Below are 204363 nucleotides of genomic sequence, written 5' to 3' on the forward strand. Positions count from 1 at the left end.
TACGCGCTGGAAACCGGCTGGGTCGTCGCGAGCGACGGCGGCCGCAGCACGATACGCGAAGCGCTCGGCCTTCAACTCAAGGGCACGAGTTATGAAGGCCGTTATGTGATCGTCGATATCGAACTCGAAAGCGAGCGGCCGACGGAGCGGCTCGCGTACTTCGATCCATCGTCGAATCCGGGCTCGACCGTGCTCGTGCACAAACAGCCCGACAACGTATGGCGCATCGACTATCAACTGCGCGACGGCGAAGATGCCGACGAAGCCGTGAGGCCCGATAACGTCATCCCGCGCGTACAAAGCCTGCTCGACATGATGGGCGAAACGGGCGCATGGTCGCCGATCTGGATCACGATCTACAAGGCCAATGCGCTGACGCTGGAACGCTATCGCCATCAGCGCGTGATGTTCGCGGGCGATGCCGCGCATCTCGTGCCGATCTTCGGCGTGCGCGGCGCGAACTCCGGTATCGACGATGCCGACAACATCGCGTGGAAGCTCGCGCTCGTCGTAAAGGGACTCGCGTCCGATACGTTGCTCGACAGCTATTCGGATGAGCGCGTCGCCGCCACGCACGAGAATCTGAGCTACGGCACGAAGAGCACGGAGTTCATGGCGCCGCCTTCGTTCGCATTCGATCTGATGCGCACGGCAGTGCTGAGTCTCGCGGCCAGGCATCCCGAAGTGCGCTCGCTGATCAATCCGCGGCAGACCTCGGCGATTACTTATGTGGCCTCGCCATTGAACATCGCCGATCGCGATGTGTTCGCATCGGGGCCCGTCCCCGGCGCGGTGCTGGTGGAGTATCCGGTAACGATCGTGGAGGCCGGGCATGGACGCGAAGCGCATCTGACCGATCTCGCCGGCCCGAACTTCACCGCGTTGTGCTTTACCGATGACGGCGTTTTGGCCGCCGCATTCGCGACGCTCGCGCACGCGTTGCGCGCGAGCGGATTGCCGTTCAGGGCGGTGCCGTTGAGCGCGCATCTGCATCCGCGAACGCAGGGCGTGCACGCATGGGATCACACCGGCCGCATCTTCGAACGTTACGACGCGCGGCCCGGCACCGTGTATTTGCTGCGGCCCGATGGCCACGTGCTCGGTCGCTGGCGCGATGCGCAACCGCACGATATCGAAGCGGCGATTGCACACGCACTGTCCGCATCAACCGATTGAACGAGGGAGAAGATCATGAACGATGCAGAACTCGACGCCGTCTACACGCGCCTGTGCAAGACGATGACGCAACTCGGCGAAACGAAGGCATCGCTTTTTCTCGCGCGCTTTGCCTTGCTTGCAATCGGCGAGATGAACGATCCGGACGCGTCGCTCAAGTTGATCGACGAAGCGAGCGATGGGATCGCAGATTGATTCGGGAAGAAAAAGCGTCGTGCCGACCAGCCTCGACACGACGCTCGTACGAGAGGGCCGTCAACGTCGCATGAGGCCCATCACCAGCGTCACGAGGAAGATGACGAGGAATATGAAGAATAGGATCTTCGCGATGCTCGCCGCACCTGCCGCGATGCCGCCGAACCCAAGGGCGGCGGCGATGATCGCGATAATGAAAAAGACCAACGCGTAATACAACATGATGTTATGTCCCTCCGGTTCAGATCCGCCGCGCGCCCCATGGTCGCGGACAGTGGACTAGCTTAAGCAAGCAGTATTCCTTACCGGATGGAGCATAGTTTTTTCCCGTGATATCCTTGCTCCGTCCTGCATACGCCATCAAACCTGCATCACGCCGCGAGCGCGGAGCATCCACTTTTTACACGGTCGTCAAGAAGACTCGTCACCTGCCGTTAATTAAAAAAAGGGACGTGAAAGCTGAGACGACGTGTTTGACGCTCGTTCGCGCGCTGTTCCGCGTTATCGAATGGTCATGCATTTTGGGCACCATTCCAGCGGAGCACTTCCCGATAAAAGGGCCATGCTCACATGGTTGACGATCTGCGGTTCAAGGTCGATCGCTTCGCCATCTTGAGGATCAAGACATCGCGCGGGCATCCCACCACCGGAGCACGAACAGAGACACGTTCGGATGCCATTTCTTCCGACGATAGATTGACGGGCGCCGCCCTCGCGGTCCCATTGGGAAAGAATTGATGAAACCGGCAAGGAATTCGCTGCGGTCACGTGTTGGCCGATATATCGCGTATGGTGTGATCGCAGCCACGCTCGTGGCGGGCGCGGGCTTCCTGCATTGGCGCCATGAGTTGCGTGCCGCGCAATCGCAGTCTGCCGCGCTCACAGGCGTCGCCAGTCAGATGCGCCATGAAGCATCGGCGTGGACGCATCGGGAGAAGGACGCATCGGAAATGCTGACCGATATCCGCGACAAAAACGTCGCGACGATCGGCGTGAGTCCCGATGCGATTCTCGTCTCCACGTTGAAGGGCGAGAAGTACTACGTGGCCGACCATAACGGCGCGTTCTCCAATGCGCTGCTGCTCGGCGATATGAAGCCTGGCGCGAGTTCGCCTTATCAACTCGTCTGGCTGCCCGACGCCGACGTGCGAACGGGCGTGGCGCGCTGGAGCGAAATGTTCGATCGTTCGCGCGACATCCTGAGCCTTCTGCTGCCGCTCTTGATGCTCGGCGGCATTCTCTGGTTCATGCGTCGCGAGATGCGGGGCGGCGCGCAGTTGCTCGGCGAGTCGCCGACGCTGCGTTTCGACGACGTCATCGGCGCGGGCGAAGCGAAAGCGGCGCTCACGGATGTGCGCGCCTGGCTGACCGAGCCCGCACAATTTACCGGAATGGGCGTGCGGGCACCGTGCGGCATTCTGATGACGGGCGGCCCCGGCGTCGGCAAGACGCGCCTCGCGCAGGCGCTCGCGGGCGAATGCGGCGCGAACTTCATCGCGATCACGGGCAGCTATTTCAGCGCGAAGTATTACGGCGTCGGCATCCAGAAGGTGAAGCATCTGTTCGAGCTCGCGCGCAAGAATGCGCCGACCGTGATCTTCATCGATGAAGCCGATGGCCTCGGCAAGCGCACCGATACCGGCGGCGGTCCCGTCGAAGCGGAGAGCAACCGCATCATCAATCAACTGCTCGCGGAAATGGACGGCTTCGCATCGAACGAAGGCGTGATCATCGTTGCTGCTACGAATCATCCGGACAATCTCGACGAAGCAATGCGACGCCCCGGCCGTTTCGACCGCACGGTGCAGGTGCGTCTGCCGAGCCTCGACGATCGCGCCGAGATCCTGCGTTTCTATGCGGCCAATCTGAAGAAGAAAAACGAAGACATCGACTTCGATCAGCTCGCGCGTCTCACTACGGGTCTTTCGCCGGCCACGCTGTCGATGATCGTCAATCAGGCGGGCCTTGTCGCGCGCAAGGCGGGCGAACGTGAAGTGTCCGCGAAGCATTTCCTCGAAGCGATCAAGATCGCGCGTATCGGCGATGTCAACGGCGCGGAGCGCGCCTTGTCCGACGACGAACGCACGCGCATCGCGGTGCATGAAGCGGGTCACGGACTCGTCGCGGCGCTGCTCGACACGGGCGTGCTCGAAGAAGTGACGATCCTGCCGCGCGGCGGCGCTTTGGGCGTAGCCCTCATCACGAAGATGCAGGACAAGCATCTGTATCGCGAGACCGAGTTGCGCAACGAGATTCAGGTGCTGCTCGGCGGGCGCAATGCGGAACTGCTGATGTTCGACGAAGCATCCAGCGGCGCGGCGTCGGACCTTCAGGAAGCGTCGCGTATCAGCCTCGACATGGTGTCGAAATTCGGCTTCAACGAGGACGGCAATCTGTTCAGTCTCGCCGCCCTGCCGCAGCAGTATGCGGGCTTGCAACTGAAGAATTCGATCGGGCACGCGAACGCGTTGCTGCACGATCTGAGCGATGAATGCTTCGCGCTACTGCAGGCGAATGAGCCGGTGTTGCGTGCGATCGCCGATCAGTTGCTCGAATCTGAGACCGTGCCTGGCGAGACCGTATATCGGCTGATTCGCGAGCACGCGGCGGCAGTGGAGAATGCGCAAGCGGCGGTCAACGAAGTGCTTGCCGCCTGAGCGCTTCTGCTATCGCGGGAAACGTATAGGGACGCGAAGGCCGCGTTCCGCTGGCTCGAAACCGCGTTCGGTTTCGAGCCGATGTTCATCTTCTTCGATGCCGACGGCAATCACAACGCATCGCCGTTTTTCCGCTTCGACCGGTATTCCGTCGGCGACATCAGAAACTGCTTTCTGAATACCTTCGAAAATCTTTCCCCATTGGTCAATCCCGTTCTGCGCGCGATCTTGTCGATCGGCAAGTCGCTTTTGACGAGCAGTTCACAACTCAGATCGAGCCGCGCACGCAGAAGATATTGCGACGGCGTGAGCCCCATCTCACGTTTGAACAAGCGCAGGAAGTTGCGCTCACTCATCGCCACCGTGCGGGCCGCATCGCCGACCGAGATGGGACGTCCGCAATTGCGTTCGAGCCAGCGTGCGGATTCCTGCGCCTTTTCGGCCAACGTGGTCGTACCGATCGTGCTCAGCATGATCGGCAGATGCTGATCGTTCGACGAAGAGAGGCGATCAGCCACCGCGGTCGCGATGTCGTAGCCGAGATCGCGCTTCACGAGCGCGAGCGAGTTGATCAGCGCGTCGTTGCGTTCTGTCGAGGCCGCACTCTTCGATGTCCCGGTATTCCATACGCCACGGCCTACCGACGCCCAATCGCGCCGTGAAATGCCCGCGGCCGCAAGCATCACGTCGCCATTGCCGAGCGAGCTGACCACGCCGCTTTGAGAACACGCGATCCTCAATGAATCGATGAGGCTTTCATCCGCGGCCGCACGCGTCACGCCGGTGCCGCCCGCGACATACAGCGCATCGAAGCCCTGGAATCGCTGGCCGCCCAATCGCTCTGTCCATACGCATACCGACGACGAACAGGCTACCGCGCCGCCACGCGCGGAGACCAGACGAACGCTGTAAGTCACGCCATTGTTCAGGCCGGAAGATTGCGTTTCGTTGGCGATATGAAGCGCCTCGGCGAGCGTTCCTGCTCCGAGAAGCGAGAATCCGTCGTAAAGCAAAATTCCTATGAGCTTTGTCACTCTCTCTTCAGATGAGTGATAAAGACTGCTGATCTCTGCATCGCCGAAGGCCGTAACGTGAGACATGGCGTTAGCTCCCTATGTTTCGGTTGCAGATATATGGGGTAGTTTGCGTATGATTCCGGCAGGTTAGTCTTCTATTCGGTACATCCTTTCCGCCGTGGCGGGCAAGAGCATGATCTTGGCCGAGAATGCCGCATCGAGTCGCTGAGCGCTCACGGCGGTCGACTTCGCCCGCGTTTCCTCGCGCAATCAGCGATAGCATTCGGACTACCAATCTATTTGGAAGCTTTCGAAACGCGTGTTCCCCGAATGGCGCAACGACGGCAAGCGCAAACGTTTTCTTTTTTCATTTATCGGGATCGAAAGATTCAGTCCGAATGAAAGTTATCTCATTCGAATTGCAGTTCGATGTATTGATTTGTCCATGCCGAAAACTGCACTTTCAAAGCTATCGGCGATCCGGCCAACACCTTGCCGAATTCCGTCACGCGTGCAGTCGTGAACCGCGCGGTGGCTACCCTCTGTCGTGAATGAGTACATCTCGAGGACTGGTTTTCGTTTCGGAGTCGCCTCTCATGAGTTTCAGTCAGCGCTACTCGCAATACTATGATCTTTTCTATCATGAGAAAAACTACAAGGCAGAAGCCGAGTTCGTCGCCAATCTTCTAGGACGATATGGAATAGTCGGCGGCAATCTGATGGACCTCGGTTGCCGAACCGGCCGCCACGCGGCGGAACTCGCAACGACAGGATTCAGCGTGGCCGGCATCGACATCAGTGCGGACATGCTCGCCCGCGCGGATGCGAGGCGCATCACTCTGCCGGGTTCGGTCGCCAGGCGGCTGAAGTTCCAGCAAGGCGATGCACGCACCGTCCGAACGGACGAACTCTATGACGCCGTCGTCTCGCTGTTCCATGTCGCGAGCTATCAGACGACCAACGCCGACTTCATGGCCATGTGCCACACGGCGGCTACGCATCTGCCGCGCTCCGGGCTATTCCTGTTCGATTGCTGGTACGGTCCGGCGGTGCTTGCCGATCCGCCAAAGGTGCGCATCAAGCGCGCATGCAGCGAAGATACCGGGCTGATACGAATCGCCGAGCCGATGATGCGTCCGCACGATAATACGGTAGCCGTCAAATACACGATTCTCATGACCGACTGGAAAACGCAAAGCGTCGAGACAGTTCTCGAGACACACGTGATGCGCTATATGTTCAGGCCCGAAGTCGAGCTCATGCTGGATCTCAGTGGCTTCGAGGTACTCGATAGCGTGAGATGGATGGGCGGCGAACTCGGCGCCGCGGATCTGTCGGCGACGTTCGTCGCGAGAAAGAGATGATGCGCGCGTGTCGCACGCCTGCCCGCGCGATGCGACCGGATCAATAAGCGTTGATACTGCGCAGCCCCTTGAACACCGTCGCGGCGATGATGCGCATATCCAGTGCGAAGGACCAGTTCCCCAGATAGTACAAATCATGCGCCACGCGCGCTTCCATTTTTTCTATCCGGTCCGTCTCCCCACGAAAGCCGTTGACCTGCGCCCAGCCCGTGATTCCCGGCTTGATCCGATATCGATGGATATAACCTTGCACGACTTTCTGATACAGATCGTCATGTTCGAGCGCATGAGGACGCGGTCCCACGACGGACATATCCCCACGCAATACATTGAAGAATTGCGGCAGTTCGTCGAGGCTCGTGCGACGCAGGAACGCGCCGACGCGCGTCACTCGCGGATCGTTGCGCGTGGCTTGCCGGAGAACGCCGGCCTTCTCGGCATGCAGGCGCATCGAGCGGAACTTGTAGATGGTGAACTCCCGTCCGTCCGCGCCCTTGCGGCGCTGCCTGAAAAACACGGGGCCCGGCGAACTCAGCTTGACCGCAATGGCGACGACGATCAGGATCGGTGCGATTGCGATCAGCGCCGCGAGCGCGAATAGCCGATCGAAAACGTCTTTCTGCAGCAATGCTCTCTGCGAAATCGGAGAAGCCATAAGATTGATGGCGGCCACACCCAGCAACTCCGTCACGCCGCTTTCGAAGAGTGCGAGACTGCGCACGTCGGGAATGAACCGCACATTCACGAGATCGTCGCGGAATTCATTTACGAAGCGCAGGATAGTTCGATCTTGCGATAGCGGCAGCGCAAGCCACACTTCGTCCACCCGATCCTCGCGGACATGCCTGACGAATGCATCGAAATCGTCGAATACGGGTGCGCTCGAAGTTATCGGCAATTCGGCGGATGCGTTGAATACGGCGATCGTGCGAAAACCCGAATGGCTCGCGCGCTCGATTCTTCTCATGATCGATTCGCAATGCCGCCCACAGCCAACGACAGCCACCCGATGAAAGTTCATTCCGGCATGACGCATGCGCGCAAGCACGGCGTGCGTGGCAAGACGTCCCATGATCATCAGCGCACCCGACATGGCGGTCCAGTATGCAAACCAGAGCCGGGAGACATCGTCGATTCGATGCAGCGAGAACATCAGGACGAGTACGCATGCCTGCACGACGAGCCACGCGAGCGAAACATGACTCGCCAGCACGAGCTTGCTGCGCCCGCGCCACGACTCGTACACGCCAAAACCCGGGAACAGCACGAGTGAAAACGCCGCCGCAAAGGCGACGAAAGGCATGTAGTAGCCCGGCTCGGCAATACTGTCGAACCGGATCCGCGATGCTACGGTAGCGCCGCCCACCACCATGACGACATCGAAAAGCCGCGCCAGCAATCCCTGAAAATCGCGCATGTCATACCTCGGTTTCGAGAGCGCTGTCGATAAGATCAGATGCGGCCGTAGCAATCGTCCAGACGCACGATGTCGTCTTCGCCAAGATAAGAGCCCGATTGAACTTCGATGATTTCGAGCTGCACCTTGCCCGGATTTTCCAGACGATGCCGCACGCCAAGCGGAATATACGTCGATTCGTTTTCCGAGAGCAGAAACTGGTCATCGCCTCGCGTGACGAGCGCCGTGCCGCGCACGACGACCCAATGCTCCGCGCGATGATGATGCATCTGCAGCGACAGCCGCGCGCCCGGCGCCACCACGATATGCTTGACCTGAAAACGCTCGCCGCGTTCAATCGAATCGTAAAAGCCCCAGGGGCGACGCACCTTGCGGTGCATCTCCGCCTCGGGCGCATGCTGCTCGCGGATGCGCGCGACGAGCCGCTTGATATCCTGTGCATGCGAACGGTCGGCGACGAGCACGGCATCATCGGTATCGATTACGACGACGTTGGCGGTCCCGACGCACGCGACCAGTCGGCCACCCTCGGATCGCGCATAGCTCGAAGTCGCGCCTTCGAAGACCACGCGTCCGCTCGATACGTTACCGAGTCCGTCCTTTTCCATTGCTTCCCACACCGCGTCCCACGAGCCGAGATCCGACCAGCCCGCCGTCAGCGGCACGACTACGCCCTTGCAAGGCGAGATGGCGTCGCCGATATGTTCCATCACCGCGTAATCGATCGAGTCGGAAGGCACTCGCCCGAACTGATCCGGACACGGACGAATGAAGCGGCCCTCGACCTTGCCGTCCTTGAGCGCGGCGATGCATGTCGCATGCATCTCGCCGTTGAGGTGATGAAGCGCATCGAGCCACACGCTCGCCCGAACGACGAAGATACCACTGTTCCACCAATAGCTTTGCGCGGCCACGTATTGCGCGGCGAGTTCGGCCGCGGGCTTTTCGACGAAGCGGTCGATAAGATGCGCGCCGTTATCGAGCGGTTCACCCAGGCGTATATATCCGAAGCCAGTATCGGGCCGTGTCGGCGGAATGCCCAAGGTCACGATCATGCCGCGTTCCGCATAGTTCGCGGCGATGGCGATCGCGCCATGCAACGCCGGGATGTCCGAAATGGAATGATCCGACGGCATCGCCACGAGAATCGCGTCCTCGTCGCGATCGATGGCTGCGAGCGCCGCGAGCGTAAGCGCGGGCGCCGTATCGCGGCGTGCAGGCTCGACGATGATCTTCGCATCGACACCGCATAGCCGCACCTGCTCTTCCGTGGTGAAGCGATGTTCTTCGCCGCATACGATGATCGGTTGCGCATCGACGTCGAAGTCAGCCGCGAATCCGTCCATTCGTATGACGGTAGCCTGCAGCAACGAGTCCCGTCCGACCACGCCGATCAGTTGCTTCGGAAACTGCTCGCGCGACATCGGCCATAGACGTGTGCCCGATCCGCCCGCGAGTATGACCGGGACGATGCGACGGCAGGACCGGATGTCCGGCGTCTGCTCGCGTGCCATTGTCACCACGCCTTCAGAACTCGTTGCGCTTTCCATGGCTGCACTCCGTGAGTGGTCACGATGAACCTTTGAGGGGAACGCTGCGTCCGACTGTCTCGCCTAAAGAAATGTGGCCAGCATGTTTCGAACCGCGGCCACCGACTGATCCTGCTGCGTCTCGGTAAGCGCAAGTCCGCTCGGCAGATAGAATCCGCGCCGGCTCATGCGTTCGGCGACCGGATAACGCTCTCCCTCGAAAAGGCCTTGCTTCATGAAGACCGGTTGCTCGTGCATGGGCCAGAAAAAAGGCCGCGCGCTCACGCCTGCTTCGGCCAGCATGGCGCGCGCTTCGTCTGCGTCGATGGGCGCGCTTTCATCCAGCACCAGACCGAATACCCAATAGATGTTATCGGCATAGGCGCACGCTACTGGTGCGAGTTCGATTCCCCGGACACCGCGCAAAAGCGATTCATAGCGGCGCCCCAGTTCCCGCTTTCTCGCAACGTGCGCATCGAGCTTTTCGAACTGCGCGAGCCCTACCGCTGCCTGAAGGTTGCTCATTCGATAATTCCAGCCGAGTTCTTCATGCACGAAACGCCGTTCGGGTTTGAAGCACAGATTACGCAGGCTGCGTGCCCGGGCGGCCAGCGCGTCGTCGTCGCAGAGGATCATGCCGCCCTCGCCCGTCGCGATATGCTTGTTCGCATAGAAGCTGAAGCAGGAGATCTCACCGAAGCTACCGCACTGACGCCCTTCGTAAGTCTGACCAATGGCCTGTGCCGCATCTTCGATGACCGTGAGACCGTGCTTCCTCGCGAGATCCAGCACAGGCGCCATGTCCACGGGCAGGCCGAAAGTGTGCACGGCCATGATCGCACGCGTGCGGCTCGTGATGGCCTCTTCGATCTTCGCGACATCCATGTTCCATGTATCCGCGCGCGAATCGACCAGTCGCAGCTTCGCGCCTGTACGAACGATCGCGGATGCGCACGAAATGATCGTATGTGTCGGGATGATTACTTCGTCGTCGGGACCGAGCTCAAGCGCCGCAGCGGTAACGTCCAGCGCCGCGCTTCCGTTTGCCACTGCGATCGCATGCTTGCGGCCGACATATTGCGCCATTGCCTGTTCGAAGCGCTCGACGAATGCGCCATCCGATGAGATCCAGCCCGTCTCGATGCACTGGTTCAGGTAGATCTTTTCATTTCCATCGAGCAGGGGTTCGTTGACGGGAATCATCGGGGTCCTCTTTCGGTTTCGAGTTCCTTGAAGCGCACTTTCTCCTGCTCACCAATATACGGTCCTTGCTTCACTTCGATGAAAGATGCGTCATCGAGTACTTCGAAGCCGTGCCCGCCCGCCGCCAGCAGGATGACGTCGCCGGCCAGCAGCACGCGGCTTGTCACGGGTTCCCGATCGGCCGTATAGAGCCTCACCAGCATCCGGCCACGCTTCATAAAAAGGACTTCCTGCGTCCACTCGATCCGACGCGGGACACATGTGTGCACATGCGCGTCGATCAACTTCCCCGCCGGATGTTCCATGTAGGCAAGCTGCTGAGGAAACTCTCTTGGCGTCAGAAAGTTGACCCCTTCTTTCGAGTACGAATCGCGGACGATGATAGCCAGCGTGATGTCCGCAACCGAGATGACTTCGAGATTCGGATTCTGAACGACCTCAGTGTTACCTTCTGCCGATAAAGATTCCATGTTTATCCCCGACGAGAGCCTGCCGCATCCTTCCGGCACTGCAAACGTTCCGGTAGCCCGATCGACGCAAATCACGAGCCCGTGAACGGCCTCCGCACGCCCACGAAGCTTAGGACCGGCGCACGGATCAGCGGACCCGAATGGCCGAATTAACCATGACGTTGGCCGAAGCGGATCTCGCGATACGCGATCGTTCGCGCACGCTCTTATCGACGATGTTATCGACCAGGAGAAAGCGCAGCTAGCGACAATATCTTGGCACCGTCCGCCACAACCCGAAACTTGTTTATATGCATGGCTAACCTGACAATCGCACGTCAAGCTCGCACGTCAAGCCTCTCGGAATCCAGTGTCTGCGGGAAATCACGTTCCGATCAACGCACCTCAATGGACGATTGAGCATCAACATGAACAAAGGTTCTCGGATCTATGTCGCCGGCCATCAAGGCATGGTCGGCTCAGCCCTTCTCCGGTGTCTCGCCAGTCGCGGGTATCGCGATGTAATCACGCGATCAAGACAGCAACTGGACCTGTTGGATCAGCGTGCCGTGACGGAATTCTTCGCCAGGGAGAGTATCGACGTCGTGCTTCTCGCCGCGGCGAAAGTGGGCGGCATACATGCGAACTCGTCGCAGCCCGCGTCGTTTCTCTACGAGAACCTTGTTATCGAAACCAATGTTATCCATGCAGCGTTCGCGCATGGCACGCCCGAGCTGGTCTTCTTCGGTTCGTCCTGCATCTATCCGAAGTATTGTCCACAGCCCATCCGGGAAGACTATCTGCTCACGAGCGGCTTCGAACAGACCAATGAAGCCTACGCCATCGCCAAAATCGCCGGGCTCAAGCTCTGTGAAGCCTATAACCGGCAGCACGGAATGCGCTACATATCGGTGATGCCCACGAATCTCTATGGCCCGAACGATAACTATGATCTTCAGAACGGGCATGTTCTGGCAGCGCTCATACGCAAGACGCATGAGGCAAAGCTCAACGAGATGGACTCGCTTTCCGTGTGGGGCTCCGGATCGCCCAGACGGGAATTCCTGCACGTCGACGATCTCGCCTCCGCCGTGCTCGCCTTGCTCGACAGCGCGCACGCCGAGGGCGTGTTCAATATCGGATATGGCAGGGACATTGCGATTGCGGACCTCGCGCGTCTGATCTGCGATGTCGTCGGCTTTTCCGGATCGCTGAAGTTCGACTTGTCGAAACCGGATGGAACGCCGAGAAAACTGCTCGACGTGTCGAAGCTGGTCGCGCTGGGCTGGTCGCCCACGATAACGCTGAGAGACGGCATCGCGGCGACATATGCCGACTTCACCGCGAACGTGCAGAGAAACGGATACGCCAACGCCTAGCCCGCACGCGCCACTCACAACGATTCGGAGAATCCCATGGCAAGCTTGCCGCTGAACGCAGATTCGACCTTCGACGACGGGCAAATTCAGGACGCCGCGCACAATGCGCCGGCTCATGCCGACCTGACCGCCCATGAGACGGAACAAGCGCTCTTTACGCCCGAGTTCCTCTCCGTCGATGTCGGGCACGTAGTCGACGAGCTGAATCAGAAAGGATACTTCGCGTTTCCTTCGGCGCTATCGCCCGAGGCCATAGAGACCATAGAACGCGATGCGACCGAAACGAAGCATAGACTGAACGTCAACAAAGTCAGCGGCGTGTTCTCGGAGCGTCAATACTATCTGACGAACCTGCTCGCGATTTCGAGGACGTTCTATGAGTTCTCGACCTCACCGTTCGTCTTCGGGGTATGCGAAGGATATCTGGGCGATCAGTTCCGCCTCAAGGCGTTGCGATACTACGAAACCTATGGCGGCCACCATATGCAGTGGCATACCGACAACAAGACCGACCGGGAGTTCGCGCATATCCCCGGCATCATCTTTATCTTCTATGTTTCCGATGTCGAAGACGGCGAGTTTCAGTATGTCGAAGGCTCGCATTTGTGGTCGGGAGAAAAGGCATACAGCGACTATACGGATGAGTTCATTGCAGATAACTTCTCGTCCTCTGTCAAATCCTTCAAGATGCCTCGTGGATCGCTCGTCATTTACAACACATATGGCATTCACCGCGCGAGACCGGTAGCGGACAGGAACTTCGTCAGAAAGAGCGTCTTCTTTCAGGTGGACAGTGAAATCAATAAATCCGAGCCCATCATCGTCAACACCGAATTCATATCGAGGTTCGACGATCGAATCTCGACGTTCCTCGGTTTCGGCCGTCCCTCGAACTATGAGGTCTTTCCAAATACGTCACTCCATTCGCTTCCGCTGGACGGGCCGATGATATCCGTCATGGGAAAGTACCTTTTATACCGGATGGCGCGCTCGGCGTTCGCGAGCGTTCCCCAGGCTCTCAGGCCCACGTTAAGGAAGATGATCGGGCGATGATTTACGGCAATCGAAGATGCGCAGATAAAGCCTACTGCGTTACGCGCTCCGCCAATATCGAAGACAGCGTGCGCCTGAAGGCGCCCTGCGTCAGCAGGCCTGACGTCGCGGCTATTGCCTGCTCGATCTTCGTTCGCTTGCGCAGATAGATCTCCTCGGCGCTTCCGAGCGCATCGACAATCGACGCCGCTTCCGGCTTCGCAAAGCATATGGCCTCGTGAATCTCCTTTACGCTGATAGCCGGAAGGTCGGTGGATATGACCAGTCTTCCGGACGCGACGTATTCGATAACCTTGAACGGAAAAACGCCATTGCTCATCTTTTCGATCGAAGCGTGCAGATTGACCAGCACGTCACAGTCAGAAATCAGTGAGAGCAAAGTCCCTTCGTCGACACGGCCGTGAAAGTGCACCGAATGATTCTCGGTGGAAAGCCCCGCGAACTCCGATGCGAGCGGACCCGTTCCGCACACATGGAAGGTGAAGCGTCCGTTCGACAATCGGATCAGATCGAGAACGACATCGGCGCCTTTCTCGGCGCTCAGCCCGCCAAAATATCCGATCACGGTCCGCTCACCCTTCGCGCCCGAGAACGGAAGCCGCCGCCCGCATGTTTCGAGCAGGCCGTCGGACACTACGCCCGGACACAACACGACGGGGCAGCCGCTACGCCGATGCTCGCGTATCGATAGATATTCATTCACCGCGAGGCATAGCGTCGGTGCCGGCAAAAGGAAATGCCATGCAATGAAGTCGAGCATGGGCTTGGGATGCCAGCGTCGTCGCGAGAAAAGCCAGTCTTCGAACTCGAGAACGAGACGCGCTCCCGACCGTCTCGTCAGAGCGCGGGCCAGCATCGATTCGAATGCGTATGGGTTATAGATCCATACGACGTCCGGATTTCCAAACTTCAAGATTTCGCGGCTCACAGCCGCCACTTCGAAGAGATTCAACATCTTCCCGACCGGTCTTGCGGGATATCGGCGCAGCGTAATCTCACGGATATGCGCGTCGCCGACGCGCGCATCGCGAACTTCTCTGGGCAAATACGCTTCTTCCTCATGCGCCGTATTCACCAAGACGACATCACGCGTCAGTTGCGTGGCCAGGGTAAGGAAGAACTCCAGCTTGCGAGCGGCGCCGAGGTCTCTGTTCGACTCGCGATTGGCTGCGCTGTAGGGCGCGATAAACACCAGCATGTCCTCTCCGCAGCACGTGTTCGAAAGGGTGAGTCCGGGCTACGTCGCCCGATGGCGGGCGCTCGCAAAGTTCACGCGAGCCGCCCGGCCCGAGTTAAGCCTTCCTCACTCGTGATGCTCCAGCGCCCGGTATCCGGCGAGCGTGATCAGCGCGTCGCGTTTCGCTATCTGATAGTCGGAGAGCACCATCTCCTTCACGAGCGCATCGAACGTCACTGTAGGCGACCATCCCAGCTTTGCATGGGCTTTCGACGGATCTCCCAGCAATGTTTCAACTTCCGTTGGCCTGAAATAGCGAGGATCGACCCGAACGATCACCGTGCCAGGCGGAACGCGACATTCCTTGCTGGTGACTGCTTCGACGATGCCGACTTCATCGACACCGCTTCCCTCGAAGCGAAGCTTCACACCGAGTTCCGATGCCGCCTTCTGAACGAATTCCCTCACGCTGTACTGCACGCCCGATGCGATGACGAAGTCTTCCGGCTCAGGTTGCTGAAGCATGAGCCACTGCATCTGAACGTAATCGCGTGCATGTCCCCAGTCGCGCAACGCCCCGAGATTGCCGAGATACAGACAGTCCTGCGATCCGATCGCGATGCGGGCAATGGCTCGCGTGATCTTGCGCGTTACGAATGTCTCTCCACGAACGGGCGATTCGTGATTGAACAGAATCCCGTTGCACGCGTAAATGCCATAAGCCTCGCGATAGTTCACCGTGATCCAGTACGCATATAACTTTGCCACGGCATAAGGGCTTCGCGGATAGAACGGCGTGGACTCCCGCTGAGGCACTTCCCTGACCAGGCCGTATAACTCCGATGTCGATGCCTGATAGAAACGCGTGCGCCTCTCCAGACCCAATATGCGAATTGCTTCCAGTATCCGAAGAGCGCCCAGTCCATCCGCGTTGGCTGTGTATTCGGGCTCCTCGAAGGACACGGCGACATGGCTCTGCGCGGCCAGATTGTAGATCTCGTCCGGCTGAACACGTTGAATGATGCGCAGAATGCTGGTCGAGTCGGTCAGATCGCCGTGGTGCAAATGGAAGCGGCGCTCCGCCACATGATCGTCCTCATACAGATGATCGATCCGGTCGGTGTTGAAGAGCGATGAACGGCGTTTTACGCCATGCACCTCATAGCCCTTGTCCAGCAGGAATTGTGCGAGATAGGAGCCGTCCTGACCGGTGATCCCGGTAACCAGCGCGACCTTGTTCGGCATCGTTTCTTCTCCTCATGTGCGTACGCCACGTTCAAATTGCATTCAGGCGGTCTTGATGCTGGTCTCGCCTCGTCCGCTGCCATATCCGTACGAGGCATCGTATCCCGAGCCGTATGTCGATCTGTCGGCGGGAACATCGGTGAAAAGCACGCCGCTCACACTGACGCCGCCCTTTTGCAAGCGGCTCAACGCCTCGTGAACTTCGGCGACGGAATGCCTCCCGTGCCGCACCACGAAGAGGGTCGTCCCTGCCTGACGTCCGATCAGCGTCGCGTCGGTGACAGCGAGCACGGGTGGCGTATCGATGACGACGCAGTCGTAACGCATGGATACCGCGTGGATCAATTCACTCAGGCGTCCGCTCATGAGAATGTCTGCGGGATTGAGCGAGTCGCCGCCGCGCGAGATCAGATCGACGCCGTCCATGACGTCGCGTCGCACCACATCGTCGAATGCGTCTCCGTTCAGCAGCTCGCGCAAACCAGGACCGGCAGACGGCGCGAAAGACGCGTGCATGTTGCCCATGCGCATGTCGGCGTCGATCAGAAGCACCCGCTTTCCGCCGGCCGCCTGAACAGCCGCGAGATTGGCCGATAGAAACGACTTGCCCGCGCCGGGCGTCGAGCTCGTAATCATGATCACGTTGTTGCGCGGCGTCGCGCTGATCGACTGCAAGGCCGTACGGAGACTTCGCACGCCTTCCACCGCCACGTCGCACGGTGAGCGCGCCGCCAGCACGTGAACGCCGGGATGTCTGCGGCGTATGTCGTCCTGCAATCTCACCTGCCGCTCGCTATGCGGCACGACAGCGCAAACGGGAATGCCAAGAGCCCGCTCGATCTCGACGCTTCGCTCCACGCCGCCGATCATCGCTCTGCGCAGGAATGCCGCAGCAATTCCGAGTACGATGCCCAGCACCGCGGACAACGAAAGAAGCACGCGCCAATTTGGCTTCACCGCCCTTTCTGGCGTCATGGCGCGATCGACGATACGCACATTGCCGACGTTACCCGCCTTGATGACGCGAAGCTGTTGCGCGCTATTCAGGAGACTCGTATATAGCTCGGTGTCGACACGCACGTCGCGCATGAGACGAAGCGCCGTCTGCTCGGTATCCGGCAATGACGCGACGCGCCGGCTCAGCGCTTCGCGGTCCTGTTGCAAGCGGGCTATCTTGGCATTGATCCCCGTGAGCGTTGGATAACCCGGCTGATAGTGCTGCGCGACGTCGTCGCGCTGCTGCGTGAGTGAGCGCATGGCCGTATCGAGATCGACCACTTGTTGCAGCAACAGCCGGCTTTCGGTGGAGAGATCGATCGTCCCTTTGCTGTTTCGAAAAGCGTTATATTGCTCTTCCGCGTGCTGCAGTTCCTCGCGGAGTTTCGGTAACTGACTCTCCAGGAAAAGAAGCGAATGCTCGGCTTCTGAAGATCTTCTCGCGAGGTCCTGCGCAAGGTATTCCTGAGCGACCGTGTTGACGATATCGGCCACGCGCAATGGATCGGCGCCCTCGAGCGCAATGCCGATCATGCCCGACTGAGCCTTGCGTTCCGATATCGATAAGGCATTCTGGAGTGCAAGAATAGCCGCCTGTGCCGAGTTCGCCGTCAGGCTGAATTCACAGCCTGCCGGCGCGTCGAGTTCGGCGACGAGCACGCGGACTTCGCCATTGCCATAAGGCGTCGTCAATTGCTTTCCTACCGTTCCCTGTCCGAGAACGATTCCATCCGGGGCGATCAGTTCGAACGACTTGTCCTTTCCGGCCTTGACGAGAAACTGCCGGCCGATTGCCGAGCGCGGTACGTCGAACGCAGACACTTCGATTGCCTCGTCACCCCATGCGAAGCGCCGCAAGCCGAAAGGCAGCTCCGAGCCGCTCCATCCTCCGCCGCCTAGCCTTGCGATCCAGCGACCGACAAGCGGAAAATAGCGCGCATGCGCAGCGACTTCGAGGTGCAATTGGCGCACCGTCTCGCCTACCACGAGCCGCGAACGAATCAGCTCCATCTCGGTATCGGCGCCCGCTTTCACCTTCGAATCGAATATTGCGGAAAGCCGGCCCAGCGCTTCGGTGTCTGAAGAACTCGACGTCTGCGTGCCGATCTGCACGAGCGCATCCGCTCGGTACATAGGCTGATTCAACGCTCCGTAGAACGCTCCGAGCGCGAAAGTGCCGAGCGCGACCGCGCACACGAGACGCCGGCTATCGAAGACGACCCGGAAGTACTCCGATATCGACACGTTTTCCCCGTGCATCGAATCTCCCCGCGTGCTCTGCTTCATCGAGACCATATATATGCCGATCGGGTTCGTTGCGTCCCGAAAGCAAGGCACGCCCGGGAGACGCGATTGTGTGAAGAACGACGCGTCGAGTGTGCGTTCGTCCGGACAGTTACCCTGGTTCTCGTCAACGAAGAAACGAAGCAGCACGGAATCATGGGACGATAGGTCCGCGAGGTTCCCTGTGTCCGCCACGATGAGAACTCTACATATAACTCGACGGCACGTTTCGCTTGGCGACTGAAATCGCCAAGATGTTGTCGGCAACGGCAATAGTGCCGGTAATAAGCGGACCGTCGCATGGATGGGTGGCGTGCTTCGGCAAGGCTTTGTCGGCTGGCGCGAACAAGCAACTTGTACCATCCGACGGATAACCTATATCGGCTTCACCTATTCGCCGCGCGAAAGCCATTGACGAATGTTCATTCAATTCCAAATTCTAATTAGGTACCCGAATGAAAATCCTGATGATTTCGCTGAACTATGCCCCCGAGGTCTCCGGCATCGGGAAGTATTCGTCAGAGCTTGCAGAATGGTTCGCAAAGCGTGGCCACACAGTGCGCGTGATCACGGCGTCACCATACTATCCAGGCTGGCGGGTACAGGAAGGGTATAGCGCTCGCAGGTACTCCACCGAAGCGCTCAACGACGTGTCGGTGATGCGCGTGCCGTTCTGGTGTCCCCGGCGGCCCTCCGGAATAAAACGTCTGATTCACCTGATGAGTTTCGCCATTGCCGCCATACCCCGGGCGCTTGCTCAGATACGCTGGCGTCCCGATCTCGTGTGGTTCGTCGAGCCGCCCTTGTTCGCGAGCCCGCTCGCATTGCTGACCGCACGCGCAAGCGGCGCGCTTTGCTGGCTTCATATCCAGGACTATGAGATCGATGCGGCATTCAACCTCGGCATGCTCAAAGGTGACGGCTTGCAACGGCTCTGCCTGAAGGTCGAGCGCGCGCTTCTTACGCGCGTTGACGGCGTTTCAACCCCTTCGGCGGCGATGACGCAACGCGCCGCCTCGAAAGGCGTCGCCGAAGACAAGCTGTGTCTCGTGCCAAACTGGGTCGATACCGCGAATATTCGGCCATTGGGTCGAACGAGTGCTTACCGTGGCCGGCTCGGTATCGACGAAAACGCGATTGTGGTGCTGTATGCCGGGAATCTGGGCGCCAAGCAAGGTTTGGAACTGCTTCCTGAAGCCGCGCAATTGCTGTTGCATCGACATGACATCGTGTTCGTCATATGCGGCAACGGTCCGGCGCGAGAGCATCTGAAGGCGCAAGCGGCAGGGCTTCCGAATATCAAGCTTATCGGCTTGCAATCGAACAAGCGTTTCAATGAATTGATGGGCCTTGCGGATATCCACGTTCTCCCTCAACGTGCCGACGCGGCGGATCTCGTGATGCCCTCCAAGCTCGGCGCGATGCTCTCGAGCGAACGGCCAGTTGTCGCGACTGCCGCGGAACATACGGAGTTATGGAATATCGTTCACGCGGTGGGCATCGTAACCGAGCCTGGCTCCGCGACCGCAATGTCGCAGGCGATTGCCCGCCTCGCTGACGATCCTGCGTTGCGAGAACGTCTCGGCGCGCTCGGACGAGGTTATGCGACGACCCATCTTTCGCGAGAAAAGATCCTCACTGCGTTCGAGAGTCGAGTGGTGATCGACCTCCGGAAGAAGCGCGGAATCCCGGATCGCGTGATTACTTGAGTCAGTGCCGCGTGTACGCGGCAATCTGGGATTTCAACTCACACAACGTGCGCAAGAATGCGCCTTCTGAATAGTCCGATGTAGACGGCATAATCCGCCACTACGCTGGCAATGATGGTTGCCCAGATCGCCCAATCGACCGTGCCGAATTTCTTGAGCAGGTATATCTTGAGCGGAATGGAAATCAGGCAAAAGACCAATACTGCGAGCAATTGGGGTCGCAGTTCGTTCACGCCATTGAGAAAGATCGCGAAGGAATTGCCCGTTGCCTCGACCACGGCGAACACGGCCACGGCGCACCGGAGTTCAAACGGCACATCGAGTTGATCGCCGGTCCAAACCTTCATAAGCCAGGACGACAACGTGAGGATCGTCATACTCATCAGCAAGGCAGTTCCCGTGGTTACGCACATGGACAGCTTCAGCGTGTTTCTGATGAACACCTTTTCGCCTCGCGATCGCGCGTCCGCATAGAGACCCCACAGCGGGACCGACAGCATCCCGATCGTCACGGCGATCGCCTGGAATAGCCGCTGTGCGACCGCGAGTCTCGCCACTTCCTTGACACCGAGAACGTTCGAGACGATCAACGGGTCGCAGGCGCTACCGCATATCATTCCGATCTGCAAAATGAAGAATATGCTCCCCGTCTTCATCAGCACCGTGCTGTCGCGCCAACCAGGACCGCTCCAGATGCGGCGGCCGAGTGAAAATATCCGCTCGCGGTGAAGGCGCACCAGAAGGATCAACGCGCTTGCGACTTGCACGCCGTACGTGCACAGGACGAGATAGGGCATGGGCGCATGCGAGCGCGCACAGAGATAGAGCAGCGGCAGCGAGCAAAAATATCCGATCGCTGCAACGGTATGAGGCTCCCACGCCCGCTGCAAACCGAAGAACACCTTTCTCACGCCGCCCAGCGGAATGTTCACGCAAAACAGCGCGATGAAGGTAAGCGTCGACAAGACAGCTTCCCGCGCGACCTCCGCCGACCCGATCTTGAGCACCCGCTGAAAGTCGATCAACATCACGGCGCCCGTCAATACACCTCCAGCCGCCAAACCGATTACGGTGAGCAGTAATACCCCGCGCGTTACGATCGTCTGCACGGCGTCGTCATCGTCGGCGGCTTTGGCATCGGCAACGAGATTGACGAGTCCGTTAGCGACGCCCAGATCCAGCACCTGCAGCATGACCGCGAGACTCGATATCGTCATCCAGATGCCGAAGCGCTCTTGTCCGAGATAGGGAAGCGTAAAGGAGACCGACAGCACCACCACCGCGAAACCCAGCGCCGCACTCACGGCGTTGCAGCCGACCGAGCGCGCGGCGCGAGCGTAGCGCTCCCTGTCGCGCCCTTCAGAGGTCCCGACACCAAAAGGCAAACGACGAAAACATAACCGTAGGATGGAAGCCGGTGCGCGCGCGAAAGAACGATCTGAAAGCGCCATTAGGTCGTCTCATCTATGACGCTTCTCTTCCGCTCGACGATAACCCAGGGAAAGAACAGCGACGGTTAAACGGAACATCGGCATCGACAACTTCGGACGGGCGCGCAAGCACGCCAAAGTTCACGCAATCCGGCCGCTCATCAAAGCGATATAGTTTTGCGCTACGCGGGAAACGTGGAAGCGATCTTCGAAGCATTGCTTCGCCGCGACTCTCATCGCAGTCTTGGTGTCTTCAGGCAAACGCGTCCATTGCTGAAGGAGGCGGGTGATGCCCTGCTGCGTGTCTTCGTCCGCGAGTCCGGCGCCATCGCCGACGACCTCCTGCCAGATTCCGACCTTATCGGTCAAAAGCACCGGCACTCCGCACGCGAGCGCTTCGACCACTACCACGCCGAAGTTTTCCTGATGCGATGGCAGGATCATCACGTCCGCTGCTTGCAAGAGGGACCATTTGTCGGTTCCCTTCACCATGTCGAGCCAGGTTATGCGCCCGGAAAGTCCGAGTTGCTCCGCTTCGCGACGCAGTTTCACTGCGAGTCCGTCGTTGTCCGGGCCCGCGATGACAAGCTGATAATCTGCGGCAGCGTCCTTTATTTCGTGAAACGAGCGGATCAGCAAGTCGCAACCCTTCTTTTCATGGATCCGTCCGAGAAAAAGAATGAGCTTCTTCTTTCCCGATTCGCCGGGAGAACGCCATCTTTCGATCTCCGTCGTCCCGATCGAAGGTGGTGGCGCGGTCCCGATCGTCATCGTCGTTTCCTTCGCTCTATACAGCGGAAAGGCCTTGCGTGCCAGTTCGCGTTCGCTCTCCGTTGTGAATAGAACGCCTTTTGCGCCGTTGACCACATGCCTTTCCACGAACAGCCAATAGATCAGCTTCTTTGCGTACTTGAGCGGCTTACCGACGTTGAACCACGGATCGAGCATGCCATGCGGCATGACGAAATAGGGGATGTTCCCGGGCCGCAGTGAAAACACCGCCGCCGCACTGTGAAATTGCCAGATCCCGTCTACGACAATCCCGTCGTATTGCCTGCCGTGTTGTTTCAGCCATCGAACCAGGCGCAGACTCAACGAGTATTTGCCAGCATAGTGCCCAAGGCGAACCACGCGGTCGAATGCGCCATCGTCCGTCTTGTCGGCATGCACCGAAGAGTCGAGACAAACGATGTCGACCGTGTGTCCGCTAAGGCGCAGTTCTGTCGCGAGCCGTTTGAGTGCCTCGGCCGGTCCGCCATAGCGCGCCTCCAGAGACGGAATGATGTGAAGCGTTTTCAAAGACGTCCTCCGATGATTCGTGATCCGCGCGAGCCACCATAAGATGAATGCGCTGTCATGCCGTCGCATCCGCTTGCCGAGGCCACCATCAACCGCCTTCGCTCCGGATAGCCATCGTAGTGGCTGGCCCGCCTGAAAAGCGCCATTGGCGGAAATCATCAAGCTTTTGGCCGCTGTCCTCGCGCCCGGATCATGGTCGGAGCGCGCACGACTGCCTCAATCGGTCAGCCAACGTCTTGTTGAGATCAGTCAGAACGTGGCCCGCCCATGCACCACCCGCTACCGTTGAGGGTGCATGAATCAGCGATCCGATCAACGAGCGCCCTACTGCGCCGCACGCATCCTATTCCGAGGGATTGAAGATATGCTGTCCAAGAGCGCTGCATCGAACGCGATATACGATGGTGATCTGGCAGTTCCCCGCACTACCCGTCCACGCGCCGATTATCTTGAACCATCAGACGCCGCAAATCTGCAGCCCAAGAGATTTCATGTCCGCCCCATCCGATTGGTTGTTATCTTCGAGCAAGACAATTCGATGGGTGGAGGATTTCAACAGTCGATCAACGCCGCGCTTCTGGCCAAACGTCTGTCAGCCGAACTCTGCACGGTGACGATCGTCACGACACGTCAGTCGGCGATCGAAGAATTACATGGTATCGGTATCGACGCTATTTACCTTCCCAGCGGGCGTTTGCAGCGGTTGCTCGCGCGCTTTCATGTGATGTGGCGACAGCTGAATCCATCCCCGTTGCTTAAGCAGAAGAATCACTTCAACTGGCTGGATAGGGCTCTGCGAGACATCGGCACGGACCTGGTTTATTTCACATGCCCTTCTTTCCTTGCACTGGTTACCGCGCAGTTCAGTTATCTCTTCACCGTCTGGGACCTGTCGCACAGAGACGAAGTCGACTTTCCCGAGGTCCGGTCAGGTGGCGAGTTCGAACGTCGCGAGCAGATTTATCAACAGGCGTTGAAGAAGGCGACCGGCATCATCGTGGACTCGGACGCGGGCCACGACAACGTGGTCCGACGATACGGCGTCGATACAGATCGAGTGCATGTGATTCCCTTCTCTCCCGCCGTTGCAACTCAGCTACCCGAGCACGAACTCGATCATCCGGATCGCTTCGTCGATATCAAGGAAAAATATGGCCTGAACTGCGACTACATCTACTATCCCGCGCAATTCTGGCCGCATAAGAATCATGTCTATTTGCTGCGGGGATTGCGCAGTCTGGAAGATCGTTTCGGCATCAAGATGGGTGCGGTGTTCTCGGGGCGAGACTTCGGAAATCTTGCTTACGTACGATCCGTCGCGGCCGAGCTCAGGCTGACCGACCGAGTTCGCTTCGCCGGATACGTGCCCGATCACGAGGTGCCCTGCCTCTACCGACAGGCGACCGCGCTGGTGATGCCCACGTATTTCGGACCCACGAACCTGCCGCCCTACGAAGCATTTCAACTGGGCGTCCCGGTGCTGTATTCGGATCTCAAGGATCTGCGCGATCAGGTCGGTGACGCGGGCCTTCTTATCGATCTCTGCAATCCGGACAGTATGGCCGACTCGCTTCGAAAGCTCATGATCGATCCCGGCCTGAGGCAGACTCTCGTTGAACGGGGAAGGCAGCGGATCGCGTCGCTCACGGATGACCGGCGCCTTTCGGTCCTTCAGCGCGCGCTGGAGGCGTTCCAGGCGCGACGTATGTGTTGGGAGGCTTGCCCGTCGACTCCTCACAATGAAGATGGGTACTCGATCCAGACGAACAAAACGCGCAAAGTCTGAGAGCCCGTGTCTTGTTCAATGACCGCAGCAAGGGGTATCCAAATGGCATCAGAACTCGGCTACGAACAAACGTCAGCCCCGGAGGTTCCTTTGGAGGAGACGAACGATAGATATCCAGTGGGCGGCGTGATCGACCTCAGCCGTGCCGGAAAGGGTAACTTCGTGAAGATGCGCTCGCCACTTATCGAGGCGCTCTGGTTTATCGTCGAAGCGAGCATCATCAATAACAAGCTAGTGCCTTTCTCCGGTCTGCGCGTTGCGCTATTACGGCTATTTGGCGCCCAGATCGGCGTGGGCTGCCGCTTCCTGCATCCTGTTCGCGTGAAAGCGCCCTGGAATCTCGTGGTCGGCGATCATTGCTGGTTCGGCTTCGATACGTGGATCTACAATCAGGCGCCCATTCGTATCGGCTCGCACGTTTGCATCTCGCAGAGCACGTTCCTCACGACCGGCTCGCACGCCATGGGCACGACGATGAACCTGCGCGTCGCGCCGATCGTCATTGAAGACGGTGTTTGGATTACGGCGAACTGCGTTGTGCAAATGGGGGTCACGATCGGCCGTTCAGCCGTGGTCACGCCGATGTCGGTCGTGCATCGTTCACTCGCGCCCGAAGGGGTGTATGGCGGCAACCCGTGCCGCTTCATTCGTAAGCGTTTCGATTGATTGCCGATGACCGCCGCATACCTGGACGAGGCATAGCATCAGTTATCTGACGACAACATCAAAGCCGTTTCCGGGACCGCCCGCGGAATTCTGTCGGTGACATCGAGAATTCTTTGCGGAACAGCTTCGAAAGCCTCTCGCCGTTGCTGAGTCCTGTTCGACGGGCGATCTTGTCGACCGGAAGATCGCTACTCTCGAGCAATTTGCAGGTGAGTTCGAGCCGCGCGCGCAGCAGATACTTCGAAGGCGTGAGCCCTATCTCGCGCTTGAACAAGCGCAGGAAGTTGCGCTCGCTCATCGAGAACATCTGCGCAGCATCGACGACGGATATCGGTTTCGAGCAGTTCTGGGCAAGCCAACGCGCCGATGCACGCGCTTTCTCGGCGAGCGTCTGGTCACACATCTCCTCGAATGTACCCGCTAAAGATATTTCCCCGCCAGAGCCGAGGCGGTCCGCCACGCGCACAGCCAGCTCGGCACCCAGATCCCTTCTGAGTAGCGCGAGCGAGGTCATCAGCGCCTGATCGCGCTCATGTTCCGGAACGCTCGGCGGTGATTCGGGACGTATGCCCTGCTTTATCGATGGCCACTCGCGCTTCCCCAAACCAGCGGCCGACAAGAGCATCTGCGCATTGCCGATCGCGGTGATGGTGACACTCTTTGCACTGACCCGTCGCAACAGATCGATAAGGCCGTCATCGGCAGACGCGCGCGCGACACCGCTTCCGCCGGTGACGAAAAGGTTATCGAGGCTATCGAATTCCCTGCCTGCCAACTGTTCTGTCCAGACCGACATCGAAGAGGAGCACGAAACCGTTCCGCCACGAACCGACAAGAGGTTGACGCGATAAGTCAATGAACGGCTCTGACCTTCGAATTGCAACTCATTCGCCACGTGAAGCGCCTCGGCAAGCGTACCGGCGGCAAGCAACGAAAATCCGTCGTATATAACAATGCCGACATGCTTGACAGCTACGGAGTCCTTCACGGGACGAGTGCGATTGTTATTGCAAGCTATCGCATCGAACACGTTGGATGAGGTTGACATCGCGGAGCCCCTAGGTCGTTGCGTTAGTGTTCTTCGTACTAAATGAGCAGATCGACTACCGGGCTTCATCGAAACGTGCGATTCGACGAGCTCACGAGCGCAGGTTACAGGCAAGAAAAAATTACGTCGAGACTTCGACAAAAATAGCTTTCCATATGAAAAAAATTCAACATCGATCATACGGATGAATGGATACGGACGTTCGTATAGACGCGATGCATGAATCACGTCACATCAAAGTTATCGAGCTTCTTTAATTCATACTTTATGAAGAGACTTTCATCGTCTTTTAAAGGCCATTGCAGATTTCGATAGAAGGATTGGGTGGGTCCCGACAAGGTGTTGGCGATTTCCGTCTGACCTTCATCCGATCTTTCGCAACGGCGTACATTTCCACAACGCGACGTCTGACAGTCCACTTCGCGATTTAGCCGCGCTCACTGAGTGACATTGCCGACCTATGCGTACTTCGAGCACACATTTCGATGATGTGACGTCAATGCCGATCGCCCGACCGGCGGACGCGAGCTGGATCGTGGTCGCGGCGGGAATGGCGTGCGTGATTTCGATCCAGTTCGGCTACACCGTTCACCTGTCGATAGGAAGCGCTTGCTTCGCTCTCGCCTGCATCTACACGATCAAACGGCTGACGCCTCTTTGGCTCGGTGTGGGACTTCTCGGTGTCGTGCTCGTCGTCATTCCACATCTTTTTTCACCGGACGACTTCTCCGTCGACGCGTTGTATCGGTCTCTTCGCGAAGCGGCCTGCTTCTTTGTTCTCGTCGTGCTCAAAACAGTCAGGTTGAACTTCAGCGTCGAGAGCCAAGCGAGAATCGGGAGAGCAATCTGGATACTCATGATCGCGCTGCTGGTCATGAGTGCGCTGCAGGCCGTCGATCTCAAGTACAGTCGAAGCGAACTATTCTTTGTCCCATACGCGCTTTTTGCTCCGCCAAACATTCCGGGCGGGTGCTGGACGGTGGCGGCCTGCTGGCTTCAATTCGAACAAGCGCACGGCATCCTTACCGTGATACGGCCATCCGCTACGTATTCGGAGCCGTCGTACCTCGGCTTTATCGTGCTATGCCTCGTTTTCGTGAGCCAGAATGTTCTCAAGGGACGCCACGGCGGTGGGAAGATGGCGTTCATCGCCGCCGCGATGGCGACTGTCTTGCTGGCTCAGACGACGAGCGGAATCATCTCCATCGTCATCATGCTTCTCTTCACGACCAGGCCGTCCCCTGCGAAGACAGCGGGGATCATACTCGCCGCTCTTCTCTTCGCGACTGGCGCCGGCCTCGTGATGAGCGACCGAGTCTCCGACATCATGCGGGGAACGGACATGTCGTTTCTCGCCCGGTTCATCTATCCCTTTCAGGCGGTGAGTCAGGTTCTTGAAAAAGGTTACGTGCTCGGCGTCCCGTCCGAATCCCTCGCGAAGCTAGTATCGAGTGAGGTTTTAGCCGCAACGGATTTGAGCGCTGGTGCAAGTGACAATGGGCTCATCAACATGTTTCTCCTATACGGGATATGCGGCGGCATTGCCATGTTGGCGATCCTGTTTCTACGCTGCAGCTTTCCCGAGGTTGTCTTTCTCGTTCTTTCGATGCAATTCAATGGAAGTATCTTTACTTACGATAAGGCGACCCTGATTTCCTTATCCCTGATACTCTTCAAGGCGGGTTTCGACGCAAATAACGGAAGGCGCGGTTTGTCGTCAGCGGATGAGCCTGTGGATCGCCTTCTTTATCTCAGAGCCTCACCTTCCCGGCTCGCGAAGCCGGTCACAGATGTCGCTGCTACACCATGAAAGCGAAATTCCGGTCATGCATGAGATGGCTGATGCTTTCACTTTTCCTGTTGAGTGGAAGACACGGCTACGGTACGACGCTGTATGTCGCGGAGCACGGGAACAATAAGTCTTCTGGCTTAAGCACCGCACTTGGCACATCGAGCGGCCCGCTCGCGGATATCGGAGAAGCGATAAAAAGAGCAAGTCAGTATTACGACTCCAAAGCGCCAGCGACTGTGTCCATTGCGGTCATGGACGGCGTATATCGGATTTCGGCGCCCATCCGGATCGCGCAGAATGCCTCGGGATCACCGCTCCCTCCTTTGCGAATCTATGCCATCAATGCTGGCGCGGTACGAATCAGCGGCGGTAAAGAGCTTACTCAATCACGCGCTCTGAAGTCGGGCGAGGTAGCTGACGTTCCGCCTGCTTCGAGGTCGGCTATTCGCGTCTTCGATTTCTCCGCAAGCCCTTCCGGACTTCATGATTTGGAGGCTCATGGCTGGAACAATCCTGCCACCGTGGCGAACACGGACCTCTACTTCAAAGGCACGCGAATGCGCCTGGCGCGCTGGCCGCGGACTGACTATGCGACCATCACTTCCGCGAATGCGGGCGAGCCCGACACGGTCTATGTCACGCCCACGCCTCCCGGTCGATTCACAAGTGAGATAACCCTGTTTGCGGCGGGCTACTTTTCCTATGACTGGGCCATGGAGGCACTGCCGGTGGTTGCAGCAAACAGCAGCGGGAGCCGTATCGTGCTCGGCGCGGCGCCGTCTATTCCAACCCAGATCGGCGGACGATTTTTCCTTGAGAATGTTCCCTCTCAACTGACGGCCCCGGGTGATTGGGTCCTGGATGTCAAGGGCCGGCGTATTCTCTTCTGGCCGCCGTCCAACGATATGTCGGGCACTGAGATATCGTATGCCGAATCGTTGATGACAGTGGACGGCGCAAGCGACGTTGAACTGAACGGCCTGAATTTCGAATTGTCGCGTGGCCCGGCAATCCTCGTCACGAATTCGGATAACATCCGCGTGGTCAACTCGACGATTCACAACATCGGTGGACGCGCCATCGACGCAACGGGGAACCGAATCCAGGTTACGAATTGCAGCATCCACGATGTCGGCGACGGCGGGGTGTACATCACAGCGGGAGATCGAACGAGCCTGGCACCTGGCGAGTCAACTGTCTCCGGTAGCGATATCTACAACTACAGCCTTTGGAACTATACGTATCGGCCGGGAATTCAATTGTCGGGCGTTGGAAACATCGCAAGCGGAAACCGCATTCACGATGCGCCGCATATGGCCGTCAAACTGGAGGGCAACGACCATACGCTCGCGTCCAATGAAATCTACAACGTGGTTCAGGACTCGAGCGACGCCGGCGCTGTCTACATGGGTCAGGACTGGACTCAACGCGGCAATGTAATACGCGATAACCATCTCCATGACATTGGAGCACCTTCCCGGGATGTGCGAGGCGTTTATCTCGACGATCAAATCAGCGGAACGTATGTTTTGGCGAACGAGTTCGTGCGCGTTACCCACGCAGTCTTTGTGGGCGGTGGCAGAGACAACGTAATTTCCGACAATGTATTCATCGATAGCAATCCGGCGATCGAGATAGATGACCGGGGTCTCACATGGCAGGCGGCTGCGGTCCGTGATCCCGACGGGCCTTTTATGCGCGGGTTGGAGGCCGTCCCGTATACCGGAAGTGTCTATAGCAAGTATCTGCATCTCAAAGACATACTGATCGACAACGTGGGAGCGCCGAAATACAACGTTTTCCAAAATAACACGATGGTGCGCAGCGGCTGCCCTGAATTCGCCAGCGGCAACACATGCACCAATTGAAGTAACACCGACAAACCAGGGAAAGACGATGAACCGTGCGCAGTCACTCATGGCAGCGATCTCCGCCGGTCTTTTGCTGAACGCTTGCGGCGGCGGGTCTTCTTCATCAGACGTTGCACAGGCCGTCAAGGCGCCCACGACGTCTTCATCGAGTCTGGTTGCTATCGGCGATAGCCTGACGGAAGGCGTCGGATCGAGTAATGGTGGATATCCTGCTGTGCTTTCTGGCATGTTGAATGACAGGCCATATGCGAATCTCGGCATTGGAGGTCAGACATCGACGCAGATAGCATCGCGGATCGGCGCGCTACCGTCGGCACTGACGCTCGACGGAAACGCTGTCCCGGCGAGCACCACTGCGGTCAGTGTCGCCAGCTTGTCTATCGATCTGCTATCGACACCCGCCGACGACACCGCCCGCAGCAAATCCGGAAGCCTCTGTTCGATTCACGGGGTGCTGCAACGTACGGCCGTCGGTGGTCCGCCTTCCACGAGCGAGATCTACACATTCACGCGTGACGCATCCGGCCAGGCCGTCCCGTGTTCTCCCGCTTCTGCGTTTCTCGCCGATTCGGAAGGCTATGATGCATGGACTGCCATCATATGGGTCGGTCGAAACAACTACGACGACGTGGCAGCCGTCGTCGCCGATGTCAAAGCTATCGTGCAGTGGCTCAAGCCTTCCAGCGCGCGTTTTGCCGTACTGTCGGTCATAAAGGGCGAGTATAGCTACGAGTATGCCGGCATCCTTGGCGCGCAACATATCGACCAGATCAATGCCGAGTTGAAAGCGGCATATCCCGACAATTTCGTCGATATCGAGACTGTGCTGGTCAATTCGTACGATCCGAACCTCCCTCAGGATGTCATGGACCATATGAACAATATCCCGCCGACTTCACTACGCTCTGACACGGTCCATCTCAACGATGCCGGATACGGCATCGTCGCCACACAGTTGAAGTCCTTTATTTCGTCCAGGAACTGGTAGTAGCCGGACTATCGCCTACGCTTCTCGCCGCCGTCACTCATCCGCCAGCGGCGCATTCGAAGTCTCGCGGCTTGCGAGCATCGCAACGAGCGCGACACCCGCTGCCGCCACGAGATACCACGCCGGAGCCAGCCGGTTGCCCGTGACGCCGATGAGCCATGTCGCGACGAGCGGCGCCGTGCCTCCGAAGAGCGCATTCGCCGCATTGAAGCAGAATGCGAAGCCGCTATAACGCACACGAGTCGGGAAGATCTCCGACAAAAAGCATGGCAACGTGCCGTCGTTCATCGTGAGCAGCGCGCCGAACGCAATCTGGATCGCGACGATCATCGCGAAGCTCGCGCCCGCCAGGCCCTTGAAAAGCGGCACCGTCAATACGGAGAACAGAATCGATGCGCCGATAAGCATCGACTTGCGTCCCACGCGATCGGATATTGCGCCCATTACGAAGATCAGGCCGATATACGTCGCAAGAGAAATGGTCGCCGCCATGAACGAGGCCGTCTCGCTCATCCCCATCTCGGTAGAGAGATACGTCGGCATATAGCTCAGCACCAGATAAAACGCCACTGCGTTGAGGCAGGTCACGCCGAAAGCAATCAGCATCCGCCCACGATGCTTCGACAGCAATTCGGCTATCGGCGTCTGCGCGCCATGATGATTCCGCTCCATAGCCTTGAAGCGCGGCGTATCTTCCAGCTTGACGCGGATATACCGCCCGATCAGACCAAACGGCGCGGCCAGCAGAAACGGCAGACGCCAGCCGAAGGAGTGCAATTGTTCGCTCGTGAGCGCGACATGCATGAGCGCGACAAGAATCGAACCGAACAAAAGACCCGCAGCCGTGCTGGCCGGAACAATGCTCGTATAGAAGCCGCGCCGCTTGTCCGGCGCATATTCGGCGAGAAATGCGGCCGCACCCGCATATTCACCCGAAGCAGAGAAGCCCTGCACTACGCGCACCAGAAGCAGCAGAACCGGCGCGAGCATGCCGACCTGCGCATAGGTCGGCAACAGCGCGATCACGAAAGTCGAGCACGACATGATGAGAATCGACAAAGACAGTGAAGTGCGTCTGCCTATCCTGTCGCCGACGTGGCCCCACACGATGCCGCCGATCGGCCGCACGATGAACGAGATCGCGAACACGCCGTAGGCGGCGAGCAAACCGGTCGCGCCGTCGGTCTTCGGGAAGAACACGACGGCGATGATCGTCGCCAGATAGCCATAAGATGCATAGTCGAACCACTCGACGAAATTGCCGATGAAGCTCGCGCAGGCGGCACGCTTCAATAGCTTCGGATCGACTTGCGTGCTTCCCTTATCCAACGCCTCGGGCAACGCAACCTGCGCGGTTACCGCTCTTTCCGTGTTCATCGAATGTCTCCGGACGTGATGATGCGATTGCTTCGTGCGGTCCGGCGACGACACCGTCGCCGGTTCGTGCATTGCCCGCTCAGGCAGCGATGATGTTGTGCTCGGGTCCGTAATGGAAGCCCGTGATGTTGGTCGCGCCCTTCTCGCCGACGACGAGGATGTCGTGTTCGCGATAGCCGCCCGCACCGGGCAGGCCTTGCGGCAGCATGATCATCGGCTCCATCGAGACGACCATGTTCGGTTCGAGCACCGTGTCGATGTCTTCGCGCAGTTCGAGCCCCGCTTCGCGTCCGTAGTGATGCGAAAGCACGCCGAACGAATGACCGTATCCGAAGGTGCGGTATTGCAGTACGCCGTATTCGGCGTAAATCTTGTTGAGCTCGTTTGCGATATCGCAGCATCGCGCGCCCGGCTTGATGAGTTCGAGCCCCGCCTCATGGACCTCGACGTTGATCTTCCACAGGCGCAGATGAGCGTCGGAGCAGTGATCGAAGAACATCGTGCGTTCGAGCGCCGTGTAATATCCGGCGATCATCGAAAAGCAATTGAGGCTGAGGATGTCGCCTTTTTCGACCTTGCGCGTGGTGACGGGATTGTGCGCGCCGTCCGTGTTGATGCCGGATTGAAACCAGGTCCAGGTATCCATCAGTTCCGAATCGGGAAAGCGGCGGGCGATTTCGCGCACCATCGCCTGCGTCGATGCAAGCGCCACTTCGTGCTCGGGCACGCCTTCGTGAACGGCCTGTGCGAGCGCCGCGCCGCCGGCATCGCACACATTCGCGCCGTGCTTGATGACATCGATTTCTTCCGCCGACTTGATCATGCGCATGCGCATCGTCTGCACGCCGATATCGACGAATTCGACCGATGGCAGCGCGGCCTTCAGCTTCGATAACATCTCGACCGGAAGCTGATCGAACTCGACACCCACGCGTCCCTTGTTTTCGATTTCTCCTTGCACGGCGCGGAAAAAGTTATCGCGTTGCCAGTCCGTATAAACGACGTTGTAGTCGCCCACGGTGCGGCGCCACGGTTGGCCGCCGTCGATGTTCGCTGAAATCGACACGGCTTTCTTCGGCGTCACGACAAGACCGTATTTGCGCCCGAACGAGCAATACAGGAAGTCAGCGTAGTAGTTGATGTTGTGATACGACGTGAACAGGACAGCGTCGATGTGTTCGCGGGCCATCAGTTCGCGCAGCCTGCCGTAGCGATTCGTGTATTCGGCGTCGGAGAACGTGTGCTTCGCTTTATCGCCGTTCTCGATGCGGATGAGGTTCTCCATTTTCATGCACTCAGCTCCTGGGTGAAAAGTCCGTCGGTGTGAGTGAATGGTAGGAGCGTGGTGGTTTCGAATATTTCCTGATTCGACGTCAAAATTCTCATTTTCGACATCGAGGGTTAACCACGAACGGCGCGTGTCTACGCCGCCTTCAAAGGGACTTTTGATACCGCCGGCGATCGGCTATCGGCGAGATGCCGAACTGAGCCTTGTAGCGCGTAGAGAAATGAGTGAGCGATGTGAAGCCGGTTCGCGCGCAAACTTCTTCGAGCGTGCGCGCGGTTCTATAGAGCAACTGACGCGCGCGCAGAAGGCGTATTTCGAGGTAAGCCTGCGCCGGTGTCTTGTCGAAGCGCTCCTGAAACCATCGCTCGAGTTGACGTTGGGAAACCTTCACGAATGTCGCAATTTCCGCGATGCTGAGCGTCTCTTCGATATTGCTTTCCATGACCTGCAATGCTTCGTCGAGTTTCGCGTGCGCATCGCCGATGTATTGCCTGAGCGACGTCACCTGCCGCTCTTCATGACCGCGCCTCTCCGCGACGAGCAATTCGAGCACGCGCGCCGCGAGTGCGGGAGTGCCCGGTGGAAGCGCAAGCAAATGCACCATCAGATCGAGCGGCGCGACACCGCCGCTACATGTGTATCGATCACGATCCACCTCGTAGAGCCGATTCGACACGGTAAGCTTCGGAAACTGCTCCAGCAGCGTGTCCTGGTCCTCCCAGTGAATCGTGCAGCGATATCCGTTGAGCAGGCCCGCGCGCGCGAGAAAATAGCTGCCGGTATCGAGACCACCGAGCGCACTGCCGCGACGCGCCTGCAAGCGGAGCCAGTCCATGATCGCGCCAATGCCCTTGCGTGGAATCGGATTCGGTCCGACGACGAACACCGCGTCGAAGTCGCCCGCCTCCGGCATCGAGACATCGGGGATTACGCGAATGCCGTCGCTCGACCGCACGACGTCGCCATTCGCGCCGATCAGCGTGTACTCGTAGACCACGCGCTCGACGAGCATATTGGCAATGCGCAACGGATCGACAGCCGTGCCGAGCGCGATCAGCGAGAAGTTTTCCAGAAGCAGAAAGCCGATTCGCATGACACGCATGTCGTGCATGCGAGGATGCGCTTGCCTTGTCGTTCTAGCGAAATTGGTCGTGGATGGCATTAGAGGCATTACTTATCGCGTGACTCAATATCGCTCCATTTTATAGAAGGCTATTCGCATGGGATAAGATCAGAGGCTCAAACGCTGCCACTCATAGCGAGAAACGAACCGCTATTCGAAAATGATCTGGCTTGCCAACGCGATTCTCGTGCTGCACGCGCTGATCGTGCTTTTCATCGTCGGCGGATTGATCGCTATCTGGGTGGGCGCCGCAACGAAACGCAAGTGGGCTCGAAACCGCGCGTTTCGGAGGGCGCACATCGCGGCTATCGGTATCGTCGCGACGCTCGCCGTCGTCGGACTTCCCTGCCCGCTCACCGTTCTGGAAGATCAGTTGCGCGCCGGGGAGACGGGCGCGCAAGGGTTCGTGCAGCGCTGGGTCGGCGCCTGTCTTTATTTCGATTTACCGGTTTCGGTATTCACGCTCGCCTACGTCGTTTTCTTCCTCGCTGTGGTGATGACGTGGCGCCGCATTCCGCCAGGCTCGTGACGGATCCGATTCAGACCGTCGTGCGTGGAAGATAGCCGTCCGGTTTGCCCTGGAGCTTGCGGCTCACCTTGAGGGCGAGCAATACCGGCTTCGTGATATGCGGACGCAGGATCGCATGCTTGCGCACATACCGGGGAACGTGCCACTCGGAGCGCGTACCCGCGTAGAACAACGCTGCGTGTCCCGCGCGCAATGTCCGCGGTTCCTGGCCTTCGGCGGTGATGATGACTTCGCCTTCGATTACATAGATCGTTTCGTCTTCTTCGAAGTACCAGTTGAAGCGGCCGGCGGTGCAATCCCAGACCCAGGAAGTTGTCGTGGTGTCGAGACTTTGAGACCACCTGCCGCTGCGCGCGACTGGACTTCCTTCGAGGACCCATGCCGGGTCGATCGGATCTGGTTCGAGCAATACGTCATCCAGACGCACGGACTCGAAAACGGGCGTTGTCATGAAGGCTCCTTTACGGTTGCTGATGATCGGTCATGAACAAAGCGAGAGGCTGCTGTGCCTTGCGTATCCACCAGTGCTTTGCATCGCCTGATGTGTCGTCTATGTGCAGACAAATTCGCAAGAAATTCGTTCAGCGATCACATTACATTCTGTAATGTTTATTGATCATACCGCGTCTTGAGCAATCGCAAACGGAAAACGTGTGCCTTGTATGACAAAACCGCGCGGGCGTTCTCAGTGATGATCGAAGAGCGCGATCTGATTTGCCTTGATCATCGAACGGACCTTCGACACGAACTTCGTCTTGGGATCCAGCTTGCACGCTTCCGCGACCGTCGTGCCCACCGGCTGCGCCGTATCGATCACCGTGGTCTCCGTTTCCTTCACGCCGAGCTTGTCGACGCCGGCTACCCAGTAGACGAGCGCAGGTTGATACGCCTCATCGACCTGCACGAAATCCGCACACGTCATTTTCGCGGGGGCGACTTTTATTTCCTTCGCGCTGGCGGCGCCGGCGGCGCAAACACAGATCAGGGCAAGCAGAATTTTGGCAGGCTTCATAAGACATTCCTTTGTTGGATGATTGGGGTTTCTTCAAACTGCAAGCACATCTTAGTAATGCAGAGTTAGCCGAGAATTATTCAGGCGGGCTGCGCTGCGCGTACATGGCCGGAGCCCAGCAGCGTCCAGCCGATACCGCGCACATTGCGAATCAGTGCGCGCCCGAAGCGTTTGCGCATCGAGTGGATCAGCACGTCGAGCGCATTGCTTTCGACTTCGTTGCCCCAGCCATAGATGCGTTCTTCGAGTTGTGCGCGGGAAAGAATTGCCTCGGGCCGTTCGAGAAGCGCGTGCATCAACGCGAATTCCCGCGCGGACAAGGGCGACGCGACTCCCTCGCGCCAGAGCGTGCGGCGGTCGAGATCAAGGCTCAGTTCTTCATTGCCGATGCACGATGTCGCATAGCCAGCCTGACGACGCAGAACCGCGCGAATGCGCGCCAGCACTTCGCGAACATCGAAAGGTTTGAGCACGCAATCGTCCGCGCCCACGTCCAAACTGCGCACGCGCGTCTCCGGGTCGTTGCATGCGGTGAATGTCAGCATCGGCACCTTGTTGCCCGATTCCCTCGATGCCCTCAGCAATTCGAGACCGCCGCCGCACAACAAACCGAGGTCGAGCAATACCACCGCGTAATAGGCTGCGTCGATGGCGAGACGGCCCGCCCGCGCCTCGCGGACCCAGTCGACCCGGTAGCCGTCGTTCTTCAAGGCCCGGAACAGGGCCTGCCCCATTTGCAGATCGTCTTCAACCAGTAACACGCGCATGATGTCCCTTCTTGTGGAAATTGTTCGTCGCAGTTCGTTGAAAAATGCAGGCACACCGTCTCTGGCGTTTATTACGGACTCCGAATCGATATGGATGGTGTTCCGGCAGTTCTTTCCGACCGATTCGGTTCAACGATGATCAGTCGAGCTAGTGCAGTTTAGAGTCGGAGCGATCGCATGTCTGTCCTCACGAAACAGGACAACAATCATTCGCCCGCTAGCCGAGCAAAGCAGTCAGTGCAACGAGTTCGCGCTGCGTGCCGATGCCGAGCTTCGCCAGCGCCCGCTGTTTGTAGGTAATGACGCTCGCCGGAGAAAGCGCGAGCATCGCGCCCACGGTTTTCGCGGTCTCGCCCTGCCCCAGAAGTTTCGCGACGGATCGCTCGCGCTCCGACAGCGCCGTGTGCCATTTGATCGAGACTTCGCGCGGCACGTTCGGCGTCGCGCTCAGTCTCGCGTGTGTGGAGGCGAGCGCGGCGAGAAAATCCGCGAAGGCGGCGACGCAGGCTTTATCGCGGTCGGTGAAGCACCCCATCGCCGTAGACCGATAGACGCTGAGAAACGCCGTGTAGCCGGGTCCGGGCGCGATCACCGAAAGCTTGTCCGCAATGCCTGGCTCGATGAAGAACCGCTCGTAGTATTCGGCGTTCGACTCGCGATTCAGCATCATCGAACGAACGGTGGGCATGACGGGACGTGTCGCTGCCATTGCTTCGGCGCAAGCGAACTCGCGCACCAGCGGATCCTCACGATAGCGGCCGCCTACATAAGCTTCGGTGAGGCGCGTGGCGACACCACGAGAGCGCCGACTGGCAAGCGCCGATATCTCCGCGTGACGCGGCTTGACATTGACGATCACGCAATGCTCGATCTCGACGATGCCGGCCAGCGCGTTGATCAGGCTATCGCCGAAATCGCCGGTTCCTGCCGCGCGTACACAGTTGGAGAAAGGAAGGACATCTGCAAAGTCTCGCGGATTCATACGGATGCTCATGCCTTGAAAACGATGCTCGGATCGCGCTCAAGAAGCCAGGAGCAAGGTTGCCTTCTGAGCGCTGGAAGGCACCGGGCGCGAACATTATTTGGGCGATGATTCACCGCTGATTTAAGTCGTGTCGTTCGCGCAATCGAATGAATATCCAATTGCAAGCTTGTAAGCCCACTTGAATACCAGTGATTCGAGTGGCGCTATGTTAGGAAGCTCGACGTAGGTCGTCTTGTCGTTTTAGCCTGTGATTCGCGACGATTTCGGCACAATTTCTTGATCTGCAACCAAACGATCATGCGTGCCGTGACGCACTGCGGAAAAGTCGAACGAACGTTCAGTATGGCTTGTCGCTTTTGATCTAATGCGCGTCGTGCAACATAAAGCAGCGCGCCCTGCGATGCATTGCACGTTGCGTCGCGCAGCGTCAGCCGAAGACTGCTCCTCAACGATGACCATGCCCCTTCACGAAATTCATCAAGGCAGCGAAAGCGGGAGGAATGGATGGGTCCGCTGCCTGGAGCCGTAGTGCGTCGCCGCCATCGATGTTGATTCGATACGTGCGGCCGTCCGGCACCGCCTTCGCGGCACGCGGACCCGGCGCGCTCGCCTCGTCACGCGCTGCGGCGACGAGGCGAGCGAATTCGGCGCCGTCTTCCGGCGACAGATCGTGTTCGTCCAGAACGACCGGCCGTGCAAGTCCTGGAATCGCAGCGAATCCGCCATCGGTCGTCAGTTCCGCATGCATCGAAGGCTCCCGTGACGATTGATGCGAGGCGCAGCCCATGCAGAGCAGTATCGCGCCGATATAGAGTCCTGCAAGCAGACGGACCCATGCACTCGTCACAATACACCGACTTCGGTCCATCCTTTCTTCACCGCCGCCGACTCCGCGCTGCTCGCGCCATAAAGCCTGCTCGCGGTCGAAAGCGTGAGCTTCGCGAACGTCTTGAAGGTCGCCGTCGGCTTGAGATGCGAGTCGGTCAGGGTCTCATACCAGATTCGTCCCGCTTTCTCCCACGCATGTCCGCCGATTTCGAGCGCCGCCACGCAGAAAGCCTTGTTTGGAATGCCCGAATTGATATGCACGCCGCCGTTGTCCTGCGTCGTGCGAACGTAGTGGCTCATGTTGTCCGGTTGCGGATCCTTGCCGAGGCGCGGATCGTCGTAGGCAGTGCCGGGATCTTTCATCGAGCGCAACGCGACGCCCTTAACGCCCTTGGCGAGCAATCCTGCTCCGATGAGCCAGTCTGCCTTGTCGGCCGTTTGTTTGAGCGCATATTGCTTGATAAGCGAACCGAATACATCCGACACCGACTCGTTCAACGCACCCGCCTGCGTCATGTAGTTAAGGCTGGCCGTGTGCTCCGTCACGCCATGCGTCAACTCATGACCGATAACATCCAGCGCTATCGTAAAGCGGTTAAAGAGTTCACCGTCGCCATCGCCGAAGACCATCTGCTGTGAATTCCAGAACGCGTTGTCGTAGTCGGTTCCGAAATGAACCGTGCCGGTGAGCGGTAAGCCGGCATCGTCGATCGAATTGCGATGGAACACTTCGAGATAGAACTCGAAGGTCGCGCCGAGCCCGTCGTAGGCCTCGTCGACGGCCTCGTCTTTCACGGGCTTGCCGCCTTCAGCGCGAACGACCGTACCCGGCAGCGTCTCCGTATGGTTCGCCGTATAGATGGTCCTGTTTGCCGACGGTGTCGCGGCCGTGGGCATCGGCGCGGCGTGGCGCGGTGCGAGCGCTGCCTGTACCGCGCGGAAATGCCGCATCGTGTGGTCCTTCGACAAGGTGTCGATGGCAATCTCGCGCTGCTTCGCATCACCATGTTTTGCGATGTTCTCCAGCATATGCGGCGGCAGAATGCAGTAGATCGAATGAGGACGTCCCGGCTTCAGTTGATTGCACATGATCCTGTCCTTTTTCAAAACGAGTTGGATTGGTGACGCGGCTACGACGAAGAATCTAGACGATGGCATCGATTAGTCAATGCGGGCGCTTTTACCGAACGCGTTCTCGTGAACCGCTTCATGCGGGTTATTCGAATCGAATATAGGCGTACTAAGGTTTCGATCGAAAGCGATTGAAGTGTCCAAGCTCCCGTGCGGGCCATCGAGAACGGAATCTGGCTGCCGAACGTGTTACTGCGCACTAAAGGTTTACCCAAATCATCAATTTGTTGGCCACCGCACCGAACTGAGGAATCGAAAGGATGTTAAATCCTTGCAAAACGTGCAATGAGAAACTCAAGAAAATGCGCGACCTTACTAAAGAATTAAGCGGCTTAGGGATGCGTGACGTTGCCAGCGTCGCGTTTTACCGAAAGATGCGTGCATGCGTCGGTAATTTCGAAAGCGGAGGCGACGCATGACGCCGATCGTTTTCGGAGGCCGTTTCGGGTGGCTTCATGTCGGTCAGGGAAGCCACGGCGTCGTGCTGTGCAATCCCTTCGGACACGAAGAGGCGTGGGGACACAAGGCCATGCGCTATCTCGCCGAGGAGCTTTCACGGCGTGATATTCCGGTCCTGCGTTTCGACTATCTCGCAACGGGCGATTCAGTCGGCATCGATCACGAAAGCGATCGGCTCGACGACTTTGTCGCGGATATCGGCGCGGCGATCGAACGTTTGCGGCATGACGCAGGCGTCACCAAGGTCACGTTATGCGGCTTGCGGCTTGGCGGGACATTGGCGGCGCTGGCATCGCAACATCCGCTGGTGGATTCGCTCGCGCTGCTCGCACCCGTGATCAACGGGCGTCACTATCTGCGCGAATTGACGGCTCTGCGAAAGACGTGGGTCGAGAATCTTCCCATGGACGTGCGCGCCGGACAGATCGATTCGCCCTTTCATGTGCTCGGGCAAGTCTATAGCGAAGCGTTCCGCAGCCGCCTTGGCACGCTCGATCTCGGCAAGTCCATAAGCCGGCATCGCGCGATGCCCAAGCGCGTGTTCGTGGCCGATCTACGGCCCGGCGCGAGCCAGTCGCTATGCACTGCGTTGCGCGATCGAGGCGTCGAAGTGCAAGCGGAAAGCTTCGACGACTATTTCGAATTCATGCAGGAGACTGCATCGTCTACCTTGCCGGAAAAGACGCTCAAGCGGACCGCGCAATGGATAGCGCAAAGCATGGCCGAAGACGAACTCGGCGATGCCCTGCCGGACCGCATGAGAAAGGCGTCGCGGCCGAGCATGAGCGACGATGCGATCATCGAGACGCCTGAAGCCATCGAACGCCCGGTGATCTTCGGCGCGGCCGGACTCTTCGGCATCTTATGCGAGCCGCGCGACAGGCTCGCGGGCGGACCCGTGATCGTCATCACCAATACGGCGGGGAGCGTGCATCAGGGCGACAGCCGTTTGTCCGTGCGCATCGCGCGGGAAATGGCGCAACGCGGCATTGCATCGTTGCGCTTCGACGCGCGCGGCATCGGCGATAGCCCCGCGCGCTCGCCGGATGGAACGCTGGACACGACCGCATCGATCCATGCGGAAAGCACGATCGAAGATGTGGCGACGGCGGGCGCATGGCTCAAGCGCAAGGGCTACGATAACGTCGTCGCGTTCGGAATCTGCTCGGGGGCGTATAGCGCGTTGCGCGCTTCGCTCGTCGAGCCTGCTATCGCGGCCGTGATCGCCGTGAATCTGCAGCGCTTCTACATCCCCGAGCGGCTGACGCTGCAAGAACTCAGGAACCAGCGGCGCAACACGATGGCGCGTCTCGGGCCGGCCATCCTGAAGCCGAAGAAATGGTGGCTCGTGCTGAGCGGTCAACGCAGGCTCAAGCCGATCGTCAAGGCGTTTGCATCGAATGCCGCGGCGCGGCTGCAATCGCAGATGCTCGGTGTGACCCGCAAGAAAGAGGTGCATACCGGCGGCAATCACGCGCTGACCGATCCGCACAGCGTCGTTCACGCGCTCGAACGCAAGGGCGTGCGCACGCTGCTCGTGTACGGCGCGGGTGACGAAGGGCTCGACCAGCTCAACGCCCATTTCGGCAGGCACGGGAAGAAGCTCTCACGAACGACGAGAGTGAAGGCCGCTGTTTGCAGGGATGTCGATCACGCGCTCTACGACACGCGCGCGCTGGCCAGCGTGATTGCGTTGTCCGAGACCTTCATTCGCGATCTGCAACCGGCGAGCGCGCCGGTGATGGAAGCCATTGCGCCGCTCGGCGTATCTCAGCAACTTTGAGTTGATCCCTACGTCGTCTTCGATACGGAACGCCGCCCGCTTATGGCGGGCGCGGGTCCGTATCGAAGACAAGACGCCTCGGTTCGCGACGATGTTCGTCCGACACCAACACACATCCCCGATCTGTTTTTAGACAGCCGACACGTCGACACCTAATCTCCGGTGTCGAATCGATGCGAAGTCGCGTTGGCGCTGAAATTTCTCTAGCCTTATCAGCCTGTTAGATTAACCGAACAGATCTTCTAGTCCCTCCTGGCACAGCCCTCGCATATGTAGCTGCGAGCGCAACGATTAATGCTCAACCAACCCACCCAGTCCAGGAGAACCATCATGTTGAAGATCGACAACCTCGCAGTGAGCAAAGAACTCGGCCGCGCTGAAATGGGCGCCATCGTCGGCGGCGCAAGCATCTTCCAGAACAACGGCATCAACGCCAACTCCATCAGCGGCTTTGCTTTCGCCAGCCCGCAGACCAACGTCGCGCCGGTGACGCAGGTCGATGCCTCGCAACACACCGACGTCGACGTGAAGAACATCACCAAGTCGCTCTCGTCGATCGGCAGCCTGATCGGCGGCGTCGCGGTCTGATAGCCCATCTCATCTCAAACCACACACTCATCCGGAGAACCATCATGTTGAAGATCGACAACCTCGCAGTGAGCAAAGAACTTGGCCGTGCCGAAATGGGCGCCATCGTCGGCGGCGCAAGCATCTTCCAGAACAACGGCATCAACGCCAACTCGATCAGCGGCTTCGCCTTCGCCAGCCCGCAAACCAACGTCGCTCCTGTGACGCAAGTCGATGCATCGACGCACACGAACGTCGATCTGACCAACGTCACGAAGTCGCTCGACGCGGTCGGCAGCCTGCTCGGCGGCGTGAAGGTCTAACGCCTCACTCAATCATTCATTCAAGTTATCAGGAGAGACATCATGTTGAAGATCGACAACCTCGCAGTGAGCAAAGAACTCGGCCGCGCTGAAATGGGCGCTATCGTCGGCGGCGCGAGCATCTTCCAGAACAACGGCGTCAACTACAACTCGGTGAGCGGCTTCGCCTTCGCCAGCCCGCAAACCAACGTCGCCCCGGTGACGCAAGTGGATGCTTCGACGCACACGAACGTCGATCTGACCAACGTCACGAAGTCGCTCGACGCGGTCGGCAGCCTGCTCGGCGGCGTGAAGGTGTAAGCATCGACCCTCGAAGGGAGAAGGAACCACGACGTTTCCTTCTCCCTCTCTTCGCATTTCCGCTTCGTTATCGATTTACAGGCCCTCGCGCGCAACGCGTGGATTCACGCGGCCGTCCTCATTCCAAATTCTCGTCCTAAGGGCAATCGCCTGGGAGCTCGTGCGCGCGCACACGGTGCTGCGTTTCTGCGTCTACATGCGCCGGAACATAACTGAGTCGATTCTGTAGTGGTCGATCGAGTTGTCAGTCCCACGCCGACACGCTCCGGCGATGTGTCTTCCACCATCCGACGATTCGATCATGCCGATACTTCGCCAATCGCTCGCGCATTGCTTATCGAGCATTTATTTGCCTTCATCTTCAACGAGTTGGATTAACCGAACAGATCTTCCAAGTATCCCTGGCACGGCCCTCGCATATAGAGATGCGAGCGCAACGATTGGTGCTCATCCAACCACACAGTCCCAGGAGACACATCATGCTGAAGATCGACAACCTCGCAGTTAGCAAAGAACTCGGCCGCGCTGAAATGGGCGCCATCGTCGGCGGCGCGAGCATCTTCCAGAACAACGGCATCAACGCCAACTCGATCAGCGGCTTCGCCTTCGCCAGCCCGCAGACCAACGTCGCTCCCGTGACGCAAGTGGATGCCTCGCAACACACCGACGTCGACGTGAAGAACATCACCAAGTCGCTCTCGTCGATCGGCAGCCTGCTCGGCGGCGTCGCGGTCTGATAGCCCATCTCATCCCAAACCACACACTCATCCGGAGAACCATCATGTTGAAGATCGACAACCTCGCAGTGAGCAAAGAACTCGGCCGCGCAGAAATGGGCGCTATCGTCGGCGGCGCGAGCATCTTCCAGAACAACGGCATCAACGCCAACTCGATCAGCGGCTTCGCTTTCGCCAGCCCGCAAACCAACGTCGCTCCGGTGACGCAGGTCGATGCCTCGCAACACACCGACGTCGATCTGACCAACGTCACGAAGTCGCTGTCGTCGGTCGGCAGCCTGCTCGAAGGCGTGAAGGTGTAAGACAGACCGCTTCATTCAAGGGAGAAGGAACAGTTTCCTTCTCCCTTTTTCTCGTTTCTTCCCCACTGCGACGCTCTACACGAGTGTCCGCATCGAATTGAAAATAATTCGGTTTCCGAATTATCATCCCACGCCGTCGATCCGTAAGAACGCAAGCTCACGCTCGCATTAGGTCGCTCTACGCGCCGCGGTTCGGCGTTCTTCCGTCCTCTCTATAGCGCCTGTTCGCCTAACACCGACAGATCACGCTCATCTGTTTTTCCACGGCCGACAGCTAGTCCGGAGACGTCGGCTCAAAATCGCCTAATCAACTGCATCGACAAATTATTTTTCTATTCAAAATCAATTCGTTAGAGCGACTCAACCGATCTCCGAGCCTCGCCTGGCACAGCCCTCGCATATGTAGCTGCGAGCGCAACGATTAATGCTCAACCAACCCACCCAGTCCAGGAGAATCATCATGTTGAAGATCGAAAACCTCGCAGTCAGCAAAGAACTCGGCCGTGCTGAAATGGGCGCCATCGTCGGCGGCGCAAGCATCTTCCAGAACAACGGCATCAACGCCAACTCCATCAGCGGCTTCGCTTTCGCCAGCCCGCAAACCAACGTCGCTCCCGTGACGCAAGTCGATGCCTCGCAACACACCGACGTCGACGTGAAGAACATCACCAAGTCGCTCTCGTCGATCGGCAGCCTGCTCGGCGGCGTCGCGGTCTGATAGCTCATCGCATCCCAAACCACACGCTCATCCGGAGAACCATCATGTTGAAGATCGACAACCTCGCAGTCAGCAAAGAACTCGGCCGCGCTGAAATGGGCGCTATCGTCGGCGGCGCAAGCATCTTCCAGAACAACGGCATCAACGCCAACTCGATCAGCGGCTTCGCCTTCGCCAGCCCGCAGACCAACGTCGCTCCCGTGACGCAAGTGGATGCCTCGCAACACACCGACGTCGACGTGAAGAACATCACCAAGTCGCTCTCGTCGATCGGCAGCCTGCTCGGCGGCGTCGCGGTCTGATAGCCCATCTCATCCCAAACCACACACTCATCCGGAGAACCATCATGTTGAAGATCGACAACCTCGCAGTGAGCAAAGAACTCGGCCGCGCTGAAATGGGCGCAATCGTCGGCGGCGCGAGCATCTTCCAGAACAACGGCATCAACGCCAACTCCATCAGCGGCTTCGCTTTCGCCAGCCCGCAGATCAACGTGGCGCCGGTGACGCAGGTCGACGCATCGCAATACACCAACGTCGATCTGAAGAACATCACGAAGTCGCTGGACTCGATCGGCAGCCTTCTGCACGGCGTGAAGGTCTGAAGCAGCACCGTCGACAGGAGAAGGAACAAACGTGCTTCCTTCTCCTCTCTTCACGCTTCGGTGCCGGCGCGAAGAGATCATCGGCAAGCAAAGAGCCTGAAAGACACCTGTTCCCGCGCAAATCACCTCGGCGCAGACACCACTTCCAGCGCCACCAGATTCGACACGTAGCGGCATGGCGCACGGCGCGCCTTTTCACGCAACCTCCCCGGTCGCGCGCCGATTTCAACCCACGGTTATCATCGGCTTCGTCATCCTTCCGAGCGTGAAGCCATGAGCACTCTTCCTTACCGCAGCGCCCTCATCATCGGTGCCGGTAGCGGCATCAGCGGTTCTCTCGCCCGGCGTCTGCGCGCCGAAAACATTCCGGTCGTCATCGCGGCGCGCAACGTCGACAAGCTGTCGGCGCTCGTCGATGAAACCGGCGCAATCGCGCTGCCCGTCGATGCAGCCGACGCCGACCAGACCGCAGCGCTTTTCGCCGAAACCGATGCGCGCATCGGCGCGCCGGAAATCGTCATCTACAACGCGAGCGGGCGCGTTCGCGGGCCCATCGCGGAACTCGACGCGGCGGCGGTCGAACAGGCTGTCGCCGTCTCGGCGTTCGGCGCGTTCCACGCGGTGCAGCAGGCGGCGCGCCGCATGATCCCGGCGGCCAAAGGCGCGATCCTGCTGACAGGCGCGACCGCGGGCGTCAAGGGATTCGCGCTGTCCGCGCCGTTCGCGATGGGCAAGTTCGCGCTGCGCGGCCTCGCGCAGAGCGCCGCGCGGGAACTCGCGCCGAAGGGGATTCATGTCGCGCATTTCGTCATCGACGGCGGCGTGCGCTCCGATCAACGCGCCGATCCGCCCGACGCGCCGGACAGCACGCTCGACCCCGACGCCATCGCGCAGACCTATATCGATGTGCTGCGCCAGCAACGCAGCGCGTGGGCGTGGGAAATCGAGCTGCGGCCGTGGGTGGAAAAGTTCTGAGCGCCTCAGGTCTCGTCAGCGCCACCCGCCCGTATCTGCTTCACCCCGCGCCCGAGTCGCCGCCGCAACAGCGTGCGCAACGTCGCGCCGTCGACATAGCCGACCTCGGCGGCGATAGCCTCGATATCGAGACGGCTCGAACGCAGAAGATGCACCGCCCGCTCCACGCGAAGATCCTGGAAATACGACAGCGGCGACTTGCCGAGCACCGCCTCGATGCGCCGCTGCAAGGTGCGCGTGCTCGTCGCGAGCGCGTGGGCGGCGGCGTCGAGCGAAAAACCCTGCGCGAGCCGCCCGCGTGCCCAGCGCTCGAAGCGCTCGACCAGCGGGTCCGCGCGCGCCAGATGATCCGGAATCATGTAAGGCGCCTGCGACGGACGCGCGTCCACGATCAGGTAACGCGCCACCGTCGCGGCCAGCGCGGGACTCGCCTGATTCATCAGCCAGAGCGCGAGATCGAGATGGCCCATCGCGGCGCCCGCCGTCGCGAATTCGCCCGACGGCACCACCATGCGCCCGCTGTCGAGGCGCACGTCGGGATAGCGCTGTCGGAACAACGGCGCGAGCCACCAGCTCGTGGTGGCCTCGTGACCGTCGAGCAAGCCGGATTCCGCCAGCACGAACGTGCCGATACACGCCGCCGCGATCTTCACGCCGTCCGCGTGATTCTCCGCGAGCAACTGCATGGCGTCTTTCACGTCGCGGCGGGCGAGCGCGGGCAGCAATTGGGCGGGCATCTTGGTGGCGGGCGCAGGCACGATCAGCCAGTCGGGGCGCGCCATCGCGCTCGCGGATTTGACCGGCACGCGCATGCCGAGCGCGGTGCGCACGTCGCGCCGCACGCCGATCAGTTCGATCTCGAAGCGCGGGCCGACGCCCGGCTCCAGCATGTCCGCCAGCTCGTTCGCGGTGGTGAAGGCGTCGAGCACGGCGGACAGCGCCGTATCGAATACGCCGTCGAGGGCGAGAACTGTCGTGCGCATGGCGTAAATAATTCTAAAAGTGTCATTTCCGACAATAGCCGCGACGCGTCGATCTGTCTAGAGTGACGGTTATTCGATTCATACACGGAGCAGACATGAGCCTTCCGACGCAAACAGCACTCGATCGCCCGATCTGGACCGCGCTGACGACGAAACAGGCGCATCTCGGCCTGGGCGACACGCTCGCGCGGCGTTTTCATCCGGACGTCGCGCCTTTCGCGGCGGTCGCGTCGGAAACGCCGGACGCGTGGCGCGCGCTGCACGCGCTGCTCCAACCCGGCGAGCAGGTCGCCATTCTGTCGGCGGATACCGTCGCGGGCATCGATACCTTGCAGGCGAAGCGCGTCGGCACGATTCATCAGATGGTCGCGATGCAGCGCTTCACGCAAAGCATCGACGACAGCGACGTGATCGACCTCGGCCCCGCCGATATCGACGCCATGCTCGCGCTCGTGCAACGCACCAAACCGGGCCCGTTCGGCAAGCGCACGCGCGAGATGGGTCACTACATCGGGATACGCGAGCAGGGAGAACTCATCGCGATGGCGGGCGAACGCATGGCCATCGAAGGTCATGTCGAGATCAGCGCGGTATGTGTCGACGAACGCTGTCGCGGACGCGGTCTCGCCGGCCGGCTGATGAACATCCTGCGCAGGGAAATCGGGCTACGCGGCGAAACGCCGTTTCTGCACGTGTTCAGTCACAACGAGAGCGCCATCGCCCTGTATGAACGGCTCGGCTTCGAATTGCGTCACGCGTTCGCGCTCACGCAGATCAGTCAGGCCGAATCCGGAAACAGGTGTTGATGCAGGAAGTCGACGAACACGCGCACCTTCGGCGGCGTCATGCGCCCTGACGGCCAGAGCGCGCGAAACGGGATGCGGTCCGCCGTGAAATCTCGCAGGACGGCGACGAGCGAGCCATCCGCGAGTTGCGCGCGCACGGCGTAATCGGGCACGCTCGTGAGACCGAGCCCCCGCTCCGCCAGCGCGATGAGCGGCTCGACCGCGCTCGCGATGGCCGTCGACGGAAGCTCCACGTCGAAGGGCGCGCCATCGCGCACGAAGGTCCAGCGCCTGAGACGCCCCGTGCGCGAGAAGCGATGCTGCAGGCACGCGTGCGCACCGAGCATTTCGGGCGTCGCGGGCACGCCGCGCGCTTCGAGATAATCCGGCGAGCCGACGATCAGATGCGTGTAGTGCCCGAGCGTGCGCATCGTGAGTTGCGAATCGATTGCGTCGCCGGTGCGCAGAACGACATCGAAACCATCGTCGATGACATCGACGAGACGGTCGCTGAAATCGATATCGAGCTGCACCTCGGGATACGCGTGCATGAACGCCGACAGCACCGGCATCAGCAGCGCGCCGACGAGCGGAATGCTCACGCGCAGGCGGCCCATCGGCTTCGCGCGCGATATCGCCAGTTCGGACTCGGCCTCTTCGATTTCGTCGAGAATGCGCTGGCAACGCGCGAGAAACAGTTCGCCCTCGGGCGTGAGACGCACGCTGCGCGTGCTGCGATGAAAAAGCCGCACGCCGATGCGCGTTTCCAGCCGCGCGACAGCCTTGCCGATCGCCGATGCCGAAAGCCCGAGTTGCCGTCCCGCTTCCGCGAAGCTCAGCGTTTCCGCCGCGCGCGTGAAGACGACCATGCCGCTCATGTGGTCCAGCGCGCCGGGCGCGCGCGCGGCGGCTGCGCTGGTCGCGCTTGCGGTCGGCGTCTCGTTCATCGCAAGGCTCTCCGTCATTCTGACGATCCGATCCCCATGAATCGATCAGCGCGTGCATGCGCACGGCATCGGCGATGATAACGCTCCGGCACATCGAGCGGCGCCTTGTCGCCATGCTCGCCGAACGCGGACATCGGGCGGATAAATGCCGCGCGAGCGCGAACGACATGACTATTCCTCCCGCCCGAACAATCGGCCTTTCACCGCCACGACTGGGCGAGGCGCGATTGCGGACACGCGTGTCCGGGGTGCCTGAACTCGTAGGAGGTTTTTCTCGGGGCGCGCCGCGTCTACAGTCCGGGTCAAGCGTCGCCGGTCGTCGGCGTCACGCAACAGCTACCCGGAATTGTGGAGAAACGAAATGTCCAAACTCTTTTCGCACGTCAAAGTCGGTTCGTATGAATTCGGCCATCGCGTCGTTCTCGCGCCGCTCACCCGCATGCGTGCCGATTCGGGCGCGCGCCCCGGCCCGCTGATGGCCGAGTATTACGCACAGCGCACTTCGCCCGGCGCGCTCCTGATCGGCGAAGCGACCATCGCCGCGCCGGAAGGCAACGGCTATCTCGGCGCGCCCGGCCTCTACGACGACAGCCAGATCGCCGGATGGCAAGCCGTCACCGATGCCGTTCACGCCAAAGGCGGCCGCATCTTTCTTCAGCTTTATCACGCAGGGCGTCAGTCGAACGCGCAGTTGCAGCCCGATGGCGGCCGCCCGGTCGGGCCGTCGGAAGTGCCGCACGGCGGCGTCGCGTACACCGAGGCGGGCTGGGTGCCGAACACGCCGAATCGCGCGCTCGAAACATCGGAGATCGCGGGCATCGTCGAAAGTTTTCGCGCGGCGGCCGCACGCGGCGTCGCGGCGGGATTCGATGGCGTCGAACTGCATGCGGCCAACGGCTATCTCTTCGACCAGTTCCTTCAGGACGGCAGCAACCGTCGCACCGACGAATACGGCGGCACGATCGAAAATCGGGCGCGCCTGCTGCTCGATACGGCGCGCGCCGTGATCGGCGTCTGGGGCGCGGACAAGGTCGCCGTGCGACTCGGGCCGAGCGGCTCGTGGGGCGATATGTCCGACAGCGATCCCCAGGCGCTCTTCGCCTACGTCGCAAAGGAACTCGACACGCTCGGCATCGCGTATCTGCATCTGATCGAGCCGCGCATCGCGGGCAATGTCGAGGATGAGACGCGCGATCAGACGCCGCTCGCGGCGAAGTCGCTGCGCGCGCATTTCCGTGGTCCGATCATCGTGGCGGGCGGCTTCGATGGCGTCAGCGCCGAAGCGATCCTCCAGTCAGGCGACGCCGATCTGGTCGCGTTCGGCCGGCACTTCATCGCCAATCCCGATCTGCCGGAGCGTCTGCGCAAGCACCTGCCGCTCAATCGCTACGATCGCGCGACCTTCTTCGGCGGCACGGATGTGGGCTACACCGACTATCCGTTCCTCGACGAAGAGGCCGTCGCCGCCTGAAGTCCCTGCGATGCGCACAGTCAGCGCTCGAGCCACGCGCGCCAGCCGCCGTATCGCGTGATGTCGACGGCGCCTTCGAGCGCATGCGCCTCGCACACGAAGCCGGTTTCCCAGCGGCCATCCGCGAGTTCGACCTTGCCGAGCGCGAGCGGCGCGGGAATGCCCGCGAGGAAGGAGCCGACCTCCGCGCTCGGCAACGTCCACACTTCGACCGCGATCGCCGCGCCGTTCGCTTCGTCGCGCGTCATGCCGGGCCGCTGAACCGCACCGCCCGCGAGCGCATACAGGCGATAGCGCGGCGCGCTCGATGTCGCTTCGACGAGGCGCGCGCCGCGTGCGGTCAGTTGTCCGTTCAGCGGCAAGCCCGCGAGATGCGCGCCGCACACGACGAGCTTCATCGTGTCGTCACGCGCGGCGTGTGCGGGCGCATCCGTGCCCTGCCGCGCGCCGCCGATGAGCGGCACGTCGAGCTTGCGATGCAACGCATCGGCGACGCTCAGCAGATATTGATCCGTGAAGGCGCGGCCAAAAAGCGTCACGCCCCACGGAAGGCCGTTACGCATGAAACCCGCGGGCGTCGCGATGGCGGCGTAATCGAGCAGATTCATGAAGTTCGTGTAATGCCCGAGCAGCGAGTTCGCACCGATCGGATCGCGCTCCAGCTCGGCGAGCGTGACGGCGCGCGGAATCGATGGCGTCAGCACGCAATCGAGATTCGCGAGCACGGCGTCGCAACGCTGCTTCAATGCTTGAAGCTTGTATTGCGCGCGAAACGCATCGACGGCGGTCGCGCCCGGCGCTTTCGCGAGCACGTCGCGAATCACGGGCAGCACGGCATCCGGCTGCGACTCCATCAACGCGCCGGCGACGCTGTAGCGCTCCGCGACCCACGGCCCTTCGTAGAGCAGACGCGCGGCTTCGAGGAAAGGCGCGAAGTCGATGTCGACCGCCTCGCCGCCGAGCGCTTCGAGGGCCGCGCACGCGTCGGCGAAGAGCGCGGGACTTTCATCGCAACCCGCGAATTCGAGCTGACGCGGCACGCCGAAGCGAAAGCGCGCGACCTTGCCGAACGCCGTCGCATCGTTCCATTGCGGATTCGAGCGGCTGTAAGCATCGGCGGGATCGTGGGCTGCCGTAAGTGCTAGCAGCGTGCTCGCCTCGCTCGCGGTCGCGGTGAAATACGTCACGCAATCGAGCGTGCGGCACGCGGGCACGACGCCCGCCGTCGAGAGCAGGCCCTTCGTCGCCTTCGTGCCGACGAGGTTGTTCAGCGCGGCGGGCACGCGGCCCGAACCGGCGGTATCGGTGCCGAGCGCGAAGCTCGCGACGCCCAGCGCGACAGCCAGCGACGACCCCGCGCTCGATCCGCCCGACGGATAGTCCGCCAGCACGCTGTTGCGGCACTTGCCGTAGGGCGAGCGCGTGCCGTTCAGGCCGGTCGCGAACTGGTCGAGATTGGTCTTGCCGATGGGCACCGCGCCGAGCGCGATCAATTGCGCGACGAGCGTCGCCGACTGCTCCGGCGTGTACGCGAACGCGGGGCACGCGGCGGTCGTCGGCACAAGCGCCAAATCGATGTTGTCCTTGATCGCGAACGGCACGCCGTAGAGCGGCAGCGAATCGATATCGCGTGTGTCGAGCGCCGCGAGATACGGCTCGATTTCGTCATCGTTCAGCAGATGAATGAAGAGCCGATAGTCGGCGTTCAACGCAGCCGCACGCGTGCGCAACGCGCCGATCAGCGCGCGCGGGTTCGCGCGGCCTTCGCGATATGCGGCGCGCAGTGCGGGAAGACGCAGGTCGAATGAATCCATGTCCGATGATTCCTTGTTGATATGAAGTGCGTCAAGCTCGCTGTTCGATCACGGCGACGCGCTGCCCCGCGCGAACGGACGAACCCGGCGCGACATGAATCTCGCCGATGATGCCCGCGCACGGCGCGATCACCGATATCTCCATCTTCATCGATTCGATGACGACGAGCACGTCGCCCGCTTCGACGCTCGCGCCGGCCTCGACGCGCACCTGCCACAGATTGCCCGCGATCTCGCTATCGACGGCGATCTGTCCATCGGCGAGCGGCGCGATGTCCGCATCGACGGCGACGGGTGCATCGAGCGCCGTTTCGTCGCTGCCCGCTTCGTGCCAGCGTTGCCGCTCGTCCTGAAACGCCGCTTGCTGATGCGCGCGAAACTGCGCGATGCCGTCTGCTTCGCGATCGAGAAACGACTGATAGTCGGCGAGAGACAGCTCTGTCTCCTCGATCTTCAACGGATAGCGTCCGAGCGGAAATGTCTCGCGTATGCGCAGCAGTTCGTCGCTGGAGACTTCGTAGAAGCGGATCTGATCGAAGAAGCGCAACAGATACGGACGTCCCGCGAAATCCGCGACTTCGCGATAGCGGTTCCACATCTGCAACGTGCGTCCGACGAACTGATACCCGCCCGGCCCTTCCATGCCGTACACGCACAGATACGCGCCGCCGATGCCGACCGAGTTCTCCGCCGTCCACGTGCGCGCCGGGTTGTACTTCGTCGTCACGAGCCGGTGACGCGGATCGAGCGGCGTCGCCACCGGCGCGCCGAGATAGACATCGCCGAGGCCCATCACGAGATAGCGCGCATCGAACACGACGCGCTTCACGTCATCGATCGAATCGAGCCCGTTGATGCGGCGGATGAACTCCAGATTGCTCGGGCACCACGGCGCGTCCTTGCGCACGGTGGTCATGTACTTGTCGATGGCGAGCTGGCACGCGGGATCGTCCCACGACAGCGGCAGATGCACGACGCGCGACGGCACGCGCAGGTCCTTTTGAAGCAGCACGCTGCGCCATGCCGACGCGACGTGTTCCAGCAGCGTGTCGAGCGGCAATCGTTCCGGCCGATAGTGAACTTGCAGCGAGCGGATGCCCGGCGTCAGATCAACGACGCCCGGCAATTCCGATGCTTCGAGCGATTGCATCAATGCATGGCCGCGAAAGCGCAGCACGAGATCGAGTTCGGGCGGACCGAGTTCGAGCAGCAGATGCGTGTCGCCCGAGAGACGCGCGACGAGACGTTCATCGTCTTCACCGATGTCCAGCACGATCGGCGATTGCAATGTCGTTTGCGGCACAGGGTCTGCGCGTGCGGTCGCGATATCCACGGGAACGAAGCGCACCTTGTCGCCCGCCTTCAACTGGCCGATCTGCCACAGGTCCGCCTCGATCACCGTGACCGGACACACGAAACCGCCGAGGCTCGGGCCATCGGGACCGAGAATCACGGGCATGTCGCCGGTGAAATCGATCGCGCCGACGGCATATGGATTGTCGTGAATGTTCGACGGATGCAGCCCCGCTTCGCCGCCATCGGCACGCGCCCATTCGGGCTTCGGACCAATGAGACGCACACCCGTGCGGCTCGAATTGAAATGGACTTCCCAGTCGGTGTCGAGGAAGCGGTCGATATAGGACGCCGTGAAGTACTCCGGCGCGCCGTGCGGACCGTAGATCACGCGCAGCACGCGCACATCGTCGAGACGATGCACGAGCGAATCGGGCAACGTCGCGCCGGCTTCGCGATTCGTCAGCGCATGGACATGCAGCACGTCGCCCGCACGCAATGCACGCCCGCCATGCCCGCCGAACTGGCCGAGCGTGAACGTGCTGCGGCTGCCGAGATAGCGCGCGACATCGAGCCCGCCGCGCACGCACAGATACGCGCGCGCGCCCGCGCCGCGGATCGTGCCGAGCGCGAGCGTCGAGCCGGCCGCGACGAAGAACGTCGTGTTCATCGGCTGCGCGATGTCGTCGAGCACGACGGGCAACGATGCGCCCGTCACCGCCACGATCGCATCCGTGTTGAAGCGCAGCGTCGGACCGCTCATCGTGATTTCGAGCGCGGCGGCATCGTCGTCGTTGTCCAGCAGGCGATTGCCGACGCGCAGCGCGCGGTCGTCCATCGGACCCGAAGGCGGCACGCCCACCGCCCAATAGCCCGACCTTCCCGGATAGTCCTGCACGGTCGTTTGCGTGCCCCCGCTCAGCACTTCGAACGTCGATGCGCGATAGCGCAAGCCTTCGAGACAGCGCGTCCACGGATGACCGCTCGCGAACGGCGTATCCGCGAGAATCTGCCGCAGATAGCCGCGATTCGTTTCCACGCCGTAGATGCGCGTCGCGTCGAGCGCGGCATCGAGCGCGTGACGCGCTGCGTCGCGCGTCGGTTGCCATGCGATCAGCTTCGCGAGCATCGGATCGAACCACGGCGGCACCTCGCAACCCGCTTCGATCCATGTGTCGATGCGAAGCGCACGGCCATCGGACGATGGAAACGACACATCGGTGAGCAGCCCCGGACAGGGCTTGAAATCACGGCCCGGATCTTCGGCATAGAGACGCGCCTGGATCGCATGGCCGCGCGGTTCGAGATCGCGAGCGAGCGTGTCGAGCGAGGGCAACGTGCCCGCTGCAAGCTCGATCATCCAGCGCACCAGATCGACGCCCCACACCTGCTCCGTCACGCCATGCTCCACTTGCAGGCGCGTGTTCACTTCGAGGAAATAGAAGCGCGCCGCCTCGCTGTCGTAGACGAATTCGACCGTGCCCGCCGAGCGATAGGACACTGCACGCGCGAGCCGGATCGCGGCATCGCAGAGCGCGGCTGCCATGCCTTCGGGGAGATTCGGCGCGGGCGTTTCCTCGAGCACTTTCTGGTTGCGCCGCTGCACCGAGCAGTCGCGCACGCCGAGCGCGATGGCGTCACCCTTGCCATCGCCGAACACCTGCACTTCGAGATGCCGCGCGCGTTCGATGTACTTCTCCAGGAACACGCCCGCATCGCTGAAATTGTTCTGACCCAGTCGCTTGACGATATCGAACTGCGCGGCGAGCTCGTCGGCGGAACGGCACACGCGCATGCCGATGCCGCCGCCGCCCGCCGTGCTCTTCAGCATCACCGGATAACCGATGCGTTGCGCCGCTTCGAGCGCGGCGCCGATATCGTCGAGGAGGCCGGTGCCTTCGAGCATCGGGACGCCTTCTTCAGCGGCGATCGCGCGGGCGGTGTGCTTGAGGCCGAAGGCGCGCAATTGCGCGGGCGTCGGTCCGATGAACGCGACGCCGGCCGCTTCGCACGCTTGTGCAAACGACGCGTTCTCCGACAGAAAGCCGTAGCCCGGATGGATCGCCTGCACGCCTTCTTCGCGCGCGATAGCGAGAATCTTCGCGATGTCGAGATAGGTGATGCTCGCGGCGCCGTCGCCGAGACTGCACGCGGTATCGGCGAGACTGACATGGCGGCTCGCGCGATCCGCTTCGCTATAGACGGCGACACCAGTGACGTTCAGCTCGCGCAGCGTGCGCAGAATGCGGCACGCGATCGCGCCGCGATTCGCGATGAGGACTTTGTCGAACATGAGTGGATGTTCAATGCGTGGGCGGGCCGTCCCGCCACGTGAGCATGCATGCCGGGGTCGTCCCCGGCAGGTCGGCGTTCAATGTTTCGTGCGGCGATCAATCGGCAGCAGACGCTGCGCGCGCGCTTTCATCACCGTGTAGAGCCAGCGGCGCAAGGTGCTCAGTTCCATATCGTCAGCTCCGCCGGCGTCGGGTTATACGCGTTGCACGGATTGTTCAGTTGCGGGCAATTCGAGATCAGCACGATCACGTCCATCTCGGCGCGCAGCTCGACGTACTTGCCCGCGCCCGAAATGCCATCCTCGAACGTGAGGCCGCCTTCGGCCGTCACCGGCACGTTCATGAAGAAGTTGATGTTCGCGGCGATGTCGCGCTTCGAGAGCCTGCCATCGTGCGCGCAGGCTCGCAGATAGTTATCCCTACAACTGTGCATGTAGCGCTTCTCCAGCGCGTAGCGCACCGTGTTGCTTTCCTGCGCGCATGCGCCGCCGAGCGTGTCGTGCCGCCCGCATGTGTCCGCGATGATCGTCAGCATCGGATTGCCGAGGTTCGAATAGAGCACGGTGCCCGTCGTCAGATAGAGGCTTTGCTGACGGCGCAGCGTGCGTTGCGCGTCGTAACGCTCGCGCGGATCGGCGGCGCTGTAGAAGAGCGTATCGATGGCCTGATTGCCTTCGACGTCGCGGATGCGCAGCGTCTGCCCCGCCTTCAGTTCCTTGAGCCAAGGTTCGCCCGCGGGCAAGGTCTCGCGAAAGATCGCATTGACTGGATCGAGCGTGCTGGCCGTGAGATTGGATGTCGTCATGCGCGTCTCTCGCTCAGAGAAAGAATCGTTCGGTATTGATGAAGCCGCGCGCGTTTTCATCGCACGATGTGCGGCAGATTTCCGCGACTTGAGCATCCGCATTGCTCAGCGCGAGCTTCACGGGCTTCGGCGCGTATTCGGGATTCGGATCGAGCGGATGCTGGATCGCCGTCAGCACGACGAGCGTATTCATCGGCGCATACAGTTCGATGGCGTCGCCCGCCTGCGAATTGCCCTGCACGAAATGCAACGCGCCTGCATCGGTCACGTCGACTCGGCTGAAGAGATTCAGCGTCATCAGCAGATCCGCGATGCCGAGGCCCCATTTGCCCAGTTCGACGAGCAGGTTGTCCGTGCCGTTGCGATAGAACGCGTTGCGCAGTTCCTGATAGCGGCCTTCGCCGTACTTCTCGAACACTTCCGCCGCATTCGATACACCGGCGAGGCTGTCGTGCCATCCGCACGTATCCGCGACGATGGCAGCCAGCACGCGTCCCATGTCGGAATAGAGGCAATGGCCTTTGGTCAGCTTCGCGGTGTGCTGGCATTTGAGCGTGTCGGGAAGGTTCAGACGTTCGCTCTTTTCTGCGGCATTGAAAAGCAGCATCGCGACGTTCGCGCCGCCGTGCACGTCGGTGATGCGCAGCAACTGGCCGCGCTTCACGATCAGCGACGCATGGCCGCCGCCGGGAATCGTTTCTTCGAGCAGGATTTCGTTCATGTGTAATGTCCTTTCGATCATGCGGGCACGGCGAGCAGCGGGGGAACTTCAATCGCCGGCTGCGCTTCGCGCACGCCGTTGCGTTCGAGCGGAATGTCGTAAGTGATGCGCGCGCCGTATGCCTGCGGCGCTTGCGGGTCGATACGCACCTTGTCGAATACCAGCACGCGACTGCCGAGCGTGAAGCCTTCCTTCAGGTCGTGCGTGACCATGAAGACGGTCAGCTTCGCTTCGCGCCAGAGGCCCGTCAGCAGTTCGTGCATGTCGCGGCGGATGCCCGGATCGAGCGCGCCGAAGGGTTCGTCGAGCAGCAGCACGCGCGGCTTCATCACGAGCGCCTGCGCGAGCGCGAGGCGTTGCTGCATGCCGCCCGAGAGTTGATGCGGATACTTGTCGAGCGAATCGGCAAGACCGACGCGCGCCAGCATCGCGACGGCTTCATCGCGTGCGAGACGGCGGCGCGCGCCGAACAGACGTCCCGTGAAACGCGCGTGCGGCAGTTCCAGCCCGAGCATCACGTTGCGCAACACGGTCAGATGCGGGAACACCGAATAGCGCTGATACACGACGCCGCGATGCGGGTCCGGCTCGCTCGGCAAGGGCTCGCCATCGAGCAAAATCTCGCCGCGCGTCGGGCGTTCCTGGCCGAGCAGCATGCGCAGAAACGTCGACTTCCCGCAGCCCGACGCGCCGACCATCGAGCAGAACTCGCCTTCCGCGATGCGCAGATTGAGCCGCTCCAGCACGACCTGATCGTCGTATTGCTTCCACAGGTTGCGGATCTCGATCATGCGCGGCCTCCGCGACCTTCCTGATACCAGGGGAACGCCCATTGCGTGAGACGGCGCAGCGCTTCGTCGATGAGCCAGGCGAGCAGCGTGATCCACGCGACATACGGCAGGATCACGTCCATCGCGAGATAGCGGCGCACGAGGAAGATGCGATAGCCGAGACCATCCGTCGATGCAATCGCTTCCGCCGCGATCAGAAAGAGCCACGCGGAACACAACGCGAGCCGCAGCGCGATCAACAGGCGCGGCAGCAGTTGCGGCACGATCACGCGCAGGATCAACGTCCAGCTCGATGCGCCGAGCGTCTGCGCCTTGATCCACAATTCCTCGGGGATATCGCGCGTGCGCTGTTGCAGATCGCGGATCATCATCGGCGTGATGCCGATCACGATCAGCACGACCTTCGACAGCTCATCGAGGCCGAACACGATGAACAGAATCGGCAGGACGGCGAGCGGCGGGATCATCGATATCACCGTGATGAACGGCGAAAGCGTCGCGCCAACAAGCGGAATGCTGCCCGTCACGATGCCGAACACGAGCGCGATGGCCGCGCTCGCGACGAGCCCGATACCGAGCCGCTTCATGCTCGATACCGTGTCGCTCAGCATCAGATGCTCGCCCGTGCGCTTGTCCTCAGTGAACGCATACTCGTTGAGCGCGGCCTTCATCTGCGTCGCGGACGGCAACAGCTTGTCGTCGGGGTTCGCCTGCAGGCGAATCGACGAGCCGGTGAAATACACCGCGACGAGCACGATGAACGGCAGCAGCAACAGCATCAGACTGCCGGTGCGGCCGGGGTGTCGGTTGATGAGCCGCATGGGCCTCTCCTCTTCAGAACGCCGCGCCGCTCACAGCTTGCCTTGCGCGGCCATGCGCACATAGGTCGGATCGAAACGCAGCTTGAGATTGCTCTTGCTGCCGACGACCACGTTGTTCTCGAACGCCATGCCGACCGCGCCCGCGTTCGGCGCGCCCTTGCCGAGCAGACCGTGATCGAACGAGAACTGCGCGACGCGCGTCATGATCTTCGGCATGTTCGGGCTCGTCGCGAAGTCGAGCGCCTGTTGCGGCGTGTAGAACAGCGCGGTGGTCGAGAGCTGCGATTTGTAGCCGGCGAGATCGGTGCCCGACGCCTTGGCCATCGACGTGAGCGCGGCCTCGCTATCCGGCGACGTTCCGTGCATCGTCTGCATGATCTCGAACCACGCGCCGGTAAGTGCTTTACCGAGCGCGGGGTTGTCGTGCAGCGTCTTCGTGTTGACGACCATCATGTCCATGATCTCGCCGGGAATACGGCTCGAATCGAACACTTCGGTGACGTTGGGCTTCGCCTTGAGATCGGCGAGCATCGGGTTCCATGTGACCGCGTTGTGCACGTCGGCGGTTGCGAATGCGCCGGAGATATCGGCATCGGACGTGTTGACGGTCTTGATGTCGCGCTCGCTCATCCCTGCCGATTCGAGCGCGCGCGCGAGCAGATAGTGCGACACCGAAAGCTCGACGAGATTGACCGGCTGGCCCTTGAGATCGGCGACCTTCTTGCCCGCGCCCTTGATGAGCACGCCATCGTTGCCGTTGGAGTAATCGCTGACGATCAGCGCGGTGCTGTCCACGCCGCCTGTCGCCGGGATGGTCAGCGCGTCCATGTTGGTCATCGCGCAGCCGTCGAACTTGCCGGCGGTGTATTGATTGATCGATTCGATGTAGTCGTTGAGCTGCACGACATCGACATTGATGCCGTACTTCTTCGCCCATTTGGACATGATGCCTTGAGTCTTGGCGTAGCCCCACGGCATCCAGCCGGCGTAGATGGTCCAGCAGACCTTGAAGTCCTTGCGGGCCTGAGCGAATGAAGGCGTGGAGAAACAGACGGAGAGAGCGACGGCGGCAGCGGCGAAAAAACGGACGCGCATGAGGTTGACCTCGCATTGAACGGTTATCGACGGCAGGAGCGGCGCGACGCATCGCGTTCTCTCCCGGGCTTTTGTCCCGCCGTGTAACCTCGTTCGAGGTCGACAACTCTCGGACCAGCATCGCGCATCGACATCGATGCGGACCGGAACCCTAGTCATCCATTGCCAGATTGTGACTGCCACTCCTGAAGCTCGTTATGCGATAAGCGTGCCAGGGCTGAAACTACGTGGCTTCGGCGTCAATCGCGCGGATTCGTGCACAGATACGAAGCGCATCCGCGATGTGCCCGACGCACGGGCGCACCAAACGGGTGCCCGCATTCCAGCGTAATGTCGGAATTCTTCTATCCGGATGCGCCGGCTTTCGATGGAATACGGGACAGTCGGAGTTCCCGCAGCAACCCGTTCTCTTCTCACATGGGTAACCATCATGTTCAGTCGCGCAGCCAGCACCGTTGAAAACGTCGATCCGGAACTCTGGGCCGCCATCAACGATGAAAATCGTCGTCAGGAAGATCACATCGAACTGATCGCGTCGGAAAACTATACGAGCCCGGCCGTGATGGCCGCGCAGGGCTCGCAACTCACGAACAAGTACGCCGAAGGTTATCCGGGCAAGCGTTACTACGGCGGCTGCGAGTATGTCGACGTGGTCGAGCAGCTCGCGATCGATCGTGTGAAGCAGCTCTTCGGCGCCGAAGCTGCGAACGTGCAGCCGAACTCCGGCTCGCAGGCCAATCAGGGCGTGTTCTTCGCGATGCTCAAGCCGGGCGACACGATCATGGGCCTGAGTCTCGCGCATGGCGGCCATCTCACGCACGGCTCGCCGGTCAATATGTCGGGCAAGTGGTTCAACGTGGTGAGCTACGGACTGAACGAAGCCGAGGACATCGATTACGAAGCGGCCGAGCAGCTCGCGAACGAGCACAAGCCGAAGCTGATCGTCGCGGGGGCGTCGGCGTTTGCGCTGAAGATCGACTTCGAGCGACTGTCGAAGATCGCGAAGAGTGTCGGCGCGTATCTGATGGTCGATATGGCGCACTATGCCGGACTCATCGCTGCGGGTGTGTATCCGAATCCAGTGCCGCACGCCGACTTCGTCACCACGACCACGCACAAGAGCCTGCGCGGACCGCGCGGTGGTGTGATCCTGATGAAGGCCGAGTATGAGAAGCAGATCAATTCCGCGATTTTCCCGGGCATTCAGGGCGGGCCGCTGATGCACGTGATTGCTGCGAAGGCCGTCGCGTTCAAGGAAGCCTTGTCGCCGGAGTTCAAGGAGTATCAGCAACGCGTCGTCGATAATGCGCGGGTGCTGGCCGAGACGCTCGTGAAGCGCGGTCTGCGCATCGTGTCGGGCCGCACGGAAAGTCATGTGATGCTCGTTGATTTGCGCGCCAAGAAGATCACCGGCAAGGCTGCTGAAGCTGCGCTCGGCGCTGCGCACATCACGGTCAACAAGAACGCTATTCCGAACGATCCGGAAAAGCCGTTCGTCACTAGCGGCGTACGACTCGGCTCGCCGGCGATGACCACGCGTGGATTCGGCGTGAAGGAAGCGGAGATCGTTGGGAATCTCATCGCCGATGTGCTCGAAAGCCCGGAAGATGCGGGTAACCTTGAGCGCGTGCGCGCGCAGGTCGCTGAGTTGACGAAGCGGTTTCCTGTGTACGGTTGAGGGTCGAGGATCTTGGCGGGAGCTTGCAGCACGCTGCAGGCTTTTGCCGGATCCCGGTTTCGCGTCGGTCTATTAGCACTGCCCCTGTGCGGGGCGGCAGTCACTTTCTTTGCTGCTGCAAAGAAAGTAACCAAAGAAACAGCTATCCCCAGCCTAAGCACTTCACACCGGCCGCGGCACAGACGATTGGCCTAATGGCCCGGCAGTAGCGAGTGCCCCCACAAGCAGACAAAGACTTGGACCGCGCACGGTCTGACACCTCGCACCACATAACAAATTGGTTCAGCACCAAAAAGCTCCGGCCCGCTTCGCGGCCGAGGGGTCAATCGGGTGCGCGTGCGCTTCTTCTTCGATGGTTTCCCTCGCATACCCAACGGCAGCGCGTAGCGCTGTGCCGAAGCTATTTGGTGCTGAACCAGCGCTCTAAAACATTTGGTGCGGCAGACCGTGCGCGAGCCAAGCCCGGTTGGGCCTTTGGGGGCGACACTTAGGCGAGTGCCATTGGCGGCTGGCAAGCATGGCCAAACTGCGTGTGACCGCGGGCGGTGAGAAGCTGTTTCTTTGGTTACTTTCTTTGCAGCAGCAAAGAAAGTGACTGCCGCCCCGCACAGGGGCAGAGCTAATAGACCAAAAAGAAACCGGGATCCGGCGACGAACCCCTTGACATCAACATCTAGTTTACTGGAAACTACATCCACTATGCTAGATACAACGCCCGAAGAACCCCCCGCCAGCGGCGACATAAACCAACGCATTGCCGATCGCATCCGTGAGCTGCGCGCCGCCCGCGCCTACACCCTCGACACGCTAGCGGCCCGCTGCAACGTAAGCCGCTCGATGATTTCGATGATCGAACGCGGCGCCGCCAGCCCGACGGCGGTCGTACTCGACAAGCTCGCCGCCGGCCTAGGCGTATCCCTCGCCAGCCTCTTCGGCGGCGAACAGGAAGGCACACCAGCGGACCCACTCGCCCGCCGCAACAAGCAACTCAAATGGCGCGATCCCGAATCCGGCTACACGCGCCGAAACCTGTCGCCTCCGGGCTGGCCGTCCCCATTCCAACTCGTCGAAGTGGATTTCCCACCCGGCGCGCGCGTCGCCTACGAACGGAGCGGACGCGAATCGACAATGCATCAGCAAGTCTGGGTGATGAGCGGACGCATCGACATCGTGATCGGCGACGAACTTCACGCGCTCCAGCAAGGCGACTGCCTCGCAATGCGATTGGACCGCCCGCTGATCTTCAGCAACCCTGCTTCGAAAGCAGCGCGCTATATCCTCGCCATCGGCGACGCGCCCGCGACCTGATTCATCCTCAGCCTGAACGGATACCGAATGAACACCACCGCCCCGCACGACGACGTGCGCCTGATCGACTGCAACGAGGCCGATCACGCGCTCGCCATCCTCGAGATCCTGAACGAAGCCATCGTCAATTCGACCGCGCTGTACGACTACAAGCCGCGCCCCGTCGAAGCCATGGCGACATGGTTCGCGGCGAAACGCGCGGGCGGCTTCCCCGTCGTGGGCGCATTCGATGCATCGGGCAAGCTGATGGGCTTCGCGAGCTGGGGCACGTTCCGCGCATTTCCCGCGTTCAAGTACACGGTGGAGCACAGCGTCTACGTGCATCGCGATTGCCGCGGACTCGGGCTCGGCGAGCGTCTGTTGCGCGAGCTGATTCATCGCGCGAGGCAAGCACAGGTTCATGTGCTCGTCGGTTGCGTGGACGCGTCCAATGAAGGGAGCATCCGCCTGCATACGCGCCTGGGCTTCACGCACTCCGGAACCGTCAGGGAAGCCGGTTTCAAGTTCGGCCGCTGGCTGGACGCGGCGTTCTATCAGCTCAATCTGGAGACGCCCGCGCAACCCGTGGACGGCTGAACGGACCAGCCAGCGTCACGAAACTACGCATAATTTGAAGTTATGGAAAACGGAAAATAAAGCGCGTTGACGGTGTTTTTGCGCGCTCCAATACTGCGCTCATTGCAAACGCACTTTGAGCGCCATGAACTCCGTAGACAGAAACTTCGCCCCCGCTCTCGATCTCGACGACCGCCTCGCCGATGCCATCACCTGGGAACACGGCGGCCGGCTCTGGCCGAGCGGCGAGCAGCAGACGCTGACATGTTGCCGCGTCATCGATGAAACGCACGATGTCAGGAGCTTCGAATTTCGCACGGAAGACGGATTGCCCGTGCGGTTCGAGCCGGGTCAGTTCATGACGATATCGGCGAACGTGCGGGGGCAATCGGTCGAGCGCTGCTATACGATTTCATCCGCGCCGACGCGTCCGTTTCTGCTGTCCATCACGGTCAAGCGCGTTCCGGGCGGCACCGTGTCGAACTGGCTGCACGACAACATGAAGCCCGGCAGTACCTTACGCGCGTATGGTCCTTCCGGCGCCTTCACGCCGACCGCCGCGCCCGCGACGAAATCGCTGTACCTGTCCGCGGGTTCCGGCGTCACGCCGCTGATGTCGATGACGCGCGCCAGCATCGATCTCGGTCTGGACCGCGACATCGTCTTCATTCATAGCGCGCGCACGCCCGCCGATATCGTGTTCCGCGATGAACTCGCGCGGCACGTGAAGCTTTCGCCCCGGCTGCGCGTGTATTTCGTGTGCGAGGGCATCGGCGACGAAGCGCACTGGAATGCTCCTACAGGTCGCCTCAGTCTTCAGTTGCTGTCGCAGTGGGCGCCGGATTATCTGGAACGCGAAGTCTTCACGTGCGGCCCGGCCGGATACATGAGCGCGGTGCGCACGCTGCTTCGGGAAGGCGGTCACAACCCGGCGCGCTATCACCAGGAAAGCTTCGATATCGGCGCGGGCGTCGCGGCGGAGCCTGAAGCCGCGCCCGCTGCGTCGAACACGTTCACGGTCAGGCTCTCGCGCTCGTCGAAGTCGTTCACGATGAACGCGTCGCAGACGGTGCTGTCGGCGGCGAAGAAGGCGGGCGTCGCCGTCGCGTCGTCGTGCAGTCAGGGCGTGTGCGGCACATGCAAGACCCGCGTGCTGGAAGGCACCGTCGACATGAAACACAACGGCGGCATCCGCGACAGGGAAGTCCAGAAGGGCTTTCGTCTGTTGTGCTGCAGCCGTCCGACTTCGGACCTCGTGCTGGAGCTGTGAGGAGACAGGCAGCGTGATCGACTCCGAAGACAAGGCGCAAACCCTGCGCGACGTGAGGACGTACCGTCTCGCGCGCGTGCTGGAGCAGTTGAAGCAGGATCGATGCCCCGCGATCCTGCTGTACGACCCCGTCAACATCCGCTACGCGACGGACACGTCGAACATGCAGATATGGACGGCGCGCAATCCGTCGCGCTACATCATGGTATTCGCCGATGGCCGTATCGTCGCGTGGGAGTTCCATAGTTGCGAACACGTGTGGGACGCGCTGGACCTGAGCGTCGAACTGCGCAGTGCAGTGAGCTGGATCTACTTCAATGCGGGCCACGAAGCCGAAAGTCGCGCCGAGCGCTGGGCGGACGAAATCATCGACGTGATCCGCGCCCACGCGCGCGGTGAATGCCGGCTCGCGGTCGATCGCCTCGATCCCATCGGCACGGCGCTTCTCGTGAAAGGCGGCCTCACGCTGCTCGACGGTCAGGCGATGATGGAAGACGCCCGCGCGATCAAGTCGGCGGGCGAGCTCGTGCTGATCGGCGAATCGCTGCGCGCATGCGAGAAGGGCATCGAGCGCATGAGACGCGAGCTGCGAGCCGGCATGACCGAGCAGGAACTATGGGCGCATCTTCACTTCGAGAACATCCGTCACGGCGGCGAGTGGATCGAGACGCGGCTGCTCGCCTCCGGCGAGCGCACCAATCCGTGGATGCACGAATGCTCTTCGCGCGTACTGCAAAACGGCGAGCTGCTCGCGTTCGATACCGACATGGTCGGTCCGCACGGCTACTGCTCGGATATTTCGCGCACGTGGATCGTGGGCGACGCGCGGCCATCGGACGAGCAGCGCAGGTTGTACGAACTCGCCTGGTCGCAAGTCCACTTCAACATGGATCTGTTGCGTCCCGGCATGACGTTTCGCGAATTCAGCGAGAAAGCGTGGAAAATTCCAGAGTTGTATCTGAAGAACCGGTATAGCTGCGTGGCGCATGGCATCGGCATGGTCGATGAATATCCGTCGATCGCGCATCGGGTGGACTGGGACAGCGCAGGTTATGACGGCCGTTTCGAAACCGGCATGACGCTGTGCGTGGAAAGTTATATCGGCGCGGAAGGCGGCAGTCAGGGCGTCAAGCTGGAACAGCAAGTCGTGCTCACGCAGCACGGCTGCGTGCCGCTCACGACATGCGGCTTTGAAACGGACTGGTTGTGACGGAGAATCGAAGCGCCTGGTTACAAGGGAGTCTCTTATGAATCGTCGTCCGGATAACGTGACGGCTTTCATCGCCATTGCGGAGAAGCTGTTCCAGTCGGAGAAACTGCCGGAAGGCGGACGCCGCGTCGCCGCGCGCGTCTTTGAGCGGCTGCAGACGCCATCCGACGACGGCGTGCGGCACCACACGCGCTATCCCGCGTGCGAGTGGCTCGACGCCACGCTTGCACCGTTCATCGACGACGACACCGCTTTCGGCGCCGCCGCACGCGCGATCAAATCGCTCGAACCCGATCTCGGATGGTCTCGCCGCTCATCGGGCGTGAATGGCAGCGACGGTTACATCGACGCGCACGTGCACGGCATGATCTGCGGGCCCGGTGGCGCGGAAAGCCGCTATGACGTGCAACTGGGCTTCTCGCTGATGCTGCCGCACACGCGCTATCCCGACCACAGCCATCCGCCCGAGGAAGCCTATGTGCTCTTCACGCCCGGTGAATTCCGGCAGGACGGCGGCGAACGGATCGATCCGGGTATCGGCGGGGGCATTCATAACGTTCGCAACAATCCGCATGCGATGCGATCGGGTTCCGTGCCGTTTCTCGCCGTTTGGTCGCTGCTGACGAAAGACGGCGACTAGCCAGGCTGCCGTATCGACCTCTCGATACGAATCCCATGCCGCTTCATCTTCGCGTACAGCGCGGGCTTCGACACCTGCAACAGCTTCGCGCAGTTCGTCACATTGAAGCCGCACGCTTCGAGCGCGGCCTGTATCGCGATGCGTTCCGCTTCCTTCAGCGAAACCGGCGCGCCACGATGCGCCGCAGACGCGCCGCCCGTCTGCGCGACAGACGCACCGCCAAGCAACGACGACACATCCGCGATCCGCTCGCCCTCGTTGAAATTGACGATCTTCTCGACGAGATTCTCGATCTCGCGCACATTGCCCGGCCAGTCGTGCGCTTCGAGCTGCCGCAACGCCTCTTCCGCGATCTCGGGCGTCGCCTTGTGCATGCGCGTGCAGTATCGATCGAGAAAGAATGCCGCCATCGCGCGGATATCCTCGCGACGCTCGCGAAGCGGCGGGATCGTGATTTCGATCACATTGCAGCGGTAGTACAAGTCTTCGCGGAAGGTCTTCGCGAGCACCATCGACGCGAGATCGCGATTGCTCGCGCAGATGATGCGCACATCGACGGGAATGCCGCGCGTATCGCCGATGCGCGTGACTTCGCGCTCCTGCAACACGCGCAGCAGCTTCGCCTGCACGTCGATGGGCAGCTCCGATATCTCGTCGAGAAACACCGTGCCGCCATCGGCGGATTCGAACTTGCCAGGGCGGCCATCGCGCGCCGCGCCGGTGAAGCTGCCGGGCGCATGGCCGAACAACTCGCTTTCGATCAGCGCATGGGGTAACGCCGCGCAGTTGATCGCGATGAACGGCTGCGCGGCGCGCGCGCTCGCATTGTGGATCGCCTGCGCGAAGACTTCCTTGCCGACGCCGCTCTCGCCCGACAACAACACGTTCGATGCGCCGCGCGCCGCCTTCTTCGCGGCATCGACGGCGCGCTTCAGACCCGCGCTCGATCCGATCACGCTGCCGAACGTGAAGCGCGCGTGATTGCCCGCGTAGCGCCCGGCCATCTTGCGCACGCGCCGCATCTCGCGAAACGTGTTGACGACCGACACTACTTCGCCGCAGCGGTTCTTGATCGGAATGGCGGTGTCGAGCAGATGCAGATGCCGCGCCGGCGAATCGATGATCAGCTCGCGATCGACATAGCCCACGCCCGTCCGATAAATCGGTCCGACGATCGGCTCGAAGTCGATCACCTCGTTGAGCGTCTTGCCGATGCTCGTCTTCGGATCGATGCCGAGGATGCGCCCCGCGACCGAATTGACGTGCCTCAGCACCTGGCCTCGCCCGAAGACCATCAGACCATCGCCGATATGATCGATGATGGCGCGCTGTTCCTCGACGAGCGTGTCGTAAGCGGCGAGATCGAAGGCGCTGTGCAGCAGGACGTCGAGCGTCGCGCCGAGCAGTGCGATCCACGGCGCGGGCGTCGGATCGTCGGATGAAGGCGGACGCAACGCGACGAGAAAGACACGCCGCCCATGCGCATCGACGCGCAGTGCGAACGCCTGCGCCACCGATGCGGCCGCGCCTTGCATCGACAGCATCACGCAGCGTCCGTCCGATGTCGCCGTCGCCGCTTCCGCGAGCGCGGCGAGGCGCTCGGACGGACACTGCGCGAAGAACGCATCGAGCGTGGCATCGGCGATATGCGCGGCGCCTTCGAGGACATGGCCGCCGCGATCCAGCGTGAAGATGCACGCCTTCGCTTCGCGCGCCGCGAGACGGCGCGCGAAGCTCCAGCGGGGAGACGCGAGCGCGCTCTCCAGCGTGGCGATGTCGGGATCGAGCGCGACGGTGGCCATGTCTCCCTGCGAACGGTCGGGCAACGGCTTCGAATATATCAGGACAAAATCCCGCCGCCCGGCGTCGCGTGGCGCTTCAGTCCTTCTGGGCGATCGCGGTCAGCGCGCCGCCGTTCAGCCGGTACACCGTGACCGGCGCATCGATCCAGTCGCCGTTCGCATCGAACTTCACGGGGCCGAGGATGCTCGCGAACGACTGGTCGCGCAAGGTCTTCACGAACACCTCGGGTTTCGCCGATCCCGCCTTCTGCATCGCGTCGGCGACCACGAGCGTCGCCGCATAGAACGCGGGCGCGTATGTATCGACATCGGCGCTGAACGCGCTCTTGAACTTCGCGCGGAAGGTCTTGCCGTCGGGCAGCGTGTCGAGCGGCGCGCCGCCTTGCGCGCAGAACATGCGCTTGTCCGCGACGCCCGCCGAGAGCTTGTCGAACTCTGGCGAACAGATGCCGTCGCCGCCGACGAGCGTCGCGTTCACGCCGAGCTCGCCCATCTGCCGCGCGAGCGTCGCTGCCTGCGCGTAGTAGCCGCCGTAGAACACGACCTGCGGATTGCGCGACTTGATCTGCGTGAGGATCGCCTTGAAGTCGGTCGACTTGTCGGTGCTGTATTCGCGCGCGACGATCTGCAAGCCCTCCTTCTGCGCGGTCTTGATGAACACGTCGGCGACGCCCGTGCCGTATGCGGTCCGGTCGTCGATCACGGCGGCGCGCTGCGCGCCGAGCACTTTCGATGCATAGACCGCCATGCGCCCGCCCATCACGTTGTCGTTGGTGGCGAGGCGAAACACGTAGGGATAGCCGAGATGCGTGAGATCCGGATTCGACGATGCGCCCGTCATCATCACGACATGCGCATCGTTGTAGATGCGCGCCGCCGGAATGCTCACGCCCGAGTTGTAATGGCCGATCACCGCCGACACGCCATCGTCGACGAGCTTCTGCGCGACGTTCACGCCGACTTTCGGATCGCCCTGATCGTCCATCGAGATCAGCTCGAATTTGACGGGCTTGCCGGCGATCGTGAAGCCTTTCGCGTTCAGCTCGTCGATGGCGAGGCGCACGCCGCGCTCGTCGTCCTTGCCGCTTTGCGCCGCGCTGCCCGTGAGCGGCCCCGCCACGCCGATCTTGACCACCTGCTGCGCCTGTGCAACGTTGCATAGCAACGCAGCGGATGCGACGCACGCCATCGCCATCTTCATCGGTTTCATATCGTTTCCCCAGTCGCTGTGAATGACAGACTATCCAGAACGTCCCGTACCGGCGACAACGTGTCGAACTCGAAATCCGGGCGCGGCTGCCACGTGCCGAGCGTATCGCCGCCGCGATTGATCCATGCGACCGCCATGCCGAGCGGCTTCGCGCCATCGATATCGGCCCAGCTCGCGAGCGAGCAATGCAGCACGTCCTGCGCGGGCAGCGCGAGGCGGTCGAGCGCGAGCGAAAAGATCGCCTGCGACGGCTTGTACGACTGCGCCATCTCCGCCGTCGTCACGTGCTCGAAGTAGCGCGTGAGCTGCGTGCGTCGCCACAGGTCGCTGTCCATGTTGGTGATCGGCATGAGCGGATAGCGCGACGCGGCCCAGTCGAGAAACGGCGCCGCGTCCTCGTGCGCGGGCGATGCCTCGACGAGATGCGTGAGGAACACGTCGGTCAGCGCATCCATCGTGTGGCCGCGGCGCGCGCCGGGCCAGCGCGCATCGAGCACGGCCGCGAGCGCCTGCTGCGCGACATCGCGATAACGCGCGTACGCCTGGCCGCGATAGAGCCGCACATTGCGGATGTCCCAGTCGAGATAGATGTCGAACGGCGCGTCACCGGTTTCGACGGACAGCCGCCGCAGCACTTCCGCCATGCCGAGCGTGCCGCCGCGATCGACATCGACGAGCGTGCCGAAGTAATCGAACGTCAGGGCTTTCGGGTTCATCGTGCGTTCTCCTTGCGCGTCGCGAAGGCCTTCACGCGCTCGGCGGCGTCGGGGTCCGCGAAGGCGTCGATGGTCGCCGCGAATTCGAGTTCGAGACTGCGCGAAAGCGTGTCCGATAGTTCCGCGGTGACGAGCCGCTTGAGGCGCGCGATCGACGTGGGCGACTTATCCGCGATGCGCGCCGCGAGCGTCATCGCCGTGTCGAGCATCGCGCCGCGCGGCACGACGCGATTGACGAGTCCCATCGACAACAAAGACTGCGCGCTTTGCCGTTCGCCGAGCAGCCACAGTTCCATCGCGCGTTGATGACCGATCGCCTGCGGCAACAGATGCGTGACGCCGCCTGTCACGAACTGCCCCCACTCCATCTCCGGAAAGAACGCGACGAGATCGTCGGACGCGACGACCATGTCGCAATTGAGCATCCACTCGAAACCGCCGCCGACGGCGAAGCCATGCACCGCGCCGACGACCGGTTTCGCGTTGAACATCAGATCGCGCGTGATGCGCTGAATCCGTTCGATATGGCTGCGGATGCTTGCATCGCTCGCGCTCTGCTCGCCGAATTCCTTCAGGTCGTCGCCCGCGCAGAACGCGCGGCCTTCGCCCGTCAGCACGATCACGCGGCAGGCGGCGTCATCGTTCGCGCGTTGCAGTGCGTCGTGCAGGTCGTCGAGCAGCGGCCCGCCGATCGCGTTCATGCGCTCGGGACGATCGAGCGTCACGATGCAAACGGGTCCATCCATGCGTGTCTTCACGTAGCTCATGCGGGCTCCTTGTCGATCCAGCGTGTCTTGCCTTCGGTGCGCGGAAAATGCTCGAACGGGACCATCGTGACGCTTGCACTCGCGCCGATGCGCTCGCGCACGGCCGCTTCGATGCGCGTCGCGGCATCGTCCCAGCGTGGCACGGGCAAGCCGTGCGCGGCCTCGACCGTCATCGCGATGCGGTCATACGGGCCCGGGCCTTTCAGCACGATGCGGAACATGCCCGACGCCCATTGCGGCAGCGACTCGACCGCGAGCCGCACCGCGCCCGGAAACACGTTGACACCGCGCACGTTGAACATGTCGTCGGTGCGGCCCGTCACGCGGAAACGCCACGCGCTGCGGCCGTCCGGGCCGGGATCGGTGGCGGTCACCGTGACGACATCGCGGGTGCGATAGCGCACGAGCGGCTGACATTGCTTGCGCAAGTGCGTGCAGACGAGTTCGCCCGTCGTGCCCGCTTCGATCGGCAAGCGCGCGAGCGTCTGCGGATCGATGATCTCGGCGAACACGACATCGCCCGCGTGATAGAGCAGATCGTTGGTCCAGCCGGTCTGCCCGCCGAGAATGCTCAGCACTTCCGAGAGACCGAAGTTCGCGTTGCGCACCTTGAAGCCCCACTTCTCTTCCATCGCCGCGCGCAGCTCGGGATTGTCGAGGCCCGCTTCGCCGCCGAACAAGCCGAGCTTCAGCCCGAGATCGCGCGGCGCGGGGCCGCCGGTTTCGCGCAACACCTGTTCGATCAGCGCGGGATAAGACGGCGTGCAGGAAATCGCGTTGATGCCGAGATTCAGAATCGAGTCGATCAAAAGCCGCGTATTGCCGACGCCGAACGGCACGACCGTCGCGCCGGTGGCTTCGAGAATCGTGTGATCGGTGAAGCCGCCGGTCCACATGCAGTAGTTGAGGCAATGCACGACGCGATCGTCCGGGCGCAGGCCCGCGGCCCACATCGAGCGCGCGCCGACGCGGGCGATATCCGCGGCGTCGCGCGCGCTGTTCGCGAGAATCAGCGGCCGGCCGGTCGTGCCCGACGTGCGATGCAGCCGCGCGATGCCGCCTTCCGCGCACGCGACGTAATCGCCGTAGGGCGACGCGCTTTCCTGGCTCACGCGCAGTTCGTCCTTCTCGGTGAAGGGCATCTCCTGAAGCGTGTCGAGCGTGACGTCGTCGCGGCCGATCCAGTGTGCGAGCCGCGTCCGGTAGAACGCGGACATCGCGCGCAGATACGGCCAGTGCGACGCCCAGAGCGCGTCCTGATGACGGCGCACGTCGGCGGGCGGGAGCGTTTCGAACGCTTCGTCGAAGTAGACGCCGCGCGTCGGGGAATGATCAGCCATGTGCTTTTCTCTCGTCGTGTGGATGCGTCATTCGGTGCGGCGGCGTTTCGCGGCGCGCGCTTCGATCGCGGATCGCTCGACGATGGCGCGCGCGTGACTCGCGGTGCCGACCGGGCCGCCCGCGTCGGAAGCGACGATGTCGAACCAGTACAGCGCGCCTTCGAGATCGCGGAAAGTCGCGGTCGCGGAGACGTCGGCGCCGAGCGGCGTCGGCGCGAGATGATTGAGATGCGTCGTCACGCCGACGGACAGTTGCCCATCGCCGACGGCTTCGCGCAGCGTTTCGGCGCACGCGCGCTCGATCAGCGACAGCAGCGCGGGCGTGGACAGCACGTCGGGATAGCGTTCGCCCGCGCCTTGCGCGTGAGCGGATGCGAGATCGGCGGATGTGACGGTGTGGGTGAGCGTGGCGGCTCGGCCTCGTTCGATCATGTGCGGCTCCGGGTTGTCTGGAGCGCAATCAACGCAAGGCGCGGGCCATATGCGTCAAAGCCCCGGCTGGCGGGGCTTTGCGGGTTTTGCGGATGCGGCGAATCGAAGGAGTGGAAAGATTCTTAACGTTGCGATTCGAAACGGTCGTCGGATTGTCTTACGGTGATGCGCTTCACTTCCCCGGCGTCAGCACCACCCTGAACCGCGCCTTGCCGCTCATCATCCGCGCGTACGCTTCGGCCGCGCGCGACAGCGGAAATTCCTCGATCATCGGCTTCACGCCCGACAGCGCGCTGAACGCGAGGGTTTCCTGCGAATCCGCCGCCGTGCCGGACGGCCAGCCCTGCACCGAGTTGCGGCCCATGATGAACTGCGTGATCGGCACCTCGACGGGCTCTTCCGATATCCCGACCATGATCAGCTTGCCGTTCAGCCCGAGACCGCCGATGGCCGCGTTCATCGCCTTGCCGCTCGTGGCCGTCGCCAGAATGACGCGCGCGCCGCCGAGCGCCTTGAGCGCCTCGGCCACGTTCTGCGATTCGCTGTCGATGTAGTGATGCGCGCCGAGCTGCTTCGCGAGCGGCTCCTTGTCCTTGCCTCGCGCGATCGCCGCCGTCACGAAGCCCATCTTGCGCGCGAACTGCACGCCCAGATGGCCGAGCCCGCCGATGCCGAGAATCGCGACGACATCGCCCGCGCGCGCGCCGCTGTTGCGCAGCGCATTGAAGGTGGTGATGCCCGCGCAAAGGAGCGGCGCGGCATCGACATCGGAGAGATCGTCGGGCATACGCGCGAGCGCTTCCTGCGGCGCGACCATGTAGTCCGCATAGCCGCCGTCATAGCTGATGCCCGGCACCAGCGCGCGCTGGCAAAGCACGAAGTCGCCGTGACGGCAATGCTCGCAATGTCCGCAATGCCCGCCGTGCCAGCCCACGCCGATGCGCTGCCCCTTCTCCCATCCTTCGACGCCCGCGCCGAGCTTCTCGATCACGCCCGCGATTTCATGGCCCGGCACGCGCGGAAACTGAAGGCCGGGCCACAGACCCTCGACGGTCAGGGAATCGCTGTGGCAGATCCCGCAAGCCTGCACCTTGATCAACACGTGTCCGTCGGGCGGCTCCGGCACGTCGCGCTCGACGACTTCCAGCGGACCGTTCGCTTTCGCTACCTGCACTGCCTGCATCGTTGGCATCGCTTGCTCCTTGTCATGGGAGAAACACGCGCGGCGCGGCTGGCACGCCGCAATCGGATGACACGGCCCGGCAAAATCGCAATCCCGACCGCATCGTCGAGGAACGTCGGAGATTGCGATTGTGACAGGTCTCGCGCCGATGCATGCGCCGCGCGGCCAGGCCAACGGAAGCACTCGATGCCGCGAAGTCATCGCGCATTGCCCTACGCCGAACGCAGCGAGCGGAAGCTCGCACGAACCTCGTCCGAGAACGCTTGCGGCTGTTCCCACGCCGCGAAGTGCCCGCCTTTCGGCAGACGGTTGTAGTGAATCAGCTTCGGATAGGCCTTCTCCGTCCAGCTTTTCGGCGCGGCATAGATCTCGTCCGGGAACACGCTCACCGCGACCGGAATCGCAATGTGCTTCGGCGCGAAGAAATTGAGCTTGTTCTCCCAGTACAGCCGCGCCGAGGAAATCCCCGTGTTCGTGAACCAGTAGAGCGAGATGTTATCGATGATGTCGTCGCGCGAGAGACCTTCCGTTTGACCGTCGAACACGCGTGCGATGAGCGCCTGGCTCGCCGCGTCGTGATCGATCATCCATGCGGCGAGGCCGATCGGCGAATCCTCGATGCCATACAGCGTCTGCGGCCGATTCGCCATTTCCTGCGCGTAGCCGAGACCGTGCTTGTAAAAGAAGTCGAGTTGCTCGAACGCGTGGGCCTCGTCCGCCGAAAGACCCGCGGGCGCGGGATCGCCGAACTTGAGGGCGTGCGCGATATCGTCGGGCACCGTGGCCGGCATGTTGGTATGAATGCCGATGAGTTCCGGCGGCGCGATGAGCGCCATCTGCTCGGTCACCGCGTTGCCCCAGTCGCCGCCTTGCGCGACATAGCGCGTATAGCCGAGACGCTTCATCAACGCGATCCACGCGCGTGCGATGCGTTGCGGGTCCCAGCCGGTCGCCGCCGGTTTGCCGGAGAAACCGTAGCCGGGCAGCGACGGAATCACCACATCGAACGCGTCGGATGCCTGGCCGCCGTGTGCCGTCGGATTGGTCAGCGGATCGATGATCTTCAGTTGCTCGATGATCGATCCGGGCCAGCCGTGCGTGACGATGACCGGCAACGCGTTCGCATGTTTCGAGCGAACGTGGATGAAGTGGATGTCGAGACCGTCGATCTCGGTGACGAAGTTCGGCACCGCGTTGAGCCGCGCTTCGACCTTGCGCCAGTCGTAGTCCGTCGCCCAGTGGCGCGCGAGCTTTTGCATCGTCGCGAGTTGCACGCCTTGCGATGCATCGGTGACGGTTTCGCGTTCGGGCCAGCGCGTGGATTTGACGCGCCGCTTCAGATCGGCGAGTTGCGCATCCGGAACGTGCACACGAAGCGGGCGAATGGCGGTCTTGTCGCCGCCCTTCACCTGCACGATTTCCGCGTTGCCCGGAGCCGGTTCGGCGAAGGCGAGACGGCTCAATGCGCCCGCGGCGAGCGTCGCCGCCGCGATGCCGATGAAGTGACGGCGCGACGGCGTTTCGAGAGAAATATCGTTCGACATACAAACCTCCTGAATACTTGAGCGAGGAGGAGCGATGCATGCCGACAAACCCTGGATCGTCACCGCCTCGATGCGCCGCGAAGGGTTTTTCGCAGCAGGTGACGCGATTATGTGCATATGCACATGATGCGTAAACGCAGGCGGACGTACAACACTTTTGTCGGGCGGGAAAAAGTCCCGCCCGACATCGCTTCATTTGTTACCGCGACGCACCGGATGCCACCTGCGCGCCGTTCTGCCGACGCCGATAGACCGTATCGCGCGACGCGAGCCAGTAATAAACCGGCGACGTCAGCAGCAATCCGACGACCCATGACAGATCGGCGCCATCGAGGTACTTCGGCACGGGGCCCGCGTACATCGGCGTATTCATGAACGGAATCTGCACGGCGATGCCGATCGCGTAAGCAATCAGCGCCTGCGGATTGAAGCGCCCGTAGATGCCGCCGTCCACCTGAAAGATCGACTGGATGTCGTACTTGCCTTTGTGGATCACATAGAAGTCGATGAGATTGATCGCGGTCCACGGCACCAGCACGACGAGCAGCGCGAGCACGAGATCGACGAGATTCGCAACGAAGTTCGTCGATGCACCGATCGCGAAGTAGCAGCACGCGAGCAGAATCACGACCGACAACACCGCGCGCGCCTTCGCCGTCGGAATCCAGCGATACGCGAAGGTTTGCAGCGACGTGATCGACGCGAGCACCGCGCCGTAGAGATTCAGCGCGTTGTGGCTGATCACGCTCAACAGGAACAACACGAGCATCGGCAGGCCGAGCGGTCCGGTGGCGAGCTTCACGGCGTCCATCGCGTCGGCGCCGGGCGGCACCGCCAGCACCGCGACCGCGCCGAACACGAACGCGAGCGTCGAGCCGATCGTGCAGCCGAGATACGTCGCCCAGAACGTCGATGCGACGCGCACGTTCGCCGGAAGGTAGCGCGAATAATCGGAGACGTAGGGCGCGAACGCGATCTGCCACAGCGCCGAGAGCGAGACCGTCGCGAGCCAGCCGGCGAAGTCGAAGCCGCCGCGCGTGAGGAAATCGTTCGTCGAGATATGCGTGAGGATGTAGCCGAAACCGACGCAGATACCGATACCGAGCACCCATGTCCCGATGCGGTTCAGGATATGAATGAACTTGTATCCGATGATGCCGATCAGTCCCGATCCCACCGCGCCGATCACGATGCCGACAGGCACCGACACCGACGACTCGATCCCATGCAGCGATTTTCCCGCCAGCACGATATTCGACGCGAAGAAACCCACGTACATCACGCCTGCTATGACGGTCACGAGCAGCGCGCCCCACGAACCGAACTGCGCACGGCTCTGGATCATCTGCGGGATGCCCATTTGCGGACCCTGCGCCGAATGCAGCGCCATCAGCACGCCGCCGACCGCCTGACCGACGATGATCGCGACGATGCCCCAGAACAGGTTCAGATGGAAGATCTGCACGCCGAGCGCGCCGGTCACGATCGGCAAGGGCGCGATGTTTCCGCCGAACCATAGCGTGAAGAGATCGCGCACCTTGCCGTGACGATCCTCGGGCGGCACGTAGCCGATGGTGTGCTTCTCGATCAGCGGAGCAGCATTGCGTTGCGCGTTAGTCAAAGTCGTCTCCTTAATGCGCGCGGCAAAGCGATGCCCTGACGCTCGGGGCGTCGGGGTCGCTTCAGGCGCTTGAGTAATCAGGCAATGGTCGAGAGATGGTCCGCGAGCCGTATCAGCATCGCGTCGCAATCGCGGAGTTGTTCGACGGTCACGAACTCGTCGGGCTTGTGTCCCTGATCCATGCTGCCGGGACCGCATACGACCGTCGGAATGCCGGCGTGATCGAAGAGTCCGCCTTCCGTGCCGAACGCCACCGTGCCGAATTCCGACGAACCGCTGAGCAGCGCGAGCAGGCGCGCGGCTTCGCTGTCGGGCGGCGTCGCGAGTGCGGGATAGGCGGACAGCGCTTCCAGGGTGATGTCGGTGTCGGACTTCACGGCGCGCATCTTCGGCAGCAATTCGGCTTGCGCGTATGTCTGCAAATCGTCGGCGACCGTGCCGGCGTCGAAGCCCGGCAGCGCGCGCACTTCGAAGTCGAATTCGCATTCCGCCGGCACGATATTGAGCGCGCGGCCGCCCTTGATCGTGCCCGTCTGCACAGTGGAATACGGCGGATCGAAACGCGCGTCGTGATGCTCGGGTTGCGCGAGCTTCTCGCCGATCTCTTCCAGACGATTGATGAGACGCGCCGCGTATTGAATTGCATTGACGCCATACGGAGCGTATGCGGAATGACACGGCGCGCCCTTCACCTGACAGCGCATCGCGAGTTTGCCCTTGTGTCCGAGCACCGGCTTCAACGACGTCGGCTCGCCGATCAGACACAGCACGGGCTTGTGCGCGCGTTGCGCCAGTTGCGCGAGCATCGGCCGCACGCCGAGGCATCCGACTTCCTCGTCGTAGGAGAAGGCGAGATGCACGGGCAACCTCAGTTCGCGCTTCAGCAGCATCGGCACCGCGGCCAGCACCGATGCGAGAAAGCCCTTCATGTCGGCGGCGCCGCGGCCATACAGGCGGCCATCCTTCTCGGTGAGGCGGAATGCATCGACGGTCCATGGCTGGCCATCGACCGGCACCACATCCGTATGTCCCGACAGCACGATGCCGCCGCGATCGCGCGGTCCGATCGTCGCAAACAGGTTCGCCTTCGTGCGCTCTGCGTTGTAGAACAGCTCGCTTTCGACGTCATGTTGCGCGAGGTAATCACGAATGAATTCGATCAGCTCGAGATTCGAATCGCGGCTGACCGTCGCGAAACCGATCAGCCGCTCGAGCAGATCGCGGCTCGTCATGTCATTCATCGCCCGGCACTCCGTAGCTCGGCGCGGCGGTCGGATTCAATGCACGGGTCACGTAGTCCTGCATCTGCGGCTTGTACGCCTGCCAGAGACCATCGAGCTTGCCGATGGGATCGTCATCCGCCCAGTCCACGCGCAAATCGACCAACGGCCAGCTTTGCTCGCCCGCGATCTTCAGCGCCGCCGAATGCACGGGGCCCGCTTCTCCGCCCGCTGCGATCGCGGCATGCATCGCCGCGAGAAGCCGGTCCGCGAGATGGCCGGAGGCGTTCTCGAACGCGGGAATCATCGCTTCGATCACGTGAACGCCCGCGAGCATGTTGCCCGCCGCGACGCATTGCCTGCCCGCGACCGCGTGATACGTGCCTAGCGCCTGCTTGCCGCTGAAGAACGCTGTGCGGCCCTGCGCATCGACCACGGTCACCTGGCGATACTCGCTCCATTCGTTTGCGGCCAGCGCGCGATCCAGCGCCGCCGAGGGATCGAGCTTCGCGCTTTCCATGTGGTCGAGAATCTGCGAACCGAGCGCGGGCAGCGTGATGTTCTGCGTCGCGACCGCACCGACGCCCGCGCGCACCCACGGACAACGCGCGCCCACCGCGATGCTCGATGAACTGATCGCGATGCCGAGTTGCCCTGTCTCTTCGCATCGTCCGACGATAGAAAAAGTCATGTGCCCTCCTTTTACGTCGCTCAGGCCTGAGGCGTCCATCCATCGGGAATGACGGCGATCACGTCGATCTCCATCAGCCATTCGGGCTGACCGAGCGCCACCACGGTGAGGCCCGTCGAAATCGGAAACACGCCTTTCAGCCACTTGCCGACTTCGCGATACACCGGCTCGCGATAGCGCACATCGGTGAGATAGGTCGTCGTCTTGACGATGTGCGATAGATCGCTGCCCGCCTCTTCGAGCAATTGCTTCACGTTTTTCATCGCCTGCTCGGCCTGCGCGCGCGGGTCGCCCAGACCGATCAGATTGCCGTCGAAATCCGTGCCGATCTGACCGCGCACATAAACGGTATTGCCCGCGCGCACGGCCTGGCAAAGATCGTTATCGAGCGTCTGATTCGGATACGTATCCTTGGTGTTGAACATGCGGATACGGGTATGCGTGGGTTGGCTCATCGAATGCACCTTGATACGGGATTGTTTGAAATCAGTTGACGCCCATCTCGCTGACCTTGTGCACGCGCGATTCGTCCGGTGCGGCCTCGACGCTTTCGACGCGCGTTTCGTCGTCGTGATGTTGCGGCGCGTCGTAATACGCGAGGTATTTGCGCTGCGTGACGATGTGATCGGCGATATGTTTCGCGTCGTGCCACACGCCCCAGATGAACGCGGAGCCACGGCGCGACAGCCACGGCAAGCCGAGAAAATAGATGCCCGGCTCTTTCGCGACGCCGCGCTGATGTTTCGGCTTGCCTTTGTCGTCGAATGCATCGACTTGCAACCAGGTGAAATCGACGGCATAACCCGTCGCCCAGATGATGGACGTCACGCCCTCTTTCGCAAGATCGAGTTCGAAGAGCGGATGCGTCATGCATTCCGGATCGGCGGGAATGTTGCGGGCTTCGGGCTCTTCGGGAAGATCGAGGCCATTGCGGCGCGCATAGGCGTCGGCGGCATCGAGCAGCGACAGGTAGTTCTCGTCGCCACGGCGGATGTTGTCCGCGAGATCGGCTTCGAATGTGACGCGGGTATCGTCGAACGATTTCGTCAGGCCGACGAGCGTGATGCCCTGATGCGCGAGACGCCTGAAGTCCACCGTATGGCCGCCGCGCGCGCCGCTCACGGCAATCGTCACGTGCTCGCGGCCGGGCTTCATCACTTCCGCGTCCCATTCGCCGAGCACGCCGAGCCACCAGCAGAAGTCGCGTCCCCGATAGCCGCGCGGCGGACGATCGTGCGCGCCTACCGACAGATACACGCGGCGGCCCGCGCGCTGCAGTTCATCGGCGATCTGCACGCCCGACGATCCCGCGCCCACGACCAGCACGCCGCCTTCGGGCAATTGCTGCGGATTGCGATAGTCGGCGGAATGGATCTGCGTGAGCGCTGCGCTCGTCGGCGCGATCGGCGGAATCACGGGGCGCTGGAACGGCCCTGTCGCCACGACGACCCGATTCGCTTCGATCGTTCCTTCAGATGTATCGACGGTAAAGCCCGGCCGCCCTGCATTGCGCACGACCTTCTTTACTTCGACGCCCGTGCGGATGGGCGCATCGAACTTCTTCGCATAGTCGACGAAGTATTCCGCGACCTGCTCTTTCGATGCGAACGCGTTGGGATCGAAATTCGCGAATTCCAGATTAGGGAAACGATCGTGCCATGCGGGACCATTGGCGACGAGCGAATCCCATCGGCCCGTGCGCCAGCGCTCCGCGATGCGATCGCGTTCCAGCACGAGATGCGGCACGCCGAGCTTGCTCAGATGTTCGCTCATCGCGACGCCCGCTTGTCCTGCGCCGACCACGAGCGTGTCGATTGATTTCCTTTCCACTGTCATGGCTATGTCCTTCCGAAAGGCCGTTGTATCCGTGATGTCTTGGTGAAAATCTACGCGTCCCGTCCAAATCTGAAAAATATATTTAAAAAATGCATAGCATCGGATTTGGCTATGCAGTGAATTTTGAGCGCTTCACAATGCGGCCCATCGAAGCATGATCTCAGGAGCATCGTCGATGGAAATTCATCCCTTGCGCTACTCGCTGCGGCAGCTGCGCTACTTTGTCGTCACGGCGGAAGCGTTGTCGTTCACCGCGGCGGCGAAAAGACTGCATATTTCGCAGCCGTCGATATCGACCGCCCTCGCCGATCTCGAAGAATCTTTCGGCGTGCAGCTATTCATCCGACGTCACGCGAGCGGTCTGTCGCTCACGCAGGCGGGCCGCGATCTGCTCGGCCAAGCGCGCAATCTGCTGAAGATCGCGGAAGAACTGCAAATGGCCGCGAAGGAAATGGATGGCGGCATGACCGGCTCCATCGCGCTCGGCTGCCTCGTTTCGCTCGCGCCGCCGTTGATGCCGGGTCTCATCAGCCACTTCACGGCCGGCCACGCGGGCATTTCGTTTCGCACGGTCGAGGCACATCAGGATGGTTTGCTGCGCGGCCTGCATGACGGCTCGCTCGATATCGCGCTCACCTATAGCCTGGATCTGACCGAGGACATCGCCTTCACGCCGCTGATTTCCTTGCCGCCATACGCGATCCTGCCGAAGACGCATCGCCTTGCCCGAGCGCGCAAGGTATCGCTCGCCGACTTGCTGCCGGAGCCTTACGTAATGCTGGATCTGCCGCATAGCCGCGAGTATTTCGCCGCGCTCTTCGATGCGGTCGGCAGCCGCCCCGTGCCCGCGTTTCGTTCATCGCAGCCGGAGGTCGTGCGCGGCATGGTGGCGAACGGTCTCGGCTACAGCATCCTCAATTTTCCGCTCAAATCGAATCGCACGGTGGACGGCGAAGACTTCGTGATTAAGCGCTTCAAGGACAACGTCAACGCGACGACGCTGGGCATCGCGCAATCGCGCACAATGCGCCCGAGGCAGGTCGTGCATCGCTTCTCTTCCTTTTGCGAGACTTATATCCGGCGGCTGCATATCGATACATGATGCGCGCATCGAATGGAGAAGTTATCCGCGCTGCATAGGCAAAAGCTTTGCTTTGTATCCGAAAACAATATTTTGGCTGGCAATTTGGCTTGATAGATTGATGTCCATGCCGAGCGCAACGCCTTGAAACCTCGCGTCGACGCGCTTCCACGGGAAGGAACATGGAGAGCCTCATGACAAGGACGATCGCGGTGCAAACGCTCATCGACCAGATGCGGTCGAATTGCGAACGACCATTCAGCGATGCGCGCGCCATGCCGCCCGGCGTCTATACATCGCCCGAGTTTCTGGCTCTCGAAGAGAGCGAAATCTTCGCGCACGAATGGCAGTGTGTCGGCCGCGCAAGCGCGTTGAAAGAGCCCGGCGACTATCTGACGGCGCAAATCGGCGAACAACCGATCGCCGTGTTGCGCGACGAGCAGATGCAGCTCAAGGCGATATCGAACGTGTGCCTGCATCGCATGTCGGTGCTGCTCGAAGGGCGCGGCAACAAGCGCCGCATCGTGTGTCCGTATCACGCGTGGAGCTATGGGCTCGACGGCGAATTGAAGGGCGCGCCGCTCATGGAGCGGCAAGAGGGCTTCTGCAAGGAAAGCTATAAATTGCCCGCCATTCGCTGCGAAGAATGGCAAGGCTGGATCTATGTGACGCTCGATGAAAACGCGCCGCCTGTTCAAAAGCAACTGGCCGAATTGAGCGAACTCATCGGCGCTTACGGCATGACGGACTACATCGAAACTTTCTATGAAGAGCACGTGTGGGACACGAACTGGAAAATCCTCGCTGAAAATTTCATGGAAAGCTATCACTTGCCGATGCTGCATCGCGCAACCGTGGGGCCGCATTCCAGGCTCGAAGAAATGGAATGTCCGCCAGGCTATCCCGCGTTCAACTATCACTGGATCACGAAGGAAGCGAGCCTGCCGATCGGCAATGCGCATCCGGACAACACGCGCTTGTCGGGTCACTGGCGCAAGACGACCGCGCTGCTCGCGATCTACCCGACGCATCTCGTGACGCTCACGCCCGGCTACTTCTGGTATCTCGTGCTGCAACCGCGCGGCGTCGGGCAGGTGCATATCCGCTTCGGCGGCGGGCTCGCGCCTGAATTCATCGCCGATCCGGAAGCGAACGCGCACATGACGACACTGAAGAAGCTGCTCGACGAAGTGAACGCGGAAGACAGGCGCGGCGTGCAGGCAGTGTTTCGCGGCGTACATGCGCCGCTCGCAAAGCCCGGCAACCTGAGTCATCTCGAACGGCCCAATTACGACTTCGCGCGCTATATCGCGTCGAAGCTCGCACAGCACTGAAAGACAGGACGCGATCACGATGTCAGACCCTTCCTTCATCTCCTTCTCGGGCGTGAGCAAATCGTACGACGGCGCGCACTATGTCGTGGAGGACCTGAACCTCGACGTGCGCAAGGGAGAGTTTCTTTCGCTGCTCGGACCGTCGGGATCGGGCAAGACGACCACGCTTATGATGCTCGCGGGCTTCGAAACGCCGACGCAAGGCGAGATTCGCCTCGATGGCCGGCGTCTCGACGACAAGCCGCCGCATCAGCGCGACATCGGCATGGTGTTTCAGAACTACGCGCTCTTTCCGCATCTGACGATTGCGGAGAACGTCGCGTTTCCGCTTTCCGTGCGGCACGTGAGCCGCGCGGAGCAGAAGACGCGCGTCAAACGCGCGCTGGAGATGATCGAACTGCCGCATCTCGCGAACCGGCGCCCCTCGCAGCTTTCCGGCGGGCAGCAGCAGCGCGTCGCGCTCGCACGCGCACTCGTGTTCGAGCCGAGCGTCGTGCTGATGGACGAGCCGCTCGGCGCACTGGATAAACGCCTGCGCGAAACGATGCAATACGAGATCATGCGGCTGCATCGCGAACTCTCGCTGACGATCGTCTATGTAACGCACGATCAGGCCGAAGCGCTCACGATGTCCGACCGCGTCGCCGTCTTTTCCGATGGCCGCATCCAGCAGGCCGCCACGCCGAGCGAGCTTTACGAGAATGCGCAGAACGCATTCGTCGCGAACTTCGTCGGCGAGAACAACGGACTCACGGGACGCGTCACCAGCGTGAACGACGAATGGGCGACGCTCGCGCTCTCGGACGGCAGCGTCATTCGCGGACGCTGCGAACACGGCCTGCGCGCCGGCGACGAAGCGATGCTCGCGCTGCGCCCCGAACGCGCGCACATTCCGGGCGCGGACGGCGCACAAGCCGACGAGCACAGCAACGTCGTGCGCGCCTGCGTCGAGGAACTCGTGTATTGCGGCGATCATCATCGCGTGCATCTGAAGCTGGGCTCGCGCGATTCTCTCGTCGTGAAAGTGCCCAACACGCAGCGTCATGCGTTGCCCGCAGCCGGAAGCACGATCGAAATTGCATGGCGTCACGACGACTGCAAGATTCTCGCGATGATGGCGCCAAAGAGCGCCCCCGCGATTGCCCCAACCACACCGCCGTCACCTTCCCTCATCTCGACCGCACCCGCAGGAGCCAACTGACATGCGCACCCACATCAAAGCACAATGCGCCGCACTCGCAGTATTTGCGTTTGCAACCATCCCGACACACGCGGCGGAGACGCTCTCTGTCGTGACTTTCGGCGGCGCGTATGAAGCCGCGGCAAAGAAGGCCTGGTTCGAACCGTTCACACAGGCTACGGGCGTGAACTTCTCGACCGAATCGTACGACGGCGGCCTCGCCAAGCTATCGGCGATGGAGCAGGCGAAGAACACGACGTGGGATCTGATCGATCTCGAAACCAACGACGCGATCACCGCATGCGATGAAGGCCTGCTGCAGAAGTTCGACAAGAAGTCGATCGGCAAGACGAGCGATTTCATCCCCGGTTCGATCAGCGATTGCGCGGTCGCGAGCATGGTCTGGTCGACCGTCTATGCCTACGACGTGAGCAAGCTGAAGACCGCGCCGAGCACGGTCAACGACTTCTTCGACTTGCAGAAATACCCCGGCAAGCGCGGCCTGCGCAAGTCGCCGAAGGTATCGATGGAATGGGCGTTGATCGCCGATGGCGTCGATCCGAAAGACGTGTACAAGGTGCTCGGCACGCCCGCCGGCGTCGATCGCGCCTTCAAGAAACTCGACACGATCAAGAAGAACATCGTGTGGTGGGAGTCGGGCGCGCAGGCGCCGCAACTGCTCGCCGATGGCGCGGTCGTAATGGTGCAAGCCTATAACGGCCGCATCGACGATGCCGCGAAGAAGGACAACAAGCCGTTCAAGGCAGTCTGGGATGCGCAGGTCTACGACTTCGAATGGTGGGCGATTCCGACGGGCGCGAAGCACGCCGACACCGCCGCGAAGTTCATCGTGTCGCAGGCGCAGCCGAAGGCATCGGCGGATTTGTCGAAGTACATCGCTTATGCGCCGCCGCGCAAGGACGCGGTTGCGCTCGTCGACAAGCAGCGTCTCGCCGACATGCCGACCGCGCCGGATAACTTCAAGCGCGCCGTGCAGATCAACGCGAATTTCTGGGCCGATAACGCCGACCAGATCAACAAGCGCTTCCAGGTGTGGCTGACGCAGTAACGCCGTTCAAGGACCAGAGGGACCTCATGCCTGCATCGATCCACGCGCCTGCCTCCGGTTCTCCGACGAGAGCCGATGGCCGCGCCTCGTTTCAAAGAGCGCGCCGCCGCGCATCGGTGCAGGCGTTGTTGCTTGCATTGCCGCTGATCGTGTTTCTGCTGTCGACGTTCATCGCACCGATCGCGCTCCTGCTCGCGCGCAGTGTCGAGAACAGGGAAGTGCCGGGCAGCATGCCCGCGCTCACTCGCGCGCTCGATGCGTGGGACGGGCGCGGCGTGCCCGACGAACATGTGTTCGCGCTGCTCGCGGCCGGCCTCAAGGATGCGCAGCAGAGCGGACAGCTCGGCACCGTTGCGCGCAGGCTCAACTTCGCGCAGCCCGAATTTCGCAGCCTGTTGATGCGCACCGCGCGCAGCGTCCGCGACGACGCGCCGCCCGCGTGGAAGCCTGCGTTGATCGAGATGGACGAACGCTGGAATTCCCCTGAAATATGGCGTCTTTTGAAGCGCGCGGCCACATCGCCGACGCCCGACTATCTGCTCGCCGCCGTCGATGCGCAAGTGAAGCCGCAAGGCAACCTCGCCTTCGTGCCGGATAACTCGTCGGTGTATCGGCAGGCGTTTCTTCGCACGATATCGATCAGCGCGTCCGTCACGCTCTTGTGCCTCGTGCTCGGCTATCCGGTCGCGTGGCTGCTCGCCAATCTTCCGGCGCAGAGCAGCAACCGCCTGATGCTCTTCGTGATCGTGCCGTTCTGGACCTCGCTGCTCGTGCGCACGACGGCGTGGTATGTGCTGCTGCAACCGGGCGGCGTCATCAACGGTCTGTTGGCGGGTCTCGGCCTCGCGACGCATCCGGTGCCGCTCATCTTCAATCGTACGGGCGTGTTGATCGGCATGACGCATGTGCTTCTGCCGTACATGATTCTCGCGATCTATTCGGTGATGAAAGGCGTATCGCCCGTGTACGTGCGCGCGGCGCAATCGCTCGGCGCGCATCCGTTCACCGCGTTCGTGCGCGTCTATATTCCGCAGACGCTGCCGGGCGTCGGCGCGGGCTGCTTCCTCGTCTTCGTGCTCGCGCTCGGTTACTACATCACGCCCGCGCTGCTCGGCGGCGCTGGCGATGAAATGATCAGTCAGCTCATCGCGCTGCAAACGAACACGCAGCTCAACTGGGGACTCGCGGGCGCGCTATCGGCATATCTCGTGATCTTCACGGCGATCTTCTATTTCCTGTTCAACCGCATCGTCGGCATCGACCGGTTGCGCTTCGGTTGAGGAGTCTTTCTTCCATGACAGAGCAACGCAACAAGGTGCTGACCGAACGCATCGCATCGCGCTGGGTGCGCGTGCATACCGCGATCGTGCTGTTCTTTCTCGTCGCGCCGATTCTCGCGATCATCCCGCTTTCGTTCAACTCGGGATCGTATTTTTCGTATCCGTTGCAGGGCTTTTCGCTGCGCTGGTACGAGCAGGCTTTGACTAGTTCGGACTGGCAGCGCTCGCTGTTGAACAGCATCGGCATCGGCGCGGCATCGACGTTGATCGCCACGTGTCTGGGCACGCTCGCGGCGCTCGGTCTTTCGCGTTCGCAGTTTCCCCTGCGTTCGGTGATCATGCCGATCATCATCTCGCCGATGATCGTGCCGATCGTCGTCGTCGCGGCGGGCTTCTATCTCATCTTCGCGCCGCTCGGGCTCGTGAATTCGTATCCCGGCGTGATTTTCGCGCACGCGGCGCTGGGGACGCCGTTTGTCGTGATTACCGTGACGGCTTCGTTGTTGTCGTTCGATCAGAGTCTGTTGCGCGCGGCTTCCGGTCTCGGTGCGAGGCCTTGGACTGCGTTTCGGCGCGTGACTTTGCCGCTCATTACGCCAGCGGTCGCCACGGGCAGTGTGTTCGCTTTCGCGACTTCGTTCGATGAAGTGATCGTGATTCTGTTTATCGGCGGGCCGGATCAGCGGACCGTGCCGCGGCAGATGTGGAGCGGTATCCGCGATTCGATCGATCCGTCGATTCTCGCAGTCGCGACGATGTTGATCGTGTTTGCTGTGGTGCTTTTTGCTAGCATCAATTGGTTGCGAGGGAGGGCGGCTGCGGCTAGTCGTGGGGGCGTTTGATGGGGTTTTTTTCGTCGCCGGATCCCGGTTTCTTATTGGTCTATTAGCTCTGCCCCTGTGCGGGGCGGCAGTCACTTTCTTTGCTGCTGCAAAGAAAGTAACCAAAGAAACAGCTTTCCCCAGCCTAAGCACTTCACGCCGGCCGCGGCACAGGCGATTGGCTGAATGGCCCGGCAATAGAGAGTGCCCTCACAAGCAGATAAGGGCTTGGACCGCGCACGGTCTGACTCATCGCACCACTCAATAAACTGGTTCAGCACCAAATAGCTCCGGCCCGCTAAGCGGCCGATGGGTCAATCGGGTGTGCGCGTGCTTCTTCGATGGCTTCCCTTGCATACCCGACGGCAGCGCGTAGCGCTGTGCCGAAGCTCTTTCGTGCTGAACCAGCGCCCTAAAACAACTAGCGCGTCAGACCGTGCGCGAGCCAAGCCCGATTGGGCCTTTGGGGGCGACACTTAGGCGAGTGCCACGGGCGGCTGGCAAGCATAGCCAACGTGCGTGTGACCGCGGGCTTAAACGAGCTGCTTTCTTTGGTTACTTTCTTTGCAGCAGCAAAGAAAGTGACTGCCGCCCCGCACAGGGGCAGCGCTAATAGACCGACACGATAACGGGACCCGCAGCGAAAGAGACATCCTTAAACCACCGCTTCAGCCCGCCGCGGCAACATCCGATCAAACTCCCGCTTGACGATGCCATAACACTCGCAAGCCCGCTCTTCGAGCCCCGCACGATCGAGAATCTTGATGCAACCACGGCTGTGATGAATAAGCCCTGCATCATGCAGCTTGCCAGCGGCTTCAGTCACACCTTCACGTCTCACGCCCAACATATCGGCGATCATCTGCTGCGTAACGCGCAATTGATCCGACGGCGTGCGATCCGTCTGGATCAGCAACCAGCGGCACAGTTGCTTCGACAGCGAGTGATGACGATTGCACGCCGCCGTCTGCGCGACTTGCGTCAGCAGGGCTTGCATGTACAGCAACATCACGCGACGCAGGAAGTCCGAACGACCGAAGTGCTCACGCAATGCCCCGGCGCTCATGCGATACGCGAAGCCCGCGCACTGCACTTGTACGCGCGTCGGCATGGTGTCGCCGCCCGTCAGCACCGGAACGCCCGACATCCCTTCGCGTCCGACCGCCGCGACTTCGACAGAGCCGCCGTCTTCCATCGTATGCAGGAGCGAGATGATCGCCGTGGTCGGGAAATACACGTGGTGGATGCGTTGACCGGAATCGCACAGCAACTGCTCCGTGCGCAATTGAACCAGTTCGAGATGAGGCGCGAGGGCTTGCCATTCCTGTGCCGGAAGCGCGCCCAAAAGATGATTGCCGTGCAGGTCTGATTGAAGAGTCAACATTTTATTAGTCTCGTGCGTGTGCGCTTCGCGCTTTTGATTTCTTCTGGCTCGCAACAGGATTCGTGTATGCATCTGTCGGCGTACATCGAACCCTGTTGCGACCAGCCCCGTAGCACGAATTCACCGCTCTTATCTGTTGTTGAAGGATCGCGGTGACCTTCGTGCGTGGTCATACATTAGCGAGAGGTGTGCCAGCGCACGCCAATCCTTATACCAACTGGGGTTTGCGCGAGTCCGCACGTAGCGCGCGGCAACGTGCGCTCAAGTACGAACAAAATTGATTCAATCGTGAAAGGCGTCCTTCATACGGATCGCACAGGAAGATCAACTGACGCCAAACGTTTTCGTCTGGCTAATACCTTGTCGCACCGGGCTTCCGACAGAGCGGCCGTCGTCAAAACGCTGCCGATTGCACGCCTCAAAGCCTTGTCGCGGTGGAAACGCGCTCCGCTCCCAAAATGTTGCAAACGTGGTTAACGGCTTTGCGCGCCGCTTTTGAAGGCCCTGCGTTAAGACGGCGCCGAGCCTTATGCAGCGGGCCTCTGCGGGATTCACCCAAGTATCGGTCCCGGGGCGCGCGTGATTGGGGGCGGATTTGCGGCGGCGCGAAAAACGTTGCATTGCTTATACCTAAGGGTATTGGCAATTCCGCAGAGGCTTCAAAAAAGGCCATGCATGAATGTGGTTCATGCTTGCTTGAACAACCTTCGTTTGTACGCAAGCATCGCTCGCGGCACCATGCACGGCATACCCACTTGATCCGCATGGAGCGAAAAAGATGAGCGACGTCATGGAGACTCCCGCAAAGAACGATTCGGCAATCGACCTCAAAGGCCGCGTGTCGATTTATCAGCCGGAACAGGAAGGCCTGATCTTCCCCGAGGTGCCGACGTTTTCGAGCCACACCGAACATCGTCAGTATCTGAAGGAGCGTCTCGTCGCCGCGTGCCGCGCGTTCGCGTTGCAAGGCTTCGATTACGGTTTCGCGGGCCACCTCACCGTGCGCGATCCGGAAAATCCGTCGCTCTACTGGACCAACCCGATGGCCGCTCATTTCGCGCAGGTCAAACTCTCGAACCTGATCTGCGCCGATCATCGGGGCAACGTGGTCGAGGGCAATTACGCGCTCAATCGCGCGGGCTTCGTGCTGCACGCCGCCGTGCATGAGCAGCATCAGGACATCGTCGCGATGTGCCACGCGCATACCGTCTACGGCACCGCCTTCGCGGCGCTCGGCAAGCCGCTCATCCCGATGTCGCAGGACGCCTGCGCGTTCTTCGAGGACCACGTCGTGATCGGCGACGAAGCGGGCAAGGTCGCCGTCGAAGTGAAGGGCGGCAACAAGGTCGCGAATGCATTCAAGGGCGTGAAGGCCGCGATTCACCAGAACCACGGGCTGCTGACCGCGAGCCGTCATAGCATCGATTCGGCGGCGTTCTGGTTCATCGCGCTGGAGCGCTGCTGCCAGCAGCAACTGATGATCGAAGCGACCGGCATCACGCCGAAGCTCGTGCCCGAAGACCGCGCTCGCTACAGTCGCGAGCACGTGGGGAGCGACTACATCGGCTGGCTGCACTTTCAGACCATCTGGAATGATCTGGTTGCGACGCAGCCTGACATGTTCGACTGATCGATCGTTTTTGCCGCAATACCTCGCCTTCGGAGAAAGGCGAGGCGATCCCCTTACAAGATTCGGAGACATCCCCATGACTACGTCGAGACAAGCGTTCCCGGCGTCGCCCGAGTTCGAGCGCGTGGACACCTCGGTGTCCGCGCTCTACGCAAAAGTGACGTGGCGCCTCATTCCGCTGCTGTTCCTCTGTTACGTCGCGGCCTATCTGGACCGCGTGAACGTCGGCTTCGCCAAGCTGCAGATGCTGAAGGATCTCGGCTTCAGCGAAACCGTCTACGGTCTGGGCGCGGGCATCTTCTTCATCGGCTATTTCATTTTCGAAGTGCCGAGCAACATCATCCTTCACAAGGTCGGCGCGCGGCTCTGGATCGCACGCGTGATGATCACCTGGGCGATCATCTCCGCCGCGATGATGTTCGTGCAAACGCCCACGACGTTCTATGTACTGCGCTTCCTGCTCGGTCTCGCCGAAGCGGGCCTGTTTCCGGGCGTCATCTTGTATCTGACGTACTGGTATCCGTCGGCGCGACGCGGCAGGATCATCGCGCTCTTCATGACGGGCATTCCGATTTCGGGCGTCATCGGCGGTCCGCTGTCGGGCTGGATTCTCCACGCGATGAGCGGCACGCACGGACTCGCCGGCTGGCAATGGCTCTTCCTGCTCGAAGCGATTCCGTCGCTGGTGCTGGGCTTCGCCATCATCTTCATGCTCGACAAAGGCATCGAGCAGGCGAAGTGGCTCACCGACGACGAGAAGAAGATTCTCGCCGCCAACGTCGCAGCCGATGCGCAGGGCGTCGAATCGCATTCGTTCAAGGACGGCTTCACGAATCCGATGGTCTGGGCGCTGTCCGTGATCTATCTGTTCTTCATCATGGGCCTGTACGGCGTGGGCTTCTGGCTGCCGACGCTCATCAAGGGATCGGGCGTGAAAGACCCGCTGACGATCGGCTTCCTGACGACGCTGCCGTATGCCGCCGCCGCGATTTCGATGATCGTCGTCGGGCGCAGCTCGGATGCGCGGCGCGAGCGGCGCTGGCACGTCGCGGTGCCGGGTCTCATCGGCACGCTGGGCTGGATCGTCGCGGTCATGGCAGGCAGCGGCAACGTCACGCTCGCGATGATCGGCCTCACCGTCGCGACGATGGGCGTCATGACCACGCTGTGCCAGTTCTGGTGCCTGCCGACCGCGATTCTCGCCGGCGCGGCCGCGGCGACCGGCGTGGCGGTCGTGAACTCGTTCGGCAATCTCGCGGGCTTCATCAGTCCGTATGTGATCGGCTGGATCATCGACAAGACGCATTCGACGGATCTCGGCGTGTACACGCTCGCGGCCTGTCTCGCGATCGGTGGCTTGCTGGTGTTGTTGATGCCCAGGCGTCTCGTGAACCGCTGATCCGGCGACGCTTCGTTCGGAACGGGCGATGCGGTGGCAACCGCATCGCCCTTTTTTGTATGATGGCGGACCAACCATTCCCGACGACTAAAGGACCACCGCCATGACCGCCGCAACGCAATTCGATCAGGTTTCCGTCATCAAACGCGCCAACGTCTACTTCGACGGCAAGTGCGTGTCGCACACCGTGCTCTTCGCCGACGGCACCAGAAAGACGCTCGGCGTGATCCTCCCCGGCACGCTCAACTTCGGCACCGATGCGCCCGAACTCATGGAAGTGCAGGCCGGCCAATGCCGCATCCGCCTCGACGGCAGCGACGAGTGGAAGACGTATGGCGCGGGCGAATCGTTCTCGGTGCCGGGCAAGAGCCGCTTCGATATCGACGTGGTCGAAACGCTCGACTACGTTTGCAGTTATCTCTGAGCGATTCGAATCGATCGTCCAATTTTTTGCGATGTCCACGTTTCGTGTACACTCCGTAAAACTGGACAACGAACCGCACTCATGCCGCCGAACGCCGAGCAACTCGTCGAAGCCGCCGCCGCCGCCTTCAGCGACGCGACCGGCCTCGCCGCGCGCCGCGTCAAACCGCCCGCGCGCGGCGAATACGACGCCGCCATCGAATTCCGCATCGGCGGCGCGCGCGTCAAGCGTCCCGTCGTCGTGCGGGAAAACATCGACCGCTTCAGCGCGCTGTCGGCGTTCGGCGCATCGGCCACGCGCGACGGCGGCGCGAATCCCACGCTCGTCACCCTGCATCTGTCGCCGGACATGATCCGCGCCTGCCGCGAACTGGGCATCGACGCACTCGATCTGGCCGGCAACGCGAGCCTCATCGAAGGCAATAGCGTCGTGATCGTTTCGGGCCGTCCACGCGCGGCGAAAGGCAAGGCGCATCGTTCCAGAACCTGGACCAAATCGACACTGCGCGTCACGCTGGCGCTACTCATCACACCTTCGCTGCTGGAGCGCGGTTATCGCGACATCGCGCAGAACGCGGGCGTCAGTCATGGCACGGTGCAGAACGCCGTGCGCGCGCTCATCGATCATCGCGATGTGTTCGAACGGCCCGATGGGCGCGGCCTGCAATTCGCCGACAAGGAACGGCTCATCGACGAATGGGTCACGCTGTATCCGCGGCAATTGCGCGAATCGCTCGTCATCGGGCGATATCGCGCGGACTCGAACGACTGGTGGCGCGACGCGCCCGATCTGCCGGGTCGATGCCAGTTCGGCGGCGAGCCCGCCGCGGCGATACTCACGGAGTATCTGAAACCAGCGACGGTCACCGCCTATTGCGCCGAAGCCACCGTGCCGCGCGAGTGGATCATGCAGGCGCGCTTGCGGCCCGATCCCGCCGGCAATGTCGAATTCCTGCGCGCGCCCGTCGCGCTCGCGCCCATCGACGGATTGCCGCCGAACGTCGTCGCGCCGCTGATCGTGTACGCCGATCTCGTCGCGAGCGGCGACCCGCGCAATCTCGAAACCGCCAGGATGCTGCGTGAACGCTACCTCGCCGCTTGAATTGCTGCCGCATCGCCCGCTCGTCGGCGTCATGTCGACGATGCTGCGCGAAGTCGTCGCCGCATCGGAGGCGACCGGCATCGCGTGGTTCGTCGGCGGCGCGAGCGCGCGCGACATCCTGCTCACGCACGTCCACGATATCGAGGCGACGCGCGCAACCGCCGACATCGACATCGGCATTTCGATTCAAGGCTGGACCGGTCACGACGCGTTGCGGCGCGCGCTGCTCGCGTCGGGCAATTTCACCGCGCCGAAGGGCTCGGCGCATCGCCTGAATTACAGCGCGCCGCAAACCGGCGAGCGCACGTGGCTCGATATCGTGCCGTTCGGCGGCGTGCAGGACGAGCACGGCGAAATCGCGTGGCCGCCGGACGGGTCGGTGCGGATGAACGTCGCGGGTTTCAGGCAGGCGCTCGATACGGCGATCGCCGTGCGCATCGACCGCGATCTCGTTGTGCCGGTCGCATCGCTGCCCGCGCAGGCGATGCTCAAGATCGTCGCGTGGCAGGACCGGCACGCGGCGGATCGCAAGGACGCGATCGATCTGCTCTTTCTGATGGCGCATTACGCGCAGGCCGGCAATCTCGACCGGCTCTATTCCGACGCCTTCGATCTCGTCGAGCGCCACGGCCACGATCCGGATATCGCGGGCGCGGCGCTGCTCGGCCGCGACACCGCGGCCATCGCGAATGACAGCGACATCCGCGCGCAGATTCTCGCGATCCTGCGCGTGGACGATCCCGCGCCGCCGATCCTCACGCACATGCTCGGCTCACGCATGGCGGTCTTCGAAGCCGATACGTCGGAACGCGTCGCCACGTTGTTTTACGCATTCCGCGAGGCGTTTTAGCACTCAGCCGTTGCGGAACAGATAACTGTACGCGTTGAGCGCGGGCACGCCGCCGAGATGCGCGTACAGCACCTTCGAGCCTTCGGGGAATTCGCCGTTGCGCACCATCTGGATCATGCCGTCCATCGATTTGCCTTCGTAGACGGGATCGGTCAGCACGCCTTCGAGCCGCGCGCACAGACGAATCGCCTCGAGCGTGCCTTCGTTCGGCAGGCCGTATTCGGGGCCGCCGAAGCGCGTGTCGAGAATCACGTCTTCGCGCGTGATGTCCTGGCCGAGATCGACGAGCTCCGCCGTGTGCTTCGCGATGCGCAGAATCTGATCGTGCGTCTGCTGCGGTTTCGCCGATGCATCGATGCCGATCACGCGCCGCGCGCGCCCGTCCGCCGCAAAGCCGACGACCATGCCCGCCTGCGTGCTGCCCGTCACCGAGCACACGACGATGTAATCGAAGCTGAAGCCCAGTTCCGCTTCCTGCGCGCGCACTTCCTCCGCGAAACCGACGAAGCCGAGACCGCCCAGCGGATGCTCCGAGCAACCGGCCGGCACCGGAAACGGCTTGCCGCCTGCCGCGCGCACGCTGTCCATCGCGTCCTGCCAGCTTTTGCGGATGCCGATATCGAAGCCATCCGCGACGAGCCGCACGTCCGCGCCCATCATCCGCGACATCTGGATATTGCCGACGCGGTCATAGACGGCATCGGAGTAATTGACCCAGTTCTCCTGCACGAGCACGCATTTCATGCCGAGGTGCGCCGCGACCGCCGCGACCTGGCGCGTCTGGTTCGACTGCACGCCGCCGATCGACACGAGCGTGTCGCAGCCTTCGGCGATCGCTTCGGGAATCAGATATTCGAGCTTGCGCGTCTTGTTGCCGCCGAACGCGAGGCCGCTGTTGCAGTCCTCGCGCTTCGCATACAACTCGACCTTGCCGCCGAGATGCGCGGACAGGCGCTTGAGCGGCTGGATCGGCGTCGGTCCGAAAGTGAGCGGATAACGGGGAAAACGTTGCAGGTTCATGATCGGCGTCCTCGTGAGGGTGGAACACCATCGTAGAGATTGTCGCGATCAGCCGGGTTGCGAAAAAAATGCTCCTGGCCTAACGTTTCTGGTGATACTGATGCCGATGCAAATTTTTATTTCGTCCTACAACGAACACACGCAATGAAAAAAACCTCATCCGCGCCGAACCCGCATCCGGCGGGCGTTCAGACCGATCGTGTCGATCGCGCGATTCTGCGTCAGTTGCAGCGCGACGCGTCGATCTCGAACGTCGCGCTCGCGGAGAAGGTCAATCTCAGCCCGCCCGCGTGTCTGCGGCGCGTCGAGCGGCTGCGCGAAACGGGACTGATCCGCGCGACCGTCGCGCTGCTGAATCCGAAAGCGCTCGACGCCGGCATGCTCGTGCTGATCGGCGTGATCCTCGATCGCTCGACGCCGGATTCCTTCGCCGATTTCGAAAAGGCCGCGCAGAAGGTGCCCGGCTGCATGGAGTGCCATGTCGTGACGGGCGAGTTCGATTTCTTCATGCTGATCCGCACGCGCGACAGCGAGAGCTTCAACCGGCTTCATGCCGAGAAGCTGCTTTATCTTCCCGGCGTGCGCCAGATCCGCACGTTCGTCGTGCTGCGCGAGATTCTTTCGACGACCGCGTTTCCGATCGGCGACTCGGCCGGCGCGCGCACGCAGGACATCACTCGATCATAGGGCGACCGCCCGATGAAAAAGGACTCTGTAAAATGCAGTCACATGATCAATTCTGTCTGAGGGCACGCTGCGAAAGCCGAGGTTCATAAGTGACACTACACCGCATTACCGACGTCGCGCGCCTGACGGGAACGAACGTATCCACGCTCCGGTTGTGGGAACAGCACGGACTGGTATCGCCGAAACGCTCGGCAGTCGGGCAGCGTGTTTTCGATCAGGCCGATATCGAGAAGATTCGCGCCATACAGCACATGCGGAAAGTCGAAGGACTCAATATGTCCGCGATCCGCAAGGCGCTTGCGGAAAAAGACCTCGACACTACGCCGGAGTCTCTTGAGCGCGAGCCGGAAACGGCGGGGCTCAACGAAAGCGGACAAAACGGACTGGGCAGCCGCTTCCGGCTCGCCAGAAGAAAAGCCGGGTTGTCCTTGCGCGAAGCGGCAGAATCGACCGGGCTCGCCGTTTCCTTTATCTCGACTTTCGAACGCACTTCGCAAGGCGCCACCGTCGCGAGCATGCAGGCGCTGGCACTCTGCTACGGGACGACGGTAACGGATCTGTCTCAACCGTCACGCAGCAAGCCTCACCGCGAGGTCGTTCGACGCGGGCAAGAGCGCAGTATCGCGGGCTTCGGCAAGAACATCCGCATCCTTCAACTGGCCGAGTCGCTCAGTCTGCTCGACTGCCAGAAGTGGGTGCTTCAGCCTGGCGCGGAAAGCAGCGGGTTCTACTCACACGAAGGCGAAGAGTTTATCCACGTGCTATCCGGGGCATTTCATATCGCCGTGGACGATGTGCAACACGTTCTCGGGCCTGGCGATAGCATCGCTTTTCCGAGCCAGCATCCGCATAGCTGGAAGGCGACGGGTGACGAGCCAACGGTGCTTATCTGGGTCAACACGCCGAAGAGTTTCTAGGCGGGGAAAGCGTGCTTACATCGACAGTCGCGCGAGCTTTATGGCCGAAGCGCGACTGCCTGACAAAACGTCGGGTCAGGGCGTCGAGCTGACTTCAACGCGATCCATCGATACCGTGCGCGCATGATTGCCCTGCGCCCCGCTCTTACCGATCCCGTACCGCTGCGCGATCAGGCCCATCATCACGATGACGGCAGCGAGACCCGCCGTCGACAGCACTTCCGTGCGGTAGGTTCCTTCCACCGCCATGGTGACCAGCGCGCCGATCACGAAGGCGATAACGGCCCAGGTCAGCCACGGAAACAACCACATCTTCAGCTTCAGTTCGACGCCTTGCGCCTCCAGTTGCCGACGCATACGCAACTGGCAGCAAGCTATCGTCAGATAGACGAGCAACGCGACACAACCCGTGGTCTGCATCAGGACGTCGTAGAGATCCATCTTGGAGCTTGCCATCATATAAACCGCCGTGAAGGCGAAGACGCTCGACATCACGACGGCCACATAAGGCGTACCGGTCCTGTTCGCGGTCCTGGCCATGATCCGGTGTGCATCGCCACGTCCGGCGAGCGAAAAGAGCATGCGCGACGCCGTATAGAGCGACGAATTAAAGCAACTGCAAACCGACGTCAGCACCACGCAGTTGACGATCAAGCGGGCATGGGGAATACCGAGGGCGCCGAGCGCGACGGTGTAGCTTCCGCGCGTAGGATCCACCAGCGCGGGATCGTTGTAAGGCACGAGGCACACAACCAGAAAGATCGATCCGACATAGAACAGGATGATGCGCCACACGACCGAACGAATCGCCTTGAAAATCTCCCTTCCCGGATTGACGGACTCGCTCGCCGCCACCGTCACGACCTCGGCCCCGATCATGGCGAACATCACGCCGAGCAATGCGGTGACGACCGATTTGGGTCCGTTCGGCATGAAACCCGAATCGCTCAGATGGGAGAAACCGCGGGCATGTCCGAAAGGCCAGAGATGCACGACAGCGAGACTGCCGATCACCAGAAACAAGATAATCGCCGTCACCTTGATCATGCCGAACCAGAACTCGAACTCGCCGTAGTTCTTCACGTTCATGAGATTCGTGCCGATGAACGCAAGGGTCAGCATCAGCGCGAAAGCCCAGTCGGGTATCGAAGCGAACCAGGCATGCAGAATCTGGCCGGCGACATAGGCTTCCCAGCCCATCAACATCGCCCAGAAATACCAGTACAGCCAACCGATCGTGAAGCCCGCCCAACGGCCGATGGCGCGGTCCGCATAGGTCGAGAACGATCCGGTATCCGGCTGGGCGATCGCCATCTCACCCAACATCCGCATGACGAGAAAAACGAGAATGCCGCCCGCCAGGTAAGCGAGAATGACCGACGGCCCTGCGAGCGCGATTTGTTTGCCCGATCCTATGAACAGAGCGGCGCCAATGACTCCCGCAATGGAAATCATGGTCATATGACGTGACTGAAGGCCGCCCTTGAGCGTTCCGTCATGGGAGTTCGACATGGTATCTCCTGTTGCACTGCTAAATATCTGCGTTTTGATCCGATGCGTTGCCGATCGCGCTGGTTGAGATCAGTCGATGATCAGATAGGACTTCCGGATGTCCTCATGGATATCCCATATCCCGTGGCAGTTCGCGGGAAAATAGACGCTGTCTCCCGCGCGCAACTCGATCGTCGCCTGGCCGTCCGGCGTGAAGAAGCAATGGCCGGCAAGAATATGGCTGAACTCGCGCTTAGTGACTTGCCGACGCCACACGCCACGGCTGCACTCCCAAATGCCGAATGCAACTCCCTCTTCCTCTGAACGACCATCGAGCGCCGTTCTCGTTCGGGAAACCGGCTCGCCAACGGGTGCGGCAACGTCCACCCAGGGTGAAAAACGCGTGCTGTCTTCATATCGGTAAACAATGGGCTTCATATATTTCGACATCCTTATGATTTATCTTCCAATCCGGACGGGGCAAGTTTTGCCAGCGCGACGTCGAACGTCCTCGGCACCGCACCCGCCGCTTCCCGGCATTCCTTTCTGCGTACCGCGCCGCGCACCAGCGACCCGCCGATGTATTTGATCGGCTCCGGCGGGAACGTCCGCGCCCGGCGCTCGACGAGCGCACAACCGCTCCATTCGTCTTTTCGCTCAAGCGCAAGACTGGCGAGAATCTTTCCGCCGATCCGGCTGGGTCCGACGCCATTACCGCTCCAGCCGACGCCATAGTGAATATGCTGCGTGCCGGAGAGCGTGCCGAAGACCGGCAAGCTGTCGTAGGTTCGATCGATCGGGCCTGACCACGCATGCGTGAGGCGCACGCTGGACAGTGTCGGATAGGTACGCCGGAAGTCTTGCTCCGTCATCGCACAACTCTCGGCGTGATGGCTGAACGTTTCGTCGATGATCCCGCCTCTGGAGAGCGCCCCGGTTCCCTTGCCGAAGGCAATGCGCCCGTCACGGGTCGTCCGGTAGTAGTTCACCATCAGTTGCGAATCGGTGATCGCTTCGCCTCCCGTCCAGCCGATCGAACGCAATTGTTCCGGGATCGGCTCGGTCACGACGATGGAACTGTTGACCGGCACGATCAAGCGTGCGATTTCGGGAATGGCCGTCGCCCATGCATTCGTTGCCAGTACAACGGCGTTCGCGCGCACCTGAGCTTTGTCGGTGCGCACGATGGACGGACAATCGCGGCTGATTTCCAGAACCGGCGTGTTCTCATAAATGCGGATGCCGCGCTTCAATGCGAGCCTGCGCATACCTCGAACCAGCGCCGCCGGCTGAACCGTGGCATTGCTGCGCTCGAACACGCCCGCCCGATGAATGGCGGAGCCCGTTCTGCGGGCGACTTCGTCCGAAGCGACCTGTTCGAAGGGACGCACGCCCAGTTTGGCGCAGGCTTCGACCGTCGCGGTCCATGAGTCGCCCTGCGCTTCCGAGGTCGACGTCCACAGCCAGCCGGCGCGCCGGAAATGCGCATCGATAGCGTGCTGCTCGCAAAAGTCTCCGAGTTCCTCGATCGCACGCTCTGACGCACGCGCTAAAAACAGCGCCTGCTCGACATCCATGAACGCCAGCAGCGACGCGATTTTCGGCCACCACGACATCACGAAACCGCCGTTACGCCCGGACGCGCCGCCGCCGCAAACGTCACGTTCGAGCACGACGACTTTTGCCGCCGGACTGAGTTCGCGAATGGTCAGCGCCGTCCAGAGCCCGACGAACCCGCCGCCCACAACGACGACATCGGCGTCCTCGGATGCGGACAGAGGCGCGGCCACGTCCAGTTGCGGCTCGGCATCGAGCATCCAGAAACTTCGCTGGAGGAGCGGGATCTCCCGCCGCGCAGAGGTCGAAACTTTCATAACACCCTTAACAATTTGTGCTTTTCCCCGAGAGAACCGCAGACCGGCTCGATTCTTCGAGAACAAAAAGGCTACATGTTTTCTGTAGAACAGGACGATAGGGAAATGTTCGCGATGAGAGAATCAGGGTTTTCCCGCGAGCGATCACGCCAGCGTAGCCGTGACGCATCGCGAGGCGCACGCCCGCCGTCGCCCCGATGACAAATTGCGAAAGACCTGCTGAAAAATTACGCTACGATTCAGGGTTTTCCATGTCCGGGCATCCCGTTTCGTTGTGACCGCGTCTGATTTCAAAGCCCTGGCCAAGGCGATTCTGGCTCGCCTCGCGTCGCGGCTGCGTCCGCATCTGCGGCCGCGCACGCTGCTTCTGCTGCCTGCCCTCTTCCTGCTCTACGTGCTGGTGCTGATCCCGTTCACGCCCGGCATCCGCGATATCCGCAAGGCAAAGGTCGACCAGCCCGCGCAGATCTATTCCGCCGATGGCAAGCTGCTCGCGGAGTTCAAGCCGACGCATCGCGAATGGGTGAGCCTCAAGGAAATTTCGCCGCAGGTGATCGACGCGCTCATCGCGACGGAAGACCGGCGTTTCTATCAGCATCACGGAATCGATTTCAGGCGCACCGCGGGCGCGGCGCTGCATACGTTCTCGGGCGACCGCCAGGGCGGCTCGACGCTCACGCAGCAGCTCGCGCGCAATCTGTATCCCGAGGAAATCGGCCGCTCGCAGACGCTCACGCGCAAGCTGAAGGAAGCGATCACCGCGTTCAAGATCGAAGCGCTCTATTCGAAGGACGAGATTCTCGAAACCTATCTGAACACGGTGCCGTTCCTCTACAACGCGTACGGCATCGAAATGGCCGCGCGCACGTACTTCGACAAATCCGCGGGCCAGCTCGACGTGCTCGAAAGCGCGACGCTCATCGGCATGTTGAAGGGCAACAGCTATTACAACCCGGTGATCAATCCCGAGCGCGCGCTCGACCGGCGCAACATTGTGCTCGGGCAGATGGTGAAGTTCGGCCATCTGCAAGCGGCGAAGCTCGACGCGCTCAAGAAGCGTCCGCTGCGCATCGACTTCGAACGGCAGACGGAAGAGCCCGGCCGCGCGCCGCACTTCGCGCAGCAGTTGCGCAAATGGCTGATCGGCTGGGCCGACGACAACGACTACAACATCTATTCGGATGGTCTCGTCGTGCGCACGACCATCGACTCGCGTCTCCAGACGATGGCGACGAACGCGCTCGCGCTGCAGGGCAATCAGTTGCAATCGATCGCGAATGCGGCGTGGGGCGGACGAGGTGGTTGCGCGAACACGAACGCGGATCTCGCGCACGCGTTCATCCGCGAGACGGATCAGTATCGCGCGCTGCGCACGAGCGGCGCGAACGATGCCGATGCCATCAAAAATCTCGGCGCGGACCGCGCGTTCATGCAGGCGCTCTGCGAGAACAAGACGCGCGTGCAGGCCGCGTTCCTCGCGCTCGATCCGCGCAACGGCCAGATCAAGGCGTGGGTCGGCAGCCGCGATTTCACGCAGGATCCGTTCGATCACGTCGCGCAGGCGCGCCGTCAGCCGGGCTCGACGTTCAAGCCCTTCGTCTACGGCGCGGCGTTCGAGCGCGGCGCGAAGCCGACCGACACGTTCATCGATCAGGCCGTGGAGATTCCGGTGCGCGGCGCCGAAACCTGGCGTCCGACCGACGATTCGCCGCCCTCCGGCCGCCCGGTGAGTCTGCGCGACGGCATCGCCTATTCGAAGAACCGCATCACCGCGCAACTGATGGAACAGGTCGGGCCCGGACGCGTCGCGCGGCTCGCACGCGACATGGGCGTGCGCGACAGTCATCTCGATGTGGTGCCATCGCTCGCGCTCGGCACGAGTCCGGTCACGCTGAAGGAGATGGTGTCGGCGTACGGCACCATCGCCAATGACGGTAGTTATATAGAGCCGCTGCTCGTCACGCGCATCGAGAACAAGGACGGCGACGTGCTCGCGCAGTTCGAGAGCGCGCCCGAACGCGCGCTGTCCGTCGATGCGACGCGCAAGCTCGTCGATGTGATGCGCGACGTGATCAATCGCGGCACGGGCACGGCGATCCGCACGCGCTTCGGCATCCGCGCGGACGTCGCGGGCAAGACCGGCACGACGCAGGACAACGCGGACGGCTGGTTCATCCTGATGCATCCGCAACTCGTGGCGGGCGCGTGGGTCGGCTTCAACGACAGCCGCGTCACGCTGCGCAGCGACTACTGGGGACAAGGCGCGCATAGCGCACTGCCGATCGTCGGCGATTTCGTGCAGCGCTCGCTGCGTTCGCATCTGATCGACGCACGCGCGCGCTTCGACACGCAGGAAACGCCGGGCCTATGGCAGACGATGGCCACCCGCGTGCGGACCTGGTTCGACGAAACATTCTCGAAAGCGCCGAAGCCGGGCAAGCCGAAAACCGCGCAGACCGCGGCGCAGCCGCCGGCGCGCACGAAGCGCGCGCCTTCAGAGCCAGTGGCCGAAGTGACCGAAGAAACGCCGCAACCGCCGGTGTTCACGACGATGCCGCCGATCCTGCCATCGGTATCGAACGGCGAAAGCGCGAGCGGCGCGGCGGCGGCATCGGCGCCCGACGCCGCGTCGGCCGCGCAGCAATAACGCCCGGCGGGCATCCATCGAAGCCGGTTAGTTGCGGCGCAATCGTTTCAAAATCGCCCTTCCGCCCTTATGCGCGGTCGCGCACAGAGCATGCGCGGAAATGGTGCTTCGATGCATCAAGGCGAAACAAGTCCACCGAAGATTTCGCCGCCACAATGGCGCGCTGTGGCCACACGCGCCAGCCAAACAGGAACGGAAACCTGGTCTTCCAGGGTTTCCCGCTCCACGGACGTCCCCATGTCACGCGATACGTCCTTTCTATGTCCGGCTGGTTTCGGAGAACGAGTTGAACAAGCAATTTCCCCGCGTCAAGCGAGCCCTCGTGGCCACCGCGCTCGCCCTGCCGCTTTCGTCGTCCAGTTTTGCCCAGAGCATCAGCGCGACGCTGCCGTGGACCGGCACATGGAGCACCGCGCCGATGGCCACTCGCGACGGCGGCTTCAATAATCAGACGATCCGGCAGATCGTGCACACGAGCATCGGCGGGACGGCCGTCGGCGTGCAGTTCTCGAATCTGTATGGCAGCGATCCGCTCGTCATCGGCGATGTGCGCGTCGCGCTAAGGGCGAGCGGCCAGCGCACCGTGCCCGGCAGCGACAAGGCCGTGACCTTCGACGGTCAGCCCTTCGTCACGATCCCGCCGGGCCGCGTGATGATGAGCGATCCGGTCGCGTTTCAGGTGCCGGCGCTCACGGATATCGTCGTCAGCGCCTATCTGCCGCAGCAGACGCCGAGCGGAACGACCGGTCACGTGGACGCGCTTCAGGATGTGTATATCGCACCCGGCGACGTCAGCGCCGACCCGAACTTCACGGGCGGCGTCGTCAACGCACTCGGCGAGCAGTCTTATTACTATCTCACCGACGTCGTCGTGCAAAACGCCAGTGCGACGGGCGCCGTGGTCGCGTTCGGCGCATCGATCACCGAAGGCGTCGCGTCGCAGCCGAACACCAACGGCCGCTGGTCGAACCTGCTCGCCGCGCGCCTGCAGCAAGCCGGCATGACGGTCGGCGTGCTCAATCAGGGCATTTCCGGCAACGACTTCTTCACGAACGGTTCGGGCGAAGCCGGTCTCACGCGCTTCCAGCGCGACGTGCTCGACCAGTACAACGTGAAGTGGGTCATCATTTCCGATGACGCGGTCAACAATCTGATCGGTGGCGCGCCACCGACGGCGGCCCGTCTGAACAGCGCGTTCAGCGAGCTCGCGCAGAGCGCGCACGCGGCGGGCGTCGGCGTGATCTGCTCGACGCTCACGCCGTTCGAGGGCGTGTCGTCGTGGACGCCGGACATCGAAGCGACGCGCGCAGCGGTGAACGCGTTCGTTGCCAGCGCCGACAGCGGCTGCGACGCCGTGCTCGATCAGGCCGCCGCGCTCGGCGATCCTTCCAATCCGCCCGTCATGCTCGGCGCGTACGACAGCGGCGACAACCTGCATCCGAATCAGGCGGGGATGCAGGCCATCGCCAATTCCGTGAATCTGGGCTGGTTCAAGTAGGCGGCGCGAAAACGCAAAAACGCCATGCGAAAGATGCTCCTTTCGCATGGCGTTGTTCCTTCGTCGCCGATTACGACTTGACGATCGTCGGGTTCTGCACGTTGATGCGCGGACCCGCGTTGTCCCACTGCTCGACGATCAGCGGGTACTTCCACTTCGGATTCGTGCTGCTGATCTGGCCGTTCACGATGTAGCCGTCGAGCGACAGACCCTGAACCGCGAACGAACCGCCCGGGCTCGTCGTGTCGACGTGGTTGTTGATCGCGATCGTGACCGTCTTGCTGATCGGACCCGGCAGCGAGCCGAACCACACGTTGATGCCGCCGCCCTTGCAGTTCGCCGTCGTCGGGCTGTTGATCGTGATGCTCTTGAACACGGCCGAGTTGTCGTTCGGTTCGAAATCGAGACCGCACGCCGGCGCCGTGCCGTTGATGTTCTGCCACACCGGGCTGTTGAACGTGATCGTGTCGCCCGAGATGATCGACACGCCCTGACGGCGGCAGCCGTCGGCCTTGTGGTTGTCGACCGTCAGGTTGTACGTCGGCGTGTTCTTCTTGGTCTGGCTATCGTTGATGTAGATGCCGTCGCCCCACGTGTTGATCGTGGTCGGCGCGACCAGATGCACGTTCGTCGCGCCCATGATCGTGAAGCCCATGCCGTGCTCGCCGCCCGACGCCGAGTTCAGTTCCTTGCTGCCGTCGAGGTACGCGTTTTCGACGATGACGTTGTTCACGTCGACGATACGCATCATCTGATAGATGTCCGCGTTGTGCGCCAGCAGCTTGATCGATGCGCCCGACGCAAAGCGGATGTGGCTGTTCGTGCGCAGCGTGAGACCGGTCGTGTCGATGCGGACCTGGCCGGAGATCAGCAGGATCTGGCCGACCGAACCGTCGATGGCGGCTTGCAGCGCGGCGCGGTCGTTGGTCTTGCCATCGGCCTTCACGCCGAACGACGAAGCGGCGATGGTGCCGGAGGTGTCGGCCGCGGCGGACGTCGAGCTTGCCGGTGCGGCAGGGCTGGCGGGGGTCGCAGCGCTGGCGGGCGTTGCGGCGGAGGCCGAGCTCGCGGGCGTCGCCGTCGAGGCGCCACCGTTGTTCCTTCTTCTCCAGCGATCCGCGACGGAATCCGCTGCGCCGCCGTCGCTGCCGCCGCCGCATGCGGCGAGCACGAACGCGCCGCTGCCCGCGATGAGCGAGGTCAGCAGCTTGCGACGAGTCGCGATACGGGAGGTGTCTGCCTGGTTGTCTGCCTGAGTGATGTTCGGAAGCATTGTCTTTCCAATAGGTCGTACGTTATCGACGGGCGAGCCGGTTCCTGCGACATCGGTCGCACGCAACGTTTCTTTATGGGCAATGAGATGACCGACGCAAATAGAGCAGACGCAAACGATTGCGCCGCCCAGCGCTCGACAGCCGCACACGGCGACTCCGAAAGGCATCTCGGCGAAAAACAGTTCGACTTCGGGATTGAGGAACCAGATATTCCGGAAAACCTGACCATCCCATGCTCGAACGATCCGGGTACGGCCCGTCGAAGCACTGAAGTCTGACGGCAGTAATTACCGTCTTTTATTAATACTACAGATTGCTACAGAGTATTCCTACCCGTTACTTGTAACAGAATGTACGCTTGTAACTATTCCTTTTATTTTTTCATCGCTTTATCGCGGCGTATTTTCTCTTTCATTCTCCTGGGAGTGAAATAAACTACGCCGTTTTGAATGTTAATACCGTAGATGAATAACACCACTTTAATCCGCATTCGATACGATGATTAATATTCATATGAACAATCGATTTTAAGTACACGAACGTTCACGCGACGACCCCGTCCGATGTCCTCGCGGGAGGCCATACAAGGCCTGACGGAGCGCCTTTCGTATGCCGAAACGATCATCAATAGGCTGATTATTTCGCTTCATTTACCGATCATTCCGCGGACAATTCTCATTTACCGGCTTCGATTTACCGTGTTGATGAGATCACATATGCAAAAATTACAAAATGAAAGTGACTTTTTCTCGCTTTCAACTGATCAATCGGATTTTGTAAGTACGGACTGGAAACTTTTTTTCGATTAAAAAGCGAAAGACCCTACGGTGAATACCCCTATCGGGTTTATACCAAGTCACCCTGCTTCTTCCCGTTTTCCCGCATTGGCTGGGCTTCCGGCAGATCTCTAATAATCTGATTAAACAAAATCACCTTATTCAGCAGACAAAATAGGCAGGATCGGAAGTTCTTTCCGTTGCAAAACGGTCCAGTGTTTCATTGCGCACTGAACTCGATGGCCGCAATCCCTAGTCTTGAGGTCGGGTCGAAATCGCCCCGAGCGTCCACGCAACCAAAAAGACACGCTGCAATGAAGACCTTCGATCTGATCAAAAGCGATCTCTACCGCTACAGCGGCGAGTACAGCTTCATGCTCCTCCTCGAGCAACTGGTGTTGAACGAAGGGTTCAACTACATGTTCTGGCTGCGGCTGGCGAGCGCCGCCTCGTCCCGGCCGGTGCGGCTCGTGCTCAACCATGTCATCCGCCTGAAGCAGCGCAGGTTCGGCTTCGTGATCAGCCCGCGCACGAAGATCGGGCCGGGCTTCTATATCAGCCACGTCGGCTCGCTCGTGGTAAATCCGACCGCGGTCATCGGCGCGAACTGCAACATCTCGCAGGGCGTGACGATCGGATCGAATCACGGCAAGGCGGCGACGATCGGCAATAACGTGTATATCGGGCCGAACGTGTGCATCGTCGAGGACGTGACCATCGGCGATAACGTCACGATCGGCGCGGGCAGCGTCGTGACCCGCGACATTCCACCGAACGTGACGGTGGCCGGCTGCCCGGCGCGAATCCTGACGGACGATGCATCGCTGCACCGCGCGGCGCGCTACATCCTGCGTCCCTGGGGAACTCAATCGTCATAGGAAATACCGCTTCCACGCGTTTTCCCTGAAGACAGCACGCGCCGCCATCGGCGTTGCCGGGTGCCTTGGCGAACAGTCGAGGCGCCCGTTTTCGTGCATGCTCGTCACTCTCACGCGAACGCCGCCGGCCTTCGCGCATCCGATCGCATGGCGATTTCGACCCGACATCCGCCACGCGACGAAAAGCTCCAACGCAGGAGGAGTACACGTGCTGAGCACAGCTGTGCAATCGGTAAGACGACGTCTCGGCGGCGTGCATCAGGATCACAAGCGAATCGCGAGAAGCGCGGTCGTCCTGCTGATATTCGTCATCGCCGGGAAATGCATCGGCGCATCGAAGGAAATGGCGATCGCGTATCGCTACGGGATCAGCGGCACCGTCGACGCCTATCAGTTCGCGCTCACGCTCGTCACCTGGCTGCCTTCGATGCTCACGAACGTGCTAGCGGTGCTGCTCGTTCCCGCGCTCGTGTCGCTCAAGGAAGACAAGTCGCAGCGCGACGGCTTTCTCGGCGAGCTCGAAGGCATCGGGCTCGTCATCGGCCTCTCGTCCTCTCTCCTGCTCTGGCTGTTCTGGCCTTATCTCGCGGATGTCATCGCGGGCAGTCTCGCGGAATCGACGCGCGACATGTGCCGGGCGATGATCATCAGCATGACGCCGGTCGGCCTCTTGACCTTCACGATCTGCATTTCTTCCTCGCGCCTTCAGGCTTCGGGCAAGCACATCAATACGTTGCTGGAATGCGTGCCGGCCATCGGCCTCCTGGTCTTCGTGCTCGCCGCGCGCAACAACACGTCGATCACGCCGCTCGTGCTGGGCACGTCGCTCGGCTTCGTGGTGCAGGCCGCGTGGCTGCGGGTGCTCGCCAAACGCGCCGACGCGATGCCGGTGCTGCCACGCGTCTCGGCACGCGCGAAGCAATGGCCGTCGACGATCCGCTCGATGGGCATGCTCACGATCGGCTCGGTCGTGGCGAGTCTCTGGCTTCCTATCGATCAATATTTCATGGCGCAGCAAGGCGACGGCGCCATCGCGACGCTCGGCTACGCGAACCGGCTGCTCTCGCTCGTGCTCAGCATGGGCGCGCTCGCGATCACGCGCGCGACCTTGCCGATCCTCGCGGAGATTCTTCATCGCGGCGATCATGCGCGGGCGCGCAGCACCGCGCTGAAGTGGTCGGGCATCATGACGATGCTCGGTCTCGTCGGCGGCCTCTTCGCTTACGCGCTCGCGCCGTACGTCGTCAAGCTGCTGTTCCAGAAAGGCGCCTTCACGCCCGAGGACACGATCGCGGTCACCACGCTCTTTCGCTACGGGCTTCTGCAGGTGCCGTTCTACTTCGGCATGTGCGTGCTCGTGCAGTTGTTCGCGAGCGAAACGCGCTATCGGGCCATCTCCGTCATTTCGCTGATCGGCTTCGGGACCAAGATCATCGGCAACGTCATTCTCGTGCGTCTGTACGGCGCACAGGGCGTGCTGCTCGCAACCGGCATCGGCGCGATCGCCGTGCTCGCGTGCTACATCTTCTGGACGCGCTTCGCGCCGCCTTTCACCGGTAACGGTCCGACACCCGATACCGCTACGCCCCAATGAAACACGGCCTCCCGAGGGAGGCCGCGCGCTTGCATCATCCTGCTGTCTCTCAGCCCTGCTCGAAGACCCGCCGGAACATCGGCACGAGGAAGCGATTGCCGTATTCGCTCATGTGGTGATAGTCGGAATAGAGCGGCCGGCCGTCGTGCGAGCCCATGCATTTGCCGTCCGGGCACAGGAACGGGCGCGGGTCGAGCAGATGGATGCCGCATTGATCGTGCGCCTGACGCATCGCCTGCAGCAAGCCGCCGTTGCGCTGGGCGTAATCGGACAGCGTGATCGACAGATCCGGCGCGTGCGGGTCCTTCATCTTCTCGCGCGCGAGCATCAGCGGAACGTTGAAGTCGAACTCCGGAATCGGCTCCACCAGATAGACCGGCCGGATCTTCGAGATGCGGCAGACCGTCGACAGCAAGTGCTCGCGATACAACTCGGTCGAGAACGGCGCGGGCGTCTGCGCGGGCTGCTCGGGATTGACGAACGCGAACTCGTCCATGGTCGGGCCCGACCAGTACTGCGACCAGTGATTGGCGATGATCACGGGCGTCTTCGCGGTCTCGTCGCGGCTCAGGATGTCGATGTACTTGCGGTCCTGATCGAAGCAGTCGCCGTTACCGCGACGGATGCCGTAGATCGTCGGACAGCCTTCGATCGTGATGAGCAGGACATCCTCCGGCTTGCCGTTGGGCACCGCATCGACGACCGCTTCGGCGATGGCTTCCGCGTGACTGTCGCCGAGGACCACCACGCGGCTATCCTTCTGCTTGTTCGCGACGTCGCATGGATCGATCATCATGTGACACTTCGTGCGGTGCGGATTCGTGTCGTAGGTCTCGCTATCGGCGATGAACACCGAACGGTCGAAGCGATTCGGCACGCCCTGGCTCGCATAAATGCTGCCGCCGCCGACCGCGAGCAGCAGCGTGAACGCGAGGATCGGACGCAGCGTGATGAACCTCGGGAACGCGCGCGCCTCGCCTTGCGACGCCTTTCTCGTCTTCGACTCGACGAGCGCATACGACAGATATCCCATCGCGAAGCCGCCCGCGATGGCGCCCACGCGCCAGGGCAGCGAGCCGTCCTTGTCGAAGTACGTGAGCGCGACGACGAACGGCCAGTGCCAGAGATAGACCGAATACGAAATCTTGCCGATGAACTGCGCAAGCGGATTGCACGTGAAAATCGAATGCTTGCGCGCCGCGAGCAGCACGAGCGCCGTACCGAGCACCGGCACGAGCGCGAGATAGCCTGGCCACGCGTTGTTTTCGTTGAAGGTCAGCGCGCCGTACACGATCATCGCGAGACCGGCGAATTCGATCGTCCGGCGAACGGACCTGCGCGGCGCAATCGGGAACAGGTACACGAGACCGCCCGCGAGCATCTCCCAGGCGCGCGTCGGCAGCAGGAAGAACGCGGCCGTCGGCCACTTCGTCGGATCGGAGAGATAGACGCACACCGCAAGCGACGCGAGCGCGACGCCGATCAGCGCGATCACCGTCCCGCGTTGCCCGAAGAGCTTGCGCACGAGCAGAATGCCGAGCGGATACAGCAGATAGAACTGCCATTCGACGGAAAGCGACCACGTGTGCAGCAGCCATTTCAGGTGCGAGCGGACATCGAAGTAACCCGCCTCACGCCAATAGACGATATTGGAAAAGAATCCGAGGCTCGATCCCGCCGCCTTGCCGTACGCGCGAAACTCGGAAGGCAGGAACACGAGCCAGCCGAGCACGCCGAGTGCGAAGCAGAGAAACGCGAGCGCCGGAATGATGCGCCGCGCGCGATCGGCGTAGAACTCGAGCACCGAGAATCTGCCCTTCTCCATGCGCCTGAAGATGATGCTCGTCATCAGGTAGCCTGAAATAACGAAGAACACGTCGACGCCGAGAAAGCCGCCCTTGAAGCCGGGAACATCGAAGTGAAAAAGGACGACCGCGAGAATCGCGAACGCGCGCAAGCCGTTTATATCGTTACGGAAATTCATCGCACTTCCCTCTTTGTTCTTATCCCGCGCACGCGCCGGCGCGCTGCAATGGCCATCGCCAATGCAGCGCACCCGCGGTATGCGGTCGTTTTCTAGTGTCTTGTTACCGTCTTCGTACTTCGTTCAAACGAACAGCCCGAACTCCATCTCCGCAAGCCTGCTCTCTTCCGATTGTGTCGCCCGCGCGACTTCCGCCATGGTCGCGGGCTGCACGCCGTAGGTGTCTCTCAGATGCGCATGATGCTTGAGCACCGCTTCGAGCACCGCGAGGTTTTCGGCGAGATTCGCGCCGAAGTTATGCGGATGCCACCACAAGTGAAACGAACGTCCGGTGCGCGCCGCCGAAGTCATCGACTGCTTGATCCGATGGATGCGCAGCCATTCGAGCGCTCGCTTGTTGCGCGCATACGGACGCAGGAAGCGGCTGGAGCGCACATCGACGAGCCCGCGCGAAGGGCGCGGATCGAAGGCGTGATCGCCCGAGAGATTGACATAGGCATCGGCGAGACGCGCGGCGCGGCGCAGCGCGGCTTCGTCGGCGCGCGATGTTTCGCGATACATCCAGTTGCGCTCGGTGCCCCGGTACGCGATCAGCCCCTCCTGAGCGCACACCGATAGATACGCGTTGTTCACCTGATTGCGCGGAAACACGATGCTCGCGGGCGGATCGGCGAGACGCCGGATCGCCGCGACGGACGCGTGCATGTCGGCGGCGAATTGCGCCTTGTCCTGCCCCGCTTCGAGGCAGTAGTAATGACAGAACGTGTGACTCGCGAGCTCGCTGCCTTCCGTATCGACGATCTGCCGCGCGAGCGACAGGCCGTAATGGTACGGATCGCTTTTTTCGTCCGCGCCGATCGAATCGAGATAACCGTTCGTGTAAGGGCTCAGCTTCGCATCGGTATAGGTCGGCCGGACATCGGGCAGATTCGCGAGCAGGTCCTTCTTGTTATCGAAGAGCAGCATGCCGACGGTCGCCCACGTCGCCTTCACGCGATACTTCGTGAACATCGCGAGCATGGCCGGAATCGCCTCGCGCACGCCGAGGATGTTCTTGCCGTATGTAGCGATCGAGCGATGGTCGCGCACGCCCCACATCAATTCGAAATCGAGTGAAATCAGGAAGTAGGACATCGTCGTCAGGGCATCAGGAAGTAGTGATAGACGCCTTCGAAATAACTCTTCGTTGCGTCGGCGGCGACCGCCACGAACACGCCGAAGGTGATGACGAGAACGGCCGCGTTCTTGAACTTGATCTCCGGCGCGAGGAACGGCAGGAGCAAGGGCACGCAATACCAGACGCGGCCTTTCGCGAACGGAAACACGAAGAACGCGACGACGAGATACACGAACAGGCCGAAATGCATGATCGACAGACGCGTGTAGTTGATCTCGCGCTTCGTTTCAGGCGAGCGCCACGACGAGTACAGCACCATGATCGACGCCATCGTGTAGAAGAACAGCAGCGCCAGCAGCTTGATCGTGAAGTTTTCCTGATAACCGGTGTATTCGTCGATGCGGCGTCCGCCGTAGGTCGCGAACAGGAACTTCGCCGCCGACGCCAGCACGATCGCCGTCACGCTGACCACGATGAGCGAGCGCTTCTTCTCGCCGCCGAACCCCGCGGCGAGGAGCAGCGCGGTCGGCACCGCGAAGGTCGTATGCACGAAGCTCGCGAGACCCATGCCGAGCGTCGGGCGGTTGAAGCGGCAGGCGAACAGCATCGCGATCGCGAGTCCGAAGCCCTGGCGAATCTGGAACAGTCCGACGGTCGCGAGCGCGTAGGGAATGACGAGCCACAAGAGCAGGCCGATCAGCGGCCGCCGCGTCTGCAGCAGCGAATACATCACGATCAGGTTGAGCAGCACCACCGTCGTGCGAATGCCGCCTTCGGGCGTCACGCCGAACGCGTTGAGCAGAATCACCCACGAGCGCCAGCCGAGCTCTTCGGTGATGAGGCTGATGAGAAAGCCCATGTCCGACTCGCGGTTCTGATAGAACTGCACGAGCCAGTGCCAGTCCGTCGAGCGGAAGTACTGGATGTACGCTTCCTGGTCGAAGATCAGCCCGACGCTGCGCTCGCGGAACGCGACGATCGAAATCGCGGCGGTCGCCAGCACCAGGAACGCCCATCCGGAGGGCGTCATGAAGTACGCGAATCCGCGTATCCGCTTCGCGGGTGCGGCTTGCTGCGCGGTGTTGTCCATTGTCGTTGATTGCATCGTATTGGCCTTGTTCCGCTTTAGTTATTGTCCTTGGGCGCGGGCTGTCATGGCACGAGCCTCAGGTTGGTGACGACGATCTTCGGTCCCGCCTTGTCGTAATCGATGCTCTCGACGGTGGAAAGCCGCGGGCTGACCCACGTCGGCGAATGGCTGGCGATCTGCCCGGATACCTTGCGCCCGTTCAGCTTGAGCGCCGACACGGCAAACGCCGCATCGCTCGCGCCTTCGTCGCGATGATTCGTGATGCCGATATCGATATGCTTGGGCATCGGCCCGACGATCTCCTCCAGCCAGACGATGATGCCGTACCGGCACTTGCGCGTCGTCGGATTGACGATGCGGATGTTCTCCAGAATGTCCGCGTTGCTGTTCGGCTCCGCGTCCAGCCCCGCTTCCGGCTGCGTGCCGCCGATGTTCTCCCACAGCGGATTTTCGAACACGATATTGCGTCCGCTGATGATCGACACGCCCTGTCTGCGGCAGCGGTCCGCATGATGATTCACCACGCGAATGCCGCTGCTGTACTTGTATCCGACGTTGTAGCTGTTCGCGATATAGATGCCGTCGCCCCAGCATCCGACCGTCTTCGGCGAGATGAGCGTCACCTCGGTGCTGCCCGCGATCGAAAAGCCCATGCCGTGGCCGTTCTCGCGCAGCTCCGGCTTGGCGGCGTTCAGCTCCTTGCTGCCGTCGAGCACCGCGTTCTCGACGAGCACGTTGTTCACATCCCAGATGCGGAAGATCGAATAGAACGACGTGTCGTGCGGCAACAGCTTGATCGACGCGCCCGGCGCGAAGCGCACGTGACTGTTGCGACGCAGATCGAGCCCCTTCTCGTCGATGCGGCACCGGCCCGTGATCAACAGCGTCTGATCGACGGAACGGTCGATGGCCGTTTGCAGCGCGACGCGGTCGTTGGTCTTGCCATCGCCCTTCACGCCGAACGACTTGTCGGTGACGACGTCGCGCCGCTCGGCCGCGCGCGCGTTCAGGCCGAGCGCGCCCGACCCACCGGCCACGGCGCCCATCAGCAGCGAGTGGATCACGCGTCGCCGGTCGACCATTACGCTTTCTCTCCCGTGATCGTGCGCCGATACGCCGTGCTCTTGCTTTCGTCGCCACGCGAGCGCGCGCCGAGTTGCGCGAAGATGGCGTCCCACTGGCGCAGAATCGCCGGCGACGAGTAGCGTTGCCGCACCGAAGCCGCCGCCTTGCGTCCGAGTTCGATGCGCAGCGCTTCGTCCGACATCACGCGCCGCAGCGCGTCGATCAGCGCGGCCTTGTCGCCGGGCGGCACGAGCACGCCGTCCTGACCATCGCGCGTCAGTTCGCGCGGGCCGCTCTTGCAGTCGAACGCGACGGTCGCAAGTCCGAGCGCCATGCCTTCGAGCATCGCCATCGGCAGACCTTCATAACGCGACGACAGCACGAACGTATCCGAGCGCGCCATTTCTTCCCAAGGACTCGTGGTCTTGCCCGGCATCAGCACGCGCTCGCCCATCTGCAATTGCGCGACCTGCGCTTCGAGCACCGCGCGTTCCGGGCCTTCGCCCCAGATCCACAGGTCCCAGTCGGGAAACTCGGGCGCGAGCGTCGCGAACACGTCGATCAGCAAGTCGAACTGCTTCTGTGTGTTGAGACGCCCCACCGCGACGAGCCGCTTGCGCGCGCTCTTTTCGACGGTCTCGGGCTGCAACAGCAACAGCTCGTCCGGCAGCGGATTGGGCACCACTTCGATGCGCTTCACCCGCGGCACCATCTTTCTGAACGATGCTTCCATGTTGTCCGTGAGCAGCGTCAGCAGATCCGCGCTCGGATAGACGAAGCGGCACATCTGACTCATGAGCTGCGAGCGGCCATCGGCGGAAGGGTCGATGTGCTCGCACGCGATCACCGGAACGCCCATCCCGCGCGTGGCGAGAATCGTCGTGATGTTCACGTTCGAGAGGAACGACACGACGACATCCGGCGCGCTCTCGCGGATCAGCCCGCGCAATGCCCGAAAGCGCGCGGGATATTGCAGCATGCGCGCGCCGGCCTTCACGCGATCGGCGAGAAAGATGCAGCGCACGTTTTCGGCGAGCGGATAGAAGCACGCGCCGCGGCCGCTGTACGTGATCACGAGCGTCACGGTGTCGCCGCGCTGCGCCCATGCATTGACGAGCGAAGCCGCGACGCGCTCGGCGCCGCCGCTTCCCATCGAACTGACGACGAGCATGATTTTCATCGTCGGCTCCTTATCGCTCGGCAACCGGCACGCGCAGGTCCGCGCGCAGCGGAACCTTCACGCCCGACTCTTCGAACACTTCCTGCCACAGCGCGATGGTCTTAGGCAGCGCGAAAGTGTCGTTGACCGAGGTCGCGCACAACGCCATGCGATGACGTTCGGCGTCGTCCCGCATCAGCGTTTCGAGCGACTTCGCGAGCGCGCTTGCATCGCCGACGGGATTCACGAGCAGGCCGTTCATGCCGTGCGTGACGATCACGCGCGGCCCGGAATCGCAGTCGTAGCTCACGGCCGCGCAGCCGCTCGCCATCGCTTCGACGAGCGTCATCGAAAAGCCTTCGAAGTGCGAGCTCAGCACGTAGAGATCCGCGCGTTCGTACCAGTCCGCGACGTTGCCCGCGCGACCCGGCAGAAACACGCGGCCGTGCAGCTTCGCCTCCTCGACGCGCCGTTCGAGGCTCGCACGCGCAAGACCTTCGCCGACGATCACGAGGTCCCATTGCGGCAGCGAGCCGGCGATTTTCCTGAACGCGTCGATGAGACTGTCGAAGCCCTTTTCCGGCGACAGCCGGCCGACCGCGAGCAACACACGCCGCTCGTCACCGACGACGCTGCGCGGTTCGATCATCGGATTCGTTCTCGCGATCGGCAGCGTGAACGGCGGCGGAATCACTTTCACGTCGGTGCAGCGGCAATGCGTTTCGATCCATTCGCGGGTTTCGTCGGTGAGCGCGACGACCTTGTCCGCGAAGCGATACGTGAGAAGCCGCAGACGTTCCCAGAACGGCGTGAGCGGCGCTCTCGGCGGATGCGTGTGCTCGCTCGCGATGATCTTGTACGGCAGGCCGATGCCCGCGAGCACTGCGAGCACGTTGGCAGTCGCCATGACGCCGAGCGCGACCGTCGGCTTCGTCTCGCGCAGCACCTTGCGGAAGGCGAGCACGCGCTTCAGGTTCGACAGCGCCGTGCGCAGCACGCCGCCGCCTTCGACGCCGCCCGCAAGCCCCAGCTCGATGCGCTTCACGCCCGGATGGAACGGATAGACGTCGCCTTCACCGGCTGTCAGCGTGACGACGGTCACTTCCCAGCCGAGCGCCGCCCACTCGTTCGCGAGATTGGCGGTGACACGCTCCGCGCCGCCGCCGTGCATCGAGTAGATGAAAACGACGATCTTCATGCGGTCCTCGTCGCCATTTCGGCTTCGACCGGCTCCAGCCGCCGTCCGGAAAGGAAGCGGATGTACCAGGGCATCGCGATCGCGAGACCGTCGGCGAGCGCAATGGCGTTCGCGTAGCCGAGCAGTTGCGCGGCCTTGTCGACGTTGGCCTGCGAATGACGCACGTCGCCGGCGCGAAACGGCGCGTACACCGGGCTGCCGTCGTTCAGCACGCCGTTCTCGGCGAGCACGCGCTTCAGGCCGTCATAGAGCTGATTGAGCGTCGTGCGATCGCCGACCGCGACGTTGTAGACCTGGTTGCGCGCCTCGTCATCGGACAGCGCCGCGAGGATGTTCATCTGCACGACGTTGTCGATGAAGCAGAAATCGCGGCTCGTTTCGCCGTCGCCGTTGATGGTCACCTGCTCGTCGTCGATGAGCGCGGCGGTCCACTTCGGAATCACGGCCGCATATGCGCCGTCCGGGTCCTGGCGCTTGCCGAACACGTTGAAGTAACGCAGGCCGATCGCGTTCAGGCCATACGTGCGCGCGAATACCGATGCGTACAGTTCGTTCGCATACTTCGTCACCGCGTAGGGCGAAAGCGGCTGGCCGATGCGATCCTCGACTTTCGGCAGACCCGGATGATCGCCGTAGGTCGAGCTCGACGCCGCGTAGGTGAAGCTTTCCACCTTCGCGTCGCGCGCGGCGACCAGCATGTTCAGAAAGCCGCTGATGTTCACTTCGTGCGTCGTGATCGGGTCGTTCACCGAACGCGGCACCGAGCCGAGCGCCGCTTCGTGCAGCACGTGGGCGGCGCCCTTCACCGCGGCGCGGCAATCGTCGAGATTGCGGATGTCGCCTTCGATGAAGCTGAAACGGTCCCATTGCGCGGGCGTCACGAGCGAGCGCACTTCGTCCAGATTGCGCTGATGACCCGTCGCGAAGTTGTCGAGCCCGACCACTTCCTGGTCGAGCTTCAGGAGCGCTTCGAGCAAATTCGAGCCGATGAACCCGGCGACGCCGGTGATCAGCCACTTGCGCGGCGTGCGCGTCAGTTGCTGGCGGATCGATTCGTAACGATCAGACATGAAAGTCTCCAAGATTACCGACGGGCGCGGCGTGTTCGCGGCGCTCGCCTTCTATCGCGATCGAGGGCACCAGCTCGCGATACACGGCCAGCGTCTTCTCGATGACGATGCGTTCGTCGAAATTCTTCAGTGCCTTTTCCCGCGCGGCGAGGCCCAGCTTTCTCGCGAGCGCGCGGTCATCGTCGAGCTGGCGGATCGCGTCGGCGAGCGCGCCGGCATTACGCACCGGCACCTGCAAGCCATCCACGCCCGACTCGCTGACCACTTCGCGGCAGCCCGGCGCATCCGTCGTGATCAGCGGCAGCGCGCAGCCGGCCGCCTCGATCAACGCTTTCGGCAAGCCTTCGCGATAGCTCGGCAGCACCATCACATCCACTTCGGCGAAAAGCTTCGGCATGTCGCTCACATGACCGAGCCATTCGACGAGCCCTTCCTTCACCCAGCCCTGCACCATCGCCGTGCTCACCGACGCCGGATTGCCGTCATCGGGCGAACCCGCGAGGAGGAAGCGCACGGTGCGATTCTCGCGCCGCAGCATGCGCGCCGCCTCCACATATTCCTCGATGCCCTTGTCCCACACGAGCCGCGCCGCCAGCAGGATGCGCAGCGGCTTGACCGCGTCCTCGGGCGACTCCTCGCGCACCTTGAAGCGCGTCAGATCGACGCCCGATCCCTTGATGAGGCGGATCCCCTTCGATTCGACGATGCGCGCGGCTTCGAACAGCTTGATGTCGTCCGGATTCTGCAGGACGAGAATGCTGTCGCGGCCGTTCAGCGCCGTGCGCATCACCTGGCGTACGACCGGCTTCAGGATACGCGCCTTGAGGTCGCGGCTCGTGAAGACGTAGCCCATGCCCGCGACCGCGTTCACCCGCGCGGGGACGCCGGCGAGCTTGCTCGCGAACGAGCCGTACACCGCGCTCTTGATCGTGAAGCCATGCACGAGCTGCGGCTTTTCGCGCCGGAAGAAGCGCGCGAGCCACAGCACGAGCGCCAGTTCGCGAAGCGGATTCAGGCTGCGACGGTTCATCGGCACCGCGTGCCAGCGAAAACCGAGATCGCGCAGCTTCGGGCCGTATTCGCCGTCCGGTGATAACAGAATGACTTCGAAACCCGCATCGCGCAGTTTGCGAGCGAACGAAAGGCGAAAGTTAAATAGATACCAATCGGTGTTGGCGTACAGAACTACCTTGGGCATCTTCATTGCGAACTCCGAAGGTCCGGTTGACATCGCCGCGGGCAACCCCCGAATTTTCGGGAGCCGAACCGCGGCGATGTTGTGCGACGGCCTGCATCGGCTGAACCCGATGCCACCGAGCCTTAGAGACGCATGTCGCTCGCCTCGGGCGGCAGGATGTACTTGAGGTCGCACAGCACGTGCTTCGCCTTGCCGTAAGCGTGGATACCGTCCGCGCCTTCATCGGCGAACTGGCGGTGCGCCACGGCGAGCACGATCGCGTCGTAGACGCCCTTCGCCGGCTGGTCGATCGGATCGATGCCGTACTCGTGATGCGCCTCTTCCTTCGACACCCACGGGTCGTACACGTCAACCTGGACGCCGTATTCCTTGAGGTCGGCGATGATGTCGACCACGCGCGTGTTGCGCAGGTCCGGGCAGTTCTCCTTGAAGGTGAGGCCCATGATCAGCACGCGCGCGCCCGAGATGGCGATTTCGCGCTTGGTCATCGTCTTCACGAGTTGCGAGACGACGTAGTTGCCCATGCTGTCGTTCAGACGGCGCCCGGCGAGAATGATCTCCGGGTGATAGCCGATCGCCTGCGCCTTGTGCGTCAGGTAATACGGGTCCACACCGATGCAGTGGCCGCCGACGAGGCCCGGGCGGAACGGGATGAAGTTCCACTTCGTGCCGGCCGCGAGCAGCACCGATTCGGTATCGATATTCATCTTGTTGAAGATGATCGAGAGTTCGTTGATGAGCGCGATGTTGACGTCGCGCTGCGTGTTCTCGATCACCTTGGCCGCCTCGGCGACACGGATGCTGCTCGCCTTGTGCGTGCCCGCGGTGATTATCCCGCGATACAGCTCATCGACGAAATCGGCCACTTCGGGCGTCGAGCCGGACGTGACCTTCTTGATGTCCGGCAGACGGTGCGACTTGTCGCCCGGATTGATCCGCTCGGGGCTGTAGCCCACGAAGAAGTCTTCGTTGAACTTCAGGCCCGACATCTTTTCGAGCACGGGCACGCATTCTTCCTCGGTCGCGCCGGGATAAACCGTCGATTCATAGATGACGACATCGCCCTTCTTCAGCACGCTGCCGATGGTCGTGGACGCACCGATCAGCGGCGAGAGGTCCGGACGCTTGTAGTGATCGATCGGCGTCGGCACGGTGGCGATGAAGACCGTGCAGCTACGCAGATCTTCGACTTCGGCGCTGTACTGCATCAACGTCGCGGAGGCCAGCTCGGCATCGTCGACTTCGAGCGTCACATCGCGGCCTTCCTTCAACGCGTTGATGCGTGCGCGGTTGATATCGAAGCCCACGACAGGATGACGCTTGCCAAATTCGACGGCTAGCGGCAGGCCGACATAGCCCAGGCCCACGATGCCGAGTTTCAACTCTTGCGGCGAGAACATATTCACTTCTCCTCGTTATACGACTCAGGACGTTTATTTAGTACTACTTTTTGATTCGGGGTCCAGCACGAGTGTATGCCGGATGAGTCAGGCTCTAGTCTTCGTTGTCGGCCTTGTAGGCAGCGTAGGCGTAGCCGCCGTACTGACGCGCCTGGGCGTAGTTGCCGTAATGCACCTTGAAGCCGTTGAGCAGCACGCCGGTCACGCTTGCGCCCGACTGTTCGAGCCGCTTCACGGACTCCGAGATTTCCCCGGAGCGCGTATCCCCATAACGCGCAACCAGGAAGATCGAACCCGCGACGGGCGCCATGATCGCCGTGTCCGACACCGCCAGGATGGCCGGTGCGTCGAGCAGCACGATGTCGTAGTCCTCCGAAGCGCGGCTCACCGATTCCGTGAACGCGTTCGACAGAAGCAGCTCGGCCGGGTCCGGCGGATAGAAGCCGCACTGCACGAAGTCGAGGTTGTTCAGCACCGAGCGATGCACGGTTTCTTCGAGCGTGCTGGAGCCGTTGACGATATCCACGAGCCCCTTGCCGCGCGGCAGGCCGAAGTACTGGTTCAGGTGGCCGCGGCGCAGGTCGCAATCGACGAGCAGCACGCGCTTGCCGCCAGCGGCCAGGAGCGTCGCCAGATTCGCCGACACGAACGACTTGCCGATACCCGGCAGCGGACCCGCCAGCATCACCACGTTGTTCGGCGCATCCATCAGCGCATAGTGCAGGGACGAGCGCATCATGCGCAGGCCTTCCACAGCCGGGTCCGTCGGATAACGCGAGGCGAGCGCGAGCTGTTCCGGCCGCTTGTCCGCGATACGCTTCGCGAGTTCCTTCTGACGTTCGCTGTCCGGAATGGTCGCGAACACCGAAAGGCCCGTCTTCGATTCCAGTTCCTTCGGATCGAGCACGCCCTTGAACAGGAAGTCGCGAGCGAAAGCCAGCACGATGCCGATGAACAGTCCGATACCTGCCGCGATCACGAGCACCAGCGCCTTGACCGGCTTGACGGGACGCTCGGGCACTTCGGCGCGGTCGAGCAGTTCCACGGTCGGCACGCGGCCAGCCCGGATGAGGCGCATCGTTTCGATGTTGTTGCGCAACGCCGAATAGACATCGGTGCTCACACGCACGTCGCGTTGCAGGCGAAGCGCGCCCTGCTCGGCCGCCGGCATCGCCTTGACGCGCGCCGCGAGGTCGTTGATGTACTTCTCGGTCGCCGCGATCTGCTGATCGATCACCACCACGCTCGGATGCGACGGCGAGAAGTGAACGGCCAGGTCCGAACGGCGGCGCTTCAGGTCGAGCAACTGAGCGTCCGCCTGCGAAGCCTGCTGCATGACGATGCGGCCTTCTTCGTCCGGATTGAACATCGTCCGGCTGTTGCGATACGCGTTGTAGTTGTCCTCGGCCGATTCCATCTGACGTTTGGCGTCGGGAAGCTGCTGCTCGAGATATTCGAGCGACTTCTCGGCGTTGATCCCGCGACGATCGGCGTTCTGCCGGATGTACATCTGCGAGAGTTCGTTGATGGTCGCCGCGACGAGCACCGGGTCCTTGCCTTCCAGCGACGTGCTGATCACGCCCGACTTGTTGCCCTGCTCGGCGATCGTCAGCGAGTTCTGCAGGCGATTGATGGCCGACACGCGCGAATTACGGGTGAGATCGAACTCGACGCCCTTTTCGCCATGAATGAAACCGACGAGCAGCGAGATCGGGCCTGCTTCCGTGTCGAAGCGCTGCACGGTGCCGGTCTGACCGCCGACGCCCGTTTCGATGCCCGGGCCGCGAACCTGATACTGACCGTTGCCGAGATAGCGCAGCGTGTATTCCTTGCCTTCGAACTTCTTCGGCACGTCGAACGCGGACACGTCGATCGATTCGGCGCCCCACGCGTAACCGCCGCGACCGAACAGACCCGGCGTGGACGTTTCGTCGGTGGTGCGCGCGATCATCCCGCCGATGAGCGGAAAGCGATGCGGCGCGGCCTGGATATACAGCTTGAGTGCATCGACGACGGGACCGAGCACGAACTTCGAACCGATGACCTGGATCTCGCCTTCGGCCGTCGCCCGCTGGTCGAACATCGAGGCCGCGGTCCTCACCATGTCGCGTGAGTCGGTCGGCGGCGCGCTGCTCGAGTCGTCGACTCGAACGAGCATGCCTGCCTGATAAATCGGTGCGGAGAAATACGCGTACACCACCCCGATGCTGAAGACGACCGCCACGGTCGTCGCGATCATCTTCCAGTGACGGCCCAGCGTTTCGAGAATCGACGTGAGCTCGATCTCTTTGTCGGTCTCGGCCGTTACGGCTGACGCCTGATTTTTAACTTTCATGGAACGTCTCGTTACAGGCTCTTATGGGACCGGCGCGCGGTATGCGCACCGGATGCGGATCGAAACACTTGCAGCGCACCCAAAAGGGCGCAAACACCATTTCCTTATTCTTGAATTCAGGCCGGCATTCAGGGCCGTTAATATCCCGCCCCGGCATTGCAGTCGTATTGAAACACACGACTCAAAAAAAGAGAAATTCCCACAGACGATTTTTGTTGTTTATCGAACCTTTCAACGCGACCGAGTGTTCTATATCCCACTTTTAAGAATTTATTTAGTATGCGGGCCATTTGAGCAAATCGGAAATTATCACAACGGGTCTTGTTGTATGCGCGGCACCGCACATATAATTGCTTTTAATCGAACTGCTAATTTTATGAAGAAAGCCGGTTTAGCCGGAGTTCGATTTCCGGACATTTTTTCGCCTACCGGCGGGCCCTCTTCCGGCCTATGCTAGGCATAGAGACGGCCCCAGGCGCCCCCTCCGTGGCAAAACGTACCGACCCCTCAAAAATCTGCGTGCGAAGGTGGGCTTGCGCACCGACTACGCGCGATTCTTTTAAAACGGATTTTAAGTCCTTTATATGAAAATCGTGTTTTTATGGGATATTAAAATCGCGTTTGTATGAATAATCGGGGGAAGTCCCAATATAATCCCGGTAGGCTCGGTTTCACACATTAAAGCGCCATAAATGCGTGGACAATGACAGGGGTTGTACCTACCATACGCTTTCGGGTTTTGATATTCGAAAAGAGATGCGCCCTCTTCGTGAGTGAAAAAAATGTTAAACCTTGCGCTTGGCTTCATCAGTTCTTTCTGCATGACGCTACTTATAGTTCGATTCGCGGGGCGCTACGGGGCGCTCTCCCTGGATCATGATTTGAACGGGGTTCAGAAGAACCATTCTCATCCGGTCCCCAGGATCGGCGGCATCGCTCTGATGGTCGCCGCTTGCGTGACCTTTCCCATCGCCGCGATTTTCGGGGGAAATCCTCGCGACGAATCCCTGCTGCTGCTGCTCTGTGCGGCGCCGGCATTTGGAAGTGGTGTGATCGAAGATTTGACGAAGCGCGTCAGCGTCCGTGCGCGTCTTCTGAGTGCGATGCTGGCGGCGCTTCTCGGCGCGTTTCTGCTCAACGGCGTGGTCGGCCGTGTGGATCTGCCGCTCGTCGATCCGATCCTGTCCGTCGCGCCTATCGCGATTGGCCTGACGGTGCTCGCGGTCGCTGGGCTTACCAACGCTGTCAATATCATCGATGGTTTCAACGGACTCGCTGCGGTCGTGTCGATTTTGATCTTCGGCTCGATCGGTTATGTCGCGCATGAAGTCGGCGACCTGCTCGTGATGAGCACCGCGCTCACGATGATCGGCGCGATCGGCGGCTTTGCGATCTGGAATTATCCGGCTGCGTCGATTTTCCTCGGTGACGGCGGTGCGTATTTCATCGGCTTCACGATCGCTGAGCTGCTCGTGCTGCTGGTCGCCCGGCACCCGACCGTCTGCGCGTGGTATGCGATGGTCGTCGCGATCTATCCGCTCTTCGAAACGCTGTTCTCGATCTACCGTCGCAGGATCGTGCGCGGCCGGCCGGTCGGCGCGCCTGACGGCATCCACCTGCATACGCTGATCTTCAAGCGTATCGTGCGCAAAGGAAGCGATCCGCGACAGCGCCAGCGCAGAAACGCGCGCACGTCGCCGTATCTGTGGGTGCTGAGCATGATCGGCATCGTGCCGGCCTCGCTCTTCTGGCACAACCCGGTGGTGCTCGCGGTGACCGCGGCCGTGTTCGTCGTCGCGTATGTCTGGCTGTACACCGCGATCGTGCGGTTCAAGACGCCGCGCTGGCTCGTGGGCAGCAGACAGGCCGTCGTTCCCGGCGCCGTGCCCGAGCAGACGACGCATCATAAGTAAATCGAAGTCACGTTAATCCGGCGCGATGCGCGCCGGAGATGGCAGGCAGAAAGGCGAAAGGCCCCGGTCGATATGACTGGGGCCTTTTTGCTTTGGGCTGGGCTTTGGGCTTTCCGTCACGCGCCTTTATCGCTCTGCGCCGGCCGTCCATGAGTCGCGCATCGGCATACGCTCTCCGCACATATCCGACCGCCATGAAACGCGGCACGACTACGGCGCCTCGATCATCGCACCAGTCTGCGCGCAAAGAAAAAGGCCCTGGTCCGTTAGACCAGGGCCTTTTGCCATAAACATCGTCATGAGCGGCGCGTGAACGCCGCCCGGCGATATCAGCTTGCCATAATACCGGCGAGATCCGCCGTGGGGGACGTGAAGAGCGGGATCGACGAAGCGTTCTGATGCTCGAGCCACTGCTGGAACATCAGCACGTTCCACAACTGCCGATGCCAGTTCTGCTCGCCCGACAGATGCTGCTGCCATTTCGCCCGCACCATTTCCGGATCGAAGAAGCCCTCGCGACGCAGCCGCGATTCGTCGAGCAGCGCTTCAGCCCAGTCGCGCAGCTCGCCGCGCAGCCAGTGCGTGATCGGCACGCCGAAGCCCTGCTTGGGCCGCTCGATCATCGCACGCGGCACATGACGATAGAGCACCTGGCGCAGCGCCCACTTGGTTTGCCCGTCGCGCACCTTCATCGATTGCGGCAGGCGCCATGCGAACTCCACGACGCGATGATCGAGGAAAGGCACGCGCGTTTCGAGCGAGACGCCCATCGCGGCGCGATCGACCTTCGTGAGAATGTCGTCGGGCAGATAGGTGATCATGTCGAGCGCCATCATGCGCTGCACGTCGTCGAGGCCGGTGAAGGCCGGCGCGTTGCCGGTCATCAGCGTAGGCGGCTGATGACCGCCGATCACGAGCGCCGCCGGGTCGTTCCATTGCGACATCAGATGCAGATACACCTCGTCGCGCGACTGGCACGACAGCAATTGCGCGCCCTTGTGGAGCTTGTCGCCGACTTTCACGCCACGCAGGGACGACGGCAGTATCGGTTCCATCAGCCCCGCCATGCTGTTCCAGCGCTTGGGCGAGATCCCGACGATGCCGGATGCCGCCAGCTTGCGCAACGACGCCGGCAGCACCGTCATCTTGTCCCACATGTCCGGCGCGGTGCGGTAGCGCTGATAGCCGCAGAAGAGCTCGTCGCCGGCGTCGCCGGACAGCGACACCGTCACGTGCTGCCGGGCGAGTTGCGATACGAGGAACGTCGGGATCTGCGATGAATCCGCGAACGGTTCGTCGTAGAGTTCGGGCAGACGCGGAATGACGTCGAGCGCTTCACGCGCCGTCACGTACAGCTCGGTATGCTCGGTGCCGAGATGCGCCGAAACGGCCTTCGCGAGCTTCGCTTCGTCGAAGTCGCTTTCGTTGAAGCCGATCGTGAACGTCTTCACCGGACGCGACGACTGCTTCTGCATCAACGCGACGATCGTCGACGAATCCACGCCGCCCGAGAGAAACGCGCCGAGCGGCACGTCGGAGAGCATCTGCTGACGGATCGCATCGCTGAGCAAGTGCTCCAGCTCTTCGACGGCATCCTCGGCAGTACCTGCAAAACCACGCGCAGTACCGTTGACTGCCGCCTCGACGCCGGACCAGTAGGCCCAGATACGCGGCTCACGCCGTTCGAGCGACACGGTGAGCATCTTGCCCGGTTCGAGCTTGTAGATGCCTTCGAAAATCGAATACGGCGCGGGCACGCAGCCGTGGCGGATCTGCAGCGTCAGCGCGCCGCGATCGACGTTGTTCTCGAACGCGGGATGCTCGCGAAGCCCTTTGAGTTCGGAGCCGAACACGAACGCAGCTTCTTCGCCCTGCCCCTGCCATCCGTAATAAAGGGGCTTTTCTCCGATCCGGTCGCGTGCGAGCGTGAGCTGGCATTCCTGCCGATCCCACACGGCGAACGCGAACATGCCGACAGCGCGTTCGATAGTCGCCTGAATGCCCCACGCATCGAAGCCGGCCATTAATGTTTCGGTATCCGAACTTCCGCGCCAGAAGGGCGCGCGCTGCGTGTCTTCCAGTTCCTCGCGCAGATCGAAATGGTTATAGATTTCGCCGTTGAAGACGATGACATAACGGCCGCTGCCCGACGACATCGGTTGATGCCCCGCCGCGGAGAGATCCTGAATCGCCAGCCGGCGATGACCGAGCGCGATGCCGCGCAGATCATCGGTCCAGTCGCCCGCGTCGTCGGGTCCGCGATAGGCGATGGCAAGCGCCATCTTCCGGACCGTTGTCTTCGAGTCGCCCGGGCCGATGCCGCGACCACCCAGAAAGCCGACGATACCGCACATGTTCGTTCTCCTTCAGATGCGGCCAGAGGCCACGCTTATGCGATGCTCACTTTTCTTGGACGAGCCGCAGGTAGATATCTTCGAAACGCTCGCGCGCGCGCATCATCGTGAATTCGGCGTGGATGCGCGCCTTCGCCATCTGGCCGAGACGGATACGCTCGTCGGGCGTCATGTCGACGACGCGGGACAGTCCGGCCGCGAGCGCGTCGGTGTTTTCCTTCGCGACGACCACGCCCGTGTTGGCGACGAGCATGGCCGCATCGCCGACGTCGGTGACGACGCATGGCAGCGCCATCGCCATCGCCTCGCCGACCACGTTCGGGAAGCCTTCGGTGCGCGACGAAAGACAGAACACGTCCATCGCCGACAGACACGCGGGCACGTCGCGCCGCTCGCCGAGCAACACGAAGCGCGACGCGAATCCCGTCTTTGCGATCCAGTCCGCGAGTTCGCGATTGTTCGCGTCGAGATCGCGGCCGACCATCATGAAGCGCACGCCGGGATGGCGCGCGGCGAGCATGCCCGCCGCGCGCACGAAATTCTCATGATCCTTCACGGGGTGGAAGCGCCCGAGAATGCCGACCACGACCGAGCCGTCCTCGAATCCGCATTGCTGGCGGATCGTGGCGCGTTGCTCGGGCGTCGCGGAAAGGCGCGCGACATCGAATCCGTTCGGCACGACCATCATGCGGCTCGCGTCATAGCCGACCGACACGTGCGCCCGGCGCGACGCCTCGGCCGCGCACACGATCGCCTGCGGCACGGAGTACGACAGCCACGCGCAGATCTTGCGCAACAGCACGGTCACGCGCGAGCCGCCCGATTTCACGTCGGTGGTGCGCACGCCCCAGACGATGCGCTTGTGCGCAGCGAGCCGTCCCGCGAGTCCGCCGAGAAAGTCGGCGTGGTACATCCACGTCTGAATGATGTCGGGGCGCACCTTGCGAATCAGTTTCACGAGGTGCCACAACGCGCGCGGAAAGCCGAGCGGCGAACGCATGCCGAGGCTATGCACGTCGATGCCGCGAGCGGCCAGTTCTTCACCGACCTTGCCGGTCGTCGTGAGCGAGCAGACGACGTGACGAAACCGCGGATCTTCGATGTGCGACTCGATGAGGCGCTGAAGCATGCGTTCAGCGCCGTCCGCATTGAGCGCAACGATGACATGGAAAAGCTTCATGGTCCCGGCTGCCGTTTTTCTGCGATGGGCCCGTCCCCAGGCAACCGGCGCGCGCGCTGCTGGCGGAGATGCTGGTGCTGACGGGTGTGTTTTATGGCGATGGGCTGCCTCGCCGGACGATCTGTGCGACACGGGCGCAAAACATTGCCCGATGCGGCTTCCAGTCTCCGATGAGTCATCAATGTAAGCCGGCGCCCGTGGCACGCACTGTGCGACGCGCCACACGCCGGTTGTCTTGCCCGCGCGCGACTGGCCGCGGGCGCCGATTGCGTCATGCGCGCCTCATCGGGCCGCGCCACGGATTCCATTTGCGAAGCTGCGTCTTCAGATCGATGACCGTGATTCCGCCGACCGCATTCCACGTGTGGAGTCCCTGATGGCCGCGCGGCGGCGTGCGAATCGACACGGTCCGTTCGGCGTAGGTCGTCGTCGTGAGTTCGGTGATTTCGCGGAACGTCAGCGCGGCGCCGTATTCGCGCTCGCAATTCTGCGCGGGACGGATCAGGCGGTTCTGTGCGTCCTTGAACAGGTTGCCGGCCATGCGCGCGAGACGGCAGTCGGAGACGACCGGATTCATCGGATGCGCGGTCCATTCGCCGAACGGGCTGTCGGAGTGGAAGATCGACAGTTCGTCCCAGTTCGATCCGCCGTCTTCGGTCATGCTCGTGAACATCCACCACGTCTTGCCGTCGTGATAGAGCGTCGTGTCGGCCGCGACGACGTCGCGCATGATGACCTTGTGCAGCACCCAGTCGGTCGGAAACGAAGCGGCGCGGTACATTTCGATCGTACGATTGCCGCACGTCTCCGGGATCATGAAAACCTCGCCTTCATGCTCGAAGAGAAACGGGTACGACAGGTGATAGCTCTTGTCGAGCACGACGCGCGGCGTCTCCTGCCACCTCTGCGTCACCGGATCGAACGCGATATGGCTGATCGTGCCGCGGTTCGTGTCGTAGGGAAGGCTCTCGAAGAACAGGTGATAGTCGCCGTTCTTGCCGCGCCAGAGGAACGGATCGGCGTGAAACTGCGACGTCATGCCGGGAAGCGTGACCCAGTTGCGGCTTTCGTCTCCTTCGACGCTGTTCTCCGCGCCCGTGCGACGGTACGCCAAAACCCAGTGCCCGCGCTGAATCAGCAGCTTGAGCGGCTGGTTCAGCACCTTGCGGCCGAGATGCCGCAATGCGAAACACGCCGACGTGAAAGCCGACAGACGCGCTGTCCGCACCTTCGCCTTGACGAGCGGCAGGTCACGAGGCGACGAGGCCGCCTCCAGGCGCTTCTGCGCCCGCTCGACGAGAACGGCGACGCGCCGCAGACTCGTCTGCAGCGACTTCAAGAAGAAGAGCTTTTCCGGTATCGCGACATACGATTCCGCCAGCAGACGCATTTCGTCCGATTCGGGCGACTTCCATACGACCTGGATATGCGGAGTTCGGCATTGGAGCAGCGCTTTCCACAGCGCCTCGATGTTCTCGCAGCCGTCGTACAGGACCATGATCGGTGCACGGGCATGAGAGGGGATCCGCGGTGTCTCGTCGGAGTCACCGTAGATCCGCTTTTCGACGCGCGTCCACCACTCGAGCACGGAAGGATATGCGGGTTGCGCCATTTCTTTTCCCTCAGACAGCAGCGATTTGCCAGTCGATCGCACTTCCATCTTTAGCTAAACGCTTAACTGTCTTTTATATGTGTTGTGTTCCGGCGGTTTGAAATGATGAACAGTCCATTTCATGCTGATGCCGGCGAAGAAAGACTAGAGTCTGGGAAATGTGCGTGCGGTGCGCTATCGCACACTGCTGCGACAGCTAATTAATGCGAGGGATTTGAACGGCTGTGCCGGAAATGCGGCGTTGCGTGATGATCGGCGGCTTGGCGGGAGGTTGCTTCGCCGATGGCGGCGGAGATCCTAACTTGTTGGCGGAGCAGGAAAATTTTTCGTGAATCAACGCTCATCACGGCGCACGGCGACTTCGCGCCTGCGAAACCAGGTCTGCCGCTTGTGACCCGGCTCGCTCGTTTCATCTGCCTTATGCCTGGAAAAAGGCGAAAAGATAATTTCGAACACGGCCAGCAATGCGAGACCGATTATTGCGAAAAAAACAATTGCGCCTATAACACCGACTACTGACATGCTTCCTCCGCGCTCATCCGCGATGAATCAAGCATTAGATAAAACCCGTGGCTGAAAGTTTGACCGAATGACTTTGATTTATTTTTGATTATATCACATGGCTAATCGGCCAATTTTCCGCCACGCGACATCCAGCATGATTTTCCGATGCATCCGGTGCGCGCAAATCGCTGAACAAATGGGTGAAAGCACGTCTGTTCCGGCGACCGGCGGCGCAAGGAGCCATGCCCGGCGCGCTTCGCAGCACGCACGCGTCGTGCACGCCACCCCGCGCCGTCCGGCGGACGCGACCGCAATTAATCGAATTCCGATACGCGGTGCATTAATTATTGCGGCCATTTTTCGAAAGACAGCATTCCGCCATTCGAATGTCTTCAACTGATATACGACGTTTCTTCGACAGTTGGCCGCCTATTTGACCGACAATTAACCGGTCATTCAGCGATAAGAAGGCCCGAACTCACGCGAGACGTTCTTTCTCGGTGGGTTTGTCGGATGTTGTCAAGAGAATGTCCGCGACCGCCAACAATGAGAGGCCCACGACGGCCACGAATCCGACGGTCCCGGCGAACATGCTGACGAGCTTCATGGTTTCCTCCGCCAATCAAAGGGCGAATGCCTCCGTTGCTCAAGGCTGCAACGGGCGCTCGGCGATGTACGCACGAGCGCCCGCAAGCGTTCAAACGGTAGCATAGGCGTAACTTCGCCGAAAAAGTATTCATTTCGCAGCGAAGTACGCGCCCGCGCGGTTTGCGCAGACAAGAAGAATCGTCAGTCGGAGGAAAACGGGTCCGCGTCAGCGGCCACGTCGGCTAAAGCCAGCCGCTACCTCCGACTCCGCGCCACCGTGACTCCACGCATGCCTCGGGGAATCGCGGCCGCCGCCCATCGCGCGGGTCAGGATGGCCCGGGTGCCGGGCGTCGCGCTGACGTTCGCGAGCTGATGCGCGTCGACCCACAATAATTCGTGGAATCTGGCGTCGGCTTTCGGCCGCAAGTGCACGTCGTCCGGTATCGCAATGCGAAAGACATGATGCAGATGATGCGCCGATACCTGCTGAAACAAAAAAGCGGCGGCGCTCGCCTGCACCCCGGTGTCTTCGTGCAGCGCTCGGATCGCCGCAATAATCGTCAATTCGTCGAATGCTACCGCTCCGCCTGGCAGCAACCACGGTCCGCCACGCTCCCGGACCAGCAGCACTGACTGGTGACGAACCAGCAGCACTGTTGCTCGTTCTCTCATCCCCGTCTCCGTGTTGCACCCCAATTCGTTGTTGGATTTGATGGTGCGATACGAGGCCCGGCGTGCCATTTTGATTTCACCGTCGCCCCGATCTTAAGCATGAACTGGCGTGCACGCTCGATCTTCACAGGCTTCGTTGCGCTTCGCAATGCGTGATGTCCCACGTATGTGCGCTGCATGACGAGGCAGGATCGGAAAAAACGTCCGAGATGGCAGGAATGTCAGGGAGTCCGGTCGGGAGAAGATTCGCGGCCGTGCGCGGGTTTCGAATGCGCACGGCCGGCGATACCTACTACGATGAGCGAGCCATTCTTGCCGTCGATGTCATTCGCCGAGCGCCGGATCGCTCATGCTGTCGCGTCCGGTCTCGACGTGACCCGCGAGGCGCCGCAAGAACGCGCGATCGGTGTCGACCTTGATTTCGATGTCGTACCAGCCGTGGGCGTCGCGCAGATCGAGGTAGAGCTGCGCGGTGTCGCCGCCGCGCACGCGCCGCGCGATCGTCTTCGACGGATCGTACGCATTGATCACGCTGAAGGTGCACGCGGCCGTTCCGCGATTCACGAGCCGCAGTTGCAGATTGCCGTTGGCGACGTCGTAGCCCTCCGCGACTTCCGGCGCGGCCTGTTCGCGCGACCACCAGCCGGACGACGGCGCGTCCGCTGTGCCCGCGATCCGCCGCAGAAATCCGTTTGGACCGTGCACGACGAAATCGAAGCTGCCGTCCGGATTCGCCGCGACGCGGTCCGCGAGACGCTTGCGCGCCTCGACCGTGTAGGTGCGCGGCGCATCGGCGCTCGCGTTGCGATAGAGCAGAAACACCGCGCCCACGCCGCCGGTGTTGACGAAATCGAACGACACGGCGCCCTTCGACGAATGTGTGCGCACGAACAGCTCGTACGGCAACGCGCGCGCGGCGCGAACGCCGGGCTCCTGCTTCGGGACCGCCTGCGTCGTCGGCGGAACGGGCACGTAGTCCTGATGGCGCAGCTTGTCGGGCGGCACGTAGCCGCTCGTGCCGGGCAGCGTGGGCATCGCGGTGTTCGGATTGCGGAAATCGAACGCGGATGTCAGGTCGCCGCAGATCGACCGGCGCCACGGCGAGATGTTCGGCTCGGCGAGGCCGTGCACGCGGCCGAAGCGCTTCTGGATGAAGCGGATCACCGACGTATGGTCGAAGGTTTCGGAGCACACCCAGCCGCCTTTGGACCACGGCGACACGACGAGCATCGGCACGCGCGCGCCGAGGCCATACGGGCCGCTCGCGTATTTCGCGCTGCCCGGAAAAATCTCGGCAGTCGTATCGACGGTCGAAAGGCCGTTTGCGCTCGAAGTCGGCGGGAACGGCGGAACGAGGTGGTCGAAGAAACCGTCGTTTTCGTCGTAGTTGATGAGGAGCGCTGTCTTGCTCCATACATCCGGGTTCGACGTCAGCACCTGCAAGACCTGATCGATATACCAGGCGCCGTAGTTCGCGGGCCAGTTCGGGTGCTCGGAGAACGCTTCCGGCGCGACGATCCACGAGACCTGCGGCAGCGTGTTCGCTTGCACGTCGCGCTTCAGGATCGCGAAGTAGTCGTCGCCGGCGGCCGCGTTCGTGCCGCGACGCGCCTTTTCGTATAGCGGACTGCCGGGCTGCGCGTTCTGATATTGCGTGAAGTAGAGCAGCGAGTTGTCGCCGTAGTTGCCGATGTACGCATCGTCGGTCCAGCCCCACGAGTTCTTCGCGTCGAGTCCGGCGCCGATGTCCTGATAGATCTTCCACGAGATGCCCGCGCGCTCGAGCACTTCGGGAAACGTGGACCAGCCGTAGCCGGCTTCCGCGTTGTCGACGACGGGACCGCCGCCTGCGCCGTCGTTGCCGACGTAGCCGGTCCACATGTAGTAGCGGTTCGGATCGGTCGATGTGTTCGTCGAGCAGTGATAGGCGTCGCAGATCGTGAACGCGTCCGCGAGCTGATAGTGGAACGGGATGTCGTCGCGTTGCAGATACGCCATCGTCGTCGTGCCCTTGAACGGCACCCACTGATCGTACAGACCGCCGTGGAATGCGCCCTGCCCGCTCACCCAGTCGTGCGGCAAATCCTGCAGGAACTGCAGGCCGAGGTTCGACGCGCCGGGATGAAACGGCAGCACTTCGCCCGCGCCCGCCGCGATCGGCTGGTTGAAAACGGGCTTGCCGCCCGGCAGCGTCACCGCGCTCTTGTCACCGAAGCCGCGCACACCACGCAAGGTGCCGAAGTAATGATCGAACGAACGATTCTCCTGCATCAGCACGACGATATGCTCGATGTCCTCGATCGATCCATGACGGTTGTTCGCGGGAATCGCGAGCGCCTGGCGAATGCCGAGCGGCATCACGTTCAGCGCGGCGGTCGCGCCTGCGGCCTCGACGGCCGCGCGCAGAAAATCACGACGGTTCTTGTTTTTCATTCGTTTCGCGGGGAAGTGAATAGGAAAGGTCAGTCCACCGTGTGAATCACCGGTGTCGCGAGCGGCTCCGACGCGGACCGTGCGACGACGGCTCGCTCGGCCGGATCGGATGCGCCTGCCGTGGCTTGCTTCGCCCAGTCCTGAAGCTCGCTGGTTGCGTTCGTCGCGTTCGTCGCGTTCGTGATGCTCGTGGCGGGTGTTGCGGACGGCTCGCTGGCCGTTTCCTGCTTGCCGCATCCGCAAACGATTGCGCTGACGCAAACGGCAAAACACGCCACCACGGCGTGGCGGCTCGGGACGATCGACATCGGGATTCTCCGGCGGGGTCGCGCATATCGATACAGCGCTGCGAAGCTTAGCCACGGCTTGTGTAAGCAATGTGACCGGTCCGCGATACCATAGACATGACAAGACGAATCGCCATCCAAAGGACGACAAGCGCGTGATACAGCACGACGATGCGAGCGGAGACCTTCGCGAGAACAAGCCAGCCCATTCCAGCGGGATCGTCCACGAAGCCGATCGCAGGCACGCGCTCTTGCTCGCGGTGGCGTTATCGCTCGGCAGCGCCATCGCACTCGGGCTCGCACGCTTTTCCTACGCGCTTCTTCTTCCGCCGATGCGGCTCGACCTCGCGTGGAACTTCGCCCAGGCCGGCGCGATGAATACCGCGAACGCGTTCGGCTATCTGCTCGGCGCGCTCGCGTTCTCCCGGTTGTCGAGGCGCGTCGCCTCCCGGACGCTGTTCATCGCCGGTTGCGCGCTCACGGCTTTACTGATGGCGGCGAGCGGCGCAACGACCGATACCAACGCCCTGCTCGCGCTGCGCGTGGCGACGGGCATCGGCAGCGCGCTCATCTTCGTGAGCGGCGGCGTGCTCGCTGCACGGCTTGCATCGATGTCGCCGCGCGACGCGGGACTCGTGATCGGCCTCTACTACGGCGGCACGGGCTGGGGCATCGTGATTTCGTCGGTAGTCGTTCCGCTCACGGTTTTGCCGGTTGCGCACGGCTGGCGCTTCGCGTGGTTCGCGCTCGCCGCGGCCTGCGCCGCCTTTTCCGGCGTTGCGATTTGGGCCGCGCGGCGGATCGAATCCGCACAACCGCTTTCGTCGTCGGTGCGTCACGGTGCGGAGTCCACAGCCGGCGCGCCGGTGCAACGTCGGCGCTTCGCGCTCGCGCTCGCCGGATATGGATGCTTCGGCATCGGCTATATCGGCTACATGACGTTCATCGTCGCCCTGCTTCGCAATGCAGGCATGAGGGCGGAGGTGGTGAGCGGCTTCTATGTTCTTCTGGGTGTGGCGACGGTGGTATCGGCGCGGATGTGGTCCGGGCTGCTCGATCGCATGCGCGGCGGTCAGGCACTGGCGATCCTGAACGGCCTGCTCGCTGCGGCAACGCTCATTCCTGCGATGCTCGTGCATCCGCTGGCGGCATTCGTTTCGGGGACGCTGTTCGGTGCGACGTTTCTGTCGGCGGTGGCATCGACGACGGCATTCGTGCGGCACAACCTGCCGGCGAATCAATGGCCGACGGGCATCAACGCATTCACGATCGTGTTCGCGCTCGGGCAGATCGTCGGGCCGGTGGTGATCGGACGGGTGTCGGATAGCGCGGGGCTCACTCGCGGCCTCGTGTATTCCGCGCTCGTGCTGGCGGCGGGCGCGGTGCTCGCGGCTTGTCAGAAGCCGCTGAGCCGGCCTGTCAGATCAGGCTGAAGGATATTACGGATTCCAGATGAATCCGCGTCGCTCGCGAGAATCAGATCCGGCTGCCCGCGCGCGCTTTTTTCATCTTCGCGTAGACATGGGCACAGAACGCGTCGGCGACCACGCGATTGACCGTGAGAATATTTTCGGCGCTCACGCTCTCGCGTGAAAGTCCCTGCTTTTCGATGAGCCGCTGCGGAATCAACTGGCTCACGAACGAGTGGCAAAGCTCCTTGCGCGCTGAAGCGTCGACCGACTCGAAGTACTCGCGGCCAGCCTGGATCTCTTCGCTCATCTTGGCTTTGGCCGTGTCGTTCTGAACCTGGATGCTTGCCTTGAGATGCGCCTGCGCCGTATCGCGCGAGCGACGGTCTTTTTTGTCGTCCTCGAGTTGCTTCGCCTTGATCGACGCCATTCTCCGGTCCGCTTCGCCGATGCGGTAATTCCCCTCCAGCGCCTTGAAGAGATAGCCGCGCGGGCTGACCGTCACCTTGCCCTCGTTGAGCTTGAACCGCGTGTATTCGATCGCCTGCTCGAGCCGCTCGTCGGTCCAGACGTCGCGTCGCTTGGCGAGGCGCTCGAAGTCGGGCGTATCGAAGGCGAATTCGTTGTGCAACAGGAGATACATCGAATCCTGAATGCCGGCGCGCGCGGCGTCCGCGCCCTGCTTTTTCGTGAAGCGGAAACGGATTTTCAGCTTTTCGGCCGGAACACGTTCGGCGTTGGGCTCCCAGCTGACATCGAAATCCGAGACGTCGTTGAGCTGGTCGATGGCGGGCTCGAGGAAGCGCTTCTTGAATTCCTTCACTTCCTTGCGCGACTCGCCCACCTTGCCCGGCCATTCCAGCACGTCTTCGAACGCGAACCACTCTGTCACGCCGTGCCCTTCGCACGGGATGAGGCGGTCGTAGATCGCGCGGGCGAGCGAAAGCGAGAAAGCCGTCGATGCGCGCAGGCTCAGCCAGTGCGCCTTGTACGGGCTGATCAGATACTTGATGACGCGTCCGGCAAGCAGGATGCAGACGACGTTACGCTCGATATAGCAATCGCCCAGCAGGCTGATGGTTCCCCACGAGTCCTTTTCGGTCAGCTCCTCGATCGACGGCGCCGTCATGATTTCGACACGCGCCCGGGCCGCGGAGCGCATCTGCGCGATGAGGTGACTGTGGTTTCGGCTGTCGTAGCGCATCAGCCACTTGAAGTAGTTGATGTCGGCCGTGAACGTATAGACCTTGTCGTCGATGAGCTCTTCAGGCGCCTTGGTCGCAACGATGAAGTACGCGGCATCGAGCACGCGACGCGCGGCGATGCCCAGGCCGCCGACCCGGGTGAAGATGTTGTTGCGCAGGAAACCAATGTCCCTTGTCGATTCGCAGATCGCCGAACCCTGCGCGGACATGTCTTCGTAGATGTCCAGCGCCAGTTGTTTCGGCGTGACGGTGAGGTCTTGGTTTTCCATGCTTCCGATTCGGCTTCGATCCCCGGCACTCTATCAGGCGAGCGAGGGGTGTCAACACAAAAACCGCCCCGGAAATCCTCAGGCTTATCCGCACAAAAACCGTCCCGATTGCCGGGAGCGATCACAATTTCCGCCCCGGTCGCCACAAATTCCGGCCCAATTTGCCCAATTTGCGGATCGGGCATCACAAAAACCGTCCCACGCTTCACAAAAAGCGTCCCTATCCACAGGGTTGGTGCTTGATTTCAAAGGGAAATGAGACGCTTTGTTTGTTGGTGGGTGGGTTTAGGTTTACAAAAAAGCATGACAAACGGGACCATAAGGTTTACTCGAAAGTTACGACAGAATCGTTAAGTGCTTGAATATGCAGAGGTAATTCTCACAACGAGACCTGCACAAAAACCGCCCCCGGGGTGGTTTTTGTGCGACGGCCAGAGTGGAGGTTAAGGAATTGCAGAAGCGGGATGCAGAATCGGGGGGGTAGGAGCGGTGGATTGAGTGCGCGGGCAAGGGTAAAAAAGGCTGAAAAATCAAACGAATGCGGACTTGGCACTGGCCGATTAATCAATTCTCCGCGCAACACAACCTTGTTTACGCGTATTCGTGTATTCTGCGCTTCGGCGTCAATACTTGGAGAAAGCGCAGAATGGCAAACGTAGGCACCCTACCTATGGAAGACCGGAAGGTTACCCTTCGCGAAGTGGCGGAATTCGCCGATAACCTCGAACCCTTCTCGGACAACCTTCGGGAGCAAATCCTCGCTCCTCGGCCGCGCAAGCTTGCGCCTTTTTATACGATCAGCGAGCTGGCTGAGATGTGCAATCTCACCCGACAGCAGATTCAATATCTGGTGACAAAGGGCGAAGGGGGTTTGCCCCCGGGCACGCTCAATGGAAGCGGCCGAAGCCGGACGTTTACTCTCCCCGAAGTGCGCGTATGGGTGAAGATGGCTTCCGACATTTATCAGACGCGCCTCGGCGACGGCGATAGTGGGTTCCGAGGCAAAGTGCTGACGACCGCTCAATTGAAGGGCGGTTCGGCAAAGACCACGACCACGGTTTGCCTGGCACAAGCGTTGACTCTTCTGGGCCGCAAGGTGTTGCTCGTTGACCTCGATCCGCAGGCTTCCGCTTCTGAGTTGTGTGGTCTCTATGCCGAGAAGGAAATATCCGGCGATGACACCGTGCTGCCCTATATCTACGATCAAAACGTCGAAGGTGGCCTCGGGGCGAGCGTGCAGTCGACGTACTGGGATGGCCTCGACATCATCCCGGGTCATACCTTCTTATATGGAGCAGAGTTTCTTCTGCCCGCTCGCCAAAAAACGATTCAGGGTTACCGATTCTGGGCGGTGTTACGCGAGGGCCTCGAACCGCTGCGTTCGCAGTACGACTACATCTTGATCGACACGTCGCCGTCGCTGTCGTATATGAACCTTAACGCGCTGCTTGCAGCGGACGCGCTCGTCATGCCGATGATTCCGGAGAATCTGGACTTCATCAGTTCGCTCGCGTTCTGGCGATTGTTCTCCGACGTCGCGGAAGATTTTCTTCCATATGAAGAAGACAAAGTCTATGACTTCATTTCCATCTTGTTGTCAAAGGTGGATTATGGCAAGACGTCTTCGGCGCCGGTCGTGCGTCAGTGGGCTCAAAGCGCGTATGGTCGTTGGCTCGATCCGTTCGAGATTCCGGCGAGCTCGGTGATGAGTGGCGGCGCCCTTTCGTTCTCGACCGCGCTTGACGTCGTCAGCACGCACTCCACGGCGAAGTCACTTCAGCGGGTGCGCCAGCCCATGATTCAATACGCCAAATGGCTGGATGATATGTTCGTCAAATCGTGGAAGGAGCCGGCATGAGTAATAACATCCGAGAACAGCTCATGGCCAAAACGGCCAATCTTCCGAAGCCAGCGGATTTTAAAGGCGAGAACAAGAAGGATAAGACGAACCGCGGTCCGCAGACGATGCCGGGCATCACGAGCGCTTTGGCCGCTGCCCAGCTTCGGATTCAGGAGCTTGAGGCGCGAGGTGTCGAGACCGAGATTTCCGTCGACATCATCGTGCCGAATCCGTGGCAGCCGCGTCGTCAGTTCAGCGAGGCCAAGCTCGCGGAGCTGGCGCGATCGATCGGTGAAGTCGGATTGCTACAGGCGGTCACGGTTCGGCGGGTCGGGGAGGGGTTTCAACTTGTCGCGGGAGAGCGACGTTGGCGCGCGCACAAGCTGATCAACAAGGAGACGGTTCGTGCGGTCGTGATCGATTGCACGGATCAGGATATGGCAGCTCTCGCGCTGATGGAAAACGTCACGCGCGATGATCTCTCCGATTACGAAATCGCCATCGCGATTCGTCGAGCGGAAGCGGAGTTTCCCAATCGAACGCGGCTTGCGGAAGCGATGGGGATTACGCGAAGCGATCTTTATCGATTTCTTGCGTACGACTCGTTGCCGGACTTCGTGAAGCGAGATCTGGATTTGAATCCTTCAGTGCTTGGAGCTTCGTCGGCGCAGGATATCGTCAACGCGCTAAAGAAGACCGGTGAGCAGGGACTCAAGGCGTTGCGGGAGTTGTGGCAGCAGGTTCTTTCGGGCGATCTGGTGCAGACCAAGGTCGCGGCGAGTTTGAGTGCGCAGGCGGGTCGTGGAGAACCGGCTACAGATGCCGGCGGCCGAAGCATTCTCAAGATATTCGCTGGAAAGGTTCAAGCTGGAAGCATCACCAAGGATGTGAAGGGGCTGACGTTCAAGTTCAAAGCAGGTGTCATGACGGAGGAGCAGGAAAATCAGCTGAGGGAGCACATAGGAAAGATGTTCTCCATACAGTCGGAGTGATCGATCCACAACCCGCTTCGGCGGGTTTTTTATCGCCGGCATTTTTTTTTGATTGGGACGGGCCCGCGGGTTGAACTCGCTTCGCTCCGATGGAGTGTCCGAATTCGGACACTGGGACGAGTTTGCACGAAGCCCTCGGCGCTCAATGGGAGCCTCTCGGCTTTGATTTGACGCTAGTGTCCGAATTCGGACACTTTGATCGCTGAGTTAAGGAGACTGAGCTCTCATGACGGAATCAGATCAGAAGGCACGGAAGAACAAATCGCTTTTAAGTCTGAGTAAAGGCTCACCTGAATACTGCTCACCGAGGCCAGGGCAAGTGGCATACAACTTCTTACGGCACGTGGGGAGGTTACGTGCTGCGAAAGCGACGTTTCAACATTACCGCTGCTCAACCGCTTTGACTTCGCGCTTGTCGACTGCGCGTGCAGATCAATTCGCTCGATGAATCGGAGCGGGATTCCGCGTGAGCGTCGGAGTCTAGCCAGCTTGGGTGGAAAGACGCGTGCTCGCGACTGCTGCTCTGGATCAAAGGCTCGCAGATCCTCGAGTTGTCTACGAACGACCTCGACTGCGCTCGCGGTGATATCAGCGGACAGCAGTGCGGAAAATTAAAAAAATTAGATCGACAGCAGAAGGCGTCCCGCAGAGGCAGATGTGAATGCATAGGCAATATGGAGCGTGGTTGGAGACCCCAGACCACTGCTGAAATGTCCCCATTGCTTATGACGCGCACGTACGAAAATTTGGAGTAATTGCAGGCAGTTCATGGGCACAACTCGCTGCCAGATGCGCAACAGTCTGAGACACATCCCTTCATCGGCGGACCGACCGCTTTCAATCGTGTTGTGACGGCGGAAAGAGTCCGCCGCACACCCTTGCCCTCGCACAAAGACACGCGGCGGCCGCGCAGCGCGACGATGAATCGATTGCCAGTGGACGTCTCGCTGAATGCATCGCACCGCCGCCTCGCGCAGATCCGATTCGAATTCCGCCAGTCATCTTCCTTCCGTGAAACAAGCGGCATAAAATTTTTCACCAATTTATAAATTTAAAATCAATGAGTTACATCCGTTTTCGTAACTTGTTTCACGGATAACGCCCGACGTGTGGTGCTACGTGTCCTTCTCGGTTCGACGGGGAAGGAGTCGCCGCTCGAATAGCTGCAGAAACGATCATTCGTAACGAATGATACAGATTTTGTATTGACTGGGTTGGAGCGCGTAATCGTCGCATGCGCTAACTCTCACCCAGTAGTGGGCAGAAATCTATGATACGTTATATCATCACAAATCCCCTGGACGGCGCTGGGCGACCGTGTCTATTTAATGAGTATCAGAAACGTTATAACGTTACATGAAAGCAAACAAAAGCGAACCTAACCCGACCACGCCCGGCTCAAAACTCCTAACCCTGACCGCGCTCCTTCTCACATCACCCGTCCGAGCCCAAACGAACGCGATCGAAGACACCCCGATCCCGCCGATCTTCGTCACCGCCAATCCACTCGGCGCGAACACTTTGGTATCTCCAACGAGCGCGCCAGAAGGAAATGCACTCGCCTTGCGAGACGCCAATTCCCTAGGCGAAACGCTCAACGGTCTACCCGGCGTCTCCACGACAACCTACGGCCCAATGGTCGGCCGACCGATCATCCGCGGCATGGACGGCGACCGTATCCGCCTGCTCCAAAACGGCGTCGCGGCTTTCGACGCATCGTCGCTTTCATACGACCACGCCGTGCCGCAAGAGACCTTGTCCGTGGAACGCGTGGAAATCGTGCGCGGACCGGCCGCCTTACTCTACGGCGGCAACGCGATCGGCGGGGTAGTGAACACAATCGACAACCGCATTCCGCGGGAATCGATCGAAGGCGTAACGGGCCAGGTCGATGCCAGCTACGGCGGCGCCAACGATGCCCGCGCCGGTGCCGCGCAAGTCGAGGGCGGCAACGGACGCTTCGCGTTCCACGTCGATGCCTTCGATCGCGAAACGAGCAACGAACGCATCCCCGGATTCGCACATTCCGATCGCCAGCGCGCGATCGACGGACCCGATGTCCCGCAACCCTACGGCAGCATTCCGAACAGCGACGGCCGATGGCACGGCGGCGCCGTCGGCTCGTCGTACACGTGGGCGGACGGCTACGCGGGCATCAGCTACAACGGTTACGACGCGAACTATGGTTCGGTCGCCGAGGACGACGTGCGTCTACGCATGCATCAGGACCACGTCGCGGCTGCATCCGAAATTCGCAATCTTCAGGGACCCTTCAGCCAGTTGAAGTTCAACTTCGCCTATACCGATTACGAGCACAAGGAAATCGACAACGGCGAGACCGGCACGACCTTCCGCAATCATGGCTACGAGGCGCGCATCGAGGCGCGGCACAAGAAAATCGGCCCGCTCGACGGCGCGATCGGCGTGCAATTGAGTCAGAACACGTTCTCGGCCCTCGGCGACGAAGCGCTCGTGCCCACGTCGCAGACGACCAACGCGGCGCTTTTTGGTCTCGAAGAGTGGACCGTCACCGATGCGCTCAAGCTGAGCATCGGCGCACGGTACGAACACGTGAACATCGACCCGACGTCCGGCGGAAATGAAAAATTCGCCGGCTCGCCAAGGCGCGATTTCAACGCGGGCAGCATCTCCGCCGGCGCGCTGTTCAAACTGAACGCGGCCTGGAGCCTGGCCGGCAATATCGCGTACACGGAGCGCGCGCCCACTTACTACGAGCTCTACTCGAACGGCCCGCACGATGCGACAGGCCAATATCTGATCGGCAACCCCGACGCGCAGAAGGAAAAAGCGATATCGACCGATCTGTCGTTGCGCTTCGCGAGCGGCCCGAACAAGGCGAGCGCGGGCGTCTTCTACAGCCGTTTTCGCAACTACCTGACCGAGTTCAATACAGGCCGCCTCGTCAACGACGACGACGAACCCGTCGCGCCCGGCACCGACGACGCGCTCAACGAAGCGGTCTATCGCGGCGTGCGCGCGGAGTTCTACGGTGTGGAGCTGGACGGCACCTGGCGCGTCTTCGATAAGGGCGCGCAGCGTCTCGATGTCGAATTCGTCGCGGACTACACGCACGCGCGCAATCTCGATACCGGCGAGGCGTTGCCGCGCATCTCACCGCTGCGCGCGACGCTCGCGCTCGACTACGCCTACGGACCGTACGGCGCAAGAACCGAACTGGTTCATGCGTGGGCGCAGCATCGCGTTCCCGAAAACGACCTGCCGACCGCCAGCTACACGACGCTCGGCGTCATCCTGACGTACAAGTTCCGCTTCGGCTCGACGAACTGGCTCGCCTACGTGCGCGGTCAGAACCTGACGAATCAGGAAGTGCGCTACGCGAGCTCGGTCGTGCGCGACATCGCGCCCGAAGGCGGCCGCAGCGTGATGATCGGCTTGCGGACCGCCTTCTGACGACGAGGCGAGCGGGTAGCGTCAGAGCGGCGCCGACTTGCGCGTCGGAAGCGGCTGATAAGGTTCGCCCGCCTTGAAGCGTTCGAGCCGATCGCTCGCGACGGAAAGCGCACCCATCGACGCGCGCCGCAACTGATGATCGTAAAGCGACACGATCGCGGCGAGCCGGTCGAAATCTTCCGCCGCGAGCGTCCATGAACCGGACGTGCGGCCGGCGTCGAACACGGCGGCCATCGTCTGATCCGCGCGAAGCAGCTCGTCGTGCGAGAAGTCGCCGTGGCCCGCTTCCGCGAGGAACTTGGCGAGATACATCGCCTCGGTGATGTGCTGCGCGGGCGCGATATCCGGCGAACCGGAACGCAAGGCCGTCAGCGACATATGGGCCGCGAGCGCGAGCTCGTCTGCCACCGCGCGCGGAATGGGAAGCAGCTGCGCCTTGCTGAGCCGCGCGCGCGTCGCCTGAGGCGAGCGCTGGAAGGGAAGAGTGCGTGACATGCGAGCATCGATGGTTGACCTTCTCAGGTTAACGTTCATCGATCGCGGAATCTGAAGGGTGCTGACCGCGTTCCTGTGCGAAATGTTCGACGACCGCAATCGCGCGCTCGCACTGGTCGGCGTCGAGCGTGTGGATGCTGCACTTGTCGGGCTCGACGCCGATCGTCTGCGCGAGCCATTTCATTCCCTTGGACCGCGCCTCAAAAACGTTGCAGCCGTCGCGCCGGACCTTGGCCTGCACGAGCGGTTCGAGCGCCGCATGCAGTTTCACTTTCAGATCGCGCAATCGCGCATCGGCGAGACGGCCGAGCGGGACGTTGCGCGTGCTGCGCGGAAAAATGCCGATCCACGCCTGACAATCGGCGCACATCCACAGCGGGCCGTGATCGTCGCGATACGGATAGGCTTCATCGCCCGCACGCGTCAACGTTGCGGGCGCGCCGCAATAGTCGCAGTTCGGATGGGGAAGCGGTTTGACAGGTCGGCCGACACGCATTGCCAGAAACTCACGAGAGGGAAAACCAATATAGCAAAACCGGAAGTCCGCTTCGAAATGCATGCTCCCCGAAAGTTCCGGATATCGGTGATATCGCAGCCCGCTTAAAGCAAGCCCGTTCGCAACGAGCTCGTCACGCGCAAGAGCAAAGGAGCGCTTCGATCGGGAATTTACTTTTCCGATTCACGGTATAGGGTAAGGAGTGCGTGCTACAAGCTTCGCACTTCCTCGGAGCCTACAGGCCCCAACCCTCACGTTCGATCAGAAGCCTGGAAGGCGCACCGTCCTCGCGCCCGACCGGGTCCGTGCATGTATGCCCGCAAGCTCGTCGCAAGCTTGCAGTCCTCAATTGATTAATGATTTAAGAGGTGATGGCGATGAGAGCAAATTATCTATTGGCAGCAACGGCCGCTGGCATCTTCGCGATGAGCACTTTCGCCCAGGCGCAAGACACGCAGATGTCGCCCGCACAGGGCAGCGCCACGCAGCAAAGCGCGCAAGACAGCAGCACCGCAACGAGCGATTCGAGCTATGGCGGAGCGATGTCGATGAGCAAGTCGGGCAGCGCGTCGCGCGATGTCTGGACGGGCAGCACGACTCAGCTCTGCACGCCGGGACTGAGCTGCAATATCTATAGCGGTCAATAAGGCAGAGTTTCTGTAGTGCCTACCGAAGGCGCCGGGGACGCCTTCGATCTCATTCCTTCCTCCAGTCCGTTCCCGTCCATTCGCAGTCCCCCGATGGCGGGGTGCCGCCCCTCCCGATGCGTGGTTTTTCCCGACGATCGTTCGGTCGATAGTAGAGCCCATCACAAGACGGCCACTCATCGGCCACGCGTGGGTTCTCCACACGACAAACTCCCATCTGCGGCGAAGCGGCCAGAACGCGCGGCATGCGCGACGCTCAGTTATTGCCGACGCTCGCGGATTTCCTGGCTTCACATTCGTCGAGGCCACGTTCGTTCTCTATGCATGAGCCCATCTGGACAGCCGCTGTCACGCGGCCAGCAAGGAGGTACCGAAATGAGACCCCATCTGACGAAGTACGCGATGTTCCTCGCGATCACCCTGGCGGCGTTCGGCGCGACATGCGAAACGAGCCTCGCCGCGACCGGCACGGACGATGCAGACGCACGCCTTATCGCCGTCGACGGCGGTCCGCTCACGCTCACCGTTCAGACGCCGTCGGGTGGAACATCGCGCCTGATCTACGCCGATGAAGACGGCTGGCGGCTCGATGATCGCGACGCCCGTCTCAAGCCCACGGAAGCGCGCATTACGCCTGCATCGGCGGAACCGCAAAAGGAAGCGTCCGCCGGCGAGCGTCCGATGACCGTCTTCATCGACGGCCCGACGGGTTTCACCTATGTGTGGATGCGCGATCAGGGCTGGAAGTACGTCGGCCGGCTGGCCGATCGCAAACATTGAGCGGTCCTCGTGACGCGACCCTCGATTTTGTGCTTGATTGCGTGCATGGTCGGCGCGTCGCTATCCGCGCATGCGCAGACGCAAGGTCCCGACGCCGCGCTCGCCGATGGATGGCGCGCGGTGCGTGTCGCCGACTGCGCGCGCTGTCATGGCAAGGATCACGAGGGACTCGCCGCGCCGTCGATCGTCGGCTTTGCGCGCACGCAGAGCCGCGAGCGTTTCATCGCCGCGATTCTCGACGGCAATCCGCAAATGGGCATGCCTTCATACCGCGGCAATCCGCTGATCGAGAATCATATCGACGATATCTACCGCTACTTCGCCGCACGCGCCGACGGCAGTCTTGCTGCCGGCGCGATGCCGGGTCGCGAGTGAGATAACGCAACTAGACTTTAAATGCGCGCTTTCAATCGAAGCGCGAACGGAGGTGAATCATGAGCTTCACTCAATCAATCAGCGACGGCACCGGCTGGTCCGACAAGCTCGACGATGCGACCACGCTCGCCATGCTCGTCACGGCGATCGGCACGCAGCAGACGAAGCTCGCGGCCAGCAGCCACACGGGCCTGAACGGGCTGATCGACCGCGCACAGCATCAGAAGCAACTGCTCGGTGCGTTCGGCACGCTTCGCATTGCAGACGACATTCCCGAGGCCGCGCGCTTCGGACCGTTCGCGTCGGCGGGGCCGGCCACGTATCGCGTCGCGTGCCGCATCTCCAACGGCCAGCCGTGCCCGCAGGCCGATACGTCATCCGATGTTCGCGGCATCGCGCTGAAGTTTTTCACGCAGCAAGGCGTCGAAACCGATCTGCTGATGACGAACGAAGGCGGCCGCTCGCATGCCCGCGATGCGGCGCAATTCATGGCGGTGGCCGATATCATCGTCGCGTTGCTTGCCGAGGGAACGGTCAGCGGCATCGCGCAGGGCTTGCGGGAGATGATGATGGCGCGGCTCGGGCCCGTCGAGGGCGCGCGCATTCTGGCGATCCTCTTCAAGGAAACCAAGGCGCATCACGTCGGCAGCGTGGCGACCGAACACTACTGGGGATCGGTCGTGCAACTCGGGCGGGCCGCGATCAAATACTCGCTTCACCCGCACCCGTCGACGCCTGCCGGAACGAACGCCGAGCGTCATGGCGATAACTACTTGCGCGCCGACATATTCAATCGGCTTGAGCAACGTCCGGTGAAGTGGCAGCTCGGCCTGCAATTCTTCATCGACGAAGAAACGACGCCGGTGAATGATGCATCCGTCGCATGGAAGTCGGACGTGGTCATGATCGGCGAGCTGGAAATCGATGCGCCGCCATCGGCCGATGAAGAAACGCGCATCGGCCAGCTCGCGTTCAATCCGGCCAACGGTTTCGCGCCGCTCGGCATCACACATGCGCGCCAGGATGTGTATGCCGCGAGCGCCGCGAATCGCAAGGCACGAGGCCTTCTTTCAAGTGACGAAGCACGCACGCTGCTGAGCGGCCACTGACGTTCGCCATCGCGCGACTGCGCAAGATCGCGAGTCGCGCGACGCTTTTCTCCGATAATGGTGCGCATTCAGAAACGGGCCATCGTGCCCGGGCGCTTCACCTACATCGGAGCCCGCCATGCATCTTGCCGGCATGATTCTTCCGATCTTCGCCATCATCCTGACGGGATGGGTAGCGCGCGTTTCGGGCTACATGCCGCATGCGCTGGCGCCGTCGCTGATGCGCTTCGCGTACTACGTCGCAATGCCCACGCTGGTGTTCCTGACCATCGCCGACGAGTCTTTGCATTCGCTGCTGGAATGGCGCTTTCTCGCGGCGTTCGGCGGCGGCTCGATGATCTGCTTCGCCGCCGTGCTGCTCGTCGCGCGAATCGCACGCGGTGCAAGTCTTGCGTCGAGCGCGATGCTTGCCGCCGCGGTGTCGATGACCAATACGGGCTTCGTCGCGCTGCCGATCCTCAAGACGCTCTACGGCAAGCCCGGTGTGCTCGCGGCGGCGGTCGCGACCGTGTTCGTCGGCGCGATCATGTTTCCCGTGCTTGTCGTGCTGATCGAAATCGGCCGTCTCGATGCGTCGCGCAAGATCGACGTGACGGCGCTCGTTCGCCAGATCGCGACCAATCCCGTGATTCTCGCAACGATCTGCGGACTGCTGTGGTCGATCGGCGGATTGACGCTGCCCGCGCCGGTCGCTTCGTTTCTCACGATACTCGGCGAAGCGCTGACGCCGTGCGCGCTCTTCGCCATCGGACTCGATCTGAGCTTGAGCGAGTTGCGCGGACGCGTGAACCTCTATGCGCTTCTGACCGCGCTCAAACTCGCAATCGTGCCGCTCGTCGTGTACCTCTTGTGCATCGCGAGCGGACTCGGCCACACCGCGACCATCGCCGCGGTCGTGTGCGCCGCCGTGCCGACTGCAAAGAGCGCTTACGTGCTCGCCTCGGAATACGACGTCGAGAAAAGCGTCGTCGGCGCAGTCATCTCGATGACCACGCTCCTTTCGATCGTCACGTTGCTCGCGTGGCTTTACATCCTTTAGCGACGCTTCACACGTCGCCCAGTTCTTCATCGACATTGCGCTCTTCGTCGTCGGGCGGCGAAATGCCGAGCGCCTTGTCCCATTGCGGCTCGCTCAGATAGCGCTCGCGCAGGAAATCGACGAAGGCTTTCACCTTCGTCGTCGAGCGATGCGATGTCGGATACACCGCGCTCAACCACAGCGGCGGCGCCGCGTAGTCGGGCAGCACGCGCACGAGCCGGCGTTCGAGCAGATCGCTTGCGGCGACCATCGTCGGCAGATAGACGACACCCGCGCCCGCGCGCGCAAATTCGAGCAGCAGATGCACGCTGTTCGTCTTCAACACGGCGTTGAGCGCGATTTCATAACACTCGTTGCCCTTCATGAGCGGCCAGTTGTCGCCCCACGGATAGTGCGCGTAACGCGCGAAATCGTGACGCAGCAAATCGAGCGGCGTCTCGATCACCGGCTCTTCCTTCAGATACGCGGGCGTCGCGCACAACACGCCGCGCACCGGAAAGAGCTTGCGTTCGACGAGCAGATTCGATGCAGGCGGATAGATCTGCAGCGCGAGATCGAAGCCTTCCTGCACGGGATCGATCACGCGATCGTTCACCGTCACGACGAACTCGATACGCGGATGCGCCTCGCGAAACGCGATCAGCGCCTGAGAAAAATGCCCGAGCGCGAAGCCCGGCAGCACATGGACATTGAGCGTGCCCGACAGTGATTGCGTCTGCTCGCTCGCGCGGCCCGACAGTTCGCCCACCTTCGAGACGAGCAGCAGGCAATCGCGATAGTACGTTTCGCCGACTTCCGACAACCGCACCGCACGCGTCGAGCGATGAAACAGCGCGACGCCGAAATGCTCCTCGAGCTGCTTCACGCGCGACGTGACCACCGATTTCGCCACGCCGAGCTGACGCGCCGCGCTCGCGAAGCTCTGCGCTTCGGCTGCGCGCACGAAGGCCTCCATCGACATGAAGAGGTCCATGCTTCCTCCTGTTTTCGTCGCTAGGCCGCGCCGTTCCGGTAACGCAGCGGCGTCGTGCCGAGCCGCTCGGAAAAGAGCGCCGTCATGTGTTGCTGCGACGAGAATCCGCACGCGGCGGCGACATCGACGAGCGGTGCATCGCCTGAACGTAGCATGCGCGCAGCAGCGCCGATGCGCTTTTCCAGCACATACCGATACAGCGAATAACCGGTGCGCGCCTTCACGCCATCGAAGACGGCGCGCACGGGCAGTTCGAGTTCGGCGGCGATATCGGCGCAGGAAAGACTCTGGTCGATGTTATCCGCGACATACGTTTCGAGCGTGGCGAATCCGGCGTCCGTCAGCGCGGATTTGCGCTCGCGCGACGCGCGTTCGAGATGCCGCGTCGTTTCGATCCACGCGAGCGTGGCGACGCATTGCAACTCCCACGGATCGACCTTGCCCGATTCGCCGGGCGCTTTCTGGCGCGCATAGCGCACGAGGTGCCGGATGGAATCTGCGCCGAGATTGCTGCGGCTGCCCGCGCGGCGCAGCGGCTCCGTGCTGCGATCGGCGATGCGATTCACGAACGCATCGGCATAACGAAACGCGATGAAGCCATGCCGCACGTCGTGCGCATCGATGCGCATGCTGCCGCCGCGCGGATGATAGGCGGCCGTTTCCGCGCGAAACGTGAAGGGCGCTGCGGGGCCGTCGTCGTAGCGCGTATCGGAGACGATCGTGCCGAGCAAAAGGCAGATCATGTCCGACGAATTGCTCAGCTCCAGCGAATAGGGGCGCGGGCCCGAGATGCAGTATTCGAGTCCGGGAACGCCTTTGACCGCGCTGAAGCGGTCGATGCGGGCGGGCGCGGCGATGGCGCTCATGATCGTGTCTCCGTGTTTTGCGCGGCTTGCCATCGACCATCGGACGCCGCTGTTCACGCGAGTATAGATGCGCGCGGGAAGCCCTTGCACGCGCGATGGGTCGCCGTTCGCGAACGCCGCGTGCGCGCTTTGCGTCCCGGTGTAAACCCGGATCCGTCAGCAAGCCGCCCGGAATCTGTAATCCGCGAAACCTGAAAGACCCGCACGCCGCGTCTTCGTAACGTTCGCTCATACGACACGAACGACGGAGACGACGATGCAAAAACGGCACACACGAAAGACGATTCGAAGGCGGAGCACTTGCGCGCTCGCCGTGCTCGGTGCGGTTTGCTCGATGACGGCGCACGCTTCGGGCATTCCCTTCGCGACGGACCGGCCGCAGACCTGGCAGTTCAGCAGCGACTTCGAAGGCACGTACGATTCCTTCGGCCAGAACCTCGAATGGAATCACGACAACCGCGCATTCGATTCGCACGGCAATCAGGTCGCGGGTCCGGGCACGAACACGTTCGTCGGGCTCTCGACGTTCATTCACTACTGGAAAGTGCCGTCGCTGCCGCATGTCGGCTTCAACGCGAGCATCACGCTGCCCGAAATTCGCACGCAGGGCTCGCAGTTCTCGGCGAGCGGCATCGGCGATCCGCTCATCGGCGGTCTTGTCTGGTACAACCCCGCGCCCGCGACGACGCTCGGCTTTCAGGCCTACGTGCAGGTGCCGATCGGACAGAACGAAGTATCGACGAATACGTGGTCGTTCTAGCCATCCGTCTTCTACGACGACTGGTACGGGCATGTGAACGTCGATCTGCTGCTCGGCGGCATTTTGCGCGGACGTACGCTGCGCTCGGGTCAGGACGACCTGAGTCCGGGCAACACGTTTCATCTGAACCTGCGCGTGGGCTACAGCATCTCGCCGCCGGATAACCCCTTCGCGATTCCGTTCGTCGGTCTCGATTACCAGACGAGCGGCGGCACGTTCAACCAGACCGCATCGATGCCGCTCTCGAACAGCGCGAGCCGCGAAACGACCGTGGGACTGGGCGTCCTGTTCCAGTTCAAGCCGAACAGTCTGCCGTTCCTGCACCAGAAGATGTACGACCAGCTTTCCATCCAGTACCAGCACTCGGTTTCGGGGCGCAACACCACGCTCACCAACGGAATCCTCGTGCAGGCGTGGCACTACTGGTGAGCACATTCAAACGATGGAGACGAACATGAGTGAGACGAACAAGCTTCCCGCCGCATCGCGGCGCAACTTCATCAAGGCCGCGAGCGCCGGGACAGCGGCGGCCGCATTCGGCGCGGTGTCGCTGACCGCGCGCGCCGCGAGCGAGACCAAGTTCGATGCGCAATACGACGTCGTCGTATGCGGCGGCGGTGGCGGCGGCCTGCCATGCGCGCTGTTCTCGCGCTGGCTCGGCAATCGCGTCGTGATTCTGGAGAAGGCGGGCAGTGTCGGCGGCACGGCTGCGAAGGCCGCGTTCTGGTACTGGGTGCCGAACAACGAGCCGATGCGCCGCGCGGGCATCGCCGATCCGAAGGCCGATTACATGCGCTATGTCGCGCGCCTGTCGCGGCCCGAGCAATACGATCCTGCGTTGCCGAAGCTCGGCCTCTCGGACTGGGAGTACGAGATGTGCGAGGCGATCTACGACAGCGCGTCGCCGGCGGCGGAACTGCTCGCGAGCAAGGGCGCGCTGCCGTATCGGCATGAAGCGGCGGTGCCGGATTACTGGGCCGAACTGCCCGAAGACAAGGCGCCGCGCGGCCGCGTGCTGTTTCCGAAGGACGGCTTGCCGAGCATGTCCGATGGCGGGCGCGTCGCGATCCGCACGATGAGCGCCGCGGCACGGCGCGATGGCATCGACATCAAGACGGGTTATCGCGTGCAGAAGGTGCTCGTCGATGAAGCGGGTGCGGTGATCGGCGTCGAATCGCTGACGGAAGAGGGCGAGTTCTTTCGTGTGCGCGCCAAAAAGGCGGTGGTTTTCGCGACCGGCGGCTTCACGCACGATCCCGAATTGCGCAAGAACTTCCTGCATGGCGCGGTGTATGGCGGTTGCGCCGCGCCCACCAACGAAGGTGATTTCGTGCGCATTTCGAGCGCGCTCGACGTGCAGTTGCGCAACATGAACTACTCGTGGATGGCGCCGATCTCGCTCGACAAGGCCATCGCGAAAGACGGCTCGCTCTCCGGCATCTTCACGCCGACCGGCGATTCGATGCTCTACGTGAACAAGTACGGCAAGCGCGTCGTCAACGAAAAGCTCGCGTACAACGAGGTCTGCGCGACGTTTTCCGAATGGGACGGCGCGAAGGGCGAGTATCCGAATCTCACGCTCATTTCGATCTGGGACCAGCAGGCGCAGGACCATTGCGCGAGCGATGACTACGGCAGTCTCATCGTGCCGAAGGGTTCGAACGACCGTCACGTGCTGCGCGGCAATACGCTCGCGGAACTGGCGAATGCGATTCGCGCACGCATGGCGAAGTACAAGAGCGCGCTCGGCAACGCCGATCTCTCCGACGACTTCGTGCGCAATCTCGACGCGACGATCAAACGCTTCAACGGCTTCGCGAAGACGGGCGTGGATCAGGACTTTCATCGCGGCGAGCGCATCGTCGAGAAGCTGTTCAACGGGACCGTATCGAAGAAAGCGGATCAGAAGAACGAGACGATGTATCCGCTGAGCGCGAAGGGGCCGTACTACGCGGCGCTCATCGTGGCGGGCAATCTCGACACCAAGGGCGGCCCGAAAACCAATTCGCACGGACAGGTGCTCGATACACGCGGCGAGCCGATCAAGGGCTTGTACGGCGTCGGCAATTGCGTCGCGTCGGCGTCCGCGCGGGCTTACTGGGCGGGCGGCGGCACGCTCGGACCGATCCTCGCGTTTGCTTATCGTGCGGCGCAATCCGCTAGCGGAGTTCAATTATGATTCGGATGACTAATCTATTGGCGATGCTCGCGCTCGTCAGCGCAACGGCGCATGCACAGCAAGACCCCGTCGCGCTCGGCAAGAAGCTCACGACGAACAACTGCGCCGTATGCCACACCTTCGGCAAGGGCGAGCCGAACGGGCAAGGGCCGAATCTCTTCGGGATCGTCGGCAAGCCGATGGCGTCCGACCCGAGCTTCAAGTATTCGGCGGGCATGAAGGCGGCTGCATCGGGCAAGGTCTGGGACGACAAGCTGCTCGACGCCTGGCTCACCGATACGCAATCCGTCGCACCCGGCAACGCGATGACCTACTTCGAAGGCGATGAAGCGCGTCGCCAGAAGATCATCGTTTATCTGCGCACGCTGCATTGAACTGGACAACTGGAGACGAAAGCATGAATCCCATCACCATGACCGACGAACAACGCAAGACCATTGCGCTCGAGTATCTGCGCAGGCTCGATCGCGGCGCACCATTTTTCGATCTGTTCGACGACAACGCCGAAGTCTATTTCCCGAAGTGGGGCATCGCGACAGGCCGCACGGCCTTCGAACAGCTTTTCGCGGATCTCGGCTCCATCGTCGCGAAGTTCAAGCACGACCTCGCGTATCTGAACGTGATCCAGCAGGGCGATACGGTGGTCGTCGAAGGCACGAGCTACGGCGCGACGAAATGCGGCGTCGAGTGGCGCGCGGGCGTCACGCACGCGGGCCGCTGGACGGACGTATTCGAGATCCGCGACTTCAAGATCCAGCGCTGCTTCATCTATCTCGATCCCGACTACGAAGGCGCGGACACGCAGCGCTATCCGTGGCTCGCGGATAAACAGGCGCAGAAGTAAGTACTTTCCCTAGGGCCGCGATCGAGCACGCATCGTTCGGCAAACGCGAACCTCGATTCATTGCCTCGCGCCGCTCGCAGCCCTAATCTTGATTCCAGCGCGACACCGCGAACGTGAACGCAGACATGGAGACAGACATGCAACAGACACAACTCGGCAGCCTCGATAACTATCGCAAGGGCACCATCGAAGTCATCAAGGGCAAGGCCTCGCACTACGTGATGTCCAACGTGTTCGAAGTCGCGAGCCACGCCGCGCCCTACGAAAAAGTGGTCGTCGGCAAGAACCTCAAGTACGTGATCGAAACCTTGCGCGCGGAAGGCGTGTCGCCGTGGTTCAGCGCATCGCACGATGAATTCGTGGTCGCGCTCGACGGCGAAATCGACGTGCACTTCATCAAGCCTTCCGATGGCGCGCTCGTCAGCGAAGGCGTGGAAGGCACGGTGAAGCTCGAAGGCGAACCTTCGGGCCAGAAGATGGGTTTCGTGCGTCTGCGTCGCGGTCATCAGGCATTGCTGCCAGCGGGCGCGGCGTATCGCTTCGAAGCGCGAAAGACCGGCGTGCTGCTCGTGCAGACGATCATCGGTTCGGCATCGGTCGAGAAGTGGGCCGAGATCTGCATTCAGTGAACACGCATACGCCAACTTCTTTCAAACATCCGGAGCACACCATCATGGATCACGCAGCATTCCTTCAAAGCGTCGTCGCGACCGACCCCGATGCGAACACCGGTTATCGCACGTTCAAGCTGGGCGATTTCGAATTCAGCCGCGACGCATACTTCGTCACCGTGAAATGGCCGGCGCAAGGACAGACGCGCTCGCATCAGATGCACGCCGACGACTTCCTGCGCGCGATGATGCGCGACGTCGCATGGGGCTTCTTCTACGGCTGGGTCAATTTCGACGAAGTGATCGGCACGCGCAATCACTACGGCAAGGTCGACATGTACGCCGGCGCGTATAACGCGAGCTTCCGCGAGGCGGGCGTCGATTACACGCAGCAGTTCGAAACGCCGATCATCATGGCGACCTTCAAGGCGATTCTGAAGGACTGGGTCAACGAAGGCTTCGATCCTTTCGCCGCGCCCGAGGAAACCGGCTCGGCATTCGGCGCGAAGCACGGCGACAACATCGCGGCGATCGATCGCACGCGTATTGCGACGAAGCGCATGCCCGGCCTCGAAGGCGACTCGCCGCTGCGCGACGACTTCCCGGTGAATCGCCAGTTCGCGGACGTATCGCAGGACGAGCCGGAAATTCACGCCGAGCCTGGATTCGAAGGTCAGTTGCACGCGTTCAGCCTGTTCAAGTATCTGTCGCGTTCGGACGTGACGTGGAATCCGTCGGTTACGTCAGTGTGCAAGCAAAGCCTCTTTTGCCCGACGACCGAGGAATTCGTGCTGCCGGTCTTTCACGGCAACGACCGCGTCGAGTGGTTCCTGCAACTGTCGGATCAGATCATCTGGGACGTGGCCGACAAGGACACCGGCGAGCCGCGCGCGCGCATCACAATGAACGCCGGCGATATCGCCGCGATGCCCGCCGACATCCGCCACAAGGGCTACTCGCAGAAGCGCTCGATGCTGCTCGTCTGGGAGAACGCGACGCCCGATCTGCCCAAGCGCTACGAAAGCGGCGAACTGCCGCCGTATCCGGTCGCGCTTTAACACTCTCTGCGTTCCTCTTCGACACGTCGGCGCCCTCATAGGGCGTCGCGGGAATGTTTCGTCTTCAATTTTCGACACGAGCAAGACATGCAAACGCAACTCTTCATCGATGGCCGCTTCGTGCCCGCCCTTTCCGGCGAAACGCTCGCGACCCTGAATCCGCACGACAACAGCGAGATCGCGCAAGTCTCGATGGCCGGCCGCGAGGACGTCGATCGCGCAGTAGAAGCCGCGAAAAAAGCGTTTCCGAAATGGAGCAATATGGCCGCCGCCGATCGCGGACGCCTGCTGCTGAAACTCGCCGACGCCATCGAAGCCAACGCCGATGCACTCGCGCGTCTCGAATCGATGGACACGGGCCACCCGATCCGCGACACGCTCAATCTCGACGTGCCGCGCACGGCTGCGACGTTCCGCTACTTCGGCGGCATGGCGGACAAGTTCGAAGGCTCGGTGATTCCGGTGGAAGCGGGCTTTCTCAACTATCTGACGCGCGAGCCGGTGGGTATCGTCGGGCAAGTGGTGCCGTGGAATTTTCCGCTGATGTTCACGAGCTGGAAGATGGCGCCCGCGCTCGCGGCGGGCAATTGCGTCGTGATGAAACCCGCCGAACTCACGCCCCTGTCGAGTCTCGCCATCGCCGAACTGATGGCCGAAGTCGGCTTTCCGGCGGGCGTCGTCAATGTGCTGCCGGGGCTCGGGCATGTCGCGGGGCAATATATCGCGGAGCATCCGGAGATCGGCAAGGTCGCGTTCACCGGATCGACGGCGGTGGGCCGCAAGATCGTGCAGGCATCGAGCGGCAATTTGAAGAAAGTGCAACTGGAACTCGGCGGCAAGGGCGCGAATGTCGTGTTCGGCGACGCCAATATCGATGCCGTCGTGCAAGGCTCCGCGTTCGGCATCTTCCATAACCAGGGACAGGCGTGCATCGCGGCATCGCGACTGATCGTGCACGAGTCGATCGCCGATGACCTGCTGGAGCGCTTCACGTCGCTGGCGCGCTCGATCCGCATCGGCGATCCGCTCGATCCGTCGACGGAAATGGGCCCGCTCACATCGCAGATGCATCGCGACCGCGTGCTGTCCTATGTCGATGTGGCGCGCGAGCAGGGCGGACGCGTGCTCGCGGGCGGCAAGGCGCCGGACGCCGCCGCGCTCGCGAACGGCTGCTATGTCGAGCCGACCATCGTGCAGGCGAAGCCGACCGATCGCGTCGCGCAGGAAGAAGTGTTCGGTCCGTTCGTCGCGGTCAGCACGTTCAAGAGCGATGAAGAAGCGCTCGCGATCGCCAACGGCACCGAATACGGCCTCGGCGCGGGCCTCTGGACGCGCGACCTGCAACGCGCGCATCTCTTCGCGCGGCAATTGAAGAGCGGCATGGTATGGATCAACTGCTACAAGCGCGTGAGTCCGGGATCGCCCTTCGGCGGCGTCGGCGCGAGCGGTTATGGCCGCGAGATGGGCTTCGAAGTGATGCGCGAATATACTCAGGCGAAGTCGGTATGGGTGAATGTCGACGCCAATATTCCGCCTTACTATCCGCGCTGAGCGCACCGGGAATCATGCAATCGTTCATCTATCAGGGCATGCCGTCGCGCGTGGTGTTCGGCGTGGGGAGCATCGAACATGTCGAACGCGAGATCGAGCTTCTGGGCGCGCGGCGCGCGCTCATCCTCTCGACGCCGCCGCAGCGCGATCAGGCCGAAGCACTCGCGGAACGCATCGGACATCGCGCGGCCGGCGTGTTCGCTAAAGCGGTGATGCATGTGCCGGTCGAAACGGCGCGCGAGGCGCGCGAGTATGCGCAGCACATCGGCGCGGATTGCGCGATCGCCATCGGCGGCGGCTCGACGACGGGCCTCGGCAAGGCGATCGCGCTGACATCGTCGCTGCCGATACTCGCCGTGCCGACCACATATGCCGGCTCGGAAATGACGCCGATCTACGGCCTCACGGAAGCGGGCCTGAAAAAGACCGGCCGCGACATGCGCGTGCTGCCGAAGACCGTGATCTACGATCCGCAACTCACGGTGTCGCTGCCCGCGTCGCTCTCGGTGACGAGCGGCATCAACGCGATTGCGCACGCCGCCGAGGGGCTTTATGCGCAAGACGCGAATCCTGTCGTGAGCCTGATGGCGGAAGAAGGCATTCGCGCGCTCGCGCAGGGCATCGGCAAGGTCGTCGCGAAGCCGGACGATCTCGATGCCCGCAGCGACTGCCTCTACGGTGCGTGGCTGTGCGGCGCGGTGCTTGGCAGTGTCGGCATGTCGCTGCATCACAAGCTGTGTCATACGCTCGGCGGCACGTTCAATCTGCCCCATGCGGAGACGCATACCATCGTGCTGCCGCACGCGCTCGCCTATAACCGCGATGCCGCGCCCGACGCAATGAAGCGCATCGCTCGCGCACTCGGCTCGGACGATGCCGCCATCGGCGCATTCGAACTCGCGCGCGTGAACGGCGCGCCGACTGCGCTGAAGGACATCGGCATGAAGGAAAGCGATATCGATATCGCCGTCGATGTCGCGTTGAAAAGCCCGTACTGGAACCCGCGGCCGATCGAGCACGCACCGCTGCGCGCATTGCTCGAAGCGGCCTACGAAGGACGACGACCATGAACGAGTCACTCACGCAAAACGTCACGCAAGCCTTCGGCCAGTGCGCCGACGCGCGCACGAAGGAAATCGTCACCGCGCTCGTGCGCCATCTGCACGCGTTCGCGCGCGAAGTGAATCTCACGCACGACGAATGGCGGCGAGGCATCGAGTTCCTCACGGCCACGGGCAAGAAGTGCGACGGCATCCGGCAGGAGTTCATCCTGCTGTCGGACACGCTGGGGCTTTCGATCGTGCTCGACGACATCAACCAGCATCACGACGAAGGCGCGACCGAAAGCAGTCTGCTCGGCCCGTTCTATCGCGATGGCGTGAAGGAATCGGCGTTCGGCGCGAACATCGCGCAAAGCGATGGCGAGCCGGTGTTCTTTCATGGCGTCGTCAGCGATGTGCACGGAAAGCCCGTCGCCGATGCGCTGATCGAAGTCTGGCAGACCGCGCCGAACGGCATGTATGAGGGACAAGACCCGGATCAGCCCGAAGGCAATCTGCGCGGACGCTTTCGCACGAATGCGGATGGCGCGTACGCATTTCATTCGATCAAGCCGACGAGCTATCCGATTCCGACAGACGGCCCCGTCGGCCAGATGCTGCTCGCGACGGGCCGCCATCCGATGCGTCCCGCGCACATTCACTTTCGCATCGACGCGCCCGGCTACGAGTCGCTGACGACCGCGCTCTATTCGTCCGACGATCCCTACGTGCACTCCGATGCGGTGTTCGGCGTGAAGCCCTCGCTCGTCATCGAGTATGTGAGCAAGGACGGCGGATACGACGCGGCGCGCGATTTCGTGCTGATCCCGCGAGGACGAGCGTGAGCCATTCCACATCGAACGATGTCTGCGCGCTCCACGACGTGCCCGACGGCGGCGGCCTCGAAGCCGCGCCCTCGGTTCTCGTGCTGCGTCGCGGCGGCGAAGTGTGGGCGTATCGCAACGTGTGCCCGCATTTTTCGATACCGCTCAACTACGAACCGGATGCGTTCTGGACTTACGAAGGCGGACTGCTGATGTGCGCGCATCACAGCGCGATGTTTCGCTTCGAGGACGGCGTGTGTGTCGATGGTCCCTGTCTCGGCGCGAGCCTCAGGCGGATTCCGATTCGCATCGAGAATGGCCGCGTCATGATCGAAGGCGCGGACGTCACATAGGATGCGCCGCGACGAAGCTCTTGTATGCGGCGTAAGCGGGCTTTTGCGTGAAGCCATCGTTTCTCAGCAAGCCGAACGCGCCTTCTCCGCCTATCGGATCGTCGTATAGCTCGTAGCTCTGGATCGATTCGATATCGTATGTCGATGCGAGCGCGACGAACTGCGCCATCATGCGGTTGCCGACGAGATACGCCGCGATCTGCTGATCGGTGCCGTAGTTCGGGCGCACGCCGAATTCGTTGATCCAGATCGGCTTGCCGAGCGACTTGAGTTCGGCGAGCACGTTATGACAGCCGGTGCCGCCGCACGCGTTGGTGATATCGCCCTGCTCGGAGTACCAGTGCCACGCGGTGATATCCCAGTCGACGACCGCATGCCCGATGCTGCCGTCGGGCTCCATGCCGGCCGCGAGCATCTTCTGAAAGCCGTAGTGCAGCCACGTGCCGCCGCCCATGATGATCTTGCCCGACGCATCCACCGACTTGATGCCCGCGATCATCCCGCGAATCACGCCGCGCAGGATTCTGAACTTCACGACATCGAATTGCTGCGGATAAACGCCATCCACATTGCCGATGAGCAGTTCCGCTTCCATCTCGTTGGTGACTTCGTAGTACGGGTAATGGCGCGAGGTCGCCGTCTGCTGCCCGAGTGCGAAGCCCGCGTTGTAGCCTTCGGTTTCGTTGTTGAACGTATCGATGCCCATGAGCATCACCGGATACACGGTGACGCCGCCGGCCGCCATCAGTTGAGCGACGCCCGCGAGCTTGTTCGCGGTGCCCTGGCTATACACCTCGTTGCGATACAGCTTCGCGCCCAGGTCCTGCAACTGCGAAAGCTGCAGCGCGAAGCTGGAGAGATCGTAGGCGCCGCCCTCGTTGTTGTGGCCGTTCACGCCGTAGAAGGGCCGGACGGTCGAAAGCGGCGTCGTGGTATTGCCGGCGCCGGAGGCCGGATCGGGCGCGCTGACGGCGGGCGACGACGCGCCGCTCACCGGATCGGGCGCGCCGACGGCGGGCGATGACGCGTCGCTCGCCGGAGCGGTGCTTTCGGTGGCGCCGTTGGCGGCAGGAGGACTCGTCGTGAGCTTCGATGTCCCGGTTCCCGTTCCCGTTCCCGAGGCCGGAAGATCCGTCTCCGGAACAGACACGGCCGAAGCGCCGCTGCGCGAGGCGTCCGAGGATGAAGCAGGGCCGCCGCCACCGCCGCCGCCGCATGCGGCAAGCAGCACGCTTGCCGCAGCGGCGAGCGCGACGGCTCTGCATCGAATGAAGGGCGAAGCCGGAATACCGGATTGAACGAAGTTCGTCATGTCAGATACGTACAACTAAATGGTCAACATCCATGTCCACGAAGTAGGCGCACGTTCCGCGAGTCGTCCGGGCGAACGCGGACGGACCGATGACGGACCTTCATCCCGCGTCGGACGCGAGGGATGGTGGAATGCTCGTCTAATAGCCCCGATGAACCGCCCGGAGGAGGGTGCTACCGGAAGGGGGCGAAGAGGAGACGCGTCGAAGCCGGTCTCAATAGGGTTTACGGCGGGGATGGACGAGACTTGAACGCGTTTCGCGAGAAGCGAACGTTACGGTCGCGCGGAATCGGAAATTTTTAACCCGAAAGCGGCCGATCCGGTTCGAGCGCGGCGCCGCCGAGGATCGACGTGGCGTCGGCGCGCGCATTGTCGAGCTGCACGACGCTCGCCTGACGCGCCGCGAGCGCATCGCGGTTCGCGATCGCGGTGAAGATCGCCTTGTGACGCGGCAGCGACAGCGCGTGCGTGTTCGGATGACGGCTCGTGAGCTTGATCGATTCGCTGAGCGCGAGCGACAGCATGTTGCCGATATACGCGAGCATGTCGTTGTGCGTCGCCGTCATGATCGCGCGATGGAACGCCAGATCCGGATCGAGCAGATCGGCGGCGGTTTGCGCGCCTTCCATGCGCTCATACGCAGCGGCGATACACGCGATGTCCTCGTCGGTGGCGGAGATGGCCGCGAGCGCGGCGGCGGCGGGTTCGATGATCTGGCGCACCGTCATCAGCGAGCGGAAGAACTCGCCTTCGGGAAGATGACTGATGGTCCACACGAGCACATCGGGGTCGAGCATGTGCCACTCGTCGCGCGGGCGCACGACGCTGCCCACGCGCGGCTTCGACACGACGAGCCCCTTCGCGACGAGCACGCGCGTCGCCTCGCGCAGCACCGGGCGGCTCACGCCATAGCTTTCGCACAGCGTGGGCTCGGCGGGCAGACGCTCGCCCGGCCTGATGCCGCCGCTCACGATCCGCATGCCGAGTTCCTGCACGATGCGTCCGTGCATGCTCTTGCGTTGCTTGGGGTTGCGGTAATCCATGATGCGGCGCGCGCGGCGTCTAACCAGCGGTCGTCGCGCGCATCGCCCGATATTCCCGCCTCACGATATCCATCAGCTCCGCGACCGACGTATTCGCGCTGCGCTGCTCGTAGGTCACGCGTCCGCGCTGCATCAACATGATGCGATCCGCGATGTCGAGCGTCTGCGCATAGTTGTGCATGATCATGATGATCGAAAGCCCGCCTTTCTCCTTCAGGCGCATCACCAGATCGATGATGAGCGCGGCCTCGCGCGCGCCCATCGCGGCGAGGGGTTCGTCGAGCAGCAGGATTCTCGCGTTCGAATGCACCGCGCGCGCAACCGCGATAGCCTGACGCTGACCGCCCGACAAGCGCTCGACAGGCAGATCGACGGAAGGCACATGCACGCCGATATCCTCGAGGCATTGCGCCGCGCGCTCGCGCATCTGCTTGTGATCGACGAGGCGCAACAGACGGGCAGGCCCGCCCCGCACGATCTCGCGATTGAGGAACATGTTGTGATAGATCGACAGCGAATTCGCGAGGGCGAGATCCTGATACACGCATTCGATGCCGAGCGCGCGCGCATGATCGACGGACTTGAGCAGCGTCTCCTCGCCGTGCACGGAGAGCGTGCCGCTCGTCTGCTGATGAAAGCCCGTGAGAATCTTCACGAGCGTCGATTTGCCCGCGCCGTTGTCGCCGAGAATGCCGAGAATCTCGCCTTTGCCGAGCGAAAGCGACACGCCGTCGAGCGCGGTGACCGCGCCGAAGCGCTTGACGAGGTTGTCGCCGCGCAGTGCGAGATCGGCGGATGCGGCGGGAGCCGTTAGCGGTTCTGCCATCACCGTGCTCCCTTGCGGCGGATGCGTCCGACGTGAATATTGAAGATCATCGCGGCGAGAATCGCGGCCCCGAGAATGATGTTGAACGTGAACGCGTTGATGCCGATCAGTGTGAAGCCGTCGCTCAGAATGCCGAGCACCGCCGCGCCGAGCAGGCCGCCCACGATCGTGCCCGAGCCGCCCGTCAACGGCGTGCCGCCGATCACGGCGGCGGCGACCGCGAGGAACATGATCTGGTTGCCGCCCGCTTGCGGATCGATCGACGTGATGCGGAAGCTTTCGAGGATGCCGGTGAAGCCCGCGAGCACCGCGGCGATCACGAAGTTGCCGAGCCGAAGCCGGTTCACGTGGATGCCCGCCTCGCTCGCGCCGAGCGCGTTCGCGCCCGCCGCCTGCGTGTGCAGACCCCAGCGCGTGTGCCGCAACAGCACATGCATGACGAACGCGATCGCCACGGTCCAGATGATCTCGCTATAGCCCCACGCGCCCATCACGGCGGCGAACTCGGGCGAGCCGGGCGTCGCGGCGGGCGTGCCGCGTGAAACGGTCAGCGTGATGCCGTTGATCAGAAAGAGCGTGCCGAGCGTCGTCACGAACGAAGGCAGGCGCAAAAAGACCGTCACCGCCCCGTTCACGAAGCCGATGATCGCGGCCGCGATGAGTCCCGCGATAACAGCGAGCCACATCGGCGCGCCCGCATCGTTCGCGAACACCATCATGAACGGCGCGAACGCGAACACCATGCCAGCAGAGAGATCGATATCGCCGCCGATCATCAGCATGATCTCGCCGAACGCGATGATCGCCACCGGCGCAACGTACTGCGAGAGATTGACGAGGCTCGCGTTGCTGAGCAGGAAGTCGTGATTGACGAACTGGAAATACGCCGCGAGCAGCACGGCGACGAGCAGGATGCGCAACTCGGGCGCCCAATGCGACGCCCACGCGCCGCGCGGACTGGCAGTCTGCGCGGGCGTGGTTGCTTTACGAGGTTCGTTCACCGTGTTCATCAGGACTTGATCGCGCCTTTCATCGGCACGATTTGCGGCTTGGTGGTCTTGCCTTCATAACGCGTCGAGGTGTTGAGATAAGGCTCGACCGTATCCTTCGTCACGAACTTGAGACCCGTATTGATGTTCGCCGGACCGACGAGCCCGCCCGACGCGAGGAACACGAACGCTTCCATCACCGTGTAGAAGCCCTGCACGTACGGCTGCTGGTCGATGGTGAAATCGAGGAAGCCTTCGTGAATGAGCTGAATGGTCTGCGGCAACAGATCGAAGCCGCCGCCATGCACGCCCTTCGACGGCAGATTCGATTCCTTCATCACCTGCGCGACGCCCTGCGTGCTGCCCGCATCGACGGCGAACATGCCTTTCAGATCCTGGTGGCCGAGATAGAACGACTTGATCTTCGAGAGCTCTTCGTTGACGGTCGCGCCGGTCGCGACGGTCTGAATGTCGATCTTCTTGCCGGACTTCTTGATCGCATCGCTTGCGCCGTCGAGACGCGGCTGGATGTTCAATTGCCCCGGCGTCGCGATGAAGAGCGCGACCATGCCGCTATCGATCATGCTCGCGATGCGCTCGCCCATCTGATAGCCCGACAGATACAGGTCCTGCCCGATATACGCGAGCCGCGGATTGCTCTTGCCGCGCGGCGCGTCGGCGTTGTAAGCGAACACGGGAATACCGGCGTCGAGCGCGGCCTGAATGGGCTTGTCGAATGCGTTCGGATCGACGATCGGCACGGCGATGGCGTCGGCTTTCGCGGCAATCGCGGAATTCACCGCGCGCACCATTTCGCCCGCATCGGACGTGGCCGAGCCGGTCCACTGATAGTCCATGCCGAACATGGCGCATGCGTCCTGAATGCCGTACTGCGTCGGCACGAAGAACGGATTCGTCGTCACATGATTGACGAACACGATCTTCCATTTCTTGTGCTGCGGGAACGCCGCTTCGGCCGCCTGCGCGCTCGAGATCAGCCCGCCGCCACCCGTCACGCCGCCCAGCAGCGACAGCGCCGCGCCGAGCCCCGCGCCCTGCATGATGCCGCGCCGGCCCGCGCTGATGAGGCTGCTGTCTTTTGCGTCGTCATCCCGATCTTGCGCCATGTCTTCCTCCGTTCTCTTCTTCGTTGGTCGATGGGTCGACTCATCGTCGATCACGTTCAGATACTGGGTTCCACGGCATGTCGACCGCACGCGGCTTTCATGAATGAAAGACCGCAGTGTTGCGGAAGACGATGCGAGCAATGTGCGAGAGGGCGATTCGAAAGCGCGGCGTGTTTGAACTAGTAATTGGGATCTGCGAAGCCCGCGCGCCGACTTCAATAGACAAACTATATGCAGACTGTTTTGACGTTGCGATTAGCGTTTTCCCGGTACGTGTCATCGATATAGTCATGCTATTTATACAACTTTCTCGCAGAGTGAGCACAGCCATGAGCGCCCCCAAAACCAAGCTCCGCTCGGCCGCGTGGTTCGGCACCGCCGACAAGAACGGCTTCATGTACCGGAGCTGGATGAAAAACCAGGGCATTCCGGATCACGAGTTCGCGGGCAAGCCGATCATCGGCATATGTAATACGTGGTCCGAACTAACGCCGTGCAATTCGCACTTTCGCAAGATCGCCGAGCATGTGAAGCGCGGGGTGTATGAAGCCGGCGGCTTTCCCGTCGAGTTCCCGGTGTTCTCGAACGGCGAATCGAATCTGCGGCCCACCGCGATGTTCACGCGCAATCTCGCGAGCATGGACGTCGAGGAAGCGATACGCGGCAATCCCGTCGATGCCGTCGTGCTGCTCGTCGGTTGCGACAAGACGACGCCCGCGTTGCTGATGGGCGCGGCGAGTTGCGACGTGCCCGCGATCGTCGTGTCCGGCGGCCCGATGTTGAACGGCAAGCACCACGGCCGCGACATCGGCTCGGGGACCGTCGTGTGGCAACTGAGCGAGCAGGTCAAGGCGGGCAAGATTTCGATCCACGAATTCATGTCGGCGGAAGCGGGCATGTCGCGCTCGACGGGCACCTGCAACACGATGGGCACCGCATCGACAATGGCGTGCATGGCCGAAGCGCTCGGCGTCACGCTGCCGCACAACGCGGCGATTCCGGCCGTCGATTCGCGGCGCTACGTGCTCGCGCATCTGTCGGGCATGCGTATCGTCGAGATGGCGCTGGAAGATTTGCGGCTCTCGAAGCTGCTCACGCGCGAGGCGTTCGAGAATGCGATCCGCGCGAATGCTGCGATCGGCGGTTCGACGAATGCCGCGATTCACCTGAAGGCGATCGCGGGACGCATCGGCGTCAAGCTCGAACTCGACGACTGGACGCGCATCGGCCGCGGCACGCCGACGCTCGTCGATCTGCAACCGTCAGGACGCTTTCTGATGGAAGAGTTTTACTACGCGGGCGGTTTGCCCGCGGTGTTGAGGCGTCTCGGCGAAGCGAACCTGATTCCGCATCCCGATGCGCTCACCGCGAACGGCCTCACGCTCTGGGAGAACGTGAAGGAAGCGCCGCTCTACAACGACGAAGTGATCCGCCCGATCGAAAAGCCGCTCGTCGCGGATGGCGGATTGTGCGTGCTGCGCGGCAATCTCGCGCCGAACGGCGCGGTGCTGAAGCCGTCGGCGGCGACGGCCGCGCTTCTGAAGCATCGCGGCCGTGCGGTCGTCTTCGAGAATTTCGACGACTACAAGCAGCGCATCGCCGATCCCGATCTCGATGTCACGGCGGACTCCGTGCTCGTGATGAAGAACTGCGGGCCGAAGGGTTATCCGGGCATGGCCGAAGTCGGCAACATGGGCCTGCCGCCGAAGCTGCTGGCGCAAGGCGTGACGGACATGGTGCGCGTATCGGATGCGCGCATGAGCGGCACGGCGTATGGCACGGTGGTGCTGCACGTCGCGCCCGAGGCGCGTGCGGGCGGGCCGCTTGCGATCGTGCGCGACGGCGACTGGATCGAACTCGATTGCGACAAGGGCGTGCTGCGCATCGATATCGACGACGATGAAATCCGCACGCGTCTCGATGCGTGGCTGGCGGCGAAAAGCGAGATTCCCGAGGATCGCAGCGGCTATCGCAAGCTATATGTGGAGCACGTGCTGCAAGCCGACGAAGGTTGCGACTTCGACTTTCTCGTCGGCTGCCGTGGCGCGGAAGTGCCGAAGCATTCGCATTGAGCGCTCACTTGCGCGGCGTCCATGTCGCAATCGCGACGCCGAGCACCGCGACGCCCATCGCCCACCATGCGGCTGCCGGCAGCACTTCGCCGAGGAAGAAGTACGACATCACGGCCGCCGCGGGCGGGATGAAGAAGAACAGCGACGCTACTTGCGACACCTTGCCCGCGCGGGTCATCGCGAGCAGCAGCGTGATCGCAATCAGCGAATTGCCGATCACGAGATAGGCGAGCGTCGCGATGAACGTGGGCGTCCATTGCACTTGCGTGTGCTCGAAGGCGAGCGCCATCGGCGCGCAGAACACGAAGCCGACGCTGTATTGCACGAGGTTCGACGTGATCGGATCCTGCGCCGTGCCGAGCCGCTTCTCGTACAGCATCGCGCCCGTGATGCCGATGAGCGCGCCGATCGCGAGCAGCACCGGTCCGAGCGAATCCGCGTGCAGCGGCCCGCGCGCGGCGATCACGCCTCCCGCGCCCGCGAGCCCGAGCAGCAGGCCGATCCAGCGTCGCACGCCGATTCGTTCGCCGACGAACTTCGGCGCGAGCACGCCGACGAGAATCGGCTGCAAGGAGACGATCAAAGCGAGCACGGAGGTCGCGATGCCCGCCGTCATCGACAGATAACTGAGCCCGAAGTACATGACCTGCACGAGAAAGCCGACGACGCCGAGATGCAGCCACGCGCGCGCGTTGCTCGGCCATCGCGGCCGCTTGATCGCGCATACGGCGAGCAGCACGCCGACGCTCAACGCAAAGCGTATCGATAGAAACGTGAGCGGCGACGCGTAGTGCAGGCCGGTCTTCGCAATCGGAAATCCCGCGGACCAGAGCAGCAGAAAGAGGATGGGCCCGCCGATGGTGAGCCAGCGGCGTTCGTTCTGCGTGCTGCTTTCTTCATTCCGGTCGATGCGCGGCGCCTGCGCCATGTTCGCGTCCTTGTTCGTGTGCAGCGAAAGTACCGATTGTAGTGGTCGAGACGACGCCGTCGAAGTGTGAGACATTCTGTGCTTACAACATCATCGATCCGATCGAACGCTGAACAATGAACTACAACATCAACGAGGCGCCCGACAGCACCGCCGCACGCGTCGCGATGTGGCGCGCGCTGCACGCCGAAGCCGATGCGCCGCCGCATGTGCTGGAAGACACCATCGGCCTCGAACTGCTCGCGCCCGATGCGAACTGGCGCGAACGCGGCGACATGAACCCGCAGTTCACGCGGCCTTTTCGCGCGTCGATCGTGGCGCGTGCGCGCTTCATCGAAGATCTCGTCGTCGAAGCGCTCGATCGAGATGTCGCGCAGTACGTCATCCTCGGCGCGGGTCTCGACAGCTTCGCGCAACGCAGGCCGGAGATCGCGGCGCGGCTGAATATTTTCGAAGTCGATCCGCCGGGACCGCAGGCGTGGAAGCGCCGGCGTCTGATCGAACTCGGGTACGGCGTGCCGGAGCGGCTGCATTTCGTGCCCGTGGATTTCGAAGCGGGAGAATCGTGGCGCGAGAAGCTCGTGCAGAACGGTTTCGATGAGAGCAGGCCCGCAATCGTCGTATCGACGGGCGTCAGCATGTATCTCACGAAGGAAGCGAACGCGGCCACGTTGCGCGAAGTCGCGGGCTTCGCATCGGGATCGACCTTCGCGATGACCTTCCTGCTGCCGATCGAACTCGCGGACCCCGACGTGCGTCCGGGTCTGGAGATGGCGGAGAAGGGCGCGCGTGCGAGCGGCACGCCGTTCATCAGCTTCTTCACGCCCGCTCAGATTCAGGCGCTGGCTCGCGATGCGGGCTTCGAGGACGCGCGACACGTTTCGGCCGAGGATCTGACACGGCGATACTTCGCGAACAGAACCGATGGCCTGCGTCCGCCGAACAATGCCGAAGAACTGCTGATCGCCAACACATAGGCTTGCCATGCCGAAGATCGATCTCGACGCAGTGCCCCGAATAAAAGGTTCGGGATATCCGCCGCCCTTCGATGCGCCGTGCGCCGATCGCACCCGCCAGCGTCTCGGCGAGGCGGGCGGTCTCGGCGATTTCGGCGTGAATCTGATGCGTCTGCCGCCGGGCGGATGGTCGAGCCAGCGTCACTGGCATTCGCACGAGGATGAGTTCGTTCATGTTCTCGAAGGCGAACTGGTGCTGATCGAGGACGAAGGCGAAACGACACTGCGCGCGGGCGATTGCGCGGCGTTTCCGAAGGGCACGGGCAACGGCCATCACATGATCAATCGGTCGGATGCGGTGGCCGTGTATCTCGAAGTCGGCAGCCGCGTGTTTGAAGACCTCACGACCTGCTCCGATATCGACATGATGAGCGCCAACGCCGATGGCCGATTCGTGCACAAGGACGGCACGCCGATCGACTCGACCAAGCGCTAGGCTTGCGAACACAACGACAAGTGACAGACACCACGCCTTCCGGCCGCGCAACGCTCCTGCGCGAACTCGACAAGACGCCCGTATTCGACGTCGTCGTGATCGGCGGCGGCGCGAGCGGTCTCGGCACGGCCGTCGATGCGGCATCGCGCGGTTATCGGACCTTGCTGCTGGAGGCGCGCGACTTCGCCAAGGGCACGTCGAGCAAGGCGACGAAGCTCGTTCATGGCGGCGTGCGCTATCTCGCGCAAGGCAACATCCCGCTCGTTCGCGAGGCGCTGCACGAGCGCGGCCTGCTCGCGCGCAACGCGCCGCATCTCGTGCATGCGCTCGGCTTCGTCGTCCCGGCGTATCGCTTCGGCGACAAGCTGATCTACGGCGCGGGACTGAAGATGTACGACTGGCTCGCGGGCGCGTCGAACCTCGGCGCGAGCCGCAGCCTGAGCCTCGTGGAAACGCGCGCGAAATCGCCGATGCTCGCCGATTCCCTCGACGGTCACGCGCTGCGCGGCGGCACGCTCTATTGCGACGGCCAGTTCGACGACGCGCGTCTCGCCATCGCGCTGATGCGCACGCTGTTCGATCTCGGCGGGCTCGCGCTGAACAATGCGGCCGTGCGCGGCATCGGTTTCGATCGCGCGGCGGGACATCATCGCGTGTCGGTGACGGATGTCGAAACGGGCGATAGCTTCGACGTCGGCGCGCGCTGCCTTGTCAACGCGACAGGCGTCTGGGTCGATTCGATCCGCGCGATGGCCGAGCCCGGCGTGCGCCCGATCGTGGCGCCGAGCCAGGGCGTTCATCTGACGTTGCCGGGCCGCTTCCTGCAAAGCAACGACGCGATTCTCGTGCCGAAGACCAAAGATGGACGCGTGCTTTTCATGGTGCCGTGGCACGGCCACACGATCGTCGGCACGACGGATACGCCGCGTCAGGACCTGCCGCTCGACCCGCGCGCAAGCGACGAGGACATCGACTTCATTCTCGCGACGGCGTCGGATTATCTGTCTGTGAAGCCTTCGCGCGACGATGTACTGAGCGTATGGGCGGGCCTTCGTCCGCTCGTGAAGGCCGACTCGAACGCATCGACGGCGGCGCTCTCGCGCGAACATACGATCGAAATGAACGCGACGGGCATGATCACCGTGACGGGCGGCAAGTGGACGACGTATCGCCTGATGGCGCAGCAGGTCATCGATCTGGCCGTCGCGAAGCGTCTGTTGCCCGAGGCGCCTTGCCGCACGGCGTCGCTGCCGCTGCATGGCGCGACGGCGGAGCAGCGCGGCCATTATGGTTCCGATGCCGCCGCTATCGAACGTCTGCCCGGCGCGCATAACGTGCTGGTCAAGGCCAGCGGGCTGACCGAGGCGCAGACGCGCTTCGCGGTCCGGGCGGAACTCGCGCGCTGTGTCGAGGATGTGCTGGCGCGGCGCAATCGCGCGCTGTTTCTCGATGCCGCCGCCGCCCGCGACGCCGCGCCGGAAGTCGCCCGGATCATCGCGGAAGAGCTGGGGCGAAGCGCGCAGTGGCGAGCCGAAGAGGTCGCGCGTTTCGATGACTTCGCGCGAACCTGGATGCTGTCGTAGCGGCTCGATTTCCCCGGCGGGCGCGCGCGCGTCTCGGGGAAACGCCTAATGCCCGATTTAACCCGCCATTACCCTTTGCGCGCGCCGCTTCCTACACTTGTCTCACAAGGAGGAGGCGCTCATGTCGAAACTCATTCACACGATGATTCGCGTGCAGGATCTGCAACGCTCGCTCGATTTCTATCAGAAGGCTTTCAATCTCGGCGTTGCGCATCGGCTGGATTTCCCGGACTTCACGCTCGCCTATCTGCGCAACGATGAAACCCACGCCGAACTCGAACTCACCTGGAACAAGGGGCGCGCCGAGCCTTATACGCATGGCGACGGCTACGGCCATGTCGCGGTGAGCGTGCCGGACGTGAAGGCGGAGCGCGAGCGTCTCATCGGCCTGGGTCTTACGCCCAACGACGTGCGCGAGTTCAAGAACGACGACGGCTCGCTGATCGCGCGATATTTCTTCATTCAGGATCCGGACGGTTACAAGATCGAAGTGCTGGAGCGTCACGGGCATTACGAGTAACTACGGCGGCACAGCGGCATCACATACAAAAGTTGTTGCAGCACCCCACAAGGAGAGAGACATGCGAGACACGATCATTCCGATCGTCGCGCAGCGGCGCGCGCACGATGCTGGACATCATCACGATCACGATGAAATCGCCGCCGCCCCGCCGAAGATCGCACTGACACGACGCGAATTCCTGCGCGGCACCGGCGTGCTGGTCGGGACGATCGCCGCGACGTCGATTTTCGCGAGTCTCGCGCCGAGCCGCGTCTGGGCGCTCGAAATGCAGGGGCTCAGCACGCATCAGGGCGAGGTGCTCTTGCAAGTGACGCGGCAGATCTATCCGCACGCGACGCTCGATGACGCCGTCTACGCGCTCGTCGTCAAGGATCTCGATGCCAAGGCGAAAGCCGATCCCGCAGTGCGTCAACAACTCGCCGATGGCGTTGCGCAACTCGATGCGAAAGCCGGCTCCGACTGGACGAAGCGCGGCGCGAACGACAAGGCGCAGGACGTCGCCGCGCTCGCGGGCACGCCGTTCTTCAGCACGATTCGCAGCACGGCCGTGGTTTCCCTGTACAGCAACCCGCTGGCCTACGAGCACTTCGGCTATGGGGCGTCGAAGGGCGATGGCGGCTATCTCTATCAGGGCTTCAATAACCTGACGTGGCTGCCCGATCCGCCCGCGGCCGACAGCGGCCCGATTCCGAAAGACAGCTAACCCATTCGAGCGATCCGACGGAAAACGGAGACAGACATGTATACGGACAACAAGGTGCAGTTCAGACACAACGACGATCACGTCGTGGTGATCATCGGATCCGGGGCGGGTGGCGGGACGCTCGCCAACGAACTCGCGCAGAAGGGCGTCGACGTGGTCGTGCTCGAAGCGGGCGCGATGCACACGCAGGGTGATTTCGCGACGGAAGAGTGGAGCGCGTTCAAGCAGCTCTCGTGGCTCGACAATCGCACGACGTCGGGTAACTGGCGCGTCGCGAAGGACTTTCCGAACCTGCCCGCGTGGATCTGCAAGACGGTAGGCGGGACCACCGTTCACTGGGCGGGCGCGAGCCTGCGCATCCAGCCGCACGAGTTCAAGGCGAAGACAACCTACGGCGACGTGCAGGGCGCCAATCTGCTCGACTGGCCGGTCACGCGCGCGGAACTCGATCCTTACTATGACCGTGCCGAGAAGAAGATGGGCGTGACGCGCACGAACGGCAATCCGGGCCTGCCGGGCAACAACAACTTCAAGGTCATGTCGGCGGGCGCAACGAAACTCGGCTACAAGGAGTGCAACACCGGCCACATGGCGATCAACAGCACGGTGCGCGACGATCGCACGCACTGCTTCCAGCGCGGTTTCTGCTTTCAGGGCTGCCGCACGGGCGCGAAGTGGTCGACGCTCTACACCGAGCTGCCGCGCGCGCAGGCGACGGGCCGCATGGAACTGCGCCCGCAGTCGCATGTCGTCAAGATCGAGCATGATGCGCGCGGCAAGGCGACGGGCGTCGTCTACTATGACAAGGACGGCAAGCTGCAGCGGCAGAAGGCGCGCGTCGTCGCCGTGGCGGGCAATGCGATCGAGACGCCGCGCCTGTTGCTCAATTCGCAGTCGAGCAAATTCCCCGATGGCCTCGCGAACGGCTCGGGCCAGGTCGGCCGCAACTACATGCGGCACACCACAGGCTCGGTCTATGGCGTGTTCAACGACAAGGTCGAGATGTACAAGGGCACGACGATGGCCGGCATCATCGAGGACGAATCCGTGTTCGATCCGAAGCGCGGCTTCGCGGGCGGCTATCACCTGGAGACGCTTTCGCTCGGGCTGCCGTTCTACGCGGCGTTTCTCGATCCGGGCTCGTGGGGGCCGAACTTCGCGGCGGCGATGGATCAGTATCAGTACACGGCGGGCATGTGGATCGTCGGCGAGGACATGCCGCGCGAATCGAACCGCATCACGCTCAACACCGACGTGAAGGATCAGTACGGCCTGCCGGTGCCGAACGTCCACTTCGACGATCATCCGAACGACGAAGCGATGCGCGAGCACGCGTACAAGCAGGGCAGCGCGGTCTACGAAGCGGCGGGCGCGAAGGCGACGTATCTCGTGCCGCCGTATCCGTCGACGCACAATCTCGGCACGGCCCGCATGAGCGCGAAAGCCAGCGACGGCGTCTGCAATTCGCACGGCCAGACGCACGAAGTGGCGAACCTGTTCATCTCCGATGGCAGCCAGTTCACGACGGGCGCCGCGGAAAACCCGACGCTCACGATCGTCACGCTGGCGATCCGGCAGGCGGATTACATCGCCGGGCAAATGAAGCAGCGCAGGGTTTGACGCGATTGCCGGTCGACACGTAGCGGAGTAGCTTTTTCAGTTGGCCGTCGTGCGCGCGCGCGGCGGCCCGTTTTGTGGAGGCTTTCGTCATGTGTGGGGTGTATATCAACGCCGACCCTATCCTCTATGAATCGCGCACGCGTTCGCTGCGCATTCATGGCGTGATCACGACGGTCCGGCTCGAAAATCTGTTCTGGGACGTGCTACAGGAAATCGCCGGGCGCGAGAATCTGACGACGAGCCAGTTCGCCGTCAAGCTCTACGACGAACTGATCGCGTTGCGCGGCGAGGTGCCGACCAACTTTGCGTCGTTTCTGCGCGTGTGCTGTCTGCGCTATCTTTCGATGCGAGAGGCGAAGCAGAATGCGGAGAGCGAGGCGGCGGGGGCGGTTGCGTTGCGGGTTTTGAAAACCGGGTAGGGTTGGCGCGTTCGAACGCGGATGGGACGCTGCGTCGCTGCGCCCCTCACCGCTCCACCGCAACAATCGCCATCATCGGTCGCTCGACCTCTTCCGCCAGCGCGGGCATCGCGCCGACCTGCTCTTGCGTCGGTCCCCACTCGATCAACCGTCTGAGCGTAAAACCGCAATCGATGAGCATATTGACGAGCGTCCCCATCGTCCGATGCTGCTTCACGACGCCTTCCGCGAGCCAGTTCGTCACGCGCGCGCCTTCGTTCTGATAACCGTCGAGCGGCCAGATCTTGCGTCCATCGCGGTCCACTTCGAACGCGGGATTGCGCGGCGCCATATAAATCGGATGCTCGATCGAGAAAACGAGCCTGCCGCCCGGCACGAGCGCCCGATGAATCGCAAGCATCAGGCGCGACAGATTTTCTATGTAGTGAAACGCGAGCGAGCTATACACAAGCTCGAAACTCGAATCGGCCAATTCGATGCTTTCCAGATCGCCGAGCCGATACGCAACCGCCGGATGCGCACTCAACACTCCAGCCCGTTCGAGCATCTTCTCCGACACATCCACACCCGACACATGCGCCGCGCCATGTTCGGCCGCCCATCGGCAAAACCATCCATATCCGCATCCCAGATCGAGCACGCGGAGCCCGCGCATCTCCGGCAAGAGCGCGCGCAGCGCGGGCCATTCCGGCGCGCCATCGAGCCCGCGAATCGATCGATTCAGCCGGCTATAACCCGAAAAGAAGTCCGGGTCGTCGTAAATGTTCTGCGTCATGCGGGCAACTCCAGATAAACAGGGGTATCTGCGAATTTTGCGCGTTGCTGGCACGATTCCCCTCACGCTGCTAGATTACCGTGCAACAGAATCGTTGATCGAGAGACTACGATGGCTGACAAACCCGCTTCCCCCCGTTCGCCCCTTCCCGCGCTGATCCTGATCGCGGCTGTCGTCGTCGTGCTGGTCGCGGCCTTCGCCTACACGGGAGGCTGGCTCACGCCGAATCGCCTCACGCCGGCGAAGATCGTCGGCAGCCTTGCGCCGCCCGGCGGCGCGGTGCCGGGGTTCCGGCGCAATCACGCGAAGGGCATCTGCTTCACCGGCGATTTCGAATCGAACGGTTCGGGCGCGGCGCTCTCCAAAGCCAAAATGTTCATGCCGGGCACGTATCCCGTCACGGGCCGGTTCAATCTCGCGACGCCGGACCCGAAAGCATCCGACGCAATGGCCCGCGTGCGCGGCCTGAGCCTGCGCATCGTGATGCCCGATGCAAGCGAGTGGCGCTCCGCGATGATCGACGCTCCGTTCTTCCCCGTCGCGACGCCGCAGGCCTTCTACGACCTGCAGCGCGCGCTCGCGAACAAGAACGACCCTGAGTCGATGCAGAAGTTCGCCGCCGCGCATCCGGAGATCGGCGCGTTCGGCGCGTGGGCGGGCAGCGCGCCGTGGACGGCCTCGTATGCGGACGAGCGCTACAACAGCCTGAACAGCTTCGTCTTCACGAATGCCGAAGGACAGGATCAGACGGTGCGCTGGTCCTTCATTCCCGCCGCGAAGCCCGAGAACCTGACACCGGACGAACTGAAGCAGAAGGGCGCAAATGTCCTCGATGCCGAGATCACGCAGCGCGTCCAGAGCGCGCCGCAACGCTGGGCGATGGTCGTCACCGTCGCCAATCCCGGCGATCCCACCGCCGACCCGAGCAAGGCGTGGCCCGAAGACCGGCACACGGTGGAAGTGGGCACGCTCGTCGTCAAGGCGATCGAGCCCGAGCCCGACGGTGCGTGCCGCGACATCAACTTCGACCCGACCGTGCTGCCATCCGGTATGCGCGTGTCCGACGATCCCTTCCCCGCCGCGCGCTCGGCCGCGTATTCCGTATCGTTCAATCGACGCACCGCCGAGGACAAGGACTACCCGCACACGCCCGCGCAAGGAGCCAAGCCATGAACGCGATCAACGAGCGGTTCTCGCCGCTGCAACGCGCCCTGCACTGGATCATGGCGATATGCATTCTCGCGATGCTGTTCATCGGCGTGGGCATGGTGTCGACGGTGAAGCCGGACTATCTGACGCTCGTGTCCATCCACAAGCCGCTCGGCATCGCGATACTCGTGCTCGCGCTGATTCGTCTCGCGGTGCGGATCGCACGCGGTGCGCCGCCGCTGCCCGCGAACATGCCCGAGCCGATGAAGCTCGCCGCGCATCTCTCGCACTACGCTTTTTACGCGCTGATGATCGCGTTGCCGCTGCTCGGCTATGGGATGCTGTCGGCGGCGGACTATCCTGTCGTGATATGCGGCTGGCGCTTGCCGTCGCTTCTGCCTCATAGCAATTCATTGCACACGCTGCTCTGGAACGCGCATCGCTTTCTCGCGCTGTGCTTCTTCGCGTTGATCGTCGTGCATCTCGCGGCCGCGCTGTTTCATGCGCTCGTGCGCCGCGACGGCGTATTTCATGCGATGGCGCCGTGGAAGTAATCGCGCTGGCTCAAGGGCGCCGCTGCTGCACGACCTGAGCCAGCGCCCGCACGCCCGGCTCGATCAGCTCCGCGCGTATCGCTGAAAAGCCCATGCGAAAGCATCGCTGACCATCGGCGGGATCGGCGAAGAACACGCTGCCCGGTTCGATCAGCACGCCGAGCGCTTGCGCGTCTTTCGCGAGGCGCGTCGCGTCGAGCCACGGCGGACCTTCGACCCAGCACGATGCGCCGCCCGTCACCTTCGACGCACGCAACTCCGGCAGATGCGTGGCGAGCGCATCCATCAGCACTTCGGCGCGCTCCTTGTAGACGCGCCCGAGCTTGCGCAACAGCGTGTCGTGATGACCGAGCGCGAGAAAGGTCGCGAAGGCGCGCTGAATGTAGGCGGCCGGATGCCGGATCATCAAGCGGCGCAGCGCGCGCAATTCGCGTATCAATGTGCGCGGCGCGACGATATACCCGAGCCGCAAACCCGGCGCGAGCGTCTTCGACAACGAACCGATATACACGACGCGCTCCGCCGTATCGAGGCTCTTCAACGCCGGATGCGGCGTGCCGGAGAACGTGTTCTCGCTCTCGTAGTCATCCTCGATGACGATGAAATCGTGTTTCACCGAAAGATCCAGCAGCCTGCGCCGCCGCTCGATCGGCATCGTCACAGTCGTGGGGCATTGATGGCTCGGCGTGACATACACGTAATCGCACTGGGCGACCACGCTTTCATCGTCGATGACCACGCCGTCATCATCGACCTCCAGCGGCACGATCTGCGCGTTGTGATGCTGGAAGATATTGCGCGCATCGGGATAGCCGGGGTTCTCCATGCCGACTTTCGTTTGCGTCGCGCAAAGCAGATCGCCCATCAGATACAGCGCCTGCTGACAGCCGTTCGTGACGACGATCTCGTCGGGCATCGCGAACACGCCGCGACGCGGCAGCACGCGCGTGCGAATCTGTTCGACGAGCGTCTCGTCGTCGCGTTCGATCAGATCGGGCGCCCAGTTGCGAATCTCCATCACCGACAGTCCGTGCATGCAGCTCTCGCGCCAGTCGCTCGTCGGAAAGAGTTCGGTATCGAATTGCCCGTAAATGAAGGGATATTCGTAGCTCTGCCAGTTCGACGGCTTGACGATATTGCGCTGATGCGAGGGCGCATGTCTGATGCGCGCGCTCCAGTCGGGATGACCTTGCTGTGCGTCGATGGCCGTCGTGTCTGCGACGCCCGTCGCGGTGAAGCCGCGCTGCAATTCATCGGTCGCGGGATTCACGAAATGGCCGCTGCGTTCGCGCGACACGAGATAGCCTTCTTCGACGAGTTGCTGATACGCGAGCACGACGGTATTGCGCGACACGTTGAGCTGATCGGCGAGTTCGCGGCTCGAAGGCAACGCGGAATCGGGCGCGATATGACCGCTCAGGATCGCATTGACGATCATCTGACGGATCTGGTTCTGCAGGCTCATCCCCGAGACCCGCGAACGTTCGAAAAGCTGCGCCCAAAGCGTGGCGGCTGGGCGGGTGGGCATGCATGTCTCCTGCGAAATGTTCTGGTGATATCCAGATATTACGTGCGGCTTGCACCGCTTGCCAGTACAACAAAAAGCCGCCGCGCCGATGGTCCGGCGCAGCGGCTGTCGATGTTCATGCGAGAACGGTCAGCCCACGGAAAACGCCATCTCGCGCCGCTGCCTCAACCCGACCCATGCCGCCGACAGTGCGCTGATGATGCCCGCCGCGAGGCAGTATCCCGCGATCATCCACGGATCGCCGCCATTGCGCTGCAAGAGCCAGGTCGCGACGATCGGGCTGATGCCGCTCGCGAAGATGCCCGAGAACTGATACACGAACGATATGCCCGAATAGCGCACCTTCGCATCGAAGAGTTCGGAGAAGAGCGCGGCTTCCGGACCATAGATCGATGCATACACGACGCCCAGCGGAATCACGACCGCGAGCCACGCGAGCATCGTGTTGCCGCCGCTGTTCTTCATCAGCCAGAAACCGAAGAACGCGGATAGTCCCGTCGCGAGCGAGCCCCAGAAGTAGATGCGCGCACGTCCGACACGATCCGATAGCCGCCCGAAGAACGGAATCGTGAAGATCATCACGAACGCGGCGACCATCACGCCGAGCAGCGCATCGGTGCGTTGCAGATGCAGCGTCCCCGTGAGATACGAAATCGAGAACACGCCGAACACGTTGAAGAACACGCCGTCGATGAAACGTGCGCCCATGCCCGCGATCGTGTTGCCCGGATACTTCGAGATCACTTCGAGGATAGGCATGCGCACTTCGCTGCCCGTCTTCTGGATGCGCGCGAATTCCGGCGTTTCCATCACGTTCAGGCGGATATACATGCCGATGACCACGAGCGCGAACGACAGGAAGAACGCGACACGCCAGCCCCATGCCAGGAACTGCGCATCGGTCAGCGTAAGCGACAGGCCCGCGACGACACCCGACGACAGACACAGCCCGAGCGCGAGGCCGATCTGCGGAATGCTCGCGTAAAAGCCGCGCTTGTTCTCGGGCGCGTATTCGAAGGCCATCAACACCGCGCCGCCCCATTCGCCGCCGAGACCGATGCCTTGCAGCACGCGCAGAAACAGCAGGAGCGAGGGCGCCCAGATGCCGATCTGCGCATAGGTCGGCACCATGCCGATCAACACCGTCGCGACGCCCATGATGGTCAGCGTCATCACGAGCATGCTCTTTCTGCCGACGCGGTCACCGAAATGGCCGAAGATCACGCCGCCCAATGGCCGGCTCAGAAAGCCTACGGCGAAGGTCCCGTAGGCGAGCATCGTCGAGATGAGCGGATCGCTGTTCGGGAAATACAGCTTGTTGAAGACGATGCCGGCGACCACGCCGTATAGGAAAAAATCGTACCACTCGATCGTCGCGCCGATCAGGCTGGCGACGACGACCTTTCTCATCTGCTTGCCATCGGTTCGGGGCAGTGCGTTCATGGTTGTCTCCTGATGTGTGTGAGACTTGTGCTCAGTCTCTCTGGCCTGCGTGGGCCACGGGTTTTTCCACAACTGCTTCGGGTGCGTCTTCCACGCGCGCGACGTGCTGATAGCGCCGGTCTTCGAGAATCATGTCGGCGGCTTTCTCCGCGATCATGATGACGGGAGCGTTCGTGTTGCCCGATACCAGCTCCGGCATGATCGACGCATCGACCACGCGCAGGCGTCCGATGCCGCGCAGCTTCAGGCGTTCGTCGACGACCGCGAGCGCGTCGCTGCCCATCTTGCAGGTGCCCGCCGGGTGATAGATCGACTGACTGAACTTGCGCGCGACATCGAGCAGCTCGGCATCCGTCTGATACTGCGAACCGGGAATGAACTCCGACACGATGTGCTTCGCGAGCGACGGCGCGGCGGCGATGCGGCGCGCCACCTTGATGCCGCCGATCACGACGGGATGATCGCGTTCGTCGGAAAGATAGTTCGCGTGAATCGCCGGATAGTTCAGCGGATCGTTCGAGCGGATCTCGACGCTGCCGCGGCTGTGCGGCCGCAACTGACACACCGACGACGTGAACGCCGAGAACGGATGCGCGCCCTGGCCGGGTTTGTCGGCGGAAAGGGGCTGCATGTGAAACTGGATGTCGGGACGCGCGACGTCCGGCGACGAGCGCGTGAAGATCGCGACCTGACTCGCCGCGAGCGTGAGCGGCCCGGTGCGCGATAGCGCGTATTGCAGGCCGATCAGCGCCTTCTTCAGCGGATTGTTGACCTCGTCGTTGAGCGTGCGCTCGCGCGTCTTGAAGACGAGCCGCACTTGCAGATGATCCTGGAGATTGCGGCCGACGCCGGGCAGCTCGTGCCTGACCTGCACGCCCGCATTGTTCAGCACGCTCGCGGGACCGATGCCCGAGTTCTGCAGAATTTGCGGCGAGCCGATTGCGCCGGCCGCGAGAATCACTTCGACGCGCGCACGGACCGTCTTCACGACGCCTTCATGCACGTATTCGATGCCCGTCGCTTCCTTGCCGTTGAACAGCACCTTGCGGGTCTGCGCACGCGTCTGCACGATGAGATTGCGGCGATCGCGCACCGGCTTGAGAAAGCCCTTCGCGGTGCTCCAGCGAAGACCCTTATAAGCAGTCTGCTGAAAATAGCCGACGCCTTCCTGCGTCGCGCCGTTGTAGTCCGTGTTGAACGGGATGCCGATCTCCTGCGCCGCCGCGATGAAGTGATCCGCGATCGGGCGACGCAAACGCAGGTCCGATACCTTCAATGGGCCGCCCGCGCCGTGATATTCGCTCGCGCCATGCTCCTGATCTTCCGACTTCTTGAAGTAGGGCAGCACGTCCCTATAACTCCATCCCGCGTTGCCGAGTTCGGCCCAGCGGTCGTAGTCCTCGCGCTGGCCGCGCACATAGAGCAGCCCGTTGAGCGAACTGGAGCCGCCGAGCACTTTGCCGCGCGGCCAGTCGATGCTGCGTCCGGCGACGGCATCGTCCGCTTCGGTGCGATAACACCAGTCGAGCTCGGGATCGTGCATCGTCTTGAAGTAGCCGACGGGGATATGAATCCACGGGCTCGTGTCGGGGCCGCCCGCTTCGAGCAACATGACGACGTTGGACGGGTCGGCGCTCAGACGGTTGGCCAGCACGCAACCCGCTGAGCCCGCACCGACGATGACGTAATCGACTTCCTGCTGCATGACACCTGTCTCCTGAAGTCTTCTTTTGGAACGAATCGTTTCGTTTGCGTTTCGTTCAATGTGGAAGAAGCGGGCAAGGAAGCCAAGAGAAAAGCGCGGAAGCTCGCGAAAGTGAAACGGAAAATGCGAAATCCGATTCAGAATCAGGAGGGCGATTCGGGTTGTCCCTGAGATTGATTCGCCATCCGAAATATCGATGTTGCGGCGCGTCAGAAGGTCGCCGTGAGATCGGCGGCGGCTTCCTGCAATCGCGGCACGAAGGTCAGCGCGCGCGACAACGCCATGCGCGACACCGGACCATGCACGGCGATGGCCGCGATGCATTTGCCGCGCGAATCGAACACCGGCACGGCGACGCACGCGATGCCCAGCACGAACTCTTCGTTATCGACGGCGATGCCCTTGTGCGCGATGCGATCCAGTTCCGCTTCGAGCAGGTTCGGATCGTCGAGGGTATTGGGCGTGAAGCGTTCGAGCCGCATCGCGCGGATGAGCGCGGCGCGTTCGTCGCGCGGCATCGTCGAAAGAAGCAGTTTGCCGCTCGCGCTGCAATGCGCGGGCACGTGCGAGCCGGGCTTGAGTTCGAGCCGCAGCGCCCACGGCGATTCGCAGCGATCGAGATAGAGCACCTGCGTGTCGTGCAGTGTGCTCAGGTTGCAGGTCTCGCCGAGATCGGCGACGAGACGCTCCAGAATCGCGTGGCGCTGACGCCTGGCGCCGCTGTGCATCATCACGTCGACGCCGAGCCGTTCGAGGCGCGGGCCGATCACATACGCATTCTTTTGTCCCGGCTCACGTGCGACGAAGCCGCCCGCTTCGAGCGATTGCAACATGCGATGCAGCGAAGCCTTCGGCTGCCCGATGATGTTCGCGAGTTCCGCGAGCGACAGCGCGCCCTTCGCCGCGACGAGATGTTCGAGCACGCTGAACGCGCGCAGCGTAGGCGTGTCCGTGCGCGCGGCGTGGTCGATGAGCGCCGCGCTTTCCGTCGATTCAGGTTGAACGAAGGCTTCGGTATCGGCTCGCGTATCCATGATGCGCACTCACGCCGTCTGATGCCGCGCGGCCTGCGCCTGCACGCAGGTCACGGCGATCACGTGATAGATATCGTCGGCGCTGCAGCCGCGCGACAGATCGTTGGCGGGTTTGGCAAGCCCTTGCAGCAAGGGCCCGATTGCCTTCGCTCCGCCGATGCGCTCCGCGAGCTTGTAGCCGATGTTGCCCGCTTCGAGACTCGGGAAGATCAGCGTATTCGCGTGACCTTCGATTTGCGAGTGATGCACCTTGCGCATCGCGATCTCCGCGACGATCGCGGCATCGAGCTGCACGTCGCCGTCGATGGCGAGGCCGGGGCGCGCTTCCTTCACGCGCCGCGTCGCATCGATAACCTTGTCGACGGCTGCATGGTGCGCGCTGCCGCTCGTCGAGAACGAGAGCATTGCCACGCGCGCATCTTCCATCAGGAGGCTGCGCGCACTGTCGGCGGCAGCCAGCGCGATTTCGGCGAGCTGCTCCGCATTCGGCTCTACGACGAGCGCGCAATCGGAAAAGATGAGGCCGCCTTTCATCGTATGAAAAGGCTCGCACAGCATCATGAGAAAGAAACTTGAAACAAGCTTGAACGACGGCCGCACGCCGATGATCTGTATCGCGTTGCGCACGACATCCGCCGTCGTGTTGACCGCGCCGGACACGGAGCCGTCCGCCTCGCCCGTGCGCACCATCAGGTTCGCGAAGCAGAGCGGATCGAGCACGGCGGCGCGCGCCTGGTCGGGCGTCATGCCTTTCTTTTCGCGCAGCGCGAAAAGCTCTTGTGCAAAGCGTTCGGTAAGTGGTGAATGAGAAGGATCGATCACGTCGATGCCTTCGAGATCGATGCCCGCGCCATCTGCAACCTGAAACGCACGCGCTCGCGCGCCCACGAGCACGATGCGCGCGATGCCTTCCTTGTGCGCGCGTTCCGCCGCCTGAAGCACGCGCGTGTCTTCGGCTTCGGAGAGGACGATACGCATCGGCAGGTCGCGAGCCTGATCGATGATGCGATGCATGGCTTTCATGTCGGGCTCACTGTCATGGTCAAGAAAACGCCGCTCCGGGCGCGGAGCGGCGTGGCGCAGGACTTAAACGTAGTCCTTGTACTTGTCGAGCGTGCGCACCGGCTTCGAGAGCGCGTCGCGGCGGAACGGATCGCCGAGTTCGCGCGTGCACATGATCTCGATGATCGTCGTCTTGCCGTGATTCATCTGCAGATCGATGGCCTTCTTCAGCGCCGGGCCGACATCTTCCAGCTTGTCGACCACGATGCCTTCCGCGCCCATCGCCTTCGCGATCTCGGCGAAGCTCTGGTTGTCGAGTTCGCCCGCAACGAAGCGGCGATTGTAGAAGTCCACCTGATTCTTCTTCTCCGCGCCCCACTGACGGTTATGGAACACGACAGCCGTCACCGGAATGTTATGGCGCACGCAGGTCATGGTTTCCATCAGGCTCATGCCCCAGGCGCCATCGCCCGCATACGAGACGGCCGGACGATGCGGCGCTGCAACCTTCGCGCCGATGATCGTCGGGAACGCATAGCCGCAGTTGCCCCAGCTCATCGCCGCGAAGAAGCTGCGCGGCTTGTTGAAGCGCAGATAGCTGTTGGCGACCGAGTTGATGTTGCCGATATCGGTCGACACCATCACGTCTTCCGGCATCGCCTTTTCGAGTTCGCGCAACACCTGACGCGGATGCAGATACTGGCCGCCGCTGAAGGGCTTCTCGTTCTTCTGCTCTTCGATCATGTCGAGGCTGTACGGATCGCGCTCGTGCGTCCAATCGTCGAGTTCCTTCTCCCATGCGGCCTTTTCCGTGGCGATGGTTTTCGCGCGGGCGTCCTTCGTCGCATCGCAATCGAGCTTGCGATCCGCGAGCCGCTGCGTGAGCGCGATGGCCGTGGCTTTCGCATCGCCGCAAATACCGACGGAAATCTTCTTCACGAGGCCGAGCATCTTGTGGTCCGCGTCGATCTGGATGACCTTCGCTTCCTTCGGCCAGTAGTCGAGGCCGTGCTGCGGCAGCGTGCCGAACGGTCCGAGACGCGAGCCGAGCGCGATCACGACATCGGCCTGGCTCAGCAGCTTCATCGCGGCCTTCGAGCCTTGGTAACCGAGCGGGCCGCACCACAGCGGATGATTCGCCGGGAACGAGTCGTTGTGCAGATAGCTGTTGACCACCGGCGCGCCGAGACGCTCGGCGAGCGCCTTGCATTCCTCGATGGCATCGGACATCACCACGCCGCCGCCCGAGATGATGACGGGGAATTTCGCTTCGGCGAGCAGATCGGCGGCTTCGTTCAGGCTCTGATCGCCGCCGGGGCCGCGATCGAGACGCTGCGGCTTCGGAATCTCGACCTTGACCTGGCCGTAGAAGTAGTCGCGCGGAATGTTGAGTTGCGTCGGGCCCATTTCCGACATCGCGCGGTCGAAGCAGCGCGCGGTGAATTCGGCCATGCGCGCCGGGTGCGTCACGTGGCCCTGATACTTCGTGAATTCCTGGAACATCGGCAATTGCTTCGCTTCCTGGAAGCCGCCGAGGCCGATACCCATCGTGCCCGCTTCGGGCGTGACGATCACGACCGGGCTATGCGCCCAGTACGCCGCCGCGATCGCCGTCACGCAATTGCTGATGCCGGGGCCGTTCTGACCGATCACGACGCCGTGACGGCCCGACACGCGCGAATAGCCGTCGGCCATGTGGCCCGCACCCTGTTCATGCACGACCGGAATCAGGCGGATGCCGGCGGGCGCGAAGATGTCCATCGCGTCCATGAAGGCCGAGCCCATGATGCCGAACATCTCGGTCACGCCATTGGCGGCGAGCGTTTCGACGAATGCTTCGGACGGGGTCATCGACTGCGGACCGGCGGGCGTCGCGTTTGATGCGGCGAGAGTGGTCTGGGAAGGACGGGCTTGGTCGTGCTCGCTCATGAGTGTCTCCGGGTGAAATAAATCGGAACGTTTGGTTCCGGAATATGTATCGTGAAGACATCGTAGGACGAGCCGGTTTCGGCGTCAACCAGTTTTTCAAATAAATGGAATGTTTTGTCTCTAAAAAACTCGGAATTTTTAGCGATGATGAGCGGAAAGCGCCGCCGGGGCCCGCGCGGCGGGCGTCTCGGCGGGAGAGTGGACTAGCGCGCTGCGGGGCGCTGGCGCGCCATGAGCGTCAGTCCATCGGAGGAATCGAAGAGCGTCGCGAGCTTCACGGCGGTTTCGCGCAACTGCGGAACCGCCTGGAGCAGGTCGTTGAGGTTGGCGCGGGCGGTCGGGGCATGCGCGGCGAGACACGCGAGCACGCGCCCGGTCGCGGCATCGGTGATGGGCACCGCGACGGCCACCATGCCCAGCACGAACTCCTCGTTGTCGATGCCGATGCCACGCGCGGCGAGCCGGTCGAGCTCGGCTTCGAGCAACGTGCGATCGGTCAGCGTGCGATGCGTTTTCTTCGTGAGGGTGAGACGGCCGAGGATCTGGCGGCGCTCGGCGAGCGGCATCTGCGAGAGAAACAGCTTGCCGCTCGCGGTGCAATGCAGCGGCACCCGCATCCCGGCCTGCATATGCAGACGCAGCGGTTCGGCCGTCTCGACGCGCTCGATATAGAGGACCGTGTCGCCATCGAGCGCGGTGAGATTGCAGCTTTCGCCCGTGACATCGACGAGCGAGCGCAGGATAGACCGGCAGGCGCGCGTGAACGAGTTGTTGGCGAGCGTGGCGAGCGCGAGCTGGGCGGCGCGGGGTCCGAGCGCGATGCCACGGTCGGTGCCGCGCGAGTCGGGCATATGCGTGACATAGCCCTGCGCTTCGAGCGAATCGATCAGTCGCAGCAAGGTCGCCTTGGGAATGCGCACGCGCGCCGCGAGTTGCGACAGCGTGTAAGCGTGACCAGCCGCAGCCAGTTGTTCGAGCACGGCGAGCGGACGGAGCGTCCGCGCTTCATCGCCGGCGTGCTCGGCGGAATCGAGATGTGTGACGTCGCGCATGGGCCGGAAACGGAACGTTTGGTTTCGAATTACGGCTACTTTACGCGCGTACTCCGTCGCCGCGCCACAATTTTCGGAATGCCGGGTTGCGTTTTTATTTTCTGGAGAACCGGTCTATCAGAACGTCTTGCCCAGCTCCGCGGCGGCTTCCTTGAGACGAGGCACCATTTCCAGCGCCCGCGAGAGCGGCGTGCGCGACACCGGCGCGTGAACCGCGATCGCCGCGATGCATGTGCCGCCCGCATCGGCGATGGGCGCCGCCGCGCACACGATGCCCTGCACGAACTCCTCGTTGTCGATCGCGACGCCCTTCTTCGCGATGCGGTCGAGTTCCGCTTCGAGCATCTCCGTGTCGGTGATCGTGTTGGCGGTGTAGCGCTCCAGCTTCATCGCGCGCACCAGCGCATTGCGTTCGTCGCGCGGCTGAAGCGCGAGCAGCAGCTTGCCGCTCGCGCTGCACCAGACGGGCACGTGCGAACCGGGCTTCAGATCGAGCCGCAGCGGCCACGGCGCTTCCACGCGATCGAGATACAGCACTTCGTTCTCGTGCAGCATCGTGAGATTGCAGGTTTCGCCGAGATCGGAGACGAGCCGCGTGAGGATCGCGTGCCGCAGACGTCGCGCGCCCGCGTGCGTCATCACATTGAGGCCGAGTTGCGCGAGGCGCGGGCCGACCACATACGCGTTTTTGTCGCCGGGCTCGCGGATCACGAGCCCGCCCGCTTCCAGCGACGCAAGCATGCGGTGCAGCGAAGGCTTCGGCATACCCATGTCGTCGGCCATGTCCGTCAGCGACACGGGGCTGCCCGCCTGAACCAGATATTCCAGCAACGCGAAGGCGCGCAGCGTGGGCGTGTCGGGCTTGTCCATCGGCATGGTTTCCATGTGAATTCGTTCGACATTATTTTAAATGAGGTGCCGATCGGCGCCGTATAGGCCATTTGGATAAAAATAAACGAAATGAATTGTTCCGAAAAAAGATAGTTGATATGCTGGAGCCTCTGTCACGGGAGACGAAGCCTCATGATGCGCGACACATGGTTGGACGAGCCGGACCGGAAAGTGTCCGTGCGCACGCTTTTCGGCATCGATACGGACCTGCAGGTGCCGGCCTTCAGCACGCGCGATCCGCACGTTCCGGAAATCGACGAGGCGTATCGATTCAATCCCGAGGTCACGCTCGCGATTCTCGCAGGCTTCGCGTGCAACCGGCGCGTGATGGTGCAGGGTTTGCACGGCACCGGAAAATCGACGCATATCGAGCAGGTGGCGGCGCGGCTCAACTGGCCGTGCATGCGCGTGAATCTGGATGGCCACGTGAGCCGGCTCGATCTCGTCGGCAAGGATGCAATCGTCGTACGTGACGACGTGCAGGTCACCGAGTTTCAGGAGGGCATCGTGCCTTGGGCGCTGCAACGGCCTGTCGCGCTCGTGTTCGACGAATACGACGCCGGCCGCCCCGATGTGATGTTCGTGATTCAGCGCATCCTGGAGCGCGACGGCAGTTTCACGCTGCTCGACCAGAACCGCGTGATTCAGCCGCATCGATTTTTTCGCATGTTCGCGACGACCAATACGATCGGCCTCGGCAATCTGAACGGCATGTATCACGGCACGCAGATGTTGAATCACGCGCAGATCGACCGCTGGAACGTGGTCGCGACGCTGAACTACCTCTCGCGCGAAGAAGAGGCGCGCATCGTGCTCGCGCGCGTGCCGCATCTGGATGACGACGCGGGCCGGGCGCTCGTCGATTCGATGGTGAGCATGGCCGGACTCACGCGGCGCGGCTTCGCGGCGGGCGATCTGTCGACGCTGATGTCGCCGCGCACCGTCATCAACTGGGCCGAGAACTGCGAGGTTTTTCACGACGTGAAGCTGGCGCTGCGTCTCACGTTCCTGAACAAGTGCGACGAGGCGGAACGGCCTATCGTCGCGGAATATTTTCAACGCGCGTTCGGCGATGAACTGAACACGCTATCGCAGTGGCACGACGAGTCGGCGAAATGAACGGGCCGCGTGAACTCGCGCGACGCGATGCGTTATGCGCGGCCACCGTGCGCGCTTTGACGGGCGATGAAGCGTTGCACTATCGCGGCGGCAAGCTGTACCGTCACTTGCGGCCGGTGCCGTTGCATGCGCCGCATTTGCGCGGCGAACGCAGGGACGATGAAGACCTGGATTCGACACGCGGCGCCGCCGACGCGTCCGCGTTGCGCATCGCGTATTCGGACGCCGGGCTGCATCGGGACATGACGCCTGATGAGCCGGTCGAACGCATGGTCTTCGACATGCTGGAGCAGTTGCGCTGCGAAGCGTGCGTTCCTGCGGGCATGGAAGGCGTAAGGCGCAATGTGCGGCATCGCTTCGATGCGTGGTCGCACGCGTGCCATGAGACGGGTTTGCTCGACAGCGATATCGGCCTGTTGATCTACACCGTCGCGCAGGTGGCCGAATCGCGGCTATCCGGTCGCGCCGTGTTCGAAGCGACCGAGGGCATCATCGAAGCCACGCGTGCGGCGCTCGCGCCATCGCTCGGACATGCGCTTGCGGGCATGCGGCGGCATCGTGCGGATCAGCGCGCTTATGCGGTTCATGCGCTCGCCATCGCGCGGAACATCGGCGAAATGATTCGCGACGTGCAGCACGCGTTCGTCGAAAGTAACCCTTCATCCGACGATGACAAGCAAGAGGCCGCGCGCACGATGCTCGGCGCGTGGTTCGACATCGACGATGAAGAAGGCAGCATCGAACGGCTCGCGCTCGCCGCAAGCGGCGATAGCAGCGCGCGTGAGGCTTCGGGCGAGCACTATCGCGTGTTCAGCACGCGTTATGACAAGACCATTCGCCCGGCTACGCTGATTCGCGCCGCGTTGTTGCGTGAATATCGCGAGCGTCTCGACGATCTGATCGCCGCGCGGCATATCAACGTGCCGCGTCTCGCGCGCATGTTGCAAACGGCGATTACCGTGCCGCGTCGCGACGGCTGGTCGTTCGGCGAGGAAGAAGGGCGCATCGACGGGCGTCGGCTCGCGCAAGTGGTGGCATCGCCGAATGAGCGGCGCGTCTTCAGACGCGAGCGCGAACGTCCGCATGCGGATTGCGCGGTGAGTTTTCTGATCGATTGCTCGGGCTCGATGAAGGCGAGCATCGAGCCTGTCGCGGTGATGATCGACGTGCTCGTGCGCGCGCTCGGCATGGCGGGCGTCGCGACCGAAGTACTCGGCTTCACGACCGGCGCATGGAACGGCGGCCGCGCGAAGCTCGACTGGCTCGCGAAGGGCAGGCCGAAGTATCCGGGCCGGCTCAACGAAGCGTGCAACATGATCTTCAAGGAAGGCGATGCGAGCTGGCGCGCGGCACGCGGCGACATCGCGGCGCTGTTCAAGGCCGATCTGTTTCGCGAGGGCATCGACGGGGAAGCGGTGGAATGGGCGTGTTCGCGGCTCGTCGCGCGTGGCGAAGCGCGGCGCATCGTCGTGGTGATATCGGATGGCAGCCCGATGGACGGCGCAACCGCGCAGGCCAACGATCCGAACTATCTCGATCAGCATTTGCGCGAAGTCGTCGCTCAGCACGAAGATGCGCGCACAGTCGAAGTGCTCGGGCTCGGCGTCGGGCTCGATCTCAGCCCGTATTATCGGCATCACTTCGCGGTCGATCTGTCCGTGCCGCCGGATATGACCTTATTCGCGAAGCTCGCTGCATGGCTCGGTGCGCGGCGCAGACACAGCACTTAGCGCGCGATGAATGTCGTCGGGTTCGAAGAGACCGATAAACACGATACGCGTCTCTTCGACGTCAGCGCATCGCGTGATATGCCAGCGTTTGCCGACGACATGAATCTCCGCACAGGTGCCATCCTGAAGCCGCGCAAAGCCTTTGGCGCGCAAGAGCCGATCGCTGAACGACGCGCATGCGGCCTTGAGTTGCCGGCGGTCGAAGCGCTCATCCGAGCGAAACGTGACGCTGCGCAGATCGGCGGGAAGATGATTCGAAGGCGTGAATGCACGCGGTGCGATGCGTTCGCGCAATGACGCTTCATCGCTGAAGAAGAGCGTGTTCGGCACCTTGCCGTGATCCGCTTCGAACAGGATGCGCGTATGCGCGATCTCCATCAAGCGCGCACGCACGGCGCATAGATCGTCGGCGGAAGTCAGATCGGTCTTGGTCAGCACGATGGAACTCGCGCCTTCGATCTGCCGCCGCGCGATATCGCCGATATACGCATCGGCGAGCGTCTCTTCGATGCGCTCCGCATCCACCGCGACCACGATGCCCTGAAGCCGGAACGCGCGATCGAGCATGCCGACCTGCGCGATGCGCACCGGGTCCGACACGCCGCTCGCTTCGATCACGAGCAGATCGGGGCGCACGTCGCGCGCGCTGATGTCGATCAGCGTCTCCATCAGCTTGCCGCCGATAGAGCAACACACGCAGCCGTTTTCCAGCCCGATCACATCGTCGCTACGCTCGCGAATCAGCGCCGCATCGATATTGACCGAACCGAAATCGTTGACGAGCACGGTGATGCGCCGGCCATCGGTGTTGGTCAGCAGCGCGTTGATCATCGTGGTCTTGCCCGCGCCGAGATAGCCGCCGATGACGGCAAGAGGAATCGGCGTCATCATGCAGGCGCCTGATGTGCGCGGCCGCCGAGAATGGTGCCCCACACGCGCACTTGGCCCAGGCGCTCCGCCGGCACCTCGCTCGGATCTTCATCGAGCACGGCGAAATCCGCGAACTTGCCGATCTCTATACTGCCGATGACATCGTCCATGCCGATCGTGAAGGCCGCACCGAGCGTGATCGCGCGCAGCGCATCGGCGACGCTCAGGCGCTCCGCTTCGCCCAGCACGCGTCCCGATGCGGTCTGACGTTGCACCGCGCACCACGCGGTGAAAAGCGGATTGAGCTGCGTGATCGGCGCATCCGAATGCAGACCGAACGTGATGCCGAGTTCGCTCGCCGTGCCTGCCGCGTCCATGCGGTTCGCGCGGTCGGCGCCCATCGTTTGCGTATAGTGCGCGTCGCCCCAATAGTAGATGTGATTCGAGAAGAAGTTCACGCACATGCCGAGGCGGGCGGCGCGTTCGAGTTGTCGTCTGTCGGCCATCTGACAATGCTGCAACGTGTGCCGATGATCCGATCTCGGATGCCGGTTCAGAATCGTTTCGATTGCATCCAGCACGAGTTCGGTGGCTTCATCGCCATTCGTGTGGATGTGCAGTTGCAAGCCTGCCAGATGGAACGGCAGGAACGTTTCGACGAACTGCTCCGGCGGAATCAGCCATAAACCATTGGGCCGTCCGTTCACGTAACCGGGCCAGCGCAGGCGTGCGGTAAAGCCCTGGATCGAGCCATCGACGATGAATTTCACCGGCCCGAAACGCAGCTTGTCCGAGTTGAGCTTCACGGCTTCCAGCACGCGATCCGGTCCGCCTTCGGGGTTGCGTTGCGGCCCGAATGCGGGCACGAGACGAATCGGAAAGCGCGCGTCGCGCGTGACTTCGACGAGATTGCGCATACCCTTGTCGGAGAGGTCGTTGAGCAGATCGGTGGCCGTCGTCACGCCGGCGAGTTGCGCGACCTTGCCGAAAGCGCGGATCGCGTCGGGGTTGTCGCTCGCCGATAGCGACAGCCTCGCACCGATCACGCGATACACCGGGAACATCGCCGCGAACTCCTGCAACTCGCCCGTGAGCCGACCGCTCTCGTCTTTCACGATGCCATCGACGTCGGTGTCTTCATCGATGCCGGCGAGTTCGAGCATCGGCGAATTCACGTTCATCAGATGCACGCTCGCGTGCAGGATCGCGATGGGACGCGTCGCCGATACGCGTTCGAGCTGCGTCACCGTCAAGCGCTCGCTGCCGAAAAAGATCGGATCGAAGCCCCATGCAAGCAGAGGCGCATCGGCATCGTCGAGTTGACGCTCGGCTTCCTGCAATCGCGCGATCACCGCATCGAGCGATTGCAGGCCGGGCCAGCGCGTGCCATCGGGTCCGCGACGCTCGTAGTAGCCGACATAGACCGCGCTCCACATCGCGCCTTCCATCAGATGCGAATGGCCTTCTACGAGACCGGGCATCAGCACCTTGTCGCTGAAGCTCGTATCCGGTTCGGCATCGGTCCATTGGCGCATGTCGTCGCGCGTGCCGACCGAGAGGATCTTGCCGTCGCGAATCGCCACGTGCGTCGCGACCGGCTGACGCGGATTCATCGTCAGAATCTTGCGTGCCACAAGTACTTTTACTGCGTTGTCGTCGGTTCGATTCATGAGTCGTTCGAGTGGATCAGGTCAGCGTGAACATGCTTGCGTCCCGCGCTCGGATTGGCGAGAAACACGACGAGCACATTCACCGCGAGACAGATGAGGCCGATATTGATTCCGGCGATATCGACATGGAACACGTACAGGACGACCGCGAGCAACTGGCCCACGAGCAGTCCCGATGCGATCGCGCGCGCACTCACGCGCAGCCCGAGCACGATCGCGATCACGCCGGGGAAATACTGCGTGACGCCGTAATACGTCATGTTGATGAGCGTGAGCATGAGGTTCGGCGTCGCGAGCGTCATGCCGATGGAAAGCAGCAGATAGACGCCGATCACCACTTTGGCGCTGGCCTTCTGACGCGTCTCCGGCATGTTCGGCAGCAGATTGCGCGTGACCACCGGCCCGATTGCGAGACAGATGCCCGCGAGCACGAGCAGACCCGACAGCGACGCGCCCGCCGCGACCAGGCCCACGAGCCACGGCGGCAACAGATGCACGACAGCGGTGAAGAACGCCTCGTTGGGCGAGGCGAGCGGCACGTTCTGCGCGATCGCGTAGTACGACGCGACCACGAGGAACGGGTACATCAGCATGTAGAGCGGCATCACCACTTGCGAGCGGCGAATCGTGTTCGCGCTTTTCGCGGTGAAGAAGTTCTGGATCGCAAAGGGCATCACGTAGAAGCCGAGCGACTGGAACAGCATCGTGCTCATCGAGAACGTGAGTTGATGCGCGGACATCGCGTTCGATACGTGCTGGCTCGCGGCCCTGAACACCGGCTCGACGCCCGCTTCCCACGCAACCGCAATGCCCGTGATGACGATGGCCGCGACCATCAGGATGTCTTTCAGAATGGCGATATACGCCGATGCCCGCACACCTGCTATCGCGATATACGCGAACGCGAGCAGCGCGGAGATCATGATGAGGAGCACCGGGTTCAGGTTCCAGCCGAGACCCTTGAGCGCGGCGACGAGACCGGTGAACTGCAACTGGCCCCACGGCAGCAGAAAGATCAGCGCGGAAATCGCAACGATCAGTTCGAGCGCGCGGCTACCGAAATGCCCCTTGAACAGATCGGGCAGCGTGATCGCGTTATAGCGCTTGCCCGCTTCCCAGATTTTCGGACCGACGAAATAGCCGATCGGATAGGCCAGCAGGATATAGCCGAGAAACCAGACGCCATAGGTCGGGCCCTTCGCATAGATGCCGCCCGGAAAGCCGACCATCGTGCCGATGCTGTAGATCTCGCCCGCCGCGAGAAAGAACACGAGCCAAGCGCCGAACTGACGCGACGCGACAAAGAAGTCGTGCACGCTCTGCGAGCCGCGCCCCTTGCCCGCACGCAGCGCGAGCCACAACGACAGCGCGATGAAGCCCAGAAATACCGTTGAAGCCATGCCGATTTCTCCTTATGCGCCGTGCGCTTCGCGCTGTTCCGTTTTTTTGTCGAACAAAACCCAGCAAAGCTGGAGACAGACCGACGTCAGCACGAACCAGCCGAAAATCCATGCATAAATAAACGGAACGCCGAGCACGTAGAAATCGTTCGACGCAGCCCACGGCAACAGGCCGATGACCCCGACAAACGGCAAACCGATTCCGATCAGGAACTTGAGCATGGACCACTCCGTATGATCATTTGCCCGCGCGAGGCATTCGATGCGCGAGAGAAAGAAGATTCGGTCCAGTATGACCAGACAAAAATGGCCGGTCGTAGTACCAGAAAGGACCAATCGCTGGGGCCAGCGCCGCGCGGCCTCGCCCGTCTGGAGCGCGTCCTGGCACTAACGATGATTCTGGCGTGGCTCTAAGCGGAGCGGGAAGTTCGGTGCAGTATGAGGGTACTTTCCAAGGAGTTATCGGTGGCTACTCTCGATTACGTTGCGCCGGCCCTTCGAGGCGCGTGCGCCCCATACGATCCGCTCTACGACCCGCTCGTCTCGCCCATCGGCCGTCAGGCGATGGACTATGCGCCGACCTACTGGGTCGCGACCGCCGGCGAGCCGCCCGAAGACGACGGACCCTTGCCCGGCGATGCCGACGTCGATGTGCTGATCGTCGGCGCGGGATTCACCGGCCTTTCCACCGCGCTCTTTCTGGCGCGTGAGCATGGCATCCGCGCCACCGTCGTCGATGCCAACCGCACCGCGTGGGGCTGCACGAGCCGCAATGGCGGGCAGGGGCAGAACGCGAGCGGCCGTCTCTATCGCTCGCAATGGATCGAGCGATGGGGCAAGCAGACGGCGCTCAAGCTCGACGCGGAAATCCGCGAAGGCTTCGACACCTTCAAGAAGCTGATCGGCGAATTCGCGTGCGATCCGCAGCCGGGCGGGCATCTGTATATCGCGCATCGTGCGCGAAAAATGGATTTTCTGACCAGTGAATGCAAGGTGATGCGCGATGTCTTCGGCTACGACGCGCGCATGCTGAGCGCGAAGGAAGTCGCGCAATCGTATGTCGATGACCGCGAAAATTGTGGTGCGCTGCACGAACCCGATGGCATCGGCGTGCATCCGCTCAAGCTCGCCTTCGGTTATATGCGCATGGCGCGCTCGCTCGGCGTGAAGGTGCATACGAGCACGCCCGTGGTCGACGTAGAGACGATTCGCGGCGTGCATCACGTGCGCACGCCGCGCGGCGTGATTCGCGCGAAGGCGGTTGCGTTCGCGACCGGCGGCTATACGCGCAACGACATGCATCGCACGCTGTCCGCGAAGATCATGCCGATTCTTTCGAACTCGCTCGTCACGCGGCCGCTCACGCAGGAAGAGATCGCATCGACCAACTTCCGCACGCATGAGGTCATCACCGATACGCGCACGCTGCGCTTTTACTATCGCTTGCTGCCGGACAATCGCGTGCAGATCGGCAGCCGCAGCGCGATCACGGGCGCGGATGCGGCGAACCCGCGGCACATGGATGTGCTCATCGAAGGCCTGCATCGCAAGTTCCCTTCGCTGAAGGGCATTCGCATCGATTATTCGTGGTGGGGCTGGGTCGATGTGAGTCACGACATGATGCCGCGCGTCGCGCAGCCCGATCCGCAGGAAAGCATCTTTTATGCGGTCGGATACGGCGGCAACGGCGTGTCTTTCTCCGCACACGCGGGGCGGCGCATGGCCGAGCGCGTCGCGGGCAAATGGCAGCACAGCCGCGACGATCTGCCGATCTACGACTCCGCGCTCGAATATCCGAACGTGATGGGCATGGTGCGATGGAAAGGCTTCGCGCCGTTCCGCCGCGTCGGTCAACGATTCCTTTATCACAAGTATCTGGCGCAGGACGAGAAGTGCTGAATCCCGCCGAACCCTTTCGCAACGCACTGAAAATATCGACATGAGCACTCAAACGAATCAGGATTACATTCGGCTGCTGGAGACATTCAACGATGCGTGGAATCGCCACGACATCGATGCATTGATGAACTGCATGGCTGAAGAATGCGTCTTTCACGGCGTGGCCGGACCCGATGCGCTCGGACGCACCTTCAAGGGCCGCGACGAGGTCCGCAAGGGCTTCGCGCTCGCGTGGGAAACCTTCCCCGACGCATCGTGGAAAGAGGGCGAGCATTTCGTGAGCGGCGAGCGCGGCGTATCGGAATCGACGTTTCGCGGCACGAAAGCGGACGGCTCGCGCGTCGAGGCTCGCATGGTGGATGTGTTCACCTTCAGCGACGGCAGGATCGCCGTGAAGAACGCGTATCGCAAGGACCGCCCGGCGCTTTGAAGCATGAAGGAGACCGGCATCGCATGACTGAATGACTGACTCGACTCGCTGGCAATGAACCGGCGAGCGAGCCTCGAATCGATACAAGCAAAGCAGGAGACGACATGCAATCGAACACGGATCAAGGCGATCTCAAGTGTGGCCTCAAGCAGCGCCACATGACGATGATCGCGCTGGGCGGCGTCATAGGCGCCGGACTTTTCGTCGGTAGCGGTGTGGTGATCCAGCAGGCCGGACCCGCCGCGATTCTCTCGTTTCTCATTACGGGCGGCCTCGTGGTTCTCGTCATGCGCATGCTCGGCGAGATGGCCTGCGCGATGCCCACCGTCGGCTCGTTCTATGAATACGCGCGCCTCGCCTTCAGGACGCAGCGCGGGCCGGGCCGTCTCGCCGGCTTTCTGACGGGCTGGATGTACTGGTACTTCTGGGTCATCGTGATCGCGCTGGAAGCGGTCGCGGGCGCGAAGCTCGTGCAGTTCTGGATACCCGATGTGCCTGCGTGGATCATCAGCCTCGTGCTGCTCGTCGTGCTCACGCTGACCAACCTCATTTCAGTGGGCAGTTACGGCGAATTCGAGTTCTGGTTCTCGTCGATCAAGGTCGGCGCGATCATCGTGTTCCTGTTCCTCGGCGGCTTGTACGTATGCGGTTTCTGGCCCGCCGCGATGCACACGACCGACGTTGCCACGACCTTCCTCGGCCACGGCGGGTTCATGCCCAAGGGCATCGGACCGGTGATGACGGGCGCGGTCGCCGCGACAGGCTTCTATTTCGGCGCGGAGATCGTCACGATCGCGGCGGCCGAAGCGAAGGAGCCCGCGAAGGCGGTCGCAAAGGCCACGAATTCGGTCATCACGCGCGTGCTCGTGTTCTATGTCGGATCGGTGGCGCTCGTGGTCGCGCTGGTGCCGTGGAATTCGCATCAGATGGCGACGCCCTACGTGAGCGCGCTCGAAGTGATGGGTATGCCCGCCGCGGCCAACGTGATGAACGCGATCGTCCTCACCGCCGTATTGTCCGCGCTCAATTCGGGCCTGTACGCCGCGTCGCGGATGCTGTTCGCGTTGACGCGTCATGGCGATGCGCCGCTCGGCCTCGCGAAGGTCAACAAGCGCGGCGTGCCGGTGCGCGCGATCCTGCTCGGCACGGTGTTCGGCTACGTGTCCGTGGTGATGTCGTATATCTCGCCGGATACGGTGTTCGCGTTCCTCGTCAATTCGTATGGCACGGTGGCGATCTTCGTGTACCTGCTGATCGCGTTCTCGCAACTTCGTTTACGCGCCCGTATGACGAGCTTCGAAGCGAACGACCTGCGCGTGCGCATGTGGGGATTTCCCTATCTCACGTGGCTCGCGATCTTCGGGATGACCGCGATTCTCGTCGCGATGGCTTTCATCCCCGATCAGCGCAAGCCGTTGTGGCTGGGCGTCGCGAGCCTGGGCATTCTGATCGTCGCGTATATGGTGTTCAAGCGCGGCCGCAAGGAAACCGAGATCGAAGACGATGCGCATTCGACCCGGCATCTGCAAACCGTCGAACGATAAGCACTGAAACGGCGGCCGGTTTGCTGCATTGCAAACCGGCTTTTCATTCCCTGAAGGTCTTGGCGGTTTCCTCGGCGGCGCGGCGCAGATCGGGCTCGAATGCGAGCAGTTGATCGAGCGCGACGCGTCCCACCGGCGCCTGAATCGCGATCGCGGCGCACGCGCGATTGCGATCGAGCATCACCGGCACCGCTATCGCAACGAGTCCCTGCAAATGCTCCTGATTGTTGATGGCGAGCATGCGGCGGCGCGTCAATGCGAGTTCGCGCCGCAACGCATCGCGATCGGTGATCGTGCGCTCCGAATACGAGCGTAGCGGCAGGCGCTCGATCATGCGCTCGCGCCGTTCCTTCGGCAGAAAACTCAGCAGCAGCTTGCCGCTTGCCGAGCAATGCAGCGGCACATGCGATCCCGGCTGCAAGTGCATGCGCAGCGGCCAGCCGGTTTCCACGCGATCGACATAGACGACGTCGTTACCCGCGAGCATCGTCAGATTGCAGGTTTCACCGACACGTGCGACGAGCTGTTCCAGGAGCGCATGACGCGCCGCAGCGGGGCCGGCGTGCATCAGCACGTTGATGGCGAGCGTGCGCACGCGCGCCGAGCACTCGTAGAGCTTGTCGCTCGCGCCGCGCGTCACGAGCCATGCGTCCATCAGTTGCACGAGGATGCGATGCACGGTCTGCTTGGGCAGGCCCAACGCATCGACGAGCTCGGTCATCGAGAGCGGACGATTCGCTTCGGCGAGCGTTTCGAGCACGCGGAACGCGCGCACGGCGGCGGCATTCGATTGATTCGACGTCACGTTGCCTTGTCTCCATCTGCGTGGTTTGCGTTTCTATTTCATTGTGCGTCGAAAACACCGGTTTTCGGGACTCGTGAAAGTCCCGAAAAGTTGAATTTCCGATGCTCGCGATTTCGCTGCATGCGTTAGTCCAGAAAACGGGACCGCGCGACGAACGCGGCTGACTAGATTGGGAAGCATCGCCAATCTTCCAACAGCCGAGGTTTATCGCATGAATCACATGGCAAGCGGCGCAACGCTCGCGCGTCCCAGCGAGAACGCGCAGAACACACAGGAACCCGATGTGGAGCGTGCCGTCGGCGCGCTCGTGGCGCGAGCGCGCGACGCGCAACGACGCTTCGAGCAGGCGGGACAGGAGATCCTCGACATCGCCGCCGCGGCTGCCGCGTGGGCGATCATGGAACCGCAGCGCAACCGGCTGCTCGCCGAGCAGGCCGTGCGCGACACGGGCCTCGGCAACGCCGACGACAAGTTCCGCAAGAACCATCGCAAGACGCTCGGGCTGCTGCGCGATCTTCACGGTGTCGCGACGACGGGCGTGATCGCGCGCGACGAGGAACACGGCATCGTCGAGATCGCACGCGCGGTCGGCGTGGTGGCGGCGATCACGCCATCGACGAATCCGGCGGCGACGCCCGCGAACAAGATCATCAACGCGCTCAAGTGCGGCAACGCGGTTATCGTCGCGCCTTCGCCGAAGGGCTATTCGTCGTGCGCGACGCTCATCGGCTTCATTCATGCGGAGTTCGCGAAGGCCGGTCTCGATCCCGATCTCGTGCAGATGCTGCCGCATCCGATCGGCAAGGCAGCGACCGCCGCGCTGATGCGCCTCGCCGACCTCGTTGTCGCGACCGGCTCGCAGGCCAACGTGCGCATGGCCTATACGAGCGGCACGCCGGCTTTTGGCGTGGGCGCGGGCAATGTCGCATCGATCGTCACGGCGAACGCGAATCCCGATGATGCGGCGCGCAAGATCGCCGTGTCCAAGACGTTCGACAACGCGACGAGCTGTTCGTCGGAGAACAGCGTCGTGATCGAGGAGTCCATTTACGCGCGCATGATCGATGCGCTGACGAAGCAGGGCGGCGTGATGCTCGACGCCGCGCAGAAGGCGCAATTGCAGGCGGCGATGTGGCACGACGGCAAGCTCTCGGCGCGCTGCACCGCGCGTTCTGCGACCGCGATTGCGCGCGAAGCGGGCCTCGACGATATCGCGGCACGCGAGCCGAAGTTCCTGATGGTCGAAGAGACCGGCTACGGAGCAGACCATCCGTTCTCCGGCGAGAAGCTTTCGCCCGTGCTGACGGTCTATCGTGCGCGCGACGTCGACGCGGCGATCGATATCGTGCGCGGCATCTACGGCTACATGGGCGCGGGCCATTCGGTCGGCGTGCACGGCGCTGACGATGCGCTCGCGGTCACGCTCGGCACGCAATTGCCGGTGGCGCGCGTGATCGTCGATCAGGCGCATTGCCTCGCGACCGGCGGCAACTTCGACAACGGCTTGCCCTTTTCGCTCTCGATGGGTTGCGGCACATGGGGCGGCAATAATTTCTCGTCGAATCTCGGCTATCGGCAATACCTGAACGTCACGCGCGTCGCGTACCAGATAGCGGAGCGCGTGCCGGAAGTCGACGCGCTACTCGGCGATTACTTCCGGAGGGTCGGACGATGAGCGCGCTGCCGGATCGAATCGTTGCGTCTGATCGGATGCCGCTCGATGCGCCGACGTTACGCGCGTTGATCGACGCGCGCGCGCAAAGCGCACCCGACAAGCCGTTCCTGCTTTCCACCGCGCACGACGACGTGCTGACGTTCGGCGCATTGCGCGAGGACTGCATCGCACTCGAAGCACGTTTCAATGCGGCCGGCCTGCTTCCGGGCGATGTGGTGTCCGTCTTTATGGGCAACGGCATCCAGACCGCGCGCCTGCTGCTCGCGACCATGTACAGCGGGCTCGTCGCCAATCCGCTGAATCTGCTGTGCCAGCCTTCGCAGGTGAGCTATATCGTCGAACATTCGGATACGCGCGTGATCTTCGTCGCGGACGATACGCACGACACGATCGTCCAGGCGATCGATGCGTTGCGCAGCGAAGGCACGGATCGCGAGATCGCGGTGGTGCGCACATCGCCAGTGTCGACGGAGTTGCCGGACATACCCGCGCTTTCATCGCGTGCGATTCCGCTGGTGCGCGACGAAACGCCCGGCACACAGATCGTCGCGAGCGACGCGGGCGCGACGCATCCCGGCGATACCGCGCTGCTGATGTACACGTCGGGCACCACGGGCGCGCCCAAGGGCGTGCTGCTGAGCCATCGGAGCCTGCTCGCGAACATGCGCAACATCAGCGCGGAGCATCGCCTTACCGACGATGATCGCGTGCTCGTGTCGCTGCCGCTGTATCACATCAACGGACTGGTCGTCGCGCTGCTGACGCCGCTCTGGCACGGCGGCTCGGCGGTGCTGACGCCGCGCTTTTCCGCGCGCACGTTCTGGAGCGAGGCATCGCATTCAGGATGTACGTGGATCAACGTGGTGCCGACCATCGTCGCTTATCTGCTGAATGCGGAAGACGCGCAAGACTGCGATCTCTCCGCGCTGAAGTTCTGCCGCAGCGCATCGGCGGCGCTGCCGGCGGATCATCATCGCGCATTCGAGGAGCGCTTCGGCATCGGCGTCATCGAAACGATGGGCATGACAGAAACCGCCGCGCCGATGTTCAGTAATCCGTATGATGAAGCGATGAGGAGACTCGGCAGTATCGGTCTGCCATCGGGCGGCGAAGCGAAGATCGTCGATCTCGACGGGCGTGAATGCGCGTCCAATGAAACCGGCGAGCTCGTGCTGCGCGGCGAGCAACTGATGAGCGGCTATTACAAGCGCCCGGAAGAGACGCGCAACGCGTTCACCACGGACGGCTGGCTGCGCACCGGCGATCTCGGCTATCGCGACGAGGCGGGCTTCTTCTATATCAACGGGCGCGCGAAGGAACTGATCATCAAGGGTGGCGAGAACATCGCGCCGCGCGAGATCGACGAAGCGCTGCTGCGTCATCCCGGCGTGCTCGAAGCGGCCGCGGTCGGTGTGCCCGATGCGGCGTATGGGCAGGACATCGTCGCGTACATCGTGCCGAGCGGCGGCGCGGCTTCGCTCGATGTCGCGGAGCTGCGCGCGTACTGCCTGCGCGAACTGGGCCGCTACAAGACACCGCGTGAATTCCGCTTTACCGATGCATTGCCGCGCGGCCCGTCGGGCAAGGTGCAGCGCCTGAAGCTCGTTGAGAGTCCGCAGACCGCAGCATAAGACGACGCGGATTGATTCGCACGACTGTACATTCCACATCAGATGGACTGAAGGAGACAACGTGAACAAGCAACGTCAGCGCGTGAAGACGCGCCATATCATTCTCGGCGTGATGTGCCTGATGTATTTCATCTCTTACATCGACCGGGTGAATATCGCCGTGGCGGGACCGTTGATCCGGCAGGAGATGGGTCTGACGTCCGTGCAGCTCGGGCTCGTGTTTTCCGCGTTCGCCTATCCGTATGCGGTGATGCAGATCGTCGGCGGATGGCTCGCCGATCGATTCGGGCCGAAGCTCGTCTTGACCGTGCTCTCGCTGATCTGGGGCGCGGCGACGCTCGCGACGGGCTTCGCGGGCAGCATCGGCATGCTGGTGCTGTTGCGTCTCGCGCTGGGCATCGGCGAGGGCGGCGCGTTCCCGACCGCGACGCGCGCCTTCACGTTCTGGATGCCGGTGCACGAACGCGGTTTCGCGCAAGGCATCACGCATAGCTTCGCGCGGCTCGGTGGCGCGGTGACGCCGCCGCTCGTGCTCGCGGTGGTCGCGGCGAGCGGCTGGCGCGAGGCGTTCATTCTGCTCGGTATCGCGAGTCTCGCGTGGACGGTGCTGTATCTCTTCGTCTTCACCAATTCACCCGATGAAAACCGCCGCGTGACGCCCGAGGAGACCGCTGAAATCGGGTATCGCGCGGGTGAATGCGCGCGTGCGAGAAAGAACGCGACGCCGTGGCGCAAGCTGATTCATCGCATGTGGCTCGTGACGCTGGTGGACTTCTGCTACGGCTGGCTGCTGTGGGTGTATCTGACGTGGCTGCCTTCGTATCTGAAGGAATCGCGGGGCTTCGATCTGAAGCAACTCGCGCTTTTCACCGCGTTGCCGCTGCTCGCAGGCGTAATCGGCGATACGCTCGGCGGGGTGCTGTCGGACCGCATCTTCAAGATGACGGGACGGCTGCGTCTCGCGCGTTGCAGCATTCTGGTCGTCGGCATGGGCGGTTCGCTCGCGTTCCTCATCCCGATGGTCAATGCGCCGAGCCCGATCGCGGCGGTGTGGTTCCTGACGGGATCGTTCTTCTTCCTTGAGATCACGAATCCGGTGTTGTGGACCTTGCCGCTCGATATCGCGGGCAAGTATGCAGGCACGGCGGGCGGCATGATGAACACGGGCTTCGGCCTCGCGGGGATGGCGTCGCCGGTTGCGTTCGGCTATCTGATTCAGGAGACGGGCAGCTATAACGTGCCGTTCACGATTTCGGCGGGGTTGCTCGCGGTCGGCGCGTTCGCGGCGCTTTTCATCGATACGAGCAAGACTGTCGAAGCCGATGAGGCACGCGAGGCGCAGAGCCGCGGTGAGATGGGCGTGCCTGCGTTCGCGGGAGGGGCGGGGCAGTGGCATGAGTAGGGTGGGCGGGGGATAAGCTTTTCCTCTCGCTATCGTGAGACAGTGAAAAAATCCCGCAACGTCGATGACTTGCGGGATTCCGTTTGGCGACCTACATACACGCGGCGTTGCTCCTATTCGACGCGTACACGGTCATGTATATCGAGGGCGATCGTAATGCCGCGAGTGGTGTCGGCGGACACGCCGATGGCATCCAACTTCCCGAGAGACCGCTGGCGTCAACGCAAGCCCGGCGGCATTTGTCCCACAAACCATGATCAAGAGCAGATGCCGTAAGCAATACAAGGTGTGACCGAATCGATTCTCAGATGATTCCCATATCTGCATTGGGGTCAGACTGGTAATTTTTGAGGTCTAGTATTTTTCTAGGCGGCTTAGGAATGCAAATCATGTATCGGGATCTCGCGCTTTCCGTACGGGTATCCGAGGTCATGGCGTCTGCCGGTACGTGGCATCTCGCTCGCCTTGCCTGACGCGAGTCGCATGGACCCGCGCCTGCTCGACGCTTACCTCGGCGAACTGCGCTTTAACCAGGCGCTGGCCGAGGAGTTTGCCCGCGATCACCCCAAGATCGCGGCGCGTCTGGGCATGGTCGCGGGAAGCATCGGCGATCCCTACGTCAATCGTCTGCTC

178 protein-coding genes, 1 pseudogene and 1 riboswitch (1 of these 180 only partly in view) are annotated in these 204363 nt (G+C 62.0%); of the genes and pseudogenes, 87 read left to right on the forward strand and 92 right to left on the reverse strand.

The genetic code is table 11. From position 1 onward, the window contains the following. Together QCE73_RS18515 and QCE73_RS18520 are read left to right on the forward strand one after the other, a co-directional pair. Positions 1 to 1176: the 3' portion of an FAD-dependent oxidoreductase gene (locus tag QCE73_RS18515; RefSeq protein ID WP_309882910.1), read on the forward strand. 531 nt of this gene lie to the left of the window's left edge; the window shows 1176 of its 1707 coding nt (coding positions 532–1707); its start codon lies off the left edge, out of view; its stop codon occupies positions 1174 to 1176. A 15-nt stretch (positions 1177 to 1191) separates the two neighbouring features. Then, on the forward strand, positions 1192 to 1371 hold the full coding sequence (locus tag QCE73_RS18520; protein ID WP_309882911.1) for a hypothetical protein: 180 nt from the start codon (positions 1192 to 1194) through the stop codon (positions 1369 to 1371). A gap of 60 nt (positions 1372 to 1431) precedes the next feature. On the opposite strand, the gene QCE73_RS18525 is transcribed toward QCE73_RS18520, so the two are convergent. Next, positions 1432 to 1593: a DUF1328 family protein gene (locus QCE73_RS18525; RefSeq protein WP_035508907.1), complete on the reverse strand. Its 162-nt coding sequence runs from the start codon at positions 1591 to 1593 to the stop codon at positions 1432 to 1434. A 515-nt stretch (positions 1594 to 2108) separates the two neighbouring features. On the opposite strand from QCE73_RS18525, the gene QCE73_RS18530 reads away from it, so the two are divergent. Beyond that, a complete protein-coding gene (locus QCE73_RS18530) occupies positions 2109 to 4028 on the forward strand; it encodes an AAA family ATPase (protein WP_309882912.1) in 1920 nt (639 codons plus the stop codon). A 110-nt stretch (positions 4029 to 4138) separates the two neighbouring features. Here QCE73_RS18530 and QCE73_RS18535 read toward each other — a convergent pair whose 3' ends face one another. Then, positions 4139 to 5062 (reverse strand): helix-turn-helix domain-containing protein, encoded by a 924-nt coding sequence (locus QCE73_RS18535; protein WP_309882913.1) that lies wholly within the window; start codon positions 5060 to 5062, stop codon positions 4139 to 4141. Between the two features lie 578 nt (positions 5063 to 5640). Between QCE73_RS18535 and QCE73_RS18540 the strand changes: the two genes are divergently transcribed. Continuing rightward, positions 5641 to 6408, forward strand: coding sequence for a class I SAM-dependent methyltransferase (locus QCE73_RS18540; protein ID WP_035508899.1), 768 nt, complete (start codon positions 5641 to 5643; stop codon positions 6406 to 6408). A 40-nt stretch (positions 6409 to 6448) separates the two neighbouring features. Here the strand turns inward: QCE73_RS18540 and QCE73_RS18545 are convergent, their stop codons facing one another. The 4 genes from QCE73_RS18545 to QCE73_RS18560 all read right to left on the reverse strand — a co-directional run bounded on the left by QCE73_RS18545 (position 6449) and on the right by QCE73_RS18560 (position 11027). Then, the gene (locus tag QCE73_RS18545) at positions 6449 to 7825 is read right to left on the reverse strand and encodes an undecaprenyl-phosphate glucose phosphotransferase (protein ID WP_309882915.1); all 1377 of its coding nucleotides are present in this window, start codon (positions 7823 to 7825) and stop codon (positions 6449 to 6451) included. Positions 7826 to 7860: 35 nt separating this feature from the next. After that, a complete protein-coding gene (locus QCE73_RS18550; protein WP_309883157.1) occupies positions 7861 to 9339 on the reverse strand; it encodes a mannose-1-phosphate guanylyltransferase/mannose-6-phosphate isomerase in 1479 nt (492 codons plus the stop codon). Positions 9340 to 9438: 99 nt separating this feature from the next. Continuing rightward, complete coding sequence (locus QCE73_RS18555) at positions 9439 to 10557, reverse strand: DegT/DnrJ/EryC1/StrS family aminotransferase (protein ID WP_309882916.1); 1119 nt, start codon at positions 10555 to 10557, stop codon at positions 9439 to 9441. Next, the gene (locus tag QCE73_RS18560) at positions 10554 to 11027 is read right to left on the reverse strand and encodes a hypothetical protein (protein ID WP_309882917.1); all 474 of its coding nucleotides are present in this window, start codon (positions 11025 to 11027) and stop codon (positions 10554 to 10556) included. Before QCE73_RS18560 ends, QCE73_RS18555 begins: the two co-directional genes overlap by 4 nt. Before the next feature lie 407 nt (positions 11028 to 11434). On the opposite strand from QCE73_RS18560, the gene QCE73_RS18565 reads away from it, so the two are divergent. After that, positions 11435 to 12385: a GDP-L-fucose synthase gene (locus tag QCE73_RS18565; protein WP_309882918.1), complete on the forward strand. Its 951-nt coding sequence runs from the start codon at positions 11435 to 11437 to the stop codon at positions 12383 to 12385. Positions 12386 to 12421: 36 nt separating this feature from the next. Next, complete coding sequence (locus QCE73_RS18570) at positions 12422 to 13438, forward strand: phytanoyl-CoA dioxygenase family protein (protein ID WP_309882919.1); 1017 nt, start codon at positions 12422 to 12424, stop codon at positions 13436 to 13438. A gap of 31 nt (positions 13439 to 13469) precedes the next feature. On the opposite strand, the gene QCE73_RS18575 is transcribed toward QCE73_RS18570, so the two are convergent. From QCE73_RS18575 to QCE73_RS18585, 3 genes are all read right to left on the reverse strand, one after another. Further along, a complete protein-coding gene (locus QCE73_RS18575; RefSeq protein WP_309882921.1) occupies positions 13470 to 14636 on the reverse strand; it encodes a glycosyltransferase in 1167 nt (388 codons plus the stop codon). Between the two features lie 105 nt (positions 14637 to 14741). Then, the gene (gene gmd, locus QCE73_RS18580) at positions 14742 to 15860 is read right to left on the reverse strand and encodes a GDP-mannose 4,6-dehydratase (protein WP_309882922.1); all 1119 of its coding nucleotides are present in this window, start codon (positions 15858 to 15860) and stop codon (positions 14742 to 14744) included. 42 nt (positions 15861 to 15902) lie between these two features. Continuing rightward, the gene (locus QCE73_RS18585) at positions 15903 to 18116 is read right to left on the reverse strand and encodes a polysaccharide biosynthesis tyrosine autokinase (RefSeq protein ID WP_309882924.1); all 2214 of its coding nucleotides are present in this window, start codon (positions 18114 to 18116) and stop codon (positions 15903 to 15905) included. 479 nt (positions 18117 to 18595) lie between these two features. Here QCE73_RS18585 and QCE73_RS18590 point away from each other — a divergent pair, with 479 nt between their 5' ends. After that, positions 18596 to 19849, forward strand: a complete 1254-nt coding sequence (locus QCE73_RS18590; RefSeq protein ID WP_309882926.1) for a glycosyltransferase WbuB — start codon at positions 18596 to 18598, stop codon at positions 19847 to 19849. A 38-nt stretch (positions 19850 to 19887) separates the two neighbouring features. Here QCE73_RS18590 and QCE73_RS18595 read toward each other — a convergent pair whose 3' ends face one another. Then, positions 19888 to 21300 carry a polysaccharide biosynthesis protein gene (locus QCE73_RS18595; protein WP_309882927.1) on the reverse strand — a complete coding sequence of 471 codons (1413 nt, stop codon included), beginning with the start codon at positions 21298 to 21300 and terminating at the stop codon, positions 19888 to 19890. Between the two features lie 120 nt (positions 21301 to 21420). Next, positions 21421 to 22737 carry a glycosyltransferase gene (locus tag QCE73_RS18600; RefSeq protein ID WP_309883158.1) on the reverse strand — a complete coding sequence of 439 codons (1317 nt, stop codon included), beginning with the start codon at positions 22735 to 22737 and terminating at the stop codon, positions 21421 to 21423. 136 nt (positions 22738 to 22873) lie between these two features. On the opposite strand from QCE73_RS18600, the gene QCE73_RS18605 reads away from it, so the two are divergent. Both QCE73_RS18605 and QCE73_RS18610 read left to right on the forward strand, forming a co-directional pair. Next, the gene (locus tag QCE73_RS18605; RefSeq protein WP_309882928.1) at positions 22874 to 24364 is read left to right on the forward strand and encodes a glycosyltransferase family 1 protein; all 1491 of its coding nucleotides are present in this window, start codon (positions 22874 to 22876) and stop codon (positions 24362 to 24364) included. Positions 24365 to 24406: 42 nt separating this feature from the next. Continuing rightward, positions 24407 to 25030, forward strand: coding sequence for a putative colanic acid biosynthesis acetyltransferase (locus tag QCE73_RS18610; RefSeq protein WP_309882929.1), 624 nt, complete (start codon positions 24407 to 24409; stop codon positions 25028 to 25030). A 58-nt stretch (positions 25031 to 25088) separates the two neighbouring features. Here the strand turns inward: QCE73_RS18610 and QCE73_RS18615 are convergent, their stop codons facing one another. Then, positions 25089 to 26078, reverse strand: a complete 990-nt coding sequence (locus QCE73_RS18615; protein WP_309882931.1) for a helix-turn-helix domain-containing protein — start codon at positions 26076 to 26078, stop codon at positions 25089 to 25091. Between the two features lie 499 nt (positions 26079 to 26577). Here QCE73_RS18615 and QCE73_RS18620 point away from each other — a divergent pair, with 499 nt between their 5' ends. The 3 genes from QCE73_RS18620 to QCE73_RS18630 are packed head-to-tail and all read left to right on the forward strand — an operon-like array spanning position 26578 to position 30729. Beyond that, positions 26578 to 27888, forward strand: a complete 1311-nt coding sequence (locus QCE73_RS18620; RefSeq protein WP_309882934.1) for a hypothetical protein — start codon at positions 26578 to 26580, stop codon at positions 27886 to 27888. Positions 27889 to 27920: 32 nt separating this feature from the next. Next, a complete protein-coding gene (locus QCE73_RS18625; RefSeq protein WP_309882936.1) occupies positions 27921 to 29738 on the forward strand; it encodes a right-handed parallel beta-helix repeat-containing protein in 1818 nt (605 codons plus the stop codon). 49 nt (positions 29739 to 29787) lie between these two features. Next, positions 29788 to 30729, forward strand: a complete 942-nt coding sequence (locus QCE73_RS18630) for a hypothetical protein (protein ID WP_309882937.1) — start codon at positions 29788 to 29790, stop codon at positions 30727 to 30729. 33 nt (positions 30730 to 30762) lie between these two features. Here the strand turns inward: QCE73_RS18630 and QCE73_RS18635 are convergent, their stop codons facing one another. From QCE73_RS18635 to QCE73_RS18645, 3 genes are all read right to left on the reverse strand, one after another. Further along, positions 30763 to 32106, reverse strand: a complete 1344-nt coding sequence (locus tag QCE73_RS18635; RefSeq protein ID WP_309882939.1) for an MFS transporter — start codon at positions 32104 to 32106, stop codon at positions 30763 to 30765. A gap of 79 nt (positions 32107 to 32185) precedes the next feature. Next, complete coding sequence (locus QCE73_RS18640; RefSeq protein WP_309882940.1) at positions 32186 to 33397, reverse strand: M24 family metallopeptidase; 1212 nt, start codon at positions 33395 to 33397, stop codon at positions 32186 to 32188. 142 nt (positions 33398 to 33539) lie between these two features. Then, entirely contained in the window at positions 33540 to 34496 is a 957-nt protein-coding gene (locus QCE73_RS18645) for a GlxA family transcriptional regulator (protein ID WP_309882942.1), read from the reverse strand. 181 nt (positions 34497 to 34677) lie between these two features. Between QCE73_RS18645 and QCE73_RS18650 the strand changes: the two genes are divergently transcribed. Then, positions 34678 to 35046, forward strand: coding sequence for a DUF2784 domain-containing protein (locus tag QCE73_RS18650; protein WP_309882944.1), 369 nt, complete (start codon positions 34678 to 34680; stop codon positions 35044 to 35046). A 10-nt stretch (positions 35047 to 35056) separates the two neighbouring features. On the opposite strand, the gene QCE73_RS18655 is transcribed toward QCE73_RS18650, so the two are convergent. From QCE73_RS18655 to QCE73_RS18680, 6 genes are all read right to left on the reverse strand, one after another. Next, positions 35057 to 35497, reverse strand: a complete 441-nt coding sequence (locus QCE73_RS18655) for a cupin domain-containing protein (protein ID WP_035508847.1) — start codon at positions 35495 to 35497, stop codon at positions 35057 to 35059. 234 nt (positions 35498 to 35731) lie between these two features. Further along, positions 35732 to 36058: an HdeA/HdeB family chaperone gene (locus tag QCE73_RS18660; RefSeq protein WP_309882946.1), complete on the reverse strand. Its 327-nt coding sequence runs from the start codon at positions 36056 to 36058 to the stop codon at positions 35732 to 35734. An 80-nt stretch (positions 36059 to 36138) separates the two neighbouring features. Next, positions 36139 to 36825, reverse strand: a complete 687-nt coding sequence (locus QCE73_RS18665) for a response regulator transcription factor (protein ID WP_309882947.1) — start codon at positions 36823 to 36825, stop codon at positions 36139 to 36141. Positions 36826 to 37042: 217 nt separating this feature from the next. After that, entirely contained in the window at positions 37043 to 37807 is a 765-nt protein-coding gene (locus QCE73_RS18670) for a helix-turn-helix transcriptional regulator (protein WP_309882949.1), read from the reverse strand. A 448-nt stretch (positions 37808 to 38255) separates the two neighbouring features. Further along, complete coding sequence (locus QCE73_RS18675; RefSeq protein ID WP_309882951.1) at positions 38256 to 38558, reverse strand: protealysin inhibitor emfourin; 303 nt, start codon at positions 38556 to 38558, stop codon at positions 38256 to 38258. A gap of 95 nt (positions 38559 to 38653) precedes the next feature. Further along, positions 38654 to 39727, reverse strand: a complete 1074-nt coding sequence (locus QCE73_RS18680) for a M4 family metallopeptidase (RefSeq protein ID WP_309882952.1) — start codon at positions 39725 to 39727, stop codon at positions 38654 to 38656. A 457-nt stretch (positions 39728 to 40184) separates the two neighbouring features. On the opposite strand from QCE73_RS18680, the gene QCE73_RS18685 reads away from it, so the two are divergent. From QCE73_RS18685 to QCE73_RS18730, 10 genes are all read left to right on the forward strand, one after another. Further along, on the forward strand, positions 40185 to 42011 hold the full coding sequence (locus QCE73_RS18685; RefSeq protein ID WP_309882953.1) for an alpha/beta fold hydrolase: 1827 nt from the start codon (positions 40185 to 40187) through the stop codon (positions 42009 to 42011). Between the two features lie 330 nt (positions 42012 to 42341). Next, positions 42342 to 42599, forward strand: coding sequence for a hypothetical protein (locus QCE73_RS18690; protein WP_309882954.1), 258 nt, complete (start codon positions 42342 to 42344; stop codon positions 42597 to 42599). A 44-nt stretch (positions 42600 to 42643) separates the two neighbouring features. Continuing rightward, positions 42644 to 42901, forward strand: coding sequence for a hypothetical protein (locus QCE73_RS18695; protein WP_035511876.1), 258 nt, complete (start codon positions 42644 to 42646; stop codon positions 42899 to 42901). Positions 42902 to 42943: 42 nt separating this feature from the next. After that, positions 42944 to 43201 carry a hypothetical protein gene (locus QCE73_RS18700; protein WP_187606882.1) on the forward strand — a complete coding sequence of 86 codons (258 nt, stop codon included), beginning with the start codon at positions 42944 to 42946 and terminating at the stop codon, positions 43199 to 43201. 479 nt (positions 43202 to 43680) lie between these two features. Beyond that, a complete protein-coding gene (locus QCE73_RS18705; RefSeq protein ID WP_035508838.1) occupies positions 43681 to 43938 on the forward strand; it encodes a hypothetical protein in 258 nt (85 codons plus the stop codon). A gap of 44 nt (positions 43939 to 43982) precedes the next feature. After that, entirely contained in the window at positions 43983 to 44240 is a 258-nt protein-coding gene (locus QCE73_RS18710) for a hypothetical protein (protein WP_309882955.1), read from the forward strand. 460 nt (positions 44241 to 44700) lie between these two features. Continuing rightward, positions 44701 to 44958, forward strand: a complete 258-nt coding sequence (locus tag QCE73_RS18715; RefSeq protein ID WP_035511911.1) for a hypothetical protein — start codon at positions 44701 to 44703, stop codon at positions 44956 to 44958. Positions 44959 to 45002: 44 nt separating this feature from the next. Next, positions 45003 to 45260 (forward strand): hypothetical protein, encoded by a 258-nt coding sequence (locus QCE73_RS18720; protein ID WP_035508838.1) that lies wholly within the window; start codon positions 45003 to 45005, stop codon positions 45258 to 45260. Positions 45261 to 45304: 44 nt separating this feature from the next. Further along, positions 45305 to 45562, forward strand: coding sequence for a hypothetical protein (locus QCE73_RS18725; protein ID WP_035511437.1), 258 nt, complete (start codon positions 45305 to 45307; stop codon positions 45560 to 45562). Positions 45563 to 45835: 273 nt separating this feature from the next. Next, the gene (locus tag QCE73_RS18730) at positions 45836 to 46537 is read left to right on the forward strand and encodes an SDR family NAD(P)-dependent oxidoreductase (protein WP_309882956.1); all 702 of its coding nucleotides are present in this window, start codon (positions 45836 to 45838) and stop codon (positions 46535 to 46537) included. Between the two features lie 5 nt (positions 46538 to 46542). On the opposite strand, the gene QCE73_RS18735 is transcribed toward QCE73_RS18730, so the two are convergent. Next, entirely contained in the window at positions 46543 to 47520 is a 978-nt protein-coding gene (locus tag QCE73_RS18735; protein WP_035511442.1) for a GlxA family transcriptional regulator, read from the reverse strand. A 95-nt stretch (positions 47521 to 47615) separates the two neighbouring features. Between QCE73_RS18735 and QCE73_RS18740 the strand changes: the two genes are divergently transcribed. After that, a complete protein-coding gene (locus QCE73_RS18740) occupies positions 47616 to 48326 on the forward strand; it encodes a GNAT family N-acetyltransferase (RefSeq protein ID WP_309882957.1) in 711 nt (236 codons plus the stop codon). Here QCE73_RS18740 and QCE73_RS18745 read toward each other — a convergent pair. Beyond that, positions 48299 to 49192, reverse strand: a complete 894-nt coding sequence (locus QCE73_RS18745; RefSeq protein ID WP_309883159.1) for a LysR family transcriptional regulator — start codon at positions 49190 to 49192, stop codon at positions 48299 to 48301. The two genes, QCE73_RS18740 and QCE73_RS18745, sit on opposite strands and share 28 nt — an antisense overlap. A 421-nt stretch (positions 49193 to 49613) precedes the next feature. Between QCE73_RS18745 and QCE73_RS18750 the strand changes: the two genes are divergently transcribed. Then, positions 49614 to 50723 (forward strand): alkene reductase, encoded by a 1110-nt coding sequence (locus QCE73_RS18750; RefSeq protein WP_309882958.1) that lies wholly within the window; start codon positions 49614 to 49616, stop codon positions 50721 to 50723. Between the two features lie 20 nt (positions 50724 to 50743). Here the strand turns inward: QCE73_RS18750 and atzF are convergent, their stop codons facing one another. From atzF to QCE73_RS18785, 7 genes are all read right to left on the reverse strand, one after another. Beyond that, positions 50744 to 52537 carry an allophanate hydrolase gene (gene atzF / locus QCE73_RS18755; RefSeq protein ID WP_309882959.1) on the reverse strand — a complete coding sequence of 598 codons (1794 nt, stop codon included), beginning with the start codon at positions 52535 to 52537 and terminating at the stop codon, positions 50744 to 50746. Between the two features lie 31 nt (positions 52538 to 52568). Further along, the gene (gene uca, locus QCE73_RS18760) at positions 52569 to 56123 is read right to left on the reverse strand and encodes an urea carboxylase (protein WP_309882961.1); all 3555 of its coding nucleotides are present in this window, start codon (positions 56121 to 56123) and stop codon (positions 52569 to 52571) included. Between the two features lie 161 nt (positions 56124 to 56284). Next, a complete protein-coding gene (locus tag QCE73_RS18765) occupies positions 56285 to 56929 on the reverse strand; it encodes an urea amidolyase associated protein UAAP2 (protein WP_035511453.1) in 645 nt (214 codons plus the stop codon). Between the two features lie 13 nt (positions 56930 to 56942). Continuing rightward, the gene (locus tag QCE73_RS18770) at positions 56943 to 57650 is read right to left on the reverse strand and encodes an urea amidolyase associated protein UAAP1 (protein WP_309882963.1); all 708 of its coding nucleotides are present in this window, start codon (positions 57648 to 57650) and stop codon (positions 56943 to 56945) included. 17 nt (positions 57651 to 57667) lie between these two features. Continuing rightward, positions 57668 to 58441, reverse strand: a complete 774-nt coding sequence (locus tag QCE73_RS18775) for an ABC transporter ATP-binding protein (RefSeq protein ID WP_309882964.1) — start codon at positions 58439 to 58441, stop codon at positions 57668 to 57670. Further along, a complete protein-coding gene (locus QCE73_RS18780; protein ID WP_035511461.1) occupies positions 58438 to 59262 on the reverse strand; it encodes an ABC transporter permease in 825 nt (274 codons plus the stop codon). The genes QCE73_RS18775 and QCE73_RS18780 overlap by 4 nt, the downstream gene beginning before the upstream one ends. Before the next feature lie 30 nt (positions 59263 to 59292). Beyond that, positions 59293 to 60357, reverse strand: coding sequence for a putative urea ABC transporter substrate-binding protein (locus QCE73_RS18785; RefSeq protein WP_309882966.1), 1065 nt, complete (start codon positions 60355 to 60357; stop codon positions 59293 to 59295). Between the two features lie 58 nt (positions 60358 to 60415). Further along, positions 60416 to 60523: riboswitch (guanidine-I (ykkC/yxkD leader) on the reverse strand. Positions 60524 to 60787: 264 nt separating this feature from the next. On the opposite strand from QCE73_RS18785, the gene glyA reads away from it, so the two are divergent. The 6 genes from glyA to QCE73_RS18815 all read left to right on the forward strand — a co-directional run bounded on the left by glyA (position 60788) and on the right by QCE73_RS18815 (position 67018). Further along, positions 60788 to 62035 carry a serine hydroxymethyltransferase gene (gene glyA, locus QCE73_RS18790; RefSeq protein ID WP_238294908.1) on the forward strand — a complete coding sequence of 416 codons (1248 nt, stop codon included), beginning with the start codon at positions 60788 to 60790 and terminating at the stop codon, positions 62033 to 62035. Positions 62036 to 62734: 699 nt separating this feature from the next. Further along, positions 62735 to 63343 (forward strand): helix-turn-helix domain-containing protein, encoded by a 609-nt coding sequence (locus QCE73_RS18795; protein ID WP_309883160.1) that lies wholly within the window; start codon positions 62735 to 62737, stop codon positions 63341 to 63343. A 27-nt stretch (positions 63344 to 63370) separates the two neighbouring features. After that, positions 63371 to 63919 (forward strand): N-acetyltransferase family protein, encoded by a 549-nt coding sequence (locus QCE73_RS18800; RefSeq protein WP_309882969.1) that lies wholly within the window; start codon positions 63371 to 63373, stop codon positions 63917 to 63919. A 124-nt stretch (positions 63920 to 64043) separates the two neighbouring features. Continuing rightward, positions 64044 to 65168, forward strand: a complete 1125-nt coding sequence (locus QCE73_RS18805) for a hybrid-cluster NAD(P)-dependent oxidoreductase (protein ID WP_309882971.1) — start codon at positions 64044 to 64046, stop codon at positions 65166 to 65168. Between the two features lie 13 nt (positions 65169 to 65181). Beyond that, on the forward strand, positions 65182 to 66378 hold the full coding sequence (locus tag QCE73_RS18810) for a Xaa-Pro peptidase family protein (RefSeq protein ID WP_309882973.1): 1197 nt from the start codon (positions 65182 to 65184) through the stop codon (positions 66376 to 66378). Positions 66379 to 66415: 37 nt separating this feature from the next. Continuing rightward, positions 66416 to 67018: a dimethylsulfoniopropionate lyase gene (locus QCE73_RS18815; protein ID WP_309882975.1), complete on the forward strand. Its 603-nt coding sequence runs from the start codon at positions 66416 to 66418 to the stop codon at positions 67016 to 67018. Here the strand turns inward: QCE73_RS18815 and QCE73_RS18820 are convergent. From QCE73_RS18820 to QCE73_RS18880, 13 genes are all read right to left on the reverse strand, one after another. Then, on the reverse strand, positions 67015 to 68820 hold the full coding sequence (locus QCE73_RS18820; RefSeq protein ID WP_309882976.1) for a sigma 54-interacting transcriptional regulator: 1806 nt from the start codon (positions 68818 to 68820) through the stop codon (positions 67015 to 67017). The genes QCE73_RS18815 and QCE73_RS18820 overlap by 4 nt on opposite strands. A gap of 76 nt (positions 68821 to 68896) precedes the next feature. Beyond that, entirely contained in the window at positions 68897 to 70030 is a 1134-nt protein-coding gene (locus QCE73_RS18825; RefSeq protein ID WP_309882978.1) for a branched-chain amino acid ABC transporter substrate-binding protein, read from the reverse strand. Further along, positions 70027 to 70746: an HAD family hydrolase gene (locus QCE73_RS18830; RefSeq protein ID WP_309882979.1), complete on the reverse strand. Its 720-nt coding sequence runs from the start codon at positions 70744 to 70746 to the stop codon at positions 70027 to 70029. The genes QCE73_RS18825 and QCE73_RS18830 overlap by 4 nt, the downstream gene beginning before the upstream one ends. Then, complete coding sequence (locus QCE73_RS18835) at positions 70743 to 71513, reverse strand: enoyl-CoA hydratase/isomerase family protein (RefSeq protein ID WP_309882980.1); 771 nt, start codon at positions 71511 to 71513, stop codon at positions 70743 to 70745. Before QCE73_RS18835 ends, QCE73_RS18830 begins: the two co-directional genes overlap by 4 nt. Then, entirely contained in the window at positions 71510 to 72853 is a 1344-nt protein-coding gene (locus QCE73_RS18840) for an AMP-binding protein (protein WP_309882981.1), read from the reverse strand. Before QCE73_RS18840 ends, QCE73_RS18835 begins: the two co-directional genes overlap by 4 nt. A gap of 27 nt (positions 72854 to 72880) precedes the next feature. After that, positions 72881 to 73285, reverse strand: a complete 405-nt coding sequence (locus QCE73_RS18845; protein ID WP_309882982.1) for a thioesterase, FlK family — start codon at positions 73283 to 73285, stop codon at positions 72881 to 72883. A gap of 172 nt (positions 73286 to 73457) precedes the next feature. Beyond that, a complete protein-coding gene (locus QCE73_RS18850; protein ID WP_035500373.1) occupies positions 73458 to 74477 on the reverse strand; it encodes an alcohol dehydrogenase in 1020 nt (339 codons plus the stop codon). Positions 74478 to 74680: 203 nt separating this feature from the next. Continuing rightward, on the reverse strand, positions 74681 to 76012 hold the full coding sequence (locus tag QCE73_RS18855) for an epoxide hydrolase (protein WP_309882984.1): 1332 nt from the start codon (positions 76010 to 76012) through the stop codon (positions 74681 to 74683). 199 nt (positions 76013 to 76211) lie between these two features. Next, the gene (locus tag QCE73_RS18860) at positions 76212 to 77633 is read right to left on the reverse strand and encodes a cytosine permease (protein WP_035500369.1); all 1422 of its coding nucleotides are present in this window, start codon (positions 77631 to 77633) and stop codon (positions 76212 to 76214) included. A 77-nt stretch (positions 77634 to 77710) separates the two neighbouring features. Further along, a complete protein-coding gene (argE, locus tag QCE73_RS18865) occupies positions 77711 to 78874 on the reverse strand; it encodes an acetylornithine deacetylase (RefSeq protein WP_309882986.1) in 1164 nt (387 codons plus the stop codon). Further along, complete coding sequence (locus QCE73_RS18870) at positions 78867 to 79544, reverse strand: DUF1028 domain-containing protein (RefSeq protein ID WP_309882987.1); 678 nt, start codon at positions 79542 to 79544, stop codon at positions 78867 to 78869. Before QCE73_RS18870 ends, argE begins: the two co-directional genes overlap by 8 nt. Before the next feature lie 20 nt (positions 79545 to 79564). Continuing rightward, positions 79565 to 79999 (reverse strand): RidA family protein, encoded by a 435-nt coding sequence (locus QCE73_RS18875; protein WP_035500367.1) that lies wholly within the window; start codon positions 79997 to 79999, stop codon positions 79565 to 79567. 31 nt (positions 80000 to 80030) lie between these two features. Next, positions 80031 to 81380, reverse strand: coding sequence for an NAD(P)/FAD-dependent oxidoreductase (locus QCE73_RS18880; RefSeq protein ID WP_309882988.1), 1350 nt, complete (start codon positions 81378 to 81380; stop codon positions 80031 to 80033). Between the two features lie 175 nt (positions 81381 to 81555). Here QCE73_RS18880 and QCE73_RS18885 point away from each other — a divergent pair, with 175 nt between their 5' ends. The 6 genes from QCE73_RS18885 (at position 81556) to QCE73_RS18910 (ending at position 88166) form a co-directional block, all read left to right on the forward strand. Next, on the forward strand, positions 81556 to 82482 hold the full coding sequence (locus QCE73_RS18885) for a LysR family transcriptional regulator (RefSeq protein WP_029672430.1): 927 nt from the start codon (positions 81556 to 81558) through the stop codon (positions 82480 to 82482). 173 nt (positions 82483 to 82655) lie between these two features. Further along, positions 82656 to 83795 (forward strand): SRPBCC family protein, encoded by a 1140-nt coding sequence (locus QCE73_RS18890; RefSeq protein ID WP_309882990.1) that lies wholly within the window; start codon positions 82656 to 82658, stop codon positions 83793 to 83795. A 19-nt stretch (positions 83796 to 83814) separates the two neighbouring features. Then, the gene (locus QCE73_RS18895; protein WP_035500364.1) at positions 83815 to 84996 is read left to right on the forward strand and encodes an ABC transporter ATP-binding protein; all 1182 of its coding nucleotides are present in this window, start codon (positions 83815 to 83817) and stop codon (positions 84994 to 84996) included. Position 84997: 1 nt separating this feature from the next. Continuing rightward, a complete protein-coding gene (locus QCE73_RS18900) occupies positions 84998 to 86044 on the forward strand; it encodes an ABC transporter substrate-binding protein (protein WP_309882993.1) in 1047 nt (348 codons plus the stop codon). Between the two features lie 26 nt (positions 86045 to 86070). Then, complete coding sequence (locus QCE73_RS18905) at positions 86071 to 87324, forward strand: ABC transporter permease (RefSeq protein ID WP_309882995.1); 1254 nt, start codon at positions 86071 to 86073, stop codon at positions 87322 to 87324. A 14-nt stretch (positions 87325 to 87338) separates the two neighbouring features. Next, on the forward strand, positions 87339 to 88166 hold the full coding sequence (locus QCE73_RS18910; RefSeq protein ID WP_309882996.1) for an ABC transporter permease: 828 nt from the start codon (positions 87339 to 87341) through the stop codon (positions 88164 to 88166). 634 nt (positions 88167 to 88800) lie between these two features. On the opposite strand, the gene QCE73_RS18915 is transcribed toward QCE73_RS18910, so the two are convergent. Then, positions 88801 to 89529 carry a Crp/Fnr family transcriptional regulator gene (locus QCE73_RS18915; protein WP_035500360.1) on the reverse strand — a complete coding sequence of 243 codons (729 nt, stop codon included), beginning with the start codon at positions 89527 to 89529 and terminating at the stop codon, positions 88801 to 88803. Positions 89530 to 90307: 778 nt separating this feature from the next. Here QCE73_RS18915 and QCE73_RS18920 point away from each other — a divergent pair. The 5 genes from QCE73_RS18920 (at position 90308) to QCE73_RS18940 (ending at position 94933) form a co-directional block, all read left to right on the forward strand. After that, positions 90308 to 91159: a class II aldolase/adducin family protein gene (locus tag QCE73_RS18920; RefSeq protein WP_309882998.1), complete on the forward strand. Its 852-nt coding sequence runs from the start codon at positions 90308 to 90310 to the stop codon at positions 91157 to 91159. Positions 91160 to 91235: 76 nt separating this feature from the next. Continuing rightward, a complete protein-coding gene (locus tag QCE73_RS18925; protein ID WP_309882999.1) occupies positions 91236 to 92558 on the forward strand; it encodes an MFS transporter in 1323 nt (440 codons plus the stop codon). 103 nt (positions 92559 to 92661) lie between these two features. Further along, positions 92662 to 92982, forward strand: a complete 321-nt coding sequence (locus QCE73_RS18930; RefSeq protein WP_035500356.1) for a pyrimidine/purine nucleoside phosphorylase — start codon at positions 92662 to 92664, stop codon at positions 92980 to 92982. A gap of 81 nt (positions 92983 to 93063) precedes the next feature. Continuing rightward, entirely contained in the window at positions 93064 to 94083 is a 1020-nt protein-coding gene (locus QCE73_RS18935) for a type IV toxin-antitoxin system AbiEi family antitoxin (RefSeq protein WP_309883001.1), read from the forward strand. Beyond that, positions 94061 to 94933 carry a nucleotidyl transferase AbiEii/AbiGii toxin family protein gene (locus QCE73_RS18940; protein WP_309883002.1) on the forward strand — a complete coding sequence of 291 codons (873 nt, stop codon included), beginning with the start codon at positions 94061 to 94063 and terminating at the stop codon, positions 94931 to 94933. The genes QCE73_RS18935 and QCE73_RS18940 overlap by 23 nt, the downstream gene beginning before the upstream one ends. Positions 94934 to 94936: 3 nt before the next feature. Here QCE73_RS18940 and QCE73_RS18945 read toward each other — a convergent pair whose 3' ends face one another. Continuing rightward, the gene (locus QCE73_RS18945) at positions 94937 to 95953 is read right to left on the reverse strand and encodes a 1-aminocyclopropane-1-carboxylate deaminase (RefSeq protein WP_238212418.1); all 1017 of its coding nucleotides are present in this window, start codon (positions 95951 to 95953) and stop codon (positions 94937 to 94939) included. A gap of 144 nt (positions 95954 to 96097) precedes the next feature. Here QCE73_RS18945 and QCE73_RS18950 point away from each other — a divergent pair, with 144 nt between their 5' ends. After that, the gene (locus QCE73_RS18950) at positions 96098 to 96640 is read left to right on the forward strand and encodes an Lrp/AsnC family transcriptional regulator (RefSeq protein WP_035500352.1); all 543 of its coding nucleotides are present in this window, start codon (positions 96098 to 96100) and stop codon (positions 96638 to 96640) included. A gap of 89 nt (positions 96641 to 96729) precedes the next feature. Next, positions 96730 to 97557: a cupin domain-containing protein gene (locus QCE73_RS18955; RefSeq protein ID WP_309883003.1), complete on the forward strand. Its 828-nt coding sequence runs from the start codon at positions 96730 to 96732 to the stop codon at positions 97555 to 97557. A 75-nt stretch (positions 97558 to 97632) separates the two neighbouring features. Here QCE73_RS18955 and QCE73_RS18960 read toward each other — a convergent pair whose 3' ends face one another. The 3 genes from QCE73_RS18960 to QCE73_RS18970 form a co-directional block, all read right to left on the reverse strand. Next, positions 97633 to 99069, reverse strand: a complete 1437-nt coding sequence (locus QCE73_RS18960) for an amino acid permease (RefSeq protein WP_309883005.1) — start codon at positions 99067 to 99069, stop codon at positions 97633 to 97635. 69 nt (positions 99070 to 99138) lie between these two features. Further along, a complete protein-coding gene (locus QCE73_RS18965) occupies positions 99139 to 99486 on the reverse strand; it encodes a cupin domain-containing protein (RefSeq protein WP_309883007.1) in 348 nt (115 codons plus the stop codon). Positions 99487 to 99500: 14 nt separating this feature from the next. Next, positions 99501 to 100988, reverse strand: coding sequence for an FAD-dependent oxidoreductase (locus QCE73_RS18970; RefSeq protein WP_309883010.1), 1488 nt, complete (start codon positions 100986 to 100988; stop codon positions 99501 to 99503). 208 nt (positions 100989 to 101196) lie between these two features. Here QCE73_RS18970 and QCE73_RS18975 point away from each other — a divergent pair, with 208 nt between their 5' ends. Beyond that, a complete protein-coding gene (locus tag QCE73_RS18975; protein ID WP_404989784.1) occupies positions 101197 to 103569 on the forward strand; it encodes a penicillin-binding protein 1A in 2373 nt (790 codons plus the stop codon). Between the two features lie 286 nt (positions 103570 to 103855). Continuing rightward, entirely contained in the window at positions 103856 to 105067 is a 1212-nt protein-coding gene (locus tag QCE73_RS18980; protein WP_309883012.1) for a GDSL-type esterase/lipase family protein, read from the forward strand. Between the two features lie 70 nt (positions 105068 to 105137). Here QCE73_RS18980 and QCE73_RS18985 read toward each other — a convergent pair whose 3' ends face one another. After that, positions 105138 to 106340, reverse strand: coding sequence for a hypothetical protein (locus QCE73_RS18985; RefSeq protein ID WP_309883014.1), 1203 nt, complete (start codon positions 106338 to 106340; stop codon positions 105138 to 105140). Between the two features lie 1091 nt (positions 106341 to 107431). Between QCE73_RS18985 and QCE73_RS18990 the strand changes: the two genes are divergently transcribed. Together QCE73_RS18990 and murJ are read left to right on the forward strand one after the other, a co-directional pair. Continuing rightward, positions 107432 to 107995: a serine O-acetyltransferase gene (locus tag QCE73_RS18990; RefSeq protein ID WP_035500343.1), complete on the forward strand. Its 564-nt coding sequence runs from the start codon at positions 107432 to 107434 to the stop codon at positions 107993 to 107995. Positions 107996 to 108203: 208 nt separating this feature from the next. Next, complete coding sequence (murJ, locus tag QCE73_RS18995; RefSeq protein WP_309883016.1) at positions 108204 to 109589, forward strand: lipid II flippase MurJ; 1386 nt, start codon at positions 108204 to 108206, stop codon at positions 109587 to 109589. A gap of 49 nt (positions 109590 to 109638) precedes the next feature. On the opposite strand, the gene QCE73_RS19000 is transcribed toward murJ, so the two are convergent. From QCE73_RS19000 to QCE73_RS19045, 10 genes are all read right to left on the reverse strand, one after another. Next, the gene (locus tag QCE73_RS19000; RefSeq protein ID WP_309883018.1) at positions 109639 to 111573 is read right to left on the reverse strand and encodes an acyltransferase family protein; all 1935 of its coding nucleotides are present in this window, start codon (positions 111571 to 111573) and stop codon (positions 109639 to 109641) included. A gap of 123 nt (positions 111574 to 111696) precedes the next feature. Continuing rightward, positions 111697 to 112707, reverse strand: coding sequence for a polysaccharide deacetylase family protein (locus tag QCE73_RS19005; RefSeq protein ID WP_309883019.1), 1011 nt, complete (start codon positions 112705 to 112707; stop codon positions 111697 to 111699). Positions 112708 to 112712: 5 nt separating this feature from the next. After that, positions 112713 to 113795 (reverse strand): hypothetical protein, encoded by a 1083-nt coding sequence (locus tag QCE73_RS19010; RefSeq protein WP_309883021.1) that lies wholly within the window; start codon positions 113793 to 113795, stop codon positions 112713 to 112715. 47 nt (positions 113796 to 113842) lie between these two features. Then, positions 113843 to 114862: a hypothetical protein gene (locus QCE73_RS19015; protein WP_035500336.1), complete on the reverse strand. Its 1020-nt coding sequence runs from the start codon at positions 114860 to 114862 to the stop codon at positions 113843 to 113845. Next, entirely contained in the window at positions 114862 to 116025 is a 1164-nt protein-coding gene (locus QCE73_RS19020; protein ID WP_309883023.1) for a glycosyltransferase family 4 protein, read from the reverse strand. The genes QCE73_RS19015 and QCE73_RS19020 overlap by 1 nt, the downstream gene beginning before the upstream one ends. Before the next feature lie 10 nt (positions 116026 to 116035). Beyond that, on the reverse strand, positions 116036 to 117202 hold the full coding sequence (locus QCE73_RS19025; RefSeq protein WP_035500335.1) for a glycosyltransferase family 4 protein: 1167 nt from the start codon (positions 117200 to 117202) through the stop codon (positions 116036 to 116038). Beyond that, on the reverse strand, positions 117199 to 118272 hold the full coding sequence (locus tag QCE73_RS19030) for an SDR family oxidoreductase (RefSeq protein ID WP_309883025.1): 1074 nt from the start codon (positions 118270 to 118272) through the stop codon (positions 117199 to 117201). Before QCE73_RS19030 ends, QCE73_RS19025 begins: the two co-directional genes overlap by 4 nt. Further along, entirely contained in the window at positions 118265 to 119476 is a 1212-nt protein-coding gene (locus QCE73_RS19035) for a glycosyltransferase family 4 protein (protein WP_035500332.1), read from the reverse strand. The genes QCE73_RS19030 and QCE73_RS19035 overlap by 8 nt, the downstream gene beginning before the upstream one ends. A gap of 116 nt (positions 119477 to 119592) precedes the next feature. Next, complete coding sequence (tviB, locus tag QCE73_RS19040; RefSeq protein WP_035500331.1) at positions 119593 to 120870, reverse strand: Vi polysaccharide biosynthesis UDP-N-acetylglucosamine C-6 dehydrogenase TviB; 1278 nt, start codon at positions 120868 to 120870, stop codon at positions 119593 to 119595. A gap of 94 nt (positions 120871 to 120964) precedes the next feature. Then, positions 120965 to 123205, reverse strand: a complete 2241-nt coding sequence (locus QCE73_RS19045; RefSeq protein ID WP_035500330.1) for a polysaccharide biosynthesis tyrosine autokinase — start codon at positions 123203 to 123205, stop codon at positions 120965 to 120967. A 782-nt stretch (positions 123206 to 123987) separates the two neighbouring features. On the opposite strand from QCE73_RS19045, the gene QCE73_RS19050 reads away from it, so the two are divergent. Beyond that, the gene (locus QCE73_RS19050) at positions 123988 to 125118 is read left to right on the forward strand and encodes a glycosyltransferase (RefSeq protein ID WP_035500329.1); all 1131 of its coding nucleotides are present in this window, start codon (positions 123988 to 123990) and stop codon (positions 125116 to 125118) included. Positions 125119 to 125447: 329 nt separating this feature from the next. On the opposite strand, the gene asnB is transcribed toward QCE73_RS19050, so the two are convergent. From asnB to QCE73_RS19090, 8 genes are all read right to left on the reverse strand, one after another. Continuing rightward, positions 125448 to 127472, reverse strand: coding sequence for an asparagine synthase (glutamine-hydrolyzing) (asnB, locus tag QCE73_RS19055; protein ID WP_309883030.1), 2025 nt, complete (start codon positions 127470 to 127472; stop codon positions 125448 to 125450). A 46-nt stretch (positions 127473 to 127518) separates the two neighbouring features. Continuing rightward, positions 127519 to 128652 carry a glycosyltransferase gene (locus tag QCE73_RS19060; protein WP_309883032.1) on the reverse strand — a complete coding sequence of 378 codons (1134 nt, stop codon included), beginning with the start codon at positions 128650 to 128652 and terminating at the stop codon, positions 127519 to 127521. A 271-nt stretch (positions 128653 to 128923) separates the two neighbouring features. Beyond that, entirely contained in the window at positions 128924 to 130264 is a 1341-nt protein-coding gene (locus tag QCE73_RS19065) for a hypothetical protein (RefSeq protein ID WP_309883034.1), read from the reverse strand. A 333-nt stretch (positions 130265 to 130597) separates the two neighbouring features. Next, positions 130598 to 130786 carry a hypothetical protein gene (locus QCE73_RS19070; RefSeq protein WP_309883035.1) on the reverse strand — a complete coding sequence of 63 codons (189 nt, stop codon included), beginning with the start codon at positions 130784 to 130786 and terminating at the stop codon, positions 130598 to 130600. A gap of 460 nt (positions 130787 to 131246) precedes the next feature. Next, a complete protein-coding gene (locus tag QCE73_RS19075) occupies positions 131247 to 131375 on the reverse strand; it encodes a hypothetical protein (RefSeq protein WP_255503871.1) in 129 nt (42 codons plus the stop codon). A gap of 207 nt (positions 131376 to 131582) precedes the next feature. Beyond that, positions 131583 to 132029: an NUDIX domain-containing protein gene (locus tag QCE73_RS19080; RefSeq protein WP_035500420.1), complete on the reverse strand. Its 447-nt coding sequence runs from the start codon at positions 132027 to 132029 to the stop codon at positions 131583 to 131585. Positions 132030 to 132353: 324 nt separating this feature from the next. After that, positions 132354 to 134462: a phosphocholine-specific phospholipase C gene (locus tag QCE73_RS19085; RefSeq protein ID WP_309883037.1), complete on the reverse strand. Its 2109-nt coding sequence runs from the start codon at positions 134460 to 134462 to the stop codon at positions 132354 to 132356. Positions 134463 to 134491: 29 nt separating this feature from the next. Further along, positions 134492 to 134770, reverse strand: coding sequence for a hypothetical protein (locus QCE73_RS19090; protein WP_309883038.1), 279 nt, complete (start codon positions 134768 to 134770; stop codon positions 134492 to 134494). 197 nt (positions 134771 to 134967) lie between these two features. On the opposite strand from QCE73_RS19090, the gene QCE73_RS19095 reads away from it, so the two are divergent. Beyond that, the gene (locus tag QCE73_RS19095; RefSeq protein WP_309883162.1) at positions 134968 to 136182 is read left to right on the forward strand and encodes a YbfB/YjiJ family MFS transporter; all 1215 of its coding nucleotides are present in this window, start codon (positions 134968 to 134970) and stop codon (positions 136180 to 136182) included. Positions 136183 to 136225: 43 nt separating this feature from the next. Here QCE73_RS19095 and QCE73_RS19100 read toward each other — a convergent pair whose 3' ends face one another. Next, positions 136226 to 137632 (reverse strand): replication initiation protein, encoded by a 1407-nt coding sequence (locus tag QCE73_RS19100; RefSeq protein ID WP_309883040.1) that lies wholly within the window; start codon positions 137630 to 137632, stop codon positions 136226 to 136228. 646 nt (positions 137633 to 138278) lie between these two features. Here QCE73_RS19100 and QCE73_RS19105 point away from each other — a divergent pair. The 3 genes from QCE73_RS19105 to QCE73_RS19115 all read left to right on the forward strand — a co-directional run bounded on the left by QCE73_RS19105 (position 138279) and on the right by QCE73_RS19115 (position 143896). After that, positions 138279 to 139490 (forward strand): AAA family ATPase, encoded by a 1212-nt coding sequence (locus QCE73_RS19105; RefSeq protein ID WP_309883042.1) that lies wholly within the window; start codon positions 138279 to 138281, stop codon positions 139488 to 139490. Continuing rightward, on the forward strand, positions 139487 to 140464 hold the full coding sequence (locus tag QCE73_RS19110) for a ParB/RepB/Spo0J family partition protein (protein WP_309883043.1): 978 nt from the start codon (positions 139487 to 139489) through the stop codon (positions 140462 to 140464). The genes QCE73_RS19105 and QCE73_RS19110 overlap by 4 nt, the downstream gene beginning before the upstream one ends. A gap of 1356 nt (positions 140465 to 141820) precedes the next feature. After that, positions 141821 to 143896, forward strand: a complete 2076-nt coding sequence (locus tag QCE73_RS19115; protein WP_309883046.1) for a TonB-dependent receptor domain-containing protein — start codon at positions 141821 to 141823, stop codon at positions 143894 to 143896. A 21-nt stretch (positions 143897 to 143917) separates the two neighbouring features. Here the strand turns inward: QCE73_RS19115 and QCE73_RS19120 are convergent, their stop codons facing one another. Then, a complete protein-coding gene (locus QCE73_RS19120) occupies positions 143918 to 144391 on the reverse strand; it encodes a hypothetical protein (protein ID WP_035500314.1) in 474 nt (157 codons plus the stop codon). 28 nt (positions 144392 to 144419) lie between these two features. Beyond that, a complete protein-coding gene (locus tag QCE73_RS19125; RefSeq protein WP_187607133.1) occupies positions 144420 to 144887 on the reverse strand; it encodes a zinc-finger-containing protein in 468 nt (155 codons plus the stop codon). Positions 144888 to 145312: 425 nt separating this feature from the next. On the opposite strand from QCE73_RS19125, the gene QCE73_RS19130 reads away from it, so the two are divergent. The 5 genes from QCE73_RS19130 (at position 145313) to QCE73_RS19150 (ending at position 148837) form a co-directional block, all read left to right on the forward strand. Continuing rightward, a complete protein-coding gene (locus tag QCE73_RS19130; RefSeq protein ID WP_309883049.1) occupies positions 145313 to 145534 on the forward strand; it encodes a hypothetical protein in 222 nt (73 codons plus the stop codon). A 375-nt stretch (positions 145535 to 145909) separates the two neighbouring features. After that, the gene (locus QCE73_RS19135; protein WP_309883051.1) at positions 145910 to 146314 is read left to right on the forward strand and encodes a hypothetical protein; all 405 of its coding nucleotides are present in this window, start codon (positions 145910 to 145912) and stop codon (positions 146312 to 146314) included. A gap of 33 nt (positions 146315 to 146347) precedes the next feature. Continuing rightward, positions 146348 to 146689 carry a cytochrome c gene (locus tag QCE73_RS19140; protein ID WP_309883052.1) on the forward strand — a complete coding sequence of 114 codons (342 nt, stop codon included), beginning with the start codon at positions 146348 to 146350 and terminating at the stop codon, positions 146687 to 146689. Positions 146690 to 146748: 59 nt separating this feature from the next. Continuing rightward, a complete protein-coding gene (locus QCE73_RS19145) occupies positions 146749 to 147798 on the forward strand; it encodes a catalase (RefSeq protein ID WP_309883054.1) in 1050 nt (349 codons plus the stop codon). Positions 147799 to 147916: 118 nt separating this feature from the next. Continuing rightward, entirely contained in the window at positions 147917 to 148837 is a 921-nt protein-coding gene (locus tag QCE73_RS19150; RefSeq protein WP_309883055.1) for an AEC family transporter, read from the forward strand. Between the two features lie 7 nt (positions 148838 to 148844). Here QCE73_RS19150 and QCE73_RS19155 read toward each other — a convergent pair whose 3' ends face one another. Both QCE73_RS19155 and QCE73_RS19160 read right to left on the reverse strand, forming a co-directional pair. Then, complete coding sequence (locus QCE73_RS19155; protein ID WP_035500298.1) at positions 148845 to 149810, reverse strand: LysR family transcriptional regulator; 966 nt, start codon at positions 149808 to 149810, stop codon at positions 148845 to 148847. Between the two features lie 20 nt (positions 149811 to 149830). Beyond that, positions 149831 to 150676: an AraC family transcriptional regulator gene (locus tag QCE73_RS19160; RefSeq protein WP_309883057.1), complete on the reverse strand. Its 846-nt coding sequence runs from the start codon at positions 150674 to 150676 to the stop codon at positions 149831 to 149833. 334 nt (positions 150677 to 151010) lie between these two features. On the opposite strand from QCE73_RS19160, the pseudogene QCE73_RS19165 reads away from it, so the two are divergent. From QCE73_RS19165 to QCE73_RS19210, 10 genes and pseudogenes are all read left to right on the forward strand, one after another. Continuing rightward, positions 151011 to 151865: pseudogene (locus tag QCE73_RS19165) on the forward strand (transporter). 25 nt (positions 151866 to 151890) lie between these two features. Next, positions 151891 to 153615 (forward strand): FAD-dependent oxidoreductase, encoded by a 1725-nt coding sequence (locus QCE73_RS19170; protein ID WP_309883058.1) that lies wholly within the window; start codon positions 151891 to 151893, stop codon positions 153613 to 153615. Then, entirely contained in the window at positions 153612 to 153989 is a 378-nt protein-coding gene (locus QCE73_RS19175) for a c-type cytochrome (protein ID WP_309883061.1), read from the forward strand. The genes QCE73_RS19170 and QCE73_RS19175 overlap by 4 nt, the downstream gene beginning before the upstream one ends. Before the next feature lie 23 nt (positions 153990 to 154012). Beyond that, entirely contained in the window at positions 154013 to 154459 is a 447-nt protein-coding gene (locus QCE73_RS19180) for a nuclear transport factor 2 family protein (protein WP_309883062.1), read from the forward strand. 137 nt (positions 154460 to 154596) lie between these two features. Beyond that, positions 154597 to 155088, forward strand: a complete 492-nt coding sequence (locus QCE73_RS19185) for a hypothetical protein (protein WP_035500417.1) — start codon at positions 154597 to 154599, stop codon at positions 155086 to 155088. 44 nt (positions 155089 to 155132) lie between these two features. Then, a complete protein-coding gene (locus QCE73_RS19190) occupies positions 155133 to 156128 on the forward strand; it encodes a hypothetical protein (protein WP_062261360.1) in 996 nt (331 codons plus the stop codon). 87 nt (positions 156129 to 156215) lie between these two features. Continuing rightward, the gene (locus QCE73_RS19195; RefSeq protein WP_035500291.1) at positions 156216 to 157679 is read left to right on the forward strand and encodes an aldehyde dehydrogenase family protein; all 1464 of its coding nucleotides are present in this window, start codon (positions 156216 to 156218) and stop codon (positions 157677 to 157679) included. A 14-nt stretch (positions 157680 to 157693) separates the two neighbouring features. Beyond that, the gene (locus QCE73_RS19200) at positions 157694 to 158749 is read left to right on the forward strand and encodes a maleylacetate reductase (RefSeq protein WP_309883064.1); all 1056 of its coding nucleotides are present in this window, start codon (positions 157694 to 157696) and stop codon (positions 158747 to 158749) included. Continuing rightward, the gene (locus tag QCE73_RS19205) at positions 158746 to 159564 is read left to right on the forward strand and encodes an intradiol ring-cleavage dioxygenase (protein ID WP_309883065.1); all 819 of its coding nucleotides are present in this window, start codon (positions 158746 to 158748) and stop codon (positions 159562 to 159564) included. Before QCE73_RS19200 ends, QCE73_RS19205 begins: the two co-directional genes overlap by 4 nt. Next, the gene (locus QCE73_RS19210) at positions 159561 to 159896 is read left to right on the forward strand and encodes a Rieske 2Fe-2S domain-containing protein (RefSeq protein ID WP_309883067.1); all 336 of its coding nucleotides are present in this window, start codon (positions 159561 to 159563) and stop codon (positions 159894 to 159896) included. Before QCE73_RS19205 ends, QCE73_RS19210 begins: the two co-directional genes overlap by 4 nt. Here the strand turns inward: QCE73_RS19210 and QCE73_RS19215 are convergent. From QCE73_RS19215 to QCE73_RS19235, 5 genes are all read right to left on the reverse strand, one after another. Further along, on the reverse strand, positions 159889 to 161208 hold the full coding sequence (locus QCE73_RS19215) for a hypothetical protein (RefSeq protein ID WP_309883068.1): 1320 nt from the start codon (positions 161206 to 161208) through the stop codon (positions 159889 to 159891). The genes QCE73_RS19210 and QCE73_RS19215 overlap by 8 nt on opposite strands. A gap of 299 nt (positions 161209 to 161507) precedes the next feature. Further along, a complete protein-coding gene (locus QCE73_RS19220; RefSeq protein WP_309883069.1) occupies positions 161508 to 162251 on the reverse strand; it encodes a FadR/GntR family transcriptional regulator in 744 nt (247 codons plus the stop codon). Positions 162252 to 162270: 19 nt separating this feature from the next. Next, on the reverse strand, positions 162271 to 163077 hold the full coding sequence (locus tag QCE73_RS19225) for an ATP-binding cassette domain-containing protein (protein ID WP_051626770.1): 807 nt from the start codon (positions 163075 to 163077) through the stop codon (positions 162271 to 162273). Then, positions 163077 to 164087: an ABC transporter permease gene (locus tag QCE73_RS19230; RefSeq protein ID WP_035500280.1), complete on the reverse strand. Its 1011-nt coding sequence runs from the start codon at positions 164085 to 164087 to the stop codon at positions 163077 to 163079. The genes QCE73_RS19225 and QCE73_RS19230 overlap by 1 nt, the downstream gene beginning before the upstream one ends. Then, positions 164087 to 165193: a sugar ABC transporter substrate-binding protein gene (locus QCE73_RS19235; RefSeq protein ID WP_187606969.1), complete on the reverse strand. Its 1107-nt coding sequence runs from the start codon at positions 165191 to 165193 to the stop codon at positions 164087 to 164089. The genes QCE73_RS19230 and QCE73_RS19235 overlap by 1 nt, the downstream gene beginning before the upstream one ends. 329 nt (positions 165194 to 165522) lie before the next feature. Between QCE73_RS19235 and QCE73_RS19240 the strand changes: the two genes are divergently transcribed. Beyond that, complete coding sequence (locus tag QCE73_RS19240) at positions 165523 to 167265, forward strand: IlvD/Edd family dehydratase (protein ID WP_309883073.1); 1743 nt, start codon at positions 165523 to 165525, stop codon at positions 167263 to 167265. Positions 167266 to 167269: 4 nt separating this feature from the next. Here QCE73_RS19240 and QCE73_RS19245 read toward each other — a convergent pair whose 3' ends face one another. Next, complete coding sequence (locus tag QCE73_RS19245; RefSeq protein WP_309883075.1) at positions 167270 to 168193, reverse strand: DMT family transporter; 924 nt, start codon at positions 168191 to 168193, stop codon at positions 167270 to 167272. Positions 168194 to 168309: 116 nt separating this feature from the next. Between QCE73_RS19245 and QCE73_RS19250 the strand changes: the two genes are divergently transcribed. The 7 genes from QCE73_RS19250 to QCE73_RS19280 all read left to right on the forward strand — a co-directional run bounded on the left by QCE73_RS19250 (position 168310) and on the right by QCE73_RS19280 (position 174493). Continuing rightward, positions 168310 to 169170: a class I SAM-dependent methyltransferase gene (locus QCE73_RS19250; RefSeq protein WP_309883076.1), complete on the forward strand. Its 861-nt coding sequence runs from the start codon at positions 168310 to 168312 to the stop codon at positions 169168 to 169170. 7 nt (positions 169171 to 169177) lie between these two features. Next, positions 169178 to 169645, forward strand: coding sequence for a cupin domain-containing protein (locus QCE73_RS19255; RefSeq protein ID WP_309883078.1), 468 nt, complete (start codon positions 169178 to 169180; stop codon positions 169643 to 169645). Between the two features lie 20 nt (positions 169646 to 169665). Continuing rightward, on the forward strand, positions 169666 to 171228 hold the full coding sequence (locus tag QCE73_RS19260; RefSeq protein WP_309883079.1) for a glycerol-3-phosphate dehydrogenase/oxidase: 1563 nt from the start codon (positions 169666 to 169668) through the stop codon (positions 171226 to 171228). A gap of 121 nt (positions 171229 to 171349) precedes the next feature. Continuing rightward, positions 171350 to 171748, forward strand: coding sequence for a VOC family protein (locus tag QCE73_RS19265; protein WP_035500273.1), 399 nt, complete (start codon positions 171350 to 171352; stop codon positions 171746 to 171748). Positions 171749 to 171809: 61 nt separating this feature from the next. After that, positions 171810 to 172454 (forward strand): twin-arginine translocation signal domain-containing protein, encoded by a 645-nt coding sequence (locus tag QCE73_RS19270; RefSeq protein ID WP_309883081.1) that lies wholly within the window; start codon positions 171810 to 171812, stop codon positions 172452 to 172454. 36 nt (positions 172455 to 172490) lie between these two features. Further along, positions 172491 to 174074, forward strand: a complete 1584-nt coding sequence (locus QCE73_RS19275; protein ID WP_309883082.1) for a GMC family oxidoreductase — start codon at positions 172491 to 172493, stop codon at positions 174072 to 174074. An 89-nt stretch (positions 174075 to 174163) separates the two neighbouring features. Next, positions 174164 to 174493: a ribbon-helix-helix domain-containing protein gene (locus QCE73_RS19280; RefSeq protein ID WP_035500266.1), complete on the forward strand. Its 330-nt coding sequence runs from the start codon at positions 174164 to 174166 to the stop codon at positions 174491 to 174493. A gap of 46 nt (positions 174494 to 174539) precedes the next feature. Here the strand turns inward: QCE73_RS19280 and QCE73_RS19285 are convergent, their stop codons facing one another. Continuing rightward, positions 174540 to 175268, reverse strand: a complete 729-nt coding sequence (locus tag QCE73_RS19285) for a class I SAM-dependent methyltransferase (protein ID WP_309883085.1) — start codon at positions 175266 to 175268, stop codon at positions 174540 to 174542. 111 nt (positions 175269 to 175379) lie between these two features. Here QCE73_RS19285 and QCE73_RS19290 point away from each other — a divergent pair, with 111 nt between their 5' ends. Beyond that, positions 175380 to 176441: a catalase family peroxidase gene (locus tag QCE73_RS19290; RefSeq protein WP_309883087.1), complete on the forward strand. Its 1062-nt coding sequence runs from the start codon at positions 175380 to 175382 to the stop codon at positions 176439 to 176441. Then, positions 176438 to 176971 (forward strand): cytochrome b, encoded by a 534-nt coding sequence (locus QCE73_RS19295; protein WP_309883089.1) that lies wholly within the window; start codon positions 176438 to 176440, stop codon positions 176969 to 176971. The genes QCE73_RS19290 and QCE73_RS19295 overlap by 4 nt, the downstream gene beginning before the upstream one ends. Before the next feature lie 10 nt (positions 176972 to 176981). Here the strand turns inward: QCE73_RS19295 and QCE73_RS19300 are convergent, their stop codons facing one another. From QCE73_RS19300 to QCE73_RS19335, 8 genes are all read right to left on the reverse strand, one after another. Then, complete coding sequence (locus QCE73_RS19300; RefSeq protein ID WP_309883091.1) at positions 176982 to 178499, reverse strand: PLP-dependent aminotransferase family protein; 1518 nt, start codon at positions 178497 to 178499, stop codon at positions 176982 to 176984. Between the two features lie 129 nt (positions 178500 to 178628). Further along, a complete protein-coding gene (locus QCE73_RS19305) occupies positions 178629 to 179942 on the reverse strand; it encodes an MFS transporter (RefSeq protein ID WP_035500259.1) in 1314 nt (437 codons plus the stop codon). 31 nt (positions 179943 to 179973) lie between these two features. Further along, a complete protein-coding gene (locus QCE73_RS19310) occupies positions 179974 to 181647 on the reverse strand; it encodes a choline dehydrogenase (RefSeq protein WP_309883092.1) in 1674 nt (557 codons plus the stop codon). Positions 181648 to 181856: 209 nt separating this feature from the next. Then, positions 181857 to 182681 (reverse strand): IclR family transcriptional regulator, encoded by an 825-nt coding sequence (locus tag QCE73_RS19315; RefSeq protein WP_250486411.1) that lies wholly within the window; start codon positions 182679 to 182681, stop codon positions 181857 to 181859. A 9-nt stretch (positions 182682 to 182690) separates the two neighbouring features. Further along, positions 182691 to 183704, reverse strand: a complete 1014-nt coding sequence (pta, locus tag QCE73_RS19320; RefSeq protein ID WP_309883095.1) for a phosphate acetyltransferase — start codon at positions 183702 to 183704, stop codon at positions 182691 to 182693. A 63-nt stretch (positions 183705 to 183767) separates the two neighbouring features. Further along, on the reverse strand, positions 183768 to 185534 hold the full coding sequence (gene xsc, locus QCE73_RS19325) for a sulfoacetaldehyde acetyltransferase (protein ID WP_051626776.1): 1767 nt from the start codon (positions 185532 to 185534) through the stop codon (positions 183768 to 183770). 281 nt (positions 185535 to 185815) lie between these two features. Continuing rightward, on the reverse strand, positions 185816 to 186664 hold the full coding sequence (locus QCE73_RS19330) for an IclR family transcriptional regulator (RefSeq protein WP_309883097.1): 849 nt from the start codon (positions 186662 to 186664) through the stop codon (positions 185816 to 185818). 117 nt (positions 186665 to 186781) lie between these two features. Beyond that, positions 186782 to 187534: an IclR family transcriptional regulator gene (locus QCE73_RS19335; RefSeq protein WP_035500406.1), complete on the reverse strand. Its 753-nt coding sequence runs from the start codon at positions 187532 to 187534 to the stop codon at positions 186782 to 186784. A gap of 153 nt (positions 187535 to 187687) precedes the next feature. Here QCE73_RS19335 and QCE73_RS19340 point away from each other — a divergent pair, with 153 nt between their 5' ends. Both QCE73_RS19340 and QCE73_RS19345 read left to right on the forward strand, forming a co-directional pair. Next, positions 187688 to 188674 carry an AAA family ATPase gene (locus QCE73_RS19340; RefSeq protein ID WP_309883099.1) on the forward strand — a complete coding sequence of 329 codons (987 nt, stop codon included), beginning with the start codon at positions 187688 to 187690 and terminating at the stop codon, positions 188672 to 188674. Continuing rightward, on the forward strand, positions 188671 to 190404 hold the full coding sequence (locus QCE73_RS19345) for a cobaltochelatase CobT-related protein (protein ID WP_309883101.1): 1734 nt from the start codon (positions 188671 to 188673) through the stop codon (positions 190402 to 190404). Before QCE73_RS19340 ends, QCE73_RS19345 begins: the two co-directional genes overlap by 4 nt. Here QCE73_RS19345 and QCE73_RS19350 read toward each other — a convergent pair. The 4 genes from QCE73_RS19350 to QCE73_RS19365 are packed head-to-tail and all read right to left on the reverse strand — an operon-like array spanning position 190351 to position 194566. Next, a complete protein-coding gene (locus QCE73_RS19350) occupies positions 190351 to 191295 on the reverse strand; it encodes a GTP-binding protein (protein WP_309883103.1) in 945 nt (314 codons plus the stop codon). The genes QCE73_RS19345 and QCE73_RS19350 overlap by 54 nt on opposite strands. Beyond that, the gene (locus tag QCE73_RS19355) at positions 191292 to 192944 is read right to left on the reverse strand and encodes an amidohydrolase (RefSeq protein WP_309883104.1); all 1653 of its coding nucleotides are present in this window, start codon (positions 192942 to 192944) and stop codon (positions 191292 to 191294) included. The genes QCE73_RS19350 and QCE73_RS19355 overlap by 4 nt, the downstream gene beginning before the upstream one ends. After that, positions 192941 to 194344 (reverse strand): sodium:solute symporter family protein, encoded by a 1404-nt coding sequence (locus QCE73_RS19360; protein ID WP_309883106.1) that lies wholly within the window; start codon positions 194342 to 194344, stop codon positions 192941 to 192943. The genes QCE73_RS19355 and QCE73_RS19360 overlap by 4 nt, the downstream gene beginning before the upstream one ends. A 12-nt stretch (positions 194345 to 194356) precedes the next feature. Next, positions 194357 to 194566, reverse strand: coding sequence for a DUF3311 domain-containing protein (locus QCE73_RS19365; RefSeq protein WP_035500245.1), 210 nt, complete (start codon positions 194564 to 194566; stop codon positions 194357 to 194359). 243 nt (positions 194567 to 194809) lie between these two features. On the opposite strand from QCE73_RS19365, the gene QCE73_RS19370 reads away from it, so the two are divergent. The 3 genes from QCE73_RS19370 (at position 194810) to QCE73_RS19380 (ending at position 198217) form a co-directional block, all read left to right on the forward strand. After that, complete coding sequence (locus tag QCE73_RS19370; RefSeq protein ID WP_309883109.1) at positions 194810 to 196243, forward strand: FAD-binding oxidoreductase; 1434 nt, start codon at positions 194810 to 194812, stop codon at positions 196241 to 196243. A gap of 40 nt (positions 196244 to 196283) precedes the next feature. After that, positions 196284 to 196673: a nuclear transport factor 2 family protein gene (locus QCE73_RS19375; RefSeq protein WP_035500240.1), complete on the forward strand. Its 390-nt coding sequence runs from the start codon at positions 196284 to 196286 to the stop codon at positions 196671 to 196673. 104 nt (positions 196674 to 196777) lie between these two features. Then, positions 196778 to 198217: an amino acid permease gene (locus tag QCE73_RS19380; RefSeq protein WP_035500237.1), complete on the forward strand. Its 1440-nt coding sequence runs from the start codon at positions 196778 to 196780 to the stop codon at positions 198215 to 198217. 43 nt (positions 198218 to 198260) lie between these two features. Here the strand turns inward: QCE73_RS19380 and QCE73_RS19385 are convergent, their stop codons facing one another. Further along, entirely contained in the window at positions 198261 to 199022 is a 762-nt protein-coding gene (locus QCE73_RS19385) for an IclR family transcriptional regulator (RefSeq protein WP_035500235.1), read from the reverse strand. 211 nt (positions 199023 to 199233) lie between these two features. Here QCE73_RS19385 and sauS point away from each other — a divergent pair, with 211 nt between their 5' ends. The 4 genes from sauS to QCE73_RS19405 all read left to right on the forward strand — a co-directional run. Beyond that, a complete protein-coding gene (gene sauS / locus QCE73_RS19390) occupies positions 199234 to 200697 on the forward strand; it encodes an acylating sulfoacetaldehyde dehydrogenase (protein WP_309883111.1) in 1464 nt (487 codons plus the stop codon). After that, the gene (locus tag QCE73_RS19395) at positions 200694 to 202328 is read left to right on the forward strand and encodes an AMP-binding protein (protein WP_309883112.1); all 1635 of its coding nucleotides are present in this window, start codon (positions 200694 to 200696) and stop codon (positions 202326 to 202328) included. The genes sauS and QCE73_RS19395 overlap by 4 nt, the downstream gene beginning before the upstream one ends. 61 nt (positions 202329 to 202389) lie before the next feature. Beyond that, positions 202390 to 203730 (forward strand): MFS transporter, encoded by a 1341-nt coding sequence (locus QCE73_RS19400; RefSeq protein WP_309883114.1) that lies wholly within the window; start codon positions 202390 to 202392, stop codon positions 203728 to 203730. A gap of 483 nt (positions 203731 to 204213) precedes the next feature. Beyond that, the coding region (locus QCE73_RS19405; RefSeq protein ID WP_309883163.1) for a type VI secretion system baseplate subunit TssF at positions 204214 to 204363 on the forward strand (150 nt) is incomplete at its 3' end.

This window comes from Caballeronia sp. LZ029 (genome assembly GCF_031451275.1).
Lineage (GTDB): Bacteria > Pseudomonadota > Gammaproteobacteria > Burkholderiales > Burkholderiaceae > Caballeronia > Caballeronia jiangsuensis.

Excerpts from the sequence above, each read along its gene's own strand:
- QCE73_RS18855 (WP_309882984.1), bottom strand. The coding sequence starts at position 76,012 with ATGTCGAACGATATTTCTCTCGAAACGCCGTCGCGCCGTCACTTCATC.
- QCE73_RS19265 (WP_035500273.1), top strand. The coding sequence starts at position 171,350 with ATGTCGAAACTCATTCACACGATGATTCGCGTGCAGGATCTGCAACGC.
- QCE73_RS18705 (WP_035508838.1), top strand. The coding sequence starts at position 43,681 with ATGCTGAAGATCGACAACCTCGCAGTTAGCAAAGAACTCGGCCGCGCT.
- QCE73_RS19205 (WP_309883065.1), top strand. The coding sequence starts at position 158,746 with ATGAACGAGTCACTCACGCAAAACGTCACGCAAGCCTTCGGCCAGTGC.
- QCE73_RS19160 (WP_309883057.1), bottom strand. The coding sequence starts at position 150,676 with ATGAGCGCCATCGCCGCGCCCGCCCGCATCGACCGCTTCAGCGCGGTC.
- QCE73_RS18570 (WP_309882919.1), top strand. The coding sequence starts at position 12,422 with ATGGCAAGCTTGCCGCTGAACGCAGATTCGACCTTCGACGACGGGCAA.
- QCE73_RS18750 (WP_309882958.1), top strand. The coding sequence starts at position 49,614 with ATGTCCAAACTCTTTTCGCACGTCAAAGTCGGTTCGTATGAATTCGGC.
- QCE73_RS19340 (WP_309883099.1), top strand. The coding sequence starts at position 187,688 with ATGATGCGCGACACATGGTTGGACGAGCCGGACCGGAAAGTGTCCGTG.
- QCE73_RS18785 (WP_309882966.1), bottom strand. The coding sequence starts at position 60,357 with ATGCGCGTCCGTTTTTTCGCCGCTGCCGCCGTCGCTCTCTCCGTCTGT.
- QCE73_RS19125 (WP_187607133.1), bottom strand. The coding sequence starts at position 144,887 with ATGCGTGTCGGCCGACCTGTCAAACCGCTTCCCCATCCGAACTGCGAC.
- QCE73_RS18675 (WP_309882951.1), bottom strand. The coding sequence starts at position 38,558 with ATGCATGCGGAACTGACGACCGATGGCGGATTCGCTGCGATTCCAGGA.
- QCE73_RS19010 (WP_309883021.1), bottom strand. The coding sequence starts at position 113,795 with ATGCAATCAACGACAATGGACAACACCGCGCAGCAAGCCGCACCCGCG.
- QCE73_RS19365 (WP_035500245.1), bottom strand. The coding sequence starts at position 194,566 with ATGCTCAAGTTCCTGATCGGAATCGGTTTGCCGTTTGTCGGGGTCATC.
- QCE73_RS18620 (WP_309882934.1), top strand. The coding sequence starts at position 26,578 with ATGCCGATCGCCCGACCGGCGGACGCGAGCTGGATCGTGGTCGCGGCG.
- QCE73_RS18625 (WP_309882936.1), top strand. The coding sequence starts at position 27,921 with ATGCTTTCACTTTTCCTGTTGAGTGGAAGACACGGCTACGGTACGACG.
- QCE73_RS18740 (WP_309882957.1), top strand. The coding sequence starts at position 47,616 with ATGAGCCTTCCGACGCAAACAGCACTCGATCGCCCGATCTGGACCGCG.
- QCE73_RS18830 (WP_309882979.1), bottom strand. The coding sequence starts at position 70,746 with ATGAACCCGAAAGCCCTGACGTTCGATTACTTCGGCACGCTCGTCGAT.
- QCE73_RS19185 (WP_035500417.1), top strand. The coding sequence starts at position 154,597 with ATGCAACAGACACAACTCGGCAGCCTCGATAACTATCGCAAGGGCACC.
- QCE73_RS19110 (WP_309883043.1), top strand. The coding sequence starts at position 139,487 with ATGAGTAATAACATCCGAGAACAGCTCATGGCCAAAACGGCCAATCTT.
- QCE73_RS19375 (WP_035500240.1), top strand. The coding sequence starts at position 196,284 with ATGAGCACTCAAACGAATCAGGATTACATTCGGCTGCTGGAGACATTC.
- QCE73_RS18945 (WP_238212418.1), bottom strand. The coding sequence starts at position 95,953 with ATGAACCTGCAACGTTTTCCCCGTTATCCGCTCACTTTCGGACCGACG.
- QCE73_RS19170 (WP_309883058.1), top strand. The coding sequence starts at position 151,891 with ATGAGTGAGACGAACAAGCTTCCCGCCGCATCGCGGCGCAACTTCATC.
- QCE73_RS18540 (WP_035508899.1), top strand. The coding sequence starts at position 5,641 with ATGAGTTTCAGTCAGCGCTACTCGCAATACTATGATCTTTTCTATCAT.
- QCE73_RS18720 (WP_035508838.1), top strand. The coding sequence starts at position 45,003 with ATGTTGAAGATCGACAACCTCGCAGTCAGCAAAGAACTCGGCCGCGCT.
- QCE73_RS18960 (WP_309883005.1), bottom strand. The coding sequence starts at position 99,069 with ATGTCGAACTCCCATGACGGAACGCTCAAGGGCGGCCTTCAGTCACGT.
- QCE73_RS19190 (WP_062261360.1), top strand. The coding sequence starts at position 155,133 with ATGGATCACGCAGCATTCCTTCAAAGCGTCGTCGCGACCGACCCCGAT.
- QCE73_RS18530 (WP_309882912.1), top strand. The coding sequence starts at position 2,109 with ATGAAACCGGCAAGGAATTCGCTGCGGTCACGTGTTGGCCGATATATC.
- QCE73_RS18820 (WP_309882976.1), bottom strand. The coding sequence starts at position 68,820 with ATGGCCACCGTCGCGCTCGATCCCGACATCGCCACGCTGGAGAGCGCG.
- QCE73_RS18730 (WP_309882956.1), top strand. The coding sequence starts at position 45,836 with ATGAGCACTCTTCCTTACCGCAGCGCCCTCATCATCGGTGCCGGTAGC.
- QCE73_RS18835 (WP_309882980.1), bottom strand. The coding sequence starts at position 71,513 with ATGAGCTACGTGAAGACACGCATGGATGGACCCGTTTGCATCGTGACG.
- QCE73_RS19060 (WP_309883032.1), bottom strand. The coding sequence starts at position 128,652 with ATGAAGCTTTTCCATGTCATCGTTGCGCTCAATGCGGACGGCGCTGAA.
- QCE73_RS18520 (WP_309882911.1), top strand. The coding sequence starts at position 1,192 with ATGAACGATGCAGAACTCGACGCCGTCTACACGCGCCTGTGCAAGACG.
- QCE73_RS19075 (WP_255503871.1), bottom strand. The coding sequence starts at position 131,375 with ATGAAGCTCGTCAGCATGTTCGCCGGGACCGTCGGATTCGTGGCCGTC.
- QCE73_RS18560 (WP_309882917.1), bottom strand. The coding sequence starts at position 11,027 with ATGGAATCTTTATCGGCAGAAGGTAACACTGAGGTCGTTCAGAATCCG.
- QCE73_RS18920 (WP_309882998.1), top strand. The coding sequence starts at position 90,308 with ATGAGCGACGTCATGGAGACTCCCGCAAAGAACGATTCGGCAATCGAC.
- QCE73_RS19015 (WP_035500336.1), bottom strand. The coding sequence starts at position 114,862 with ATGGTCGACCGGCGACGCGTGATCCACTCGCTGCTGATGGGCGCCGTG.
- QCE73_RS18610 (WP_309882929.1), top strand. The coding sequence starts at position 24,407 with ATGGCATCAGAACTCGGCTACGAACAAACGTCAGCCCCGGAGGTTCCT.
- QCE73_RS19070 (WP_309883035.1), bottom strand. The coding sequence starts at position 130,786 with ATGTCAGTAGTCGGTGTTATAGGCGCAATTGTTTTTTTCGCAATAATC.
- QCE73_RS19090 (WP_309883038.1), bottom strand. The coding sequence starts at position 134,770 with ATGTCGATCGTCCCGAGCCGCCACGCCGTGGTGGCGTGTTTTGCCGTT.
- QCE73_RS19355 (WP_309883104.1), bottom strand. The coding sequence starts at position 192,944 with ATGAATCGAACCGACGACAACGCAGTAAAAGTACTTGTGGCACGCAAG.
- QCE73_RS19335 (WP_035500406.1), bottom strand. The coding sequence starts at position 187,534 with ATGGACAAGCCCGACACGCCCACGCTGCGCGCCTTCGCGTTGCTGGAA.
- QCE73_RS18770 (WP_309882963.1), bottom strand. The coding sequence starts at position 57,650 with ATGAACGAAATCCTGCTCGAAGAAACGATTCCCGGCGGCGGCCATGCG.
- QCE73_RS19080 (WP_035500420.1), bottom strand. The coding sequence starts at position 132,029 with ATGAGAGAACGAGCAACAGTGCTGCTGGTTCGTCACCAGTCAGTGCTG.
- QCE73_RS19315 (WP_250486411.1), bottom strand. The coding sequence starts at position 182,681 with ATGGATACGCGAGCCGATACCGAAGCCTTCGTTCAACCTGAATCGACG.
- QCE73_RS19065 (WP_309883034.1), bottom strand. The coding sequence starts at position 130,264 with ATGGCGCAACCCGCATATCCTTCCGTGCTCGAGTGGTGGACGCGCGTC.
- QCE73_RS19150 (WP_309883055.1), top strand. The coding sequence starts at position 147,917 with ATGCATCTTGCCGGCATGATTCTTCCGATCTTCGCCATCATCCTGACG.
- QCE73_RS19350 (WP_309883103.1), bottom strand. The coding sequence starts at position 191,295 with ATGATGACGCCGATTCCTCTTGCCGTCATCGGCGGCTATCTCGGCGCG.
- QCE73_RS19250 (WP_309883076.1), top strand. The coding sequence starts at position 168,310 with ATGAACTACAACATCAACGAGGCGCCCGACAGCACCGCCGCACGCGTC.
- QCE73_RS19030 (WP_309883025.1), bottom strand. The coding sequence starts at position 118,272 with ATGTCTGATCGTTACGAATCGATCCGCCAGCAACTGACGCGCACGCCG.
- QCE73_RS19200 (WP_309883064.1), top strand. The coding sequence starts at position 157,694 with ATGCAATCGTTCATCTATCAGGGCATGCCGTCGCGCGTGGTGTTCGGC.
- QCE73_RS19225 (WP_051626770.1), bottom strand. The coding sequence starts at position 163,077 with ATGGCAGAACCGCTAACGGCTCCCGCCGCATCCGCCGATCTCGCACTG.
- QCE73_RS18670 (WP_309882949.1), bottom strand. The coding sequence starts at position 37,807 with ATGAATCCGCGAGACTTTGCAGATGTCCTTCCTTTCTCCAACTGTGTA.
- QCE73_RS19310 (WP_309883092.1), bottom strand. The coding sequence starts at position 181,647 with ATGCAGCAGGAAGTCGATTACGTCATCGTCGGTGCGGGCTCAGCGGGT.
- QCE73_RS18735 (WP_035511442.1), bottom strand. The coding sequence starts at position 47,520 with ATGCGCACGACAGTTCTCGCCCTCGACGGCGTATTCGATACGGCGCTG.
- QCE73_RS19105 (WP_309883042.1), top strand. The coding sequence starts at position 138,279 with ATGGCAAACGTAGGCACCCTACCTATGGAAGACCGGAAGGTTACCCTT.
- QCE73_RS19285 (WP_309883085.1), bottom strand. The coding sequence starts at position 175,268 with ATGACGCAGAACATTTACGACGACCCGGACTTCTTTTCGGGTTATAGC.
- QCE73_RS18795 (WP_309883160.1), top strand. The coding sequence starts at position 62,735 with ATGCTAGATACAACGCCCGAAGAACCCCCCGCCAGCGGCGACATAAAC.
- QCE73_RS19050 (WP_035500329.1), top strand. The coding sequence starts at position 123,988 with ATGTTAAACCTTGCGCTTGGCTTCATCAGTTCTTTCTGCATGACGCTA.
- QCE73_RS19180 (WP_309883062.1), top strand. The coding sequence starts at position 154,013 with ATGAATCCCATCACCATGACCGACGAACAACGCAAGACCATTGCGCTC.
- QCE73_RS18780 (WP_035511461.1), bottom strand. The coding sequence starts at position 59,262 with ATGCGGCTCATCAACCGACACCCCGGCCGCACCGGCAGTCTGATGCTG.
- QCE73_RS18585 (WP_309882924.1), bottom strand. The coding sequence starts at position 18,116 with ATGCACGGGGAAAACGTGTCGATATCGGAGTACTTCCGGGTCGTCTTC.
- gmd (WP_309882922.1), bottom strand. The coding sequence starts at position 15,860 with ATGCCGAACAAGGTCGCGCTGGTTACCGGGATCACCGGTCAGGACGGC.
- QCE73_RS19270 (WP_309883081.1), top strand. The coding sequence starts at position 171,810 with ATGCGAGACACGATCATTCCGATCGTCGCGCAGCGGCGCGCGCACGAT.
- QCE73_RS18825 (WP_309882978.1), bottom strand. The coding sequence starts at position 70,030 with ATGAAACCGATGAAGATGGCGATGGCGTGCGTCGCATCCGCTGCGTTG.
- QCE73_RS18655 (WP_035508847.1), bottom strand. The coding sequence starts at position 35,497 with ATGACAACGCCCGTTTTCGAGTCCGTGCGTCTGGATGACGTATTGCTC.
- QCE73_RS18555 (WP_309882916.1), bottom strand. The coding sequence starts at position 10,557 with ATGATTCCCGTCAACGAACCCCTGCTCGATGGAAATGAAAAGATCTAC.
- QCE73_RS18990 (WP_035500343.1), top strand. The coding sequence starts at position 107,432 with ATGAAGACCTTCGATCTGATCAAAAGCGATCTCTACCGCTACAGCGGC.
- QCE73_RS19235 (WP_187606969.1), bottom strand. The coding sequence starts at position 165,193 with ATGGCGCAAGATCGGGATGACGACGCAAAAGACAGCAGCCTCATCAGC.
- QCE73_RS18895 (WP_035500364.1), top strand. The coding sequence starts at position 83,815 with ATGTCAGACCCTTCCTTCATCTCCTTCTCGGGCGTGAGCAAATCGTAC.
- QCE73_RS18525 (WP_035508907.1), bottom strand. The coding sequence starts at position 1,593 with ATGTTGTATTACGCGTTGGTCTTTTTCATTATCGCGATCATCGCCGCC.
- QCE73_RS18545 (WP_309882915.1), bottom strand. The coding sequence starts at position 7,825 with ATGCGCGATTTTCAGGGATTGCTGGCGCGGCTTTTCGATGTCGTCATG.
- xsc (WP_051626776.1), bottom strand. The coding sequence starts at position 185,534 with ATGACCCCGTCCGAAGCATTCGTCGAAACGCTCGCCGCCAATGGCGTG.
- QCE73_RS19195 (WP_035500291.1), top strand. The coding sequence starts at position 156,216 with ATGCAAACGCAACTCTTCATCGATGGCCGCTTCGTGCCCGCCCTTTCC.
- QCE73_RS18900 (WP_309882993.1), top strand. The coding sequence starts at position 84,998 with ATGCGCACCCACATCAAAGCACAATGCGCCGCACTCGCAGTATTTGCG.
- QCE73_RS18885 (WP_029672430.1), top strand. The coding sequence starts at position 81,556 with ATGGAAATTCATCCCTTGCGCTACTCGCTGCGGCAGCTGCGCTACTTT.
- asnB (WP_309883030.1), bottom strand. The coding sequence starts at position 127,472 with ATGTGCGGTATCGTCGGCTTTCTGGGTGGTCGCGGCATCGGCCCGGGC.
- QCE73_RS18910 (WP_309882996.1), top strand. The coding sequence starts at position 87,339 with ATGACAGAGCAACGCAACAAGGTGCTGACCGAACGCATCGCATCGCGC.
- QCE73_RS18565 (WP_309882918.1), top strand. The coding sequence starts at position 11,435 with ATGAACAAAGGTTCTCGGATCTATGTCGCCGGCCATCAAGGCATGGTC.
- QCE73_RS18985 (WP_309883014.1), bottom strand. The coding sequence starts at position 106,340 with ATGCTTCCGAACATCACTCAGGCAGACAACCAGGCAGACACCTCCCGT.
- QCE73_RS19230 (WP_035500280.1), bottom strand. The coding sequence starts at position 164,087 with ATGAACACGGTGAACGAACCTCGTAAAGCAACCACGCCCGCGCAGACT.
- QCE73_RS18665 (WP_309882947.1), bottom strand. The coding sequence starts at position 36,825 with ATGCGCGTGTTACTGGTTGAAGACGATCTGCAAATGGGGCAGGCCCTG.
- QCE73_RS18815 (WP_309882975.1), top strand. The coding sequence starts at position 66,416 with ATGAATCGTCGTCCGGATAACGTGACGGCTTTCATCGCCATTGCGGAG.
- QCE73_RS18875 (WP_035500367.1), bottom strand. The coding sequence starts at position 79,999 with ATGAGCCAACCCACGCATACCCGTATCCGCATGTTCAACACCAAGGAT.
- QCE73_RS18635 (WP_309882939.1), bottom strand. The coding sequence starts at position 32,106 with ATGAACACGGAAAGAGCGGTAACCGCGCAGGTTGCGTTGCCCGAGGCG.
- QCE73_RS18890 (WP_309882990.1), top strand. The coding sequence starts at position 82,656 with ATGACAAGGACGATCGCGGTGCAAACGCTCATCGACCAGATGCGGTCG.
- QCE73_RS19275 (WP_309883082.1), top strand. The coding sequence starts at position 172,491 with ATGTATACGGACAACAAGGTGCAGTTCAGACACAACGACGATCACGTC.
- QCE73_RS18695 (WP_035511876.1), top strand. The coding sequence starts at position 42,644 with ATGTTGAAGATCGACAACCTCGCAGTGAGCAAAGAACTTGGCCGTGCC.
- QCE73_RS18630 (WP_309882937.1), top strand. The coding sequence starts at position 29,788 with ATGGCAGCGATCTCCGCCGGTCTTTTGCTGAACGCTTGCGGCGGCGGG.
- QCE73_RS19330 (WP_309883097.1), bottom strand. The coding sequence starts at position 186,664 with ATGCGCGACGTCACACATCTCGATTCCGCCGAGCACGCCGGCGATGAA.
- QCE73_RS18685 (WP_309882953.1), top strand. The coding sequence starts at position 40,185 with ATGACGCCGATCGTTTTCGGAGGCCGTTTCGGGTGGCTTCATGTCGGT.
- argE (WP_309882986.1), bottom strand. The coding sequence starts at position 78,874 with ATGAATGACATGACGAGCCGCGATCTGCTCGAGCGGCTGATCGGTTTC.
- QCE73_RS19395 (WP_309883112.1), top strand. The coding sequence starts at position 200,694 with ATGAGCGCGCTGCCGGATCGAATCGTTGCGTCTGATCGGATGCCGCTC.
- QCE73_RS19145 (WP_309883054.1), top strand. The coding sequence starts at position 146,749 with ATGAGCTTCACTCAATCAATCAGCGACGGCACCGGCTGGTCCGACAAG.
- QCE73_RS18595 (WP_309882927.1), bottom strand. The coding sequence starts at position 21,300 with ATGGCGCTTTCAGATCGTTCTTTCGCGCGCGCACCGGCTTCCATCCTA.
- QCE73_RS19100 (WP_309883040.1), bottom strand. The coding sequence starts at position 137,632 with ATGGAAAACCAAGACCTCACCGTCACGCCGAAACAACTGGCGCTGGAC.
- QCE73_RS18605 (WP_309882928.1), top strand. The coding sequence starts at position 22,874 with ATGAATCAGCGATCCGATCAACGAGCGCCCTACTGCGCCGCACGCATC.
- QCE73_RS18775 (WP_309882964.1), bottom strand. The coding sequence starts at position 58,441 with ATGATCGAGATCCGCAACCTGTGGAAGCAATACGACGATCAGGTCGTG.
- QCE73_RS18590 (WP_309882926.1), top strand. The coding sequence starts at position 18,596 with ATGAAAATCCTGATGATTTCGCTGAACTATGCCCCCGAGGTCTCCGGC.
- QCE73_RS19280 (WP_035500266.1), top strand. The coding sequence starts at position 174,164 with ATGTGTGGGGTGTATATCAACGCCGACCCTATCCTCTATGAATCGCGC.
- QCE73_RS19290 (WP_309883087.1), top strand. The coding sequence starts at position 175,380 with ATGGCTGACAAACCCGCTTCCCCCCGTTCGCCCCTTCCCGCGCTGATC.
- QCE73_RS19000 (WP_309883018.1), bottom strand. The coding sequence starts at position 111,573 with ATGAATTTCCGTAACGATATAAACGGCTTGCGCGCGTTCGCGATTCTC.
- QCE73_RS19020 (WP_309883023.1), bottom strand. The coding sequence starts at position 116,025 with ATGAAAATCATGCTCGTCGTCAGTTCGATGGGAAGCGGCGGCGCCGAG.
- QCE73_RS18715 (WP_035511911.1), top strand. The coding sequence starts at position 44,701 with ATGTTGAAGATCGAAAACCTCGCAGTCAGCAAAGAACTCGGCCGTGCT.
- QCE73_RS19035 (WP_035500332.1), bottom strand. The coding sequence starts at position 119,476 with ATGAAGATGCCCAAGGTAGTTCTGTACGCCAACACCGATTGGTATCTA.
- tviB (WP_035500331.1), bottom strand. The coding sequence starts at position 120,870 with ATGTTCTCGCCGCAAGAGTTGAAACTCGGCATCGTGGGCCTGGGCTAT.
- QCE73_RS18880 (WP_309882988.1), bottom strand. The coding sequence starts at position 81,380 with ATGACAGTGGAAAGGAAATCAATCGACACGCTCGTGGTCGGCGCAGGA.
- QCE73_RS18845 (WP_309882982.1), bottom strand. The coding sequence starts at position 73,285 with ATGATCGAACGAGGCCGAGCCGCCACGCTCACCCACACCGTCACATCC.
- uca (WP_309882961.1), bottom strand. The coding sequence starts at position 56,123 with ATGTTCGACAAAGTCCTCATCGCGAATCGCGGCGCGATCGCGTGCCGC.
- QCE73_RS18870 (WP_309882987.1), bottom strand. The coding sequence starts at position 79,544 with ATGACTTTTTCTATCGTCGGACGATGCGAAGAGACAGGGCAACTCGGC.
- QCE73_RS18640 (WP_309882940.1), bottom strand. The coding sequence starts at position 33,397 with ATGAAAATGGAGAACCTCATCCGCATCGAGAACGGCGATAAAGCGAAG.
- QCE73_RS19300 (WP_309883091.1), bottom strand. The coding sequence starts at position 178,499 with ATGCCCACCCGCCCAGCCGCCACGCTTTGGGCGCAGCTTTTCGAACGT.
- QCE73_RS18710 (WP_309882955.1), top strand. The coding sequence starts at position 43,983 with ATGTTGAAGATCGACAACCTCGCAGTGAGCAAAGAACTCGGCCGCGCA.
- QCE73_RS19255 (WP_309883078.1), top strand. The coding sequence starts at position 169,178 with ATGCCGAAGATCGATCTCGACGCAGTGCCCCGAATAAAAGGTTCGGGA.
- QCE73_RS18650 (WP_309882944.1), top strand. The coding sequence starts at position 34,678 with ATGATCTGGCTTGCCAACGCGATTCTCGTGCTGCACGCGCTGATCGTG.
- QCE73_RS19175 (WP_309883061.1), top strand. The coding sequence starts at position 153,612 with ATGATTCGGATGACTAATCTATTGGCGATGCTCGCGCTCGTCAGCGCA.
- QCE73_RS19085 (WP_309883037.1), bottom strand. The coding sequence starts at position 134,462 with ATGAAAAACAAGAACCGTCGTGATTTTCTGCGCGCGGCCGTCGAGGCC.
- sauS (WP_309883111.1), top strand. The coding sequence starts at position 199,234 with ATGAATCACATGGCAAGCGGCGCAACGCTCGCGCGTCCCAGCGAGAAC.
- QCE73_RS19045 (WP_035500330.1), bottom strand. The coding sequence starts at position 123,205 with ATGAAAGTTAAAAATCAGGCGTCAGCCGTAACGGCCGAGACCGACAAA.
- QCE73_RS18645 (WP_309882942.1), bottom strand. The coding sequence starts at position 34,496 with ATGCGTGTCATGCGAATCGGCTTTCTGCTTCTGGAAAACTTCTCGCTG.
- QCE73_RS18850 (WP_035500373.1), bottom strand. The coding sequence starts at position 74,477 with ATGCCAACGATGCAGGCAGTGCAGGTAGCGAAAGCGAACGGTCCGCTG.
- QCE73_RS18690 (WP_309882954.1), top strand. The coding sequence starts at position 42,342 with ATGTTGAAGATCGACAACCTCGCAGTGAGCAAAGAACTCGGCCGCGCT.
- QCE73_RS18800 (WP_309882969.1), top strand. The coding sequence starts at position 63,371 with ATGAACACCACCGCCCCGCACGACGACGTGCGCCTGATCGACTGCAAC.
- QCE73_RS18915 (WP_035500360.1), bottom strand. The coding sequence starts at position 89,529 with ATGTTGACTCTTCAATCAGACCTGCACGGCAATCATCTTTTGGGCGCG.
- QCE73_RS18550 (WP_309883157.1), bottom strand. The coding sequence starts at position 9,339 with ATGGCACGCGAGCAGACGCCGGACATCCGGTCCTGCCGTCGCATCGTC.
- QCE73_RS18725 (WP_035511437.1), top strand. The coding sequence starts at position 45,305 with ATGTTGAAGATCGACAACCTCGCAGTGAGCAAAGAACTCGGCCGCGCT.
- QCE73_RS18615 (WP_309882931.1), bottom strand. The coding sequence starts at position 26,078 with ATGTCAACCTCATCCAACGTGTTCGATGCGATAGCTTGCAATAACAAT.
- QCE73_RS19245 (WP_309883075.1), bottom strand. The coding sequence starts at position 168,193 with ATGGCGCAGGCGCCGCGCATCGACCGGAATGAAGAAAGCAGCACGCAG.
- QCE73_RS19005 (WP_309883019.1), bottom strand. The coding sequence starts at position 112,707 with ATGTCCTACTTCCTGATTTCACTCGATTTCGAATTGATGTGGGGCGTG.
- QCE73_RS19345 (WP_309883101.1), top strand. The coding sequence starts at position 188,671 with ATGAACGGGCCGCGTGAACTCGCGCGACGCGATGCGTTATGCGCGGCC.
- QCE73_RS18575 (WP_309882921.1), bottom strand. The coding sequence starts at position 14,636 with ATGCTGGTGTTTATCGCGCCCTACAGCGCAGCCAATCGCGAGTCGAAC.
- pta (WP_309883095.1), bottom strand. The coding sequence starts at position 183,704 with ATGAAAGCCATGCATCGCATCATCGATCAGGCTCGCGACCTGCCGATG.
- QCE73_RS18930 (WP_035500356.1), top strand. The coding sequence starts at position 92,662 with ATGACCGCCGCAACGCAATTCGATCAGGTTTCCGTCATCAAACGCGCC.
- QCE73_RS18925 (WP_309882999.1), top strand. The coding sequence starts at position 91,236 with ATGACTACGTCGAGACAAGCGTTCCCGGCGTCGCCCGAGTTCGAGCGC.
- QCE73_RS18965 (WP_309883007.1), bottom strand. The coding sequence starts at position 99,486 with ATGAAGCCCATTGTTTACCGATATGAAGACAGCACGCGTTTTTCACCC.
- QCE73_RS18600 (WP_309883158.1), bottom strand. The coding sequence starts at position 22,737 with ATGATTTCCGCCAATGGCGCTTTTCAGGCGGGCCAGCCACTACGATGG.
- QCE73_RS19305 (WP_035500259.1), bottom strand. The coding sequence starts at position 179,942 with ATGAACGCACTGCCCCGAACCGATGGCAAGCAGATGAGAAAGGTCGTC.
- QCE73_RS18950 (WP_035500352.1), top strand. The coding sequence starts at position 96,098 with ATGAAAAAAACCTCATCCGCGCCGAACCCGCATCCGGCGGGCGTTCAG.
- QCE73_RS19220 (WP_309883069.1), bottom strand. The coding sequence starts at position 162,251 with ATGGATTACCGCAACCCCAAGCAACGCAAGAGCATGCACGGACGCATC.
- QCE73_RS18765 (WP_035511453.1), bottom strand. The coding sequence starts at position 56,929 with ATGACGACATCCAATCTCACGGCCAGCACGCTCGATCCAGTCAATGCG.
- QCE73_RS18935 (WP_309883001.1), top strand. The coding sequence starts at position 93,064 with ATGCCGCCGAACGCCGAGCAACTCGTCGAAGCCGCCGCCGCCGCCTTC.
- QCE73_RS18700 (WP_187606882.1), top strand. The coding sequence starts at position 42,944 with ATGTTGAAGATCGACAACCTCGCAGTGAGCAAAGAACTCGGCCGCGCT.
- QCE73_RS19215 (WP_309883068.1), bottom strand. The coding sequence starts at position 161,208 with ATGACGAACTTCGTTCAATCCGGTATTCCGGCTTCGCCCTTCATTCGA.
- QCE73_RS18840 (WP_309882981.1), bottom strand. The coding sequence starts at position 72,853 with ATGGCTGATCATTCCCCGACGCGCGGCGTCTACTTCGACGAAGCGTTC.
- QCE73_RS19380 (WP_035500237.1), top strand. The coding sequence starts at position 196,778 with ATGCAATCGAACACGGATCAAGGCGATCTCAAGTGTGGCCTCAAGCAG.
- QCE73_RS18905 (WP_309882995.1), top strand. The coding sequence starts at position 86,071 with ATGCCTGCATCGATCCACGCGCCTGCCTCCGGTTCTCCGACGAGAGCC.
- QCE73_RS19120 (WP_035500314.1), bottom strand. The coding sequence starts at position 144,391 with ATGTCACGCACTCTTCCCTTCCAGCGCTCGCCTCAGGCGACGCGCGCG.
- glyA (WP_238294908.1), top strand. The coding sequence starts at position 60,788 with ATGTTCAGTCGCGCAGCCAGCACCGTTGAAAACGTCGATCCGGAACTC.
- QCE73_RS19025 (WP_035500335.1), bottom strand. The coding sequence starts at position 117,202 with ATGAAGATCGTCGTTTTCATCTACTCGATGCACGGCGGCGGCGCGGAG.
- QCE73_RS19135 (WP_309883051.1), top strand. The coding sequence starts at position 145,910 with ATGAGACCCCATCTGACGAAGTACGCGATGTTCCTCGCGATCACCCTG.
- QCE73_RS19240 (WP_309883073.1), top strand. The coding sequence starts at position 165,523 with ATGAGCGCCCCCAAAACCAAGCTCCGCTCGGCCGCGTGGTTCGGCACC.
- atzF (WP_309882959.1), bottom strand. The coding sequence starts at position 52,537 with ATGGATTCATTCGACCTGCGTCTTCCCGCACTGCGCGCCGCATATCGC.
- QCE73_RS19115 (WP_309883046.1), top strand. The coding sequence starts at position 141,821 with ATGAAAGCAAACAAAAGCGAACCTAACCCGACCACGCCCGGCTCAAAA.
- QCE73_RS19295 (WP_309883089.1), top strand. The coding sequence starts at position 176,438 with ATGAACGCGATCAACGAGCGGTTCTCGCCGCTGCAACGCGCCCTGCAC.
- QCE73_RS19130 (WP_309883049.1), top strand. The coding sequence starts at position 145,313 with ATGAGCACTTTCGCCCAGGCGCAAGACACGCAGATGTCGCCCGCACAG.
- QCE73_RS18680 (WP_309882952.1), bottom strand. The coding sequence starts at position 39,727 with ATGTGCAATCAACTGAAGCCGGGACGTCCTCATTCGATCTACTGCATT.
- QCE73_RS18805 (WP_309882971.1), top strand. The coding sequence starts at position 64,044 with ATGAACTCCGTAGACAGAAACTTCGCCCCCGCTCTCGATCTCGACGAC.
- QCE73_RS19360 (WP_309883106.1), bottom strand. The coding sequence starts at position 194,344 with ATGGCTTCAACGGTATTTCTGGGCTTCATCGCGCTGTCGTTGTGGCTC.
- QCE73_RS18660 (WP_309882946.1), bottom strand. The coding sequence starts at position 36,058 with ATGAAGCCTGCCAAAATTCTGCTTGCCCTGATCTGTGTTTGCGCCGCC.
- QCE73_RS19155 (WP_035500298.1), bottom strand. The coding sequence starts at position 149,810 with ATGGACCTCTTCATGTCGATGGAGGCCTTCGTGCGCGCAGCCGAAGCG.